201 protein-coding genes and 14 pseudogenes (1 of these 215 only partly in view) are annotated in these 228,062 nt (G+C 72.1%); 102 read left to right on the forward strand and 113 right to left on the reverse strand.

All coding sequences use genetic code 11. The features are described 5' to 3' along the window. A protein-coding gene (locus tag HB370_RS05770; RefSeq protein WP_030784104.1) for a GNAT family N-acetyltransferase crosses the window boundary here: on the reverse strand, positions 1–244 show its 5' end (the start). 524 nt of this gene lie to the left of the window's left edge; only the first 244 of its 768 coding nucleotides appear in the window; the start codon lies at positions 242–244; the stop codon falls past the left edge of the window. 228 nt (positions 245–472) lie between these two features. Between HB370_RS05770 and HB370_RS05775 the strand changes: the two genes are divergently transcribed. The 6 genes from HB370_RS05775 (at position 473) to HB370_RS05800 (ending at position 6,364) form a co-directional block, all read left to right on the forward strand. Then, complete coding sequence (locus tag HB370_RS05775; RefSeq protein WP_030784107.1) at positions 473–1,078, forward strand: sulfite oxidase-like oxidoreductase; 606 nt, start codon at positions 473–475, stop codon at positions 1,076–1,078. Further along, the gene (locus HB370_RS05780; protein WP_030784111.1) at positions 1,071–1,826 is read left to right on the forward strand and encodes a ferredoxin reductase; all 756 of its coding nucleotides are present in this window, start codon (positions 1,071–1,073) and stop codon (positions 1,824–1,826) included. The genes HB370_RS05775 and HB370_RS05780 overlap by 8 nt, the downstream gene beginning before the upstream one ends. Before the next feature lie 576 nt (positions 1,827–2,402). Further along, a complete protein-coding gene (locus tag HB370_RS05785; RefSeq protein ID WP_030784113.1) occupies positions 2,403–2,987 on the forward strand; it encodes a hypothetical protein in 585 nt (194 codons plus the stop codon). Between the two features lie 204 nt (positions 2,988–3,191). Continuing rightward, the gene (locus HB370_RS05790) at positions 3,192–4,160 is read left to right on the forward strand and encodes an acetylxylan esterase (protein ID WP_030784115.1); all 969 of its coding nucleotides are present in this window, start codon (positions 3,192–3,194) and stop codon (positions 4,158–4,160) included. A 123-nt stretch (positions 4,161–4,283) separates the two neighbouring features. Continuing rightward, positions 4,284–5,465, forward strand: a complete 1,182-nt coding sequence (locus tag HB370_RS05795) for an EstA family serine hydrolase (protein ID WP_030784121.1) — start codon at positions 4,284–4,286, stop codon at positions 5,463–5,465. A gap of 155 nt (positions 5,466–5,620) precedes the next feature. Next, positions 5,621–6,364, forward strand: a complete 744-nt coding sequence (locus tag HB370_RS05800; RefSeq protein ID WP_030784124.1) for a GntR family transcriptional regulator — start codon at positions 5,621–5,623, stop codon at positions 6,362–6,364. 34 nt (positions 6,365–6,398) lie between these two features. Here the strand turns inward: HB370_RS05800 and HB370_RS41745 are convergent. Further along, a pseudogene (locus tag HB370_RS41745) lies at positions 6,399–6,603 on the reverse strand (FAD-binding protein); the annotation flags it as partial. A 163-nt stretch (positions 6,604–6,766) separates the two neighbouring features. Here HB370_RS41745 and HB370_RS41750 point away from each other — a divergent pair. After that, positions 6,767–6,871, forward strand: a pseudogene (locus HB370_RS41750) (alpha/beta hydrolase fold domain-containing protein); the annotation flags it as partial. Between the two features lie 192 nt (positions 6,872–7,063). Here HB370_RS41750 and HB370_RS05815 read toward each other — a convergent pair. Both HB370_RS05815 and HB370_RS05820 read right to left on the reverse strand, forming a co-directional pair. Next, a pseudogene (locus HB370_RS05815) lies at positions 7,064–7,318 on the reverse strand (SAM-dependent methyltransferase); the annotation flags it as partial. Positions 7,319–7,420: 102 nt separating this feature from the next. After that, entirely contained in the window at positions 7,421–7,882 is a 462-nt protein-coding gene (locus tag HB370_RS05820) for a hypothetical protein (RefSeq protein ID WP_244405431.1), read from the reverse strand. A gap of 504 nt (positions 7,883–8,386) precedes the next feature. Here HB370_RS05820 and rho point away from each other — a divergent pair. Further along, complete coding sequence (gene rho / locus HB370_RS05825; protein WP_030784131.1) at positions 8,387–9,535, forward strand: transcription termination factor Rho; 1,149 nt, start codon at positions 8,387–8,389, stop codon at positions 9,533–9,535. Between the two features lie 99 nt (positions 9,536–9,634). After that, positions 9,635–10,810, forward strand: coding sequence for a serine hydrolase (locus tag HB370_RS05830; protein WP_078637547.1), 1,176 nt, complete (start codon positions 9,635–9,637; stop codon positions 10,808–10,810). 224 nt (positions 10,811–11,034) lie between these two features. Here the strand turns inward: HB370_RS05830 and HB370_RS41755 are convergent. The 15 genes and pseudogenes from HB370_RS41755 to HB370_RS05900 all read right to left on the reverse strand — a co-directional run. Beyond that, positions 11,035–11,955: pseudogene (locus tag HB370_RS41755) on the reverse strand (glycosyltransferase family 87 protein); the annotation flags it as partial. Next, a complete protein-coding gene (mptB, locus tag HB370_RS05835) occupies positions 11,952–13,355 on the reverse strand; it encodes a polyprenol phosphomannose-dependent alpha 1,6 mannosyltransferase MptB (RefSeq protein ID WP_030784134.1) in 1,404 nt (467 codons plus the stop codon). The pseudogene HB370_RS41755 and the gene mptB, both read right to left, overlap by 4 nt. A gap of 131 nt (positions 13,356–13,486) precedes the next feature. Then, complete coding sequence (locus HB370_RS05840) at positions 13,487–14,425, reverse strand: glutaminase (RefSeq protein WP_030784137.1); 939 nt, start codon at positions 14,423–14,425, stop codon at positions 13,487–13,489. 50 nt (positions 14,426–14,475) lie between these two features. Beyond that, complete coding sequence (gene aspA / locus HB370_RS05845) at positions 14,476–15,885, reverse strand: aspartate ammonia-lyase (RefSeq protein ID WP_030784141.1); 1,410 nt, start codon at positions 15,883–15,885, stop codon at positions 14,476–14,478. Positions 15,886–15,925: 40 nt separating this feature from the next. Next, a complete protein-coding gene (locus HB370_RS05850; protein WP_030784144.1) occupies positions 15,926–16,942 on the reverse strand; it encodes an asparaginase in 1,017 nt (338 codons plus the stop codon). Between the two features lie 41 nt (positions 16,943–16,983). Next, positions 16,984–18,423 (reverse strand): amino acid permease, encoded by a 1,440-nt coding sequence (locus HB370_RS05855; RefSeq protein WP_030784147.1) that lies wholly within the window; start codon positions 18,421–18,423, stop codon positions 16,984–16,986. Further along, complete coding sequence (locus tag HB370_RS05860; RefSeq protein WP_030784150.1) at positions 18,420–19,100, reverse strand: FadR/GntR family transcriptional regulator; 681 nt, start codon at positions 19,098–19,100, stop codon at positions 18,420–18,422. The genes HB370_RS05855 and HB370_RS05860 overlap by 4 nt, the downstream gene beginning before the upstream one ends. Positions 19,101–19,272: 172 nt before the next feature. Continuing rightward, positions 19,273–20,109 (reverse strand): undecaprenyl-diphosphate phosphatase, encoded by an 837-nt coding sequence (locus HB370_RS05865; protein ID WP_030784153.1) that lies wholly within the window; start codon positions 20,107–20,109, stop codon positions 19,273–19,275. 76 nt (positions 20,110–20,185) lie between these two features. After that, entirely contained in the window at positions 20,186–20,560 is a 375-nt protein-coding gene (crcB, locus tag HB370_RS05870; protein WP_030784156.1) for a fluoride efflux transporter CrcB, read from the reverse strand. Then, complete coding sequence (locus HB370_RS05875; protein WP_030784158.1) at positions 20,557–20,937, reverse strand: DUF190 domain-containing protein; 381 nt, start codon at positions 20,935–20,937, stop codon at positions 20,557–20,559. Before HB370_RS05875 ends, crcB (HB370_RS05870) begins: the two co-directional genes overlap by 4 nt. A gap of 86 nt (positions 20,938–21,023) precedes the next feature. Continuing rightward, positions 21,024–21,503 carry a fluoride efflux transporter CrcB gene (gene crcB, locus HB370_RS05880; RefSeq protein ID WP_030784161.1) on the reverse strand — a complete coding sequence of 160 codons (480 nt, stop codon included), beginning with the start codon at positions 21,501–21,503 and terminating at the stop codon, positions 21,024–21,026. A 67-nt stretch (positions 21,504–21,570) separates the two neighbouring features. Next, on the reverse strand, positions 21,571–22,530 hold the full coding sequence (locus tag HB370_RS05885) for an SMP-30/gluconolactonase/LRE family protein (protein ID WP_030784164.1): 960 nt from the start codon (positions 22,528–22,530) through the stop codon (positions 21,571–21,573). Between the two features lie 49 nt (positions 22,531–22,579). Continuing rightward, a complete protein-coding gene (locus tag HB370_RS05890; protein WP_030784168.1) occupies positions 22,580–22,879 on the reverse strand; it encodes a helix-turn-helix domain-containing protein in 300 nt (99 codons plus the stop codon). A 189-nt stretch (positions 22,880–23,068) separates the two neighbouring features. Next, the gene (locus tag HB370_RS05895; RefSeq protein ID WP_030784171.1) at positions 23,069–24,631 is read right to left on the reverse strand and encodes a glycosyl hydrolase 53 family protein; all 1,563 of its coding nucleotides are present in this window, start codon (positions 24,629–24,631) and stop codon (positions 23,069–23,071) included. A 110-nt stretch (positions 24,632–24,741) separates the two neighbouring features. Then, on the reverse strand, positions 24,742–26,763 hold the full coding sequence (locus tag HB370_RS05900; RefSeq protein ID WP_030784174.1) for a beta-galactosidase: 2,022 nt from the start codon (positions 26,761–26,763) through the stop codon (positions 24,742–24,744). A gap of 238 nt (positions 26,764–27,001) precedes the next feature. On the opposite strand from HB370_RS05900, the gene HB370_RS05905 reads away from it, so the two are divergent. The 4 genes from HB370_RS05905 to HB370_RS05920 are packed head-to-tail and all read left to right on the forward strand — an operon-like array spanning position 27,002 to position 31,183. After that, positions 27,002–28,318: an extracellular solute-binding protein gene (locus tag HB370_RS05905; protein WP_030784177.1), complete on the forward strand. Its 1,317-nt coding sequence runs from the start codon at positions 27,002–27,004 to the stop codon at positions 28,316–28,318. Further along, positions 28,315–29,253, forward strand: a complete 939-nt coding sequence (locus HB370_RS05910; RefSeq protein ID WP_030784180.1) for a sugar ABC transporter permease — start codon at positions 28,315–28,317, stop codon at positions 29,251–29,253. The genes HB370_RS05905 and HB370_RS05910 overlap by 4 nt, the downstream gene beginning before the upstream one ends. Then, positions 29,250–30,155, forward strand: a complete 906-nt coding sequence (locus tag HB370_RS05915) for a carbohydrate ABC transporter permease (RefSeq protein ID WP_030784183.1) — start codon at positions 29,250–29,252, stop codon at positions 30,153–30,155. The genes HB370_RS05910 and HB370_RS05915 overlap by 4 nt, the downstream gene beginning before the upstream one ends. After that, on the forward strand, positions 30,152–31,183 hold the full coding sequence (locus tag HB370_RS05920) for a LacI family DNA-binding transcriptional regulator (RefSeq protein ID WP_030784186.1): 1,032 nt from the start codon (positions 30,152–30,154) through the stop codon (positions 31,181–31,183). Before HB370_RS05915 ends, HB370_RS05920 begins: the two co-directional genes overlap by 4 nt. A 117-nt stretch (positions 31,184–31,300) precedes the next feature. Here the strand turns inward: HB370_RS05920 and HB370_RS05925 are convergent, their stop codons facing one another. Next, positions 31,301–31,984, reverse strand: coding sequence for a response regulator transcription factor (locus HB370_RS05925; RefSeq protein WP_030784189.1), 684 nt, complete (start codon positions 31,982–31,984; stop codon positions 31,301–31,303). After that, a complete protein-coding gene (locus HB370_RS05930) occupies positions 31,981–32,853 on the reverse strand; it encodes a histidine kinase (RefSeq protein ID WP_030784192.1) in 873 nt (290 codons plus the stop codon). The genes HB370_RS05925 and HB370_RS05930 overlap by 4 nt, the downstream gene beginning before the upstream one ends. A 139-nt stretch (positions 32,854–32,992) precedes the next feature. On the opposite strand from HB370_RS05930, the gene HB370_RS05935 reads away from it, so the two are divergent. The 4 genes from HB370_RS05935 (at position 32,993) to HB370_RS05950 (ending at position 36,977) form a co-directional block, all read left to right on the forward strand. Further along, positions 32,993–33,700 carry an ABC transporter ATP-binding protein gene (locus HB370_RS05935; RefSeq protein WP_030784194.1) on the forward strand — a complete coding sequence of 236 codons (708 nt, stop codon included), beginning with the start codon at positions 32,993–32,995 and terminating at the stop codon, positions 33,698–33,700. Next, positions 33,697–36,006 (forward strand): FtsX-like permease family protein, encoded by a 2,310-nt coding sequence (locus HB370_RS05940; RefSeq protein WP_030784197.1) that lies wholly within the window; start codon positions 33,697–33,699, stop codon positions 36,004–36,006. Before HB370_RS05935 ends, HB370_RS05940 begins: the two co-directional genes overlap by 4 nt. A 130-nt stretch (positions 36,007–36,136) precedes the next feature. Continuing rightward, positions 36,137–36,505, forward strand: coding sequence for a VOC family protein (locus tag HB370_RS05945; RefSeq protein ID WP_030784200.1), 369 nt, complete (start codon positions 36,137–36,139; stop codon positions 36,503–36,505). 73 nt (positions 36,506–36,578) lie between these two features. Continuing rightward, positions 36,579–36,977 (forward strand): MarR family transcriptional regulator, encoded by a 399-nt coding sequence (locus tag HB370_RS05950; protein ID WP_030784203.1) that lies wholly within the window; start codon positions 36,579–36,581, stop codon positions 36,975–36,977. Positions 36,978–37,083: 106 nt separating this feature from the next. Here HB370_RS05950 and HB370_RS05955 read toward each other — a convergent pair whose 3' ends face one another. The 3 genes and pseudogenes from HB370_RS05955 to HB370_RS05965 form a co-directional block, all read right to left on the reverse strand. After that, positions 37,084–37,482, reverse strand: a complete 399-nt coding sequence (locus tag HB370_RS05955; RefSeq protein WP_030784205.1) for an SseB family protein — start codon at positions 37,480–37,482, stop codon at positions 37,084–37,086. A 207-nt stretch (positions 37,483–37,689) separates the two neighbouring features. After that, positions 37,690–39,143: pseudogene (locus HB370_RS05960) on the reverse strand (cytosine permease). A 113-nt stretch (positions 39,144–39,256) separates the two neighbouring features. Next, positions 39,257–40,135: an AraC family transcriptional regulator gene (locus tag HB370_RS05965; RefSeq protein ID WP_037701826.1), complete on the reverse strand. Its 879-nt coding sequence runs from the start codon at positions 40,133–40,135 to the stop codon at positions 39,257–39,259. A gap of 140 nt (positions 40,136–40,275) precedes the next feature. Between HB370_RS05965 and HB370_RS05970 the strand changes: the two genes are divergently transcribed. Further along, positions 40,276–41,076 (forward strand): alpha/beta hydrolase, encoded by an 801-nt coding sequence (locus HB370_RS05970; RefSeq protein ID WP_030784211.1) that lies wholly within the window; start codon positions 40,276–40,278, stop codon positions 41,074–41,076. A gap of 195 nt (positions 41,077–41,271) precedes the next feature. On the opposite strand, the gene HB370_RS05975 is transcribed toward HB370_RS05970, so the two are convergent. Both HB370_RS05975 and HB370_RS05980 read right to left on the reverse strand, forming a co-directional pair. Beyond that, on the reverse strand, positions 41,272–41,595 hold the full coding sequence (locus HB370_RS05975; RefSeq protein WP_030784214.1) for a DUF2795 domain-containing protein: 324 nt from the start codon (positions 41,593–41,595) through the stop codon (positions 41,272–41,274). A gap of 9 nt (positions 41,596–41,604) precedes the next feature. Continuing rightward, complete coding sequence (locus HB370_RS05980) at positions 41,605–41,748, reverse strand: hypothetical protein (protein ID WP_167345739.1); 144 nt, start codon at positions 41,746–41,748, stop codon at positions 41,605–41,607. 173 nt (positions 41,749–41,921) lie between these two features. Here HB370_RS05980 and HB370_RS05985 point away from each other — a divergent pair, with 173 nt between their 5' ends. Next, entirely contained in the window at positions 41,922–42,116 is a 195-nt protein-coding gene (locus tag HB370_RS05985; RefSeq protein ID WP_030784217.1) for a DUF2795 domain-containing protein, read from the forward strand. A 113-nt stretch (positions 42,117–42,229) separates the two neighbouring features. Here HB370_RS05985 and HB370_RS05990 read toward each other — a convergent pair whose 3' ends face one another. Both HB370_RS05990 and HB370_RS42645 read right to left on the reverse strand, forming a co-directional pair. Next, positions 42,230–43,924, reverse strand: coding sequence for a membrane protein (locus tag HB370_RS05990; RefSeq protein ID WP_030784220.1), 1,695 nt, complete (start codon positions 43,922–43,924; stop codon positions 42,230–42,232). 659 nt (positions 43,925–44,583) lie between these two features. After that, a complete protein-coding gene (locus HB370_RS42645; protein WP_342450967.1) occupies positions 44,584–44,961 on the reverse strand; it encodes a hypothetical protein in 378 nt (125 codons plus the stop codon). A 19-nt stretch (positions 44,962–44,980) separates the two neighbouring features. Between HB370_RS42645 and HB370_RS42650 the strand changes: the two genes are divergently transcribed. Beyond that, entirely contained in the window at positions 44,981–45,328 is a 348-nt protein-coding gene (locus HB370_RS42650) for a CAP domain-containing protein (protein WP_342450968.1), read from the forward strand. Between the two features lie 90 nt (positions 45,329–45,418). Here HB370_RS42650 and HB370_RS06000 read toward each other — a convergent pair. Together HB370_RS06000 and HB370_RS06005 are read right to left on the reverse strand one after the other, a co-directional pair. After that, a pseudogene (locus tag HB370_RS06000) lies at positions 45,419–47,108 on the reverse strand (sigma-70 family RNA polymerase sigma factor). Between the two features lie 182 nt (positions 47,109–47,290). After that, positions 47,291–47,689, reverse strand: a complete 399-nt coding sequence (locus HB370_RS06005; protein WP_030784227.1) for a helix-turn-helix domain-containing protein — start codon at positions 47,687–47,689, stop codon at positions 47,291–47,293. A gap of 108 nt (positions 47,690–47,797) precedes the next feature. On the opposite strand from HB370_RS06005, the gene HB370_RS06010 reads away from it, so the two are divergent. The 3 genes from HB370_RS06010 to HB370_RS06020 all read left to right on the forward strand — a co-directional run bounded on the left by HB370_RS06010 (position 47,798) and on the right by HB370_RS06020 (position 50,773). Continuing rightward, entirely contained in the window at positions 47,798–48,664 is an 867-nt protein-coding gene (locus tag HB370_RS06010) for an alpha/beta hydrolase (RefSeq protein WP_030784229.1), read from the forward strand. A gap of 264 nt (positions 48,665–48,928) precedes the next feature. Beyond that, complete coding sequence (locus HB370_RS06015) at positions 48,929–50,002, forward strand: NAD(+)/NADH kinase (RefSeq protein ID WP_030784232.1); 1,074 nt, start codon at positions 48,929–48,931, stop codon at positions 50,000–50,002. 270 nt (positions 50,003–50,272) lie between these two features. After that, entirely contained in the window at positions 50,273–50,773 is a 501-nt protein-coding gene (locus tag HB370_RS06020) for a peptidylprolyl isomerase (RefSeq protein ID WP_030784238.1), read from the forward strand. 61 nt (positions 50,774–50,834) lie between these two features. On the opposite strand, the gene HB370_RS06025 is transcribed toward HB370_RS06020, so the two are convergent. Further along, positions 50,835–51,614 carry an alpha/beta fold hydrolase gene (locus tag HB370_RS06025; protein WP_030784240.1) on the reverse strand — a complete coding sequence of 260 codons (780 nt, stop codon included), beginning with the start codon at positions 51,612–51,614 and terminating at the stop codon, positions 50,835–50,837. A gap of 161 nt (positions 51,615–51,775) precedes the next feature. Here HB370_RS06025 and HB370_RS06030 point away from each other — a divergent pair, with 161 nt between their 5' ends. Genes HB370_RS06030 through HB370_RS06040 form a run of 3 tightly spaced genes read left to right on the forward strand, consistent with a single transcriptional unit; the run spans position 51,776 to position 54,629 of the window. Then, positions 51,776–52,429: a PAS domain-containing protein gene (locus tag HB370_RS06030; protein WP_030784242.1), complete on the forward strand. Its 654-nt coding sequence runs from the start codon at positions 51,776–51,778 to the stop codon at positions 52,427–52,429. Positions 52,430–52,443: 14 nt separating this feature from the next. Further along, positions 52,444–53,613 carry an alanine racemase gene (locus tag HB370_RS06035; protein ID WP_030784246.1) on the forward strand — a complete coding sequence of 390 codons (1,170 nt, stop codon included), beginning with the start codon at positions 52,444–52,446 and terminating at the stop codon, positions 53,611–53,613. Between the two features lie 47 nt (positions 53,614–53,660). After that, positions 53,661–54,629, forward strand: a complete 969-nt coding sequence (locus tag HB370_RS06040; RefSeq protein WP_030784249.1) for a threo-3-hydroxy-L-aspartate ammonia-lyase — start codon at positions 53,661–53,663, stop codon at positions 54,627–54,629. Positions 54,630–54,649: 20 nt separating this feature from the next. Here HB370_RS06040 and HB370_RS06045 read toward each other — a convergent pair whose 3' ends face one another. The 3 genes from HB370_RS06045 to HB370_RS06055 form a co-directional block, all read right to left on the reverse strand. After that, positions 54,650–55,399, reverse strand: coding sequence for a PIG-L deacetylase family protein (locus tag HB370_RS06045; protein WP_030784252.1), 750 nt, complete (start codon positions 55,397–55,399; stop codon positions 54,650–54,652). Between the two features lie 461 nt (positions 55,400–55,860). Continuing rightward, positions 55,861–56,961: an enoyl-CoA hydratase/isomerase family protein gene (locus HB370_RS06050; protein ID WP_051815734.1), complete on the reverse strand. Its 1,101-nt coding sequence runs from the start codon at positions 56,959–56,961 to the stop codon at positions 55,861–55,863. Between the two features lie 195 nt (positions 56,962–57,156). Next, positions 57,157–57,894 carry a class I SAM-dependent methyltransferase gene (locus HB370_RS06055; RefSeq protein WP_030784255.1) on the reverse strand — a complete coding sequence of 246 codons (738 nt, stop codon included), beginning with the start codon at positions 57,892–57,894 and terminating at the stop codon, positions 57,157–57,159. A gap of 297 nt (positions 57,895–58,191) precedes the next feature. On the opposite strand from HB370_RS06055, the gene HB370_RS06060 reads away from it, so the two are divergent. From HB370_RS06060 to mdlC, 5 genes are all read left to right on the forward strand, one after another. Then, the gene (locus HB370_RS06060) at positions 58,192–58,530 is read left to right on the forward strand and encodes an antibiotic biosynthesis monooxygenase family protein (protein WP_030784258.1); all 339 of its coding nucleotides are present in this window, start codon (positions 58,192–58,194) and stop codon (positions 58,528–58,530) included. Next, positions 58,527–59,414 (forward strand): NAD(P)-dependent oxidoreductase, encoded by an 888-nt coding sequence (locus HB370_RS06065; RefSeq protein WP_030784260.1) that lies wholly within the window; start codon positions 58,527–58,529, stop codon positions 59,412–59,414. Before HB370_RS06060 ends, HB370_RS06065 begins: the two co-directional genes overlap by 4 nt. Beyond that, a complete protein-coding gene (locus tag HB370_RS06070; RefSeq protein ID WP_030784261.1) occupies positions 59,411–60,469 on the forward strand; it encodes an amidohydrolase family protein in 1,059 nt (352 codons plus the stop codon). The genes HB370_RS06065 and HB370_RS06070 overlap by 4 nt, the downstream gene beginning before the upstream one ends. After that, the gene (locus tag HB370_RS06075) at positions 60,466–61,710 is read left to right on the forward strand and encodes a cytochrome P450 (protein ID WP_030784263.1); all 1,245 of its coding nucleotides are present in this window, start codon (positions 60,466–60,468) and stop codon (positions 61,708–61,710) included. Before HB370_RS06070 ends, HB370_RS06075 begins: the two co-directional genes overlap by 4 nt. Positions 61,711–61,886: 176 nt before the next feature. Beyond that, positions 61,887–63,467 carry a benzoylformate decarboxylase gene (gene mdlC, locus HB370_RS06080; protein WP_030784265.1) on the forward strand — a complete coding sequence of 527 codons (1,581 nt, stop codon included), beginning with the start codon at positions 61,887–61,889 and terminating at the stop codon, positions 63,465–63,467. Here mdlC and HB370_RS06085 read toward each other — a convergent pair whose 3' ends face one another. After that, positions 63,468–63,863: an Imm7 family immunity protein gene (locus HB370_RS06085; protein ID WP_030784269.1), complete on the reverse strand. Its 396-nt coding sequence runs from the start codon at positions 63,861–63,863 to the stop codon at positions 63,468–63,470. 169 nt (positions 63,864–64,032) lie between these two features. Continuing rightward, positions 64,033–66,114 (reverse strand): SpoIIE family protein phosphatase, encoded by a 2,082-nt coding sequence (locus HB370_RS06090; protein WP_030784273.1) that lies wholly within the window; start codon positions 66,112–66,114, stop codon positions 64,033–64,035. Positions 66,115–66,909: 795 nt separating this feature from the next. Between HB370_RS06090 and HB370_RS06095 the strand changes: the two genes are divergently transcribed. From HB370_RS06095 to HB370_RS06105, 3 genes are all read left to right on the forward strand, one after another. Beyond that, positions 66,910–67,479, forward strand: a complete 570-nt coding sequence (locus HB370_RS06095; RefSeq protein ID WP_030784276.1) for a TetR family transcriptional regulator — start codon at positions 66,910–66,912, stop codon at positions 67,477–67,479. 384 nt (positions 67,480–67,863) lie between these two features. Beyond that, a complete protein-coding gene (locus HB370_RS06100) occupies positions 67,864–68,703 on the forward strand; it encodes a class I SAM-dependent methyltransferase (protein ID WP_030784279.1) in 840 nt (279 codons plus the stop codon). A gap of 141 nt (positions 68,704–68,844) precedes the next feature. Next, positions 68,845–69,900 carry a class I mannose-6-phosphate isomerase gene (locus HB370_RS06105; RefSeq protein ID WP_030784281.1) on the forward strand — a complete coding sequence of 352 codons (1,056 nt, stop codon included), beginning with the start codon at positions 68,845–68,847 and terminating at the stop codon, positions 69,898–69,900. A gap of 143 nt (positions 69,901–70,043) precedes the next feature. On the opposite strand, the gene HB370_RS06110 is transcribed toward HB370_RS06105, so the two are convergent. Both HB370_RS06110 and HB370_RS06115 read right to left on the reverse strand, forming a co-directional pair. Continuing rightward, positions 70,044–70,475, reverse strand: a complete 432-nt coding sequence (locus HB370_RS06110) for a tetratricopeptide repeat protein (RefSeq protein ID WP_030784283.1) — start codon at positions 70,473–70,475, stop codon at positions 70,044–70,046. Positions 70,476–70,653: 178 nt separating this feature from the next. Beyond that, entirely contained in the window at positions 70,654–72,165 is a 1,512-nt protein-coding gene (locus HB370_RS06115) for a glycoside hydrolase family 43 protein (RefSeq protein WP_030784286.1), read from the reverse strand. A gap of 154 nt (positions 72,166–72,319) precedes the next feature. On the opposite strand from HB370_RS06115, the gene HB370_RS06120 reads away from it, so the two are divergent. The 3 genes from HB370_RS06120 to HB370_RS06130 all read left to right on the forward strand — a co-directional run bounded on the left by HB370_RS06120 (position 72,320) and on the right by HB370_RS06130 (position 74,124). Continuing rightward, positions 72,320–72,874: an NUDIX domain-containing protein gene (locus HB370_RS06120; RefSeq protein ID WP_030784287.1), complete on the forward strand. Its 555-nt coding sequence runs from the start codon at positions 72,320–72,322 to the stop codon at positions 72,872–72,874. Between the two features lie 227 nt (positions 72,875–73,101). Continuing rightward, complete coding sequence (locus tag HB370_RS06125) at positions 73,102–73,638, forward strand: hypothetical protein (RefSeq protein ID WP_030784291.1); 537 nt, start codon at positions 73,102–73,104, stop codon at positions 73,636–73,638. A gap of 201 nt (positions 73,639–73,839) precedes the next feature. Then, on the forward strand, positions 73,840–74,124 hold the full coding sequence (locus HB370_RS06130) for a GlsB/YeaQ/YmgE family stress response membrane protein (RefSeq protein ID WP_030784294.1): 285 nt from the start codon (positions 73,840–73,842) through the stop codon (positions 74,122–74,124). A 46-nt stretch (positions 74,125–74,170) separates the two neighbouring features. Here the strand turns inward: HB370_RS06130 and HB370_RS06135 are convergent, their stop codons facing one another. Genes HB370_RS06135 through HB370_RS06145 form a run of 3 tightly spaced genes read right to left on the reverse strand, consistent with a single transcriptional unit; the run spans position 74,171 to position 77,479 of the window. Beyond that, complete coding sequence (locus HB370_RS06135; protein ID WP_030784297.1) at positions 74,171–75,079, reverse strand: NAD-dependent protein deacetylase; 909 nt, start codon at positions 75,077–75,079, stop codon at positions 74,171–74,173. A 47-nt stretch (positions 75,080–75,126) separates the two neighbouring features. Further along, a complete protein-coding gene (locus HB370_RS06140) occupies positions 75,127–75,996 on the reverse strand; it encodes a class II glutamine amidotransferase (RefSeq protein ID WP_030784299.1) in 870 nt (289 codons plus the stop codon). 58 nt (positions 75,997–76,054) lie between these two features. After that, entirely contained in the window at positions 76,055–77,479 is a 1,425-nt protein-coding gene (locus HB370_RS06145) for a glutamate decarboxylase (RefSeq protein WP_030784302.1), read from the reverse strand. Between the two features lie 231 nt (positions 77,480–77,710). Between HB370_RS06145 and HB370_RS06150 the strand changes: the two genes are divergently transcribed. Continuing rightward, entirely contained in the window at positions 77,711–78,451 is a 741-nt protein-coding gene (locus HB370_RS06150; RefSeq protein WP_030784306.1) for an adenosylcobinamide amidohydrolase, read from the forward strand. A 170-nt stretch (positions 78,452–78,621) separates the two neighbouring features. On the opposite strand, the gene HB370_RS06155 is transcribed toward HB370_RS06150, so the two are convergent. The 4 genes from HB370_RS06155 to HB370_RS06170 all read right to left on the reverse strand — a co-directional run bounded on the left by HB370_RS06155 (position 78,622) and on the right by HB370_RS06170 (position 81,832). Then, complete coding sequence (locus HB370_RS06155) at positions 78,622–79,398, reverse strand: IclR family transcriptional regulator (protein ID WP_030784309.1); 777 nt, start codon at positions 79,396–79,398, stop codon at positions 78,622–78,624. 132 nt (positions 79,399–79,530) lie between these two features. Further along, a complete protein-coding gene (locus tag HB370_RS06160) occupies positions 79,531–80,499 on the reverse strand; it encodes a PDR/VanB family oxidoreductase (protein ID WP_030784311.1) in 969 nt (322 codons plus the stop codon). Positions 80,500–80,540: 41 nt separating this feature from the next. Then, positions 80,541–80,765 carry a hypothetical protein gene (locus HB370_RS06165; protein ID WP_030784313.1) on the reverse strand — a complete coding sequence of 75 codons (225 nt, stop codon included), beginning with the start codon at positions 80,763–80,765 and terminating at the stop codon, positions 80,541–80,543. After that, on the reverse strand, positions 80,762–81,832 hold the full coding sequence (locus HB370_RS06170; protein WP_030784315.1) for an aromatic ring-hydroxylating dioxygenase subunit alpha: 1,071 nt from the start codon (positions 81,830–81,832) through the stop codon (positions 80,762–80,764). The genes HB370_RS06165 and HB370_RS06170 overlap by 4 nt, the downstream gene beginning before the upstream one ends. 401 nt (positions 81,833–82,233) lie before the next feature. Here HB370_RS06170 and HB370_RS06175 point away from each other — a divergent pair, with 401 nt between their 5' ends. Then, positions 82,234–82,443 carry a hypothetical protein gene (locus HB370_RS06175; protein ID WP_030784316.1) on the forward strand — a complete coding sequence of 70 codons (210 nt, stop codon included), beginning with the start codon at positions 82,234–82,236 and terminating at the stop codon, positions 82,441–82,443. Then, positions 82,440–83,171, forward strand: a complete 732-nt coding sequence (locus HB370_RS06180; protein WP_051815736.1) for a restriction endonuclease — start codon at positions 82,440–82,442, stop codon at positions 83,169–83,171. Before HB370_RS06175 ends, HB370_RS06180 begins: the two co-directional genes overlap by 4 nt. Before the next feature lie 81 nt (positions 83,172–83,252). Here the strand turns inward: HB370_RS06180 and HB370_RS06185 are convergent, their stop codons facing one another. Then, on the reverse strand, positions 83,253–83,999 hold the full coding sequence (locus HB370_RS06185) for a hypothetical protein (RefSeq protein ID WP_157855577.1): 747 nt from the start codon (positions 83,997–83,999) through the stop codon (positions 83,253–83,255). 373 nt (positions 84,000–84,372) lie between these two features. Further along, the gene (locus tag HB370_RS06190; protein ID WP_030784322.1) at positions 84,373–85,218 is read right to left on the reverse strand and encodes an NAD(P)H-binding protein; all 846 of its coding nucleotides are present in this window, start codon (positions 85,216–85,218) and stop codon (positions 84,373–84,375) included. A gap of 80 nt (positions 85,219–85,298) precedes the next feature. Between HB370_RS06190 and HB370_RS06195 the strand changes: the two genes are divergently transcribed. Further along, positions 85,299–86,240 (forward strand): AraC family transcriptional regulator, encoded by a 942-nt coding sequence (locus HB370_RS06195; RefSeq protein ID WP_030784324.1) that lies wholly within the window; start codon positions 85,299–85,301, stop codon positions 86,238–86,240. Positions 86,241–86,344: 104 nt separating this feature from the next. Further along, positions 86,345–87,316: a COX15/CtaA family protein gene (locus HB370_RS06200; protein ID WP_244405433.1), complete on the forward strand. Its 972-nt coding sequence runs from the start codon at positions 86,345–86,347 to the stop codon at positions 87,314–87,316. Between the two features lie 54 nt (positions 87,317–87,370). On the opposite strand, the gene HB370_RS06205 is transcribed toward HB370_RS06200, so the two are convergent. Continuing rightward, positions 87,371–87,517 (reverse strand): hypothetical protein, encoded by a 147-nt coding sequence (locus tag HB370_RS06205; protein WP_078637549.1) that lies wholly within the window; start codon positions 87,515–87,517, stop codon positions 87,371–87,373. 247 nt (positions 87,518–87,764) lie between these two features. Between HB370_RS06205 and HB370_RS06210 the strand changes: the two genes are divergently transcribed. Next, a complete protein-coding gene (locus tag HB370_RS06210) occupies positions 87,765–88,709 on the forward strand; it encodes an NADP-dependent oxidoreductase (RefSeq protein WP_030784329.1) in 945 nt (314 codons plus the stop codon). A gap of 19 nt (positions 88,710–88,728) precedes the next feature. On the opposite strand, the gene HB370_RS06215 is transcribed toward HB370_RS06210, so the two are convergent. From HB370_RS06215 to HB370_RS06270, 12 genes and pseudogenes are all read right to left on the reverse strand, one after another. Beyond that, positions 88,729–89,274, reverse strand: coding sequence for a hypothetical protein (locus tag HB370_RS06215; RefSeq protein ID WP_030784332.1), 546 nt, complete (start codon positions 89,272–89,274; stop codon positions 88,729–88,731). A 93-nt stretch (positions 89,275–89,367) separates the two neighbouring features. Continuing rightward, positions 89,368–91,074, reverse strand: coding sequence for a RecQ family ATP-dependent DNA helicase (locus tag HB370_RS06220; protein ID WP_030784334.1), 1,707 nt, complete (start codon positions 91,072–91,074; stop codon positions 89,368–89,370). A gap of 76 nt (positions 91,075–91,150) precedes the next feature. Further along, entirely contained in the window at positions 91,151–93,496 is a 2,346-nt protein-coding gene (locus HB370_RS06225) for a prolyl oligopeptidase family serine peptidase (RefSeq protein ID WP_030784338.1), read from the reverse strand. Next, positions 93,472–95,253 carry an N-acetylglutaminylglutamine amidotransferase gene (locus tag HB370_RS06230; RefSeq protein WP_030784340.1) on the reverse strand — a complete coding sequence of 594 codons (1,782 nt, stop codon included), beginning with the start codon at positions 95,251–95,253 and terminating at the stop codon, positions 93,472–93,474. Before HB370_RS06230 ends, HB370_RS06225 begins: the two co-directional genes overlap by 25 nt. Before the next feature lie 164 nt (positions 95,254–95,417). Continuing rightward, the gene (locus HB370_RS06235) at positions 95,418–96,608 is read right to left on the reverse strand and encodes a glutamate--cysteine ligase (protein ID WP_030784342.1); all 1,191 of its coding nucleotides are present in this window, start codon (positions 96,606–96,608) and stop codon (positions 95,418–95,420) included. A 622-nt stretch (positions 96,609–97,230) separates the two neighbouring features. Further along, complete coding sequence (locus tag HB370_RS06240) at positions 97,231–97,650, reverse strand: NmrA family NAD(P)-binding protein (protein ID WP_244406011.1); 420 nt, start codon at positions 97,648–97,650, stop codon at positions 97,231–97,233. Beyond that, entirely contained in the window at positions 97,545–98,177 is a 633-nt protein-coding gene (locus HB370_RS06245) for an SDR family NAD(P)-dependent oxidoreductase (protein ID WP_051815738.1), read from the reverse strand. Before HB370_RS06245 ends, HB370_RS06240 begins: the two co-directional genes overlap by 106 nt. Positions 98,178–98,312: 135 nt before the next feature. Further along, positions 98,313–99,803: an MFS transporter gene (locus HB370_RS06250; RefSeq protein WP_078637551.1), complete on the reverse strand. Its 1,491-nt coding sequence runs from the start codon at positions 99,801–99,803 to the stop codon at positions 98,313–98,315. An 85-nt stretch (positions 99,804–99,888) separates the two neighbouring features. Next, positions 99,889–100,335 carry an Rrf2 family transcriptional regulator gene (locus HB370_RS06255; RefSeq protein WP_244405435.1) on the reverse strand — a complete coding sequence of 149 codons (447 nt, stop codon included), beginning with the start codon at positions 100,333–100,335 and terminating at the stop codon, positions 99,889–99,891. Between the two features lie 595 nt (positions 100,336–100,930). Further along, positions 100,931–101,452, reverse strand: coding sequence for a hypothetical protein (locus HB370_RS06260; protein ID WP_030784355.1), 522 nt, complete (start codon positions 101,450–101,452; stop codon positions 100,931–100,933). Positions 101,453–101,669: 217 nt separating this feature from the next. Next, positions 101,670–101,999 (reverse strand): annotated as a pseudogene (locus HB370_RS06265) (hypothetical protein); the annotation flags it as partial. A 22-nt stretch (positions 102,000–102,021) separates the two neighbouring features. Continuing rightward, a pseudogene (locus HB370_RS06270) lies at positions 102,022–102,451 on the reverse strand (hypothetical protein). Positions 102,452–103,085: 634 nt separating this feature from the next. Here HB370_RS06270 and HB370_RS41760 point away from each other — a divergent pair. Together HB370_RS41760 and HB370_RS41765 are read left to right on the forward strand one after the other, a co-directional pair. After that, complete coding sequence (locus HB370_RS41760) at positions 103,086–103,466, forward strand: hypothetical protein (RefSeq protein ID WP_244405437.1); 381 nt, start codon at positions 103,086–103,088, stop codon at positions 103,464–103,466. Positions 103,467–103,532: 66 nt separating this feature from the next. Further along, complete coding sequence (locus HB370_RS41765; RefSeq protein ID WP_244405439.1) at positions 103,533–104,186, forward strand: hypothetical protein; 654 nt, start codon at positions 103,533–103,535, stop codon at positions 104,184–104,186. Between the two features lie 178 nt (positions 104,187–104,364). Here the strand turns inward: HB370_RS41765 and HB370_RS06285 are convergent. The 5 genes and pseudogenes from HB370_RS06285 to HB370_RS06305 all read right to left on the reverse strand — a co-directional run. Beyond that, a pseudogene (locus HB370_RS06285) lies at positions 104,365–105,022 on the reverse strand (IS630 family transposase); the annotation flags it as partial. Positions 105,023–106,331: 1,309 nt separating this feature from the next. Further along, positions 106,332–107,324: an AraC family transcriptional regulator gene (locus tag HB370_RS06290; protein WP_030784362.1), complete on the reverse strand. Its 993-nt coding sequence runs from the start codon at positions 107,322–107,324 to the stop codon at positions 106,332–106,334. A 220-nt stretch (positions 107,325–107,544) separates the two neighbouring features. After that, the gene (locus HB370_RS06295; RefSeq protein ID WP_157855579.1) at positions 107,545–108,072 is read right to left on the reverse strand and encodes an anthrone oxygenase family protein; all 528 of its coding nucleotides are present in this window, start codon (positions 108,070–108,072) and stop codon (positions 107,545–107,547) included. Between the two features lie 83 nt (positions 108,073–108,155). Then, a complete protein-coding gene (locus HB370_RS06300; protein WP_030784367.1) occupies positions 108,156–108,791 on the reverse strand; it encodes a hemerythrin domain-containing protein in 636 nt (211 codons plus the stop codon). A 141-nt stretch (positions 108,792–108,932) separates the two neighbouring features. Then, the gene (locus tag HB370_RS06305) at positions 108,933–109,760 is read right to left on the reverse strand and encodes an NmrA family NAD(P)-binding protein (RefSeq protein ID WP_030784370.1); all 828 of its coding nucleotides are present in this window, start codon (positions 109,758–109,760) and stop codon (positions 108,933–108,935) included. 611 nt (positions 109,761–110,371) lie between these two features. Here HB370_RS06305 and HB370_RS06310 point away from each other — a divergent pair. The 5 genes from HB370_RS06310 (at position 110,372) to HB370_RS06330 (ending at position 115,815) form a co-directional block, all read left to right on the forward strand. Beyond that, positions 110,372–112,702, forward strand: coding sequence for a glycoside hydrolase family 9 protein (locus HB370_RS06310; RefSeq protein ID WP_037701830.1), 2,331 nt, complete (start codon positions 110,372–110,374; stop codon positions 112,700–112,702). A gap of 511 nt (positions 112,703–113,213) precedes the next feature. After that, on the forward strand, positions 113,214–113,351 hold the full coding sequence (locus HB370_RS06315) for a hypothetical protein (RefSeq protein ID WP_157855580.1): 138 nt from the start codon (positions 113,214–113,216) through the stop codon (positions 113,349–113,351). Between the two features lie 39 nt (positions 113,352–113,390). After that, complete coding sequence (locus tag HB370_RS06320) at positions 113,391–113,927, forward strand: MFS transporter (protein WP_157855581.1); 537 nt, start codon at positions 113,391–113,393, stop codon at positions 113,925–113,927. Between the two features lie 1,110 nt (positions 113,928–115,037). Next, positions 115,038–115,463 (forward strand): SsgA family sporulation/cell division regulator, encoded by a 426-nt coding sequence (locus HB370_RS06325; protein ID WP_244405441.1) that lies wholly within the window; start codon positions 115,038–115,040, stop codon positions 115,461–115,463. A gap of 76 nt (positions 115,464–115,539) precedes the next feature. After that, complete coding sequence (locus HB370_RS06330) at positions 115,540–115,815, forward strand: WhiB family transcriptional regulator (RefSeq protein WP_030784385.1); 276 nt, start codon at positions 115,540–115,542, stop codon at positions 115,813–115,815. 561 nt (positions 115,816–116,376) lie between these two features. Here HB370_RS06330 and HB370_RS06335 read toward each other — a convergent pair. Beyond that, complete coding sequence (locus HB370_RS06335; protein ID WP_342450969.1) at positions 116,377–117,045, reverse strand: amidohydrolase family protein; 669 nt, start codon at positions 117,043–117,045, stop codon at positions 116,377–116,379. A gap of 216 nt (positions 117,046–117,261) precedes the next feature. On the opposite strand from HB370_RS06335, the gene HB370_RS06340 reads away from it, so the two are divergent. After that, a complete protein-coding gene (locus HB370_RS06340; protein WP_030784391.1) occupies positions 117,262–117,807 on the forward strand; it encodes a GNAT family protein in 546 nt (181 codons plus the stop codon). 657 nt (positions 117,808–118,464) lie between these two features. Beyond that, positions 118,465–119,043 carry a DNA starvation/stationary phase protection protein gene (locus tag HB370_RS06345; protein ID WP_030784394.1) on the forward strand — a complete coding sequence of 193 codons (579 nt, stop codon included), beginning with the start codon at positions 118,465–118,467 and terminating at the stop codon, positions 119,041–119,043. 714 nt (positions 119,044–119,757) lie between these two features. On the opposite strand, the gene HB370_RS06350 is transcribed toward HB370_RS06345, so the two are convergent. Genes HB370_RS06350 through HB370_RS06365 form a run of 4 tightly spaced genes read right to left on the reverse strand, consistent with a single transcriptional unit; the run spans position 119,758 to position 122,443 of the window. After that, complete coding sequence (locus tag HB370_RS06350; RefSeq protein ID WP_030784397.1) at positions 119,758–120,222, reverse strand: DUF5709 domain-containing protein; 465 nt, start codon at positions 120,220–120,222, stop codon at positions 119,758–119,760. Positions 120,223–120,232: 10 nt separating this feature from the next. Further along, positions 120,233–120,898, reverse strand: coding sequence for a DUF4232 domain-containing protein (locus HB370_RS06355; RefSeq protein WP_030784400.1), 666 nt, complete (start codon positions 120,896–120,898; stop codon positions 120,233–120,235). A 10-nt stretch (positions 120,899–120,908) separates the two neighbouring features. Next, positions 120,909–121,409 (reverse strand): MaoC family dehydratase, encoded by a 501-nt coding sequence (locus tag HB370_RS06360; RefSeq protein ID WP_030784402.1) that lies wholly within the window; start codon positions 121,407–121,409, stop codon positions 120,909–120,911. A gap of 59 nt (positions 121,410–121,468) precedes the next feature. Continuing rightward, entirely contained in the window at positions 121,469–122,443 is a 975-nt protein-coding gene (locus tag HB370_RS06365) for a hypothetical protein (protein ID WP_030784405.1), read from the reverse strand. Between the two features lie 451 nt (positions 122,444–122,894). Here HB370_RS06365 and HB370_RS06370 point away from each other — a divergent pair, with 451 nt between their 5' ends. From HB370_RS06370 to HB370_RS06380, 4 genes and pseudogenes are all read left to right on the forward strand, one after another. Continuing rightward, the gene (locus tag HB370_RS06370; RefSeq protein ID WP_167512949.1) at positions 122,895–124,016 is read left to right on the forward strand and encodes an LLM class flavin-dependent oxidoreductase; all 1,122 of its coding nucleotides are present in this window, start codon (positions 122,895–122,897) and stop codon (positions 124,014–124,016) included. Continuing rightward, the gene (locus HB370_RS06375; protein ID WP_030775683.1) at positions 124,013–124,669 is read left to right on the forward strand and encodes an FMN reductase; all 657 of its coding nucleotides are present in this window, start codon (positions 124,013–124,015) and stop codon (positions 124,667–124,669) included. The genes HB370_RS06370 and HB370_RS06375 overlap by 4 nt, the downstream gene beginning before the upstream one ends. A 128-nt stretch (positions 124,670–124,797) precedes the next feature. Then, a pseudogene (locus HB370_RS41770) lies at positions 124,798–125,054 on the forward strand (hypothetical protein); the annotation flags it as partial. A 124-nt stretch (positions 125,055–125,178) separates the two neighbouring features. After that, on the forward strand, positions 125,179–126,123 hold the full coding sequence (locus HB370_RS06380) for a low temperature requirement protein A (RefSeq protein WP_208974377.1): 945 nt from the start codon (positions 125,179–125,181) through the stop codon (positions 126,121–126,123). Positions 126,124–126,372: 249 nt separating this feature from the next. Here HB370_RS06380 and HB370_RS06385 read toward each other — a convergent pair whose 3' ends face one another. From HB370_RS06385 to HB370_RS06400, 4 genes are all read right to left on the reverse strand, one after another. Next, on the reverse strand, positions 126,373–127,221 hold the full coding sequence (locus HB370_RS06385; protein WP_030775680.1) for an alpha/beta hydrolase: 849 nt from the start codon (positions 127,219–127,221) through the stop codon (positions 126,373–126,375). A gap of 87 nt (positions 127,222–127,308) precedes the next feature. Further along, positions 127,309–128,034 (reverse strand): alpha/beta hydrolase, encoded by a 726-nt coding sequence (locus HB370_RS06390; protein ID WP_030775677.1) that lies wholly within the window; start codon positions 128,032–128,034, stop codon positions 127,309–127,311. A gap of 177 nt (positions 128,035–128,211) precedes the next feature. Then, complete coding sequence (locus tag HB370_RS06395; protein ID WP_030775674.1) at positions 128,212–129,087, reverse strand: alpha/beta hydrolase; 876 nt, start codon at positions 129,085–129,087, stop codon at positions 128,212–128,214. 80 nt (positions 129,088–129,167) lie between these two features. Beyond that, positions 129,168–130,910, reverse strand: a complete 1,743-nt coding sequence (locus tag HB370_RS06400) for a pyruvate dehydrogenase (protein WP_030775671.1) — start codon at positions 130,908–130,910, stop codon at positions 129,168–129,170. A 410-nt stretch (positions 130,911–131,320) separates the two neighbouring features. On the opposite strand from HB370_RS06400, the pseudogene HB370_RS41775 reads away from it, so the two are divergent. Continuing rightward, positions 131,321–131,416, forward strand: a pseudogene (locus tag HB370_RS41775) (cytoplasmic protein); the annotation flags it as partial. 232 nt (positions 131,417–131,648) lie between these two features. Next, positions 131,649–132,566, forward strand: a complete 918-nt coding sequence (locus tag HB370_RS06410; protein WP_030775667.1) for a glyoxalase — start codon at positions 131,649–131,651, stop codon at positions 132,564–132,566. A 1,036-nt stretch (positions 132,567–133,602) separates the two neighbouring features. On the opposite strand, the gene HB370_RS06415 is transcribed toward HB370_RS06410, so the two are convergent. Together HB370_RS06415 and HB370_RS06420 are read right to left on the reverse strand one after the other, a co-directional pair. Continuing rightward, positions 133,603–134,499 carry a LuxR C-terminal-related transcriptional regulator gene (locus HB370_RS06415; protein WP_051815216.1) on the reverse strand — a complete coding sequence of 299 codons (897 nt, stop codon included), beginning with the start codon at positions 134,497–134,499 and terminating at the stop codon, positions 133,603–133,605. 277 nt (positions 134,500–134,776) lie between these two features. Continuing rightward, positions 134,777–135,606 (reverse strand): IS5 family transposase gene (locus tag HB370_RS06420; RefSeq protein ID WP_244406012.1). Its coding sequence is split into 2 segments (ribosomal slippage): positions 134,777–135,276 and positions 135,276–135,606, totalling 831 coding nucleotides; the frame shifts between segments, so codons are not numbered across the junction. A gap of 478 nt (positions 135,607–136,084) precedes the next feature. Here HB370_RS06420 and HB370_RS06425 point away from each other — a divergent pair. Further along, complete coding sequence (locus HB370_RS06425; protein WP_030775655.1) at positions 136,085–136,969, forward strand: ribosome-inactivating family protein; 885 nt, start codon at positions 136,085–136,087, stop codon at positions 136,967–136,969. Between the two features lie 269 nt (positions 136,970–137,238). On the opposite strand, the gene HB370_RS42655 is transcribed toward HB370_RS06425, so the two are convergent. Beyond that, positions 137,239–137,424 (reverse strand): DUF6233 domain-containing protein, encoded by a 186-nt coding sequence (locus HB370_RS42655; RefSeq protein WP_348273526.1) that lies wholly within the window; start codon positions 137,422–137,424, stop codon positions 137,239–137,241. On the opposite strand from HB370_RS42655, the gene HB370_RS06430 reads away from it, so the two are divergent. After that, positions 137,341–138,120, forward strand: a complete 780-nt coding sequence (locus HB370_RS06430; protein ID WP_030775652.1) for a hypothetical protein — start codon at positions 137,341–137,343, stop codon at positions 138,118–138,120. The genes HB370_RS42655 and HB370_RS06430 overlap by 84 nt on opposite strands. A gap of 282 nt (positions 138,121–138,402) precedes the next feature. Here the strand turns inward: HB370_RS06430 and HB370_RS06435 are convergent. From HB370_RS06435 to HB370_RS06450, 4 genes and pseudogenes are all read right to left on the reverse strand, one after another. Continuing rightward, a pseudogene (locus HB370_RS06435) lies at positions 138,403–138,687 on the reverse strand (DUF3291 domain-containing protein); the annotation flags it as partial. Positions 138,688–139,281: 594 nt separating this feature from the next. Further along, complete coding sequence (locus tag HB370_RS06440) at positions 139,282–139,596, reverse strand: hypothetical protein (protein ID WP_078637288.1); 315 nt, start codon at positions 139,594–139,596, stop codon at positions 139,282–139,284. A 36-nt stretch (positions 139,597–139,632) separates the two neighbouring features. Further along, complete coding sequence (locus tag HB370_RS06445; RefSeq protein WP_167345719.1) at positions 139,633–140,088, reverse strand: hypothetical protein; 456 nt, start codon at positions 140,086–140,088, stop codon at positions 139,633–139,635. Positions 140,089–140,175: 87 nt separating this feature from the next. Then, a complete protein-coding gene (locus HB370_RS06450; protein ID WP_030775648.1) occupies positions 140,176–141,852 on the reverse strand; it encodes a DUF6119 family protein in 1,677 nt (558 codons plus the stop codon). A 220-nt stretch (positions 141,853–142,072) separates the two neighbouring features. Between HB370_RS06450 and HB370_RS06455 the strand changes: the two genes are divergently transcribed. From HB370_RS06455 to HB370_RS06480, 6 genes are read left to right on the forward strand one after another with little or no spacing between them, the layout of a single operon-like run. After that, entirely contained in the window at positions 142,073–144,220 is a 2,148-nt protein-coding gene (locus HB370_RS06455; protein WP_030775645.1) for a hypothetical protein, read from the forward strand. 30 nt (positions 144,221–144,250) lie between these two features. Further along, the gene (locus tag HB370_RS06460) at positions 144,251–145,846 is read left to right on the forward strand and encodes a class I SAM-dependent DNA methyltransferase (protein WP_030775642.1); all 1,596 of its coding nucleotides are present in this window, start codon (positions 144,251–144,253) and stop codon (positions 145,844–145,846) included. Further along, positions 145,839–147,071, forward strand: a complete 1,233-nt coding sequence (locus tag HB370_RS06465) for a hypothetical protein (protein WP_051815215.1) — start codon at positions 145,839–145,841, stop codon at positions 147,069–147,071. The genes HB370_RS06460 and HB370_RS06465 overlap by 8 nt, the downstream gene beginning before the upstream one ends. Then, entirely contained in the window at positions 147,068–150,181 is a 3,114-nt protein-coding gene (locus HB370_RS06470; RefSeq protein ID WP_030775638.1) for an HsdR family type I site-specific deoxyribonuclease, read from the forward strand. The genes HB370_RS06465 and HB370_RS06470 overlap by 4 nt, the downstream gene beginning before the upstream one ends. Positions 150,182–150,216: 35 nt before the next feature. Further along, positions 150,217–150,555: a helix-turn-helix transcriptional regulator gene (locus HB370_RS06475; RefSeq protein ID WP_078637287.1), complete on the forward strand. Its 339-nt coding sequence runs from the start codon at positions 150,217–150,219 to the stop codon at positions 150,553–150,555. After that, positions 150,552–152,777, forward strand: a complete 2,226-nt coding sequence (locus tag HB370_RS06480) for a hypothetical protein (RefSeq protein ID WP_030775633.1) — start codon at positions 150,552–150,554, stop codon at positions 152,775–152,777. The genes HB370_RS06475 and HB370_RS06480 overlap by 4 nt, the downstream gene beginning before the upstream one ends. 15 nt (positions 152,778–152,792) lie before the next feature. Here HB370_RS06480 and HB370_RS06485 read toward each other — a convergent pair whose 3' ends face one another. Continuing rightward, the gene (locus HB370_RS06485; RefSeq protein ID WP_348273527.1) at positions 152,793–153,332 is read right to left on the reverse strand and encodes an NUDIX domain-containing protein; all 540 of its coding nucleotides are present in this window, start codon (positions 153,330–153,332) and stop codon (positions 152,793–152,795) included. Between the two features lie 309 nt (positions 153,333–153,641). Here HB370_RS06485 and HB370_RS06490 point away from each other — a divergent pair, with 309 nt between their 5' ends. Then, positions 153,642–154,361 carry a DUF4839 domain-containing protein gene (locus HB370_RS06490; RefSeq protein ID WP_030775627.1) on the forward strand — a complete coding sequence of 240 codons (720 nt, stop codon included), beginning with the start codon at positions 153,642–153,644 and terminating at the stop codon, positions 154,359–154,361. Positions 154,362–154,389: 28 nt separating this feature from the next. Here the strand turns inward: HB370_RS06490 and HB370_RS06495 are convergent, their stop codons facing one another. Together HB370_RS06495 and HB370_RS06500 are read right to left on the reverse strand one after the other, a co-directional pair. Continuing rightward, complete coding sequence (locus tag HB370_RS06495) at positions 154,390–154,920, reverse strand: transposase (RefSeq protein WP_037700139.1); 531 nt, start codon at positions 154,918–154,920, stop codon at positions 154,390–154,392. A gap of 41 nt (positions 154,921–154,961) precedes the next feature. After that, positions 154,962–155,456: a winged helix-turn-helix domain-containing protein gene (locus tag HB370_RS06500; protein ID WP_030775621.1), complete on the reverse strand. Its 495-nt coding sequence runs from the start codon at positions 155,454–155,456 to the stop codon at positions 154,962–154,964. Positions 155,457–155,639: 183 nt separating this feature from the next. On the opposite strand from HB370_RS06500, the gene HB370_RS06505 reads away from it, so the two are divergent. Both HB370_RS06505 and HB370_RS06510 read left to right on the forward strand, forming a co-directional pair. Continuing rightward, positions 155,640–156,077, forward strand: a complete 438-nt coding sequence (locus HB370_RS06505) for a hypothetical protein (RefSeq protein ID WP_037700137.1) — start codon at positions 155,640–155,642, stop codon at positions 156,075–156,077. Positions 156,078–156,325: 248 nt separating this feature from the next. Continuing rightward, positions 156,326–156,901 (forward strand): annotated as a pseudogene (locus HB370_RS06510) (site-specific integrase); the annotation flags it as partial. A gap of 243 nt (positions 156,902–157,144) precedes the next feature. Here the strand turns inward: HB370_RS06510 and HB370_RS06515 are convergent. The 3 genes from HB370_RS06515 to HB370_RS06525 all read right to left on the reverse strand — a co-directional run bounded on the left by HB370_RS06515 (position 157,145) and on the right by HB370_RS06525 (position 168,038). Next, positions 157,145–157,534 carry a hypothetical protein gene (locus HB370_RS06515; protein WP_030775614.1) on the reverse strand — a complete coding sequence of 130 codons (390 nt, stop codon included), beginning with the start codon at positions 157,532–157,534 and terminating at the stop codon, positions 157,145–157,147. A 7-nt stretch (positions 157,535–157,541) separates the two neighbouring features. Further along, positions 157,542–164,444, reverse strand: a complete 6,903-nt coding sequence (locus HB370_RS06520; protein WP_244405445.1) for a polymorphic toxin-type HINT domain-containing protein — start codon at positions 164,442–164,444, stop codon at positions 157,542–157,544. 102 nt (positions 164,445–164,546) lie between these two features. Continuing rightward, on the reverse strand, positions 164,547–168,038 hold the full coding sequence (locus HB370_RS06525; protein WP_244405447.1) for a LamG-like jellyroll fold domain-containing protein: 3,492 nt from the start codon (positions 168,036–168,038) through the stop codon (positions 164,547–164,549). A 999-nt stretch (positions 168,039–169,037) separates the two neighbouring features. Here HB370_RS06525 and HB370_RS06530 point away from each other — a divergent pair. Continuing rightward, entirely contained in the window at positions 169,038–170,414 is a 1,377-nt protein-coding gene (locus HB370_RS06530; protein WP_030775605.1) for an MFS transporter, read from the forward strand. A 48-nt stretch (positions 170,415–170,462) separates the two neighbouring features. Here the strand turns inward: HB370_RS06530 and HB370_RS06535 are convergent, their stop codons facing one another. From HB370_RS06535 to lnt, 4 genes are all read right to left on the reverse strand, one after another. Continuing rightward, positions 170,463–172,382 carry a GAF domain-containing protein gene (locus HB370_RS06535; RefSeq protein ID WP_030775602.1) on the reverse strand — a complete coding sequence of 640 codons (1,920 nt, stop codon included), beginning with the start codon at positions 172,380–172,382 and terminating at the stop codon, positions 170,463–170,465. A gap of 76 nt (positions 172,383–172,458) precedes the next feature. After that, positions 172,459–173,385: a 3-hydroxybutyrate dehydrogenase gene (locus HB370_RS06540; RefSeq protein WP_244405449.1), complete on the reverse strand. Its 927-nt coding sequence runs from the start codon at positions 173,383–173,385 to the stop codon at positions 172,459–172,461. Between the two features lie 54 nt (positions 173,386–173,439). Next, complete coding sequence (locus tag HB370_RS06545; protein ID WP_030775596.1) at positions 173,440–173,919, reverse strand: NUDIX domain-containing protein; 480 nt, start codon at positions 173,917–173,919, stop codon at positions 173,440–173,442. Between the two features lie 79 nt (positions 173,920–173,998). Then, complete coding sequence (gene lnt, locus HB370_RS06550) at positions 173,999–175,609, reverse strand: apolipoprotein N-acyltransferase (RefSeq protein ID WP_030775594.1); 1,611 nt, start codon at positions 175,607–175,609, stop codon at positions 173,999–174,001. A 382-nt stretch (positions 175,610–175,991) separates the two neighbouring features. Between lnt and HB370_RS06555 the strand changes: the two genes are divergently transcribed. Further along, positions 175,992–177,026 carry an O-antigen polymerase gene (locus tag HB370_RS06555; RefSeq protein WP_244405451.1) on the forward strand — a complete coding sequence of 345 codons (1,035 nt, stop codon included), beginning with the start codon at positions 175,992–175,994 and terminating at the stop codon, positions 177,024–177,026. On the opposite strand, the gene HB370_RS06560 is transcribed toward HB370_RS06555, so the two are convergent. Next, positions 177,004–177,546 (reverse strand): phage holin family protein, encoded by a 543-nt coding sequence (locus HB370_RS06560; RefSeq protein WP_030775590.1) that lies wholly within the window; start codon positions 177,544–177,546, stop codon positions 177,004–177,006. The genes HB370_RS06555 and HB370_RS06560 overlap by 23 nt on opposite strands. Positions 177,547–177,627: 81 nt before the next feature. Beyond that, on the reverse strand, positions 177,628–178,398 hold the full coding sequence (locus HB370_RS06565; protein ID WP_244406013.1) for an aspartate/glutamate racemase family protein: 771 nt from the start codon (positions 178,396–178,398) through the stop codon (positions 177,628–177,630). Positions 178,399–178,453: 55 nt separating this feature from the next. On the opposite strand from HB370_RS06565, the gene HB370_RS06570 reads away from it, so the two are divergent. Then, complete coding sequence (locus HB370_RS06570; RefSeq protein ID WP_051815213.1) at positions 178,454–179,647, forward strand: glycosyltransferase; 1,194 nt, start codon at positions 178,454–178,456, stop codon at positions 179,645–179,647. 21 nt (positions 179,648–179,668) lie between these two features. Here HB370_RS06570 and HB370_RS06575 read toward each other — a convergent pair whose 3' ends face one another. After that, positions 179,669–180,943 (reverse strand): TerD family protein, encoded by a 1,275-nt coding sequence (locus HB370_RS06575; RefSeq protein WP_030775582.1) that lies wholly within the window; start codon positions 180,941–180,943, stop codon positions 179,669–179,671. A gap of 311 nt (positions 180,944–181,254) precedes the next feature. On the opposite strand from HB370_RS06575, the gene HB370_RS06580 reads away from it, so the two are divergent. The 4 genes from HB370_RS06580 (at position 181,255) to HB370_RS06595 (ending at position 186,039) form a co-directional block, all read left to right on the forward strand. Further along, on the forward strand, positions 181,255–181,698 hold the full coding sequence (locus tag HB370_RS06580; RefSeq protein ID WP_030775579.1) for a DUF6643 family protein: 444 nt from the start codon (positions 181,255–181,257) through the stop codon (positions 181,696–181,698). Between the two features lie 42 nt (positions 181,699–181,740). Then, a complete protein-coding gene (locus HB370_RS06585; RefSeq protein WP_051815224.1) occupies positions 181,741–182,601 on the forward strand; it encodes an MOSC N-terminal beta barrel domain-containing protein in 861 nt (286 codons plus the stop codon). Positions 182,602–182,768: 167 nt separating this feature from the next. Next, positions 182,769–183,374: a hypothetical protein gene (locus HB370_RS06590; protein ID WP_030775573.1), complete on the forward strand. Its 606-nt coding sequence runs from the start codon at positions 182,769–182,771 to the stop codon at positions 183,372–183,374. A 226-nt stretch (positions 183,375–183,600) separates the two neighbouring features. Further along, complete coding sequence (locus tag HB370_RS06595) at positions 183,601–186,039, forward strand: right-handed parallel beta-helix repeat-containing protein (RefSeq protein WP_030775570.1); 2,439 nt, start codon at positions 183,601–183,603, stop codon at positions 186,037–186,039. 27 nt (positions 186,040–186,066) lie between these two features. Here HB370_RS06595 and HB370_RS06600 read toward each other — a convergent pair whose 3' ends face one another. Both HB370_RS06600 and HB370_RS06605 read right to left on the reverse strand, forming a co-directional pair. Beyond that, positions 186,067–186,495: a hypothetical protein gene (locus tag HB370_RS06600; RefSeq protein WP_030775567.1), complete on the reverse strand. Its 429-nt coding sequence runs from the start codon at positions 186,493–186,495 to the stop codon at positions 186,067–186,069. Positions 186,496–186,605: 110 nt separating this feature from the next. Further along, positions 186,606–189,146, reverse strand: a complete 2,541-nt coding sequence (locus HB370_RS06605) for a hypothetical protein (RefSeq protein WP_078637284.1) — start codon at positions 189,144–189,146, stop codon at positions 186,606–186,608. A gap of 260 nt (positions 189,147–189,406) precedes the next feature. Here HB370_RS06605 and HB370_RS06610 point away from each other — a divergent pair, with 260 nt between their 5' ends. Beyond that, positions 189,407–190,237 carry a DeoR/GlpR family DNA-binding transcription regulator gene (locus HB370_RS06610; RefSeq protein WP_030775563.1) on the forward strand — a complete coding sequence of 277 codons (831 nt, stop codon included), beginning with the start codon at positions 189,407–189,409 and terminating at the stop codon, positions 190,235–190,237. A 106-nt stretch (positions 190,238–190,343) separates the two neighbouring features. Beyond that, positions 190,344–190,817, forward strand: coding sequence for an SRPBCC family protein (locus HB370_RS06615; protein ID WP_030775560.1), 474 nt, complete (start codon positions 190,344–190,346; stop codon positions 190,815–190,817). 37 nt (positions 190,818–190,854) lie between these two features. Here HB370_RS06615 and HB370_RS06620 read toward each other — a convergent pair whose 3' ends face one another. Next, positions 190,855–191,979, reverse strand: a complete 1,125-nt coding sequence (locus HB370_RS06620) for a PLP-dependent cysteine synthase family protein (RefSeq protein WP_030775556.1) — start codon at positions 191,977–191,979, stop codon at positions 190,855–190,857. A 326-nt stretch (positions 191,980–192,305) separates the two neighbouring features. Between HB370_RS06620 and HB370_RS06625 the strand changes: the two genes are divergently transcribed. From HB370_RS06625 to HB370_RS06655, 7 genes are all read left to right on the forward strand, one after another. Continuing rightward, the gene (locus HB370_RS06625) at positions 192,306–192,629 is read left to right on the forward strand and encodes a hypothetical protein (RefSeq protein ID WP_030775553.1); all 324 of its coding nucleotides are present in this window, start codon (positions 192,306–192,308) and stop codon (positions 192,627–192,629) included. Positions 192,630–192,887: 258 nt separating this feature from the next. Then, on the forward strand, positions 192,888–193,538 hold the full coding sequence (locus HB370_RS06630) for an ATP-binding protein (protein WP_078637283.1): 651 nt from the start codon (positions 192,888–192,890) through the stop codon (positions 193,536–193,538). A gap of 140 nt (positions 193,539–193,678) precedes the next feature. Continuing rightward, positions 193,679–194,251, forward strand: a complete 573-nt coding sequence (locus HB370_RS06635; protein ID WP_030775547.1) for a TetR/AcrR family transcriptional regulator — start codon at positions 193,679–193,681, stop codon at positions 194,249–194,251. Between the two features lie 53 nt (positions 194,252–194,304). Next, positions 194,305–194,694 (forward strand): cupin domain-containing protein, encoded by a 390-nt coding sequence (locus HB370_RS06640; RefSeq protein WP_030775545.1) that lies wholly within the window; start codon positions 194,305–194,307, stop codon positions 194,692–194,694. A 15-nt stretch (positions 194,695–194,709) separates the two neighbouring features. After that, positions 194,710–195,294: a DUF4865 family protein gene (locus tag HB370_RS06645; RefSeq protein ID WP_030775542.1), complete on the forward strand. Its 585-nt coding sequence runs from the start codon at positions 194,710–194,712 to the stop codon at positions 195,292–195,294. Beyond that, complete coding sequence (locus HB370_RS06650; protein WP_037700120.1) at positions 195,291–196,202, forward strand: phosphotriesterase; 912 nt, start codon at positions 195,291–195,293, stop codon at positions 196,200–196,202. The genes HB370_RS06645 and HB370_RS06650 overlap by 4 nt, the downstream gene beginning before the upstream one ends. 61 nt (positions 196,203–196,263) lie before the next feature. Then, positions 196,264–197,310 (forward strand): S66 peptidase family protein, encoded by a 1,047-nt coding sequence (locus HB370_RS06655; RefSeq protein WP_030775536.1) that lies wholly within the window; start codon positions 196,264–196,266, stop codon positions 197,308–197,310. Positions 197,311–197,377: 67 nt separating this feature from the next. On the opposite strand, the gene HB370_RS06660 is transcribed toward HB370_RS06655, so the two are convergent. Together HB370_RS06660 and HB370_RS06665 are read right to left on the reverse strand one after the other, a co-directional pair. After that, the gene (locus HB370_RS06660; protein ID WP_030775533.1) at positions 197,378–198,628 is read right to left on the reverse strand and encodes an ROK family protein; all 1,251 of its coding nucleotides are present in this window, start codon (positions 198,626–198,628) and stop codon (positions 197,378–197,380) included. Positions 198,629–198,673: 45 nt separating this feature from the next. Further along, positions 198,674–199,324, reverse strand: coding sequence for an alpha-ketoglutarate-dependent dioxygenase AlkB (locus HB370_RS06665; protein ID WP_030775529.1), 651 nt, complete (start codon positions 199,322–199,324; stop codon positions 198,674–198,676). A 67-nt stretch (positions 199,325–199,391) separates the two neighbouring features. Between HB370_RS06665 and HB370_RS06670 the strand changes: the two genes are divergently transcribed. Beyond that, the gene (locus HB370_RS06670) at positions 199,392–200,525 is read left to right on the forward strand and encodes a methyltransferase (protein ID WP_030775525.1); all 1,134 of its coding nucleotides are present in this window, start codon (positions 199,392–199,394) and stop codon (positions 200,523–200,525) included. A gap of 62 nt (positions 200,526–200,587) precedes the next feature. On the opposite strand, the gene HB370_RS06675 is transcribed toward HB370_RS06670, so the two are convergent. Continuing rightward, the gene (locus HB370_RS06675) at positions 200,588–201,451 is read right to left on the reverse strand and encodes a class II fructose-bisphosphate aldolase (RefSeq protein WP_030775522.1); all 864 of its coding nucleotides are present in this window, start codon (positions 201,449–201,451) and stop codon (positions 200,588–200,590) included. 33 nt (positions 201,452–201,484) lie between these two features. Then, on the reverse strand, positions 201,485–202,366 hold the full coding sequence (locus HB370_RS06680; protein ID WP_030775520.1) for an SIS domain-containing protein: 882 nt from the start codon (positions 202,364–202,366) through the stop codon (positions 201,485–201,487). A 135-nt stretch (positions 202,367–202,501) separates the two neighbouring features. On the opposite strand from HB370_RS06680, the gene HB370_RS06685 reads away from it, so the two are divergent. Beyond that, positions 202,502–203,281, forward strand: coding sequence for a DeoR/GlpR family DNA-binding transcription regulator (locus HB370_RS06685; RefSeq protein WP_030604271.1), 780 nt, complete (start codon positions 202,502–202,504; stop codon positions 203,279–203,281). Between the two features lie 311 nt (positions 203,282–203,592). Here HB370_RS06685 and HB370_RS06690 read toward each other — a convergent pair whose 3' ends face one another. Further along, complete coding sequence (locus HB370_RS06690) at positions 203,593–203,988, reverse strand: luciferase family protein (protein WP_030775517.1); 396 nt, start codon at positions 203,986–203,988, stop codon at positions 203,593–203,595. 433 nt (positions 203,989–204,421) lie between these two features. Here HB370_RS06690 and HB370_RS06695 point away from each other — a divergent pair, with 433 nt between their 5' ends. Then, positions 204,422–205,606 (forward strand): MFS transporter, encoded by a 1,185-nt coding sequence (locus HB370_RS06695; protein WP_030775514.1) that lies wholly within the window; start codon positions 204,422–204,424, stop codon positions 205,604–205,606. Here the strand turns inward: HB370_RS06695 and HB370_RS06700 are convergent. Next, positions 205,569–206,033, reverse strand: coding sequence for a hypothetical protein (locus tag HB370_RS06700; RefSeq protein WP_030775511.1), 465 nt, complete (start codon positions 206,031–206,033; stop codon positions 205,569–205,571). The two genes, HB370_RS06695 and HB370_RS06700, sit on opposite strands and share 38 nt — an antisense overlap. A gap of 154 nt (positions 206,034–206,187) precedes the next feature. Between HB370_RS06700 and HB370_RS06705 the strand changes: the two genes are divergently transcribed. The 4 genes and pseudogenes from HB370_RS06705 to HB370_RS41785 all read left to right on the forward strand — a co-directional run bounded on the left by HB370_RS06705 (position 206,188) and on the right by HB370_RS41785 (position 208,442). Continuing rightward, positions 206,188–207,072, forward strand: coding sequence for a TIGR03619 family F420-dependent LLM class oxidoreductase (locus HB370_RS06705; RefSeq protein ID WP_244405453.1), 885 nt, complete (start codon positions 206,188–206,190; stop codon positions 207,070–207,072). A 206-nt stretch (positions 207,073–207,278) separates the two neighbouring features. Beyond that, complete coding sequence (locus tag HB370_RS06710; RefSeq protein ID WP_030775505.1) at positions 207,279–207,686, forward strand: hypothetical protein; 408 nt, start codon at positions 207,279–207,281, stop codon at positions 207,684–207,686. Beyond that, positions 207,664–208,034, forward strand: a pseudogene (locus HB370_RS41780) (maleylpyruvate isomerase N-terminal domain-containing protein); the annotation flags it as partial. The gene HB370_RS06710 and the pseudogene HB370_RS41780, both read left to right, overlap by 23 nt. A gap of 108 nt (positions 208,035–208,142) precedes the next feature. Beyond that, a complete protein-coding gene (locus HB370_RS41785; protein WP_244406014.1) occupies positions 208,143–208,442 on the forward strand; it encodes a hypothetical protein in 300 nt (99 codons plus the stop codon). A 7-nt stretch (positions 208,443–208,449) separates the two neighbouring features. On the opposite strand, the gene HB370_RS06720 is transcribed toward HB370_RS41785, so the two are convergent. After that, positions 208,450–208,848, reverse strand: coding sequence for a MarR family transcriptional regulator (locus tag HB370_RS06720; protein WP_030775503.1), 399 nt, complete (start codon positions 208,846–208,848; stop codon positions 208,450–208,452). 85 nt (positions 208,849–208,933) lie between these two features. Between HB370_RS06720 and HB370_RS06725 the strand changes: the two genes are divergently transcribed. After that, positions 208,934–210,427 carry an MFS transporter gene (locus HB370_RS06725; RefSeq protein WP_030775501.1) on the forward strand — a complete coding sequence of 498 codons (1,494 nt, stop codon included), beginning with the start codon at positions 208,934–208,936 and terminating at the stop codon, positions 210,425–210,427. Between the two features lie 71 nt (positions 210,428–210,498). Then, complete coding sequence (locus HB370_RS06730) at positions 210,499–210,774, forward strand: DUF6332 family protein (protein ID WP_030775499.1); 276 nt, start codon at positions 210,499–210,501, stop codon at positions 210,772–210,774. A gap of 341 nt (positions 210,775–211,115) precedes the next feature. Here HB370_RS06730 and HB370_RS06735 read toward each other — a convergent pair whose 3' ends face one another. Then, positions 211,116–212,369: a geranylgeranyl reductase family protein gene (locus tag HB370_RS06735; protein WP_030775497.1), complete on the reverse strand. Its 1,254-nt coding sequence runs from the start codon at positions 212,367–212,369 to the stop codon at positions 211,116–211,118. Between the two features lie 130 nt (positions 212,370–212,499). Here HB370_RS06735 and HB370_RS06740 point away from each other — a divergent pair, with 130 nt between their 5' ends. Next, positions 212,500–213,855 (forward strand): dipeptidase, encoded by a 1,356-nt coding sequence (locus HB370_RS06740; protein WP_030775494.1) that lies wholly within the window; start codon positions 212,500–212,502, stop codon positions 213,853–213,855. 61 nt (positions 213,856–213,916) lie between these two features. After that, the gene (locus tag HB370_RS06745) at positions 213,917–214,612 is read left to right on the forward strand and encodes an MBL fold metallo-hydrolase (protein WP_030775491.1); all 696 of its coding nucleotides are present in this window, start codon (positions 213,917–213,919) and stop codon (positions 214,610–214,612) included. Positions 214,613–214,625: 13 nt separating this feature from the next. On the opposite strand, the gene HB370_RS06750 is transcribed toward HB370_RS06745, so the two are convergent. Then, positions 214,626–215,669 (reverse strand): NUDIX hydrolase, encoded by a 1,044-nt coding sequence (locus HB370_RS06750; protein ID WP_030775489.1) that lies wholly within the window; start codon positions 215,667–215,669, stop codon positions 214,626–214,628. Positions 215,670–215,823: 154 nt separating this feature from the next. Beyond that, complete coding sequence (locus HB370_RS06755; RefSeq protein WP_030775486.1) at positions 215,824–216,006, reverse strand: hypothetical protein; 183 nt, start codon at positions 216,004–216,006, stop codon at positions 215,824–215,826. Positions 216,007–216,221: 215 nt separating this feature from the next. On the opposite strand from HB370_RS06755, the gene HB370_RS06760 reads away from it, so the two are divergent. The 4 genes from HB370_RS06760 (at position 216,222) to HB370_RS06775 (ending at position 219,579) form a co-directional block, all read left to right on the forward strand. Next, on the forward strand, positions 216,222–218,255 hold the full coding sequence (locus HB370_RS06760; protein ID WP_030775483.1) for an NPCBM/NEW2 domain-containing protein: 2,034 nt from the start codon (positions 216,222–216,224) through the stop codon (positions 218,253–218,255). A gap of 149 nt (positions 218,256–218,404) precedes the next feature. After that, a complete protein-coding gene (locus HB370_RS06765; RefSeq protein WP_030775480.1) occupies positions 218,405–218,863 on the forward strand; it encodes a hypothetical protein in 459 nt (152 codons plus the stop codon). An 86-nt stretch (positions 218,864–218,949) separates the two neighbouring features. After that, a complete protein-coding gene (locus HB370_RS06770) occupies positions 218,950–219,150 on the forward strand; it encodes a hypothetical protein (protein WP_030775477.1) in 201 nt (66 codons plus the stop codon). A 123-nt stretch (positions 219,151–219,273) separates the two neighbouring features. Then, the gene (locus tag HB370_RS06775; protein ID WP_030775476.1) at positions 219,274–219,579 is read left to right on the forward strand and encodes a hypothetical protein; all 306 of its coding nucleotides are present in this window, start codon (positions 219,274–219,276) and stop codon (positions 219,577–219,579) included. A 101-nt stretch (positions 219,580–219,680) separates the two neighbouring features. Here the strand turns inward: HB370_RS06775 and HB370_RS06780 are convergent, their stop codons facing one another. Further along, positions 219,681–220,634 (reverse strand): ROK family protein, encoded by a 954-nt coding sequence (locus HB370_RS06780; protein WP_030775473.1) that lies wholly within the window; start codon positions 220,632–220,634, stop codon positions 219,681–219,683. Positions 220,635–220,849: 215 nt separating this feature from the next. Between HB370_RS06780 and HB370_RS06785 the strand changes: the two genes are divergently transcribed. Beyond that, the gene (locus HB370_RS06785; RefSeq protein WP_030775470.1) at positions 220,850–221,899 is read left to right on the forward strand and encodes a LacI family DNA-binding transcriptional regulator; all 1,050 of its coding nucleotides are present in this window, start codon (positions 220,850–220,852) and stop codon (positions 221,897–221,899) included. 501 nt (positions 221,900–222,400) lie between these two features. Here the strand turns inward: HB370_RS06785 and HB370_RS06790 are convergent. Next, a complete protein-coding gene (locus HB370_RS06790) occupies positions 222,401–223,699 on the reverse strand; it encodes an aldolase/citrate lyase family protein (protein WP_030775467.1) in 1,299 nt (432 codons plus the stop codon). 215 nt (positions 223,700–223,914) lie between these two features. Here HB370_RS06790 and HB370_RS06795 point away from each other — a divergent pair, with 215 nt between their 5' ends. Then, positions 223,915–224,820 (forward strand): endonuclease/exonuclease/phosphatase family protein, encoded by a 906-nt coding sequence (locus tag HB370_RS06795; protein WP_030775464.1) that lies wholly within the window; start codon positions 223,915–223,917, stop codon positions 224,818–224,820. A 59-nt stretch (positions 224,821–224,879) separates the two neighbouring features. Here HB370_RS06795 and HB370_RS06800 read toward each other — a convergent pair whose 3' ends face one another. The 4 genes from HB370_RS06800 to HB370_RS06815 form a co-directional block, all read right to left on the reverse strand. Beyond that, positions 224,880–225,842 (reverse strand): electron transfer flavoprotein subunit alpha/FixB family protein, encoded by a 963-nt coding sequence (locus HB370_RS06800; RefSeq protein WP_030775461.1) that lies wholly within the window; start codon positions 225,840–225,842, stop codon positions 224,880–224,882. 52 nt (positions 225,843–225,894) lie between these two features. Next, positions 225,895–226,680 (reverse strand): electron transfer flavoprotein subunit beta/FixA family protein, encoded by a 786-nt coding sequence (locus HB370_RS06805; protein WP_030775458.1) that lies wholly within the window; start codon positions 226,678–226,680, stop codon positions 225,895–225,897. A 216-nt stretch (positions 226,681–226,896) separates the two neighbouring features. Further along, entirely contained in the window at positions 226,897–227,406 is a 510-nt protein-coding gene (locus HB370_RS06810) for a flavin reductase family protein (protein ID WP_030775455.1), read from the reverse strand. Between the two features lie 208 nt (positions 227,407–227,614). Then, entirely contained in the window at positions 227,615–227,947 is a 333-nt protein-coding gene (locus tag HB370_RS06815) for a thioredoxin family protein (RefSeq protein ID WP_078637282.1), read from the reverse strand. Between the last annotated feature and the right edge of the window lie 115 nt (positions 227,948–228,062).

The following is a 228,062-nucleotide window of genomic DNA, read 5'->3' on the forward strand; positions in this document are numbered from 1 at the left end:
GCAGCGGGACCTCGGCGCCGGGGCCGGCCAGCGCGGCCAGGTCCGCCCAGTCCCGCTCGTCCGGGTCGTCCGGCAGCGCGAGCCACGGCGAGACGTCGACGGGGTAGCGCAGCACCCGGCCGCGCCGCTCGGCGAACCGGGCGTGCGGGCCGGTCAGAGAGGCGAGGGCCGGGTTGTCGAGGACATGCGGGTCGCCGGCGGCGGTCCGGCCGGGGCCGGCGTCCGGGCTGCTCACGACGCTCACGCGGCCCCCTCGATCACGGTGTCGGGCACATACGCCTGGGGCATCCTCGTTTCCTCGCTTCTCTCGGCCGGTCTCTGCGTGTGTCACCGGCCCACCGGGGGCCGGCACCGATCGGCAAGCGACGGCGCGGGGGCGGTATTCCCGGGCCCCGGCAGAGTTCATACAGCCGCAACGATGGGGGCGCCAGCCAGGAACGGAGCACCCGGAACGACAGCGTACGGTTGAACCATGAACGTCACGCGAGGCTTCACGGGCCGCCCGCGCGTCCACAACCCCGGGCTGCCCCCCGGGCAGTACGACGCGCGCGAGGACTGGCCCGTCCTGTCCGCCGAGGTCACCCCGGACCTCTCGCCCGCCGACTGGTCCTTCCGCGTGGACGGCCTGGTCGAACACCCGCACACCTGGGACTGGGACGCCGCGCACGCGTTGCCGGCGTCGGCGTACGAGGGCGACATCCACTGTGTGACCGGCTGGTCGAAGTTCGGCGTGCGGTTCGGCGGCGTCTCGCTGGACGCCTTCCTCGGTGTGGCCCGGCCACATGGGTCCGCCACACATGCCCTCGCCTACTCCCACACCGGCTACACCACCAACCTGCCGCTCGCCGACCTCACCGGCGGGCGGGCCTGGATCGTCTGGGAGTACGACGGCGCGCCGCTGCCGCCCGAGCACGGCGGCCCGGCGCGGCTCGTGGTACCGCACCTGTACTTCTGGAAGAGCGCCAAGTGGATCGCGGGCATCACGCTCCTCGACCACGACGAGCCGGGCTTCTGGGAGCGCAACGGCTACCACGCGCGGGGCAACCCGTGGGAGGAGCAGCGGTACTCCGGTGACTGATGCGACGACTCCCGTGACACGGTTCGCGGTGCCCGGGCGGATCGCCGTGAGCGGCCGGACGGCCTCGCGCTGGCAGACCGCCACGCTGACGGAGATCCGCCGCGAGACACCGCGCGCGACCACGTTCCGCCTGGCGGTGCCGGGGTGGGCGGGGCATCTTCCGGGCCAGCACCTGATGCTGCGGCTGACCGCCCCGGACGGCTACGCGGCGCAGCGCCACTACTCGATCGCGTCGGCGCCGGACGCGTCCGGGCACATCGAACTGACCCTGGACCGGGTGCCGGACGGCGAGGTCTCCGGCTGGTTCCACACCGTGGCCCGGCCCGGGGACACCGTGGAGGTGCGCGGCCCGCTCAGCGGCTTCTTCGCCTGGCCGGGTGACCGGCCCGCGCTGCTGCTCGGGGCCGGGTCCGGGGTCGTACCGCTGATGTCGATGGTCCGGCACCACCGGGCGCGCGGCCTCACCGTCCCGCTGCGGATGCTGGTGTCGGCGCGCAGCCCCGAGGAGCTGATCTACGCGGCCGAGCTGGGCCCGGAGACGACCCCCGTGTTCACCCGCAGCGCTCCGCCCGGGGTGCCGGTGGGACGTATGGCGGCCGCACATGTGGCGCCGCTCCTGGCCGACCGGCCCGAGGGTGGGTGGGAAGCCTATGTGTGCGGCTCCAACGCCTTCGCCGAGCACGCTTCCCGGCTGCTGGTCGCGGCGGGCCAGCCGGTGGAACGCATCCGCATCGAGCGTTTCGGCTGACGACGGTCGCCGGAGCCCGGCAGCGGCGGGCCGGGGGCATACCCCCGGCCGAGCACCGGTGCCGCCCGCCGAGCGGCGCGCCCGCCGAGCACACGGATCGCCGGTGAGCGGCAGGGGCCTCCGCCGAGCAGCGCCTCCGAGCCGAGCAGCGCGCCCGAGGGGAGCGCGCACCTCCCCGAGCCGCGCGCGATCCCCGGCGCCCGGGCCACACGGCGGTACGACGGCCCGCCGGGGCGTGCGGACGCAGTGGCCAGCGCCCGGGCCACACGGCGGTACGACGACCTGCCGGGGTGCGGCCGCAGCACCCGGCGCCCAGGTCGCACCGCAGCACCGGCGTCCGATTCGCCGCGGTACCCGGCGCCCGGGTCGCGCGGCGGCGCTCGGCGCGCGATCGTGGGGCGCGTGGTGTCCGCAGTGCGCCATATGGGCCAGAACTCGCGGTTCGCGGCGTGCGCGAGGTGCTCCGAACGGGGTACGAGACGGGTGTGGACGTTCGTGCGCGTGAGCGGCGCGGGCGGTGGGCCGGGCATCCGGCCCCGTCGGCTCGGCGGCGCCTGCGGTGGCGAGGAGGTGGACATGCGTACCCGGGTGCGTGGCTGGCGCTGGCGGCGCAATCCGCTGCGGCGCCGGGCGGACGTCGTGGAGGCGTGGACGGTGCTGCTGGTCACCGTCCTGCTGTGCGTGGCCGCTCCCCTGGTCGGGGTGTTCGCCGGCCTGCGCGCCCATGACGAGGCCCGGGCACTCGCCGCGGCACAGCGGGCCGAGCGCCACGAGGTGCGCGCCGTCGTGGTGGGCGACCCGGCCGAGCGGCCGTCCGCGCCGCAGGGCGACCGCCGGCAGGCCTACCGCGCCCAGATCCGCTGGACCGAACCGGGCAAGGGCGTCCGGACGGCATGGGCCCAGGTGCCCGCCGGGGCCCGCGCCGGGGAGCCGGTCTCGGTGTGGTTCGACTCCCGGGGCCGCAGCGTGGCGCCGCCGCCGGGCGATGTGGCGGTGTGGCAGCACGCCGTGACCGTCGGCCTGTGCGCGGCGGGCGGCACGGCGACGGCGGTGTACCTCGGCCGGGTGATCCAGCGCCGGATCGCCCTGCGCCACCGGCTCGCCGAGTGGGAGCGGGAATGGGAGCGGACGGGGCCGCGATGGACCCAGCCACGCATGTGACCGGCGGATGATCCGATCTCTGGGAGCCCGCCGTGTCCGTGCGCGCCCACCCGGAACAAGCGCTTACTCAACCCTGGACCTGGGCCCTCGCCTCCCCGGCCGGGCGGTGCGAAAGGGCCTGCACACCCCTGGATCCCTGGCCAAAGATCCGATCACCCACGTACCGTGAGACCGCATGCCCTTCCTTCACAAAGGCGGTTGTCGATGGCCCTGTTCGATCTCCCCCTGGACGAACTCCGCGCGTACCGCAGCGAGTCCACCGAGCCGGAGGATTTCGACGCCTTCTGGGAGAAGACGCTCCAGCAGGCCCGCGAACACGACCTGGACGCGCAGTTCGAGCCGGTGGAGACCGGCCTGACCACGGTCGAGGTCTACGACGTGACGTTCGCCGGGTTCGGCGGCCACCCCGTCAAGGGCTGGCTGCGGCTGCCCGCCGGGGCCACCGGACCGCTGCCGCTGGTGGTGGAGTTCCTCGGCTACGGCGGCGGGCGCGGACTGCCGCACGAGAGCCTGCTGTGGGCGTCGACGGGCCGGGCGCACTTCCTGATGGACACCCGCGGGCAGGGCAGCGCCTGGGGCGGCGGGGGCGACACCGCGGACCCGGTGGGCGCGGCACCGGCCTACCCCGGCTATATGACCCGGGGCATCGACGCGCCCGAGAACTACTACTACCGCCGGGTGATCACCGACGGCGTGCGCGCGGTGGAGGCGGCCCGCTCGCACCCGCTGACCGACGCGACGCGGACCGTGGTGCTCGGCGCCAGCCAGGGCGGCGGCCTGTCGATCGCCGTCGGCGGCCTGGTGCCCGACCTGGTCGCGGTCGCCCCGGACGTGCCGTTCCTGTGCGACTTCCCGCGCGCGGTGACGCTGACGGACCGTCACCCGTACCGGGAGATCGGCCTGTTCCTCAAGACGCATCGCGGGCGCGCCGCGGAGGTGCGGCGCACGCTGTCCTACTTCGACGGGGTGCACTTCGCGGCCCGGGGCCGGGCGCCCGCCTTGTTCTCGGCGGCCCTGGAGGACCAGACGTGCCCGCCGTCGACGGTGTTCGCGGCGTTCAACGCCTGGGGTCACGAGGACAAGGCCATCGAGGTGTACGACTTCAACGACCACGAGGGCGGCGGCCCGTTCCACGAGGCGGCGAAGGTGCGCTGGCTGCGCTCGTACGCCTGAGCGCGGCCGGCGGGCGGGGCGGCCAGGACTCCCTCTTCCCCGCAGACCGGGCAGTCGGTACGTTCGGAGCCACCCGGGCCGCGGCCGGCGCGGACCCGGGTTCCCGGCGACGACGGAGGCCTTATGTCCACGCAGGAGACACCGCCGACGACCCCGCTGATCCACGGGCACTGCGATCCGCGGTTCGCCGCGGTGCGGGATGCGTTCGAGGAGAACTTCCGCGCGCGTGGGGAACTGGGCGCCGCGGTGGCGGTCACCGTCGCCGGGCGGACGGTGGTGGACCTCTGGGGCGGCTGGGCGGACCCGGCGCGGACCCGGCCCTGGGAGCGGGACACCGTGGTCAACGTGTGGTCGACCACCAAGGGGGTCGTGGCCCTGTGCGCCCATCTGCTGGCCGACCGGGGGCTGCTCGACCTGGACGCTCCGGTGGCCGCGTACTGGCCCGAATTCGCCGCCGAGGGCAAGGAGACGGTGTTCGTACGGCATCTTCTGTCGCACCGCGCCGGACTGCCCGGACTGCGCGAACCGCACACCCTCCAGCAGTTGTACGACTGGGAGTCGACCACCGGCCGGCTCGCCGCCGAGGCACCCTGGTGGGAGCCGGGGACCCGGTCCGGGTACCACGCGCTGACGTACGGCTTCCTGGTCGGGGAGGTGATACGGCGGGTCTCGGGGTTGCGGCCGGGGGCCTTCCTGGAGCGGGAGCTGGCCGGGCCGCTGGGAGTCGGTTTCACGGTGGGCCTGCCGGCGCGGGATGCCGGCCGGGCGGCCGAACTGGTGCTCGCGCCGCCCCGGCCGGCCGCCGAACAGGCCGCCGCCTTCGGCGCGTTGACGCCGGTCGCGCGAGCCGCTCTGGCCAATCCGGCCACCGGGCCCGCACAGGCGAACAGCGCCGGCTGGCGGGCGGCGGAGATCCCCGCGGCCAACGGGCACGGCACCGCACGGGCGGTGGCGGCGCTGTACGGCGTCTTCGCCGGGCGCGGCACGTTCAACGGCCGGCGGTTCCTGTCACCGCGGGCCGCGGAGCGGGCGCGGGAGAGCGAGGGGCCCGGCCGCGACCTGGTGCTCGGCGCGGCCTTCGACGGGGAGACCGAGATCGGGCTCGGCCTGTGGCTGAGCGGCCCGCAGGGGCTGTACGGCCCGAACCCGCGCGCTTTCGGCCATGACGGCTTCGGCGGCTCCTGCGGGCTCGCCGACCCGGAGGCCGGGGTGTCGCTGGGCTACGTCATGAACCGCATGGGGCACCGCCTCGCCGATGATCCACGGAAGACGGCGCTGGTGGACGCCCTCTACCGCGCCCTGTGAGCGCGCGTCACGGCGCCCGGTGACCGCCGTGGCCGGGCGGGTGGATTTCGGTCGAAACCATCGGCCGCCCTTCCCTCGTGGTTTAGACCAATGCTAATTGTGGTCGCGCAACGAACCCGGACGACTACGTCTTGTCACCGACAGGAGGGCGCGGCATGGCCCGCACCACCCCGAACGATCCCCCGCCCGTCGACGCCCGGCCCCTGTACGGACGCATAGCGGCGCTGTTACTCGGCGAGCTGCGCGACGGCACGATTCCGCCCGGCGAACGGCTGCCGGGCGAACGGCACTTGGCGGCGCACTTCGGGGTCAGCCGGGAGACCGTCCGCCAGGCGCTGGAGGTGCTGCGCCGCAGCGGTGTGGTCGCCACCGACCGGCGCGGCAGCCACGCCATGCTGCCCGGCCGGCCGGTGGAGTCGCCCGGCTCGCTCGCCTTCCCGGTGGGCGCCCGCCCGGCGGACCCCTGTGCGCTGGACGAGGCCACGGTGACCTGGGAGGTGCCGCCGCCGGAGCACGCGCGGGAACTGGGCCTGGCCCCGCACCGGCCGACGCTGGTGCACCGCTACCGGTCGGTCACACCGGACGGCCGGTCGCTGCGGACGGCGGTGACGTCGTTCTCGGCGGTGGCCCTGGCCGAGGTGGCGGAGCTGGCGCGCTACCGGGACCGGGCCGACGGCGCCACGCCCGCGCAGTTGGGGCGGGCCTACGACTGGATGCGCAAGGCCGGGCTGTGCCTGCACCACCGGGATTCCATCAGCCAGGTCTCGCAGGCCGCCTCGGTCCGGGTGACCCGGCGCGTGCACGACCAGTACGCGCGCCCGCTGGAGATCACGGATCTGGTGGTGCACGCCGAACAGGACGCGCTGGTCTACGAGTTCACCCTGCCCGCCGCGGTGTGACCACCGGGCGCGGCGCGCCGTGCCCCGGCCTGGCTCACCGCCCTGAGGCGACGTCGTTGACGGCGATGTGGGCGAAGGTCATCGCGGGGCCGATGGTGGCACCCACCCGGGCAGGTCTCGCCCATGACGGACGCGGCGGCGTTTCCCGCGGCGTAGAGGCCCCCGATCGCGGTGCCGTCCTCGCGCAGCACCCGGGCGCGGGCGTCCGTCAGCAGGCCGCCCTCGGTCCCGAGGCCGCCGGCGGACGACGGGGACCGCGTAGTAGGGGGGCTTGTCCAGGACGGCCAGGTCGGGGTCGAGACCGGTGAGACCGCCCTGGTCACCGGCGCCGCGCGCGGCCGGGCGCAGGCCGGGCCGGGCCCTTCACTCCCGCTCGTCCCGTTCTTCCACGGCGGCGGATTCGTGCTGTGCGGGCTCGACAGCCACGACGGGCTCTGCCGTCTGCCGGCGGCCGGGACCGGTGCCGTGGTCGTCTCCGTCGACTACCGGCCGGCCCCCGAGCATCCGGCCCCGGCGGCGGTCCGGGACGCCTGCGCGGCGTTCGACTGGGCCGTGCGCCATGCCGCGTCCCCCGGACGGCCGGCCCGACGGTCCGGTACGCGATGGGCGGCTGACGGCGGGGGCGTGCGGGCCGGGAAGGACCGGCTCGAGGACGCGTGCGGCCTTCGGGAGCAAGCCGCCTCCCGTCCTGCCGGCTCTGACGGTGCCGGCGCCGAAGTCGTCCCCGGTGACGCTGTGGTGGCACAGCCGGGTGAGCGGCCGTGTTCCGGCGCCGGTGCCACAGCACAGGTCGAGCCCGTCCGCGAACGGCCCGAGGTACAGCGGCGCGAGCGCCTCGGCCACGGTGTCCAGCACGTGGTCGAACCCCGGCGCGAGCAGGCCGTATCCGCGTTCGACCGACGACAGGGCCTGGCACGGCGAGTTCGCGGACGGTTGGGCCTCGGGACCGAACATGCCGGCAGCCGACGGCGCCACGGCGGACCGCCGTCGCGGGCCCCCGCGCCGCCCTGGACCGAGCACGGCGGAGCCGCCTGCTTCGGCCACGGCCGGTCCGGCTCAGCCGTAGGTCTCGCGGCAGAGGCGGACGATCTCGGGCGCCGCCACGCCGTCCGCCCGGCGGCACAGGTCGCGCATCACGGCGGCGGGCGGGCGGGAGGCCGTACGGGGGCGGGGGGCCTGGTGCCGCACGGGCGGGCGGCGCTTCGCGCGCGGCTGGGGGGCCGGTGCGGCGGGGGTGGTCCGGGGCGCGGCGGGCGCCGGCCCACCGCCGGACGCGGACTCTCGGGTCCGGGCCGCCGGGCCCGGCCGGTCGGGGTGCCTGTCGCCGGTGCGCACGAGCGCCGCCCCGGTGGCCGGCTGGCTCACCGGGGCCCGCAGGGCCGACGGTCTCGTCTCGGCGTCCGGCGGGAGGGCGCGCCGGGAGCCGGCGGCTCCGGGCTGGGGGGCGGGGTTGACGGTGGTGCAGCCGGCGACGCTCACCAGAGCGGCGACCACCAGCGGAAGAAGTCGGCGAGGCACGCGCTCACTGTGCCGCACCGCCCGCGGCGACGGTCCGCTCCACGCCGGATCACCACCCCCACGAGCGACCGGCCGGGGTGACGGACCCGTCACGATGATCGGGTGTCCGCACCGGACTCCGGCAACTCCCTGCCGAACGTTCGCCGTTGCGTGGTGCGGTCGGTGGGCCCGGCGGGTGCTTCCGGCCCTGCGGGAGTGCCACGATCCGGTGGTTTGTTGTCCGAGTCACGGACGCGGCACCCCATCCAGTGGTAGCGTGCTATCAGCACTCGTGCACGCCCACAGTGGGCGCCGGTGCCAGTCTCTCTTTCTCAGCTGATCGCCTCGCCGCTGTCCCGGATCCCCCGGTCCCCGGCGCGTCAGCTTCCCGGTACCGCCTCGTGACGGGCCTTCTCCGCCGTACCCGAGGCACCGTCTCCGCCGCCCGGAGGCAGTCGCAGACGCCTCCCGCTCGCGGCCTCACCCCGCTCTTCCTCCCTGTTCCGTCCGCGAAAGGACACCCGCATGACCACCACACTCGCACCCCCTTCCGAGGCCCCGCAGGCACCGGCCGCCCCGCTCGTCACCGGCGTCCTGGACATCGACGCGCACGGGAAGGGACACCTCAGGGCCGCGAGCCTGCTGCCCACCCCGGCCGACCCGCAGGTCGCACCCGCACTCGTGCGCCGCCACGGACTGCGCAAGGGCGACCTGATCGAGGGCGTCCGGGGCGACCGGCGGACCCTGACCGAGATCGCTCGCGTCAACGGACGCGCCCCCGGGGAACCCCGCGCGCGCCGCCGCTTCCACGAGCTCACCCCGCTCCATCCGCACCGGCGGCTGCGCCTGGAACACCCCGGCGCCGGACTGACCGGGCGCCTCGCCGATCTGCTCGCGCCGGTCGGCAAGGGGCAGCGCGGCCTCATCGTGGCACCGCCCAAGAGCGGCAAGACCGTGCTGCTCCAGCAGCTGGCCGCCGCCGTGGCCGGCAACCACCCCGAGTGCCGGCTGATCGTCCTGCTGCTCGACGAACGGCCCGAGGAGGTCACCGAGATGCGCCGCTCGGTGCGCGGCGAGGTGTACGCCTCCACCTTCGACCGCTCGCCCAAGGACCACATCGCCCTCGCCGAACTGGTCGTGGAACGGGCCAAGCGGCTGGTCGAGGCCGGCGAGGACGTCGTCGTGCTGCTGGACTCGCTGACCCGGCTGTGCCGCGCGTACAACAATGCCTCCGCCGCCGGCGGCCGCACCCTGAGCGGCGGCGTCGACGCGGGCGCGCTGACCGGCCCCAAGCGGTTCTTCGGCGCCGCGCGCCAGGCCGAGGAGGGCGGCTCCCTGACCATCCTCGCCTCGGCGCTGGTGGACACCGGCTCCCGGGCCGACGGGTACTTCTTCGAGGAGCTGAAGAGCACCGGCAACATGGAGCTGCGCCTGGACCGGGAGCTGGCCGCCCGGCGGGTCTTCCCGGCCGTGGACATCGACGCCAGCGGCACCCGCCGCGAGGAACTGCTGCTCACCCCGGCCGAGTTGACCGCCGTACGCGGACTGCGCCGGGCCCTGCGCTCCCGGGAGGGCGGCCCGTCCGCCGTGGAGACCCTGCTCGAACGGCTGCGTGGCACCCCGGACAACGCCGCGTTCCTGCGGCAGATCCGGCCCACCCTCCCGGCGGGCTGACCCCGGCACCGGGCGCCCCGGTGCGGCATCCGGGTTGCCCGGCGCCCCGAACGGCCCCGGCGGGGTGAGGGACCCGCACCGTGTTCGTAGGTTGATCGTATGATCACCGGATTCTCGTATCGCGCGGCAGTGTCGGCCTGCTCCCTCTGTGTGGCGGGCCTGCTGGTGCTCACGCCGGCCGCTGCCGCCGCCGGACCCCCGGCCGGGGAACCCGCCCCGCCCCGCCCCCCGGCGGCGATGCCCGGGCCGTCCCTGCTGTACAGGTCCGGCACCCAGGTCCGGCCGCACCGGGACGCCCCCGAGCTGCCCGACGTCTCGGCGCTCTCCTGGCTCGTCGCCGACGCGGGCAGCGGCGAGGTGCTGGCCGCGCACGACGCACACCGCGAACTGCCCCCCGCCAGCACCCTGAAGACCCTGTTCGCGCTCACCGTCCTGCCCACGCTGCCCGGCGGGCTCCAGCACACCGTGGACTACGACGAACTGGCCGACGTCGGCGAGGGCAGCAGCCTGGTCGGCGTCGAGGAGGGGCACACCTACCGGGTGGCCGACCTGTGGCGGGGGGTGTTCCTCAGCTCCGGGAACGACGCCGTGCACGTCCTCGCCCGGCTCGGCGGCGGCTGGGAGGCCACCGCCGCCCGGATGCAGGACAAGGCCCGCTCGCTCGGCGCGCTGGACACCCATGTCGTCTCCCCGGACGGCTACGACGCCCCCGGCCAGGTGTCCTCCGCCTTCGACCTCGCGGTGTTCGGCCGGGCGGGCCTGCGCGACCCCGACTTCGCCCGGTACTGCGGCACCGCCGAGGCCAGCTTTCCCGGTGACGGCTCGTCGTACCCCATCGAGAACACCAACCGGCTGCTGACGGGCGAGGACGGCGTGGCGCCGTACCCCGGGCTGATCGGGATCAAGAACGGCTACACCAGCAACGCGGGCAACACGCTCGTGGCCGCGGCGCGCCGCGACGGGCACACCCTCGTGGTGAGTGTCCTCAACCCTCAGGCCGACGGCGGGTTGACCGTGTACGAGGAGGCCCGCGCGCTGCTCGACTGGGGCTTCGCGGCGGCCGGTCAGGTGGACCCGGTGGGCTCGCTGGACGGACTGCGCCCGCCCTCCCGCACGGAGCCGTCGGCCGCGCCGGTGGCGGCGGCCGGGGCGCCGGCCTCGGACGACGACTCGGACTGGTCCCCCGCCGCCGTCGTGGCGGGGCTCACCGGGCTCGGCGCGGGAGCCGTGGCGCTGGCGCTGCGGGCCAAGGGCGGCCGGACGGCCCGTAGCTGACCCGCGGGCAGGCCGAGCAGCAGACCCAGCGAGACCCAGACGTAGGCGTTGGCGCCGAGGAACCCGTCGAGGCCCGAGGCGTCACCGGCCCACAGCCAGACCACGCTGGTGCACAGCACCGCGTACAGGGCGCCCGCGATCCGCAGGTGCCCGGCGCGGACCAGGACCGCGAAGGACGGCAACAGCCACACCAGATGGTGCACCCAGGTGATCGGGCTGACCAGGCAGGCCGCGATGCCGGTGAGGGCGAACGCCGCAGGCCAGTCGCCGGCCGCGGCCGCCCGGCGGGCCCGCCACGCCCAGACGCACAGGGTCAGCAGGACCGCCGACGCCCACAGGGGGCGGCCGGTCTCGCCGAGGCGGGCCAGCACCCCTTGCAGCGACTGGTTCGACACATAGTCGAGCCGCCCCACCCGGCCGGTGTCCCACAGCGCCTCGGTCCAGTAGAACCGGGAGGCCGCCGGGTCGGCCCAGGCGGCCAGCGCGGTCGCGGCGGCGGCGACCGCGGTCGCGACGGCCGCCGCCCGGCGCCGTCCGGCGAGCAGCAGCAGCCCGATGAACAGGACCGGCGTCAGCTTCACCGCGGCGGCCAGCCCGGTCCCGGCGCCCGCCCAGCGGCCCCGGCCGGTCGTCAGCAGCAGGCAGTCGGCGAGGACGAGGGCCAGCAGCACCAGGTTCACCTGCCCGAAGCTGAAGGTGTCCCGCAGCGGCTCGAACAGGGCCAGCAGGCACAGGCACAGCGCCCACCGGTACCAGCCGTGGCGCCGCCCGCCGGACCCGGCCAGGATCCGCAGCACCGCCGCGAGCGCGGCCAGGTTCACCAGCAGGGACACGATGATCGCCGTGGTCCGGCCGAGCAGGGCCAGCGGCAGCATGGCCACGGCGGCGAACGGCGGATAGGTGAAGCCGTACACCGTGCCCGGCACCCGGTAGTCGTAGATCCGGCCGCCGTGGTGCGCCCAGGTGTGCACGGTGCCGTAGTACACGCGCAGGTCGAAGAAGCCCCGGAGCAGCGGCACGGTCGCCGTGAACGCGGTGACGGCCGCCACCAGCAGCAGGACCAGCAGCAGCCGGCCCCGGTCGGTGCGCGGTCCCGGACGGTCCGGTCGTGCGCGCGTTCCCCCGGATCGGCTCGGCCCCGTCATGCCGGGCGTCCCGGGACCGGGGCCTGGGCGGCCAGGAGGGCCTGCCACAGGACGACGACGCCGAGGACCCCGCCGGAGACCGCCAGCACCAGCTGCCCCGGGTCGGCGGGCCCGCCGCCGGGCAGCACGGCGAGGCCGAGGACCCCGGCCAGGGCGGCCGACCGGTGCCGTACCGGGGTGCCGGGCGCGGCGGCGGCCACGAGGAACAGGCCCCACAGCGCGTACCAGGGCCGGATCGCCGGGCCGAGGACCGCGACCGCGAGCAGGGACAGGCCGAGCGCGTACACCGGCCGGGCGCGCAGTCTGCGCCCGGTCAGCAGCACGGCGACGGCGGCGGCCGCGAGCCCGAGCAGGTGCCAGGCGGGGACGGCCAGCGGGGCCAGTCCGCTGTCGAGGCGGGTCAGCAGGGCGCCGGTCGCCCGGCCGAGCAGGCTGGTCAGCGCCCAGTTGTGCGGGGAGACCGGCGTGCCCAGGGCACCGATCCAGCCGTAGCCGGTGCCGGCCACGGCCGTCGCGGCGACCGTGGTCGCGGCCGAGGCCGCCGCCGTGGTCAGGACGGCCGGCAGCGGGCGGTCCCCGGAGCGGATCCGCAGGGCGACGACGACCGGCAGACCGAGCGCCGCCGGTACCTTCACCAGGGCGGCCAGGGTGACGAGAACGGCGCCGGCGGCGCCGGCGGCGGGCCGGGGGCCGTGCGCGGCGACCAGACCGAGCCCGAGCAGGCCGAGCATCAGGGCGTCGTTGTGGGCGCCCGCGACCAGGTGGAGCAGCACCAGCGGGTTGAGCGCGCCGAGCCAGAGCGCGGCGGCCGGGTCGGCGCCGCTGTGCCGGGCGAGCCGGGGCAGCGCCCCCGCCATGAGCGCCACGCCGGCCAGCGCGACCAGGCGCATGCCGAGCAGACCGGCGGGGATCTCGCCGTGGGTCAGCCCGGACAGCGCGGAGGCCAGGGCCAGGAAGGCGGGGCCGTAGGGGGCGGCGGTGTGCCGCCACATCGGGGCGACCTCGTCGGCGAGCGGCCCGCCGAGCCGGTCCGGGCCGTGGGCGTAGACGTCCATGTGGGCGTCGGCCATGGCGCCCTGCGCGAGGTAGCTGTAGACATCCCTGCTGAACAGCGGGGGTGCGAGCAGCAGCGGGGCCGCCCAGAGGGCCAGGACGAGCAGCAGGGCGCGCGGGGTGGGCGGACGCGGGCCGCGTACCAGTCGGCCCAGGAACAGCCAGGCCGCCGTCAGCAGGACGATGCCGAAGTACACCCCGACCAGGCCGAGGGCCGCGTGCACCGAGGCGGGCGCCCACAGCTCCCGGACCGGCAGGGCGCCGGCCGTCTCGCCGCCGAGCGCGAGGAAGGCGGTGCCGGCCAGGCCCAGGGCCTGGCAGTGGCGGAGATCGACGGGGAATGCCATGGCCAACACCGGGGCAGCGTGGCAACGCCGGGTGGCCGGTGGGCGACGCCGGTCCTGCCGGGCGGGAGCGGATGTGTGACCGGCAGGGGACGGGCGGGGTCGTCGGCCACGTATGCGTGCACCGAGTGCGTTCAGAAGATCGACAGGCCCGTGAGTGTGGTGAAGCGGTCCAGGGCCGCGACGCCGGCGACCGAGTTGCCGCGTTCGTCCAGGCCCGGGCTCCACACGCACAGCGTGCACCGCCCGGGGACGACGGCGATGATGCCGCCGCCGACCCCGCTCTTGCCGGGCAGGCCCACCCGGTAGGCGAAGTCGCCGGCCGCGTCGTACGTGCCGCAGGTCAGCATGATCGCGTTGACCTGCTTGGCCTGGCTGCGGCTGAGCAGCCGGCTGCCGTCGGCGCGGATGCCGTGCCGGGCGAGGAAACCGGTGGCGAGGGCCAGGTCGGCGCAGGAGGCGGCGATGGAGCACTGCCGGAAGTACTGGTCGAGCAGGACCGGTATGTCGTTGTCGATGTTGCCGTAGGACGCCATGAAGTGGGCGAGGGCGGCGTTGCGGTCGCCGTGCGCGGTCTCGGAGGCGGCCACCTCCGTGTCGAAGTCGAGGGCGGGGTTGCCGCTCTCGGCGCGCAGGAAGTCCAGCAGCTCGCCGGCCGCGTCCCCGGTACGGGTCTGCAGCCGGTCGGTGACGACGAGGGCGCCCGCGTTGATGAACGGGTTGCGCGGGATGCCGTTCTCGTACTCCAGCTGGACCAGCGAGTTGAACGGGTTGCCGGAGGGTTCGCGGCCCACGTGCTCCCAGAGTTCGTCGCCCTCGCGGGCCAGGTCCAGGGCGAGCGTGAAGACCTTGGTGATCGACTGCGCGGAGAACGGCTCCCGCCAGTCCCCCACCCCGTACACCGTCCCGTCCGGCTCGGCGACGGCCATGCCGAAGCTGCGCGGGTCGCGGGCCGCGAGGGCCGGGATGTAGTCGGCGGGACGGCCGCGCCCGGGCGTGTGGCTGATCTCCTCGGCGATGCGCTCCAGGACCGGCAGGAAGGTGGCGGACGACGTCGTTGTCATGATCACCATTGTGCCTCCCGGCCGGTTCCCGGGGCTTGTCGAGGTGGCCTTGTCGCAGGTCAGGCGGCCGGTGCCCCGCTGCCCGCGACGATCTCCGGGCGCAGCAGCTCGGCCAGCCGGCCGGGAGGCAGCAGGCCCTTCTCCAGCACCAGTTCGGCCACGCCGCGGCCGGTGGCGAGGGCCTCCTTGGCGATGTCGGTCGCGGCCGTGTAGCCGATGTGCGGATTGAGCGCGGTGACCAGGCCGATGGAGTTCTCCACGGTCGCGCGCAGCCGCTCGGTGTTCGCGGTGATGCCGGAGACACAGCGCTCGGCCAGCGTGCGGCAGGCGCTCTCCAGGTGCGTGATCGACTTCGACAGGGAGTGCAGGATGATCGGCTCGAAGGCGTTGAGCTGGAGCTGCCCGGCCTCGGCGGCCATGGTGATGGCGACGTCGTTGCCGATCACCTCGAACGCGACCTGGTTGACCACCTCGGGGATGACCGGGTTGACCTTGCCCGGCATGATCGACGACCCGGCCTGCACCGGCGGCAGGTTGATCTCGCCGAGGCCCGCGCGCGGACCGGAGGACAGCAGGCGCAGGTCGTTGCAGCTCTTGGAGAGCTTGACCGCGATCCGCTTCAGCACGCCGGACATCTGGACGAAGGCGCCGCAGTCCTGGGTGGCCTCTACCAGGTTGGCGGCGGTGACCAGCGGAAGGCCGGTGATGGCGGACAGATGGCGGCGGGCGGCCTCGGCGTACCCGGCGGGTGCGTTGAGGCCGGTGCCGATGGCCGTGGCGCCGAGGTTGATCTCGTGGATCAGCTCGACGGCCTCGGCGAGACGGCTGCGGTCCTCCTCGATCATGACGGCGAACGCGGAGAACTCCTGACCCAGCGTCATGGGTACCGCGTCCTGCAACTGTGTACGGCCCATCTTGAGTACGTCACGGAACTCGACGGCCTTGCGGGCGAAGGCGTCCTGGAGTACGGACATCGCCTTGAGCAGTCCACGTACCGCGAAGACCGTCGCTATCTTGACGGCGGTCGGGTAGACGTCATTGGTTGACTGGCTCAGGTTGACATCCTCGTTGGGATGCAGAGGTGTGTACTGCCCCTTGGTGTGGCCGAGCAGTTCCAGCGCGCGGTTGGCCACGACCTCGTTGGCGTTCATGTTGGTGGACGTGCCGGCGCCGCCCTGGACGACGTCCACGACGAACTGGTCGTGCAGCTTCCCGGCGCGGATCTCGCGGCAGGCGGCGACGATCGCGGCGGCCTTCCCGGGCGCCAGCAGACCGAGTTCCTCGTTGGCGAGGGCGGCGGCCTCCTTGACGGCGGCCAGGGCGTCGATCAGGTGCGGGTAGGCGGAGATCGGGGTGCCGGTGATGGGGAAGTTCTCCGTCGCGCGCAGGGTGTGGATGCCCCAGTACGCGTCGGCGGGGACGTCACGGTCGCCGAGCAGGTCGTGCTCGCGGCGGGTGGCGGCGGTCATGAGGGTGCGGGTCTCTTTCTGGGTGCGGTATCCGGCGGTACTACGAGCGGGCGGCGACCGGGGCGGGGTCGAGGGCGCGCACGGGCCGCACGCTGCCCACCGGCTCGCCTCCGCCGAGCAGCGGCTCCCCCGCGAACTCGGTGAGCAGCGCGGGGTCGACGCCGGCGCGGGCGAGTGCCGCCGCGGCGACGGGGATCCGGGCGCGGTTCGCCCCGTCGGCGATCTTCACGGCGACGGCCCTGCCGTCGGGCAGCGCCGCGACCTGGACGCCCTCGAAGCCGTCCTTGGCGAGCAGTCCGGGCACGGCCCGCATGAGCGCGGCGACGTCCCGGCCGGAGCCGGAGGCCATCTCGGCGTGCTCGCGCATGGCGTCGGCGACCCGGGCCTCGGGGGTGCCGGGGGCGGCCGTGGTGATCCGGGCGAGGGCGCGGGCGAGGCCGTGCAGGGAGATGGCGAACAGCGGGGCGCCGCAGCCGTCCACGGTGACGCGGGCGGCCCGCTGGCCGGTCAGGTCCTCGACGGTGGCGGCGATCATCCGCTGGAGCGGGTGCGCCGGGTCCAGGTAGTCGTCCAGGGACCAGCCGTTGAGCTTGGCCGTCCACAGCATGGCGGCGTGCTTGCCGGAGCAGTTCTGGGCGAGCCGCGAGGGCATGCGGCCCTCGCGCACCCAGGCGTCCCGGACGACCGGGTCGAACGGCATGTCGGGCACGTTGCGCAGGTCGTCCTCGGCGAGTCCGGCCAGTTCCAGGATGCGCCGGGTGCCGGCCAGGTGCCGCTCCTCGCCGGAGTGGCTGGCGGCGGCCAGCGACAGCAGTTCGCCGTCGAGCGGCAGCCCGGCCCGCAGCATGGCCACGGCCTGGACTGGCTTGAGGGCCGAGCGCGGGTAGAAGGCCGCCTCGATGTCGCCGAGCTGGAAGCGCACCCGGCCGTCGGCGTCGAGGACGACGACGGATCCGTAGTGGATGCCCTCGACGACCCCGCCGCGAACGAGGTGGGCGACGGGGGCGTGGAGGGGTTCGCGGACGAAGGGGGCGTCGGCGGGGGAACTGCTGTACATCACTGCCTGTATCAAGGGGTCGGGGTCGGCCGGAACGCGGGTCACGCGCCGGCGCCGGTGGAGGTGCGGGCCACGCGGGCGCGGACGGCGTACCAGCCCGCGACCAGCGCCGCGACGATCAGCGGCAGACAGAGCACGGTGGTGCGTCCGGCGCCGCCGTCGGCGTACATGAGGACCACGACGGAGGCGAGGAACGCCAGCGTCACGAGTTCGGTCCAGGGGGAGCCCGGCAGCCGGTAGGCCGGGCGGGTCAGGTCGCCCTGCCGGGTCTTCCGCCAGAAGAGCAGGTGACAGACCATGATCATGGCCCAGGTGGCGAGGATGCCGATCGCCGCGAAGTTGAGGACGATCTCGAACGCCTCGGCGGGGACCACGTAGTTCAGGCCGACGCCGAGGACGCAGATCCCGCTGGTGAGCAGGATGCCGCCGTAGGGGACCTGGCTGCGGCTCATCCGGGAGGTGAAGGCGGGGGCGGAGCCGCTCATCGCCATGGAGCGCAGGATGCGGCCGGTGGAGTAGAGGCCGGAGTTCAGCGACGACAGGGCCGCGGTCAGGACGACCAGGTTCATCACGCCGCCGGCCGCCGGGACGCCGATGTTCGACAGGACCGTGACGAAGGGGCTCTCGCCGGCGGAGTACTTGTTCCACGGCAGGAGCATCGACAGCAGGACGACCGAGCCGACGTAGAACACGCCCACCCGCCACATGATCGAGTTGATCGCCTTCGGCATGATCTTCTCGGGGTTCTCGGTCTCGCCGGCGGCGACGCCGACCAGCTCGACGGAGGCGTAGGCGAAGACGACGCCCTGGATGATCAGCAGCATGGGCAGCAGGCCGTGCGGGAAGATGCCGCCGTTGCCGGTGATCAGGGACGGGCCGGGGTGGTGGCCGTCGACCGGGTGCTGGGTGACCAGCAGGTAGATGCCGATGCACATGAACACGAGGAGCGCGCCGACCTTGACGATCGCGAACCAGAACTCCAGTTCGCCGAAGATCTTGACCGATATCAGATTGACGGTCAACACGACCGCGAGGGCGATCAATGCGATCAACCATTGCGGGATGTCGGAGAACATCCCCCAGTAGTGGGTGTAGGTGGCGACCGCCGTGATGTCGGCGATACCGGTCGTCGCCCAGTTGAGGAAGTACATCCAGCCCGCGGTGTAGGCGCCCTTCTCGCCCAGGAACTCCCGGGCGTACGAGACGAAGGCGCCGGAGGACGGGCGGTAGAGCACGAGTTCGCCGAGGGCGCGGACGACCAGGAAGGCGAAGACGCCGCAGACGGCGTACGCGATGAAGAGGGAGGGCCCGGCGTCGGCGAGCCGGCCGCCCGCGCCGAGGAAGAGGCCGGTGCCGATGGCACCGCCGATGGCGATCATGTTGACGTGCCGGTGCTTCAGGCCCTTGCTGTAGCCGGCGTCCCCGGCGTCGACATGACCGGTCGAGGGGCGCGTCTCGTCTTTGAGGTGCTGTTCGCTCACGCCTCGGTTCCGCCTTCTTCCGTGAGGGGATGCGTCCGCTGCGGGCGGACGATGTCGGTGAGGGTCGTCTCGACGCGGTCCAGGTGGTGGCTCATGGCCTGCACGGCGTCGTGTTCGCTGCCGTCGACCAGCGCCTCGACGATCGCCCGGTGCTCGCGGTTGGACTGCTCGCGGCGCCCGCCCAGCTCGTTGAGGAAGGCCGACTGACGCGCCAGTGCGTCGCGGATCTCCTCGATGACCCGGCGGAAGACCGGGTTCTGGGCGGCCTCGGCCACGGCGAGGTGGAAGAGGGTGTCCATCGCGACCCAGGCGGTGGTGTCCGTCTCCCGCTCCATGCGGTCGAGCAGATGGGCCAGGTGGTCCAGGTTCTCCGGGGTGCGGCGCACGGCCGCGTAACCGGCGACCGGGATCTCGATGTGGCGGCGCACCTCCAGCAGGTCGCTGGCCGCGTAGTCGCCGAAGGTGGGGTCCTCGACGGTGTTCGCGATCACGAAGGTGCCCTTGCCGGTGCGGGAGACCGTCAGGCCCATGGTCTGCAGCGCGCGCAGCGCTTCGCGGAGCACGGGCCGGGACACCTCGAGGGTGCGGCACAGCTCGGCTTCGGAAGGGAGCTTGTCGCCGATGGCGTACCGGCCGCTCTCGATGGCGCCGCGGAGGTGGTCGAGTACCGCTTCCATGGCGCTGACGCGCCGGGGGACGAGACCACCTGTCTGGCTGTCTGACAGGTTCACGGGTGCGATCCTGCGGGCTGCGGGCAGACACTGTCAAGGCGTGCGGTAAGAAAAGATTCACGGGGTGCGGCGCCTGAATGCGGGCATCCGCACCCCGTGGGTGAACAGCGGCGGCGGTTCAGCCGCCGAGCGTGCCGGTGGCGAGCAGGCCGAGCAGGAGCACGCCGACGACGATCCGGTAGATCACGAAGGCGTTGAAGGAGTGCTTGGCGACGAACTTCAGCAGCCAGGCGATCGAGGCGTAGGCGACCACGAACGACACCACCGTGCCGACGGCGAGCGGGGCGGCCCCGACCCCCGCGCCGAGGGCGTCCTTCAGCTCGTACAGGCCGGCGCCGGTCAGGGCCGGGATGCCGAGGAAGAAGGACAGCCGGGTGGCGGCGACGCGGTCCAGGTCCAGGATGAGCGCCGTGGACATGGTGGCGCCGGAGCGCGAGAAGCCCGGGAAGAGCAGGGCGAGGATCTGCGAGCAGCCGACCCACATCGCGTCCTTGAAGGAGGTGTCGTCCTCGCCGCGCTTGTGCCGGCCCATCTGGTCGGCGGCCCACATCACGCCGGAGCCGAGGATCAGCGAGCCGGCGACCACCCACAGGGAGGCGAGCGGGCCGTCGATCAGCGGCTTGGCGGCGAGACCCACCAGCACGATCGGGACGGTGGCGGCGATCACCCACCAGGCGAACTTGTAGTCGTGGTGGTAACGCTCCTCGCGGTCGGCCAGGCCTCGGAACCAGGCGGTGACGATCCGCCGGATGTCCTTGAAGAAGTACACGAGCACGGCGGCGATGGCGCCGACCTGGATGACGGCGGAGAACCCCACGACGGACGAGTCGTCGACGGGGATGTCCATGAGCCCCTCGGCGATCTTGAGGTGTCCGGTGGAGGACACCGGGAGGAACTCGGTCACCCCCTCGACTACTCCGAGGACGACGGCCTGACCGACGGAGATGGCGCTCATGGGATCCAGTTCTGGGGAGGAGTGGGTCGACAGTGCCGTAGACAGTACTCACTGGTCCGGACCGCGCGGCACACGCTCAGGCCCACAGGAGCCCGGCGAGTGAGACCCCGGTGAAAGCCGCGGCGAGCCCCGCCGCCACACTCGCCACGACGTTCCCGGCGGCGTAGAGGCCGGAGCCGGCCTCGGTCAGCCGGAGGGTCTCGTAGGAGAAGGTCGAGTACGTCGTCAGCGCGCCGCACAGCCCGGTACCCAGCAGAAGCCGCAGGTGGGGACCGGCGGCCCCGGCGGAGGCGGCGCCCGTGACCAGGCCGAGGACCAGGCAGCCGACGACGTTCACCACGAAGGTGCCCCACGGGAAGAGCGAGTCGTGCCGGGCCTGTACGGCGCGGTCGGTGAGGTAGCGCAGGGGGGCGCCGACCATGGCGCCCACGACGACCAGCAGCCAGTTCACAACGACTTCTTACCCTCCGGGTCCGTTTCCTCCGGGCCGTCGCAGGCCCCTGTCCACCGGACGACCTCGCACGCGTCCAGGGTCACCAGGCCCCGGCCGGCCAGCTCGCCGAGCCGGGGCAGGAACGCCCGGATCCGCTCCTCGGTGTCCACCACGACCACCGCGACCGGCAGGTCCTCGCTCAGGGACAGCAGCCGGGAGGTGTGGATGCGGGAGGAGGCGCCGTAGCCCTCGATGCCCCGGAAGACGCTGGCGCCGGCGAGTCCGGCGGCGTGCGCGCGGTGCACGATCTCGGAGTAGAGGGGCCGGTGGTGCCAGGTGGCGTTCTCGCCGACGTAGACGGTCAGCCGCAGGGCGCGGGCGGTGCGGGGGGTCATCGCTGCCTCCGTGCTCGTCGCTGCCCGCGGACCCATCGCCGCCTCCGGGCCGCACGCTGTCCGCCGGCTCATCGCCGACTCCCGGCTCATCGCTGGCTTCCGGCTCGACGCTGTCTCCCGGCGAAGACCCGGCGGGCGGCGGCCGAGGCCAGCCACACCGCGGCGAGGGCGGCGCACAGCGTCGCGGCCAGATAGGCGAGTGCCGGGCCGGGGCGGCCGGCGTCGGCGAGCCCGCGGATGTCGACCGCGTAGGTGGAGAAGGTGGTGTAGCCGCCGAGCACGCCGGTGCCGAGGAACGGCCGCAGCAGGCGGTGGGCGGCCCACACGTCGGTGACGAACACCATGAGGACGCCCATGGCGGCGCAGCCGGAGACATTGGTCCAGAAGGTCGCCCAGGGGAAGCCGCCGGGGGGTGTGGGCCAGGCGAGCGTGAGGGCGTAGCGGGCCGTGGCGCCGAGCGCGCCGCCGGCCGCCACCACCGCGACGACGGGGGCCTGCGCACGCCATTCGGACCGCCGGGGTGGTGCGGGGCGGACGCCGTGGGTCCGCGCCTGCGGGGCTGTCATCGGTACGTCTCCTCTTTCGGCCCTGCCCCGTCGGGCGATCAAGGCCGGAACCCAGCGTACCGCCGGGTCAGCGGGCGGCAGGCCGGGCGCAGACCGCCACCCCGGGCTCCCACAGGCTGCCCAGCACCAGGTGGTCACCGGTGACGCAGACGCTGGTGACCATGCGGAAACCGGACCGGCGGCGGGCGAGGTGGTGGACGACGCGCCCCTCGTCGTCCACGGCCACGACGCCGGCGGTCCCGCTCGGGCGGTACGGCAGGTGCACGGCGGCCCGGGCGGCGGCGCGGCGGACGGCCGGCGAAGCGCGGTGCAGCAGGTCCAGCGGGGGGACCCGGGGACTGGCCAGGGCGATCCAGACCGGGCCGCCGGGGCCCTCGCGCCACATGTTGTCCGGCATGCCGGGCAGGTCGGCGAAGGGCTCGGCGTGTCCCGCGCGGGGGCCGGTGAGCCGGTAGCGGACCAGGCGGCGGGCGCCGGTCTCGGCGAGCACCAGGAAGGAGCCGTCGGCCGCGACGGCGAGGCCGTTGGCGAACCGCAGCCCCTCCAGCACGACCTCGGGCTCGCCGCCCTCGGGGGGCAGCCGCAGCAGGCGTCCGGTGCCGGTGTGCTCGACGATGTCGCCGATCCACCGGTCCAGGGGGTGGCGGCGGCTGGAGACGGTGAAGTACAGGGTGCCGTCGGGCAGGGCGACGGCGTTGCTGCAGAAGCGGAGCCGCTCCCCCGCCACCGAGTCCGCGAGGACCCGGACGGTGCCGTCCTCCGTGCCCACCCGCAGCAGGCCGCGTTCGGCGTCGCAGACCACCAGGTCGCCGTCCGGGAGGAGTTCCAGCCCGAGGGGACGGCCGCCGGTGCGGGCCAGCACCTCGGTGCGGGCCGTGCGCGGGTCGCCGAGGTGGTGGACGCGGAGGATGCGCCCGTCGGCCACTCCGGTCAGCACCCGCCCGTGCGGGTCGGGGACGACGTCCTCGGGGCCGCGCGCGCCCAGGGAGACGTAGTGCAGGGGCACGAGTTCCGCGGGTCGGTTCACGGGCGTCACCTCACGCCCGCCGACGACCGCCCAGGACGATGAGAACACGTCACCAGCCCTTCTCGAAGATCCTGGCCACCTCGGCGATGCGGATCTCGTCGCGCCGGTAGTGGGTGCGGCAGCGGATCCGGCGGGTGCGCAGCATGCCGAGGCGGGCGAGGAAGTCCAGGTGGGCACGGACGGTCCGCGGGGGCAGGCCCAGCTTGGCGGCGACGGCCCGCGCGGTGACGCCCGTGGCGGCGAGGTCGCGGCGGCGCCCGGCCGGGAAGTGGGCCGGTGGGTCCTTGAGCCACTCCAGGATGGTGTGCCGTATCCGGCCCGTGGGAGCCCCCGGGGAAGTCACCGTCATCCGTTCGCCTCCGTCCCCGGCCTCCTCGTACGCAGTGTTCCCACTGTGGCCCGGGCGACGCCGCCGCGTCCGGGAGTCGGCGTCCGTTGTCCGGTAAGGAACGGCCCCGTTCCCGGGGAGAGGGGTAACGCCCCAGGCCCGTGGCGGGGGCCCGGTCACGGTACCGCGACCGGGCCCCGTCCCGATGGCTCAGCGGTGGCTGAACCACGTCATGGAGGAGAGCGCCTTGTCGTCGTAGCCGAAGAGGGCCTGGTTCTCCCAGCCGTTGCCGGAGCCTGGGTCCGCCGGGTCCCAGCCGTTGCCGGGGACGGCGGTCCAGGTGGCCTCCCAGTAGAAGACGCCGAGGCCGCGGCCGTTCGGGACGGCCTCCACGATGCTCGCCACGTCGTTCAGCCACTTGGTCTGGCCGGCCGCGGTCGCCGGGTAGCCGGGGACGAGTTCGCCGGTGGTGTCGATCTGGTTGGTGAGCGCGTCGTCGCTGTCGAGACGGAAGGGGTAGGCCGTCTCGGCGACGAACACCGGCTTGCCGTAGCGGGCGGCCGCGTCGTCCAGGGTGGTCTGGAAGTCGGAGAGCGCGCCGTGCCAGTAGCCGTAGTACGACAGGCCGATCACGTCGAACCTGACGCCGTTGGCCACCGCGTTGTCGAACCACCACTCGGTGCCGGCCTTGTCCCCGCCCTTGGCGAGGTGCAGCGCGACGGAGGTGGACGGGTTGACCGCCTTGACGGCGCTGTAGCCGGAGTTGATCAACCCGGCGAGCTGGGTCCAGTTGTCCGTGGATCCCTCGGACCACAGCATGCCGCCATTGATCTCATTGCCCACCTGGACCATGTCGGCGGTGGTGCCTTGAGCCTTCAAGGCGTTCAACACGTCGTACGTGTGGTTGTACACGTCGGTCTTCAGTTGACTGTACGTGTGACCCGACCACGCGGCCGGCTTCTTCTGGGCGCCCGGGTCGGCCCAGGTGTCCGAGTAGTGGAAGTCGACCAGCAGCTTCATGCCCTGTGCCTTGACGCGCTTGGCCATCGCCAGGACGTGCGCCTTGTCGTTGAAGCCGTCGGCGGGGTTCACCCACACCTTCAGGCGCGCGTAGTTCATGCCGTACGACTTGAGGATGGGCAGGGCGTCACCGGTGGTGCCCGAACTCGTCCGGTAGACGCCGCCCTTGGCCTCGCTCTTGGCGAGGGAGGAGATGTCGGCGCCATGGATGGAGGTACCCGTGGTGCCGGATGTGAAGGTCAGATCGTCAACGTTGATCCAGTTGCCCGCGTTCGCGTCGCTGTTGATGCTGATGGTGCACTGGTTGTTGGTCACATTGACCGGCGTGACGATCCGGATCCATCCACTGGACGAGACCGGCAGATCGGTGCGCTGTTCGGAACCCCCGCAGTTCTTGAGCGCTATGTACGCGGCCTTCTGTCCGCCGCTGGACCGCACCCACGCGGTCAGCCTGTAGTTCCCGTTGGCCAGCCCGGACAGGTACTGGTAGGTCTCCACCTTGTAGGCGGAGGCCGAGTAGTGGCTGAGGCGGTAGCTCCCGGCGTGGCCGCCGGCCTCGGTGTAGGAGGCGCCGGCGTCGCCGTACTCGGACCAGCCGGCGGGCACGGCCGCGCCCGTGCCGTCGGACTCGAAGCCGCCGTTGGCCAGCGTGCTCGCGGCCTGGGCGGTCTGGGCGGGCAGGGCGGTGAGGGCGAGCCCGGCCGCGAGCGGCGGCAGCAGGGCGGTGATGGTGCGTCTGGGATGGAACTTCATCGTCCGTCGTCCCTTCGACGTAACTGGGGAGGGGCTCCTCCCGCGGTGGGCCGGAGGAGGCCCCCTCCGCCCGCGGCTCCCACGGCTCACGCGGGCGGAGGGGAGTCGGCTCAGCCGTCGAGTCGCACGACCCGGACGGCTCCCGCCGGGACCGCCAGGCGGCCCGCGGCGCGTTCGCCCGTCAGCAGCTCGGTGCCGGGCGCGTCCAGCGGCACCTTGGTGTCGCCGGCGGTGTGGTTGATGACGAACAGGAAGGTGCCCGACTCGCCGCTGCGGCGCACGACCTCGACGTCGCGGGGCAGTTCGGCGCGCGGGGCGAGACCGGCGTCGTCGGCCGCGCGGGCGAGGAGCGCGTCCAGGCCCTGGGTGTCGAGGCGGGTGGACACGTACCAGGCGGTGCCCTGGCCGAGCCGGTGCCGGGTGACGGCCGGGTGGCCCGCGGTGAGCCCGTCGGCGTACCGCCACACGGTCTCGGCGCCGCGCGGGACGACGAACTCCGTCCACACGTCACCGGTCGGCCCGGGCCCGTCCGGGCCGGTCAGCCGCACCCGCTGGTCCTTCAGCAGGGGCGAGAACTCCTCCACGGTCAGTCCGAGGACATCGCGCAGCACGCCCGGACAGGCGCCCTCGTGGACGGCGTCGTGTTCGTCCACGATCCCGGAGAAGTACGACACCACTAGCGTGCCGCCGTTCTCGACGTAGCCGCGGACGTTGTGCCCGGCGGCCTCGGTCATCAGGTACAGGGCCGGCACCACGACCAGGGGGTAGGCGGACAGGTCGGCTTCCGGGTGGGCGAAGTCGACGGTGAGGTGGCGGTCGTAGAGGGCCTCGTAGAAGGAGTCGGCACGCTCGCGCGCGTCGTGGTCCTCGCTGGGCCGCCAGTCGAGGCCCTGCGCCCACCAGGACTGCCAGTCCCACAGCATGGCCACGTCGGCCTCGGTGCGGGTGCCCCGGATCCCGCTCAACGCGTCCACCGAGGCGCCGAGTTCGACGACCTCGCGCCAGACACGGGTGTCGGTGCCGCCGTGCGGGACCATCGCGGAGTGGAACTTCTCGGCGCCACGCCGGGACTGGCGCCACTGGAAGAACATCGCGCCCTCGGAGCCGCGGGCGACATGGGCGAGGGAGTTGCGGGCCATCTGCCCGGGTGCCTTGGCGGGGTTGCGGGGCTGCCAGTTGACGCCCGAGGTGGAGTGCTCCAGCAGCAGCCAGGGGGCGCCGCCGGCGACCGAGCGGGTGAGGTCGGCGGCCATCGCGAGGTTGACGTGGGTGCGGCGGCCGTCGGTGATCAGGTAGTGGTCGTTGGTGACGAGGTCGACCTCGCGGCCCCAGGCCCAGTAGTCCATGGAGTCGCACTGGCTGAGGGCGGTCATGAAGTTGGTGGTGACCGGGACGCCGGGTGACAGGCGGTGCAGGATGTCGCGCTCGGCGCGGAAGTTCTCCCGGATCAGGGCGTCGGCGAACCGCTTGTAGTCCAGGGCCTGGCCCGGGTTGCCGGCGGTCGGGGTGGTGCGGGGCGGGTTGATCTGTGCGAGGTCCGTGTAGCGCTGGCCCCAGAAGGCCGTTCCCCAGGCCTCGTTGACCGCGTCCACGCCGCCGTAGGTGTCCGCGAGCCAGCGGCGGAAACGGGCCGCGCAGGAGTCGCAGTAGCAGGCGGAGACGGGGACGCCGTACTCGTTGTGGACGTGCCACATCGCGAGCGCGGGATGGTCGCCGTAGCGCTCGGCGAGCCGGGTGGTGATGTTCGCGGCGGCTGCGCGGTAGTCGGCGTTGCTGTGGCAGATCGCGCCGCGCGAGCCGAATTCGTAGCGCACGCCGTCGGCGGTGACCGGCAGGGCCTCGGGGTGGGCCCGGTAGAACCAGACGGGCGGCACCACCGTGGGTGTGCCGAGGTCGACGCGGATGCCGCCCTCGTGCAGCAGGCCGAGGATCCGGTCGAGCCAGCCGAAGTCGTACTCCCCCGGCGCCGGTTCCAGCAGGGCCCAGGAGAAGATGCCGACGCTCACCATCGTGACCCCGGCCTCCCGCATCAGCCGGACGTCCTCCTGCCAGACGGATTCCGGCCACTGCTCGGGGTTGTAGTCCCCGCCGAAGGCGAGCCGCGTAAGACCCCTGGGGGCGGTGACCGGCATGGATCTCTCCCGGAAAATCGATCAGATGGGAACGTGCACACACAGCCGCTGCGGTGCGAGCCCAACATAACCGCACAGCAACAACCATTGACAAGTGTCCGGGATGTTTCTCTACTGTGAACGCTCACAGAAGCATGGCAGGGGCTCCCGGCAGGCGGGCGTCCGCGTCATGTGAGCGTGCACACAACTGCATGACAGGTCCCCGCAGCGGGCGGGGACCCGGGTCAGGGGAGAAACCATGCCGCACACGAAGCGCCGTCGCCTCGTGACAACCGCCGTCGCCGTGTCGCTCGGCGCCACCGCCCTCGCCGCCTGTGGGTCCGGGGACGACAGCGAGGCCGAGTCGGGTCCCGTGTCGCTGACGTACTGGACCTGGACACCCGGCATGGACAAGGTCGTCGACCTGTGGAACAAGGGGCCGGGGAAGAAGGAACAGATCACCGTCACGGTGAAGAAGCAGGCGTCCGGCGACACGCTGGTCACCAAGATCCTCACCTCGCACAAGGCGAAGAAGGCCCCCGACCTGGTGCAGGCCGAGTACCAGGCGCTGCCGACCCTGGTCAGCAACGACGCCCTGGCCGATGTGTCCGAGGACGTCGAGGACGTCAAGGACAAGTTCGCCGAGGGCGTCTGGCAGCAGACCACGCTCGGCACGGAGGCCGTCTACGCGGTGCCGCAGGACATCGGCCCGATGATGTTCTACTACCGCGAGGACCTCTTCAAGCAGTACGGCCTCAAGGTCCCCACCACCTGGGAGCAGTTCGCCGAGACCGCCCGCCAGCTGAAGAAGAAGGCCCCCGACAAGGACCTGACCACCTTCTCCGCCAACGACTCCGGTCTCTTCGCGGGCCTCGCCCAGCAGGCCGGCGCCAAGTGGTGGAGCACCTCCGGCGACAAGTGGAAGGTCGGCATCGACGACGCGGCCACCCGGAAGGTCGCCGAGTTCTGGGGCGGCCTGGTCGAGGAGGGCGTCATCGACAACCAGCCGATGTACACCCCGTCCTGGAACAAGGCGTTGAACACGGGCAAGCAGATCGCCTGGGTGAGCGCCGTGTGGGCGCCCGGCACGCTGACCACGGCGGCACCGGACACCAAGGGCAAGTGGGCCATGGCCCCGCTCCCCCAGTGGTCGGCGGACCAGGACGTCACCGGCAGCTGGGGCGGCTCCTCCACGGCCGTCACCACCGACTCCGCGCACAAGGAGGCCGCCGCCAAGTTCGCGGTCTGGCTGAACACCGACCACGACGCCCTGAACGCGCTGGCGAAGGAGGGCGGCATCTACCCGGCGTCCACCTCCGCCCAGCTCAGCGGCGCCTTCTCCAACCCGCCGGCGTACTTCTCCAACCAGCCGGACTTCTACACCAAGGCCGCCGACATAGCGAAGACCACCGCGCCCGCGTCCTGGGGCCCGAACGTGAACGTCGCCTACACGTCCTTCAAGGACGCCTTCGGCGCCGCCGCCAAGAACAAGTCGGACTTCGCCGCCGCCCTGAGGAAGATGCAGGACGACACGGTCGCCGACATGAAGAAGCAGGGCTTCGGGGTTTCGCAGTGAGCAGCCCGACCAGCCGGAGGGGGTACGGGGTCAAGGCGGCCCCCTACACCTTCCTCCTCCCCGCCACGATCCTGTTCGCCCTCTTCTTCGCGCTGCCCATCGGCTACGCGGTGTGGCTCAGCTTCCGCAAGGTGCACGTCTCCGGGCTCGGCCTGGGCTCGGGCGCCCGGCGGGAGGTCTGGGCCGGCTTCGAGAACTACCGCGCGGCCTTCCAGGACAGCGAGTTGCTGCACGGCGCGCTGCGCGTGCTCGGCTACGGCTGCGTCGTCGTCCCGGTGATGCTCGGCCTCGCCCTGCTGTTCGCACTGATGCTGGACTCCGAGAAGGTGCGGCTCGCCCCGTTCACCCGGCTCGCGATCTTCCTGCCGTACGCCATCCCCGGCGTGGTGGCCGCGCTGCTGTGGGGCTTCCTGTACCTGCCGGACGTCAGCCCCTTCTACTTCGTGCTCGACAAGCTGGGCCTGCCGCAGCCGGACCTGCTGGACGGCGGTCCGCTGTATCTCGCCCTGTCGAACATCGCGGTCTGGGGCGGCACCGGCTTCAACATGATCGTCATCTACACCTCGCTCAGGTCGATCCCGGCGGAGGTGTACGAGGCGGCACGGCTGGACGGCGCCACCCCGCTGCAGATCGCGCTGCGGATCAAGATCCCGATGGTGGCGCCCTCGCTGGTGCTGACCTTCTTCTTCTCGATCATCGCGACGCTCCAGGTGTTCAGCGAGCCGATGACCCTGAAGCCGCTCACCAACTCGGTCAACACGACCTGGAGTCCGCTGATGAAGGTGTACCAGGACGCCTTCGGCCGCAACGACATCTACTCGGCGGCGGCCGAGGCGACGCTGATCGCCGTGGTCACGCTGCTGCTGTCGTTCGGGTTCCTGCGGGCCTCGAACCGCCGCGACAAGCGGGACGTCAGTCAAGGAGGGGCGCGATGAGTGCTCTCGCCGTCCAGAAGGCGGCCCCGGCCGCCGGCACCACTCCGGGTACGGCGCGGCGTCCTCCGCTGCGGCGCCGGATCGCGCTGGTGCCGACGGTCACGCTGCTGCTCGGCGCGGTGTACACCCTGCTGCCGGTCGCCTGGGTGGTGATCGCGTCCACCAAGTCCGGGCACGAGCTGTTCTCCACGTTCACCTTCCTGCCCGGCACCGGCTTCGCCGACAACATCAGGGACCTCGACGCCTACCGGGGCGGGGTCTACTGGACGTGGATGGGCAACTCCGCGCTGTACGCCGGTCTGGGCGCCCTGCTGTCCACCGCCGTGTCGGCGTTCAGCGGCTACGCGCTCGCCACGTACCGCTTCCGGGGCCGCGAGTCGATGTTCAACGTGCTGCTCGCGGGCGTCCTGATGCCACCGGTGATCCTCGCCATCCCGCAGTACCTGCTGCTGGCGAAGGCCGACCTCACGGACTCCTACCTGTCCGTGCTGCTGCCGCAGATCCTCTCCCCGTACGGGGTCTACCTGGCCCGGATCTACGCGTCCGCCGCCGTGCCGGCCGACGTGGTGGAGGCCGGGCGGATGGACGGGGCGAGCGAGTGGCGGATCTTCACCCGGATCGCGCTGCCGATGATGATCCCCGGCATGGTGACGGTGTTCCTGTTCCAGTTCGTCGCGGTCTGGAACAACTTCCTGCTGCCGTACATCATGCTCAGCGACGACGAGAAGTTCCCGCTGACGCTGGGCCTTCACACGCTGCTGGAGCAGGGCGCGAACACGCCCGCGCTGTACACACTGGTGATCACCGGCGCGTTCCTCGCGGTGCTCCCGCTGATCGCGCTGTTCCTGGTCATCCAGCGGTTCTGGAGCCTGGATCTGCTGTCCGGGGCCGTAAAGTCATGACCATGAGCAATACGGGGGGCCGGCGCAGGGCACCGACGATCCACGATGTGGCGCGCGAGGCCGGGGTCTCGCGCGGCACCGTCTCGCGGGTGCTCAACGGCGGGCACTATGTGAGCCCCGCAGCCCAGGAAGCGGTCAACGCCGCCATCCGCAAGACCGGGTACGTCGTGAACCGGCACGCCCGTTCGCTGATAACGGGGCGTTCGGACTCGGTCGGCTTCCTGCTGACCGAGCCGCAGGAGCGATTCTTCGAGGACCCGAACTTCAACGTCCTGCTGCGCGGCTGCACCCAGGCGCTGGCCGCGCACGACATCCCGCTGCTGCTGATGCTGGCGGGCACTCGGGACGAACGGCGCCGGATCACGCGGTACATCACCGCCGGGCACGTCGACGGGGTGCTGCTGGTCTCCAGCCACTCCGGCGACCCGGTCGCCGAGGAGCTGCGCGCGGCGGGGGTGCCGCTGGTCGCCTGTGGCAAGCCGATCGGCCTCGGTTCGAAGGTGAGTTACGTCGCCGCCGACGACCGGGACGGCGCCCGGGACATGGTGCGGCACCTGCTGTCGCTGGGGCGGCGCCGGATCGGTGTGGTCACCGGTCCGCTGGACACCCCGGGCGGTGTGGAGCGGCTGGCCGGGTACCGGGAGGTGCTCGCCGAGGCGGGCCTCCCGGCCGACGAGCGGCTCGTCGTCTCCGGCGACTACAGCCGTGCGAGCGGTGAGGCGGGCGCGGAACGGCTGCTGGAGAGGGCGCCGGACATGGACGCCGTGTTCGTCGCCTCCGATCTGATGGCGCAGGGCGTGCTGGCGGCCCTGCACCGGGCCGGGAAGCGGGTGCCGGAGGACATCGCCGTGGGCGGTTTCGACGACTCCCCGGCGGCGACCGCCGCCACTCCGGCGCTCACCACCATCCGGCAGCCGTGGGACCGGATCAGCAACGAGATGGTGCGGGTGCTGCTCGCCCAGCTGGGCGGTGAGGAGCCGGCGGCGGTGATCCTGCCCACGGAGCTGGTGCGGCGCGAGTCCGCGTGAGCGGTGGGCCGGGGCGCCCGGGGAAGCGCCGGGTCACGTCGTCGGGCGGCCGCTGCCTCGCCGTGGCCGGTCGCGCGTTTCACCGCTCACCTTCGGGGCGCCCGCCCGGGGGCGTTTTCACCTTGTCCCCGGTCTCACCAGGCCCGTCTCGTAGGCGATGACCACCGCCTGGGCGCGGTCGCGCAGGCCGAGTTTGGCGAAGATACGGGCCACGTGGGACTTGACCGTGGCCTCGCTGAGGGTCAGTTCGGTGGCGATTTCCGTGTTGGACAGGCCCCGGCCCATCAGGGTGAGCACCTCCCGCTCGCGCGGGGTGAGCGCGGCCAGATCGGCGGGGACGGCCGTGGCCGTCCGGCCGGCCTCGGCCGCGTACCGCTCCACCAGGCGCCGGGTGATCTGCGGGGCCAGCAGGGCGTCACCGGTGCCGACGAGCCGTACGGCCGCCGCCAGGTGCTCCGGGGTGACGTCCTTGAGCAGGAAGCCGCCGGCCCCGAGGGACAGGGCGGTGTACACGTACCGGTCCAGGTCGAAGGTGGTCAGCATGAGCACCCGGCAGCCGGGTGCCTCGGCCAGGATGCGCCGGGTGGCCTCCAGGCCGTCCATGACCGGCATGCGGATGTCCATGAGGACGACGTCGGGCTTGAGTTCACGGACGGCGGCGACCGCCTCGGCCCCGTCGGCGGCCTCGCCCGCCACCTCGATGCCCCGGGCGGTCAGGATCAGCCGGAAGCCGGTCCGGATCAGCGTCTGGTCGTCGGCGATCAGGACGCGGGGCGCCCGCTCGGGCGCGTCCGGCGTCACGGCCGGTCCAGGGGTATGCGGGCGCGCACCCGGAAGCCGCCGCCGAGTCTGCGCCGGGCGTCCAGCTCACCGCCGTAGACGGCGACCCGTTCCCGCAGGCCGAGCAGACCGCGTCCGGTGCCCTCGCCGTGCGGTCGGGAAGCGGGAGGCGAGCTGTCGCCGACGGTGGCGGACGGCGCGGTGCCGGTGAGCACGCTGGGGCCGGTGCTGAGGATCTCGACGCGCAGGGCGTGGCCGGCGTAGCGCACGGTCACCTGGGCCTTGCCGCCGTCGCCGTGCCGGAGCGCGTTGGTCAGGGCCTCCTGGATGATGCGGTAGGCGGTCACGTCGACGCCCTGCGGCAGCGGGCACGGCTCGCCCGAGACATGGACCTCCACGGGCAGCCCGGCGAACGATATCCGGTCCACCAGCGGGCCGAGCCGGTCCAGGCCGGGCTGCGGGGCGAGCGGCGCCGCCACCGCCCGCGCCCCCGGTCCCGGGTCGCCGTCCGTGCCGTCCGGTGCGGGCGCCAGCAGGCCCAGCAGGTGTCTCAGCTCGGTCATCGCGCCCCGCCCCGCGTCCTCCACGGCGCGCAGCGCGGTCGCCGCCTCGTCCGGCATGGTGCCGAGCACTTCCCGGGCGGCGCTCGCCTGGACGACCATCAGGCTGACGTTGTGGCTGACGATGTCGTGCAACTCCCTCGCGATCCGGTCCCGTTCGGCCGCGATCGCGGCCTCGGCGGCGCTCTCCCGCTCCCGCTCCAGCAACCAGCCCCGCTCACCGACCGCCGCCTGCCAGCGGCGCCGGGTCCGCGCCAGCGCCACGGCCAGCCCCAGGACGGCCGCGCACGCCACCGCGAACGCCGCCGTCAACACCTCGTCCTCCCCCATGGCCCCACTCTGGCAGACACCACTGACATCCGCATCGGCCTGGGGATACAGCGCCCTGCATCCCCGGGACGAGTCCCGCGGCCGAGTGCCATCCGGGGAGGGATGCCCGGGGTGCCGGCCCGCGTCTAGCGTCCTGACCATGGTCACCGAGGTGAGAACGGAAGACGCCGTCGTACGGCTCGACGGCGTGCGCAAGGAGTACGGCGAGACGGTCGCGCTCGACGGGGTGTCGCTGGAGATCCGGGCCGGGGAGGCGGTCGCGGTGATGGGCCCCTCGGGGTGCGGCAAGTCCACGCTGCTCAACATGATCGCCGGACTGGACCGGCCGTCGGCCGGGCGGGTCGTCGTGCACGGCGAGAACGTCGGGGAGTTGAGCGAGAAGGGGCTGGCGCTGTACCGGCGGCGCCGGATCGGGATGATCTTCCAGTTCTTCAACCTCGTCGACGACCTGTCGGCGCTGGACAACGTGGCGCTGGCGGCCCAGTTGACGGGGACACCGGCCCGGCAGGCCCGGCGGCGGGCGCTGGAGCTGTTCGAGGAGCTGGGGATCGCCGGCCGGCGCAACGCGTTTCCGGCGGTGCTCAGCGGCGGGGAGCGGCAGCGGGTCGCGGTGGCGCGGGCGTTGATGAACCGGCCCGCGCTGCTGCTGGCCGACGAGCCGACCGGCGCACTGGACAGCCGGGCCGGGGAGCAGGTGATGGACCTGCTGATCGACCTGAACCAGATCGGCCAGACCCTGGTCATCGTCACCCACGACGAGCGGCTCGCGCAGCGGTGCGCGAGCCGTCTGGTGCTGCTGGCCGACGGCCGGGTGACCGGTGGGCACACCCTGGAGCCGTCCGCGTGAGGGCGGTGTGGCGGGCCGCGCGGGCGGCCGTGCGCCGGCGGCGGCTGCAGACGCTGGTGATCTGGCTGGTCACCCTGGTGTCGACGGGGTCGACGGTGGTGGCGCTGGGGCTGGTGGACGCGGCGTCGGCACCGTTCGACCGCGCCTTCGCGAAGCTGCACGGGCCGCATGTCGTGGCCGCCTTCGACAGCGGCAAGGTGTCGGACGCCCGGCTGACGAGCGCGGCACGGCGGCCCGGGGTGGAGGCGGTGGCGGGGCCGTTCGCGCGGGCGACCGTCGGTGTTCCGCGCGGTGCGGGGGACTTCGGGCTCGGCGGTGAGATCACGGTGGTGGGCCGCCCCGGTCCCGGCGGGCCGGTGGACCGGATGGATGTGTGGGCGGGCCGCTGGCCCACCCGGCCGGGCGAGGTGATCCTGAACCGGCAGCCCGACTGGACCGCCGACGACCTCGGCAAGACGCTCCAGGTGCCGTCGGGCCCGCGGCTCACCGTCGTCGGGTTCGCCTTCGACCTGAGTCACACGGCGGACGCCTGGGTCGCCCCGGAGCAGATCGAAGCGCTGCACCCGGCCGGGCGGCAGATGCTGTTCCGGTTCCGGGACGCCGCGACGGAGCGGGAACTGCGCGCGCAACTGGACAAGGTCACCAGGGAGTTGCCGCCGGGCTCGCTCGCCGGATCGCAGACGTATCTGGCGCTCAAGCACCGGATCGGCGGCAACGCGCGCGCCTACGCGCCGTATCTGATGGCATTCGGGGTGCTCGGCATCCTGGTGGCCGTGCTGATCGTCGCGAACGTGGTCGGCGGGGCCGTGGTCTCCGGGTTCCGGCACATCGGCATCCTGAAGGCACTGGGCTTCACGCCGGGGCAGGTGCTGGGCGTCTATCTGGTGATGATCTCCGTGCCGGCGGTCCTGGGCTGTGTGCTCGGCACCGGGGCCGGCAATCTGCTGGCGGAGCCGTTCCTGGAGTTCGTGTTCTCCGGACCGGCCTCGGGGGTGCTGCACGACAGCGTGGGAATCCCGCTCTGGGTGAACCTGTCGGCGCTGCTCGGCATGCCCCTGGTCTGTGGGCTCGCCGCGCTCGGCCCCTCGGTGCGGGCGCGGCGGCTGCCGGCGGCGCGGGCCATCAGCGCGGGCAGCGCGCCCCGGGCCGGGCGGGCGCTCGGCCTTCAGCGGCGTCTGGCGGGCTCCCGGCTGCCCCGCTCGGTGAGTCTCGGCGCCGGGCTCCCCTTCGCCCGGCCCGCGCGCAGCGCGCTCACGCTGGCCGCCGTGGTCCTCGGGGTGACGACGGTGACCTTCGCGACCGGCCTCGCGGCAACGCTGAACAGCTTCGGGAACGGCGCTGCCCGCACCTACGACGTCACCGTCTACGTAGGGACGTCCCGGAACGGCAAGGAGGTGCGGCCGGTGCACGGCGACCGTGAACTCGAGGCGCTGCTGGGCTCGTTGCCGGGCGCGCGTCATGTCACGGCGCGGTCGGACGACGAAGTGCTCCTCACGGGCAGTACGAACGTGGTGATGTTCGAGGGACGGCGCGGCGGCCGGTCCCTGGACACGATGCTCGTCAAGGGCCGCTGGATGAGCCGGACGGGGGAGGTGGTGGCCGGGTCGCCGTTCCTGCGCCGCAACGGGGTGCGGCTCGGGGACCGGTTGCGGCTGCGCAAGGACGGCCGCGAGGAGCAGGTGACCGTCGTGGGCGAGACGCTGGACACCGACGACCGGCTGGTCATCGGCGACTGGCCGACGGTCACCGCGCTGATGCCGGCGGTGCGGCCGATCGCGTACCACGTGAAGCTGGACGAGGGCGTGGACCAGGAGGCGTACGCCCGTGCGGTCCGGGCCGTCGACCGGGGGCTGTCCGTCCAGTCGAGCGGGGCGAACACCGTCACCGGCACCATTGTCGGCTCCGCGACCGCGCTGACCCTGATGCTGGCCCTGGTCGCCTCCCTCGGTGTCTTCAACACCGCCGTGCTCAACACCCACGACCGGCGCCGTGATCTCGGGATGCTGAAGTCGATCGGGATGACCCCGGGCCAGGTGACGGTGATGACGGTGACGTCGATGGCGGTGCTCGGCGTGCTGGGGTCGCTGCTGGGGGTCCCGCTGGGCATCGCCGCCCACCGGGTGGTGGTGCCGCGCATGGCGGCCGGGCTGGACATCACGCTGCCCGGCTCCATGACGGCGGTCTGGCATCCGCCCCTCCTGGCCCTCCTCGCGCTCGCCGGGGTGGTGATCGCCGTCGTGGGGGCGCTGGTGCCCGCGCGCCGGGCGGCCCGGCTCACCGTCGCCGAGGTGCTGCACAACGAGTGAACGCGGCGACCGGTCAGGATCGGAGAAGCCGCCGCGGGCCCGCCCGTCCTAGCGTGGAGGCACCGACGAGGAACCCGTCGGCGCCCCGGCCCCGTGACGCCGGGCACCGCTGTGCGAAGGAGTGAGCATCATGGCCGCCGGCCTGCAGACGATCATCTACCCGGTGAAGGACCTGGACCGCGCCAAGGCCCTGTTCGGCGCGCTGCTGGGCGTGGAGCCGTACGCGGACGAGCCGTACTACGTGGGCTACAAGGCCGCCGGCCAGGACGTCGGGCTGGACCCCAGCGGGCACGCCAAGGGCATGACCGGGCCGGTGCCGTACTGGCACGTGACGGATCTGCGGGAGCGGCTCGCGGCGCTGCTGGCGGCGGGCGCCGAGCTGCTCCAGGACGCGCAGGACGTCGGCGGCGGCCGGCTGATCGCCTTCGTGAAGGACCCCGACGGCAACCACGTGGGACTGCTCCAGGACCCGTCGGCCCCGTCGAACCCGTCGGCCTGAGCCGGGAGCGACCGCCCGCCCCGGCACTAGTTGCACACTCAACGAGTGGCCGGGGCGGTGCTACCGTGCGGTTATGGCAGTGAAGACGGCCGAGACCCGGCTGGAGGAACGCTGGCGGGACATCCTCGCCGTGCACGCGCGCACGATGTGCGAGATCGACCGCGTCCTGCACCCGTACGGGCTGGGCGCCAGTGACTTCGAGGTGCTGGACCTGCTGGCCACGGAGCCGCCCGAGCAGGGTGAGCAGTGCCGGGTGCAGAACCTGGTCGGCCGGGTCCACCTCAGCCAGAGCGCGCTGTCCCGGCTGATCGGCCGGCTGGAGAAGGACGGCCTGGTGGAACGCACGGTGTGCGCGGAGGACCGGCGCGGGGTATGGGTCGCCCTCACCCCCAAGGGCCGCGCCCTGCACACCGAGGTACTCCCGCTCCAGCGGGAGGTTCTGCGGCGCATGCTGACCGGGCCGCAGCTCTAGAGCGGCGGCCCCGCCGGAGGACCGGTGCGTACCGCCGCGGGCGCCGCCGGGGTGGTGCCCCAGTGGCGCCCGCGGGAGGTGGTCCGTGGGTCGGTGGATTCGCCGCTCAGCGGGCCAGCAGCGTGCGGACTCCCTGTGACGTGAGCGTCAGGGCGTGGGAGGAGCTGCCGTCGATGGCGAGGGACAGGTTCTCGTCGGGCCACTGCGCGGCGAGCGCGCCGAGCGGGATCAGACGGTAGCGCGAGACGAAGGGCAGCAGATCGGTCATCTCGCCCTCCGTGGTGAACACCGGGACGACCGCGTCGCCGCCGGGCTGTTCCAGGACGGGCAGGGCCACCGTCGTGGCATCGGCGCCCTCTCCGTCCAGCGCGTCGTCCGGCACCGGGACGAGTACGTCACTGTGGGCGAGGGTGTCCAGGGCGGCCTGGTCCTCGGCGTTCACGGTCAGCGCGTCCAGCGCCTGCTGGGCCGGCGTCGGCGGGTCGGCGTGTGCGGGTGTCTCCATGGCTGGTCCCCAGGTTCGACGGTCGTACGGGCTGCCGGGACGGCTCGGCGCCCCGGGCGTGCTCCCGCCTCGCGTACCCGGTGGGGTGCGGGGCATGCGTACACGGCACATGTGGGTCCCCGGCACATGGATTGCCCGCACAGAGGTCGCGGGTCGTGGCATGTGTGTGGGTCGGGCGCCGGGCACGGGCCGTTTCCGTCCCGGGGCTCACGGGCGCGGCAGCTCCTCGCGGGCCGGGCCGGGTGCCCGCGCCTCCTGGTGCCGTATCCGGGCCCTGCCCGTCGACAGGGTGCCGAGGAAGGCGACGACCAGGGCGACGAGGACGCCCAGGTTGGCGTACGCCCAGGGGCCGGTGCGGCCGCCGAGGCCGAGCGGCGTCAGCAGGTAGCCCTGCCAGGTCAGCCAGTGCGCGGCGGTGTTGGTGACCAGGCCCCAGCCGACGGCGGTGGCGGCGAGGGTGACGCACAGGGGGAGGAGGGGCACGTCGCCGTAGCGGCCGTGCGGGCGGTACAGGTCGGCTTCGTCGTAGTCGCGGCGGCGCAGCGCCAGGTCGGCGAGCATGACGCCGGCCCAGGCCGCGATGGGCACGCCGAGTGTGGTGAGGAAACCCATGAACTGGCCGAGGAAGTTGTCGGCGAAGAACACGATGTAGACCGAGCCGGCGATCATCAGAACGCCGTCGAGGAGGGCGGCCAGACAGCGGGGTGCCCGCAGACCGGCCGAGAGGAGGGCCAGGCCGGAGGAGTAGATGTCGAGGACGGCGCCGCCGACCAGGCCGAGGACGGCGACCACGGCGAACGGCACCAGGAACCAGGCCGGCAGGAGGGTGGCCAGCGCGCCGATCGGGTCGGCCGCGATCGCCTGGCTCAGCTCCGGGGCGGATCCGGCCAGCAGCAGGCCGAAGACCAGCAGCACCAGCGGGGCCAGACAGGCGCCGAACGTGGTCCAGCCGATGACTCCCCGGCTGGAGGAGTCCCGGGGCAGATAGCGGGAGTAGTCGGCGGCGGCGTTGACCCAGCCGAGGCCGAAGCCGGTCATCATGAACACCAGCGCGCCGATGAACCGCTGGGCGGAACCGGCCGGGAGGGCGTCGACCGTGCTCCAGTGGATCCGGTCGGCGACGAGAACGATGTAGACGATCGTGAGGACGCCCGTGACCAGGGTGATCCAGGTCTGCAGCCGCATGATCAGGTCGAAGCCCATGACTCCGCCGGCACCGGGACGAAGGCCACCGCCATCAGGGCGGCGGCCTTCGTCCCGGTGCCGCCGCCCCAGCCGAGGGCGCCGAGGACGGTGGAGGTGGCCATCGTCGCGAGCGCGGTGAGGACGGTCTCCCAGCCGACGGTGAGCATCCAGGAGACGACGGCCGGCAGCCGGTTGCCGCGCACGCCGTACGCGGCCCTGCTGAGCACCATGGTCGGGGCCGAGCCGCGCTTGCCTGCGACCGCGACGAAGCCGCACAGCAGGAAGGAGACGACGATGCCGAGCGCGCCGGCGGCGAGGGCCTGCGGGAAGGAGATGCCGAAGCCGTACGCGAACGCGCCGTAGCCGAGGCCGAGGACGGAGACGTTGGCCCCGAACCAGGGCCAGAACAGGGTGCGCGGGGTGCCCTTGCGGTCCGCGTCCTCGATCACGTCGAGGCCGTGCGTCTCCACCCGCAGGGGGCGGCCGGCGGACGCCCCGTCCGGGGCGTCGTGCGGATGGGCCGTCACCGAGCCTCCTGCCCTGCCTGCCCTGATGTGTGCGTCACGCTAGGTCGCGGCCCGGAGAGCGGTCAAGGTGCCTGGTGGAGTGCCGCTGCCCAGGCGGTGGGGGCGAGACCGGTCTGGCGCCGGAAGAAGGTGGTGAAGTTGCCGGCGTCGGGGAAGCCGAGGCGGTGTGCGCAGGCGCCGGCCGGCAGCGCGCTGTGGGCCAGAAGTCGCTTCGCTTCGAGCAGGATGCGCTGGTCGAGGAAGGTCTTGGCGCCGTGTCCGGTGGCGGCGCGGGTGGCGCGGGTCAGGGTCCGCACGTCGTAGCCGAGTGCCCGCGCGTAGTCGGCCACGCGGTGCCGGTGCGGGAAGTGTTGCTCGACCTCGTTCCGGTAGGCGTGGAAGATCTCGAACTGCCGGCTGACGGGCGCGCCGGGGGCGGGCGGTGCGGGTGTCCCGGGCAGGACGCGCAGGAGCAGGGCCGCCAGCAGATGGGAGAGCACCGCGGAGGAGGCCAGGCGCGGGCAGCGCACCGCCGCCCGGTGCTCGTGGCCGAGGTGGTCGGCGGCCGGCGCCGCGAGCCGGAGGATCTCGGGCGGCAGGCGCCAGCAGGTGGGTGAGGTGGCCTCGCGGGCTTCGAGGGCGGGGTCGGGCAGGAAGCCGGGCTGGAAGAGGACCAGCGGACCGTCGAGGCGCTCGACGTCGCTCCAGCGGTGCACCGTGCCCGGTCTGATCCACACGACGCTGCCCTCGTGCAGTTCGTGGCGGCGGAAGTCCGCTTCGTGCGCGCCGCTTCCCCCGGTGATCAGGGCGAGGACGTGGAAGTCGGGGCGCTGCAGCCGGGTGCGGCGCCGTTCGGTGTCGGTCTCGCGCAGTGCGGCGAAGCTGAGGACCTCCACGCCGTAGGCGGCACCGACCGGCGGTGCGTAGCGCAGTTGCCGCACGGCAGGCTGTCCGTTTTTCACAAGAGGTCGGTCTCTTTCCACGAAGACGGAGTCTGCCACCGGCCTAGCGTGTTTCCCGTGCCGGAGGCAGGTGGACGGCATGACCGGGCGCGGGTGCCACCGGGGCGCCGACGCCTGCCGCGATATGGAGGAGACGGGAAATGCCGGAAAGTACAAGGGTCGTGGCCGTCGCGGGTGGATCGGTGACGGTGCGGACCGGGGGCGGGGGCGGCGGGCCCGCGCTGGTGTTCGCGCACTACTGGGGCGGTTCCGCCGGCACGTGGGACGAGGTGGTCCGGCGGCTGCCGCCCGGGCGGGCGACGGTCCGGTTCGATCAGCGCGGCTGGGGCACCTCGCGGGAGCTGCCGGGGCCGTACCGCCTGGAGCGGCTCGCCGACGATCTCGCGCGCGTGGCCGAGGAGTGCGTCACGGGCCCGTTCGTCCTCGTGGGCCACTCGATGGGCGGCAAGGTCGCACAGCTGGTCGCGGCCCGGCGTCCGGCGGGGCTGGCCGGCGTGTTCCTGGTCGCGCCGGCTCCCCCACGGCCGCCGGCGGCCGTCACCGAGGAATACCGGGAGGCCCTGTCCCACGCCTACGACTCGCCCGAGTCCGTCGGCCACGCCCTGGACCAGGTCCTGACGGCCGGGCCACTGCCCGGGCCGGTACGGGAGGCGGTCGTCCGGGACAGCCTGGCCGCGTCCGACGAGGCCCGCACGGAGTGGCCGCTGCGGGGCATCGCCCAGGACATCACCGAGGCGGCCCGGCACATCGAGGTCCCGGTGGCCGTGCTGGCGGGCAGGGAGGACAAGGTGGAGCCGCCCGCCGTACTGCGCGCGTGCCTGCTGCCCTACGTTCCGCACGCCACGCTGGCCACCGTTCCGGGCGGGCATCTGCTGCCGCTGGAGGCTCCGGAGGCGGTCGCCGGGGCCTTGGCGGGCTTCCTCGCGGGCCTGCGCGACTGAGAACGGCTGGGAGCTTGCTCCGCTGAGGACGGCCGCAAGCCCGCTCGGCTGAGAACGGCCGCGAGCCTGCCCCACTGAGAACAGCCACAGACCCGCTCGGCTGAGAACGGCCCCGGGTCTGCCCCACTGAGAACGACCGCAGGCCCGCTGCGCCGAGAACGGCCGCACGTCCCGTACAGCCGTCCCCGGGCCGGTTCAGCGGTCGAACTCCTCATGGATGGGTGTCTTCGGCTCTTCCCGCAGATGCTGGGAGAGGCCCGGCTTGCCGCCGCGCCGTGCCTGTCCGGCCCGTTGGCCGGCGTCGAGTCCGAGATCGGAGTCCGGGTCCACCCGGACCGACCTCGCGACCTCGGCACGGCCGGTGTATTCCTCGGCGGGCATGCCACGCAGGGCCTTGACGACCTCCTCCGTGGCTCCGGCCTGCCGGGCGGCCGAGATCAGCTCTTCCTTGCCGGCCGGGTAGGTCACGTCCTTCAGCGCGTCCAGCACCTCCGGGACGCTGGTGTGTGCCGTGCTCATGACGCCTCCCTACGCGTCGTCCTCCTCGTCCGGGGTCTCCTCGGCGGTGTCCTCCCCCTCCGCCTGGGAGGGGGTGGTGCGGGCCGGCTGCTCCGTGTCCGGGGCGTCCGTCTCGCGCTCGCCCTCGGCCTGCGATGGGGTGTTCTCGCTCATCGGGTCCTCTCATCCGCGGTCCCGTACCTGCTTCCGGAACCGTCGGGTACCCGCGCGCGGCTTGGCCCATCACCAACCGGAATCTTTGAATCCGCTTCCGTGGGATGGGTACCTGAGCAGTCCCGGCGCTCCCTTCGCGCCGGTCGATCACCGACTCACTGCCAGGAGGAACCATGGCGGGCATCACCCCACCTGACCTGCAGAAAGCGCTGCACGGCGTGGAGTACCCGGCCGGCACCGACGACCTTCGGAAGGCGGCCGAGAAGAACCACGCGCCGAAGGAGATCACGGAGCGGATCTCCCACCTCGGGAAGAAGAAGTTCGAGAACCCCGCCGAGGTCAGCAAGGCCGTCTTCCGGAACGAGTGACGGCGCACGGCCCGCGGTGCGGGAACAGAGTGCGCGGCGGCCGGCCGCCCAGGCCCGGCCGCCGCGCACGCCGTCAGGGGGTTACGTGATGAGCAGGGCATCCGGTCACTCGGTCACCGCCGGACGGTGGGCATGCCGAGGGCGACCGGCCCCGGGGCGCCGGCTCCGCGTTTGCAGAAGTCGTGGCAGTCCTTCTCCAGGCTGCAGCACAGCGAACAGATGGGGCCCTGGTGGAAGGGGCAGCCGGCCATGTCGGGCCGTTCGAAGTCGGTCGCGCAGACGGAGCAGGTCAGTACGGCGGCCGAGGGCAGCCCGTCCGCGCCGAGCAGCGGCTCGTCCAGGAGGTCGGGGCGGGCCAGGTAGTAGCGGCCCTTGGTGAGCACCGCGAACAGCGGCGAGAACGCCATGGCGAGGAACAACGCGATGAACGGCGAGAACGCCTTGCCGTAGGCGCCGAACGCCTCGAAGTAGGCGGCGATGGAGACTCCGGAGGCGATCAGCATCGAGCCGAAGCCCACCGGGTTGAAATGGTGCAGGTGGGCCCGTTTGAACTCGATGTACGACGGGCTCAGCCCGAGCGGCTTGTTGACGATCAGGTCGGCGACGACCGCGCCGATCCAGGCGATGGCCACGTTGGAGTAGAAGCCGAGCACGGTGTTGAGGAAGCCGAAGACACCGCCCTCCATCAACGCGAGCGCTATGCCGACGTTGAGGAAGATGTAGACGACGCGACCCGGGTGACGGTGTGTCAGGCGGGAGAAGAAGTTCGACCAGGACAGCGAACCGGAGTACGCGTTGGTCGAGTTGATCTTTATCTGGGAGAGGATGACGAAGAAGGTCGCCAGCCCCAGGGCGACCGGCCCCGCGAACGTGCCGAACCCGTGGACGTACTGCCGGATCGGCTCGTCCGCCTTGCCGAGCCCCGCGCCGCCGGCGACACAGAAGGCCAGGAAGGCGCCGCCGATCTGCTTCAGCGCCCCGAGGACCACCCAGCCCGGTCCGGCACCCAGCACCGCGGACCACCAACGCCTGCCGTTACGCGGCGTCTTGTCGGGCATGAACCGCAGGTAGTCGACCTGCTCGCCGATCTGCGCGATGAGCGACAACGCGACGCCCGCACCCGCGCCCACCCCGAGCGCGCTGAGCGTCGAGCCGGTGGGCGAGTCGCCCGCGAAGTGGGTGAACTCCGAGAATTTCCCTGGGTCCTGGATCGCGATGGACACGAACGGGGCGACCATCAGCACCAGCCAGACCGGCTGCGTCCACACCTGCATCTTCGACAGCGCGGTCATGCCGTAGACCACCAGGGGCAGGATGACCAGCGAGCAGACGACGTACCCGATGGCGAGCGGGATGTGCAGGCCGAGTTCCAGCGCCTGCGCCATGATGGAGCCTTCGAGGGCGAAGAAGATGAAGGTGAAGCTCGCGTAGATCACCGAGGTGAGCGTCGAGCCGAGGTATCCGAATCCCGCACCCCGGGTCAGCAGATCCATGTCGATGGAGTACTTCGCCGAGTAGTACGCGATGGGAATACCGGTCAGGAAGATGACCACCGCGGCGGTCAGGATCGCCACCAGGGCACTGGAGAAGCCGTGCGCGACGGCGATCGAGCCGCCGATGGCGAAGTCCGCGAGGTAGGCGATGCCGCCGAGGGCGGTGGTGGCCACGACGTACGGCGTCCAGCGGCGGAAGGACTTGGGCGCGTAGCGCAGCGAGTAGTCCTCCAGCGTGTCGTTCCGCGCCCAGCCGTTGTACGTACGGCTGCCGGGCTGGGCCGGTGGCGCTTGGCTGTCGACGATGTCCGTCACGGCGCTCCCCTCGTCCTGCACTGCGCCCGGACGCGCCGGGCCGGTTGCAGGGAAGGTTCGTGCCGCCGTGTTGCCCCACGGTTTCCCCGTCTTTAAGAACAGCGTCACGGCCGGAGGAAGGACGGCGTCACGGCCGGAGGTGACAACCGTCACAGGGCTGTCGGCGACTAAGGGTGCCGGATAGTAGATGCCGCTCCCACGACATATGGGATTTGTCCGTCTTGCCATGGGCGTGGGACAGGGCCGGCGTGACGCGGGGACAGCCCGCGGGCGACTCGCCGTATTCCTCACCCAGGCCGGGTTCCTGAGGAACCGACAGCACCGTGCAAACGTCGCGGTCGCAATCTTCTGCATCTCCCGGCGTGACTGGCAAGGCCCCGGAGCGGCTACGAGGCGAGGTAGTAGCCGGTCTCTTTGCGTCCCGTGCGAAGCCGTCCCAAGAATGGGCGCTCCGCGATCACCGAGCGAGGTTGACGTATGGGACAGCACCGCAAGACCAAGCACTACCGGCGCATATTCATCACCGCCGTCGCCGTCGGCGCCGTGGGCGTGCCATCCGTCGCCCTGGCCTGCACCGACTGGCCGTACGGCACGGACCCGCGGCCGCGGGCCGACGCGACGAGCACGCCCGTGACAGAGGGACAGCACCTTCACAGGCATCACCACCGCAACGGAGTGGACGCGGCCGCCGGGCAGACCACCGCGCCGCGCACCACGGAGCCGGTCACCACCACGCCGTCCCCGTCCGCTCCGTCGTCCTCCACGCCGTCCCCGTCCACGCCGGACACGTCCACGCCGTCGCCGTCCACGCCGGTCACGTCCCCGGCCAAGGCGCGGACCGCGCACGCGCGTCCGGCCGTACGGCCCAGGACGCGTCCGGTGGCGGCGCGGCCCATCACCCAGTGGCCCCGGCCCACCACCGCGCCCGGCACCCCCGCGGCCACCGCCACCACCCCCGCGACCTCCACCGCCCCCACGGCCCCGACGTCCGCCGCGCCCGCCACCCCGGCGACCGCCGCCCCGGCGTCCGGAGTCACCGCCGAGATCCTGCGGTTGGTGAACGCCGAGCGGAACAAGGTCGGTTGTCAGCCGCTGACCCTCAACCCGGAGCTCACCAAGGCCGCGCAGGACCACAGCGCGGACATGGCCGCCCACCAGAACATGTCGCACACCGGATCGGACGGCTCGGACCCGGGCCTGCGCATCACGCGCGCCGGCTACACCTGGAGCAGCTACGGCGAGAACGTCGCCTACGGCTACACCACGGCGGAGCAGGTCATGGCGGGCTGGATGGCCAGCCCCGGCCACCGGGCCAACATCCTCAACTGCGGGTTCCAGGAGATCGGTGTCGGTCTGGCGCAGCCCGGCAGCTACTGGACCCAGGACTTCGGCACGGCCCGCTGAGCCGGGCCGGCCGGCGGGACCGCCCGCCGGCCGGGCCACTCGGGACGGCGGCCCCGAACGCGCCCGCCCGCACGCGGAGTTGTCCGCCGTTCAGAGTTTCGCGCCGAAGTTCTGGGTCCACCAAGGGCCGCCCGAGCCCTTGGTGGACACCCACGCCGATGTTCTTGAACGAGCAGTTGAGGATGTTGGCGCGGTGGCCGGGGCTGTGCATCCAGGAGTCCATCACCGCCTGCGGGGTCTGCTGGCCCCGGGCGATGTTCTCGCCGTACGTGGACCAGCGGTAGCCCGCGGCGGTGACGCGTTCGCCGGGGCCGGCGCCGTCCGGGTTCGTGTGGTCGAAGAAGCCGCGCGCGGCCATGTCGTCGGAGTGGCCCTGGGCGGCCCGCTCCAGTTGCGGGTCCTCGGTGACCGGGCCGCATCCGGCGGCCGCCCGCTCCTTGTTCACCAGCGCGACCACCTGGGCCACGGTGCCGGCGGGCGCCGGACGCGTCCGCGGGGTCGTCCGGGAGGGGCTGGGCGTGGCGGACGCGGGTGCGGGCGGCTGGGCCTTCGGTGTGCCGGTCGTGCGTGCGGGGCGGGGGCTCTTGGCCGGGCTCGGCTTCTTCGACCGCGAGGGGGACGGCGACGGCGAGGCCGAGGGCCGTGCCGAGGTCCGTACGGGGCTCGGTGCGGACAGGTCCGCCACGAAGGCGTCGGCGGTCGGTGCGGCGGTCGCCTCCCCGGTCTGCGGTCCGGAGCCGGTGCCGAAGTACCACAGGCCGCCGCCCGCCACGCAGGCCGCCACCACGGCCCCGCCGACGGCCCGGCGCCGGATCCGCCGCCGTCGCCGGGCCTCGCCGCGGGCGGTCGTACGACGCCGGGAGGCCCGCACACCGACGGGACCCGCCTGCTCGGGCCGGTTGTGCGCGACGTCCGGCCCCGTGGCCCCAGTGCCCCCCGTGTCCGGCGTGGCGGAGCCGGCGTACGCGGTCGGGTGGACGCCGGCCGCCACGGCGGACCGTGTCGCCGCCGTCAGCGTCGAGGAGACCGCGACGAGCGCGAGCCCGGCCAGCAGCCCCTCCGCCGGGAGCAGACCGCTCCACAGGCCGCCGCAGCGCGCGCACTCGCGGGCGTGCCGGGCTATCCGCTTGCGCCAGAGGGCGGAGGGCACCCCGTCCCAGGAGGCCAGCACGCCACCCAGTTCCGCGCAGGCGGGCCGGGTGCCGAGTGCCCGGACCACCACGCGGGCCGACTCCAGGCGCGCCTTCATCCGCTGCACCCGGACCGCCGTGTGCTGCGGTGACACCCCGAGGGCCGTGGCGACCTCGGCGCGGGTCAGTTCGCCGGCGCACTCCAGCCACCACAGCGAGAGCACCTCGCGGTCCTCCGGCTCCAGCCAGCGGGTGGCGCGCGCGGTCTCCTGGCGCTGGCCGGACAACTGGAGCCGGACGATGGTCAGGTCGACGAAGTCGGCGCCGGGGTCGGCGACGCCGGCGGCCTCCTCCACAGTGCCGGGGGCGAGTTGGCGGTCCCGCCAGTGCGCGCGGACCCGGTTCATCGCGATGGCCACGAGCCAGGAGCGGAAGTTCTCCGGGGTGCGCAGGTCACCCAGCGAGCCGAGGGCCCGGAGCATGGTCTCCTGGACCACGTCGTCCACGTCGACCGAACCGTTCAGGGCCCGCCCCACGATGTTGTACACCAGCGGGAGGTACGCGCCGACCAGGGCGTCCTGGGCCGCCGGGTCTCCCGCTCGGGCGGCGTCGACCAGTGCCGCCGTGTCCACCGTGTGCTGTGTCCTCATCAAAGCTTCCCTGTCCTCGGCGCCGAACGATGCTGTGCGTCACCTGGGAGACCGTCCGGCGCGGTGCCGATAACGGTTCTTCGCAGGAAAGTTCTTCGGAGAATCGTTCGAGGGGAGGCTCACAGGGTGGTGCGGCGGCCGCAAGGAGGGAGATCACACCGGACGGACCGGAGCGTCGTGACTCACTGCTCCTGCCGGTCTTTCAGCGAGTTGGCCCGGTCGACCTCGGCCATGTGCTCCTCGGCCCAGTCCCGTACGGCGGCGAGCACGGTGTCGAGCGACAGGCCGAGCGGGGTGAGCCGGTAGTGCACGGCGGGCGGTACGCAGGGCTCCACCCGGCGTTCGGCCAGGCCGTCGCGGACCAGGCTCCGCAGGGTCGCCGAGAGCATCTTCTGCGAGACACCCGGCATCCGGCGCAGCAGTTCGGCGAAGCGCACCTCTCCCGGTGCGGCCTCGGCCAGCACCTTCACCGCCATCGACGTCCACTTCGTACCGATCCGGTCGAGCAGCCGGCGGGTCGGGCACGCGGGGTCGAACAGGTCACCGCGCACGGCGGGCGCGTCCTTGGCCTGGGAAGTCACCTGAAGCTCACCAACTGACGGGAAAGTGCGGTCTGTTGCGCCCGAGCCTAGTTACCTAGCGTTCCCTTGTCACCATTTGTTACTCAAGCAGCTCCCAGGGGATCGCCCATGACTGTCACCTCCCTGCCCGGTGTGCGGCTGCGCCGGGTCACCGTCGACGGGACCGTACTCAACGTCGCCACGGCCGGCGCGGGTCCGGCCGTGCTGCTGCTGCACGGCTTCCCGCACACCTGGCGGCTGTGGACCGAGGTCATCGGGCCGCTGTCCCGCCGGTACCGGGTGATCGCGCCGGACCTGCGCGGGTTCGGCGACAGCGACCGGCCGGCGGACGGCTACGACGCCGGAACCCTCGCCGCCGACGCCGCGGGCCTGCTGGAGGCGCTCGACGCGGGACCGGCCGCCGTGGTCGGCATCGACCTCGGCACCCCGCCCGCGTTCCTGCTGGCCATGCGGCGGCCCGGCCTGGTACGGCGGCTGGTGCTGATGGAGTCCCTGCTGGGTGACCTGCCGGGCGCCGAGGAGTTCCTCGCGGCCGGACCGCCGTGGTGGTTCGGGTTCCACGCGGCGCCGGGGCTGGCCGAGTCGGTGCTGGCGGGGCACGAGGAGGCGTACATCGACTGGTTCCTCCAGCGCGGCACGCTGGGCCGGGGCGTACGGCCGGACGTCCGCGCCGAGTTCGTCCGCGCCTACACCGGCACCGAGGCGCTCCGCGCGGCGTTCGGCCCCTACCGGGCGCTGCCCGCCGGTGCCCGGCAGATCCGGGAGGCGGCGTCCGGGGCCCGTCTCACCGTGCCCGCGCTCACCCTCGGCGCCCACCCGGTGGGCCGGTCGCTGGAACGGCAACTGCGGCCGTACGCCGACCGGTTGACCGGCCACATCATCCCGGACTGCGGCCACATCATCCCGCTGGACCGCCCGGAGGCGCTGCTGGCCCTGCTGGAGCCGTTCCTCGCGGCGGACGACGACCGGGGGTGAGAGCCGCGGCGGGCACCCGGCGGTGGCTCACCGCACGGCATGCGTCTGCGACGGCGACCCTCGCCACGACTCGCCCCCAGGCCCCCGCACCGCACACCCCGGAGACGGCGGCCCCCCGCACCGCACACCCCGGAGACGGCGGCCCTCCGCCCGTCACGCCCCGGAGGACAGTGCCGCCCGGCGGCGTGGCGCGCGCCGGGTCGGTGCCGTGCCCGGCGAGGATGACGCCGGGCAGGAAACCGGCTGGGAGGCGGGTGTGCGGGTATGACGGTGAACCGTGTCGGCCTGGTCGTGCACGGCGGGCGCGCCGAGGCGGTGGCCGCCGCGCGCGAGGTGCGCGCGTGGTGCGCCGGGCACGGGGTGGGCTGCGCGGACATCGACGTGTGGCGGGCGGGCGCGCGGCACAGTGCCCGTGAGGAGCTGGACAGCGCGGGCGATCCCGACCTCATCGTCACCCTGGGCGGCGACGGCACGTTCCTGCGCGGTGCCCGGCTGGCGGCCGAGAACGACGCCCTGGTGCTCGGTGTCGACCTGGGCCGGGTCGGCTTCCTGACCGAGGTGCCCGCCCCGGCGGTCCGGGCCGCGCTGGACGCCGTACGGGAGGGCCGGATCCATGTGGAGCACCGGATGCTGCTCACCCTGCGCGCGTCCTGCCGGCTGGAGGTGCCCGCGCAGATGGAGGAGCTGCTGGGCTACGGGCGCGGGCCGCTGCTGCCTCCGCCGCCGGTGCGCACCGAGTGCGAGGCGGGCGGGGACTGGGGGGTCGCCCTGGACGTGACGGCGCTGAACGACGTGGTCCTGGAGAAGCTCTCCCGGGACCGGCAGGTGTCGGTCGGGGTCTATCTGGCGGGCCGGCTGCTGGCCTCGTACTCGGCGGACGCGCTGCTGGTGGCCACGCCCACGGGGTCCACGGCGTACAGCTTCGCCGCGGGCGGCCCGGTGGTCTCGCCCCGCGCGGAGGGCCTGGTGTTCACGCCGGTCGCGCCGCACATGGTGTTCAACCGGTCGGTGGTGGCCGCGCCGGACGAGCCCGTCGCGCTGCGGGTGCTCCAGGGGTCGGGGCGGGCCGCGGTCAGCATCGACGGCCAGTTGCGGGGGGTGCTCGGCCCCGGGGACTGGATCGGGGTGTACGCCGCTCCGCGCCGGCTGAAGGCGGTCCGGCTCGGCCCGATGGACTTCTACGGCCGACTGCGGGAACGGATGAACCTCACCGACGCGCCGGCCGCGCTCGCCGACGGGGAGGCCGCCCCGCTGTGGCCGGTGACCACGCCGCCGCCCGGCGATCTCGCCCATCTGGCGCTGCCCCCGGCCCCCGGTGACACGCACCGGCCGTCCTGACGCCCGCCGGAGGCGCGGTGCCGCGACCGGACCCGGCGGGCCGAGACCGTACCGGAGGGAAAGTCCACCGGGCCGGCCGGGGGCCTCGCCTTGACCCGGATGGCCGTTCGGGGCCCGGGGCGCCGCAGCACCGTACGCGTGACCTGTGGTCGTATATTCCATGGTGCGCTCGGGCTGTCGATCGGCAGCACGCCGGTCGCACCGGAGAACGGCCGGCCGGGCCGTACCTGTAGCGTGGGCGAGTCCCACCGGAATGAGGAGATTTTTTCAATGTCGACAGTCGAGCTGAACACCAGCGCCGGCCGGATCGTGCTGGAGCTGAACGACGCCGAGGCGCCCAAGACGGTCGAGAACTTCCTGGCGTATGTGCGCAGCGGCCACTACGACGGCACGATTTTCCACCGGGTCATCAGCGACTTCATGATCCAGGGCGGTGGCTTCACGCCGGACATGCAGCAGAAGTCCACCCTGGCGCCGATCCAGAACGAGGCCGACAACGGGCTGAGGAACGACAACTACACCGTGGCGATGGCGCGGACGAACGACCCGCACTCCGCGACGGCCCAGTTCTTCATCAACGTCAAGGACAACGCGTTCCTGAACCACACCTCCAAGACCCCGAACGGCTGGGGCTACGCCGTGTTCGGCCGGGTCACCGAGGGCCAGGACGTGGTCGACGCCATCAAGGGCGTGAAGACGGGCAGCAGCAGGGGTCACCAGGACGTTCCCGTCCAGCCGGTGGTCATCGAGTCCGCCAAGATCCTGGGCTGACATACTCCCGCCGGGCGGCACCGTCTCGACCGGTGCCGCCCGTCGCATGCGCCCGGCGCGTTCAGAGGGCCGCCCCGGCGCCGGGCGCGTACCGCCGTAGCGCGGCCCCCACCGCGGCCAGGACGGCCTGCTGCTGTGCGACCAGGTAGAAGTGGCCCCCGGGGTGGACGTGGCACTCGAACGGGCCGTCGGTCTCCCGGGCCCAGGCGCGGGCCTCGTCGGGGGTGACCCTGGGGTCGGCGTCGCCCGTCAGGACGACGAGGGGGCAGCCCAGCCGCGGTCCGGGGGTGGGCCGGTAGGTGTCCACGGCGCGGTAGTCGGCCCGCAGCACGGGCAGGATCAGCCGGCGCAGTTCCTCGTCCTGGAAGACGGCCGCGTCGGTGCCGTCGAGCCGGACGACCTCCTCGACGAGCCGCTCGTCGTCGTCCAGGTGGAGGCTCTCGGTCCGCTGGGCGGACGGGCCCGCGCGGCCGGAGAGGAAGACCACCGCGGGGGGCCGGCCGGCGTGCTCCAGCAGCCGGGCCAGTTCGAAGGCGACCAGCGCGCCCATGCTGTGCCCGAACAGTGCCGGCGGCGTCCGGTCCCGCTCGTCCAGCGCGTCGAACACCCCCTGGGCGAGTTCCCGCACGGAGTGTGCCAAGGGTTCCCCAGCACGGTCCTGGCGGCCGGGGTACTGCGCCACCCGTACGTCCACCGCGGGCGACAGCGCCTTGGAGACGGGGAAGTAGAAGCTCGCGGAACCGCCGGCGTGCGGCAGGCACACCAGCCGCGGCGCGCCCGGCCCCGGCTGGTGGAAACGGCGCAGCCACTTCGATGACCCCGCGCTGGACCGGTCTGCCATGCGTCCCCCTCGACGGTACGTGCCGTGTGCGAAAGCTGCCGGTACGGAGGCTAGTTGACGTGCGGCGGCGGTGCGATCCGGATCCCCTGGACAGCGGACACCAGGCAACTTAGACTCTGCGTCCAGAAGTAGACCGCATGTCGAGGCGGGCGGGAAGGGCCATGGACCACCGGGTGGACGCCACGGGCGAGGACGGCGCGGACGAGCACCTCCTGAAGGAGGCGGAGAAGATCGCGGTCGCACTGGGCCGCATGTTCCCCGGCCTGTGCGAGGTCGTGCTGCACGATCTGCGCGACCCGCAACACGCGATCCGCGCCATCGAGAACAACCTGTCGGGCCGTCAGATAGGCGATCCCGCCACGGAGTTGGGCCTGGCCCGGATCGCCGACCCGGACTACCCCGGCGTCGTGCAGAACTACCCGAACCGGTTCCCCGACGGCCGCCCGGCCAAGAGCACGTCCATCGGCATCAAGAACGCGGCGGGCGAGTACGTCGCCGCCCTGTGCCTGAACCTCGACGTGTCCGTGCTCTCCCCCGTCACCCTCGCCCTGTCCAACCTCGTGGCGACGGACTCCGAGCACCGCGAGCGTCCCCTGGAGACCCTGCGCGACCGCACCGCACGGGAGCTGCGCGAGGCGGTGGAGGCCCGCGCCGCCGAACGTGCCGCCACCCCGCGCTCGCTGAGCCGGGAGGAGAAGAAGGCGCTCGTACGGCAGTTGCAGCGCGACGGCTACTTCGACTCGCGCGACGCCGCGCAGACCATCGCGGACCTGCTCGGCGTGTCCCGGGCGACGGTCTACAACTACGCGAAGTGAGGGGTCACCCGCCCATGAGCACCGCCTTCTCCCCCGCCGCCGTCCGGACGCTGGCCGACCCCGACACGCCGTTCGCCGTCGTGGACGCGCACCGGGCCCGGCGCAACATCGCCCGTCTGCGGGCCCGGGCGGACCGTCTCGGGGTCGGGCTGCGCCCGCATGTGAAGACGGCCAAGAGCCTGGACGCCGCCGCCCTCCTGCACGACGGCGCGCCCGGCCCGCTCACCGTCTCCACCCTCGCCGAGGCCGAGGCGTTCGCCGACGCGGGCTACCGCGACCTGACCTACGCCGTCGGCATCGAACCGCGCAAACTCCCGCGCGTGACCGCTTTGTCGCGGCGCGGCGTCACCCTGCGCGTCCTGCTGGACAGCGCCGAGCAGGCGGAGTTCGTCGCCGCGGCGGCCCGGGAGACCGGCCTCGCCCTGCCCGCCCTGATCGAGATCGACTGCGACGGCCACCGCGGCGGCCTCAAGCCCGACGCGCCGGGGCTCACCGGGATCGGGCGCGTCCTGCACGACGCGGGCTGCCTGGACGGCGTGCTGACCCACGCGGGCGAGTCGTACTCCGCCTTCACCGCCGAGGAGCGGCGCGCGGCGGCGCGCGACGAACGCGACGCGGCGGTGACGGCGGCGCGGCGGCTGCGCGCGGCCGGCCTGCCCGTGCGCACCGTCAGCGTGGGCTCCACCCCCACCGCGCACGCCGCCGACGACCTCACCGGGGTCACCGAACTGCGCGCCGGCAACTATGTCTTCTTCGACCTGGTGATGGCCGGTCTCGGCGTCTGCGCGCCGGCCGACATCGCCCTGTCGGTGGTGGTCACCGTCATCGGGCACCGCCCGGAGTACGGGTGGATCGTCACCGACGGCGGCTGGATGGCCCTCTCCCGCGACCGCGGCACCGCCGGCCAGCCGCAGGACCAGGGCTACGGCCTGGTCACCGACCTGTCCGGCACCCTGATCCCGGGCCTGGTCATGACCGCCGCCAGCCAGGAGCACGGCACCCTCACCGCCCGGGACGGCGCGGCCCTGCCCGAACTGCCCATCGGCACCCGGCTGCGCATCCTGCCCAACCACGCCTGCGCCACCGCCGCCCAGCACCACGGCTACCACGTCGTCGACAGCGGCCGCGGCACGTCGGCGTCCCCCGCGATCGAGGCGTACTGGCCGCGCGTCTCCGGCTGGTGACCGCCCCGCTCCCCTTTACCCCGTCCCGTCGCCCGAAGGACCAGTCCATGGCCGCCGCACCGCCCCTCACGCTCGCCGACGTCCGCGAGGCCGCCGCCCGCCTCGAGGGCGTCGCCCACCGCACCCCCGTCCTCACCTCCCGCACCCTCAACTCGCTTGTCGGGGCGGAGGTGTTCATCAAGGCCGAGAACTTCCAGCGGGTCGGCGCCTTCAAGTTCCGCGGCGCCTACAACGCCGTCGCCCAACTCCCGCCGGAGCAGCTGGCGAAGGGCGTCGCGGCCTACTCCTCCGGCAACCACGCCCAGGCCACCGCGCTGGCCGCCCGCGAACTGGGCACCCGCGCGGTCATCCTGATGCCCGAGGACGCTCCCCGCTCCAAGCGGGAGGCGACGGCCGGGTACGGGGCGGAGATCGTCACCTACGACCGCTACACCGAGGACCGCACCGCGCTCGGCCACGCCCTGGCCGAGGACCGCGGCCTGGCCCTGATCCCGCCGTACGACCACCCGCACGTCATGGCCGGCCAGGGCACCGCCGCCCTCGAACTGCTGGAGGAGACCGGCCCGTTGGACGCGCTGGTGGTGCCGGTGGGAGGCGGCGGCCTCATCGCCGGCAGCGCCACCGCCGCCACCGCGCTGCACCCCGACATCCGGATCGTCGGCGTCGAGCCGGAGGCGGGTGACGACACCAGGCGTTCCCTGGCGGCCGGTGCGCGCGTCACCATCCCGGTGCCCCGCACCATCGCCGACGGGCAGGCGCTGGCCACTCCCGGCGAACTCACCTTCCCCGTCAACCAGCGTCTGGTCGACGCCATCGCCCTGGTCACCGACGCCGAGATCGTCACCGCGATGCGGTTGGCCTTCGAGCGTCTGAAGATCGTCCTGGAACCGAGCGGTGCCACGCCGCTGGCCGCGCTGCTGGCCGGGCGCGTCGACCGCCTCCCGCGGCGGATCGGCGTCATCGCCTCCGGCGGCAACATCGACGCCGACCGCTTCACCGCCCTCGTCGGCGGCTGAGGTGCCGTAGGTTCAGGCCGTCACACCAGGTACGCGCCGTCGGTGAGGCCGACGCGGGTGTAGTACTCGGTGCCCAGGAGGCGGTCACGGGTCTCCTGGGGGAGACGGGCGAGGAGCCCGGGCAGCGCCCGGTCCCGGGCCACCTCGCTGCGGTGGGCCTGGATCGCCGCCCACTTCCGCTCCCGCCACGGCCGTACGTCCACGGTGTCGGTGACGTGCGCGTCGGGCACGCTCAGCACGGACTTGCCCACGCCGTCCAGGAGTTCACCCAGCTCGGTCACGGCCGAGTGGGGGTGGGTCGCCAGATACAGGGCACCCGGCCGCCAGGGCTCGCCCGCCTCGGGGTAGAGCTGCCCGAGCCCGGCGGCGGTCACCGCGAGCAGGGTCGTCCGGTGGGTGTGGCGGTGGTCGGGGTGGCCGGTCAGCTGCCCGTAGGCGTCAGGGGTGAGGACGATCCCGGGCCGGACCTCCCGGATGTGGGCGACCAGCCGTCCGACGGCCTCGTCCACCGGGGCGTCGCACCAGCGCGGCCGGCCGGGGGCGGAGGCGGGGACCCGGTGGTCGGCGTAGCCGAGCAGGCGCGGCGGTCCGGGGACGCCGAGGGCCGCCAGGGAGTCGGCGAGTTCACCGGCGCGCGGACTGCCGGGCGCCCAGGTCGCCGTGACGACGGCCGTACGGGCGCCCTCGGCGGCGTACCGGGCGAGGATGCCGCCGGCGAGGAGCGCCTCGTCGTCGGGGTGGGCGAACACGGCGAGCAGACTGGGCGGCACGGCTTCCTCCACGGCGTCCGGGTACCTCTCGGCGACCCCGGCCGGCTCCGCCGCCGGGACCGGTTCCATGGTCACATCCGATCCCGGTGCCAGGTGGGGAAGTGCCCGGCCACACCGGTGCGGCCGTCCTCCGTCCGGCGGCGCCGGCCGCACGAGTCCCGGTACGGCGGCACGCGCGCCTGTTCGTGTTCCGCCGGGTCCGAGCTGCTCGGCGTACTCCTCGGGCGGCGGCACACGGTCACCGGCGGCCGCTGACGACGCGGCCTTTCTTGTCGGTACGGCCGAAGTGCGCCGGCGTCGGCGGGAGTTGGTGACGGCCGCCGCCGCTCGCCCTGACGCGGAGACGACAGCCCGCTCCCCACGGCATCGCCCGTCCGCCGGTTCCCCGCACCGCCGCGGGTGAACCGGGCGGGCCGTGTCCGGACGTCCGCCCGCCGGGTGCGGCCGGGTCGCCGGTGTGTTCAGCGCGGGCCGGCTGTGGCCGGGTCGTCGCCGAGTCCCAGCTCCTTGTCGCCGAGCGGGGCGAAGAAGCGTTCCACGTCGGCGTCGGTGACCTCGGCGAGGGTCGCGGGGGACCAGCGCGGACGGCGGTCCTTGTCGATGATCTGCGCCCGGACGCCCTCGACCAGGTCGGGGCTGCCGAGGGCGGCGCAGGAGACGCGGTACTCCTGGTCGAGGACCCGCTCCAGGGAACCGAGGCGCCGGGCGCGGCGGATCGCGGCCAGGGTGACCTTGAGCGAGGTGGGCGACTTGGCGAGCAGGGTCTCGGCCGCCTCCTTCGCCTCCGGACCGCCGTGGGCGAACAGCCGCGCGACGATCTCCTCGACCGTTCCGGCGGTGTAGCAGGCGTCGATCCAGGCGCGCTGGTCGGACAACGTCCCGTGCGGCGGCCGCTGTTCGTGGCGGGCCAGGGCGTCGGCCACGGGGCGGGCGGCGAGGTCCGCCAGGAAGGCGGGGACGGCCTCGGACGGCAGGTAGTGGTCGGCGAGTCCGCAGAGCAGGGCGTCCCCGGCGCCGATCCGGCTGCCCGTCAGCGCGAGGTGGGTGCCCAGTTCGCCGGGGGCGCGGCCGAGCAGGTGGGTGCCGCCGACGTCGGGGACGAAACCGATGCCGGTCTCGGGCATGGCGATCCGCGAGCGTTCCGTGACGACGCGGACGTCGCCGTGCGCGGAGACACCGACCCCGCCGCCCATGACGATGCCGTCCATGACGGCGACGTACGGCTTGGGGTAGCGGGCGATGCGGGCGTTGAGGTGGTACTCGTCGCGCCAGAACGCGGCGGAGGCGGTGCCGTCGCCGTCGCGGGCGTCGTCGTGTATGGCGCGGATGTCGCCGCCCGCGCACAGGCCGCGCTCCCCCGCGCCGGTGATGACGACGGTCTCCACGGCCGGGTCGCGTTCCCAGGCGGTCAGGGCCTCGTCGATCCGGCGGACCATGACATGGTTCAGGGCGTTGAGCGCCTCGGGACGGTTGAGCGTGAGGTACGCGGCCCGTCCCTCCGTGCGCAGCAGGACGGGCGGTTCGGCGGTGCCGGGCGCGGCGGTCCGCGCGCTGCCGGTCATCCGGACGCCTCCATCAGGCCACCGGCCACGATGACACGCATGATCTCGTCGCTTCCTTCCGGTCGGGTGCACCCACGGTCGCGAACGATCTTCTCAGTGCCCTGCCCGCCGGGGTGGCGGCAGCCCCCTCTCTCCCGCCGACGAGGCATCGCGGGCGTCCCCGGCGGGAGCCCGTGTCCGCGACGGCCCCGGCGTTCAGTCCGCCGTCGGCCGCAGCACGAGGCAGAGGAAGCCGAAGACGTCCCGGTAGACGCGCAGCCACTCGTCGCGGTGGGCCGTGGCCGCCGCGAGCGCCTGGGCGCTGTCCGGGTGGCCGGGGTGGTCCAGCGCCCAGGAGGCGAGCGTCCCCGTCCACGCCCACTCGTAGTCGTCCAGCTCCCGGCGGGTGCTGATGTGCCCGTGCACCGGTGTCCAGCCGTCCGCGGCGACCCGGTCCAGCGTGGTCGGCAGGTCGTCCAGGTCACCGAGCAGCGCGACGGCCTCGGCGGAGGGCTCGCGGTCCCAGTACCCCTCGCCGGCCAGGACCCGTCCGCCGGGCGCGAGGTGCCCGCGGGCCGCCGCCAGGGCCGGGAGCAGGCCGCCGAACGCGTGCGTGGCCCCCACGCACAGCACCAGGTCGAAGGAGTGCGGGGCGGTGAACCGGGCGGCGTCCTGCCGGTGCAGGACCAGGCGGTCCTCGACACCGAGCCGGCGCGCGGCCCGGCGGGCGTCCGCGAGCGCGCGCTCGGAGAGGTCGACGCCCTCGGCACGCAGTCCGGGACGCGCGGTCAGGGCCCGCAGCAGCCATTCCCCGCCGCCGCAGCCGAGGTCGAGCACGCGTCCGCCGCCGTGCGGCAGGGCCCGTTCCAGCAGCCCGCGCACCGCGTCGTCGTCGAGCGGCGCGGCTATCGGATGATCCGCGTGAGCGCGCCTGGAGATCTCCTCACGGTCCACCGGTGGAGCCTGGCACGTCCGGCGGCACCCGCGCACCCGGATTTCCGCCAAGGCCCCGCGGGGGGCGGGCCGAAACCCGTGGCCACTCGAAAGGGGCACGCGCCGCGCCCCGTCCGGACCCGCCCCCGGCAACCCCGCGACCGGGCCCCCGGCCAAGCCCCCACTCACCCGAAACGACTAATGACGCAGCGTGCACCCCTTGTGCCCATTGGGGCCTCCCCCGTTCGGAGTTGCGGCCGTACGGGCGACATGAGTCCGTGGGAGTCGTGTCCCACCGGATCTCACCCAGGAGGAGACATGGGCACCAACCACCAGGGCCGATCGGCCGACAAGCTGGGCGTCGTCTTCGCGGTCCGCGTCATCGAAGGCCGTGAACAAGGCTTCCTGGACCTGTACGAGCAGCTCCGGAAGTCCGTGGCCGGCACCCCCGGCCACATCGTGGAACGGCTCGGCCGGCCCGCCGACGACTCCCGTCAGTGGGTGATCACCAGCGAGTGGCAGTCGGCCGAGCAGTTCTTCGCCTGGCAGCAGAGCGAGGAGCACCGTGAACTCGTCGCGCCGCTGCGCGAGTTCGTCGACCAGCGGCAGTCGCTGCGCTACCGGGTCATCAAGGAGACGCGGGGGGTGCGGTCGTGACGCGCACCGCCCACGGCCCCGTCGCCGTGCTCGGCCTCGGCGCGATGGGCGCCGGGCTGGCCCACCGCCTGCTCGACCAGGGCATACCGGTCCGGGTCTGGAACCGTACCCCGGACCGGACCGCGCCGCTCGCCCGGGCCGGCGCGCACGTCGCCGCCCACCCCGCCGAGGCGGTCGCGGGCACGAGCGCCGCCATCTGCGTCGTGGCCGACAGCCAGGCCCTCGGCACCGTGCTGCGCGGGCCGGACGGCGTACTGGCCCACGGCCCCTACCCGGGCACGCTGCTGTGCGCCAGCACCGTCGCCCCCGAGGAGATCGTCCAGATCGCCGGGGACCTGCCCGCGGCGCTGGACGTGGGCATGCTCGGCAACCGCGACCACGCCCGCGACGGCGAGCTGCGGTTGTTCGTCGGCGGCACGCCGGAGGCGTTCGCCGCCGCCGGCCCGCTGCTGCGGGCGCTGGGCAAGGAGGTCGTCCATCTGGGCGCACTCGGTTCCGGCATGCGGATGAAACTGCTCCTGAACCTGCTGATGGGCATCGAGGTGCAGGCGCTGGCCGAGGCCACCGAACTGGCGGAGGCCTGCGGACTGGACCGGCAGCTGGTCCTGAAGACCGTCGCGGGCAGCGGTTTCGCCTCGCCGGTCATGGCGTTCAAGTCCCGGCGGCTGGCGGCGGGCCGCTTCGACGAGCCGGACTTCCGGCTGCGGCTGATGGCGAAAGACCTCATGCTCGCTACCAAGCAGGCGGCAGCCGCCGGCCTGAGCCTGCCGCTGGCGACCGCCGCGGCGGAGACCCACGTCCGCGCCACCGAGCAAGGACTGGGCGACCAGGACTGTGCCGCGATCACCCGCGCACTGAGACCGAAACCGGGAACCGACACGTGATCATCGACATCCACGGGCACCTGTCCCCACCGGAAGCCGCCGAGCGCTTCCCCATGCCCCCGGCCCTGACCGACGTCGACGGCATGCTCGCCGCCCGCGCCGAGGCCGGCATCGACCTGACCATCATCGGCAGCCCCGTCGGGGCCGGGGCGATGGCGCGGGTGCCGGGCGTGGACAACTACGCGCAGCCGCGTGACCGGCTGCGCGCCTTCCACGCGTGGATGTCGGGCCTGATCCGCCGGTTCCCGGACCAGTTGCGCGGCTATGTGTACGCCAACCCGTTCGGGGACGACGATCACCTGGAAGGGGTGCGGGAGACCCTGGCGGACCCCGCGTTCGTCGGCCTGATCACCACCTCCAGCGTCCACGGGGAGCTGCTCGGCTCGCCGCGCGCGGACCCGTTCTTCGCGCTGGCCGCGGAGGCGGGGGTGCCGGTCCTGGTGCACGCCCCGGCGGAACCGGCCGGCACCGAACGGGTCGAACAGACGCCCTTCGTGGAGCAGATCGGCCGCTTCGGCGACGTCACCCTGGGCATGGCGATGATCGCGTTCGCCGGGTGGCTGGACAAGTACCCCGGTCTGCGGCTGATCGGCGCGACCGGCGGCGGCGCGCTGGCGCTGCTGCCCGAGCGCCTGCAGACCGCGGCGCGCCCCCGGCACTGGGCCGGGGGCGCCCCCGCTGCCGGCCGGCCCGGAAGGCCTGAGGCCCCCGGTGCGGCCGGTGCTCCCGGTGCCCCCGGTTCCGCACACGCGCCCGCCGCTCCCCCGGCGTCCGGGTCCGCACCGGCCCCCGCCCTCACCCCGTCCCCCGACCCCGCCGCCGCCCTGCGGCGCATGTACGTCGACACCAGTCCGTTCAGCGCGGCGCACCTGAGCCTGAACGCCGAGGTGCTGGGGCCGGAACGGATGCTGTTCGGCACCGACTCCCCGCCGATGGCCGCGCCGCTGGAGGACTTCGTCCACATGGTCGAGAAGCTGCCGCTCGACAAGGCGTCCCAGCAGCTCATCCTCGGCGGAAACGCCCAAGCTCTCTTCGACCTCAGGAGCCGTCCGTGACCACCACGCAGGAGGCCGTCGCCGCGGCCGAGCGGTGCACCCCCGAGTTCCGCCGCGACCCCCACGCCGTGTACGCCCGGCTGCGCGCCGAGGCGCCGGTGTGCCCCATGAGACCGCCGCACGGCAACGAGACGTATCTGATCACCCGGTACGAGGACGCGCGGGCCGCGCTGTCGGACCCGCGTCTGAGCAAGGACATGTACGGGGCCATGGACGCCTACCGGAGGATCTTCGGGGACTCGTCCATCGCGCTGGACGACAACATGCTCAACTCGGACGCGCCCAAGCACACCCGGCTGCGCAGGCTGGTGAACTCGGCTTTCACCCCGCGGCGGGTGCAGGCACTGCGGCCGCGCATCGAGCAGATCGTCCGCGAGCTGCTCGACGCGTGCCCGCCCGGGGAGCCCGTAGACCTGCTGCCCGCGTTCGCGTTCCCGCTGCCGATCATCGTGATCTGCGATCTGCTCGGTGTGCCGGCCGAGGACCGGTCGCGGATGCAGCGGTTGTCCACCACGGTGGCGCAGACCGGTTTCGGCGAGGAGTTCAAGCGGGCCCAGCAGCAGGCGGAGGAGGACCTGCACGGCTACTTCACCGAGCTGATCGACGCGAAGCGGAACCGCCCGGGCGACGACCTGCTGAGCGCGCTCATCGCGGTCCGGGACGGCGCGGACGGCTCGCTCACCCAGAACGAACTGGTCTCCACGGCCTTCCTGTTGATGTTCGCGGGCCACAAGACGACCGCGTACCTCATCGGCAACGCCGTGCACCACCTGCTGCACCACCCCGAGCAGTGGAACGCCGTCCGGGAGAACCCGGAGCTGATCCGCGCGGCGGTCGAGGAACTGGTGCGCTACGACGGCTCGGTGGAGACCGCGACGTTCCGCTACGCGACCGAGGACGTGGAGTACGGCGGGACCCTGATCCCCAAGGGCGCCCTGGTCCAGATCGCGCTCAGCTCGGCCAACCGCGACCCCGCCAAGTTCGACTCCCCCGACGAACTCGACATGCGGCGGCCCGGCAACGCGCAGGACGCCCACCTCGGCTTCGGGCACGGCAGCCACTACTGCCTGGGCGCCCCGCTGGCCCGGCTGGAGACCCAGCTGGCCCTGACGCTGCTGTTCGACCGCTTCCCCCGGATGGCCCTGGCCGACCCGGCCGCCGGGCCACGGTGGCTTCAGGTGCCCTTCCCCGCCTTCCGCGGCCTGGCGGAGCTGCCGGTCGTCCTGGACCCCGCCGGGTAGGCGCGCGGGGAACGCGCCGGAAACCAGGGGCGACCGGCGTATGGCGGCCGGGGCGCGCGCTCCCTACTGTGTGCCGCGTCACCATGGGGCGCAGCACCATGTGGCGCGGCACCATGTGCCGGTCACCGTGTGGCGCCTCGCCTCGAAAGGGACCGCCCGTCCGGAAGGGGCCGCCCGTGCCGTCCGTGCGCCGCATCGCCCACGCATTCCTGGAGCGCCAAGGACTCACCACCGTCTTCGGCAACCCGGGCTCCAACGAACTGCCCTTCCTCGCCGGTCTTCCCGACGGGTTCCGCTACGTCCTGGGTCTGCACGAGGGCGCGGTCGTGGGCATGGCCGACGGCTACGCGCAGGCGTCGGGCCGTCCGGCGCTGGTCAGCCTGCACTCGGCCGCGGGGTCCGGCAACGCGCTGGGGGCGCTGACGAACGCGGTGGCCTCCCGCACCCCGCTGGTCGTCCTGGCCGGTCAGCAGGTACGGCCGGCGATCGGGCCGGAGGCCTACCTCACCAACGTCGACGCCCCGGCCCTGATGCGGCCGCTCGTCCGCTGGGCCGCCGAGCCGGCGTGCGCCCGGGATGTGCCGCGCGCGCTCGCCCAAACCGTCTTCGAGGCGCGGTTACGGCGCGGGCCGGCCTTCCTGTCCGTGCCGTACGACGACTGGACGGCCGACGCGGACGAGAACGCACCGGCCGTGCTGGAGCGCCGGGTCGAGCGGGCCGGGGCGCCCGGCGCGGAGCAGGGGCGCCGGTTGGCCGAGACGGTGGCCGCGGCCCGGCGGCCCGCCCTGGTCCTGGGCGGTGACATCGACACGGACGGGCTCTTCCACGACGCGGTACGGCTGGCCGAGCGGCTCGGCGGCCCGGTGTGGGCGGCGCCCTCGGTCTTCCGGCTGCCGTTCCCCAACCGCCATCCGCTGTTCCGCGGTGTGCTGCCCGCCGGCATCGAGCCCGCCTGCCGGGCCCTCAGCGGTCACGATCTCGTCCTGGTCCTCGGCGCCCCGGTGTTCCGGTACCACGAGCACCTGCCCGACCGGTACCTGCCGGAGGGGACCCGGCTGATCCAGGTCACCGAGGACGTGTCCGCCGCCGCGCGGGCACCGGTCGGCGAGGCACTGGTCGCCGACCCCGCCGCGGTGACCGGCCTGCTGCTGACCGCGCTCGGCGCGCCGGGCCCGCCCGTGGGCGACTACCGGCCCGTGCCGGCGCCGGCCGGTACGGAGGGGCCGCGGCTGCATCCGGAGGAGGTCTTCGCGGCCCTGCGGGAGGAACAGCCCGCCGACACGGCGTACGTCGTGGAGTCGACCTCGACCAATTCCTCCTGGTGGCGTCAGATGGACCTGCGCCGGCCCGGCTCGTACTACTTCCCGGCGGCCGGCGGCCTCGGCTTCGGGCTGCCCGGCGCGGTCGGCGTGGCCCTGGCCCGGCCCGGCCGGCCGGTCGTGGGCGTGATCGGGGACGGCTCGGCGAACTACGGCATCACCGCCCTGTGGACGGCCGCCCGGCTCCACGTCCCCCTCACCGTGGTGCTGCTGCGCAACGGGACGTACGGGGCCCTGCGCTGGTTCGGGGAGCTGCTCGGGGTGCCGGACGCGCCGGGACTGGACATCCCCGGCCTGGACTTCACCCGTATCGCCGAGGGCTACGGGGTGCCCGCCCGGCAGATCGGCGGCGTGCCGGAGCTGCGGGCCGCGCTGTCCGAACCGGTCGACGGACCCCGCCTGCTCCAGATCGACACCGCGCTCACCACGCCCGCCTAGCTAGCCGGAGAAGGGGTCCTCGAGTGCCGGGACACACGGGGACAGCAACGGTTCCGTGTGCTCCGTGACCGTGCCCCGGACGAGCCTGAACACGCGGAACTCGTTCTCATGGCTCCGGTCTTCGTCGTCGCGGACGTGGAGCAGCCCGTAGGAGCCGGGAGCGAGCGCCGCCACCTCCTCGAACAGCGCCACCACATCGGGCGGCGAGCGGTGGTTGGAATGGCCTCCGAGGTGGATGAACGGCTCGCCGTTCATCCACCTCAGGTCGAGGAGATAGGGGCTGGCCATGCGGGTGACGAGCAGCCGGAGTTCGTCGACGATCCGCCGCAGCCGGACATCGTCCTCGTCGTCGGTCGCGGACTCCCTGACCGTGACCCAGCCGTGGTACTCGAACACGCCACGATCCTAACGGCCGGAGCGGGGACGCGGGTTCGGGCCGCCGGGCCCTGCGGGACGACTCCGAGCAGGAGTTCGCTCAGTTCCGCCGGCATGGTGATCAGGCAGTCGTCTCCGGTCGGGAGCCGCCACCCGATGGAGGCTTTCCGGCCGGGCGGGCCCGGGATGCTCAGGCAGGTGCGAGGGGTTGCGCGCAGGCGATGAGGAGGGCCACGTCGTCGTGGTCGGCCGGGTGCCGCAGCAGGCGCAGGAGCCGGTCGCAGGTCTCCTCCGTGGACTGGTCCGACGGTGCCAGGAGACGCAGCAGGGCCTCCAGGCGCTCGTCGATGGGATCGTCACGGGTCTCCACCAGCCCGTCGGTGTAGAGCACGAGGCGGTCGCCGGGCTTCAGCTCGACGGTGGTGCTCTCGAAGGGCACGCCGCCCACCCCGAGCGGCGTGCCGGTGGGCAGGTCCAGCAGCCGCGGCTGCTCGCCGGTGCGCACCAGGGCCGGGGGCAGATGACCGGCGGACGCCACGTGCAGCCGGGCCCGGTGGGGGTCGTAGACCGCGTACACGCAGGTGGCGATGTACGGGTCCAGCTCGCGGGTGATCTTGTCGAGGTGGGTGAGGATCCGTGCCGGGTCGAGGTCGAGGTCGGCCAGGGTGGCGGTCGCGGTGCGCAGCCGGCCCATGGTGGTGGCGGCCTGGATGCCGCTGCCCATGACGTCGCCCACCGCGAGCGCCGTGCGGTCGCCGTCGAGCGGGATCACGTCGTACCAGTCGCCGCCGACCTCGTCGCGGGCCTGGGCGGGGCGGTAGCGGACGGCGATCTCCAGGCCGGGGCGCCGGGGCGGGGGCTGCGGCAGGAGGCTGCGCTGGAGGGTCTCGACGGCACTGCGGATGTGCTGGTGCAGCACGGCGTTGTCGATGCTCAGCGCGGCGGAGGAGGCCAGCTCGCAGGCGAGGGTGAGGTCGTCCTCGTCGAAGGGCAGCGGGTTGCGGGCCCGGGCCAGGCCCATGACCCCGATGATCTTCTCGCGGGCGATGAGCGGGACGGTCATGTCGGTGTGGACGCCGGCCCGGGCGAACAGCGCGGCGGCCTCGGAATCGGCGGCGATGCGGGAGTGGTCGCCCCCGCCCAGGTGGGTGATCAGCAGGGGGCGGCGGCTGCGGATGCAGTGCGACGCGGGGTGGTCGGCGTGGTAGGTGGTGAGGCGGCCGGGCGGCACCATGGCCCGGCCGGCGTCGGTGGGGTAGGCGGTCTTCACCGCCACGACGCGGAACAGCGCCGGTCCGTCGCCGAGGGCGGTACGGCCGGTCTGCAGGACCGAGTCGAGGAGGTCCACCGACACCATGTCGGCCAGGCCCGGCACCAGCACGTCGGCCAGTTCCCGCGCGGTGCGCTCCACCTCCAGGGTGGTGCCGATCCGGGCCGAACCATCGGCGATCATCCGCAGCCGCCGCTGGGCCTGGTCGGCCTTGCGCGCCGCCCGGTACCGGTCGGTGACGTCGACCACCACGTTGGCGATGCCGAGGACCCGGCCGCGGTGGTCCTCCAGCCGGTAGACGGACACCGCCCAGGCGTGGTCCTGCTCCCGGTCGGCGGCCGTACGGCCCACCACCTGCTCCTCCACCACGGGGGTGCCGGTCTCCAGGACCCGCCGCATCACGGTCTCGGCGCGCTCGAAGTCCGGGTCGGTGAGGATCTCGCGGAATCCGCGGCCGACGTGATCGGCCTCGGGAACGCCGTGCATGGCCGCGAGGGCGGGGTTGACGGCCAGGTAGCGCAGCTCGGTGTCCATGACGGCCAGCCCGATCGGCGCCTGGCTGACCAGCCGGTCGGACAGGGCCAGTTTGCGTTCCATCTGCCGCAGGGCGACTCGGTCGACGGCCAGCCCGAGGGCGTAGTGATCCCCCAGGCTGTCCGTCAGCCGGACGTTGCGGAACTCGACCATCCGGGTGCTGCCGTCCTTGTGCCGGACGGGGAAGGCCCCCGCCCAGCGCCGGCCGGTCTCCATCACGTCGGCGAACAGGGTGACCGCCGCGTCCTGGTGTTCGGGGTGGAGGAGCAGCGGCGCCGCGTACTGCCCGACCGCCTCGCCGCGGGTGTAACCGAACAGTTCCTCGGCCTGGGGGCTCCACATGTCGATCTTGCCGTCGGCCTCCAGCAGCACCGCGGCGACGCCCAGCAGGTCCAGCAGCCCGCTGGGGTCGGCCGCGGCGCCCGGCAGAGGATCGGCCCGCTCCGGGCGCGGCTTCTCTCGTCTCATCGAAACGCGCTCCTTCCCTTGGCCGCACCACCGGTCACCGCCGGTCACCGGCGGTCACCGCCGGTGCGGCCGGCTCGCCCCGCGGTTCGGACGAGACGGTGTCCTCCCCGCGGATCGCCAGCCCCCTCCACGATGCGCCACAGCGCCGGGGACGGCCACGGCGGCGGATCGGGGGCGGCTGTCGCGGCGGGTCGGGGGCGGCTATGACGGTGGGCTGGGGAGGGCTGCGGAGGCGGGCCGGGGGCGGCAACGGCGGCGGGCCGGAGAGGGCTGCGGGGCGGGTCGGGGGTGACCATGGCGGCGGGCTGAGGAGGGATGCGGAGGCGGACCGGAGGCGGCTATGGCTACGGGCCGGGGAGCGCTGCGGCGAGGGCCAAGGGTGACCATGCGGCGGGCCGGAGAGGGCTGCGGCAGTGGGTTGGAGACGGCCACGACGGCGGGCCCGGGCGGCTATGACGGCGGGGCGGGGAGGGCACGGCAGCGAGCCGGAAACAGCTACGGCAGCAGGCCGGAAACCGCTACGGCGGCAAGCCGGGGGCAGCCACGACGGCAGGCCGGAGACGGCCACGACGGCAGGCCGGAGACGGCCACGACGGCAGGCCGGAGACGGCCACGGCGGCAGGCCGGGACGGCATCTCCGCCGGGGCCGGGCCTCGCTGCCTCCTGCTCCTACGGTCCTGCCGGGAGGCGCCGTCGACGGGCCTGGTCAGGCCGTCCGGGAGCGTCCGGACAGCCGGCGGGCCCAAGTCGGTGTAGGGGTCAACAAACGGATCGTCACTGGTTAGGGTGGCGGTCATGCCTCGGGATTCCAACGCGACCAAAGCCCGGCTGCTCGACGCCGCCTTCGCCGAATTCGCCGCCCACGGCATCGCCGGCGCCCGGGTGGACCGGATCGCCTCGGCCGCCGGGGCCAACAAGCGGCTGATCTACGCCCACTTCGGCAGCAAGAACCAGTTGTTCGACGCGGTGCTGCGCCGGGCGGCGGAGGCGGGCGCCGAGTCCGTGCCGTTCGACGCGGACGACCTGCCCGGGTACGCCGGCGCGGTCTTCGACCACTTGGTGGCCCGGCCCGACCTCCTGCGGCTGCGGCTGTGGCAGTTGCTGGAGCGCCCCGCCGGCCCCGGCTCCGCGACGGAAGGCTTCCGGCGCCGGGCCGCCGAGGTGGCCGACGCGCAGGCACGCGGCGAACTGTCCCGGGCACTGGCGCCCGCCGATCTGCTGACCATGGTCCTGGCCGCGGCCCAGGCCTGGTTCTGGGCGGACGAGGACGGCCGCCCCCGGTCGCCGGAGCGGCTGGCCCGGCACCGCGCGGCCGTGGTGGAGACCGCCCGCCGCCTCACCGAACCGCCACCGCCCGAGCGGTGACGCCACCGGGGCGCCGCGCAACCCCGTCATCGGGGCGCCATGTGGCCCCGCCACGGGGGCGCCACGTGCCCCGGCCGCGAAGCACCGCGCGTCCCCGCCGCGAGCACCACGTGTCCCCGCCGCCAAGCATCACGCGTCCCCGCCCCGCAGCACCGCCGGCCCCCACCACCGAAGCACGTCGGCTCGCGCCGGAAAGCCGCGTGCGTCCCCCCGACGCCGGAAACTCCCGCACTCCTGCCACGGCGACGCCCCGCCCCCCTTACGCCCCTTACGCCGAGAAGCCGCGCACCCTCGAGATACCCGGCCCGTAGAGCACCAGGCACCGGACACCGGCCCGCCGAACCCGGTACCAGGCCACGCCCCGCATCCCCTACCCTGCTCCGCATGCCCGACGAGACCGCCACCGCGCGACGCGACGACCGGCCCGCGGAGTCCCGGCGGGCGCGGCTGAGCCGGACGTTCGACGAGATCGCGGAGCTGTACGACCGGGCCAGGCCCGGGTATCCGCCCCGGCTGTACGACGATCTCGCGGAGCTCGCGGGTGCCGGCCCCGGCAGCCGGGTGCTGGAGGTGGGCTGCGGGACCGGGCAGGCGACGGTGCCGCTGGCCGCGCGGGGGTGCCGGATCACGGCCGTGGACGCGGGCCCGCGCATGGCCGACGTCGCCCGCCGCAGGCTGGCCGGGTTCGCCACGGTGGAGGTGGTGACGGCGGAGTTCGAGCGCTGGCCGCTGCCGCCGGAGCCGTTCGACGCGGTGGTGTCGGCGACGGCGTTCCACTGGATCGACCCGGCGGTGCGGATGGCCAGGGCCGCGGCCGCGCTGCGTCCGGGCGGGGCGCTCGCCGTGGTGCGCACCCAGCATGTGCGGGGCGGCACCGAGGAGTTCTTCGCCGAGGTCCAGCGCTGCTACGAGCGCTTCGACCCGGACACCCGCCCCGGTCAGCTGCCTCCGAAGGCCGCCGACATCGACGGTTCGGACCACGCGGCGGAGGTGGCGCGGAGCGACCGGTTCGGGCCCACCCTGTTCCGCCGGTACGAGCGGGACATCACGTACACCTCGGCGGAGTACCTGGACGTGCTGCGCACCTACTCCGGTCACCGGGCCCTGCCGGACGTCGCCCGGAGCGGGCTGCTCGGCTGTGTCGCGCACCTGATCGACGGCCGGTACGGCGGCCGCGTGACCAAGCGCTACCTCGTCGAGCTGGCCGTGTCGCACCGCCGCTGACGACAGGCCGGCGCCCGCCCGGCCGGCGGGATCCCCGTTCGCCGGCGCTTCGCCCCGGTTTGCCTCCAGGGGCGGCGGGAACCCCCGCAGCGGAGAACGCCCGGAGCAGGGAACGCCCGACCGACGCGGGAGGCGCAGCCCATGGACTGGTACCCGTTGCGCCTGACCACGCCCGTCAAGCAGCACGTCTTCGGCGGGCGCGTGCTGGCCGACCGGTGGGGCCGCGCCGGACTGCCGGACGGCCCGGTCGCCGAGACCTGGGAGGTCAGCGACGTGGACGGCGAGGGCGCGGCGGTGACCGCCGGCCCGCTGGCCGGGCGCGCCCTGCGCGATCTGGTACGGGAGCACCCCGAGGACCTGCTCGGGCGCGGCCCGTACGGCGAACGCTTCCCGGTGCTGACGAAGTTCATCGACGCCACCGGTCCGCTCCCGGTCCATCTGCACGCCGACGACGAGACCGCCCGCCGCGTCGAGGGCGAACCCAACGGCAAGACCGAGGCGTGGCACGTCCTGGAAGCGGCCCCCGGGGCCACCGCCCTGGCCGGCGTCCGGCGCGGGGTCGACCGCGACCGGCTGCACCGGGCGCTGCTGGCACAGGACTTCGACGCCGTCCTGCGCCGCCTGCCGGTACGCGCCGGGCAGACCCTCTACGTCCCCGGCGGCACCCTGCACAGCTTCGGCCCGGGCACACTGGTCTACGAGATCGAGCAGACCTCCGACATCCAGCAGCACGCCATGCGCCACCGGATGGAGGACGGCGCCCCGATCCCCGACCGGGAGTGGCACGCCGCCGTCGAACGGCTCCTGGAGGAGTGGCGGCCCGAGCCGCGCCCCGACTTCCGCTCCGGTCTGAGCGTGCCTGTGGACGACGGTGTGGAGCGGACCGTGCTGTGCGCCGGGCGCTATTTCGCGCTGGAGCGGTGGCGGGCCGGGACCGCGGCGCCGCTGGTGCACACGTTCTCCACGGCGATGGTCCTGAGCAACGCGGGGGCGCCGGTCACCGTGACCACCCCGGGGGGACGGGAGCGGCTGGCCCGGGCGGAGAGCCTGCTGCTGCCCGCCGCGCTGGGCCGGCTGCGGATCGAGGGCCCGGCCGACGTCCTGCTCGGCTATCTGCCCGACCTCGACGCCGACATCCGGGAACCCCTGCTCGCCGCGGGCCACGGCCCGGCCGCGATCACCGCGCTCGGCTCCTGAGGGAACCGTCCGCCCGAAGGGCGGCAGCGCGACACGAGCGGCCCGGAGCCGGTGGGTGGGCGACGCGCCGCCCACCCGCACCGGCGCCCCCGGCACCGCACCTTGGCGCCCCCGGCACCGCACCTCGGTGCCGGCGGCACCCGTCAGTCGTCGGCGGGAAGCTCGCCGGCGAAGGCGGCGGCCATGCGCAGCCAGGGCGTGGCCTCCTCGTGACGGCCCTGCCGCTCCAGGGTGCGGCCCAGCATCAGGTGGGCGTAGTGCTCCACCGGATCCCGGTCGATGATCCGCCGCAGCTGCTCCTCGGCCCGCCGCAGCTGTGCCGAGTGGTAGTAGGCGCGGGCGAGCAGCAGCCGGGGCCCGGTCTGCTCGGGGGCCTCCTCGACCACGGCGGTGAGCAGCCTGGCCGCCCCGGCGTAGTCCTTGGCGTCGAACAGCAGCCGGGCGCGTTCCCAGCGCTCGGCCGTGGTCTCCTCGTGCGGGACGCCGGGGCCGTCGTCGAACAGGTGAAGGGCGCTCGCCCAGCGGTCCGGCGCGACCCCGCCCGTCGCCGGGTAGTCGTGGAAGGTGTCGCTCATCAGTCCTCCCTCGGGTACTGAGCGGCCAGTTGATTGATACATCAACCAACCACTGCCCGAACCGGCACGGGCCGACGGGTATTCCCGGGGCGCGACCGGCCGGCTCGGACCCGGCACCGGCACCGGCACCGGCACCGGCACCGGCACCGGCCCTGGGTACGACCCCGCCCGCCCCGCGTCAGTCCTCGTACGGCTCGTAGTCGAACCAGTCGAAGTGGACGGTTCCGGTGGAGGCGTACAGGCCGATCACGCGGCCGGTGAAGCCGCCGGCGACCTCGGTGGACAGGTACCGGCCGTCGAGCCTGGCGAGTTCGGTGAACGTGCCGTCCGGCTCCCGTACGCCGAGCGCGACGGTGTCGGGTCCCTCCCGCGGGTCGGAGACCTCCCGCGCGGGGGTCGTCTCGACGCCGAGCACCACCGGGCCGCCGGCCGACGGGCGGGAGGCCACCACGGACCGCAGCGGGCCGATCCGGGCGATCACCCGCACCTCGTCCGCCGTGGCCTCGATCTCGTAGTGGTGCCGCTCGTCCAGGCGGACGGCCAGCCCGCCGCTGCCCCCGGCCGGGTCGACCAGGGTCCGCACGCGGCAGGCCGGGTGCTGCTGGCGGCGGCCGGCGAAGGTGACGTCGGTGTCGTCCAGCGAGGCCCCGCGGGCGCGCAGGCTCAGCCAGCCGGCGCGTTCCTTGGTGGTGCAGTCCTCCTCGTGGCGGAAGCGCGGCGAGATCCAGCCCGGGGCGAGGCCGCCGCCTTCGAAGTCGTCCCGGACCGGCACGGCGGCGGGCCGCTGGAGCGGCCACGGCGGCGGGGCCGGGGAGGAGGCCACCTCGCCGACGACCGGCCAGCCGTCGACCCAGGTCACCGGGGCCAGGAACGTCTCCCGGCCCAGGACGTGCCAGCCGGGGGTCCCGCCGTGCGGCCGGACCCCGAGGAACACCATCCACCACGAACCGTCGGGCCCCTGGACCAGGTCGCCGTGGCCGGTGTTCTGGATGGGGTGGTCGGTGCCGCGATGGGTCAGGACGGGGTTGGCCGGGCACGGCTCGAAGGGGCCGTCGGGGGTGCGGCCACGGGCGACCGAGACGGCGTGGCACCGCTCGGTGCCGCCCTCGGCGATGAGCAGGTACCAGTACTCGCCGATGTGGTACAGGTGCGGTGCTTCGGGGGCCTTGGCGCCGGGCGTACCGGACCACACGCGCCGCGGCTCGCCGCGGGTCTCCCCCGTGTGCGGGTCGATGCGGACCTGGCTGACTCCCGCCACGGTGCACCAGCAGGTGCCCTCGTCGTCCCAGGCCAGGTCCGGGTCGATGCCCCGCACCCCGGGCAGCCGGACCGGATCGGACCAGGGGCCGGCCGGGTCGGTGGCGGTGAACAGGAGGTTCCCGTCGCCGCTGACGTTGGTCACGATCAGCCAGAAGCGGCCGTCGTGGTAGCGCAGCGTGGGGGCGTAGAGGCCGCCGGAGGAGGGGGCGCCGGGCGGCAGCCGCAGTTGCTCCGGCCGATCCAGGGCGTTGCCGATCTGGGTCCAGTGCACCAGGTCGCGACTGTGGAAGACGGGGATGCCGGGGTAGTACTCGAAGCTGGAGCAGGCGAGGTAGTAGTCCTCCCCGGCCCGGCAGACGCTCGGATCGGGGTGGAATCCCGGGATCACGGGGTTGCTGAGGCTGATGCCGCTCTCGGGCGCGCTCGGCACATCGAGTCCTTTCCGGGATGACCCGCACCTACGGCCTGGAGCGAAAGTTTCGCTCGAAGGTTCGAATGATTCCCGGGGAGGCTATCGACAGCCGTCGAAGCGGTCAACGGGTGTGCCCCGGCCCGGCTCGCGCCCCGTCACTAGGATTCCGCGCATGGCCACAGCCCATCACGCAGTCCTCGATCTCCTTGCCCGCTACCAGCCGAAGAGCACCGCCGAACGCGCGGACGTGGAGCGGGTGCGCGCCCTCGTCGCGTCGGGCGACCCGTGGCGGCGGGCGGCTCCGCTGCACGTCACCGGGTCCGCGCTGATCGTGCACCAGGACAGCGGGCGGGTTCTGCTGCGCTGGCACCAGCGCCACGGGACCTGGCTGCTGGTCGGCGGGCACGCCGACCCGGAGGAGTCCGACCCGCTCGCCATCGCCCTGCGGGAGGGGCGGGAGGAGACGGGACTGACCGACCTCGCGCCCTGGCCGGACGCCGGGGTGCGGCACCTGGTGATCGTGCCGGTGCCGGCCAACGCCCGGGAGGAGGCGCACGAACACGCCGACATCCGCTTCGTCCTCGCCACCCGCACCCCCGAGGCGGTCCGCCCGGAGAACCCCCAGGCGCCGCTGCGCTGGCTGACGCCGCGGGAGGCGCGCCGGGTGATCACCGAGGAGAACATCCGGGAGACCCTGTCCCGCGTGGAGCCACTGCTCGCGGGCTGACCGGCCGCAGGGCCCCGGACGCAGGCGGTGCTGTCGGTGCCCCGCGAAGACCTGCTGTGAACCACGTCGTCACCCGAACGCCCGTGTCCCACCCGAACGGGTGAGGTCGGCCGGGTCGCTGCCCCTCCATCGGGTCCTCCCCCGGCGTTCCCCGGACGCTGAGTGATCGGCCGTCTACGGTACGCACATACCGCGCTGTGTGCCGCGGCCACATGAGGAGGGACCCTTTGGCATCGGTCTGCGACCCCCAGTACGCCCCCGCCGGCGATGTGAGCGGAGCGCTCATGGTGATCGACTCCCGGCTCAAGTCCATCTACGACGGCGGGACCGCGATCGACCCCGAACAGCAGCAGTTGATCGACCAGTTCACCGCGTCCCTGGGCCCGAGAGGGGCGCACGACCTGCTGGACGGCGCCTGCACGATCATCTACATGTTCATGACGTGGCTGCGGATGGCGTACGAGGATCACGACAAGGACGTCATCGAGTACGTGGTGCCGAGCCTGGTGGCCTCGATGCGCATGATGCCCAAGAGCATCCGCCCGGAGGCCATCCCCACCATGGCCGGCCTGGTCGTCTCGGCGGGCATGGGCCTGAGTCCCAGCCTGTGGCGCAAGCAGTACGGCAAGTGGACCAAGGAGGAGATGAATCCCCTGGAGGCCACCGCGTTCCTGCTCGCCGAGCACATCAACCGCCTCACCGACGACCGCGAGTTCGCCACCCGCCTCATCAGCAACGCACTGTCCAAGGCGGAAGGCGCCTGAGCTGCGCGGAACACCACCGCCCTGGGGCGGAAGGCTCGGCTCTCGCCGACGAGGGCCGCGCGCCTCGACGTATGCCGACGCGGCCCGGCCGTGGTGAGCCTCTCCCCCACCGCGTTCAAAAAGGGACGTTTGTGCGAGCGCAGACGGTACACACGATGAGCTAACAAGCTTTACCCGACGAACGTTGAAACGGAGGCCACCATGGGCATCATCGCGTGGATCATCCTCGGCCTGCTCGCCGGCGCCATCGCCAAGGCCCTCATGCCGGGCAAGGACCCCGGCGGCATCATCGTCACCATGCTCATCGGTGTGGCCGGCGGTCTGCTCGGTGGCTGGCTCGGGAAGGTGGTGTTCGGCGTCGACTCCGTCGACGGGTTCTTCGAGCTCTCCACCTGGATCGCCGCCATCGTCGGCTCCCTGATCCTGCTCGCCCTCTACCGCCTCTTCACCGGCAGCCGGCACTCCCACTCGCACCGTCACGCCTGACCCGTCGACACCGACCGCGGGCCGCTCCGCGACGCGCCACGAGGCGTCACGGCCTCGCGCAGGCCGCCTCCCCGCCGTCGACGGGAAGGCCCAGCCGGCCGGCCACGGTGGTGAGAGACGTTCCCAGAGGGAGCCCGACCCGGGTGACCGCGTGCCGGTCGCCCCGGGTCGGGTCCCTGTTCACGATCAGCACCGGCTTCCCCTCCTGGGCCGCCTGGCGGACGAACCGAAGCCCGGACATCACCGTCAGCGAGGAACCCAGGACCAGCACCGAGGTGGCCTCCCGGACCAGCTCGCGACAGTGCTCGACCCGCCGCGGCGGCACCGCCTCGCCGAAGAACACCACGTCCGGCTTGAGAATGCCGCCGCAGAGCGCGCAGGGCAGCACGCGGAAGTCCCCGACCTGATCGTCGGTGAGATCGGCGTCGCCGTCCGGGTTGATGCCGGCGGCCACCGGCTCGAAGCCCGCGTTGGCCTCTTCCAGCCTCCGGGCGAGCTCCCGGCGCGCGCTGCGGGCGCCGCAGGACAGGCAGACGACCCGGTCCAGACTGCCGTGCAGTTCCACGTCATCCTCGCTGCCGGCGGCCTGGTGCAGGCCGTCGACGTTCTGGGTGATCACCCCCGAGAGCAGGCCGTGCCGCCCGAACGCGGCCACGGCCCGGTGCCCGGCGTTGGGCTCGGCGCGCCCGAAGGTGCGCCAGCCGAGGTGACTGCGCGCCCAGTACCGGCGCCGGGCCCGCGCGCTCGCGGTGAATTCCTGGTAGGTCATCGGGGTGTGCCGGCTCAGGCTGCCGCCCTCGCCCCGGTAGTCGGGGATGCCCGACTCCGTGGAGATGCCCGCGCCGCTGAGCACCAGCACACCGCCGGTGCTCAGCGCCTCCACGACCGGTGCCAGGTCCGTGCTGCCCGGCAGCGGCTCCTCGGGCGTCCAGTTCAGAGTGGGGCGCATACGCATGGAGCCAGCGTACGGAACGGCGGTCCCGGTTCGGCTCGCCGAGCGGGTCACGGCGCCTGCTGGGAAGCCGCGGCGTCGGGACGTAGATCCGCCAGGGTCAGCCGGTGTGCCGGGGGCTCCGTCAGGATCACCTCGCGGGTGGTGTGCGGACCGGTTCCGGCGTGGAGCAGCTCGCCCGGTTCCATCAGGCGCCAGCCGGGGTGGTCGTCCATGCGTTCGCTGGCGATGATCACGGCCGGGTGGCCGGCCAGGGCCGCGGAGCGGACGCGCATACGGCCGTGGCTGCCGCTGTGGTCCAGGTGCCGGGCGCCGTGCTGTCCGCCCGCCGGACGCTCCAGGACGTACAGCTCGTGGGTGTCGGGGTAGCGCAGGGCCCACAGCCGGCCAGGGGTGACGAGGACGAGGTTGAGGGCGTAGACGGGCAGGTGCCGGGCGATCCACCGGGCGGCGTGCCGGATGCCGGCGCCGGGGTCGCCGCCGTTCTCCCTGGTCTCCCGGGTGATCAGGGCGAAGAAGCGCTCGGAGTCCGTGTCGCCGCCGACCAGTGACCGGTCCTCGCCCAGGTGGTCGTCGAGCCGGTCGAGGCCCTCGATGACCCCGTTGTGCGCGAACAGCCGTCCGTCCTGTGCGAAGGGGTGGGTGTTGCGGGTGTCCAGGCTGCCGGTGGAGGCGTAGCGCACATGGGCGACGAAGGTGGCCGACTCCACGCGGCGGGCCTCCTCGGCGAAGGCCCGGTCCTCGTACGCGGCGACCGGCGCCTTGTCCACGCGTGGGGTGCCGTCCGCCGCGAAGCAGCCGAGGCCGGTGCCGTCGGGGTCGTGGTGGCTCTGCCGGCTGAGACTGTCGGGGGCGTCCAGCAGCCAGAACGTCGCGTGGGTGCGGTGTGGCGCGCTGCTGAGGCCGAACAGGCGGCACATGGTCGTTCTCCTCGCTCGCCGGGTGGCCGACGGGGTGACCGGCGGTGGTGGTGCGTGATCAGTGGCGGCCCGGGCGCCGCGGGTTCTTGGTCTCCGCTCCGTGGGCGAAGCCGCCCGCGTCGTCGGCATCACGGTGCGGCTCGTGCTGCTCGCGCAGGCGGGGCAGAGCGCGGCGCAGATCCTCCAGGAGCAGGTCGGCCAGGTCGTGACTGAAGCCGTTGCGGACCACGACGCGCAGGACGGCCAGATCGGTCCGGTGCTCGGGGAAGGTGTAGGCGGGCACCAGCCAGCCGCGTTCGCGCAGTGCGGCGGAGACGTCGAAGACGCTGAAGGTGTCGGTTCCGTCGCGCGTCCGGAAGGCGAAGACGGGGAGTTCACCGCCGTCGGTGATCAGCTCGAACGGGCCCAGCGCGGCGATCTCGGCGGCCAGCCGGGTGGCGACGTCCCGGCAGGTCTGCTGGACCCGCCGGTAGCCATGGAAGCCGAGGCGGAGGAAGTTGTAGTACTGGGCGACGACCTGGGCGCCGGGCCGGGAGAAGTTGAGCGCGAAGGTCGGCATGTCGCCGCCGAGGTAGTTGACATGGAAGACGAGGTCGTCGGGGAGGGCGTCCCTGTCGCGCCACAGCGCCCAGCCGACGCCGGGCATGACCAGGCCGTACTTGTGGCCGGAGGTGTTGATGGAGGCGACCCGGGGCAGCCGGAAGTCCCAGGTGAGGTCCGGGTCGAGAAAGGGCGCGATCATTCCTCCGGACGCGCCGTCGACGTGGACCGGGATGTCGAGTCCGGTACGGCTCTCCAGGTCGTCCAGGGCAGCGGCGATGCCGGAGACGGGTTCGTAGCTGCCGTCGAAGGTGGAGCCGAGCACGGCGACGACACCGATGGTGTTCTCGTCGCACAGTTCGACCGCCTTGTCCGGCGTGAGGTGGTAGCGGTCGCCCTCCATCGGGACGTAGCGCGGTTCGACCTCGAAGTAGTCGGCGAACTTCTCCCAGCAGATCTGCACGTTGATGCCCATGACCAGGTTGGGCCGGCCGGTGGGCCTGCCCGCGGCGCGCCGCTTGTGCTGCCAGCGCCGTTTGAGCGCGAGCCCGCCCAGCATCGCCGCCTCGCTCGAACCGGTGGTCGAGCAGCCCGTCGCACGGCGCGGGTCCTCGGCGTGCCAGAGCCGGGCGAGCATGTGGACGCACCGGTTCTCGAGTTCCGCGGTCTGCGGGTACTCGTCCTTGTCGATCATGTTCTTCTCGGCGCACTGGGCCATCAGGTGCCGGGCCTGGGGCTCGGCCCAGGTGGACACGAACGTCGCCAGGTTCTGCCGGGCGTTGCCGTCGAGCATCAGCTCGTCGTGGACCACCTGGTAGGCGGTGTCCGGTTCCATCCCGTGGTCCGGCATCGCGTACCGGGGCACTCGGACGGGTTCCCGGCTGAAGATCGGATTGATCTCCAGGTCCCGGCTCTCCCCGCGGTTGTCACGCTGCACCGTCATACGCGCTCGGTCCTCTCTGCCCCGGCCGGCGAGGCACTGTCCGGGGTTCCCCGCCCCCGCACCGACGAACCGGGGCAAAACGGAAGGCTGCCCGGAGGCCGGTCTCGTCAGGGCAGCACGACAGGGCCCTCGTCCGCGTCGGCGGCGTCACGCCGGATGGCGGTGCGGCGCCGGGCCGGACGGGGCGGCGTACGATCAACCGGTCCCCGACGCGCAAGGAGCACTCGTCCGATGTCCGCCGTCATTCCGCCGCCCCGCCCCGCCACCGGGTTGCTGCGGGTACGGCAGCACACCCGCGCCGAGGACGACGAGCGGCTGCACAGCCTGCTGTGGCGGGCAGGCACCGGCTGGCGGATGATCAGCAGCGCCGTGCTCGGCGGAGGGATCGGGGAACGTTCCTGGGTGCTCAACGCGCAGGTGTCCCACGGCTACCGGCGCACCGACCCGGACCGCCATCTCGCCGAGCTGGCCCGCGCCGCGGGCGCCGACGGGCCGGGGGTCGGGCTGATGACCGCCGCCGATGTCCGGGCGTACGGGCACGCGTCCGACGGCGGCGTGGAGGCGGTCGCCACCGCCGGGCTGGGGGTACGCGGCTGGGCCGCCTCCCCGGCGGAGGGCACGGCCGTGGCGGCAGGGCCCGGCACGATCAACATCCTCGTCGCGCTACCGGTGGCGCTGACCGACGCGGCGCTGGTCAACGCCGTGGCGACCGCCACCGAGGCCAAGGTGCAGGCGCTGCTGGGGGCGGGCCACGACTGCTCCGGCACCCCCACGGATGCCGTGTGCGTGGCCGCCCGGTCCCCTCGCGCGGGCGCGGGCGCCGAGGTCCATGCGTTCGCCGGCCCCCGCTCCCTGTGGGGCGCGCGCCTGGCCCGCGCCGTCCACCGGGCCGTGGACACCGCCGCCCGGGCCGACCACGCTGGGACGGGACGTCACGGCGAAACTCATCGCTGTGTGACGGCGGACGGGTGAGAGGCGGGTCGGCCGGGGGTGCCGGCGCGTCCGGCAGGTGACAGCCGCCCGGGCCGGGCTCGGGCAGGGGCCGGGCGGTGCCCTCCAGGAGAGGGTCGCCGCCCCACCGGCAGTCGACCCGACCCTTTCCGTCAGGCGACCTGGTGTACGTGAAGCGACCGCCGTCTCCGTCAGGCGACCGAAGGCTTGAGCCGTGCCCCGAGGGAGCGTGAGATGCCGCGTGCCGCGACCTGTACCAGCGGGACGAGGGCGTGCGGGTTCACGGCGTCGGCGTGGGCGACGACCGAGACGGCCGCGACGGCGGTGTTGTCCGGTCCGCACACGGGGGCGGCGACCGACACGGCGTCCATCGTCACCTGCCGGTCACTGATGGCGATTCCGGTACGGCGCACTTCGGCGAGAGCGCGGCGCACCTCGTCCGGGGCGCACAGGGTCTTCTCCGTGTGCCGCGCGAACGGCTGGGCGAGCACCCGCTCCTGGACTTCCCGGGGAGCGTGGGCGAGCAGGACGAGGCCGACGCCGGTCGGCGCGAGGTCGAACCGCCCGCCGACGCGGGTGAGGACCCGGACCGCGTCACGGCCGGCGAGGCGCTCCACGTACACGACGGACAACTCCTCGCGGACGGCGAGCTGCACGTTCTCGCGGGTGATGTGCGCGAGGTCGGAGAGGTACGGCAGGGCGGCCTCGCGCAGGCCCAGGCCCCGCGGGGCGAGCGAGGCGATTTCCCACAGCCGCAGCCCGATGCGGTAGCCGCCGTCCGCCTCGCGTTCGAGCGCGCCCCAGCCGGTCAGTTCCTTCACCAGCCGGTGGGTGGTGGTGAGGGGCAGGCCGGTGTGGCGGGAGATCTCGGCGAGCCGCAGGACGGACCGGTCGGGAGCGAAGGCTTCCAGCACCCGCAGGGCCCTGGCCGTCACCGAACCGCTGTCGGTCGGGGCTCGGCTCCGCATGCGGACCTCCTTGTCCAGGTGCGCACCGCTCCCAGCGGACTCAGGCACGTCACCGAAAAGCTAGGCAGAGTCTTGACGGCCGTCAATACTCCGGCGGGCATTCGGGGTGGCAGGTCAGGACAACGCCGGCCGTCAGAGATCCAGGACGAGCCTCGGGCACGCCGCCCGGGAGACGCAGATCATCATCGTGTCGTGCGCCTCCTGTTCGGCGGGGGTGAGGAGGGAGTCACGGTGGTCGACCGTACCTTCGAGCACGGTCGTCTCGCAGGTGCCGCACGTACCCTCACGGCAGGAGGACAGGACCTGCACTCCGGCCTCCTCGACCGCCTGTAGCACGGACTTGTCCGGCGGGACGCTCACCGTGATGCCGGTCTGCGCCAGCTCGACCTCGAACGCCCCGCCCCGCAGGGGTGCTTCAGGCTCCCTCGGTGTGAACCGCTCGACGTGGAGGGCGCCGGCCGGCCAGTCGGCGCACCGCTCCTCGACGGCCTCGAGCAGCGGTGCGGGTCCGCAGCAGTAGACGAGCGTGCCCGGGCGCGGTGTCCCCAGGAGCGCCTCGAGGTCGAGGAGCCCGTACGCGTCCTCGGGCCAAATGCGCACCCGCTCCCCGTACCGCGCGACAAGCGCCTCACGGAAGGCCATCGAGGCGAGCGTCCGCCCGCCGTAGGCCAACTGCCAGGCACTGCCCTGTCGTTCGGCCTGCTCCAGCATCGGGAGGATCGGGGTGATGCCGATGCCGCCGGCGATGAAGAGGTACTTCTCGGCGCCCTCCAGGGGGAAGTGGTTGCGCGGGCCGCGCACCCGGACCTGATCGCCCTCGGACAGCTTGTCGTGCACGTGGAGGGAACCGCCGCGGCCCTCCTCCTCCCGCAGGACGGCGACACGCCATACGCGGGTGTCCTCCGGCGAGGAGCACAGCGAGTACTGCCGTACGAGATCCGGGGCGAGTACGAGGTCGATGTGCGCGCCGGGCGTCCAGGCGGGCAGCGGAGCGTCGTCGGCCCGCCGCAGGTCGAGCGAGACCACACCGTCGGCCTCGTCCGTGCGGCGGGTCACGACGAGGTCGAGTCCGGCCTCGGGTGCGGTGGTGTTCACGGGCATCAGGGGTCCTTGAGTACGCATGTACGGGTGTTCGCGCGGGGTCAGGCGCCCACGAGGTGGCCGGGAGCGGGTGCGGGGGCCGGGGCGGGCCCTGGTCCCGGGTGCCCGGCGGGGTGGGCGAGCAGCCACTCCCACAGTTCCACCGGGTCCTCGGACTCCCGGGACTCGCCGCACCAGCACCAGCCGCCCAGCCGGTCCGTGCCGGGGATCCACACGACCCGGTGAACCGTGTCCCCGTCGAGCATGGCCGTGGGCCGCGGGCTCATCGGACGGCCGCCGCGGACCCGGTCGCTCCGGCCTCGACGAGCCGCTCGAGGATGCGGCGGGCGGCCAGGCCACCGGTGTCGATGTTGATGCTGAGCTCCTGCGTCCCGGCCGGCTCGGAGGCGACGACCTGCTCCAGCCTGTTCAGGGCGACGACGTCCTGGAGGACGACGGTTCGGTTGTTCTCGTAGAGGAAGTCGGTGACCGCCTGGTCGTCCAGGGCGAAGTCCCGGGCCACGGCCCAGAAGTCGTGGGTGCTGGTCTCGGTTTCGGGCGTGATGGCGTAGACGACCTCGACGTGGAAGGCGCCCGGGTCGCTGCCGTCCGCAACCGGGTCGGGTGTGCCGACGGGGGCGATGCGCGAGTGCAGCAGGTACAGGCAGGGGGCGTGGTACTCGCTGTCCTGCCAGCGCGTGATGCGGCCGTTGATGCCGGTGGACCTGGCGTAGAACGGCGGGCATTCGGCGTCGGGCATGTGGCGGCTGACGTAGACGACGCCCGCCTTCTCGTCGACCTCGGTGGTGATGGGGGTCTCGGCGACCTCGGGGGTGCCGATGTAGCCGCCGTGCAGGTACGTCTCGTGGGACAGGTCGAGCAGGTTGTCGACGAGGAGGCCGTAACGGGCCGCCAGTGGTTCCATGCCGCGGATGGTGGTGTAGTGGGGCGAGTCCAGCCAGGGGGCGCGGGGGATGAGAGTCTCGTCGGCCTTGTCCTTGTCGCCGATCCACACCCATACGAAGGAGTCCTGCTCCTTGACGGGGTACGAGGCGAGCCGGGCGGTTCGCGGCACACGCTTCTGGCCCGGCACCCGCACGCACACGCCGTCGGGTCCGTAGGTGAAGCCGTGATAGCCGCAGACGACCGTGTCACCGTCCAGCCGGCTCGGCTTCTCCGAGAGCGGGAAACGGCGGTGTACGCAGCGGTCGGCCATGGCGGTGACCTCGCCTGCTTCCGTACGCCAGAAAAGGATCGGCTCGCCGCAGACGGTCCGGGTGAACAACTCCCTCCCGATCTCGCTGCCGTAGGCGGCCACGTACCACTGGTCGCGCGCGAATGACGTCGTCGTCATCGTCATGTCCTTTGCGGGATTCACGGGTTGCGGACGCCATCACCCCGAAAGGCCGGAGCGGGCTCCGCGGGCTTTCCAGAGTGCTGCGGGCGCGGGCCCGTGAACAGGGCGCCTTCCGCTGACCGGAAGGCCGGGGCCGGATCCGTTCAGCGGGACGGGCGGGCACTGCCGCCGACCTCGGCGGACGCGGTCGCGTACGCGGTGGGAGCCCTCGTCACGTACTGAACGGCGACGCATCCCCGGCTGATCCATTGCACGGTATTCGGCCAGGTCCGATGGCTTTGTGCCATTCGTCGGCAACCGGCCGACAACGTCATCGGGGCGCCGCTACACAAGAACGCCGGAACGGCGTTCCGCCGCCCTGGTGCAGTGGTGGCTGATCGGTGGGGAGGTCTGGACGGTTGCTGACCATCAACGTGGCGGTGCTGCTCGCGGTCATCGTGTTCTTCCGGTTGCGGCGGCGCACGCAGTCCCGCAGCAGGAACGACGAGAAGATGACCGTCGCCATCGTCCTGGCGCTGGGCGTCCTGATCGCGCCGACCCCGGCGGGACAGGGCATCCTCAGCGTCCTCGAGGAGCTCGCGAGCGGCGTCACGCAGGCCGGCCGGTGAGGCCCCGCACACGCAAAGTCCGGGCGACGACGGTCAGGCGCCCGCCGGCCCGGCGGCGTTCCCGCAGGCCGGGCCGGGGGCGGCGGCGCGCCGAGGACCGGCTGATCGGCCTGCTCGTGACCGCCGTCCTCGCCGTGGCCCTGGTGGTGACCGTCGTCAACTGGCTGCTCGTCCACTGGTGGATCCTGATCGTCGCCGGTGGGCTCGCGGTGTCGGCCGGCAGTGGCTGGCTGTACCACAGGCGGCAGAGGGCGCGGTGGGAAGCGGTCCGCGCACAAGGCCTGCGCTACGGGCTCGCCCAGCTGGACGCCCTGCACCACACCCGGTTCGAGTACGCCGTACGCGACTTGATGCGCCGCGACGGCTGCCAGGACGCGGTCCGCGTCGGGGGCGGCGGTGACCTGGGCGCCGACGTCAAGGCCACCGACCCCTACGGCAGGCGCTGGGTGATCCAGTGCAAGCACCGGCGCAACGGCCTCGCCGGCTCCGCCGTGGGCACACCGGACCTCCAGGTGCTCAACGGCACGGCCCGCCAGGTCCACGGCGCCGACGTCGCGGTCATCATCACCAACGGACGTGTCACCGCACCCGCGTACGACTTCGCGAAGCAGCAGCGCCTCCACGTGGTGGACCGCCATACCCTCGGAGTCTGGGCAGCCGGCTCACGCCCGCTGTGGGAGCTGCTGCGCGCCGTCCCGCCACCCCGCAAGCCGACCGCCTTCTCCTGAAGAACGGCCTGTCCGTTCTCACATGGCGAAGGGGTACCGCACAGCGCGGGCGGCCCGGGCGGCCGACTCCTGATCCGGGGGCTACTTCACCGCGATGCGAGCGGTCGGGGCCTGGCCCGCAAGCACGGAGCGGATGCGCTGCTCCAGTACGCGCGCCCAGTCCTCCGCGGACGGGCTGTCACCGGAGCGGGGCGTGTGGACGAAGACCTCCACCGGGCCGACCCGCATGTGGACGTTCGCGAAGCGGTCCGTGTCGTAGCTCAGGCTGTCGTCGCCGATACCGGACTCCCCGGGGGAGAAACACGACCAGAAGTCCCGCGCCCGGGTCATGTTCTCCGTCACGAGTTCGACGCGGTCCGGTCCGGTGAGTTCGGCACCCAGGTTGTCCGAGTCCATCAGGACCGTGAGGGAGAAGTGGGCGCCGTCGCCCTTGTCCTCGTTGCCGACGCTGGAGATCACCCCGTGGTCGGAGCCGTTGAGGTCAGCGGCCTGCAGCCCTGTGGCCCCGCACGCGGTCGCGTCCTCGCCCTCCATGACGGCGTCGGCGGCGTCCCGCCAACCGACCGAATTCTCGCCGGACTTGACCCACCCGGCGGGCAGCTCCTCCTTCTTCGGCAGCGCCGCGCTGAGCCCGTCGCTCGTGGGGACGCCGTCGTCGAGCAGAGGGTCGGCCGGAGCGGGCGAGGAGTGCGCCGGGGCGGGCGATGCGTTCGCGGCCTCCTCGGAGCGCTTCACAGGCGCCGCCTTCTGGTCGCCCCCGCTGTCGGAACAGGAGGCGGTTCCCGCGATCACCGAAGCGGCGACGCCCAGCCCCACCACCGTACGCACGACTCCGGCCCACCTCATCGCTCCGCAACCCCCGTACCCCGACGCGGCCCTGTACCGAAGTGCCGCATCGTAGCCCGCCGTTCCCTCAAGTCATAGGGGACACACGTCAGTTGAGCGAGACGGCGACTGCAGGCCCACCACGCGTCCGGGTGCGCACAGCAGATCGTCGAGGTCACCGGTGACGACGTCGACGGCATCGTTCTGGACGGGTACGAGCCAGTGCGCGAAGTGATGGGCCTGTCCGACACATGGTGGCGCGGAGCCGACTCGCTGGTGGCGGTCTGCACAGGGAGGCCGAGGCTCTCTCCTTTCCGCGGGGCCGCACCGCGTTCATCTACTCCGGCTTGGATGAGTGGGGCCGGCGGCCGTCAGGTCAGTCCCGCCACGCCCCCGCGGCGGTGGCGTCGGCTACGAACTGGGCGAAGGAGCGCGGATCGCGGCCCAGCGCGGCCCGCACGCCGTCGGACAGGTGGCTGTCCATGTCGCGCCGGATCGGCCCGACGGCGTCGGCGAAGTCCTCCGCTTCGGCCTTGGGCCGGCCCTCGGCGACCAGTTCGGCGACTAAGTCCTCCGGCGAGAGGGGCACGTAGCGCACCGTACGGCCGGTGGCCTCGGAGATGAGGCCCACCGCCTCGCCGATGGTCACCGCGCTGGGCCCGGACAGCTCGTAGGTCTTGCCCGCATGCGTGTCCTCGGTGAGCGCGGCGACCGCGACCGCGGCGATGTCCTCGGCGTCCACAAAGCTCGCCGCGCCGTCGCCGGCGGGCAGCCGGAGCTCGCCCGCCATGATCGCGTCCCGGAAGAAGCCCTCGCTGAAGTTCTGCGCGAACCACGCCGGCCGCACGATCGTCCACTCCAGGCCGCAGGTGCGCACCGCGTCCTCGCCGTCGATGTGCGTCCTGCCCGCGCCGCTGTCCTCGCCGGCGTAGCCGGGCACACCGACTCCGCGGCCGGACAGCAGGACGACCCGTTCGACCCCCAGCTCCTTGGCGCGCGCGACGAACGGCCGGGTCAGCAGCTCGCCGTCGTACGGCACGATGAAGACCTTCCTCACGCCGTCGAGAGCTGCGTCCCAGGTGGTCCGGTCCGTCCAGTCGAAACGGGGTTCGCTGGAACGCGACCCCACGCGGACCGGCACACGTTTCGCGCGGAGTCGGGCCACGGCGCGTCCGCCGACCTTCCCCGTGCCGCCGGTCATCAGAATCGGATGCTCAGTCATATGGCCACCCAATCCCGGTCCACCGAGGCGGACCATGGTCGAGACGCCCATGTGCATGTCCGAGCGTCTACATTGGGCGGGTGGACACGCTGGCGGATCTGCTGGACGGGGTACGGGCGCGCGGAGCCGTGTTCACCCGGACCCTCATGAGCCCGCGGTGGTCCCTGCGTTTCGCGAGCGGCGCCCGGCTGACCCTGGTCGTGGCGCTCGGCGGCAAGGTCTGGATCACTCCCTCCGGCGGCGAGCCGATCGAGGTCGGCCCCGGTGACATCGCCGTCCTGCGCGGTCCCGACCCGTACACCGTCAGCGAGGACCCCGCGTCACCGCCCCGGCAGGTCATCACCAGCGCCGACTACTGTGCGCGGACCGCCCGCGCCGTCGCGGGTGGCGGGCCGGTCCCCGCCCCACGGACCTGCGGTGCCGACGAGACGGGCCCGGCCCTTCTGATCAGCGGCGCCTACGAGGGCCGGTCCGGCATCGGCGACCGCCTCCTGGACGCCCTCCCGGACGTCCTCGTCGTACCGGAACGGGACAGCGACCGCGCGCTGCTCACTCTGGTGACGCAGGAGCTGCGACGGGACGAGCCCGGCCAGCAGGCCGTTCTGGACCGCCTGCTGGACCTGCTGCTCGTCTCGACCCTGCGTGCCTGGTTCGACCGTCCCCGGAACCACGCCCCCGCCTGGTACCGCGCCACGGACGACTCCGTCGTCGCGAGCGCGCTGCGGCTGATGCACGACCACCCCGCCCACCCGTGGACCGTGGCGTCCCTCGCCTCCCAGGTGGGCTCCTCCCGGTCCGGGCTGGCCCGCCGCTTCACCCGCCGTGTCGGTGAACCTCCCATGACGTATCTGGCCACGTGGCGTGTCGCCCTCGCCGCCGATCTGCTGCGGGACACCGGTGCCACGGTCGACTCCGTCGCGCGCAGGGTCGGGTACTCCAACGCCTTCGCGCTCAGCGTCGCCTTCAAGCGCCACCGGGGCATCACGCCCGCGCAACACCGGGCCGCCGCTCTGCGCACCTGAGCGAGGGCGGGTCGCGCGGAGGCGCCCACGGTGACGAACCATCCCCTCAGAGGCCCGGCTAGGGTGTCGAGGGCTATATGGCACATCGTCAGCAAGGAGTCACCGTGCGGTCACCGCTGTCCTGGTCAGCCCGTCGCCGCACCTGGGGGCCGCGCAGTCTGCGCACGGCCGCGGTGGCGTCGGTGGTGGCCGCTGTGTTGATCATCGTCACCGGTGGTGTCGTACGGGTCACGGGGTCAGGGCTCGGCTGCCCGGAGTGGCCCTCGTGCACCGGCCGGAGCCTGGCGCCCACGGCCGAGATGGGTGTGCACGGGGCGATCGAATTCGGCAACAGGCTGCTGACCGGTGCCCTGTGCGCGGTGGTCGGCTGGCTCATCATCGCCGCACGGCTGCAGCGTGATCCCTCGCGCTCGGTGCTGCGCGGGGCGTGGGCCCAGTTCTGGGTCGTCGTCCTCAACGCCGTCGTCGGTGGTGTCACGGTGTGGCTGCGGCTCAGCCCGTACATCGTCGCCGCCCACTTCCTCGCCGCCGCGCTGTTGCTGGCCACGGCGACGGCCACCTGGGTACGCGTGCAACAGCTGGATCACGAGGTGTCCGCGCCGGTGGTTCTGCCGCGGCGTGCCGTCACCTTGAGCCGGCTCCTGCTGACCGGGACAGCCGTACTGCTCGTCGTGGGGACCGCGGTCACCGGTTCCGGACCCCACGCGGGCGACTCCTCCGACGTGCACCGGATGCCGTTCGACTGGGCGGGCGTCACCGTCGTGCACGGTGTGATCGCCGCGGGGTGCCTCGTCGTGGGCGGCCTGCTGTTCGCCGTGCTGCCCGGTGGTTCCCCGGCCCGCGGGCGTACCGGCGTGTTCCTGGCCGTCTTCGTGGCGCAGGGGGCCGTCGGGGTGTTCCAGTCGCTGACCTCCTTGCCCTCGGTGGCGGTCGTCCTGCATCTGTGCGGCTCCGCCCTGGTGTGGGCCGGAGCGGTCCGTGTCACCCTGGCGGTGCGTCAGCACGGCGCGGCGGTGCCGGTCGCCGACCGGCCCTCCCCGCGGCCCGCCCGGCCCACGGCGGCCGCCGACACGTAAAGGGTGAGCGGCCCTGGGTCCGTGCCGCCCGGAATCGCCGTAGCGCCCGGCGCGTCACTTCCGCCGGTCCGGGAGTCCGAGGATCTCCACCACGGCGCCGGGCCAGGTGAACCCCGCGCCGACGCCGCGCAGCAGAACCAGGCCGCCGGACCGCACCTCGCGTCGCTCGATCAGCCACGCCAGGCCCGCCGAACCGGTCACCGGCCACGAACGGGGCCCGGACGCGAGTCACGGGCTCGTCCGTGCCCCCCGGGCTCGGCGGTGGCGCCGGTCTGTGCCACCGCGCCGTCCGCGGCCGGTGACGACGGCTGCCCGGCGGCGTCGGTCGTCCCCATGTGACCGGGAACTCGCGTCGGCACCCTGTGCACATGGCTGAAATGCGGCGATGGCCTTCAGGCGTATTGAGCGGCGCCCGGAATACCGGGCCCGTGGGGCCGGTTGCGCGGGCATGAAGGCGATCGGTATTCACGAGTTCGGCGGCCCGGACGTCCTGCGGGTGCTGGATCTTCCTGAACCCCAGGCGGGTCCTGGCGAGGTCCGTATCCGCGTGCACGCGGCCGCGGTCAGTCCCACCGATGTCCTGCTGCGTACCGGCGGGCACGCGGTCCGCATGCCCGGCCGGCGGCCTCCGTTCGTACCGGGTATGGACGCCGCCGGGGTGATCGACCAACTCGGGCCCGGGGCCGACGGCCGTCTCGCCCTGGGCCAGCGGGTCGTGGCGCTGGTGCTGTTCACCGGCCCGCACGGCGGTGCCTACGCGGAGCAGGTCGTCGTACCCGCCGCATCGGTGGTGCCGGCTCCGGAAGGGGCCGGCTTTCCGGAGGCCTCCACTCTGTTGATGAACGCCATGACCGCGCGCCTCGCTCTGGACGTGCTGTCCGTGCCGCGGCATGGGACGGTCGCCGTGAGCGGTGCCGCCGGCGCCGTGGGCGGGTACGCGGTCGAGTTGGCCAAGGCCGACGGGCTGACCGTGATCGCCGACGCGGCCGAGCGCGATGGGGAACTGGTCCGTGGCTTCGGGGCCGACCACGTCGTCGAGCGCGGGCCCGGGATCGCCGGGCGGATCCGTGCGCTCGTGCCCGAGGGAGTGGCCGGGGCGGTGGACGGATCGGTGCAGACCACCGAGCTCGTGCCCGCGATCGGGGACGGTGGTGCCCTGGCCGAACTCCGGGGCTGGTCAGGACCGGCCGAGCGGGGCATCCGGGTGCACCCGGTGATGGTGCCCGATCGCATCGACGACACCGCCGGCTTGGACACCCTGTGCCGCCAGGCCGAGAAAGGTGTGCTGACGATGCGCGTCGCGGAGGTGCTGCCCGCCGCGGAAGCGGCCCGGGCGCACCGCTTGCTGGAGGCCGGCGGTCTGCGGGGGCGAGTGGTGCTGGACTTTTCCTGACACCTCTCTTCCCGAAGGTTCAGCCGACTGGGGCGGCCAGTGCTCGCTCGGCCTGGCGGACGCGCCATTCCTCGATCGTTTCCTGTTGCCGCCGGGCTCGCTCGAGCAGGGTGGCGAGCCGGGCGAGGTCCAGGCGCTCGTCGGCGGCGCCGAGCCGGCCCAGGGTCTGCCAGCAGGCCGTCTTCCCCTCGATGCCCAGCCGCAGGGCTTCCAGGTCCAGGAGGGTGCCGAGAGGTGAGGGACGCACCAGGTGGCCGTTGGGCTTCAGCCGTCCCAGTTTCTCGGCCGCCCAGGCCGCGCTCACCTTGTAACGGCGAACGGGGACGCCGAGGTCCCGCATGATGTCCAGCAGCGCGGTCCGGTCCTCGGCGATCTCGGCCGCCACGGGTTCGATCGCGCGACCGAGCGCGGAGCCGCGGGCGGTACGCGCCAGGCGAGCGGCACGGTCGGTACCGGCGGTGGCGCCGGCGAGGTGGTCGTTGAGGTAGATGCCGAGCAGTCTCAGCTCGGCACCTCGTCCGGTGGGCCGGCGCCGGTCGGCGCCGGAGTACGCGAGGGCGTTCATCTGCGGCCTCCTTCGGTTGCGGTAAGGCATTCCCACACGAGCGACGAGTCGGATCACCGTGGGGCCGACCGGGCGCCCGTACGCGCCGCCGGCTCACGGCTCGGCCTCGTTCTCGTCCGGGCCGCTCACCACGGTGAGCAGATCGTCCCGCGCGGCCAGGGCGTCCAGGGAGAGGGTGCGGTAGCCGACCTCGTCGAAGAGCACGGTGATGCGGTCGCCGTCCTCGCTCAGCACGGTGCCGCCGCCCCACTCTCCGTGCCGTACCACGGCTCCCGGCGGATAGGCGCCGGCGTCCGGATGCCGCTCGGCGCTCGTCGCGTCGCTGTCACCGCTGCCCGGCTCGTCGCACCTGTCGCAGTTGCCGCAGGGGGCCTCGTACTCCTCCCCGAAGTAACCGAGGAGGAAGCGCCGTCGGCAGCCGGTGGTCTCGGCGTACGCCCGCGCCATGTCCACGCGTGAGCGGTCCATGCGTTTGTGGGCCTCGGCGGTGTCCACGGCCCGGCGCACCGCGCGTGACGGTGTCGTGCCCCGGACCGGCCGGATGGCACCCGAGGCGTCCGTGACCAGGGCACCGGCCTCCTCCAGCAGGTTCACGGCCCGGGTGACCCTGGCGCGCGACATGTCGGTGTCCCGTCTCAGCCCGGCGACGTCCGGTGGAGCGTCGCGGTGGGCGTGGACCGCCCGTACGACCGCGTCCACGGCCTCCGGGCGGGGCGTGCGGCTGCTGAAGTACGCCTGCATGCCCGTGTCCTCGGTGCGGTAGTGCAGTACGGCGAGGGCGGGCCGTCCGTCGCGGCCGCAGCGCCCGATCTCCTGGTAGTAGGCGTCCAGGGAGCCCGGCAGCGAGGCGTGCAGCACGAACCGTACGTTCTCCTTGTCGATGCCCATCCCGAAGGCCGAGGTGGCCACCACGACATCCAGGCCGTCGGAGAGGAACGCCTCGTGGATCCGGCGGCGCTCGGCGGCGCGCAGGCCCGCGTGATAGGCGCCGGCCGCGAACCCGAGGGAGGCCAGCTCCGCGGCGTACGACTCGCTGTCCTTGCGCGTCGCCGCGTAGACGATGCCGGGCTTGGGAGCGGCCGCGGCGTCCTCGATGACGCGGGAGCGCCGTTCGTCGTCGTCCAGGTGGCGGTGCGCCTCGAGCCTGATGCCGGGACGGTCGAATCCGGTGACGAGCTGCCGCGGCCGGTCCATGCCGAGCCGTTCGACGATGTCCTGCCGTACCGGAGGCGCGGCGGTCGCGGTGAGCGCGAGCACGGGCGGGCGGCCCAGCCCGCGTACGGCCTGGGCCAGGCGCAGGTAGTCGGGCCGGAAGTCGTGGCCCCACGAGGACACGCACTGGGCTTCGTCGACCACGAAGAGGGCCGGGTGCGCCTCGGCGAGCCGCTGTACGACCTCGTCCTTGGCGAGTTGCTCCGGGGACAGGTACACGTACCGCGCCGAACCCTCGCGCACCGCCGTCCAGGCGTCCTCGGTCCCGGCCGCGCCGAGGTCGGAGTTGACGGCGACGGCGCCCGGGCCGCGGTCGCCGCCGGGCAGTCCCGCGATCTGGTCCCTTTGCAGGGCCAGCAGCGGCGACACGACGACGACCGGCCCGGACAGCAGCAGGGCGGGGACCTGGTACACGGCGGACTTGCCCGATCCGGTCGGCATGACGACCAGACAGTCCCGTCCCTCCAGCACCCACTCCATGGCGGTGAGCTGTCCGGGACGCAGCTCCTTCCAGCCGAACACCTCGGCGGCCGTCTCACGCAGCCGCCCGGCCCACCGGCCGCGGGCCGGTGGTCCTTCCCCGGTCATGGCGCACTCCTCGCTCGGTGGCAGGGCTGTTCCGGGTACCCCGGGCCGGTCCGGTGACGCGGGTGTGTCCGCACGGTCACGTGCTCAGCTGCCGCTGCAGCCAGTCCGCGGCGGCCCGGCGGAAGAGACGGCGGTTGTCGGCGCGGAGGAACTCGTGCCCCTCGTCGGGCAGGGTGAGCAGTTCGGCGGTCACACCGCGTTCCCGGGCCGCCCGTACGAACTGCTCCGACTCCCCCGGCGGCACATTGGTGTCGTGCTCCCCGTGCACCGCGAGCACCGGTGCCCGCAGTGCGTCGATACGGCTCATCGGCGACAGCGCCCGCAGCAGTTCGCGGTCGCGTTCGGGATGGCCGTACTTGTGGGCCGCCGACTGGGCGATCCAGGGTTCGGTGCCCGCGAAGAACGTCGCGAGGTCCGACATGCCGCACACCGCGATCCCGGTGCGGAAGAGGTCCGGGTGCCAGACCAGGGAGGCGAAGGTCAGATAGCCGCCGTAGGAGCGGCCCATCACCGCCAGCCGGGCGGGGTCGGCCAGGCCGGCCAGCACGGCGTGGGCGGCGCAGTCCGCCACGTCGTCGATCGCGGCGAACCGCCCCCTGCCCAGGTCCGCGTCGACGAACGACCGGCCGTATCCGGACGACCCGCGGACGTCGGGTGCGAACACGTCGACTCCTCGCCCGAGGATCTCGTGATACAGCGGGTCCAGCACGGGGCGTTCCTGGTCCTCGGGACCGCCGTGCAGATGGATGACGCAGGGCGCCGGTTCGCCGGGGGCGCGGCCCGGCGCGCGGTAGTACCAGCCGTGCAGCGGCAGCCCGTCCCGGGCGGTGGGGCTGAGGGGGACGGGCCGCACGGGCGGGCGGCCCGGGGGAACGGCGTCCTCGTCGCGTGACGACCACGGGGTGCGCACCGGGGTCGCCCCGTCGGGCAGCCACCAGATACCGGGGCGGCGCCGGGACCCGGACAGGGCCAGCAGCGGCCGGGGACCGGCGGCGGTGACGCGGGTGACCACTTCGTGCGGCAGGGACACGGGCCGGGGCGGGACCGTGCCCGCCCCTGGCCGGCCGGCCGCGTCCCCGTCCCGCCCGGGCTCGGCCCGGAAGGACGCCCCCGCGTCCGGTACCGGCCCGCCGGCCGCGCTCGTGTCCAGGTCCGCCGGCCCGCCGATCGCGCTCGTGTCCAGGACCTCCAGCTCGCTCACGCCCCTCACGTTCCAGGCGAGCACGGCGGAGTCGCCGTCGCGGGCGCACCGCAGCAGCTCCAGGTCGCTGCTGTCCCGGGAGGCGGCGACCGACCAGCCGCGCGGGCGTCCTTGCGGGTCGAGCCCGGCGGCGAGCAGGACCGCGAACTCGCGGTGGGCGTCGCTGCGCAGCCAGAGGGTGTCCGCGCGCGGTGAGAAGCCGCCGATCCACGGGTCCCCGTCCGCCACCGGCATCACACAGGTCGGCTCCAGGTCGGCGGTGCGCAGGACGACGGCCTCGCGCCGGCCGCGGGGTCCCCGGCGCAGCAGCGCGAGCGCTCCGTCGCGGCTGAGGTCGCACACGCGGAGCGTCGCCGCGTCCTTCTCGACGGCGAGCAGGACGGGGGCGGCGACACCGTCGGGGTCGATGAGGTACGCCGACAGTCCGTCGCCGAACCCGGCTGCCGGGGCGGTCGTGCCGCCCGGTGCGCCGACCGCCGCCGTCCGCACCGTGAGCACGGGTGAGGACAGTCCGGGTCCGGGGGCCGTGTGGGGTACCGGACCGAGGAGCTTCGTGTGGCCCGCCCCCTCCGGCCAGTGGGCCGGCAGGCGGCCGTCGGCCGCTCCGGGGCCGGGCGCGCCGGCCTGTGCCGTGGCGTCCGGGCCGGGTTCGGCGGTGGGCACCGCGACGGTGACCGCGATCGCCGACCCGTCGTACGCCCAGCAGCCCAGGTGGGCGGAGCTGCCCGGTTCGGCCCCGGCGAGGATGTGCCGGCCGCCGCCGTCGGGGCGGACACACAGCACCCGTGTGTGCTCACCGCCGCCGGGGGCCGTGGTGTAGGCGATCCAGCGGCCGTCGGGCGACCAGGACACCTCGGTCACCGGATCCGGTCCGTCGTCGAGCAGGTGCACGGCCTCGCCGTCGACGGGTCCCGTCCACAGCTGTGGTACGCCGCCGCGGTCGCAGATGAAGGCGACGCGTGTGCCGGACGGGTCGGCCGAGGGGTACCAGCAGCCGTGCGCGATGAGCCGTGTCGTCGCCTCGCGCGGCCCGGAGGCGTCCGGCAGCGGGACGCGGGCGGGTGCGGCGAAGGCGGCGGTACGGCCCCCCGGGGCCGGCGGGGGCGGCGGGACGCTCCGCTTCGGGAGGGCGGCGGAGGTCCGCCCGGCACCGGCGGGACCGGCGTCGGGCGAGCGTGCCACGAAGGGCTCCCCGGTCAGATTCCGTGCGTCTGCAGCCATATCTCCAGCAAAGCCACTTGCCACAGTGCGTTCGCTCCGCGCTTGGTGCGGTGCCGGTCGGGGTCCGCCAGCAGCCCGGCGACGTAGGAGTCCCGGAAGACGCCGCGGCGCTTCGCCTCGGGGGCGCCCAGCGCCTCGCGCACCCGCTCCAGGACGGGCCCGGCCATGTGGGTGATCGCCGGGACCGGGAAGTAGCCCTTGGGACGGTCGACCACCTCGCGGGGCAGCAGTTTGCGGCCGGCCTCCTTGAGGACGCCCTTGCCGCCGTCGGCCAGCTTCAGCTCCGGCGGGCAGGCGGCCGCCAGCTCGACCAGTTCGTGGTCCAGGAAGGGCACGCGGGCCTCCAGACCCCAGTCCATCGTCATGTTGTCGACCCGCTTGACCGGGTCGTCGACCAGCATGACGTGGGTGTCGAGGCGCAGGGCGGCGTCGAGCGCCGTCTCGGCCCCCGGCGCCGCCATGTGCTCCCGGACGAACCGGCCGGAGACGTCGTCGGGCGGCAGCATGTCCGGTTGCAGCATGGTGGCGAGGTCGGCGTGCGACCGGTCGAAGTACGTCTCGGCGTACCGCTGCGGCTCCTCTTCGCGGGCCGCGGACGCCAGGCGCGGGTACCAGTGGTAGCCGGCGAAGACCTCGTCGGCGCCCTGCCCGCTCTGGACCACCTTGACGTTCTTCGACACCTGCTCGGACAGCAGGTGGAAGGCGACCACGTCATGGCTCATCATGGGCTCGCTCATCGCCGCGACCGCCGCGTCCAGGGCCGTCGACACGCGCTGCGAGGGCACCACGAACCGCTGGTGATCGGTGGTGAACTCCCTGGCCACCAGATCGGAGTAGCGGAACTCGTCCCCTTCGTCGCCGCCCTCCGCCTCGAAGCCCACGCTGAACGTCGCCAGGTCCCGCTGCCCCTCGTCGGCCAGCAGGGCCACGATCAGGCTGGAGTCCAGTCCCCCGGACAGCAGCACGCCGACCGGGACGTCGGCGACCATCCGGCGCCGTACGGCGGTGCGCAGCGCTTCCAGCACCGCGTCCCGCCACTCGGCGGCGCCCATGCCGGCGTGCTCGGGGCGGCGGGTGTACGACGGCTGCCAGTAGCGGTGTTCCCGGTAGGTGCCGTCCGGCTCGACGACCCGCACGGTGGCCGGGGGGAGCTTGCGCACCCCCGCCAGCACGGTCCGGGGCGCGGCCACGGTCGCGTGCCAGCTGAGGTACTGGTGTACGGCGGCCGGGTCGAGGGAGGTGTCCACACCGCCGGCCGCGAGCAGGGCGGGCAGCGAGGAGGCGAAGCGCAGCCGCCCCGGGGTCTGTGCCAGGTACAGGGGTTTGATGCCGAGCCGGTCGCGGCCGAGGACCAGACGGCCGGTCCGGTGCTCGACGAGGGCGAAGGCGAACATCCCGTAGAGACGGTCGACGCAGGCGGTGCCCCACTGCCGGTAGGCCGCGAGGAGGACCTCGGTGTCGGAGGTGGACTTGAACCGGTGGCCGAGGGCCGTCAGTTCCGCGCGCAGCTCCTGGTAGTTGTAGATGCACCCGTTGAAGACGCCGGTGATCTCCTGCCCGGTGTCGGTCAGGGGCTGCGCCCCGCGCTCGGACAGGTCGATGATCTTCAGACGGCGGTGTCCCAGTGCGACGGCGTCCCGTGACCACACCCCCTCCCCGTCGGGTCCGCGGGCGGCGAGCCGGTCGTTCATCCGCTCGACGGCCGCCAGGTCGGGGCGGGTGCCGTCGAAGCGCATCTCTCCGCTCAGGCCGCACATCAGCGACGACCTCCCTGCCGCCCCTGGGGGTCGCACGGGGTGCGCGGTGGTGTGGTGCGCGACGGTATGTGGCCGGGACTGATCGACACGGTGGTACGTCTCCTTCACGACATCGGTGGATACGGGATGGGGCGAGTGCGCGCGTACGGGGGTGCCGCGCGTGTTCAGCGGCCGGCGATTCCGGCCCGGCCGGCCCCGGAGGGGCGGGCGAGGGGCCGCCCGGGGGTGGCGAGGTTCCGGGCGGGAGCGGCGGGCCGGCGGCGCGGATGGTCGTCGCCCCGGGTCTCCGCGATCGCCAGATCGGTGCAGGCGAGCAGGTCCTCCTCCTCGGCGGTGCGGCGCATGCGGTGGGCGGCACTGCCGGCGGCCAGGGCCCGCTCCGCGAGGTCCCGGACCGTGGGCCAGTCCCCGGCGGCCTCGAGTGCCGGGCGCACCCGTCCCAGCAGGCGCCGCACGACCTGCGCCGCGGGTGCCTCGTGCCGGGTCTCGGGGTCGATCAGGGCACCTTCCAGGCCCGACCGCGCGGCCCGCCAGGCGGCGGCGCGCAACCACTCGTGCCGTCCGCCGCAGACGGGCGCGTCCACCCCCTCCAGCCGCCCGAGGGCCTCGGTCACCAGGGCGCGGTAGAGCCCGGCGACCAGGACGACCGTTTCCGGCCGGGGGCAGGCGTCGCAGATGCGCAGTTCGAGGGTCTGCTGGTGGGCGGACGGCCGGATGTCGTGGTAGATCATTCCCGCGTCGCTGATGACGCCCGAGTCGATCAGGGACCGCACGGCCGCGTCGTACTCGGCGGCGTCGGCGAAGCATCCCGGCGGGCCCGCGGTGGGCCACCGCTGCCACACCATGGTCCGCCAGCTGGCGTAGCCGGTGTCGGCGCCCAGCCAGAAGGGGGAGCTGGCCGACAGGGCCAGCAGGACGTGCAGCCACGGGGACACCTCGCACATGAGGCGCACGGCCAGGTCGCGGTCGGGTACGTCGACGTGGACGTGGGTTCCGCAGATCAGCTGCTCGTCGGCGACCATGCGGTATTCGTCGACCATGTGGCGGTAGCGGCGCCCGGCGGTCGGGCGGGTGTCCTGCGTGCGGGCGAGCGGCACGGTACCGGCGGCCACCACGGCCAGCCCGTGGGTGCTCGCCGCGGCGTCGAGCCTGCGTCTGGCACTGATCACGTCGTCGTACAGGCCGGCGAGGGACGCGTGCACAGCGCTGTTCGTCTCGATGGCCGCCTGCTGCAGTTCGGTGGTGAAGGTGTCTGGGGGGAGCATTTCCAGCATGGCGTCGGCTCGGGGCGCGAGCAGGCCCGTCTCCACCTCGACGATGTGGAATTCCTCTTCCACTCCGATGCGAACGGTCACGGCACTCCTCAGGTGACGGGCAAACGCTGACTGCTTCAGCCCGGAATCGACCCGCCCCGCCGGTCCACCGGTACGGGGCTGTGCACCTCCGACTTCCCACCAGGCTCATTGCTAAGCAGGGCCGCTCCTCGGAGAGTGAGGTGTCACAGATGAGCGACAAGCACGAGCACGCCGGAACGCAGGGCGCGAGTACGGTGACCGGGGCGCGGGCGTGGATGTCGGGATACCGGCGGCCACGATCATGTGCCGGGTGGCCGGCAGGAGGACGCAGGAGGATCACGGCCTGCGCATGGCCGGGTGCCGTAGCCGAGGCGTTCGATCGCGGCGGCGCCATCGCTCGCCTCGGGCGCGGGAAGGCCGTCGAAGTCGCCAGCCCCCGTCCCGGTGGTCCGAGGCCGCGGATGCGGGCGCTCAGGCGCCCTGCCCGCGGTGCGCGTGGCGTCCAGGAAAGCGGTGATCCGGGACGCGCCGGTGCGCTCCAGCCAGGTACCGAAGTCCATCGTGGCGGGGTGGATCTTCCGGGTGGCGGGGATGTCGGCGCGGTAGCCGAGCGTGTTGAGCCACTCGTTGGCGTAGGCAAGTCTTCGCTCGGGGCGCGGATCGCGTCGATCGGTACCTGAACTCAGGGCAGCGGCATGCCGAGCACCTTCCCGATGGCCACGGCGGTCCGAACCGGCGCGAGTTCGTCTCCGGCCGGGGAAACCTTGCGGCCGACCCACTCTGCCGGCCGGGAGAACGCCGGCGCGGCGACGGCGCCGACATCGTCGACGGCCATGATCTGCTGAGGGACTTCCGGCGCGAGTCCGGTGGACGGAGTTCCGTCCCGCAGCACATATCCGCCGGTGAAGTTTTCCATGAAGGACACCGGCCTGAGGATCACCGCGGGCAGGCCGAGCGCGGCGATGTGCCACTCGAACGGCCACTTGCTGACCAGGTTCACCGGAACCTTCTCTTCGGGATGCCGGTCCGCTTCGGCGGCCGACGTGAAGACGAAGTGCCCGATGCCTGCGGCGAGCGCGGCCTCGTGACGTTCACACCCCAGCGCACCGCGTCCTCGGCGGTGAAGTCCGGCGCGGTGCCGGGCGAGCCGACGGTGGGCCGGCCGCTGAACAGGCCCCACGCGCCCTCGGCGGTCAGGGAGTCGACGTCCTCCCTCTGTGCCCGCACCACCTGCGCTCCGGCACGCGACAGTGCTGTGGCCTGAGCCCCGTGCGGGTCGCGCGTCAGTGCGCGTACCCGCCAGCCGTCCCGGAGCAGGTGCTCGATCCCTTCGGAGGTCACCATCCGGCGACTGCGGAAGTACCGCGCGCACAGCACGAGTACGTCCACCGCCGCGAACCGCTGCTCGATCTCCGCGATGACGCGCCGGTTCTCGCTGACGAGACTGAGGTCGGCCTCGATGAAGACGGCACGGTCGGCCGCCCCCGCCTTCTGTGCCGTGTCGAGGAACTTCTTCCCCTTCACCGGGTCCGGAGCGACGACGACCACCCGGTCGCCCCGGCCGAGACAGGTGTTCGCGAGTGCCTGCCCGATACCGGAAGTGCCTCCCGTGACAACAATGGTCTTCACCGTGATCCTCCCAGGAACACTCATTCGTGAGATTTCGCGCGGCGGAAAAGGCGGAGCATGTCCCGGGGCCTCGGCCGGCCGCGCCGCCTGCTCGGTCTCGCCGCGTACAAGGCTTCGTACGGGACGGTCGTGTTCCTACTGGACGTCGTTCGCCTCTCGCGCCGGCGCGACCACCGGGGCTGCCTCGGCCTTCGGCCCGGTGTCGGCCCCGGCCCCGGTGCCGGCCGTGGAACGCATCCGTGACGCGACGACGAGCGTGAGGACGACGACCACGGCCATGGCCAGGAAGACGTCGGAGTACGCCGAGCCGCTGTGACCTGAATAGAGGGGATTGATGGCGTCATTGCCGCTCTGCTGCCTGGCGGACACGAGCACGCCGAACACCGCGGGACCGGTGCCGGCCCCGAGGAACTGGGCCCCTTGGAGGATCCCGAGGCCGGTACCGACCTGCTCCGGGGGCAGTTCGCTCGCCGCGGCGCCGATGATGGTGGTCATCACGAACATGAAGCCGATGCTGAGCCCGAGGATCCCGACACCGGCGAAGACCACCGAAGAGCCGCCGGTGAAGGACGAGAGGAACAACGAGAACAGCCCGATGAGGCCCAGCCCGGAGAGCACCAGGACCCGCGTGTCGACGCGGCCGGCGAGGCGTCCGATCCACGGTGAGAGAAGCGCGGTCACGACTCCGGCCGGGATCATGACCAAGGCGCCCTTGCCCGGGGTGAGCTCGTTGACCTCCACCAGCAGCAGCGGGACGAACACCAGACCGCCGAGGTTGACGACCATGGCCAGGAACGCGACGAGGATGCCGGTCCGGTAGACGCGGTTGGTGAACAGCGACGGCGGAACGAACGGGTGGTCGATACGGGCGGTGCGCACCCCGAAGAGCACGAGCGCCGCGATCGCGACCACGAGGCTGCCCCAGGACAGGGGGTCGGCGAAGCCGGAGACCTGCGCCCGGGTCATGCCGAACAGGACGAGACCGGCTCCGAGGCCCAGGAGGACGCCGCCGGGGAGGTCGAGCCGGCCCGAGCCCTGCGGAGTCTCGTCCGGGAGTACGCGCAGCGCCGGGACCAGCAGCACCAGCGAGACCACGAGCATGATCCAGAACAGCGCGGGCCAGCCGAGCGCTTCTCCGATGCCGCCGCCCAACGCCGGCCCGGCGGCGGTACCGACGCCCGCACCGGCGGAGACGACACCGATCCCGACACCACGCCGCTTCGGCGGCAGCAGCGTCGTGACGGCGATGACCGAGAGCACGGGGATCGCGGCCGCGCCGATACCCGTCACGATCCGCCCGGTCACGAGCACGGCCAGATTCGGGGAGATCGCGCAGATCAGGCTCCCGACGGCGTAGGAGAGGAGCGCGAAGGCGAAGAGACGACGCAGGCTCACGCGGTCCGAAACGCGACCGTACAGGGGGATGCCGACCGAGAACATCAGCAGGAAGCCGGTGACGACCCAGGCGAGTTCCGCCTCGGAGGCCCCGAACTCGGACCCGATCGTGGGAAGCATCAGATTGACCATGTCGCTGGCCGTGACCGTGGCGAGGATCGCCGGCATCAGCACGGCCAATAAGCCCAGCCCTGAGCCAGCCCGCTCGATCGGTGTCGACGTGGAAGTCATACGAGACCCTTCGGGTGACTTACTGCCACCATGATAGTTACAGTTTGGGTAAAAGAACGGCGGAGGACACCGCCTCCGCCATCCGTCAGCTGGTGACGCGTTGCGCGACCTCGCGCTCAGTGGCCAGCACTTGCCGGACGAGGTGGGCGATCGTCGTCCGCCCGAGCCGTTCCTTCATGGCCTGCTCCGCGTCCTGGAACTCCACCTCGAGCAACTTCTGCATGTGCCTCCCCACCTCGCATTCGGCGCTCGGCGGATGCGGGTGCCGCGAGAGGATCGGCCCTGTCTCCACCGCGGCGTACGCGTCGTAGAGCGTGATCTCTCGGGCGGGCCGGGCCAGCGACCAGCCGCCGTTGCGCCCCTCGGCGGACCAGACCAGACCGGCATCACGCAGACTGCCGAGGATCCGCCGCACCAGGACCGGATTACTGGCCAGGCTCTCCGCGATCTCCGCGGAGGTCAGCGAGCGCTCCCAGCGCCCCAGCATGGTGAGCGCGTGAATCGCGACCGCACTCCTGCTGCTGACGCTCACCTTGACTCCTTCGCGACGGCCACCTCGCCACCAAACCGCAACAAGGCTAGTAGCAGTTTTACGCACGCGTCAATCCGCGATGCCGGTCACGGAGATCCCTCGAATCTCGACAATCGCACGCCAAACGAACACGGTGGCATCGCCGCAGTTCGGCGCCCTTAACTGGCCGACTTGACGACGAATTCACCGGGGAGGCTCCGCCGCCGGTGAACGTCCTACCCATGCCGGGAGACCGCGGCACCACCCGCGCCTGAGTGCACGCCGTCGCAACGCATACTGGCGGACGATCCGTGCCTCGTTCCGCCGGGTGGTGCCGCAACTCCACCCGACCCGTCACCACACCTCAGCACCCATGCGAGCAGACACACCTTGCCGGTACGCAGTTCTCGACCCGGCCCTCGCTGAGGAGGCCTGCTCCGCACCGTCCGGTACAGGGAGCCGGGCCGTTCGGAATCGTGGGCGAGCGCGAGATCGGCGCTCCTCGGAGACGAAATACGCACACCGCACACCCGTGACGGCACCGCATACAGCAGGCGGCCCCTCTTCCGGGCAAGGAGGGCCGCCTGAGCATGGCCGCACCCGCGTACGCAGGCGGCTACGCGGGATCCAGCACGGGCTTCGCGGGGAGCCCACCGTTCTTCTCGCAGCGCAGTTCCTTGGCCATGGCCAGCGAGAAGGAGTGGGCCACGGTCGCGTAGGCGTCCTTCAGGGCCTCCACGTCGTCTTCGGGGGGTTTGGGCATGCCCCAGCGCTCCACGCCGATGACGATGTGGGCAGGTCCAAGCGGATCGGCCAACTTGTCACTCGTGCAGGCGAACTGGATGTACGCCATATCTGCCGCTGCCAGGGTCTCTTCGCTCATCTTCAGCACGGTGAACTTCGGAGCGGGGGTGCCCGTAGGGGCGCCGTCAACTCGCCTCCAGGTGATCCTGAGCTGGAAATCCGGCGTGCCGATGGGCATGAAAACACGGCAGGCGTCCCCGCGATGTACGCGGGGGTCCCAAAACGCCTCGACAAAGTTCGCCGCGGCCTGGGCGACCGTGTAGTCCTTCGCCGACGCCTCGAAGCGCGACGATCCGGTGATCACCTTCAGCGCCTTGGCCGCGTCGACGGACATAGCGTCACCACCGCAGAGTTCCGTCCCCGCAACGACCTTGTAGTCTTTCGGAACGCCGTCCTTGTCCTCGTCCTCCCCGCAACCCCGAGAAACAACGAGCCGATCACGGCCGCGGCAAGGAGTCCCCCACGTACCGACCCATGTCTGATCACTTTTCGCCCCTCACGTCTCCTCGGCCGTTCACCGGCCTGAGCCGGTCTGCGGGGCGTTGCCCCTGCTGGATGCCGGCCGCGGGCTCTTCGTGATCCCGGATGTCGACCAGGTCGTCCCTGGCCTTCTTGATGGCCGCGTAACCCTCTTCCAGGATCTGCCGCACACCCTTGGCCTCGGCCGCGGCATCCGCGATCTCCTTGGCCGTCTTACCGATGAACGCCTTGGTGACCCCTGCGTTGACGCCCTCCCAGGCCGCTCTGTCCGCCTTCGCCTTCATCCCGTCGACGGCGTCCGTGGCGAGCTTGTCCAGCTTCTCCGCCATCTCCGACCAGTCGTCGGCGGCGGCCTTCAGCTTCGCCACCGGGGCGTCGATGACGTCCTCGTACTTCAGCATGCTGCGCGCGCTCCCCCGAGCCCTATTTCATGTATTCCGTGAGCACGGAGATCCTCTTCAGATCTCCCTCGACCTTCGCCTCGTCCTTGGCGTGCCGGGCCTTGCTGTAGTCGAGGTGATTCGAGATCTGCGCGCAGGCGTCCAGCAGCGTCTTCAGCTGGGTCTGCCAGCGGTCGTGCACCTTCAGCACGGCGGAACCACTCACGAAGTTCCCGTTGGTCAGCGCCGTCGCCGCGTCGAACGTGGAGGAATGGTCGATGTCGCCCTCCTTCCCCAGTCGGCCCAGCAGGTCGTACGCCTCATTGCCGATAGCGCCGAGGTTGATCCCGATTGACCACCAGATCGGTGCCACCGCCACCTCGGCCGCCGTCGGCCGGAACGCTGTTGATCCGCATGGCAGTCCGCTCGGCCGCCGCCGCGCGCAGCTCGGCCCACTCTTGCTCGAACGTCACGGTTCCCCCCAGTCCATCCGGCCAGGCCACACCACCACACTCGCGCACCCACCGACCTGATCACCTGTCACAGGCATCATCACCCACCCGCAACCGGCGGGTAGGTGACTTGCCGAAGCCTGGACGAGAACGATCGAATATCGGCAGGATCACGCCCCTGGCAGACGGGATCACGGGCGCAGCCGCCGTCACCTTCCTGCCCTCGCAGCGTCTGCCGTCCGTTGCCGACAAGAGTCCCGACGGCGACCGGGCCAAGACAACGTGCCTCATCCTGCCCCGGCGCACACGCGGCACCATCGAGGCCGACCGACGAGAACCTCCATCCGTGAGGCACTGCTCACCTCAGCGGCCCTTTCGGGGCGGTCTCCAGAATCGCCACCTACTCCACATGGTGTGTCATCGGAAAGACGTCACGTCATGCAAAACAGAGAAAGGCCGACGAATGCCGGCGTTGGAGGCACTCTCAACGGTTTCTGAGGGAGGCTCGCACCAGCGACCTGGCACGGCGTCGCGATCAGGACCGTCCTTGGTCCTGCAAGCCACCCTCCGTTTGCACCGCTAGATTGCAGACTCGTGCCCTGGTGAGTGCGAGAGATAACGCACACGCCAGTACGGGCGACGCCATTGTCTTAGCATGCGGAAGCTCACGGCATTCACATCAACCGTCGCCGTAGCGGCGCTCTTTCTCAGTGGTGCCGCCTTCCCCGCGCACGCGGGCCCCTACTGGAACAAGCACATCGGGTGTGAGGCGACCGACCCGGACGGCCGCCGGATCCCCACCCGTCTGGGCAACGGCGAGCTGGGCTGGAACCATTTCTCCGGCAAGCACAACATCAAGAAATGGGCGCTCGTCAGCATTCCCCTCCGGGACAAGGATGGCAAGGTGGACGGGCACAACCTCCAGTGCTGGGGATGGGCCTCGGACCGGGCTCACGGTCGGGTCAAAATCATCGTCAGGCCCGCTACGCTCGCAGGACGGACGACAGGAGCTACGACTCCGGAGAAAGGCAAGTGATCGGCGTGATCACCGCATACTGCAAGGGCATGCGGAAGTGCCCGAACTGGGTGAATGAGTAACCCGGTGGACGAAGTCGAGCGTGAGATCGCAGACCTCCAGGTCGAGGTGGCCGCCCTCCTGTCGGACCATGTCTACGCCCCGCTCTTGGAGGACCAGCACGTACGCGGAGTCCTGCCCGCCCCGTCGCGGGCGCCGGCCGTCCGGGCGGTCCTGGGTGACCGGGCCGAGAGCAGGCCGGCGCGGCTGACCGCGTACGAGATCCCTCTCAGGGACGGCGAGGATCTGCGCACGCCGCACGACGTCGTCGCATTGCTCAGGGCCGCGCACACCGGCACCCACATCTACCCGCGCAGCGGGGTCACCTCGGTCATGGGCATGGACCTCTACCTGGTCGACCCGGCCGATGTGACGGAGGCCCCGTTCACCACGGACGACTGGGCCGCCACACTCCTGCGCTGCCTGGCCCGTCCGACCGATCCGGCCGAGGACCGGCACGGAACGCGACTGCGCGGCTTCCTGTTCCGCGAGGAGGGTCTGCTGCGCCTGTACATGGACAGCGACGAGGTCCCCGGAGTGATAGCCGCCGACGTACGCCCGGGTGGTGCGCTGACCGCTGTGCTGGCGGCTCTGCCGTCAGTGCTCGATGAGGATTACCGGATCTCGAAGGACGCGATCGATCCCCACTGTCGGTACGTGGTGGACCTCACCGACTGGTGACTGCACCGCACTTGGCCTGGATGTCGCGGACGTAGTCCTCGATGACGGAGGCCCGCACGTTGCGGTTGTGGGTCCGGCGAAGGAGCCGGGAGGTCATCACCGGCTGGAGGATGATGACGCGGGCGCTGGGCGCGCCGTTGTTCGCCAGTGCTCTGACCGCTTAGGTTCGCCGAGCCGTTCAAGCCGCCGCGGCGAGGGGGCGACCGCCCCAGCGGATGCCTCTTTCGCTGCGGGTACGGGCGCGTTCCTTGCGTTCGGCAGCCAGGACGTCGCGGTGGCGGGCGCGAGGCCCACTTCGGATCGCTGAGGCAGTTCACCATCACCAACTCCGACCATCCCAACCACACCGGGCAGACCGGCGCGGATCGAATTCAGCGCGGCCAGCGTGTGTCCGGCGCCCTTCCTGCGCCGGTTGGCGCCCCACAGACGGTCGTCGCCGACGAGTAGCAGCCATGGAAATAGCGCACTCCGTGGGTGCGGTGATACGTGGCGGGCAGCCAGCCGGGGTGCTTCTGGGTGGCCCAGCCCGAGCCCGCGGTGGGCCGGAAGCCGAGCGGGCCGAACTCGTCGAAGGCGAACACCCGGTCGGGGAAGCGGTCCAGGACCTCCTCGATCCGGTCCAGCTTCGCCTCGCGGTCCGGGTCTGGAGACTCCTTCCAGGTCTTGGGGCGCTGGAAGGTCACGCCTCGACGGGCGAGCAGGCCGCGTAACGCCTCACGACCGATGCGGATCACCCGGCCGTGGACTTTCCGCAGGTAGGCGACGAGTTTGCGCAGCGACCAGCGGGTGAAGGGCTGGCCGAGCTTGGTGGGGCGGGTGGTGGCCGTCTGGACGACACCGAGTTGGTACGAACGCGTCGTTCTCCATCCGGATCGATTGTCAGTGCCCTGTGCCAAAGTCTCCCCATGATGGTGGACGCACCAGGCACCCGGAGAAACAGGGTGCATGAACTGCGGGGCGCGTTGGGCGCGTTGCTTGCGGAGCTGCATGGCCGCGCGCGGTGGCAGGGTGGACGAGGATGACTTCAGAGCGGCCACGGCTTCCCTGGGGCTGGACGCGGACGGCCTGAAAAGGCTGGAAGCGGCTCTGGCCCAGCAGGGGCTCGTCGTGGAACACGCTGCCGCGCCCTCCCGCGCCGCGACACGGATCGGCAGGGTACTGGGGTTGGCTCGTAAGTACGTCTCGGCGGGAGCCGTCCCCGTCCCAGCATTCACCGGATGCGTCTCGCCGGCCGGAACCAGTAGACGGCGCGCCCGGGGCCGCGGCTGCGTGTGGACCACAGCATGCCGATCCACAGGACCTAGAACAGGGGCCAGGTGGTCCAGTAGAAGGAAAGCTCGTTGAATGCCGTCCACGTCATACACGGCAGCGTGCCAGACGGCACTGACAGCCGCCCGAGGACGACTGGGGCCGACGCACGTCGTCTCCCAGTGGCTGGCCAGCGCCTCGACGTGGAACAGACCACGCCCGGAATCCGTCTCGAGGGAGCCGGCGGAAGGGTGCCGAGTATGGGCGAGCGGCGGTCGATGCGTGCGTTCGTCAGCTCGATACGGAGTGCCGCCGGGTTGTCCCGGTAGAGGGACAGACGGGAGTCCTGCTCCTTCACCCGGCCGTGTCCTACCGCGTTTGCGGCGAGTTCGGCTACGAGGAGCGTCGCCGTGTGGTTGACATCAGTGTCGTACGGCCATCCCCAGACGTGGGGTTGCTCGACGGCGAGGCGGGCACCTCTGCCGGTGGCCGAGAGGTGGATGCTAAGTGGTCGAGGTCGCGTTCACAACCGGTGGTCTGTCCGACGGCCGAAATCCGTCCGGTCCGCACGTCGCCGCCCCTGGCGCGGCGACGGCCGGAGGCCGGCGGCGTGCCCGCCCCGGCGGCGGCGCGGCCCGCTGTACGGGCCGCTGGCGCGTCGAAGGGGCCTGCTGCTCACCGCCGTGGTGGTCCCGGCCGGGGCTCCGGTGGGGGTGGAGGCGCGGGTCCGCGTGGCCGTGGAGGGTGAGGACGGGGCCGCCGTCACCGCCGGGACTCCCGCGAGGGATCCGGGCGCGGTCCGGTGACCACCCCGACGAGCCGCCGCCGGGCCGAGCCCCGGTCCGTACCCCGCTTCCCCTCAGCTCACCGGACCGGAGTCCCACGGCCGGACCCGCCTCATGTTCTGAGGACCACTGTCCGCCCGTCCGAGCCGGCGGTCAGCGTCTCCTCGGACCGCTTGCCCCGGCGGAACTCCTGCGGGCTGACGCCCCGTTCCCGCTTGAACGCGGCGCTCAGCGCGAACGGACCCGAATAACCCACCTGCTGGGCGATGTTGGCGACGGACAGGTCCGGGTCGCGCAGCAGTTCGGAGGCGAGCGTGAGCCGCCATCCGGTCAGGTAGGACATCGGCGGCTCGCCGACGAGTTCGGTGAAGTGCCGGGCCAGCACCGCCCGGGAGACCCCGACGGAGGCCGCGAGCGAGGCGACCGTCCACGACTCGCTGGGCCGTTCGTGCAGCAGCCGCAGCGCCCGTCCCACCACCGGGTCGCTCTGCGCCCGGAACCAGAGCGGCGCGCCCGTGCCCGGCTCCATGAGCCAGGAGCGCAGGACGTTGATGAGCAGCAGGTCGAGCAACCGGTCGAGGACGACCTCCTGGCCGATGTCCTCCTTGTCCACCTCGGTGGCCAGCATGCCGATCAGCGGGGTTCGCGCGGCCGAGGCGGGCTGGACGAGCAGCGTGGGCAGGCCGGCGAGCAGTCTGCGCCCTACCTCGTTGGGCGCCTGGTAGGTGCCGCTGAGCATCACGGTCGACCCGGTGCGGTGCGGTTCGCCCCAGGTACGCACGCCCAGGGACATCGCCTCGGTGACGTCTTCGCCGTCGATGGTGTTGCAGCGCTGCTCGGGGTCGACGGTGATGCACGGGGGCGTCGAGGGGTCGTCGACGAGCGTGTACGGCTCGGGGCCGCGCAGGACCGCCACGTCCCCCGCCTCGATCCGCACCGGGTCGGCCCCCTCGCGGAGCACCCATGCCGAGCCGTGCAAGATGGTGACCAACGACAGGGGCGCGCGGTCCTCGATGCGCAGTCCCCACGGGGGGCTGAACACCGATTTCAGCAGAAAGGCGCCCCGTGCCTTGGGGCTTTCCAGCAGACCGCTGAGCGCATCCACAACCTTCACCTCGCACCGTCTCACCCTCGTTTCTCGCGGGGCGCCCTCGTCCCCGGCCGTGCCCCCCCCCCGCCCCGTGAAGCCGCGCCATCGGGCGGTGCGGCTCCCGGAAGGAGGCGCGACCCTGGGATCCAGACTCCCGTGGGGAGTTCCGGACCCGCCGTGGTTCCCGTGTCCAGTCTGTCAACGGTCCCGGCGCCACGTCCGGTTGTCGCGACGGTCACTGGGTCCGCAGGGCCATCCACCGCCGCGCCGTGTCGCCCAGCAGCGTGAGAGCGCCCAGGCAGGCTGCCGTGCGGACCGCGTTGGCCCGGCGCCAAGGGCTCTCGTATGCCTTCCTGGCCGTGGCCAGGGCGGCGGCCGACGTGCCCGAGGCGGTGCGCAGCCGGCGGTTCAGGGGCAGGTTGACGCAGATCGTCACCACGACGCTGAGGCCGTACAGCACCGCGGCGGCCCGGGCCCGCCGGGCGGCGTCGCTCCGGTGCGCGCGGGCGAGTCTGCGAGCGGCCGCGCCGGTCGCCATGAACACACCGAGGAAGAGTGCCCCGAAGGCGGCATCGTCGTCCAGGGCGTCATTGACCCGGCGCATCGCGGCGACGAATCTCTCGTCCTCGCGGCGCGCGAGGACGGGCATCACGCCGACGTCGAACGCGAGGTAGAGACCGGCCATCAGGCCGGTGCCCAGGGTGGCCGCGACGAGCACGGGGTCCTTGGAGGTGACATCGGGGAAGGTGTCGGCAGTCATCATGTTCCTCTGGCCGGTTCCGTGCGGCGGGTATGCGGCGCCGCCGGGGCGGTCGTCGACCGCGAGCCGGCCCGGCGGACGGCCGTTCACCGGGGTTCCAGGATTCCGGCGAGCGAACGGCGGTAGGCGCCTTCCAGCTGGGTGCGTCCGACCAGGCGCACCGGTCCGGGCATCAGCCCGTCCGGCTGCGGGAGTCCGTCCAGCAGCCATGGCGGCAGGACCCGCTTGACGCGGAAGGGCGCCGCCGCGAGGACGCGGCGCTCCAAGGCGGCGAACACGTCGGCCGGTACGCGGGCGAAGGCCGGGAAGGTCAGCTCCTCCTCCTCGTGCAGGTGTTGGCGGAGGACGGTGTCGAAAGTGTCGACGGGGCCGCCGATCAGCTCGGCGCGTCCGCCCTCCAGCGCCTTGGTCACACGGAACATCGAGTCGTCGAGCGCCACGTGGCCCTGCACCATGCGGTGGGAACCGGCGGCGATCTCCGGCATGTGCCTGATCAGGCCCGGCCAGAGGATCTCGTCCTCCGTGCGGTGATGCCAGTCCACGATGGCCCTGAGCTGCCGCCACCACTCCGCGGCCCGGGGAAGACCGGCGGATGTCAGAAGCGGCGCCGCGGCCACCAGTCGCCGGGAATCGCGCCGCAGCGCGAGGTGCGTCTGCGCGAATCCGCGAAGGTGGCGGGGCAGCGCGTTCACACCCGCGCCTCCCCACAGCAGCCCGTCCATCGCGTCCCTCTCTTCTCTGGCCCCCGGTGCTCCGCCGCCGGGGCGCCTGGCTTGGTCGGTCTGTGGCGCTACACGGCCGGTGCGGTGTCCGTCGGCCAGGTAGCTCGGGTCCGGCGGACACCGCGGTGGGACACCGTTCCGTCAGGCGTCCCAGACGCCCGTGGCCGCGGCCTCCTTGGCGTAGTCCGCGAAGTCCTTGGGCCCGCGCCCGAGCGCTTCCCTGACGCCAGGCACAAGGCTGGCGTTGCGGCCGTCGACGATGAGGGTGAAAAGGTCCGCGAACTCCTCCGCCTCACCCAGCTCGCGCAGCGCCGCGCGGTAGTCGTCGGCGCTGACCGGGATGTAGGTGATGGTCCGGCCGGTGGCCGCCGACAGCTCGCGGGCCACGTCGTGGAAGCTCAGCAGTCGCGGGCCGGACAGCTCGTAGGTCTTGCCGATGTGCCGGTCGTCGGTGAGGGAGGCGACCACCACGTCGGCGATGTCGTCGGCGTCGACGAACGGCTCGACGGCGTCGCCGGTGGGGAGCGCCAGTTCGCCCGAGCGGACCGGGTCGAGGAAGAAGCTCTCGCTGAAGTTCTGGTGGAACCAGTTGGCGCGTACGACGGTCCAGTCGCAACCGGACGCCTTGAGGCCGTCCTCGCCGGCGACGGCGCCCTCCTCGCCCCGGCCGGAGAGCAGCACCAGGCGGCGGACGCCCCGCTCCACGGCGAACGCGGCGAACCGTTCGACGGCTTCCTTCGCGCCGGGGAAGGCGAGGTCCGGATAGTAGGTCACGTAGGCGGCCAAGACCCCGTCGAGCGCGGCCTCCCAGGTGCTCTCGTCCTCCCAGACGAAGGGGATCTCGCTGCTGCGCGAGCCGCTCCGGGCCGGGCGGCCGAGTCCCTGTAAACGCTCGACGACCCGCCGTCCGGTCTTACCGGTGGCGCCGATGACGAGGATGGGCGCGGTGTTCTGTCCTTGAGTGCTCATCACTTCATTGAATTCGCCGCGCGGCAGACGGTACATGGCTCACCGGCTCGCATTCATACGCGATCGTCTCGATTCGCGAGCGCGAGACGTAGGTCCGCACGGCCCGGCCCGGGGCACTCTTCGAGCCCTGTAACTGTCACAGTTCCGGATTGGCGTCTTTCCGCTGTCGCGTTCCCGTTTGCGTCGGGGCAGCTGAACCGGACACGCGACGGGGGACGAGTCGGTCGTGGAGTCCCCCCGCGTCGGCCGCCGGGCCACGCCCCCTGCCTTCGGAAGGCCCGGGCGCCGGTCGGCGGCCAGTCGAGCCGTCCTCCGACGGGCCCCGGCCCACGGCCCGGCCGAACGCTGCGTCCGGGCGAAGTACGCGCGGGTTATTGACACTTGACGTACGCGCTGGCTTCATGAACCAGTGGTTGGGAGCGCTCCCATTTCTTTCCGTCTCCACACCGCGAACCACCGCGCCGCAGCACGAACTCCCCCTGCCCACCGCACGGAAGGAACGTCCGTTGCGCCCGCTCGCCTTCCTCACCTCCCGAAGACGCTCCGCGCCCTCCGCAGCGGCTCCCACAACCTGCCCGGCAGTACCGGCCGGTGTCCGACGCTCCCGACCGGTGGGTGCGTGGGGAGCCGCGGTCGCCGTCATCGCCGGCCTGCTGCTGCCGTCGGCCGCCTCCAGCCCCTCCTCCGCCGCGCCGGCCGCCTTCAACTACGGTGAGGCGCTCCAGAAGTCGCTCTGGTTCTACGACGCGCAGCGGTCGGGGAAGCTCCCGGACGGCAACCGCGTCTCCTGGCGCGGCGACTCCGCCCTCGGCGACGGCAAGGACGTCGGTCTCGACCTGACCGGCGGGTGGTACGACGCCGGGGACCACGTCAAGTTCGGCCTGCCCATGGCCTTTTCCGCCACACTGCTCGCCTGGGGCGGCATCGAGCAGAAGTCCGCCTACGCCTCCTCCGGCCAGCTCCGGTACCTCCAGGACAACCTGCGCTTCGTCAACGACTACTTCATCAAGGCGCACCCGTCCGCGAACGTGCTGTACGGCCAGGTCGGCAACGGCGCCGACGACCACAAGTGGTGGGGTCCGGCCGAAGTCATGCCGATGGCACGGCCCGCGTACAAGATCGACGCTTCGTGCCCGGGCTCCGACCTGGCGGGCCAGACCGCCGCGGCCATGGCGTCGTCCTCCATGGTGTTCGCCGACAGCGACCCGGCGTACGCGAGCAAACTGCTCACCCACGCCAAGCAGTTGTACGCGTTCGCCGACGCCTACCGCGGCAAGTACAGCGACTGCATCACCGACGCGCAGGCGTACTACAACTCCTGGAGCGGCTACAACGACGAACTGGTCTGGGGTGCCGTCTGGCTGTACAAGGCGACCGGCGACGCCACGTATCTGGCGAAGGCCGAAACGGCCTACGACAAGCTGTCCACCGAGCCCCAGACGACCACCCGCTCCTACCGCTGGACGCTCTCCTGGGACGACACCTCCTACGGCTCGTACGTGCTCCTCGCCCAGCTCACCGGCAAGCAGCGGTACGTCGACGACGCCAACCGCTGGCTGGACTGGTGGACGGTCGGTGTCAACGGGACCAAGGTGCGCTACTCGCCCGGCGGGCAGGCGGTCCTCGACAGCTGGGGATCGCTGCGGTATGCCGCCAACACCGCGTTCGCCGCGCTGTCGTACTCCGACTGGCTGACCGGTGACCCGGTGCGCAAGGCCCGCTACCACGACTTCGCGGTCCGGCAGATCAACTACGCGCTCGGCGACAACCCGCGCAAGTCCAGTTACGTCGTCGGCTTCGGCGCGAACCCGCCGGCGAAGCCGCACCACCGGACCGGTCACGGCTCGTGGACCGACCAGCTCACCAACCCGGTGGACAACCGGCACGTCCTGTACGGCGCGCTGGTCGGCGGGCCGAGCGCGGCGGACGACTCGTACACCGACGACCGGTCCAACTACGTGAACAACGAGGTGGCCACCGACTACAACGCGGCCTTCACGGGTGCTCTGGCCCGCTTGTACGCCGAGTACGGCGGCAGCCCGCTCGCCGGCTTCCCCCAGGCCGAGAAGCCGGACGGGCCCGAGATCTCGGTCCAGGCGTCCGTCAACGCCTCGGGTCCCGGCTTCACCGAGATCAAGGCGTACCTGGTCAACAAGTCAGCGTGGCCCGCACGCGCGCTGACGCACGCTTCCCTGCGCTACTACTTCACCCTCGACGGCGGGGTCACGCCCGACCGGATCAGCACCACCACCAACTACAACCAGTGCGGCAAGGTGACCGGTCCGACGCACTTCGACGGTGACGTCTACTACGTCACCGTGGACTGCTCCAACGCGGTGATCGCTCCGGCGGGCCAGTCGGCCTACCGGAAGGAGGTGCAGTTCCGCATCACCTCGGCCGGGGCGTGGAACCCTGCGGACGACTGGTCCTACCAGGCGATCCCGACGACGCCGGGCAGTACGCCGGTGGACGCGCCGCACATCGTGCTGGCGGAGGGTGCGGACACGCAGTGGGGGGTGGAGCCCGACGGCACCACGCCGACGCCGACACCTACGCCTACGCCTACGCCCACACCTACGTCTACTCCCACACCCACTCCTACTCCCACCCCCACACCCACGTCTCCCTCGGCCCAGTGCGCCGTGACCTACACCGTCACCAGCACTTGGAACGGTGGCTTCACCGCCGAAATCGGTGTGCGGAACACCGGCACGGCGGCGGTCAACGGCTGGCGGCTCGGGTTCTCGTTCAAGGGCACCGAAAAGGTGACGAGTGCCTGGAACGCCACCGTGTCGCAGGCCGGTGCCGACGTCACCGCAGCGAACGCGGCGCACAACGCAACGATCCCGCCGGGCTCCGGCGTGAGCTTCGGATTCCAGGGCACGGGCACCCCGGCCGGGACACCCGCGGCCTTCACACTGAACGCGAAGGACTGCGGCTGACGGGTGGACCGTTGACGTCGGGCGGTCATGGCGGCAGAAGGGCGAACAGGGGTGGTTGCCATGACCGCTCGAAGTCGTGTCCACCGTAGTCGTCGTTCATCTCGGCCGGCCGGGGCCTTGACCGGCGGCGGAATGCCGGATCCGGCCATACGCCGTTGCGGTGTCCGACGGCGTCCCGGACGGCCGGGAAGCGGTGGTGCGGGGGCGGCCGCCCGTGATCAGGTGGGAACAGGCCAGGAACGGGTGGAAAGTGAGGGAACGTCAGGCAGGCGGATGCGGATCCGGCCGGGCGTGCGGACACGGTGAAGGCACCGTCGCTGTGGCACAACCGGGACTTCGTGCTGCTGTGGTCGGGTCAGGTGCTGTCCACGCTCGGCACCCGGATGTCCTCCGTCGCCGTCCCGCTGATCGTGCCGGCCATCACGGGTTCACCCAGCCGCGCGGGGGTCGCCGGTTTTGTCTCCACCCTCCCCTACGACCGCTCGGGGGCCTGCTGTACGGCGTCGCGCACGTGTTGCCCTTCCTCGCCGACGCCCTCTCCTACGTCGCCTCCTTCCTGACGGTCTCCGCCATCCGCGCCGATCTGCGCGCCCGGCGCACCGAGCCGGCCGGGTCGCTGTGGCGGGAGGTGGCGGACGGGGTGCGCTGACTGGTGGGCCAGCCGTTCATCCGGGTCACTGTGGTGTGCGTGGCGCTCACCAACGTGATGTTCCAGGCACTGACACTGGTGCTGATCGTGCTCGCCCGGCATCTGGGGGCCTCGTCGGGGCTCACCGGTGCCGTGCTCGGCTTCTTCGGCTGCGGCGGCCTGGCAGGGGCGTTCGCCGCGCCGTGGATCCAGCGCCGGCTCGCGCCGCGGACCGTGGCGATCGGGTCCATCTGGCTCTGGGTGCTGCTGCTGGTGCCGATCGCCGCAATGCCGCCCCCGCTGATGCTCGGCCCGCTGGTGGCGGCGATGGCGTTCATCGGCCCGGTGTGGAACGTGGTGGTCGTCGGCTACCAGTACAAGGTCATCCCGGACCACATGCTGGGCCGGGTCAACAGCATCGTCCTGCTGGTCAGCTGGGGTGCCATCCCCTTCGGCTCACTGATCGCGGGCGGCCTGCTGGACCACACCGGTCCGCGCGGCGCCGTCCGGGCCCTGTCCGGCCTGACCCTCTTGGTCGCCCTGATCGCCTCGCTGAGCCCGGGACTGCGGCGGGCGGCGGTCCTCGCCGAGGGATAGCGGAACTCGGAGTCGCCAGGCACGTGGCCGCCGCGCCTGTGCCGCACTTCGGCTTGCCGATGCTCATGCGATGGTGACGGGCATGGCGTACGCCGGGTTCCGGGCGGTCTCGTCCGTCGTCGCCGACCGGCGCGGCAAGGCGATGTCCGTGGTCGTGTCCGGACTGGACCCGGCCGTGATGCTCGGCGTTCCCGCCGGCACGCTGCTCGCGCAGCACGCCGACCGGCAGGCCGTCTTCCGGGCGGTGGCCGGCGCGGCCGCGCTGTCCCCGCGACCGCGGTGCTGCTCGCCTTGCACGGCGAGCAGGAGACGACGGCTCCGCACCCGGCACTGCGGCAGGAACTGCGTTCGCCGGCCGTGCCGCGGCTGCGGGCCGCCTACGCCACCACCACCCCGACCACATCCGCCACCATCGCCCCGCTTCTCCTACTCTTCGAGGGGCTCGTCCTGGTGCTCTCCCTGTACGGGGCGGCGCCCTGGCCGGCCTCACGGCGGATGGCCCGGAAGGCGCTCCTCGTGTGCGCGACGGCGTCGCTGATCCGCGGAGGGACAGGCGCTTCAAGTGCTCCGCGGTGTTGCGGGCCGATAACCAACAGGTCGGCTCCCATTCCTCGGCGGCCGAGGAGACGGTGGCGGCGATCTGAGTCGTCAGCGCACCGGCGACGGTGCTCTCCGCTTCCACACCTGCCTCGCGCAGGCGGGTGAGCATCTCACCGAGGATGTCCTCGACATCGTCCTCATTCTCAGGGTGACCACAGCGGCGAGGGGCGAGATGGAAGGGACGCCATGTGCGACGCCGATCTCGGCCCCGGCCAGCCGGGCAGGTCGCCGACCAGGTCGATGACGGAGCGGCGGCAGGACTGTTGTCGACTGCCACGAGAATGCGCTGGAACAAAGTCTGTCCCTTTCGGGATGTTCTTCGGTCCGGGACGCACGACCGTGAGTCGGCAGGTACGTCGACAGGGATACCGCATACCAGTGCCCGGGGGTCGGGACATCCGATAGCAGTGCTCTCCGGGGCAACGCTCCGTGCATTCTTCGGCAAACCTCCGAGCCGCCTCCCCATAGCATTCGAGGGGACACACCGATTCCGCACCATTCGGGGCATCAATGGAACAGCACCTCGGCACCGCTACGTGCCACATGACGGCACGCGTCAGCACCCGGGCGGGGTTGATTTCGCCCCTGCCGGCGGAATTTCTCTACCAGGCCGGTGACCCTTATGCCGTCCAGCTCTCTCTAGGCCCGTCGACAGGATCCGCAAGGGTCTGGACCTTCGCCCGCGACCTCCTTGCAGAGGGCGTCGAACGCCCCGCTGGAGCGGGTGATGTGAGGGTCGCTCCGAGATGCCGCCACCATCCGTACTCCCTGCGCATCGTTCTGACCAACAGGGACGGCACCGCATTGATCGAACTGCCGGCAGAAAAGGTTGCCGGATTTCTTCGGCAGGCGTTCTCTCTGGTTCCTCCCGGAACCGAGAGCAGACATCTCAATATCGACGGCACTATAACCGCCCTCATGGGCAGGAGCCGCTGACTCGACCTGGGCAGCACCTTGGCTCGCCGCGACGCCCGGGAAGGCCGAAGTGCCGGGCCACGAGAGGAGAACCCGAATGAAGACCATGACGAAACCCCTTCTGAGTGACTGGACGTGGCAGGCCGACGCCGCGTGCCGTGGCATGGACAGCTCGGTCTTCTTCTCGCCCACCGGCGAACGTCGCCGGGCACGCCGGCAACGCGAGGAGGCGGCACGCGCGATCTGCCGCGGCTGCCCCGTGATCGGCCCCTGCGCTCGCTTCGCCCAGGCGTCCCAGCAGCACTACGGCGTCTGGGGCGGCCACACCGAGGCCGAGCGTCGTTCCGCCGCCCGCCTGACTCACCGCGAGTAGCGGCCGACGCAGCCATCAGGCCGCCCCGTCCTTCCTCACCGCAACGCGGTCCCCGGCGACGTGCGACTGCCACCGCATCGATCTGTCGCCGTGACGACCGCCGCCTACGGCCATCGTGTGCGACGAGTAAGCGATCAGGTGGTCCGGAGTCCGCGGCTGCCGGACGGGCAACGGACTCCACGCCCGTGTACTGCACCACTCTCGCCTATCTCCCCGTGGGCGGTGAGCCTCCGACCCGGTCTCGCGACGAGGAGTTGCCCTTCTGGAGGCACGATCGGCGGCTTCGCCCGTGCCGCTCACCTCAGCCGGTCGTTCCGCGCCGCCTGCGGCGTGTCACCCAGTGCGTGGCACGCTGCGCAGCAGTCTGCGCTTGCCCGGTCCGCTGACGGATCCGCGTTCTGCGCCCGACGCCGCCCGTACGCAGCCGAAAGCCCGCGCCTGCCGCGGGGCCACCGTGGCAGGCGCGGGCTGCGAGCCGGGCGACGCGGCGGGTCAGCCGGCGGCGTGTGCGCCGATGACGGTCTGGGCGTAGACGACGCCGAGGCCGTGGGTGCCGCCGTGTCAGGGGGAGAAGCAGATTCGAGGACCGGGCTGTCGTTCTCCGGACCCGGGCCGTGGCGGGCCCGCCACGGCGGGTGCTGTTCGGACTCGGCGACGGCCTCGCCCAGCAGTTCGGCCTGGCGGGCGCCCCTGAACCCGGCTTCCGGCGCGGCCTGGTTCCACCGAAGTGCGCCACCGGGCTCCGCTCCGGGGTGACCGGGGGCATGGCCTCATCGATGCCTTCGTACTCCGGCACACCGTAGACGATGCGGCCGCCGACGACCGTCGGGAGGGCTTCGATGTTCGGGATCTCCTGGTCGGGCACCGCGAAGAAGTCCTCCGACAGCACGGTGAGGTCGCCGAGGAACCCGGGGCGCGGGACGTCCTTGCGGTCCTGCTCACCGGTGGGCGCGGCACCGGCGTGGTCAACATCTCCAGCGCCGTCTCCCTGTCCACGCGGTTGTGCGGCGGGCGGATGGTCGGGTCGCCGGCCGTTCGGCCGGTGACCAGCCAGTGCGGCGCGACCCACGGGGTGTAGGCCGAGACACGGGTGGCGTTGGTGCCGGCCTCGACCTTCAGTCCGCGGCGGCCCAGTACGGGACGGATCGGCGGGGCGCCCGCAGCGGCACCGATGCCATAGCGGCGCACGAACACCTCGTCCTGCAAGGGCAGCCGGTTCTGCACCGACATGGCACCCCTGGGTTCGTACAACTTCAGGAAGAGCAGATGTGGACCGGTCTGGGAGGCACTTGGTGATCTTTCGTCGTCTGGATGTCGATGGGAGATGACGGCATGAACGGCGGTGGAAGCTGGTTCATGCCCCTGAGACGACCCGGTCCTGGCCAGTTGTCGACTGTGGGGGGAAACCGACGTGACGGGCGACGTCGGTTGGGGAAGACTCGCGTCATGCGCGATCGTCTGGAAACCTCCTCCGGCCTGATACTGCGGAGTTGGAAGACCGAGGACGCCCAGGCGGTGATGACCGCGTTCACGGATCCCCTCATACGTGGCCAGTACATCGAGCCGGTTGATTCCGTCCGGGCCGCCGAGCGGTGGATCACGGCTCACGCCGAGCACTGGGCCGCGGACTACGCCTATTCCTTCGCCGTCGTCGATGGCGGCGGCCTCGTTCTCGGCCAGGTGTGTGTTGGCCCGGTGGATCGGCGTCATGCCACTGGATGGGTGTCCTATTGGACAACGGCCACGGCCCGGGGCCAGGGTGTAGCTTCCCGCGCCTGCCGTGCTGGGGCCCGCTGGGCTTTCGACGATGCGGAACTCTTCCGGCTGGAGCTCGGGCACCGGGTGAACAATCCCGCCTCATGCGGAGTTGCTCGCGCTGCTGGTTTCGCGGTGGAAGGGCGGCAACGACAGAAGCTCGAATACGACGGTGTCCGCGTCGACGTGGAACTCCATGCCCGCCTGGCAACGGATCCAGAGCCCGCTTCGTTGTGAGGCAAGCTCTCCCCTGTGGCACCTGATGGGTGAGGCGGCGTGGGACGGGCCCGCCGCCGGTGAGGGCCGACGGGCCGTCGGGTGAGCACCTGTATCAGCTGACCTTGGCGGGTTCTTCGGCGAAGGGACTGGACGCGGACCGATCGCCGTTGCCGGTGACTCCGTCACCGCCGTGCGCTACCAGGACGTCATCCACGGCTTCGTGATCTCAACGCCCTCCGCGAGACCCACGCCGCCGAGGCGGCGATCAGCATGGAGGCCGGCACGCTCCTGCCCTGCGCACCCGCTGACCGACGGATGGTGACGGTGAGGCAGCCGAGGTCGCGAGCGATCCGAGGCAAGGCGTGTCCGCCGTCCTCTTCGGCGTGTCCCCCACCGTCACCGAACTCGTGGCAGCGGAGGAGCACCGACGTCCCTCGGGCGCACAGCCACGCGGTCCCATCAAGGTGGGGCCGCGTGGCCTCCGCATGCGGCCCCTCGCCTCCGGCGGTGGCCGGTGACTTCGCCCCGGCCGCGCGGCCCCGAACCGGTCGCCTGCTCGGCGCCGGGCGCGTGTGCGCGCACGGGCACCGGCACATGCGCTGCGAGGCAAGGAGGCGTCGAGGGCGCCGCCTAGTGTCTGCCCGGTACACCGCACCTCGATCCCAGGAGCACGACATGTCCGCCAACTCCGCCCACCGAAGCGGCAGCCAGCCGTGGCTGCACCAGAAAGGCGAGGTCATCCAGGACTTCGGGACCGTCAAGCAGTTCCCGATCGGTCTGTCCTACGAGGCCCGCATGTACTCCTGCCAGCGCCTGAACAGGATCCTCGCGGACACGCAGATCCTCTACGGCCTCTACAAGAAGCACCACTGGCTGATGCGCGGCGCGACCTTCTACCAGCTGCATCTGGTGCTGGACAAGCATGCGGGTGAGCAGCTCGAACTGGTCGACACCCTCGCCGAACGCGTGCAGACACTCGGCGGCGTCGCGGTCGGCGACCCCCGGCACGTCGCTGAGATCACCTCGATTCCGCGGCCCCCGGACGGCGTGGAGGAAGTGCCGGCGATGCTGTCTCGGCTGCTGGAGGCCCACGAGACCATCCTCGTGGAGGCTCACGACGCAGCCGCCCGCACCGCCGAGCTGGGCGACGACGGTACGAACGACCTCCTCGTCTCACAGGTGATCAGGTCCGGTGAACTGCAGTCGTGGTTCCTCGCCGAGCACCTGGTGGACACCCCCCTCGTCCGTTCCTGACGGCGGCGCTGACTCGGGCCGGGAAAGCCTTCGTCCCCGCCGCCCGTGCCGCCCTCACGGCCGCCGAACCGGCCCGGGACGCCGTCGAGACCGTCAAGGGGCGACTGCACAACTGTCTCGCGGTGGGAACCATGCAGGGACGTATGGGCGGGACTGCACCATGACCCGGACCCGGCCACGTCACGGGCGAAACACCTGGACGTGGTGGTCCGGTTGCGGCAGGCGACTGTCGGCGTCATCCGCCAGGCAGCGCGCGACGGCACCGTGGATCAGGCGGTTTGTGGCACTCAACCGGCAGCAGCGACGCGGGTCGACCACACGCTGTCGCGTGAGGACACAGCCTTGGTGGCGTCCCCTCGTCGCACTTTGCCGAGGCGACGCCCGAGGGTCAGGTCGGTCTCGCCGACGTCACCCCTTGGTGGCCCAGGTCGATCGCGGACCGGTTCGCCGGCCTCGAGCAGCACACATTCCGAACGGCACACGCCGCACTGGAGATCATGGTGGTACGCCCTTCCGGCGAGGCGCCCCAGCGATCGCCCGCACTGCTGCACCACATCACCTGACCGCTGCCCCGACGGCTTCCGGCCGCTGCCCTGACGTCTTCTGACGGTGCGTAGCGTCGGCCGAGTACGGCTCGGCGGATCATTCCGGCCCGCGCACACGCGTCCGGCCCGGCTGCGCGTGGCAGCCGGGCCGGACCGGTTTCGGCGCCGGTCAGCAGGAACCGGACTCGGAGATCACATGCATGGCGGCCTCCTCCGCGGACGCCCCCGCCCCGTCCAGTCCCACGTCGGAGGCGAACAGGTCGGTTTCCGGGTCATCCGGATCACTGCGGTCGGCGGCGACGAGCCGGCCGGCGCGCAGATCACCGACCTCATCGTCAATGAGTTCCCCGTCCGTGTCCCAGGTGTCACCGAGACCGTCCCCCTCTCGGGGGCCGATGTCCGGTACTTCCTCGGCCAGGCGCTCGTCCAGCGACTCACCCCGCAGTCGCTCGGCCGCGGTCACCCCGGTACGGTCCGCGCCCCACGGCCTGTCCGCCGGTGAGCAGCCCTCGTCCAGGACCTCCCTCCCCGCCCGGTCGTCCAGTGTGTCGGAGGCGTCCAGCAGCCCTGTGCCGTCCTGCGTCTCCACCCCGTCCGGCTGGTAGACACCGTCGCCGGTCATCTCGTCCGTCATACCGGTCCTCTCAGTCCCCGTCACCCGGACGGAACGGGCTCACGACGGGGACCGACGCCTTGCCCGTGTTGGACACCGCACCGCCGGTCCAGCGCACCGGGAGCGAGGCCGTCTCGTCGGGCGGGGTGACGCGCAGTCCGGCCGGGACCACCGTGGTGACCCCGGTGAGCGCGGGATTGGTGTAGGTCAGTCCCGACCAGGCACTGGCACCGGGTGCGAGCGTCACCGTCCGCGGTTCCTCGCCGGTGGCTCGTTCCGGGGTGGGAGTGACGGTCGCGCCCGCTGCGTCGACGAACGCCACCCCGGGGAAGCCGTGCACCGTGCAGGTGCGACGGGAGCTGTTGGTCACGACCAGCGCGAAGGAGGACTGCCCCGCGCCCGGCCGGTTGGTACCGACGGACACGCCGAGGTCGGACGTATGGCAGCGCCCGGGTACGCCGGGGGCGGAGGCATCGGGGGACACCGAGCCCGCCGTACCGGGTGAGGCCGTCGCAGTCGGCGGTTCGACCGGCCCGGCGGTACCACCGGCTGCCCGGCCTTCGGCCGACTCCCCCGTCGAGGGTGTCGTGACCGGGGACGGGTCGCCGCCGACGGAGTCGTCGGTGTCCTGGCCGGAGCACCCGGCCAGGACGGCACACCAAGCCAGTGCGGCCGGCAGCAGCAAGCGGCGTCTCATGACGGCCCCTTCACCGACGCCGCAGCAGGTACTTGTGCTGCCCGGACAGCACCAATTCACCGCGCTGGTTGTGGATGGTGGCCGACGTCGTGACGACGCCGTCATCACCCTGCGCGTCCAGAGCGGTGACGGTCAGGGCCGGGTACAGGGTGTCACCGGAGTGCACTTCGCCGAGGAAGGTGCAGGACAGTTCCAGAAAACGGATGAAGACCTCACCGATGACGTGGGGGAACAATGTGGCTCCCGGCGCGGTGAAGGCGAGTACCTGCAGGCCGTGCACCACGGGCGCGGTGTGGCCGTGCCGTCGGGCCCACTCGACGTCGTAGTGCACGGGGTGGTTGTCCGCGGACACGGTCTGGAAGGCGGCGGCGTGAGCGTCGGTCAGCGTGCGGCTGGGCGCGCGGAACACCTCACCGACGCTCAGGTCGTCGAAGGTCCGGGCCGGTACGACCAAGAACGCCTCGGGATCGAAGCCGGTCGACGTCGGAGCCGCTGAGGAGGGCTGGGTCAAGGGATCGTCCTCTCGTACGAGGGGTGGACCTGCCGCTGCGCGGGGCGGCAGGGTGGCGGCTAGTTGCCCGGAACGATGCGGGCCGTCAGGAGGTTGGGGTCCTCGTTGGTGAAGTAGGCGCCGCTGGCGATATATGCGGTGCGGCCCCGCACGGCGAGCGAGGTGGGGTTCTGCAGGCCGTCGGTAGCGGTCAGGACGACCCGGTGACTGCCGTCGGGCTCGACGCGTGCCACCTCGTTGTCGGCGTTGATCGCCGCGAGGAGGGTGTCGCCCTGCCCGATGAAGGCGAAGTCGTCGATGTCGACCAAGCCGGTAGCGCGGATCTGCACCGGGCCGGCGGTGCCGCGGGGGGTGAGCGGTATGCGCAGTACGGTGCCCTGGTCGAGGTTCGAGACCCATACGGCGCCGTCGTGCACCTTGACGCCGTTGGCCCCCAGGAACCCGGTGGCGTCAAGCTCAGGCGCATCGGCCCAGCGCGTCGCCCTGCCTCCGGAGAGCGGTATCCGCCACACCGCGCCGAGAACCGAGTCGGCGGCGTAGAGCGCGCCCGCCCGCTCGTCCAGGGCCAGCCCGTTGGGCAGGCCGTCGGCCGGGAGCGCGGCGATGCGCCGGGGGGCGCTTCCGGGGCGCAGACGCCACAGGCCGGTGAGGTCGGCGCTGCCGGTCGCATACAGGAAGTACAGGGTGCCGTCGTGGGCGCGGACGATGCCGCCGAGGAACGGCGAGGACAGGGCAGGGGTGACCGTGCCGGCCGGGGGCTCGGGCAGGGTGGCCAGGACGTGGACGGTGCCGTCGGGGGTGATGCGCGCGACCTGACGACTGTAGGCGAAGGTGACCACCGCCGCGCCGCCGGGCTCGAGGGTGATGTTCTCCGGACGCTGCCCCTCGGCCATGTCCAGGTGCGCCAGGAAGCGGACGGCGTTGTGCGAGGAGTCGGGGGCCGGGGCCGCGGGACCTGCCGCGGTCACCGTGAGGGCTGCGGTCAGAGCCGAGGCCAGAAGGCCGGCGGCGATTCTCGGGAGGGTTCTGGGCATGTGCGTGCTTGTCTCTTCCTCAAGGATGTCTGTCGGTGGTCGATCGGGAAGCGGGGCACCACGTCGGCGACGACGTGAAGGACGACGGCAGGTGGCCGACGGGATCGCCGTGCCGGTCCGACGACACCGTCGGGATCGGAGGGCGGGGGTCCGGGCCGTGGCCAAGGCGCGAGGGGGAACTCGGAGTGCGCTCCGGTGCGCCGGATGTGCCGGTTGTACGTCGAGCGGTGGGCCGTGGAACGCCGACAGCCTAAGGGGCCGCCGACGCACCACGGTTGTCTCCGCGCGCCCGGGTTCTTTGCTCTGAGCGCCGCACCCAGGTGATCCGCTGCCCGACCGGCCGGACATGCCTTGACAGGCAAGGCTCCGTGCGTTCCCCGGCAAGCCCACCGGGGCGACGGCGCTTACGCTGCGGACTTCCACCTGTCGACCTCGACCCAGGGAATCGCACATGTCGCAAGGGAAGCCGACGGCCGTCGGCACTCAGTTCGGGATCTTCAGCGTCGGGGACGTGACCACCGACCCGACCACCGGACGGACCCCGACCGAGGGCGAGCGGATCAAGGCGATGGTCGCCATCGCGCAGAAGGCGGAGGAGGTCGGGCTGGACGTCTTCGCCACCGGTGAGCACCACAACCCGCCGTTCGTGCCGTCCTCCCCGACCACGATGCTCGGCTACATAGCCGCCCGCACCGAGCGGCTGATCCTGTCCACCTCCACCACCCTGATCACCACCAACGACCCGGTGAAGATCGCCGAGGACTTCGCGATGCTCCAGCACCTGGCCGACGGCCGGGTGGACCTGATGATGGGCCGGGGCAACACCGGCCCGGTCTACCCGTGGTTCGGCCAGGACATCCGGCAGGGCATCAACCTCGCCGTCGAGAACTACGCCCTGCTGCGCCGGCTGTGGCGCGAGGACGTCGTCGACTGGGAGGGCAGGTTCCGCACCGCGCTGCAGGGCTTCACGTCCACGCCCCGCCCGCTGGACGGCGTCCCGCCGTTCGTCTGGCACGGCTCCATCCGCTCCCCGGAGATCGCCGAGCAGGCCGCGTACTACGGCGACGGCTTCTTCCACAACAACATCTTCTGGCCCGCCGACCACACCAAGCGGATGATCGAGCTGTACCGCACGCGCTACGCCCACCACGGGCACGGCACCCCCGAGCAGGCGATCGTCGGCCTGGGCGGCCAGGTGTTCATGCGGAAGAACTCCCAGGACGCGGTACGGGAGTTCCGCCCGTACTTCGACAACGCCCCGGTCTACGGCCACGGGCCCTCCCTGGAGGACTTCACCGAGCAGACCCCGCTCACCGTCGGCTCTCCGCAGCAGGTGATCGACAAGACGCTCTCCTTCCGCGAGTACGCCGGCGACTACCAGCGCCAGCTGTTCCTGATGGACCACGCGGGACTGCCGCTGAAGACCGTCCTGGAACAGCTCGACCTGCTCGGCGAGGAGGTCGTCCCCGTACTGCGCGAGGAGTTCGCCAAGAACCGTCCGGCGGACGTGCCGGACGCCCCCACCCACCAGTCCCTGACCGCCACCGCGCGGACGAAGGAGGCCGTCGCATGAAGCTCGTCGTCATCTCGGCGGGGCTGAGCGTCCCGTCCTCCACCCGGCTGCTCGCCGACCGCCTCACCGCGATCGCCGCTTCCGCCGCCACCGCGCCCGAACCGCAGCGGGCCGACGTCCACGTGATCGAGTTGCACGACCTCGCCGTGGAGATCGCGCACACCTTCACCAATGGCTTCGCCGGACCGAAGCTGAACGAGGCATTCGACGCGGTGGACGGGGCGGACGGCCTCATCGCTGTCACGCCTGTCTTCTCCGCCTCGTTCAGCGGGCTGTTCAAGTCCTTCTTCGACACCCTCAGCGTCCACGACCCGGACGCCCTCGCCGGGAAGCCGGTGCTGATCGCCGCAACGGGCGGCACCGCCCGCCACTCCCTCGTCCTCGACCACGCTCTGCGCCCCCTCTTCTCCTACCTGAAGGCCGTCGTCGTTCCCACCGGCGTCTACGCCGCCTCCGAGGACTGGGGCGCCGAGGGCCTGGACGCACGCATCGCGCAGGCTGCCGGGGAGCTGGCCTCGCACATGTCCGGACTGCCCACGCACCCCCGGCCCCAGCGTGACTCCTTCCTCTCGGTCACCCCCTTCGAGGAGCGCCTCGCCGCGTTGCGTCCCGTGCCGGAGCCGCCCGAAACACACAGCGCCCCGGGAACCTGAGGTGAGGAGCTCCTTCCGGGGCAGGACTGCGCCGCCCGTGGTGTGCTTCCCTACGGCCCTCAGCAGCCTTTCCCGGTGTATTGGACCTTCCTGAACCAGGTGGTCCGGACAGTGCGCGCCGGGTCTTCTCACCCGCCGCGGCCTGGCGGACGAAACCGTCCCGGGTTCCAGTGGCCGGTGCCGACAAGGCCATCAACCGCTTCGGCGCCAAGCATGCCGGTGCGACGGCGATGGAGGTCGACGCACCTCGCACGCCGTGGCCGTCTCTCAACCCGGCGAAGTCGCCGAGCCGATCCGCGCCGCCGTGGGACGACCTGCCAGACGCTGCGCGGAACGGGCGTCGCCTGCCGCGCCGAGGTGTCCGTCCGTCGGCTTCGGCACGTGAACCACGCCTGTCCCGCCTTCCACCGGAGGCCGGGGCAGCACTCGGAGGCCAGTGCTGAATCCCATGTGTTCTTCCCGGAAAGCCTCGGGCCCTTCGACGTCCCGGCGGCGCACCATGGCGGGCCGTGACCCGCGAGAGGCCCACCGGACGGCGACCCCACTGGAACTCTTCGTCGACCTGTGCTTCGTCGTGGCCGTCGCCCAGGCCTCGCAAAGCCTGCACGAGGCTCCTGGCCGCCGGTGTCGCCCGCGCCTTCGACCACGGTGACCTGCTGGTCATCACACTCGGATACGCGGTGCTACGCACCGCACTGGCCGCGTTGTGGCTCCGCGCCGGGCCGGCCGACCCCGCCCGGCGCAGGACGACACTGAGGTTCGCGGCGGGAGTGACAGTTTGTCAGATCGGGTGGCTGTCTCTGCTCCTGCTGCCCGGCGCGGCCCGGCTGCCGGGCGTCGTGGTGTTGATCCTCGCCGAGGTGCTGGTACCGGTGTGGGCGCAGTCCGCCGGGATGACCCCCTGGCATCCTCGTCACATCGCCGAGCGCTACGAGCTGTTCACCCTCATCGTGCTCGGTGAGACGGTCGCCGCAGCCACCGTCGCCGTCCGGGGAGCGTTCGGCCGGAGCCACGGCACGGGCGGCGCGCTGTACGCGCTGGCCGGCGGCGGCCTGCAGATGGCCTTCGCCATGTGGTGGCTGTACTTCGACAAGCCGGCCCACACGCTTCTCGCCACCACCCACCGCGCCCACCGCAGACGGTTTGCCTGGGCTTACGGCCACTACCTCGTCCTCACGTCTGCCGCGGCCGAAGGAGCGGGCCTGGCAACCTACGCCGACCACCTCACCGGGCGTACCGGCATGTCGTCCGTGGCCGCCGGCATGAGTGTCACCGTCCCGGCAACCGTCTTCCTCGTCACCGTGTGGGCCGTGCACCACCGGCCGCATCAGACGCGCGGGAGGGAGTGGGTGCCCTTCGCCCTCGCCGCGGCCGGCATCCCGCCGGCCGCCTGGTCACCGGCCCCCCCCCGCTGGTCACGGGTCTGCTGCTGGCCGCCCTGGTCGCGGTGGTGACCCTGCGGCAGCGCCAGGGTGACGGGCCGGCCGGACCGCGGTGCGCTACCGGTCAACCCCCGGCGCACTGACCGGAAAAGGGCTCCTGCGGCCCCGGCCCAGCATTCGTGTCGTAACGCCGCACGAGGCACGGCGGGTACTCGTGGCAGGTGGGGGGCAAGGCCCTGCGGCCGGTCGGTCACGGCCGCAGGGGGCACGTCCTTGGGCGCAACGCCGTCGTCGCGCGCGGGAACGAGTGAGCGGCCCGGGTCAGCGCACGGAGCGCACAGCGCTCAGGATCAGATCGGTGACGGGCCCGGGGTCGCTCACGGACACCGCGTGCGGGGCCCGGACGGCGACGGTGCGGGCTCGGGCGCGCGCGGCCATCCACCGCTCGGCGGCCGGCGGGATGTTGCGGTCCTCGGTCGCCACGAGGTACCAGCTGGGGATCGTCTTCCACGCGGCGGCGGTGGCGGGCTCCTGGAGCGCGGCGAGGGTGACCGGCCGCTGTCCCGCGGCCATGACCTGGGCGGTCCGGAGGGGGACACCGGCCGCGAACTGGCGTCGGAACAGGTCCTTCCTGATGACCAGTTCCTCGCCCTGTCCGCCGCCGGGCAGCGGGTAGTGCTGGGTGACGGTGGCCTGTCCCAGGGTGCTTCCGGGGAATCTGTCGGTGAGCTGGAGCGCGCTCTCCCCCACCTCGGGCACGAAGGCGGCGACGTAGACCAGGGCCTTGACGTGCGGTGTGTCGGACGCGGCCTGGCTGATGACCGCTCCGCCGTAGGAGTGCCCCGCCAGCACGACCGGTCCGGTGACACTGTCCAGGACACTGCGGATGTAGGCGGCGTCGCTCGCCAGTCCGCGCAGGGGCAGGGCCGGCGCCAGCACGCGGTGGCCGTGCCGCTGGAGGCGCTGGACCACGCCGCTCCAGCTGGAGGCGTCGGCGAACGCGCCGTGGATCAGCACCACGGTGGGGGTGTCCGGGTGCCCGTGCGGTCTGCCCGGGCGGCGGTGTGACGTCTCCATCGGTGAGGCGTGCGTGACGCCCGAGGTGCCCAGGGCGGCGGCGCCGGCCAGCAGGGACGTGGTCACGGTGCGGCGTGAGATCGGTGAGTTCATCGGTCACTCTCTGCGAAGGTGGGTGGAGGAAGGAGGCCGTGCCCGGACGGTCTGGCGGGCGTGCGGGCGCGGCCGGCAGCCGGGGTCTCAGGCGGAGGTGGCCCGGACGGCTTCCTCGATCAGCTCGACCACGCGCTGGGGGTGGGAGAGCATCACCAGGTGGGAGGAGTCGACCTCGACCGTGGTCATGCCGGCCCGCTGGTAGCCGTAGCGCTCCACGTCCGGGTTGATGGTGTGGTCGGAGGAGGCCACCAGACCCCAGGAGGGCTTGGTCTTCCAGGCGGCGGCCGGCGCGGCGTCGGCGAACGCCTGGGCGGCCAGGGGTCGCTGGGAGACGGCCAGGACCTCGGCGAGGCGGGGGTCGACGTCGGCGGCGAAGATCGCCGGGAATTCGTCGGGCCGGACCGACACGTCGGTCCCGGTCTCGGCCGAGCCCTCGATGGGGAAGGGCGTGTAGACGAGGGCGGCGGCGAGGTCGGAGTCCGGGAAGCGGCCCTGGAGTTCGCCGAGGCTCTCGCCCTTCTCCAAGGCGTAACCGGCGAGGTAGACCAGCGCCTGGACGTTGTCCTCCGTGCCGGCGACCGTGATGACCGCGCCTCCGTAGGAGTGGCCCACCAGGACGACGGGGCCGGGGATCTGCCGGACGATCGAGGCGATGTACGCGGCGTCGCCGATCAGGCTGCGGTTGGGGACGGCGGGGGCGACCACGTCCAGACCACGGGCGAGGAGCCGGGGGATCACCTGGGCGTAGCTGGAGGCATCGGCGAAGGCGCCGTGGACGAGGACGACGGTCGGCTTGGCGGAACGGGACATGGGAGTGCTCTCTTCCGGAGGTGATGGTCGGTATGCGGGACGGCCTGAGCGAAACGGCGCGGGCCGGATGAGCGGGATGCCGCTGGTTCGTAAGGGACCTTAGAGCCGGCGGGTCGAAGGTATTTGTCCGTCCGTGCCCCGCTTGTGGACTTTCCGTGCCCGTGACGGGGATACGGGTCAGCCGCTCCAGTCGGCGAGGAAGTCCAGGAGTTCGCGGTTGACGACGTCCGGTCGTTCCTCCTGACACAGGTGCCCGCACTGGGCGATGGGCACGCCGCGGACGTCGCGGGCCATTCCCTTCCACACGTCGAGGACGTCGTAGGCCCGTCCGACGGCACTGAAGTCCTCGCCCCACAGGGTCAGCACGGGGCAGTCGATGAGCCGGTCGGCGTCCTCCTCGTCCTGGGCGACGTCCTGGGGTGCCGCGCGGTAGTCCATGCAGGACCCTCGTAGGGCGCCGGGCTGCTGGTAGGCGCGGACGTAGACCGCGATCTCCTCGGGGGTGAGCATGTCGGGGTTGTACGACCAGCTGCGGTAGAAGTGGGTGAGCCAGGTCTCCTCACGGCCGGCGATCAGCGCCTCGGGCAGGTCGGGCACACCGAGGAAGGTGAAGAACCAGTAGCCCTGCCGGGCGAGCCGCACGTCGTAGGTCTCGGCGATGATCCGGGTGGGGATGTTGTCCATGGCCACGAACCGGTCGATGCGCTCCGGGTGGTCCTTGGCGAACCGGGTGCCGACCCGGGCTCCGCGGTCGTGGCCGACCAGGGCGATCCGCTCGTGTCCGAGGTGGTCCGCCAGCGCGACGATGTCGTTGGCCATGGTCCGCTTGTCGTAGCCGGAGGCGGGTTTGTCGGTGCCGCCGTAGCCGCGCAGGTCCGGTGCGATGACGGTGAACCGCTCCGCCAGCACGGGTATCTGCTTGCGCCAGCCGTACCAGGTCTCGGGGAAACCGTGCAGCAGGTAGACCGGCGGGCCGTGGCCCGCGCTCACCCAGTGCTGCTTGATGCCGTTGAGTACGGCGGTGTGGTGCGTGACGCCTGTCGCGTCTGACATGCCGGTGGCCCTTCGGGTCGACGGGGGTACGGAGCGGGGGTTGCCGCGCGTGAAGGGGAGGGTGCCTGGTGGTCGTCCTCTCACGGACGCGGCACGTTGCGGAGGTTCGCCCGGGCCAGGTCGATCATGCGTCCGACGCCGCCCGTGAGCACGGTGCGGCTCGCGGACAACGCGAAGCCGGTGACCTGCTCGGTGGTGATCTTCGGCGGGATCGCGAGGGCGTTGGGGTCGGTGACCACGTCGACCAGGGCCGGCCCGTCGTGGGCGAATGCCTCGCGCAGGGCCTCGCGTACCTGCGTGGCCTTCTCGACCCGGATGCCGCGTGCGCCGGCGGCGGTGGCGATGGCCGCGAAGTCGGTGTGCGGGTACTCGGTGCCGTGCGGCGGCAGTCCGTCGACCATCATCTCCAGATCCACCATGCCCAGCGAGGAGTTGTTGAAGACGACGACCTTCACGGGCAGGCCGTGGTGGACGAGCGTCAGGAAGTCCCCCATCAGCATGGAGAAGCCGCCGTCGCCCGAGAGCGACACGACCTGGCGCGAGCGGTCGAGGAACTGCGCGCCGATGGCCTGCGGCAGCGCGTTGGCCATGGAACCGTGCACGAACGACCCGAGGACGCGGCGCCGGCCGTTCGGCGTCAGGTAGCGGGCCGCCCACACGCAGCACATGCCGGTGTCCACGGTGAACACCGCGTCGTCGGCGGCCTCCTCGTCGAGCACGGACGCCACGTACTCGGGGTGGATCGGGGTGTGCCGGCCGGCATCGTGGGTGTAGGCGCCGACAGCGCCTTCCAGCGCGTGGACGTGCCGGTGCAGCATCCGGTCGAGAAATCGGCGGGACGACTTCTCCCGCACCGCGGGGGTCAGGCACCGCAGCGTCTCGCGGACGTCTCCCCACACGGCGAAGTCCAGCTGGGTGCGCCGTCCCAGCCGTTCGGGCTGCACATCGACCTGTACGGTCCGCACGTCGCGGGGCAGGAAGTCCGTGTACGGGAAGTCCGTTCCGAGGAGCAGCAGCAGATCGCACTCGTGCATCGCCTCGTAGGCGGCGCCGTAGCCCAGCAGACCGGACATCCCGACGTCGTACGGGTTGTCGTACTGGATGTGTTCCTTGCCGCGCAGCGCGTGGCCCACGGGAGCCTTGACCTTCTCGGCGAACGCCATGACCTCCGCGTGGGCGCCTTCGACACCCCGGCCGCAGAACACCGTCACCTTCTCCGCCGCGTCCACCAGTTCGGTCAGCCGGGCCAGTTCCTCGTCCGCGGGCCGGACCGTCGGACGGTCCAGCGGCGTGGCGAGTTCCGCGCCGCCGGCCGGGGCGGCCTGTGCGGCGACGTCCCCGGGCAGTGCCACCACGGACACGCCGCGCCGGCCGACCGCGTGCTGGATCGCGGTCTGCACCACCCGTGGCATCTGCCGGGGTGAGGAGATCAGCTCCGAGTAGTGGCTGCACTCCTCGAACAGCCGGTCGGGGTGGGTCTCCTGGAAGTATCCGGTGCCTATCTCGCCGCTCGGGATCTGCGCGGCCAGGGCGAGGACCGGTGCCATCGAGCGGTGCGCGTCGAACAGGCCGTTGATCAGATGCAGGTTGCCCGGCCCGCACGACCCCGCGCACGCGGCGAGCCTGCCCGTCAACTGGGCTTCGGCACCGGCGGCGAAGGCCGCGACCTCCTCGTGCCGCACCTGAACCCATTCCAGGGAGTCGTGCCTCCGGACCGCGTCGACGACGGGGTTCAGGCTGTCACCGACCACCCCGTACACGCGTCGCACGCCGGCGCGCGCGAGGAGGTCCACATACTGCTCGGCGACGGTTTGTCTGGCCATGGTGCTCCTTGGATGGTCACTCACGGGGTCGCGGCCAGGCTAGGAAGACGCCGGGCGGACCGGTTGTTCCTCCGTGCACCACTCGGTGCTCCTGAGCGCACCACTGATGTCCAGGCCCCGTGACGACCGCGCGCGAGGCGTCACGGCCCGCGCGTCTCCTCACCCGGTGAACCGCCCGGGGCGCGAACCTGCAGGTGCCGTTCGGCCGACGGCGCACCCGCTGCCGCGACGAAACAGGAAGGAAGACGGTGGACGGCACCGCCCACGGCATCCCGAGAGCACCATGAACGGCCACCGGAGCAGGCCCGACGACCGGCACCTCCGCCCCGGAAGCGTGGGCGACCGGACCGCCGCCGCCCGAACCGCGCTCCCCGCGCGCGGGAACTGCCGTGCCCCGTCTTCCACCGGGCCACCAGTCCGCGCTCCTCCGCAAGGACTCGGAAGCCCACACGGACGTGTTCCCCGACGACCTGCCCTACGTATGGCCGACCTCGGACCGCGAGGCCGACGGACCGACCGGCATCCCGCAGGGCCCGTGGGCTCCGCCGTCACTCTGGTGGTGGTGTCCCCGCCGAAGGGGGCATGACGCCCCCACGGGCGGTACCCGCCGTTCCGCCAGGAGCCACCGTGAGGGCCGGTCCGTTCGCTGACAGGCAACACCCGGTGCGCTGACGGCAACCTCGCCCGCCTTCTCGTTCCTTACGCTCGGCTGACCTGCTTCCACGGGAAAGGACGGCGATGAAGCGCAGAACGATGGCCTGGGTGCTGCCCACGTTACTGGTGGCGTTGAGCGTCGTGGGCTCCGGGGCACCGACCTCGGCCCACAGCGAGCGGGCCGCCACCGCGGTCCCCACCACGGCGGTCGGCCCCCAGTACGACACCACGCACGTCTACGTCACCCCGGGCGACGTGGACACCTTCGTCGCGAGCTGGGAGGCGACCTTCGGCGGCACGCACACCGCGAAGGTCGTCACGACCGTCACCCCCACGCCCAGCAGCACCGAGTCCCAGCTCGTCCATTCGCCCGTCGGCACCCTGTCCGTCTTCGACTTCAAGACGCCCGTCCCTTATCCGTTCGGCACCGAGCGGACGGGCTGGCTCGTGAGCGACCTCGACCGGGGCGTCCGGCAGGCCCGCCAGAGCGGGGCACGCGTCGTCGTGGCACCCTTCGACGATCCCATCGGACGGGACGCGGTCGTCCAGTTCCCCGGGGGCGTCAGCGCCCAGCTCTACTGGCACACCAAGGCCCCGTCGTACGAGCCGTTGAAGACCGTGCCGGACAACCGCGTCTACCTGACGCCCGACTCGGTGGGCGAGTTCCTCGGCGCCTACCTCCGGTTCACCGGTGGCCGGATCGTCTCCGACCAGCGGGCGGCGGACGCCGGTGACATCGGTCTGCCCGGCCGGACATACCGGCGCATCGCGATCCGCTCCCCGTTCGGCAACACCGTCGTCAGTGTCACCGACGGCCACCTTCCCTACCCGTTCGGCCGCGAGACCACAGGCTACGCGGTGCACGACCTCACGGACACGCTGCGCAAGGCGGAGGCGGCGGGCGCGAAGGTGCTGTGGGGGCCGTACACCGCCGAGGGCCGCTCCACCGCGACGGTGCGATTCCCCGGCGGTTACATCGCCGAACTGCACACGGCCCACTGACGTCCACCCGACCTCACCCGCACGGCCGGCCGACACGGGCACGTTCCCGCGAACACGGCCGGACCGGACGGACGAGCACTGGCTGGAGCAGGGCGGGAGCCGGAGTTTTCACGGACACGGCCGGCGCGAGCTCACGGCCGGGGCGTGTCCGGCAGTAGCCGTCGCAGGGCACGCCAGGTCCGGAACAGCTGCCGGGCGGTGAGGCCGGCGACGGGGTTCAGCGGTCGTCGGCGAGGGCGACGATCAGGTCGCAGCGGCTGGCGACGCCTTGGACGGCGGGACTGTAGGCGCGACGCAGGCCCTTTTCGAAACCTCGGAACTGAGCCCCGCGCGCGTGCAGTCCCGGACGCCCAAGGCACGGCGGGCCTGGCGGGCGTACCAGGACTCGGCCGTGGGACGGATCCCCAAGGCGGCTGCGGTACCACGCTTGCCGCGTCCCTCGGCCAGCAGCTCTATGTAGCGGACGGTGATCGACGCGCTGCTTCCGGCGGTACCGGGCGGGGAAGTGGAGTGGGTTATGGCCATGGTTTGTACCATTCGGGTTGCAAGGAGTTCGGAGAGGAAGGACCCCGCAAGCGCGAGGAACATGAAGGCGATCAGGACGATGAGACCGGCCTCATGCACCAGGCCGTCCCCTCACGGTGACGGGCCGCCCGGTCGGCTCCGGCCGTGATCCCCGCGCCTGTTCCTCGCCGACCTGCCCGACAGCTCGAAGCAGGGCCCGAATGAGGCGGGCGATGTTCTTGGCCCGGTGAACGATCGCGTCGTCCGGGCCGGCCGGGAGCGGCAGCGGGAGGCGTCGGCCGGCTTCGCCGAGCGTGTGCCGCGCGCCGGCCCAGGCGGGTGAACCCTCGAAGACGCTCTGGCCCTGGGTCTCCAGGTCGCGAGCGAGCCACCTGGCCGTAAGCGGTGAGATGCGTCAGCAGGGTCAAGGCGATGTCGGCCAGCGGCAGGTCGGGACCGGCCGGCGGCCAGCCGAGCACCGTCTCGACCACTTCCAGGATCTGCAACTTGTCGGGGACGTCCGGGGGCAGCGTCATGCCCTCACCTGCCCCGCGGGCACCGATTCGGCGGCGGTGGCCGGCGGCTGGGGACGGCCGAGGATGCCGCACTGCCAACCGCGGACTACCGCGTGTAGCCGGTTCTTGGCGTCCAGCGCGCGCAGGATGTCCCTGACATTTTTCCGTACCGTCCTTTCCGTCAGGTCGAGTGCGACGGCGATCTCACAATTCGTGTATCCCTCCGCCAGCAGTTCCAGGATCCTCACCAGGCGCTCGCGCAGGTGGACGGGTTCAAGGGGTGGCAGGTGGACGACCCGGCTGCGGATCGCGGCGTTGACGACCGGGGCGTACTTGGAGCCGTCGATGCCGAGCTGCTGGCAGATCAGGGAGATGTCGCGGTTCATCGTCGACTGGGCGATGTTCAGCGTGGCCGCCGCGCGGTACTGGGGGGTGCCCTGGACCAGCAGCCTGATGGCGGCCAGGGTGCGGGCGGGCCAGGTCAGCATGCGCGGATCCGTGCCCCCGGCACGACCGGCAGCAGCGTCATCGGCCGCCACACGGGCACCCACGCCCGCGAAGACTTCGATCACCGTGCACTTACGCAGCTCCCGGACGGCCTCGCGAGCCAAGATGAATCGGGCGTCCGGGCTGTCGTACAGGACCAAGGCGCCCAGGTCGGTCGGCACCGGCTTCCAGGATGTTGCTGGATCCGCTGACGACTCCAGCTCGCCGGGGCGCCTGTAGAGGGTGCCGCGTACGCCGATCTCCTCGGCCCGTCGCGCCCGCAGTTTCACGTAGCCCCTACGCAGCCATGGACACAGGGAGATCACCGTGTCGGCGCACGGCTCGCACATGGGCGGGATGGCGGTGCGCACGCCCTCCCAGCCGCTGTCCGGCATCTCGTCGGCGAGCAGCGGCAGAACCCACAGCATCCCATCGCCTGTACGGCTGGCCGGCCGCAGCCCGCGCACCGCAGGGACTGCATCGCACGGCGCTGCCGCTCGGGGTGCAGGACGGCGTGCTGGGGGGTGCCGTCAGGTGTGCCGACGCGGGTTTCCCAAAGGATGTCGTCCACGCGGCAGGCATCGGGCGGCGTAGGAGATGCCGTCTGGGGTGGCGACGAGGGCGGCGGACGGCTTGGACTCACCAGTCCACTGGGTCACAAAGGCAGCCGCCGGGCTGGAACTTGCTAGGGTCTGTCGTCAAATGTCACGCCCACATCAGCAGCGTGGCGAGGGTGACGGCTGCTTGGTAGGACTCGGCGGTCTTGTCGTAGCGGGTGGCGATGCCGCGCCACTGCTTGAGGCGGTTGAAGCACCGTTCGATGACGTTGCGCTGCTTGTAGACCTGCTTGTCGAAGGCCGGCGGGCGTCCGCCCCGACTGCCGCGTCGGAGCCGGTTGCGAATCTGGTCGGACCGTTCCGGGATGGTGTGCCGGATGTTCCGTCGTCGCAGCCAGCCGCGTATGGCCCTGGAACTGTAGCCCTTGTCGCCGATGACGTGGTCGGGTCGGCCCCGGGGCCGCCCGGGCCCGGGACGGGGCACCCGGATCGCCTTCATCACGGCGGTGAACTGGGTGCAGTCGTTGGTGTTGCCGCCGGTGACGGTGAAGGCGAGCGGGCGTCCGGCGCCGTCGCAGGCCAGGTGGATCTTGCTGGTCAGGCCGCCTCTGGACCGGCCGAGTCCCGGGGTGCGGAGCCCCCTTTTCGCGCTCCGGCCGCGTGCTGGTGGGCCCGGACGATCGTGGAGTCGACCGACACCAGCCAATCGATGTCCCCGGCCGCGTCGGCCCTGGCCTGGGCGGCCCGGAGCATCCGCTCGAAGGTGCCGTCCTTGGCCCACCGGCGGAAGCGGGTGTGCAGCGTGGCCCAGGAGCCGTACCGCTCGGGCACGTCCCGCCAAGCCGTTCCGGTCCGGAACTTCCACACGATCCCGTTGAGGACCGTCCGGTCGTCCAACCGCCTGCTGCCCCGCTCGGACCGGGGCAGCAGCGGCCGGACGAACTCCCACTCCGCATCAGACAGTTCATGACGACATATCACCCGGCCATGATCTCCGACCGAAGATCATTTGACGACAGACCCTAGATCGGCCGCCGCCTGATCCTCCTTCGTCCGTTGGCCAGTCCTTCTGGGATCTTTCTTGTCTGCCCCCGGCGAACTGTGACTACTACCGTCCCATCCGAAACGGAGGTCCTCGGCCAAGACACCACCGAGCCGGACGCTGGCCTCGAACACCCGAGCAGACGGCCCCGGCCGGAGAGGAGATCCGCCGGGGCGGAACAACTGCACATCGCCCTTCCCTCCGCGCCGCTCACCAGCGGGGCGCGCCGTACAGGAGCACCAGGGTCGAGCGTCGAGCAGGTCAAAGCCGAGTCCCGGACGGGCCCTTACCGCCGGCGAGTGAGTGTGCGCTGTGGCTCTCAAGGACGTGCGCTGATGGTCAAGTCAGCCCGGAGGTGTACAGCGAGGATCCATCACGTCGTATTCATCCCCCTGCAGGAGTCACAGCGTGCATATGCAAGGCACACTCGGCCGACGGGTCGCGGGTCTGATGCTGGCGTTCGCCATGGCCATCGGTTTGATACAGGTCGCATCGTCATCGGCACACGCCGATCCGAGCGGCCCGATCAGCAAGTTCGACTGGGACATCGGCGAGCTCTACTTCACCGGTGATACGGCCCACCAGAGCTATTGGGGCGCGATCAACTCCCTCCATCAGATCAGTGGCCACGCCATCCCCAACCACCCCGAAGTGACGGGCCGGGTCAGCGAGACGACCCTCCTGCCGACGCGTCTCATCGAGGCTCGTCTGTTGAATGCCGGAGGAGACTACATCGGGTCGCTGTACTGGTGGGCGGACAACCTGTACTTCGCCGGTTTCTACCAGGACAGCACACACACGCACTACGTCTTCCCCGATGTCTGGCCGAACGAGTTCAGGCAGGTCACCGGTGCCACCCGGGTCGAGACGCTGCCCTGGAGCGGCAACTACACCGGTCTGCCGGGCGGGGACACCACGAGCCGTCAGACGCGGGCCATCAACACGTACAACCTCACAGGCGCGCTGGAGAGCATCGGGGACGCGCAGTCCCGGCTCAGCCGTGACAGAGACGCGTTTGGGAGGAACCTGACCACCATCATCCAGGCGACCTCCGAAGCGGCCAGGTTCGGCCGCATCTTCGACGTCATCAGGGGCAACCTCCGCGACGGGACGAGCAACGCCCTCGGGCAGGCGAACGTCACCCTCCAGCAGGGCTGGGACGGCGTCTCCAGCTGGATCTACCGATGGCTGGGCGGCACGCACTCCACACTCGTGTTCAACGGCGTCGCCTACGCGACGCTGGACGCCTGGCTCAACTACGTCGGATACATGGAACTGAACTCCAAGGCCCCTCGGTGACCAAGCCGTTGGGATGACCCACTCCCGGCCAGGCGGCGGTCGTGTTCGATCCGCTCGTGGTCGGCGATGAGGTCACGGTGGCCCTCGGACGCTGGTGCCGGGGGCCACCCGGCGTTGGAGCATCGGCCCCCGGCAGATGCCACCTCGATGGCCACGCGCGTGCTGCGCCCACTGACCCGTGGCCGTACAGCCCCGGTGAACCACCGCGCCTGGAACCTTGCATTTGTGCATATCCGGCCATAGAACGCCTGTCACCCATGGGAGACCTTTCAGGCCAGATCGATACCGAGGTCGGTGTCCGGGCGGCAGAAGCTGCAGGGGGTGACGGTGGGGTCGGTGAGCGCGGCGCGGGCTTCGTCCGCCCTGATCCTGTGTGGCGTGCCCTCGATGCGACCTGGTACCGGACCTACCGGGCCCGGTTCGCCCCCAACCCGGCCGCCTGGTCCGTCACCGATTCCGCGCCGGCCCGCAGGGCCGGGTGGATCGCCCCGCATCCAGACGGCCTCACCCGCAGCACCGGCGACCAGGGAGAGGGCCCGACTCTGAGCGGCAGCCCGGCGAACCCGATGAGGTGGTGGGCACGAGCGTCGTTCGGTCTTCCGGCCGCGGCGGACCCGGACTCGATCCGGGTGCGGATCACCGTGCTGAACGCCGACCAGAGGGCCAACCGGTTCCGCCTGAACGACGGAGCGTGGACGCCCCTGCCTCCCACGGCGACCCACAACGGCACGCCGTACACCTTCGGCCCGGCCCCCCTCCCCGGAGCCCGGCCCGGGACGAACACCCTGTACTTCGAGGCGCAGGAGACCGTCGTCAACAACCCCTTCAACGGGGCCGGCGTCATGGCGCACTTCATCATCAGCTACGACGTCCCCGGCCTGGGCACGCGCTCGTGGACGCGGATGGTGTGCTGCGACGGCTCGGTGTACTACCTCGACGAGAACGGGGACCGGCAGGACACGCTGCCGCTGTCCTCGTCTCTGGTCGCCTGCGGCAGCGGCCCGGACCCGCTCGTCCTGTGCGACGACAGCGGGATGTTCCTGCGGCACATCTCCTACGTCGGCGGCCAGGTCGTCACCACCGACACCGACCTCGAAGGAAGCCCGTACACTCCGAGCGGTCCCGTCCGCTCCTGCACCCCCGGTCAGTGAGCCCGGCCGCCGGCTCGGTTCCGCGGCGTCGTGGGAAGACCGCCGCACGTTATACCCGCCGGCAGTGGAGTGACGTGCGGCCGGAGCCGTCCGGGAAGACGTCGGCCCGGTAGGTCTGGCCGAGGCTGTCGGCCAGACCTACCGGCTGCCGGTTCACGGCCCTCCCGAATTCCTCTGGGACTCCCGGCTTCATCAACCGGCACGAGCATGAAACGGCTGAAAGACCATTCGCGCAGGTCAGCGGCCAACTCACTGCCATGGCCCCGTCCCGCCCCCGGCGGGTCACCCGCCCGTCCGCTGCTCGGTCCCCGCGCGGAACGACTGCGACGTCACAGCCGCAGTTCCGTCCGGGGCGAACGAGTGGCGGACGGTGGAGGCGTGCGGCGCGGAGCCGTGCTCGTGGAGGTGCTCCAGCCTGGCGACCCCACCCCGCCAGGTGGATATCTCTCCGTCGGGGACCCGCCAGGACGCGTGATTCGGGTGCGCCGTCCCCTCGAACCAGTCGTACCGCCTGTTCAGCGCCTCGCGGTGGAGGCCGGTGTAGACGGCGTCGAAGGCGGGGCGCAGGGGCGCGGCTGCCCCGCTGCACCGACCCCCTCGGCCGCGACTTCCGCGCCTTGCTGGCGCCGGCTGCGGACGGGCTGCTGGACGACGTGCGGAGCGGCGGATCCCGCTCGGGCGTAATCCGGCGGAGGGGCTGATGACGCACCTCATGATCGAAGAAGCGCGTGCCGTCCACTGTCGAGCGGTCGCGAACACCACGTTCCGGGCCGAGTGCGGCCTCTCCGACGATGACCTGACGGACCCCGAGCAGTTCGACTGGACCGGGTTGCACCGGCTGCTGTTCACGGAAGACGATCTTCTGAGCCTGTATGGCGGCGTCGCGCTGAGCTCCGCCGGCGAGCCGTCCCCGTCCCTCACCACCTCTGCAAAGGGGTGGTCCTCCCACTACGCCTTCCTCCCTGTCCCGCCGGACGTCCAGCCCGCCGAGATCCAAGAGGGCGCCGAGGCACCCACCCTGCTGAGTGCGGTAGAGGGCGATCCGTGGGTGGCGCTGAACGAACGCGAACAGGACCGTCCACGCGGGCCCCGGGCCGGTCTTCTCTCACCGGTGGGGGCCATGCTGTGGGCAGGCGTCGCAGAGGAGCTGTCCTCGTGCGCCTACCACCAGGCGCTTGAGTGGACGGACGCCCGTACGTCCCGCTGGTGCCGGACGACGAGGACCCCGAGGACATCGTCTTCATGCGGCTGCCGCGCTGCGCCGAGCGGCAGAATCAGGCGTTCAGGCTTCAGGTGGCCCGCGCGTTCGCCGACCTGGCCGCCGACGTCCGCGCCGGAGCGTTGCCGGTGCCCCGTGCCCACGGCGAGGACCTGGCGCTGCTGATCATCAGCCACCGGGCCGAGTCGGCACAGGCCATGGCCGAGGATCCCTTCGACGATGATGCCGACGAGGACCGGTATGGCATCCCGCTGCATGCTTTCGCGCGCTTGGCCCCGTCCGAGTTCGACTACTCACTGATGGACGACACGCTCACCGCCGCCGCTGAAGCGTACCTGTTGTGGGGCGAGACCACGGGTTTCGAGCACCCCGAGCAGGAGGTCAACCAGAGGGTGAGCCGGGAGGACCTGCGGCAGGAAACCTGGTTCGACACCTTCGCCAACGTCCACCCGCGGCCGGCCGGGCGCGGCTTCCCCAAGAAGTTCCTCGACCGGCTGCCCGCCGACGCCCAGGAGGCCCTCCGCTTCCACCTCTTCGGTGGTTTCGGTGGTGAAGACGTCCGCATCTGCGGCAGGGTCGGTGCCGACACTCTGCTCTGGGCGCGCCCGGGCGGGTTCGCCATGCGAGTGGGAGGGTTTGATGGGTGTGGGCGAGCGGGAGTCGTGGACGACGGAGGAGTTCGGTGCCTCGCACGAGGGCTCGGTTGGTGGGCTGCTGGCCGACAGCAGCGTGCCGGGCCCTGTCTTCATCGACATGACCTCTGCGGGCGGCGGGCGGGAAGTGTCGCAGTGGAGCGTCTACGACGGGGGGCGACGGTTTCGAACCGTGACGCTCAACTATGCAGCCCGGGGAGTCCGCGAAGGGGCTGCCCGGATGCCGACGACCTCCACTTCCACTCCCCACGACCGCAGTGTCTTCGCCGTCTCGACAAGCGTCACCTGGGAGAAGGGAAACAGCGTCTCCGGGGTCAACTCCTCCGTACCATCCTTCAAGAGAATACCGAACACGAGACGCCGGGGGACGAAGTCGAGGGGCATGATGCGCCTCCCCCTGCTCTGCTCGAAAACCTTGCGGGCGAACTGCGCGCGCACCTCGGCCGACTCCTTGAGCATCTGAACAGCCACCAGCCCCTGACTGAAAAGGTGGCTGAGCGGACCAGACCGGTGGGCGCGCTTCACCAGGACCAGCGTGTTGTCAGGTGTGAGGACATCGCAGATCTCCACCTCATTGCCAGCTTTGAGCGGGTTGCCAACGTTCTTGCGGTCGAGGCAGACGTAGCCGTCCCCCATCCGGGCGATCGACTCGTTGTACAGGTCCTCCTTCTCGCCCGGTTCCCAGGCAGGCAGCTCCACCGACGGCGGACGGTTGATCAACCGTGTCACGGTGTCCTTGATCGCGGCGAGGTACCGCGCCCCGGTCTCGTACCACTCGCAGTCCATCAGGAGGAAGCGTCGTTCCCCGAGGGAGATACCGGCCTCGATCCACCGCAGCAGGGGTGTGGCGACGAGCCGGTCCTCGTGAGCGGCCCGGTGGTGACGGTAGAGGGTGACGGTGCTGCGCCGAAGCGCGGCCAGGCGCCCGCCTGCCGGGCGTGTGCGCAGCCGGTCCAGCACATGGTCGAGCTCGAAGGCGTCCCCCATGGTGACACCGCAGCCGTCGATCCTCAGCTGGACGGCGCCAGCAGCCTGGTAATACGTCCAGTGGTCCCCGGGGACCCCCAGGGTGATCCGTCCGTCGGCGGGATCGCCCAACGCAGCCTCGAGCTCCTGCTCAAGGAGGGCCAGCGTTGCCGTGTCCTTGACCGGCGTGATGTGCTCGACGAATTCCAGCGCGGGATCGGGGGAGTCGTCACGGCACACCCGCGCGATCTCCCGGATGTCCGCGACCAGGTCGGCCGGCTCGATCCCGAGCGGAAGCCGGAGTCCGGCACCCCCTTCCACGCTGACGGTGACGCCTCTGCCGCTCTGGGCACGCGTAAGACCGTTGGACTGGAGGACGCCACGCAGGCTGGTGACGAACTGCTGGTGCTCGCGCACGCCGAAGCGCGTGACGGACGTCCCGCCGGGCACGAGGGCGATGTCGGTCCTGGCCTCGCCCATGGTGTGCGCGATGAGGCCCCTCACCTGCAGCGGGTCGACCTGGCGTGCGGCGTAGCGGAGCCCGAAACGCCGGTCCTTCAGGCGGTCCGGGATCAGGCGGTACCCCTGGTCGTACCCGATGGCGTACACCTCCCCGTCGACGGCGAGCATGAGCAGTGCGGCCGTCCTCCGGACACGCTCGGAAACGTCGCATCCGGTGGTGCGGGCGATCTCGTCGCACCAGGCCGCCTTCTCCTTTTCGATTCCAGCGCTGAGGAACAGCCAGGGCACCGGGAGCCTTTCGTGGTGGGCATCGTGGAACTCGGCGTCGAGCGACGCAAGCTGCTCGTGGTCGAGGGCCGCGCGCATGCCGTCCCGGTTCGGGACGACGTCGACGAGACGGTAGAGGGTGCGAAGGGACGTGCTGGGAGCCATGTGTGTCTCCAGTCGGTCGCGTACGTCACCGGTCTCAGGACCGCGGACGTGCCGGTCGGGTGACGGACATCGACATTGACAGGCGAAGTCCACGTCCAGAATCTGACTGCCTGATAGCACCTGCTATCAGGCTTTCCTGCATTGGCACTTCCAGGTCGGCCGTAGAGTGCGAACGGCGCCGGTGCCGCAGCACCGTAGTCGGGCGAAGAGGGGGACCGAAATGCCCAGCACGCACGAAACCCATGCTCTCGGCCCGTCCGGGGAGACGACATGGCGCATCTCGTCAACGGAGATCGCGGCTCTCGCCCGGGTGGAGCGAGCCGTGCCTGCCAACTGGCGCCGCCGCCACGGCGACTTCCCGGAACCCATCGCCCGGGACGGCGGCCGTACCTTCTTCGACGGCCGAGAGATCGTCGATTGGCTTCTGACGACGGGCCACGGCAATGCCGACGAGAACGACCTGGGCACGGAGCTGGCACTGCACAGCCTCTCAGCCTGGACCTCGCGCATTCCCGGTCGGCAGCTGCTGGACGTACTGACTGCGCTCATGTGCCTGCGCCACCACGAGGGCGTACCACTGCTTTCGGGGGAAGACACCTCTTGGGAGTCGATCGTGGAGCGGGCTGGAATGCTGGACGAGGACGACACCTGTCTGATCAGCGAGTTGACCAACGCCGGCCCTTGGGGACCGCCGCTGTCCCGGCTCGCCGACGAACTGGTGGCGGCCGCCGCGAACACAGGCCGACGCCACGGTGGCATGCTGGCGGTTCGTCACGGGCCTGCAGCGGATGCCTTCGAATGGCTGCTCGGCGTGCGCCACAGGCTGGGGTTCCACGATTTGACCGCAGACACCCTTACCCCCGGGATGACCGAGTGCATCGCGCGGCTCACGGGGATCGATGGCACGACCGACCCGGTTATCGCCAACCCGGGTGCCCGCGGCGGAGACCTCCTCGTCGCCCTGCACTCCGCGGCCGGGCCCGATATCGTGCCAAGATTCGTTGCCTCCGACACGAACCGCTCACTGGTACGTCTCGTACGACGTCGGATGCTGGTCCGCGGCGTCCTGGGACAGGCCCTTGACGTGCAGGAAGGCGAGAGTGTCCCCGACGCGGTCGACGGACCGAACGTCGTCGCCTCCGTCCTCCCCTACCTGCCCCGCGAGGAACGGCTGCCAGAGAAAACGCTGGAGCGGATCGAGGCCCTGACCGATCTCCTTGCCGAGAGGTGCACAGCCGTCGTACTCGGTCCCGCCGACGCCTTGACGGAGCCGTTGCGTCCCCACGACTGGGCCGACCGCTTCCGCAGGGATTTTCTGACCAACGGCCTATTGAAGGCCGTGATCGCTCTGCCTGGTGGGATCATGCCGTACCGGCCGGGGTACCGCACCGCGCTCTGGGTGCTGGCTCGTACACCGGAGCAGGAGAAGCGGGGCCGAGTCCTCCTCGCCGACTTGTCGGGCCAAGAGATGACCGAGCGGACTCTCACCGGGATCACCGAGGACATCCGACGGTGGCGAGCCGGTGGCTGGGGCAAGGACGGTCTCCCCGCGCTCGACCACGGCGTGATCGTGTCCGTCGAGAGGCTCAACAGCCGTGCCGGTGCCGCGCTCACGGCCCGGACGCGCGCTACTACGGGCGCTCGGGACAGGGTCCTTCGCATGGCCGATCTGGAACTTCGGCTGAAGGAGCTCGGCGAGCGGGCCCATCGCGAGTCCGGTGCGGGTGGCCAACTGACGGCCCATGCCTCACTCCGCCCGGAGAGCAGCACCCCACCGTCCACCACCATCGCGCGGCTGCGCAAGGAGCGTCGCGTGCGTATGCTCCCGGGGCACAGGATCGCCACCGAGTACCTGCTGGACCGCGGTGACCACAACGTCCTGACCCCCGCCGAGGTCCTTGGCAGGAAACCGGTCGGCACCCACCGCATCGACCGTGCCCTGCTGATGACGGCATACCGGCACGTCGCCTTTACCGAACCCGGTGATCTTGTGATCACGGCTCAGCCAGAGTTCGGCGCGTACATCGACGCGGGCGGCTTCTCCGTCGTCGCCTATCCCGCCCGCGTGCTGAGGGTCCGGTCGGAGGCCGCGCGCCCTGTGCGGCCCCGGGTTCTGGCCGCGTTCCTGTCCATGGCAGCCGCGGAGTACCGGCGCACCCGGGGCTCCGTACACTCCGCGCTTACGCTCGAAGAGCTGGAATTTCCCGATGTCGGTCCGGTGGAAGCCGATCGTCTCGATGCCCTGCTCGAGGACATCGAACGGCGGTCATCGGTACTGCGGCAGCAGATCGGGGCTCTCGACGAGCTGGGGAGCCTCGCCACCGCCGGGATGGCCGACGGCACCCTTACCCTGCATGCCGACCAGTGATCCGCCGCTCAAGGAAGAGGAACCGCTGCCATGCCGTCGCGGATGAACCGAGCCGACGTCCGAACCGAGCTGTCCGGCGTACCGGGCTCCGGTGAGATCCAGCACGTCTTGTGGACAGCCGCGGACAAGCTGCGTGGCTCGATGGACATTGCCCGGTACAAGGAGTTCCTCCTCGGCCTGGTCTTTCTGAAGTACCTATCCGACGCCTTCGACGAGCGTCGCGCCAAGCTCGACGAGGAGCTCGCCGAGGAAGGCATGAACGCGGCACAACGGGCCGTCTTCCTGGAGGACAAGGACGAGTACATCGGCTACGGCGCCTGCTGGGTGCCGGAGTCCGCCCGCTGGAACGCCATCGCTGCCCGCACGGGGAGCGAGGACATCGGCCGGTACCTCGATGACGCGATCGACGCCGTCATGCGAGAAAACCCACCGCTCGCCGGTGTCCTGCCGAAAATTTACGGTCAGGAAGACATCGGCTGGCGTCGTCTCGCCGAGCTGGTCGCCCTCATGGACGACGCGCGGTTCACGGGCCCCGGAGGCAGGCCGGCACGGGACGTCCTGAGCGCGGTGTACGCGGACTTCCTCGACAGGTTCTCCCGGGCGGAAGGGAAACGAGGCGGTGACTTCCACCCCCCGGGGAGCGTGGCCCGGCTGCTGGTGGAGATGTTGGAGCCGTACGCGGGCCGGATCTACGACCCGGTCTGCGGCACGGCCGGGCTGCTCGTCCGGGCAGGAAATTTCTCTGCCGGACGCGAGACCACGGCACACACATACGGCTTGGCGGTGCACGGCCAAGAGCGGGATGAACGCACGTGGCGGCTGGCGAGGATGAACCTCGCGCTGCACGGTGTCGAAGGCGACCTGGCGTGGGGGGATTCCCTCGGCGAGGACCGGTACCCCGGTCTGGAAGCCGACTTCGTCCTGTCCATTCCCCCCTTCAACCTCAAGGAATGGCCACGAAACCCGGAGGACCCGCGTTGGCGGTTCGGTGTGCCGCCGCAAGCCAACGCGAACTTCGCATGGTTGCAGCACATCATCGCCAAGCTCGGAGACAAGGGCACCGCCGGCGTCGTTCTGGCCGGTGCCTCGGTCACTCGCGGCCGGGGCCGCGAAGACGAGATCCGCCGGGCGTTGGTCGAGGAAGATCTGGTGGCCTGCATGGTCGCACTACCGCCGCTCCTTTTCCGCGGCACCGGCGTTCCCGTATATCTGTGGCTCCTGGACAAGGACAAGTCCTCCCGGGGAACCAAGAACCTGGAAGACCGGCGTGGCCGCATACTGTTCATCGACGCCGGGGCCATGGGCGAGACAGCGGGCCGAGGAGAGCGCACCCTCTCCGACGGGGACCTCGCGAAGATCGTCAGCACGTATCGCGCATGGCGGGGCACGGCCTCGGCCGGGGGCAAGCGGTACAAGAACGTTGCCGGATTCTGTTTCTCTGCGGATGTGGCGGACGTCCGGCGCGAAGGCCATGTGCTGTCGCCGAATCGGTACATCGCCGAGGTCGGTGTCGAGTCGGCTGCCGAACGCATCGGGCGCCTGACGAAGGAGCTCGATGGGCTCTTCGGCTTGGCAGACGACCTGACGGAGGCGGTGCGGGCGCAGTTGCGGAGGGTCGATGGCTGACTGGAAGTTCGTCGAGTACCAGTCGCTGGCCGCGCCCGAAGACCGTTCGGCCTTCGCCATGGGCCCGTTCGGATCACGGATCACGAAGGAAGATTACGTTCGGGACGGAGTACCCGTCATCCGCGGGACGAATCTGGCACGGGGAATTCTCGACGGTGAATTCGTCTACATCACGGAGGAGAAGGCGGACGAGGTGCTGTCGGCGAACGTCTTCCCGGGAGACGTCGTGTTCACCCACCGGGGTGCCATCGGCCAGGTGTCCGTGGTACCTCGCAGGCTGGGATACAGCCGGTACGTCATCGATTCGTCCCAGCTGCGGTCCCGGCTGGATCCGGCGAGAGCACTGCCCGAGTTCTACCACTACTGGTTCCGGTCGGAGGCGGGACGGCGTTCGCTTCTGACCCACACGTCGGCTGTGGGCGGGTCGGGCATGGCCGCTCCCCTGACGTCGATCCGCACCCTTCCGGTCCCGCACCCTTCGATGGCCGAGCAGGAGGGGGTGGTCGCCGTTCTCGGCGCGTTGGACGACAAGATCGCCGCAAACAGCCGCATCCTGGCCGCCACCCGCGAGCTGGCACTGGCACATTACGACCGGGCCGTCGAGTCGGCAGACGCTGTCCGGGTCGCCGTGGGGTCCGTCACGAGTGCGCTGCACCGGGGCGTCACACACCGGTACACGGACGCCCCTGATGGGGTGTTCTTGCTTGACCAGGAGTGCGTCCGAGAAGGCCGGGTGATCACCGAGTCCGCGCGCCGGGCGCTCAGGGAGGAGGTGGACGCCGCCAGAATACTGCAGCGCCACGACGTGCTGGTCACCTCGTACGGCGCCGGCACACTCGGCCGTGTCGCCCGCTGGACCGCGGACGCGAATGCGGTGCCGGGCGCCCGTCTGCTGACGGTCCGCTTCGCGCCTGAACTGACCGACCCGCTTTGTGCGGGGTTCGCGATGCTGCGTGCACAGCCCCGCATCGAGGCCATGGCCGAGGGGACGCCCCGGCAGACCGGACTTCGGGAGACCCACCTGGCAGCCCTGGAGCTCCTCCTGCCCGCCTACGCCCACCGAGCCGCGCTACGGGCTACGCTCGAGGCGCTGGAGAACCGGGCCGACCACGGACAGGCTGAGTCGGCCACCCTGGCCGAGCTCCGCGACAGCCTTCTTCCCCAGCTGATGACGGGCCGCCTGCGCGTAAGAGACGCCGAAGCAGTCGTGGAGGACGCTACGTGACCAGCCTGCCCATCGAGGCCGAGTTGGCGCAGCTCACGGTGACCGAGCTGACGCGGCTCGGCTGGGAGGCGTGTCCCGGAAACCGGCTCGCGCCCGGGTCCGGCCACCGCCGTGACTGGGACGGTCTGATCCTCCACAACCAGCTCCGCGAGGCGATCACCCGCCTCAACCCTGGCCTGCCTCCGGAGGCGGTGAGCCAAGCCGTGTCCGTCGCGGCCGGTCCTGTATCCCATGACGCGTACACCGAAAACAGGCAGACGCACGCGTATATGACCCATGGGATTCGATCCGTCGTCTACACGGACGAGTTCGGCGCACGGCACAACCCCCCGATCCGACTGATCGATCTGAGGAACGCGGACGCCAACAGGTACATCGTGTCGACCGACACCGCACTCGCCGGCGGGGACGGGCAGCGTCGCCGCTTGGATCTCGTCCTCTACGTCAACGGGCTGCCGGTGGCCGTGATCGAGACGAAGCGGGCCCAGAACGGGGACGGGGCGCTACGAGGGGCGCACCGCACGATTCAGCGGTGTGCGGAGGACTTCCCCGCCGCTTTCCGCTACAACGCCGTCACTCTGCTCTCATCTGGGACAGAAGTCGTATACGGGACGCCCTTCACTCCGTACGAGCAATATGCTGCCTGGAACGTAGACGAGTCGGGCCGGCCGGTACGGCCGGACCAAGCCGGTGAGGGAGACGCGACAGCGGAACAGCTGGCCCTGCGCGGCCTGTTCGACCGGGCCCGACTGCTGCGCCTCGTCGATGGGTTCATCGACTTCACGTCCACCGGGAAGCGCATCGCCAGGCCGCACCAGTATTACGCAGCAACCAAGGCCGCACGAAGCGTGGTCGACGCCTACCGCACCGACGGGCGGGCAGGTGTCGTGGCGCACGCCGCCGGAAGCGGCAAGTCCTGGACCATGGTGTTGACTTCCGGCGCCATCGCTCGCGACCCGGCACTGAATTGGCCTACGCTCGTCGTTGTCACGGACAATACCGAGCGCGACCACCAACTGTTCGCGACTTTCCAGGAGCACGGGCCTCCGCTGGAGCCCCTGTACCACGCGGTCTCCCGTGAGGAATTGCGTGGGCTGCTGTCCGACATGCGTGCCGGCGGCACCGTCTTCACCACCTTGCAGAAATTCGGCCTCACCTCACGTGAGCACACGTCAGGGTCCGGACACCCCACGCTGTCCGAACGGCGGAACATCGTCGTCATCGTCGACGAAGCCCACCGATCGCACCGTTCCCTGCACGCCCGCCATCTCCGCGGGGCCCTGCCGAATGCAACCCTGCTCGCCTTCACCTCCGTACCGCTCTCGTCAGCCGACCGGATGATCCGCCAGGTGTTCGGACGCTCCATCGACACCTATGACCTCGAGCGGGCCACCTGCGATGGGGTAACGGTCCCCGTCCACTACGAGGACCGGACCCTCGAACTCGCCGGGGAATCCTGGCCGGATCTTCCAGAGTTCGACGAGGAGTCCGGACTGACTGCAGGATCCGGACGCCGTCGCACCGAGCGGACCGTCGCCGATCTGAACACCACACACGGCAGCCCGGCTCGGGTCCACGCCCTAGCCTCCGACCTGGTGGAGCACTGGGAGCAACGTCGCGCGCACATGACGCCGTTCATCGGCACACCCGGCAAGGCCATGGTCGTCTGTGCCACACGCGAGATGTGCGTGCGGATGTTCGAGGCCATCCGGGAACTACGGCCCGGGTGGGCCCATCAGGCGGTTGACCACGGCACGATGAAGATTGTCTTCTCGGGCTTGGGCATGGATCCGGATCGGCTGCGTTCCCATGCTTTGACTCCAGCGGAGCGCTCGACGGTAGTCAGACGGGCCCAGGATCCTGACGACGAGCTCGAACTGCTCATCGTGCACAGCATGCTGCTCACCGGCTTCGACGCGCCGCCGGTCCACACCATGTATCTGGACCGCTCCCTCAAGGGCAACCTGCTGATGCAGGCCATGGTTCGGGTCAACCGTCGCTTCCGCGGCAAGCCGGACGGTCTCCTCGTCGGCTACGTGCCTCTTGCCGACAACCTCCGGCAGATGCTTGCCGAACGCTCCGACACCGGCCAGGCCGTCCGATACACGGCCGCGGACATCGACAGGGCACTGGATGAGCTGCGCAAGGAGTACGACGCCTTGTGCGGCATCCTCGCGGACATCGACTGGCGCGCGCTGCTCGCAAGACCAGGTCCCCGGTCACACCTGGAAGCCGTACTAAAGACCTTGAATCATCTGCGCGACCCCCGCACTCCCGGAAACGACACTGCCGACCCGGCCCGCAATCTCGGGCGGCGCTATCGCGAGCACGCCTATCGCCTGGAGCGCTTCCATGCACTGACCTTCGCCAGCACCAAGATCGCGGAACGGTTTCCAGATGCTCCGGACTGGCGATCCGACCTGAAGTTCATGACGCAGGTCCGTACCTGGATGGCCAGATTCGACGCCGCAGACAGCGAGGCAATCGGCCCGGATGAATCCCAAGATATGGCGCACATGGTGCACCAGCTGGCGCAGACCACCGGACCGGAGGCGCCCGCCACAGGACTCCAGGCGTCCGAAACCCCGCACTTGGCCACCGAGGCCATGCGGCGGCTGGCCGAGCGGTCCGTACACGAAGTCACCCAGCACAATGTCGTACGGCGCGGCGTCCTGTCGGCACGGTTGCGGGACCTGACGAGCGAATACGAACGGCAGCGGCTCACCAGCGGGGAGATCATCGCCGAGCTGACCGAGATGGTGCACGAGATAGCCTCGGACACCCACCGCGGTGAGCGGTTCGACCCGCCGCTGAGCCAGGATGAACTCGCCTTCTACGACGCGATCTCCGGCCACGGCAAGGCCCGCAACCTCATCGGTGACGCAGCGCTTGCCGACATCGCCCGCGCGCTGGTGACGGCTGTGCGTCGGCAACTGACACCGGAGTGGGTCTCCCACGAACCGGTCCGCGCCAGACTGCGCAGCACCATCAAACGGCTACTCGCCCGGCACGGGTACCCACCCGCCGAGGTCTTGGACGCGGTCGAGCTCATCACCAAGCAGCTGGAGTATTTCGCCCGAGAGTGGACGCGAGAGGAATTCAAGGACTGACGGCTTTGACAAGCAACAGTCCACACTACGCGGCGATGACAACCTTGACACCGGACGGCGAACACGGTGGACCTCGTGCCGCAGGCAAGTGTGGTTCGAAAACCGGGTGCAGCGCATGCAGGCCGATATCCTCTTCCTCGAGCCAGGTCTACCGGCTCGTCGTCGAGCGACCGGAGCGACTGAGCCTGAAGATTCTCATGGCCTTGCTCGACATCCTTGACTGCACCATGGACGACCTCATCGAGCCCATCGCGGTGGTCGGGGCCGTGAAGAAGCCGAAGAAGGCTGCCGTCGGCGGCACGGCCGCCGACACGGAAGGACTCGGCGGGCTGCGGCCAAAGCGGGCTCGGATCAAGGGTGTTGACCGGCCGTGACCGCTACCGGCTCTGCCGACCGCTCCGTCGCGGACCCGATCGGCCTGATCACGGACCTGGTCGCGGATGCCGAGAGCGAACTCGGCTCCGAGACCATCCGGACCGTGGTCACCGCGGTCGCGGGTGGCCGCGCGAAGTCACGAAACCTGGCCAAGTTCCTGGCGACGCGACCCGCTGCCCTGACCGATGGCCGGTCCCCGGCGCCACGGGCCGTCGGCGATCTCCTCATCGCCCTTCGCAAGGCCGGCGCCTCGGCGATCTCGCCACCGGTCTGCGCGGGCTGCGGGAAGGGGCTGCGAAGCCTCCAGCGGCAGGGCCAGGACTGGTACTGCTGGGTCTGCATCAAGGAGACCAGCGAGTGCGCCGCCTGCGGCAACATCCGGCGCGTCACCTTCCGGGACCGCAAGGGCCTGCCACGCTGTTCGATGTGTCCCGACCACGATGACCGTGACCCGGCCACGGTCATCCACACGGTGATCAACACGATCGCCCCGGGCGCCGACCGCGACGTGGTCGCCGAGGCTCTGCGCCGGTCGGCACCCCACCGTCCCCACTATCGCCAGCGAGTGGTCTGGGCTCTGGAGGAGAACCCTCGTCTGCTGACCGGCGAGGCCCACCTCTCCCCGCACCGCGCCATCTTGAAGTTCATCGACCTTCTGCACGAGGCTGGTGTCGCCGGGATCGTCCGGCCGTCCTGCCCTCGGTGCCACCGGGTGGTTCGTATCGACAAGCCGCTCGACGGGCAGCGGGTCTGCCGCAACTGCATCGCCAAGTCCCGCGTCGAAGAATGCGTACGCTGCGGAGCCCGCCGCGAGCCGGCCACCCGCGACGAGCAAGGGCGACCGCTGTGTCCGAACTGCCTGGTCACCGACCCTGCTAACGCCGAGGTCTGCATCGGATGCAAGGAACGGCGGCGAGTGCACACCCGCACCGCCGAGGGCCCGCTCTGCCCCAATTGCTGCCCCCTGTCGGTCCTGGTCTGCTCCATCTGCGGCCTCACCGCTCCCGGCAACCACTCGAAGCTCACCGGCCTGCCCCGCTGTCGCGGCTGCTTCCAGCGCCAAGCCCACTGCACCACCTGCGGACGCGTCCGTGGCATCCATTCCGGCACCGCGGACGCTCCGGTCTGCGGCCCCTGCACCAAGCCGGACGCCGAGCTCTGGCACCCCTGCCCCACCTGCGGACAGGCCGAGCGGCTGCGTTCACCGGGGCCATGTCGTCGTTGCACTCTCAAGCAGCGGCTCCACGAGCTTCTCGCCGACGACTCGGGCTCCATACCCCCGAAGCTGCAGGCCCTCAACGACGCCCTGGCCGTGGTCCGCCTGGAACGGCACGTGAACGATCTCGTCACCTCCCACACCACCGCCGAGGGACGGAAAATCCTGCACCGGTACGCGACCTGGCACCTTCTGCGACGGCTCCGCCGACGCAGCCGCGGCAACGACATCACGCACACCCAGCTCACCGTCGTCCGCCAGCATCTGCGGGCAGCCGTCCATCTCCTCAACTGGCTCGAGGCCCAGGGCTTGACCCTTGCGACCTGCCGTCAGGCCGACCTTGAACGCTGGATGACCAGCGACGACGTCCGCCACCGCAGGGAGGCGGGCCACTTCGTGCGCTGGGCTCTCGCCCAGAAGATCGCCCGCGATCTCAGCTTCCCGGCCGTCCGATGGAACGGCCCATCTCAGGCGATGGACGACGAGGCCCGCTGGGCCACCGCCCGCCGTCTGCTGCACGACGACACCCTCAAGTCCGAAAACCGCCTCGCCGGCCTGCTATTGCTCCCCTATGCCCAGTGGCCCGCGGCGATCTCCCGGCTCACCGTCGACCACATCGAGGAGACCGACGGAGCAGTCCGCCTCCGCCTCGGCGCCGTCCCCGTCGACTTGCCCGGTCCTGTCGCTGAGCTCGCCCTTCAGCAGGTTGCGGTTCGCCGGAGCCATGCCGTCCTCGCCCGGACAGACTCCCCCTGGCTCTTCCCCGGCGGCCAGCCTGGCCGCCCGATCAGCGTCTGGGCCATGGGCGAACGACTCCGCAAACTCGGCATCCGGCTCGCCGAGACCCGGTCGACCGCCCTGTTCCAGCTCGCCACCGAGCTGCCCGCCGCGGTCCTCGCCCGCACCCTCGGCATCGACATCACCGTCGCCGTCAAATGGCAGCGAGCCGCCGCCGGGGACTGGGGCGCCTACGCGGCCGAGGTCAGCCGCCGGAACAACTCCTGAGATCCGTCCCCCTGATCAGCTCCCGCCGACGAACCCGCTCTGGACGAAACCAAGGTCGACGGGCGTCGCCGGTGCACCGACTTTCCGCACGTCGGCGAGCAGTTCGGGCAGCTGCGGCGGCCACAACGGCTCACGACCACCAGACAGATCAGCTGGCGACCACCATCGCCACCGCAGGATCTTGTCTGCGGCATGCGAAGCAACAAGGTCGCCGACTGGATCCCGGCGGGGACCATGCGCGAGGAAGATGTGCTCGTGCTGGCGAACCGGCACTCCGGCCCTGGTGAAGTCGTGTTCCCACAGGCACAGCAGGGTGTCGTCGATCTCGATGTCAGCCCATCCGGTCTCCTCCCACAACTCGCGCTCAGCGGCCTGCAGCGGCGATTCGCCCGGATCCAGCCCGCCGCCAGGCATCGCCCAGTGAACGCCAACTTCCTCGTTGTCATACCGGAACATGAAGACCGACCCCGCCGGGTCCAGGACCGCGACTCTGGCTGCTCGTCTGGGTATCCGCATCGGGCCAGCCTGCCAGTGCCGAACACCTCTGTCGATCATGCCTGCGGCTGGGCATTCGGAGAGTTCCAATACCCGAGCACACCATTACCCTGCAGCCGGACGCTCACAAGGCAATCCTGGGAGCCTGGGAGCGAATGGAAGCCCCGCTCACTGTAGCTGCATGAACGTTCCTCCACCCCTGTCCGTGCAGGACGGGGGTGGAGGCGTTTGAAAGCAGGCCACGCCCGCCTCACGGCGTGCTGCAAATGCCGTGGTGAGCGGAAAGTTCCCGATGCCGGGCTACGCGCGTAGTCATCTATGCTCGCCCCCAGTTGGAATGATCAGTTCGCTTCAGGGGCGGGGAGCCGCATGGCCGATGAGATCAAGTATGAGTACAAGGTCGTGCAGACGGTTCGGGGCACCGACGGTTTGGTCATCTCGAAGATGCAGAAGGACGGCTGGGAGCTCGTGGAACAGCTCCCAGGCAGACTTCGCACCACCCTCAACTTTCGTCGGCCGAAGAGGCCACTACCGTGGCGTCTGATCGGGGCGGGGGCTGCCGTCCTCGTGGTTTTGGCCGCCATCATCGTCACTGGCGTTGCGGTCGGCGACGGACGCGAGGAGAAGGGCGCGTCAGCCAGTTCGACGGCCATCGGTGAGAAGCCTTCCGCTACGCCCCTCGCAGATGGGCCGACTGCCGCTGGGGTGATCACGGCGCAAAACAATCGCGAGTTCGCAGCGTTGTTGAAGGCGGACCCGTGCAGTGAAGCGAACGTGGACTTCGCAAGCAAACACGAGGGGCAGACGATCGCCTTCGACGGGGCAATCAGGCACATGGCGTCCTATGGGGATGATCAGACCCGCTACGACTTCCTTCTCGGCCCAGGCGACAAGGGACCGCAGACGACGGACGGCCCAAACTTCAAGTACGAGGACGTCAACATCGGCGACCTGCACCTGACTGGTCAACAGGTCCCTGCTTCCGTTGCAGTTGGCGACACGTTCCGCTTCGTCGCGAAGGTGATCGAGTTCAACACGGTCCAGTGCGTCTTCCGCCTCGCCCCGGTCTCGACGGAGGCCCGTTACTGAGGTTGAACTCGTGATGTCGTGGGGTTGCTCAGGCGGGTCTGATGGTCAGGCCGGTCTCGGCGAGGCAGCCGTCTATGAGGTCGCTGCGGTACTGGATGTGCCGTAGGCCGCGTCGGATGCGCTGGACGAGGTGTTCGGGGGTGGAGAAGGCGACGTTGGAGAGCCAGCCGCGTCGCAGAAGGGACCAGATCCCTTCGACGGGGTTGAGGTCGGGTGCGTAGGACGGCAAGTAGTAGATGGTCAGCCAGTCCCGGGTTGCCGCCCACGCGCGCAGGTCGGCGGCCTTGTGCACGTTGAGGTTGTCCCAGACGAGCACGATCGGGCCGCCGAGCTGCAGGTGGGCGGCGGTCAGCAGGTCCCGGTAGTCGCGCCAGGAGAAGCTCTTGCGCCCGTCGCGTCGGCCGTCGTCCCGGCGCGGCCGGTAGATCAGCCGAGACCGGTGGCCGGGTTTGCAGCAGGTCAGCGCCGCGATGGATATCCGTCTGCGGGACCGGCCGCGGACCCTCACCACCGGGGTCCGCCCGCGCTGCGACCAGGTCTTCACCTGCGGCGGCGTCATGGAGAATCCGGCTTCGTCCTCGAAGACGAGCCAGGCTCCACTCACCGCCGCGAGTCTTCCGCGCAGGGCCACACCTCCTTGACCCACCCGGCAACCACTTCGTCGTCCCGCTCCACCGCCCGCCGGGCCGGCACCTGGCACAACCAGCCATTACGCACCAGGAGCTTGCGCACACCCTGGATCGTGTAGGTCAGATGGAAACGCCGGCCGATCACCGTCTTGACCCGCGCCAGCGTCCACCGCTGGTCCTCCCAGCCGTGCGCGGCCGGCCCCTTCGCCAGCTCCGCCTCCAACTGAGCGAACTGCTTCTCGCTCAGCCTCGGAAGCAACGCAGGTCCCTGCGACCGCAGGGCACGCGGACCGCCTTCGTCCCACGCCTGCCGCCACCTCTGCACCGAGCGGACACTGACCCGCAGGTCCTTGGCGATCACCGAGCTCGCCTCGCCCTGGGCGAACCTCTCGGCAGCCTTCAGCCGTAACTCCTCGCGGAACTGCTGCCGTTCGGTGGTCAGCCCGCCTCCTTGTGGATACCGCATGCCCCGGTGATACCGCAGCAGACGGCCAGCCGTCAGCCCCTACGACTTCACGAGTTCAACCTCAGTAGTCGCAAAGTTCGGCGCGTACAAGCATACGAAACAGCGCCCGTCTCCCGAATCGGCTCGGGAGACGGGCGCTGTTTTCGTTGCCTGTCTCCGTATCAAGCAACGAGGAACCGCACTGTGAGCGGCGCCCCCTTCCACACCGACCTGCCACGCAACCCGAAGGAATCCATAACGTTCATGCTGGTCATCGCCGTGATCTCGGTGAACACCATCCCGGTGGTGATCGGCGGCCTGACCTCCGGCTTCACCCTGGCGATGTGGACCGGTCTACTGCAGGTGATGCCGGCCCTGCTGGTCGCGGTCGTGGCCGTCGTCCTGCTGACGATGAAGCCCGCCCAACCGCTCACCTCACGACTCGTGCGCCCGGGCGACAGCTTCCGCGCCCACATGGTCTTGCACGCCCTGTGCAGCGTGCTGTTGATCTCCCTCCTGATGACGGTGGTCGGCACGTGGACCGGTGCGCGGCAGATCTCCACCGAGCCCCTGGAGCAGTTCGCACACCTGTGGCCGCGGAACTGCACCATCGCGTTCCTCATCGAGGCGCTGCTCGCCTAGCCGGCCGCCCGGCAGGTCATGCGCCTTCATCACCGGCGCGTCGACGCCCGCGCCACGCTCATAGCGGCTTGACAGCCGCAGCCGGCACCCCGCATGAGAGGTTGTGTCGGCCGAAGAGGCCCACACCGACGTGGCTCTTCCGGGAACGAAGGCGAGCGATGACGGCCGCGGCACTCCGGCCCGAGCCGGCAAGCCCGCCCTCGCGGCAGTCACCGCAGCAGGAGGTCACGATCCGCCGGTAGTCCGGGCGCACCGGGCTCCGGAAAGGCGAACTCCTCGTGCTGCACTGGGAAGACCTCGACCTCGACGGCGGCACCGCCAGCATCCACCGCTCCCTCCAGCGCACCCCTACCGGCGGCCTGACCATCCTGCACACCAAGACCCGCGCCTCCGAACGCCGCATCGCCCTCCCCACCGAATGCGTCAACTTACTCAAGAGTCACCAGGAACGACAGCAGGAAGAACATGGAGCAGCCGGAACGGGCTGGACGGACGACGGGCTCGTCTTCACCACTCCCACCGGTAGACCTCTCGATCCCACCAAACTCACCCCCGGCTTCCGCCGACTCCTCTACCGTGCCGGACTCCGGACGATCCGCTTCCACAACCTCCGGCACTCCACCGCCACCCTCCTCCTCGAACAGGGCATCGACCTCGTCGTCATCAAGGAACTTCTCGGCCACGCCCACATTGGCGTCACCGCCGGCGTCTATGCCCACGTCCGCCTCCGCCTCCAGCGCCAGGCCATCAACACCCTCGGCGACGCCCTCAGCGCCACCGGCGACGACCCCGACGACCCTCCCACCGCGGCTGCCGTCCGCTAACGCTGCCGTCAGCGTTGCCGTCAACCAACCCAGAAGGGTCTGCCGGAAATATTTCCGGCAGACCCTTCTTAATTCAGAGTTCTGCGATTACTGATCTCGTCGATGCGCGAATTATCCCGATTCTGCACACCCCAGCAGCGCACGAATTCCATCTCTGGACGACAGCCTCCCCAAGCGTTTACCAAGAAGCCGCCACCCCAATCGCCGCTACCCTCAAATCTGCCCGCAGATCAGGAGAGTCCACTACTTCTTCGAGACCATTGAAATTCCACCCATCGCAAGGGAGAACATTCGGGCCAGAGCGTTCCGGACATCCGGGTCTCGATCAAGCCGCTCCAACGATTCGTACCTCGCCGGATCAAGATCGATGGTGACAACTCCACCCGCATCTCCGTCATCCACGGTCGAGAACAGGAGAAGGCATCGGTAGGCCCGCACAACCCCCCCTCTCTCTTCACGCATCAGCGACTGGAGGATGACGCTTCTTTCCTTGACCTGGCTGCGGAGTGCATCCACCGAGGTCCACCGAGTCGCCCAGCCTCGTTCCTCCGCCTCCAGTTGGATTTCGAGCAGCACATCGAAGCTGATCTGACACACACGGAAGTCGGAGTCAGTCGCACGAATCACAGACATCGAAGCATCAGTCCTCACCCAAAACGTCGATACGGATTGGCGTGTCTGGGTCGATACGCCCGTCCTGGATTCTCCTTTGGAGCTCATCCCAGCGATGATGCCCTCCAAGAATGGTCCCCCCGCGCGAGACGGCTATCCCATCCCCTTCCGCAGCCTTATTGATCGAGTCCAGAAGCTCCTGGTCGCTCAATTCCTCGTGATACCACTGCGATGCAGGATCCCGAGTCGACTGGCCCGGCTTGTATTTCTGGGCGACATCACCAGCCGTCTCTTGACGTGTCGCCCATCCGCACCCTCCAGAATTGTGAACCAGGACCGGCGTGGCCCCCGCCAGCACATAGTACGTGTGGAGGTCGTCTACGGTGAGGTTGTAGGTGCGGGCATGCTTCGTGAACGGCTTGTTCCCCGTGACGATGACCGTTTCGCCGTCATCGGTCAGCAGTGTCATACCTGCTGCCAGTTCGCCTGCAGGGATCCAGCGCTTCTCGGAAGGTGCCCAGAAGGGGTGCTCGTGTGTCGCCGTGAGCTCGTCGATGCCGTCTTCGGTTGCGATGGACAGCGTGTTGAAGTGCTTGTCGGCTTCGGTTCGAATGAGGCTGGTTACCTCACGTGACCCTTGCTCACCGGTTTCCGGGTCTGTTGCCAGTACCTTGTCACCGAGCGCGATGTCCTCAATGTTCTTGGTGGTGCCGTCTGCCATGAGGACGTCGGTGCCGGCGAGGAAACATTTGCAACCCGATCCTCCCTTCTTGGAGCCCTTCCCGGCGCTCGCAGCACCCTTCAAGACATCCTTGGAGAACTTCTTTATGGCGCCGACCACGCTGAACGCGGAAACGAGGTCCACGAGACTGTCGCCTGCGTCGTACGCCTTGTTGTCCTTCTTCAGGCCGTTCTCTTCGACCAGCTTCGCCAGGTCGTCTTGGTTGGGGGTGCAGCCTCGGTCGGTCCACTGGCACCAGGGGACGACGGCCATGTAGGCGACATCTGCGGTGCCGAAGACACCCTCGGCGACACTCACCGCTCCCCCGAGGAAAAAATCCTTGAAAGAGCCCTGGGCGCGCGGGTCCACGGGTTCGTTACTCATGCACTCTGGCCTCATGGCGGGATAGCCACTGCCGCAGGCGCTTCCTCCCCCGAGTCCGCCGCCACCGTTGCTGGAGTTGCCGCTGAGGTAGTCGCTGCCGCCGTAGTTGCCGCTGCCCATGGTGGTCATGCCGCCACCAGCACCGCTACCACCGCTACTGCCGCTGGCTCGGTTGATATAGGCAGTCACAATCTTGATGACCGCCTTGACCAACTTGATCAGGGAGAACCAGAACTTGCCGTCCGGGTCGGCGAAGGTGACGGGGTTGTTGTTGCTGTAGGCGTAGCCGTTGATCTGCTGCGGATCCGTCAGGTCGCCGACGGGATCGACGCTGATGAAGCGGCCGGTGGCCGTGTCGTAGTCGCGGGCACCGAGGTGCGTGAACCCGGTGGGGTCTTCGGTACCGCCGACAAAACCCTTCTCGCCTTGCCAAGCGGCGGGCTTGGTGCCGCGTTGTTCCCCGAACGGCTGGCTGTGGCGCCGTGTGAGGGCCTGACCGGCGGCGTTGACCTGGAGGCTGGCTGTGCCGTTCTGGTCGGTACACATCCAGGTCAGTGCACTGGGAGTGCGCATGGCGACGGTCTTGCCGGCGTGGCTGTAGTAGCGGGTGGCTTCGACCTTGCCGCTGGCCTTGTCAAGGCGGAGTTCGGTTTCGCCGAGGTAGAGAGTGGTGCCGGTGGTATCGCGCCGGATGAGGCGGTTGCCGTCGGCGTCGTTGAGGAAGGAGGTGGTGGCGTTGTTCGCCTCCGTCACCTTGCTGAGGCTTCCTTCGACGTCCCACTCAAGGCTCTGCGTCGTGCCGTTGAGGTTGCGGGTCGCTGTGTTGCCACTCTCGTCGTAGGTATAGGTGTCGGCTGTCTTCGTCCCGCCGGCCAGCTCGGTGACCGTGCCGGCAAGGGCGTGCGGGCGGGGCTGGTCGGTCGTCTTGTAGGTATAGGTGGTGGTGGCCGGTCCGCCGTCGGCCAGGTGGTCGATGGCGGTCTTGCGGTTGCCGGCCGTGTCGTAGGTGAAGCTCTGCCAGTACGGAGCGCGGCCACCCACACTGCTGGTGCTCGGGGTGGTGGCGCAGTCGGTGGTGACGGTCCAGGCGGCCTTCAGGCGACGGTGCCCGTCATAGCTGAAGCACTGCTTGTCGCCCGGGATGGTGGAACGGTCATCTATCTCGAGAGGGTTGCCCGCTTTGTCGTAGCGGTAGTAGATGTCGGCGTCGGTCCCGGTGTGCGTCTCGGACTTCACCGTCTGGCGTGCCAGGCGCTTGGTGCCGTCCTCGTACGAGTAGTTGACCTCGGTCCAGTCAGCGCTGGAGGACACCCCGAGAGTGGTACGGATCTGCTCGCCTGCCGGCAGGTAGTCCGTGTTCTGCACCAGGCCGGTCAGGCCCTGCAGTGTGTCGGGCAGCCGGGTCGAGGTGTAACCGTAGGTCAGGGTTTCGGCGGCGAGTCCTCCCATGGCGGGGATGGTGCGCTTTTGAAGCGTGCCGTCGAGGTTGTAGACGTTGGTGATGGTGTACGTGCCAGTGCCGGCGAGAGCGCCTTCCTTGGTGCTGACCGTGTACTGCTCCTTGAGGGGCCGGTACACCTTGTCGTAAGAGGCGTTGGTCGTGGCGTAGACATCCCCCGTCTTGCCGCCAACGTAGCGGACGGACGAGGTGGGCCGCCCCTTGGCGATGGTGTCGTAGGTCCAGCGAGCCAGGTACTTCCCGTCGGCCGGCGTGGGCACGCCATTGACGACAGGGACGGCTCCGTCAACCCGCGCGGTCTGACGTCCGATCAGGTCATAGGTATAGCCGAGCGTCTTTCCTCGAGCATCGGTGGCCTCGATGACCTGGTCGAGGTCGTTGTACTTGATGGAGCTCGAGCCGGAGTCGGGGTCTTTCGCGGAGGTCTGGCGACCGAGCAGGTCGTAGCCGTAGCTCCACGTGTTGCCGTCGTCGTCCTTGACGGTCTTGAGCCGGTCGGCGTGGTCGTAGGTGTAGTTGAGCGTGGTGAAGGTGGCGGTGGCGGTGTTGCCGTCGTACTCGCGCTTCTCCACCAGGCGGCCGCGGGCATCGACCTCCTCGCGTACGGCCGATGCTCCCACGGGAGGCTCGACCGTGGTGGCGTTGCCATCGTAGGTGTGGGTGGTGCGAGAGAACTCCTGCCCCTTGACGAGGATCTTCTCCACCGTGGGACGGCCTGCGCCGTCATAGGTGGTCACGGTGCCGGCGGGAGCTGCGGTCGTGGGATTGGCCAGCACGCCCGTCGGCGCGGTGGTGTCGATGAAGTCCGCGGAGGTCTCCGCCTCGAGACCACGGGTGTCGTACTTGGTTTCGGTGATCACACGGCCGGTGCCGGTGGCCGCCGGGGTCTGAGTCTGTCGTGGCCGCAGTAGCGCGTCGTAGATGGCGTACTGGGTGAGGTAGGTGCTGCCGTCGTTGTTGAGGGATTTGGTGGCTACCCACGATGCCGCCGTGGCCTGCACCTTGTACTCGAACTTCTGGCTGGCCGCGTGGCCGGCCGAACGGTCACGGTCTGCGAGCCACACGTCGGTGAGGCGGCCCATCGCGTCGTAGGCCATCTCCGTGCGGTTGCCGTTGGGGTCGATGCTGGCGGTGTTGACCCCCCAATCCGGTGCGATCTCGGTAGTGACCGTGTGGCCGAGTGCGTTGCTCTCCACTGTCTTGGTCAGCGGGCCGGCGCCTGCCGGGGTGAATTCGGCGTGCTTGGTCTTGGTACCGGTGGTGTCCCAGGTGTCGGTGGCCCGGCCCAGGGCATCGAAGGCCGCGGTGCCGACGGTCTGGTAGCGCGGGGTGCCATCGGCTGCGTAGCCGGTGGCCCGCTCGACTCGGGTGAGGTCCCCCTTGGTGGGTGCGGTGCCGTAGGCCTGCCCGTCGTAGGAGTGCCTGACATCGGAGATGACATCGGTGGTGTCCGGGTCGTTGGTCCGGTTCGGCGTTACCGCACACCCCGTGGAGACCTTCTCCACACGCTTGGGGTAGCTGAGCATCCAGGTGGCTGTGTTGGTGGCGTACTCGGTGCGGGTGCAGTCCTTGGTGCCTGCCGCGTCGGTCTCCACGGTCAGCGGCTGGCCGGTGGCCTCGTCGTACGTGGTGGTCGTGGTGGAGGTGAGCTCGCTGCCGCTGTTCAGACGGGTGCGCTTGACCTCACTTCCGGTGCGGACGATGTAGCCGTTGACGGTGCCGTAGGAGTGGGTGTCGGTGGAGGTCTTCTTCGACCACGGGGTGGTGACCGTCGCGGTCACTTCGGCACCGGACGCGCCGTTGTAGGTGATCTGCTCGCGGACCTGGCCGGCGTACTGCTCGGAGTCGGTCTTGGCCACACCCTTGGAGTCGGTGATGGACTCGCTGCGGGTGGTTCCGTCCGCCTGCTTGTCACCGTCCATGCCGCGGTAGTACAGCGCGGTGGTCTTCGACCGGGTGCCCGTGGCTTCACCGATGGTGGTGGTCACCTTGTTGTAGCCGCGCCAGATGCCCCAGGTGCGGTACTTGGCCTGCGTGATGGGTGACTGGTCGTCGTAGGCCCAGGCACCTCCGCCGCTGTAGGTGTAGTCAGTCTGCTTCAGCGGTGCGCCACCGGTCGGGTCGGATTCGGTGACCTGGGTGACGACGTACTTGTGGAAGAAGTCGGTACGCGGCTGCGGATCGGTGCCCGGCGTCGGGTTGGACGGCGGGATCCACTTGACCGGATAGCAGCGCTTGGTGTTCTTGTCGAGCGCGGTCGGGATGTTGGTGTCGGCTATGCACTCCGGGTCGGAGTAGTTGGCCGTGAGGACCGAACCCGTCTCCGAAATGATCGAGCGTACTCGCCACTTGATGTAGGGCGGGACGTCGTCGCCGGTCTTGTCGACGCGGTTGTGCAGCTGGATGCCGGTGAACTTCACCGCGGGCATGGTGATGGGGGTGCCGGACTTGCCTGTGTGCTGGATGGACTTCAGCCACAGGCCGGGAGCGGAGCCGTCGCCGGGGTCGGGGAAGGAGTGCTCCAGGTGCCAGTTGTTGACGTCGCGGTAGTCGGTGTCCGCGCCGGTGCCGGTTCCCTTGTAGACCTGGGTGGTGACGTCGGTGAGCCGCTTGCGGGTGAAGAAGGACGGGGCGGGCTGGTCGGTGCAGGGCTTGCCGGAAGCACAGATCTGGTCGAACGGCACGTCCGGCCAGGCGGCCTTGTTCGTGTCGGTCAGGTTGGCGCAGGTCTCGCCGCCCGAGACGGGGATGCAGCGCTCGGCGACGGTGAACTTCACGCGGGCAGCGGCGGGTTGGGTGGTCGAGAAGATGGTGTCGGTGCGCTGACCGTAGTCGATGCGCTCCAGGTAGCCGCCGCGTGTGTAGGCGCTTCCGTTGTCGGTGGTGCCGTTCTTGGCGTAGTAGTTGGTCTCTTTGTCGTACCAGTAGCTGGTGACATTGCCGTGCGGGTCCACGACGTAGTCGAGGTTCCAGCGCCAGGCCTGGGTCTTGGCCCGGTCGGCGAAGGTGCTGCCGTCAGAGTAGCCGGGCTCGCCGGAGTCGTCGCCGAAGACCGGTACGGTCCACACCGATTCGGTCTCGGGGTTGCCGCTCGTCCAGCCGGGAAGCCGGTTCTTGCCGAATACGTACTGCGTGCCGTTCGTGGCGGTGACGGTCCAGTACTCGCCGTTGTCGTCGCCGTTGACAGCGCCGGTTCCCAGCGTGACCTTCTCGCCGTCGTCGCTCTTCAGGTGCCAGCCCTTGGCGTCCTTGATCAGCGGGCTGGACTTGCCGTTGAGGACGACGGAAGCGTTGTCCTCCTTCCAGCACTGGTCGTACTTCTCGTCCTGTCCGTCGTCCTCGCAAGAGCCGTAGGACCGCTCGATGTAGGAGCCGGGCAGGTCGAAGCCCTCGCCGACCCAGGAAGGCTGAGCGGAGGTGGTGGAGGTGCGGCCATCGACGCTCTGCGCCGAATAGCCGATGGACAGCGACGGTGCGCTGCCTGCCGGTGCGGGCACCGTTCCCAGCGGGTAGTTCCAGGTGAAGTCACCGTTCGAGCCACCGCCGGCCCAGGTAGCGGACGCAGAGAGCGGGGTCGCCTCGTAGGAGCCCTGGTCGGATCCCGCACCAGCGGACAGGGCCAGCACCGTCATGGTGCCGGCGGCGTTCTTGGCCCGCGTGGTGGTGACCTGGGCGGTCAGAGTGTCCTGCTGGGCGTTGTTGTCGGTGGCCAGCACCTTGGTGGTGCGGCAGGCCGCCTTGCCCGGGGTCGTCAGGGCACACGCGGGCAGTTGGACGGCGCGCAGACGGCCGGACCAGTTGCCGCCGTAGGCACCGGCGAATCGGCTGTAGTCGACCGTGAGCGATAGCGAGGCGGGGTCGGTTTTCCCATCGGTGCGCTGCACCGTCAGCAACACGCCGTCCAGGCCCAGTTGCTGAGCTCTTTCGCGGTCAAGGACGGTCACCTTGGCCTGCTCAGCAGCCGGGGCGGCACTCTTCCTACCGGCAGCGGACTTCGGCTTCGCAGGGGCGCCGAGGGCGACCGGCAGCTTGCCCGCCTTCCCAGGCTCGCTCTTGGCAGTGGGTACGTCCAGCGTTACCGACCCGGACGTGGGCCATTTCGGAGCGTCGGTCGCCCGATCGCGAGTCTTCTGCGCGGCCTTGATCGTCGGATCGTCGATCCTTTTGAACTTGGCCTTGAACGGCGCCGACTTGCCGTACTCCGGCGCTGCCAGCTCGCTGTGCGGCCGGCTGGTGTCCTTAGGCGGAGTCGCGCCGAGCAATGTGGCCATCACAGCGCCGGCGACCGGCAGGCTGACCATGGTCAGCCTGCGCCGCCCGGCGCGCTGCCAAGACCACGCGTGCAGTTGGAATCTGCGGCGTTTCACGGGTGGATTTCCTCATGTCGATAGGCGGTGCGCCGGATGCCTAAGTGCAATGAGCCGGCGCACCGCAGTCGGTGTGATGCGAGAAGGTTCTGGCGGGCTGGATCAGCCGATGTCGACCGGCGGCTCGTCGACGATGGCGAGTTGCGCGATCTCCGCTTCGGAAAGCACTCCGGCATACACGCGCATGTCGTCGAGCTGGCCGGGCAGGGCATCTCCCCAGGCCCCCGTGTCGTGACGACGGGCGCCGCCGAGCGTGACCGGTCCGGTGGGCTGGAACGTGTCGCTGACGAGGACGCCGTCTTCAGCACCTTCTCGGCCACCGGTTACGTAGAGCTTGGCAGACTGGTCGGCCGAGTCGAACACGCCGGCCACGTGGATCCAGCCGCTGGGCGGGTTCACCTCGTCCGAGGCAACCGAGTAGCTCGGCCCGCCGATATCGTCGGTGCCGGCCAGGCCGAAATTCCAGTCGCCTACCGTCTGGCCCGCCTCTTGGCGATACCACAGACGGAACGCGTTGCGGTTCGCTCCCGGGTGGGAGAAGACGGTCGGCGAGTGGGCGACCGTGGTGTCCTCGAGTTCGGACTGCTCGAGCTTCACCCATCCGACCACGGTGAAACTGCCGGAGTCGTCCAGCTTGACCGGGGCGGAGGCTTTGCCCAGGGCGTCGGCGTCGAGGTTCAGCACGTTGCCATGGGCGTAATCATCCGTAGTGGTGAACGATGCGCCGGGCTGCAGGGTCAAGAGGTTACCCCGTCCGCTGCTGTCGGCACCACTGGTGCCGCTGGCCTCGTCCAAGTTCCAGTGGGCCATCAGTTCGGCCTGCGGCTCGCCTGTTTCAGGGTTTTGCAGGTTTATCAAGCCCCACAGCTCGTCCGGGTAGACGACGCGGTTGTAGACAGTGACCTGGTCCACTTCGCCGTCGAGCTGCGTACCGGTGCCCCAGCGGCCGACCTCGAAAGGACCCGGTGCGGCCCACGGCGTGGAGAAGGCGACTTCCGCGTTCAGCTTGCCGTTGACGTACAGTCTGATCTTTTGGGCCTGCCGGTCGTAGACGCCGAGGAGATGGGTCCAGGCACCCAGGACAGGTGGCTTGGCCGCGATGGCTCGGACGATGGTTGCACCGTTTGAGTCCGAGACGTCCTTGTCGTACCGGTTGAAAATCCACCGGTCGTATGAGGTCGAGTAATACAGCTGGAAGCCTCCGACGTTGGTACCGCGCTGCTGCAACACCGTCGACTGCGTCTTGGAGTTCAGCTTCACCCAGCTGGACACGGCGAAGCTTCCCGTTGTGTCCACGACGGGGCCGCTGGTGGCGGCGTAGCCGTTGCCCGCCGTGCTCCTGAAGCCCTGCCCGAGGCGGGCCTTGGGCACCCAGGACCCGCCGGACACGGTGAGCGGGTGACTGGCGCCCTGGGCGTTGGCAACGGTGGTGCCGGTACCTTCGTCGAACTTCCACACGCCGACCGGAGCCGATGGCTTGGCCACGTTGAAGAGGTAGTCCCGGGTCTCTCCGGGATTGCCGGCGGCGTCATACGTCTGCACGCGCAGCGTGTTCGTCAGACGCTTGTCCGGCGTGGCCGAAACCGTGTGGCTGGTAGTGTTGGCGGTGTAGGTCTTGTCGTCGATCTTGATGCCGTTCAGCCAGGTCACGTAGCGGCGTACGTCGCTGGAGCCGGCGGAGATGATGAACTTGCCGGTCATGCCGACGCTGCCGGTCTCCGGGGAGCCCGCGCAGGTGATGCCGGCGCACTCGGGGTACTGGTTCTTGTCCGAAGTGATGGTCGGCTTCGGCGGGCCGACGGAGTCGACCTTGAAGTAGCACGACGAGGACCACGGCCCGTACAGGTAACCGGTGGTGCCGCCGTAGGTGTACTTGAACTCCGTACGCGCCCGGAAGCGGTAGATCGTGCTCTGCGTGAGCCCTGCGGTGACCGCTGTGCCGGCAGTACCACTGGCAGTCCAGGTGGAGGGCTTCAGTGTGGTCGGCGTGGTGCTGCTCCCCGCGTACAGCTCGAAGTTCGGGCGCAGGCTCGCCTGCGAACCGTCCGACGAGGTCGGTGTGGCCGTCAGCCGCGGCGTGGTGTCACGGATCACCGCCGGACTGGTCGACGCCGAACAGGACACGTTCGGGTCCGACATCTTCACCGACGACGGCGCGGCCGTCGGCGGCGAAACATAGGTGATCGACAAGACCGGCTTGCGACCCGTCGTGGAGTCCGGGTCCTTGGGCGACATGAACTGCTTCCACGCGTTCGGGTCGCTCTCACTCGCCCGCAGGCCCAGCGTTGTCGTGATCGACTTGGCCTTCGCCGTATAAGCGACCGCAGCAGTGGCGTCGAACTCAACCGTGCCGTCGGGGCAGTTGGAGGAGAACCCCTTGGCAGCGGAAACCGTGTCGACTTTCGAGGACCACGATAGATTCGACGACCACTTCGTCGACGAAGAGATCGTTCCGGTCCGCCACAACTCAACATCAGTCTTCGTGCAGTTAGCCGACCAGATCTCGTACGCGGAGAAGTCGGCGTGCAGAATCTTCTTGCCCGCCACCGACCGAGTGTCGAACTGGAACACGGAGCGGACCTTCTTGTTGTCCACATACGCGTCATAACCCACGCCCATGGCGTGGCTGGTGTTCCAGAACGTCGAGCCGCTCTCGTTGGACCACAGCGCCGTCCAACCCGTCAGCTTCCCCGCCACCGTAGGCGGATCGATCACCACCGGGTACGACGTCTTCGGGTCCGCCAGGAACTCCTGGTCGGGCACCACCGTCAACTCGTCCTGCCCGACCGCCATCTCGGCGACAGACGTACGGGCCTGGGCCGGCGGGGTCACCGGGTCCACCGGGGCCGACGCGGCCACCGCCATTCGGCTGGCGGCCTGCGCCGGGCCGGCATCCCACATCAGCGGCGCGCTGTTGATAAACGCCGGATGCCCGCCCTCGTCAACGTAGGAGACCACACCGTCTTGGTCCCGGACCGTCAGACCGTCCGCCTTGACCGGATAGCTGATCGACTTCAGCTGAGCCGCGGCCTCCGGGGTATGGACCACCAGGCTCTGGGTGAATCCGTCGGGCAGGACCTGGACGACCAAGTCGACGTCCGGCCGCACTGACTTGTAGACGGCGCGCGAGCCTTCCAGGACCGGCTCCGGCAGCGCCCAGGGCGAGAAGACTTCGTAGGCGTGACCGCCGCGTTCGAAGCGCACCAACGGCGCCTTGCCACCGCCACCGGACAACGTCATGTCCAGAGCCGCTACCGGCACCAACGCCCCATCCGCAGCCTTCACCAGCGTGGTGTCGACAGACTTCCACGTGTCACCCTTTCGGACCCGCTCCACCGACGGAGATGTCTCAGCGGTGAACGTGCCGTCCGGGTTCGCGAAAACCTGACCGGTCTCCGTGGTCAGCACTCCGACCTCGACGCGCTCCCCGGTCTGGGCCGCCCTCGCCGACGCCTTCTGCTCGGGCGTGACCGTGGGCAAGGCGTCATCCTCCCAGAAGGCCTTACCTTTGGCAGCCTCGTCCGCCGGGGTTCCTGAGACCTCCTCGGCCTGCCCCACCTCGGCAGCCGCTACGGACCCCACCGGCGTCAGCACACCCCCCAGCATCGCTGCCGCAGCAGCGGCCCCCACCACACCGGACACAGGACGCCAACGACGCCCCAACCCCCCACGTTTCATCCCCAGAACCCTCGCTACCCGCAGAAAATGTGAATACAAGTAGCGGACTTTAAGGATCCGTTAAGGATTCTGTCCATGCTCATAATTCAGACAAGGGTGCACTTCAGGTGATCAACAGGGCATGGTTCGAAAGATCAATGAACCACCCCGACTGCCCAGGTGACCAGGAATGTCCGTCTTGCGCCTCACGCAGCCCCGAAAGCACAGCGCGCGATCTGTCACCCAGCTCCCCGGACGCGTTGGCGCCCTCCAACCTCGGACAGGGCGAGGCCGGCACTCGCCCTGTGCCGAGTCCGCGAGGCGTACGCTCCTTTCCCCGCCCGGACCGAGCGAAATCCGGCCTCCGTGGACCAGGTTCCCGGCCGGGGAGCCTGTCTCGACAAGGTTCCGCAAACACGCCTTGAAACCCGGCGAGACGCGGCGGGACCTCGGCCACGCCGCCTTTCGTGCTGTACAGCAGCCGCGCCCGCCTATCCGACCGAAGCCCGGTCCGGCGCCCGCACCATCGCGAACGGTGCGCCGCCCGTCTCCAGGGTCAGCCATACCCTCTCCCACCCAGCGGAGGCCGTGCAACGGTCCGAAAGATCCCGGTTCAACGCAGCGTAGTCAGCACCAAGTCAGCACGGGAGGGTTGAAGACGGGTGCCGACATGGGCTTTCAGTCAGCACCGAACCAGCACGGGAGTCAGCACCGCACCATCAAATCACCCCAAATCGCGCGTCCCGGACAGCGCCGGTCTCGGCCACTCCCGAACCCCCGGACCACCCCTCCCCCGCCCCGGCATGGTGGCCGCACGCATACCCGCCCCCCGAACTATGGTGCCCCACCACATGTGCCCCTGACCTGCGGCTTCCTACCGTGTGCCGACACGTATCCGTCGTACCCGTCCCCACCGCACACGAGGAAGTGGCGCACATGGCATCCGGAAACACCGCTCCCCCGCCCCCCGCGAGCCTCCCGAGGATCGTCGCCGCCAGCCTCATCGGGACGACCATCGAGTGGTACGACTTCTTCCTCTACGGCTCCGCCGCCGCGCTGGTGTTCAACAAGCTGTTCTTCCCGGACTCCGACCCGCTCGTCGGGACGCTGTTGTCGTTCCTGACGTACGCCGTCGGGTTCGCCGCCCGCCCGCTGGGGGCGCTGGTGTTCGGGCACTACGGTGACCGGCTGGGGCGGAAGAAACTGCTGGTGCTGAGCCTGGTGCTGATGGGCGGGGCCACGTTCGCCATCGGGCTGCTGCCCACGCACGCTACCGTCGGCTCCGCCGCGCCCCTGCTGCTCACCGCGCTGCGGCTGGTGCAGGGCTTCGCGCTCGGCGGCGAGTGGGGCGGCGCCGTGCTGCTGGTGTCGGAGCACGGTGACGCGCGGCGGCGCGGCTTCTGGGCCTCGTGGCCGCAGACCGGCGCCCCCGCCGGGCAGTTGCTCGCGACCGGTGTGCTGTCGCTGCTCACCGCCGTACTGTCCGACTACGCCTTCGGCACCTGGGGCTGGCGGATCCCGTTCCTGCTCTCCGGGGTGCTCGTGCTCGTGGGTCTGTGGATCCGGCTGTCCGTCGACGAATCACCCGTCTTCAAGGAGGCGTTGGAGCGGTCCCAGGCGCGGCGGGCCCAGGCGGACGAGCAGCCGCCGCTGGTCTCCGTGCTGCGCCACCACTGGCGGGACGTGCTGGTGGCGATGGGCGCCCGGATGGCGGAGAACATCAGCTACTACGTCATCACCGCGTTCATCCTCGTCTACGCCACCACCTCGGCCGGCGTCTCCAAGCAGACCGCGCTCAACGCCGTACTCATCGGCTCCGCCGTGCACTTCGCCGTCATCCCGGCCTGGGGCGCGCTGTCCGACCGGGTCGGACGGCGGCCGGTGTACCTGCTGGGCGCGGCCGGGGTCGGGCTGTGGATGTTCCCGTTCTTCGCGCTCGTGGACACCGGGTCGTTCGGGTACCTGATCCTGGCCGTGACCGTCGGGCTGGTGCTGCACGGCGCCATGTACGCCCCGCAGGCCGCGTTCTTCGCCGAGATGTTCGCGACCCGAATGCGGTACTCGGGTGCCTCGATCGGTGCCCAGTTCGCCTCCGTGGCGGCCGGTGCGCCCGCCCCGCTCATCGCCACCGCGCTGCTCTCCGACTACGACAGCTCCACCCCGATCGCGCTGTACGTGATCGCCGCCGCCGTGCTGACCCTGGTGGCCGTGGCGTTCGCGCGCGAGACCCGGCACCGGGATCTCGGCCGGATCGCGGAGGAGGACGGCGAGCCCTCGGGCACCGGCCCGGCCGCCGAGGCGCGGACGCGCTGACCGGCGAGGGGCCCACGCCCGCACCGGCCGGCCTTCGCGAGGGGCCGGTCAGTGCCGTGTCTGTGTCGCCAACCGGTGCAGTCTGAGGGCCAGTTGGATCTCCAGGGCGCGGGCGGGGGTCTGCCAGTCCGGGCCCAGCAGGCGGCCCACGCGCTCCAGGCGCTGGGCCACCGTGTTCACATGGACGTGCAGCGCGTCCTTGGTACACGCCGGGCTCATCCCGCCCTCGAAGTAGGCGTCGAGGGTGCGCACCAGTTCCGTGCCGCGCCGCTCGTCGTACGACACCACCGGGCCGATGGTCCGCTCGACGAAGCCGGCGATGTCCCGGTCGCCCGCGAGGAGCAGGCCGAGGAAGCCGAAGTCCTCGGCCGCCGCGCCGTCCCCGGCCCGGCCCAGCAGGCGCAGCGCGTCCAGGCAGCGGCGGCCCTCGGCATAGGCGGCGGCCACGGTCTCGGGGTGCCGGGCGAGGCCGGTGACGGGTGCGGAGGCGCCGACCGTGACCGGCTGGTGGACGGCGGTGCCCAGGTGGCGGGCGGTGCGGCGGGCCACGTCGGTGGCGGTGTCGCCGTCGCCGAGCGGCAGCAGCAAGACGGTGCCGCCGTCGCGGGCCGCGGCCAGCCCCCGCCGGGTGGCGGCGAGGTGGGAGGCGGCGGACCACAGCCGGCGGCGGGCCGCGGCCTCCTCGTCTGCGTCGGCCGCGGGGCCGTCGAGGCGGGCGGCGAGGACGACATGGGTGGCGTCCAGGTCCGCCTGGAGGCGGCCGGCGCGCTCGCGCAGCAGCCGCGGGTCCCGGTCGCGCGCGTCGAGCAGGTCGTCCAGCAGTTCGCCGCGCACCCGCTGTTCGGCCTCGGCGGCGGAGCGGCGGGCGAGCAGCAGCAGGGAGGTGACCATCGCCGCCCGTTCCAGGGTGCGCTGGTCGACCGGGTCCAGGCCGGGGTGGCCGCGCAGGACCAGGGCGCCGAGGAGTTCGCCGCCCGCGGCCACGGCGGCGATCCAGTCCTTGCCGTGCCGTACGGCGTGTCCCTCGGCGCGGGACGCCTCCAGCGCCTCGGCCGGTGCCGCGTCGGCCTCGGTGAACGTCACGGTGCCGTCGAGGACCTGGGAGACGGCGGCGGCCACGTCGTGCACCCCGCCGCCGCGCAGGACGAGTTCGGCGAGCCGGTCGTGGACCTCCGACGCCCGCTCGATGACGGCACTGCGGTCCCGGATGATCTCGTTGGCGCGCTCCAGGTCGGCCAGGGCGGAGCGGGTCTCGGTGAGCAGGTTGGCGGTGTCGATGGCCGCCGCGGCGAGCGCGGCGAAGGAGCCGAGCAGGGCGATCTGCTCGCGTTCGAAGACCCTTGCCCGCCGGTCCGCCGCGAACAGGACGCCGATCACGTGCGGGCCGAGCATCAGGGGTACGCCCAGGATGGCGACCAGGCCCTCGTCGCGGACGCCGGCGTCGATGGCGTGGGTGTGCTGGAAGCGGCCGTCCTCGAAGTAGTCGTCGGTGACGTACGGCCGCGCGGTCTGGGCGACGAGTCCGCCGAGCCCCTCCCCCATGCCGAGGCGCAGTTGCTGGAAGCGGGCGGAGACGGAGCCCTCGGTGACCCGCATGTAGGTGTCGCCGCGGGCCGGGTCGTTGAGGCTGAGGTAGGCGACGTCCGTGCCGAGCAGGGAGCGGGCGCGCTGCACGATCGCCTGGAGGACGGCGTCCACGTCGCGCAGTCCGGCGAGGTCGTGGGCGGTCTCGAAGAGCGCGGAGAGCTCCGCCTCGCGCCGCCGCCGGCCCTCCAGTTCGGCGCGCACGCGCAGGGCGAGCAGCCGGGCCTCTTCCAGCGCGGCGATCCGGCAGGCCGGCTCGGCGGCGGCGCGGGCGCGCAGGACGGGCTGCTCGAAGGCCTCAACGGAGGCGTCGCGGGCGAGCAGGTCGAGGTACGGCGCCTCGGCGCTGCCGGTGGGTGCCGGCTGGAGGTGATCGCGGGACATGGTCACAGGATTCCGTATCGGCCACCGGTCCGGCAGGCCTGTGGACAACCCCGGGAGCCGGTGGTGCAGGCGCTGGTCAGTGGGCCGTCCACCCGCCGTCCAGGACGAGTGAGGTGCCGGTGACGAAGGACGCCTGCGGGCTGCACAGATAGGCCACGGCCTCGGCGACCTCCTCGGGCTCGATGAGCCGCCGCAGGGCGCTGTCCTTCAGCAGCACCTCGGACACCACCCGGTCCTCGGGGATGCCGTGCGCCCGTGCCTGGTCGGCGATCTGCTTCTCGACCAGTGGGGTGCGCACATAGGCGGGGTTCACACAGTTCGAGGTCACACCATGGGCGGCGCCCTCCAGCGCGGCCGTCTTGGACAGTCCTTCGAGACCGTGTTTGGCGGCCACATAGGCGGCCTTGTAGGCAGAGGCGCGCAGACCATGGACGGAGGACACATTGACGATCCGGCCCCAGCCTTGCGCGTACATGTGCGGGAGGGCGCCGCGGATGAGGCGGAAGGGTGCCTCCAGCATCACGGTCAGCACCGTGTGGAACACCTCGGGCGGGAACTCCTCGATGGGCCGTACCAGTTGCAGCCCGGCGTTGTTGACCAGCACGTCGGCGCCGGCGGCGGCGCGTTCGGCGGCGTCCAGGTCGGTGAGGTCCACGACGTGCGGTACGACGGTGCCCGCGAGGTCGCCGGCCCGTTCCGCCTCCCGGGCCAGCCCGTCCAGGCCGGCCGCGTCCCGGTCGACGGCGCGCACCTCGGCCCCGGCGGCGGCCAGCCGCAGCGCGCAGGCGCGGCCGATGCCACTGGCGGCCCCGGTGACGAGCGCGGTCCGGCCGCCGAGGTCGAGGGCGAGAGCCCCCGGCCGGGGACCGGGGCCGGGCACAGGGGCGGAACCGGACGACACGGCGGAACCGGACGGCGCGGTGCGACCGGACGGCGCGGTGCGACCGGACGGCGCGGCGGAACCGGACAGGTCGGCGGCGGGCAGGGGGGTGGGCGAGGTCATATGCCGACCCTAAGGGGGACCCCACCCTCACCACATATGGTCACCACCCATACTTCAGCCTGCGGTCATAGGGTCGAACCATGTGGGTGCATCAGACATGGCCTGCTTGATCCGGAAGAGGCCGAACTCGTCCAGCGGGGGCAGGGCGTCCACCGCGAACCAGCCGACCTCCAGCGACTCGTCGTCGTTGACCCGGGCCTCGCCGCCCACCGCCCGGCAGCGCATGGTGATGTCCATGTACTGGCAGACGTCGCCGTTGGGGTAGGTGACCGGCGGCAGCGCCTGGACCAGGACCAGCCGCTCGGCCACGCAGTGCACCGCCGTCTCCTCGAAGACCTCCCGCACCGCACAGGCCGCGGGCTGCTCGCCCGGCTCCGGGATGCCGCCGATCACCGCCCACTTGCGCGTGTCCGTCCGCCGGCCGAGCAGCACCCTGCCGTCGTCGTCGAAGACGATCGCGGTGATCCCGGGCAGCCAGATCAGCTGCTGCCCGGCGGAGGCCCTGAGCGTGCGGAGGAATTCGGGAGTAGCCATGCCCCGACCCTAACGGGCGGAGCCCGGCGCCCCACCGGTTCCCGGAGTCGTACGACGGTCGTACCGGCGGAGCGCGGGGCTACGCGGCGCCGCCTCGCCGGGAGCGCAGGCCGGAGCCGATCGCCCAGCCGATCCCGCCCGCGGCGACCAGCACCAGTGCCAGCTCCGGGAGGACGCCCAGCTCGGTGGCGGGCGTCGTGGACGTGCGCAGCGGCACCTTCTGCACCAGGTAGGCGGGCACGAACATGCCGGTCCTCTGGGTGATCCGGCCGTCGGGCAGGATGACCGCGCTGACCCCGCTGGTCACCGGCACGGTCACGGTGCGGCTGTGCTCGACGGCGCGGATCCGGGACATGGCGAGCTGCTGGTAGGTCATCTCGCTGCGGTCGAAGGTGGCGTTGTTGCTCGGCACGGAGATCATCTCCGCGCCGTGCGTCACCGTGTCCCGCACGGCCCAGTCGAACGCGGCCTCGTAGCAGGTGGCCAGGCCCACCTTGGTCCCGGCGATGTCGAACACGCCCGGCTCGGTGCCCCGGCTGAAGTCCTGGCGGGCCATCTCGGTCCAGCTCTTGTTGATCGCCCCGACGAGCGAGCGCAACGGCAGGAACTCGCCGAAGGGCTGGATCTGCCGCTTGTCGTAGGTCTGCGTCGGTCCCTTGGCCGGGTCCCAGAGGATCTGCTCGTTGAGCAGCTTGCCGTCCCGCTCCACCACGCCGCCGACGGAGACGGGCACGCCGATGTCCTTGGCCGCCTGCTCGATGACGGCGGCGGCGTCGGGATACTCGAAGGGGTCGATGTCGGAGGAGTTCTCCGGCCACAGGACGAAGTCGGGCTCGGCCGCCTTGCCCGAGCGGACGTCGGCGGCGAGCTTGTGCGTCTCGCGCGCGTGGTAGTCGAGCACGGCCCGCCGCTGGGCGTTGAACTCCAGCCCGGCGCGCGGCACGTTGCCCTGGATCACCGCCACGGTGGCGGTACCGTCCTCCGCCTTGTCGCTCACCAGCGCGCGGGCCGCGACCGCGCCCGCCACCGGTACGGCCACGCTCAGCAGCGCGGCGGTCGCGGCGGCCCGCCGTACGGTCCGGGTCCGGCGCCGCTCGAGAAGCAGCCGCCCGGCCTCGTACAGGCCGAACCCGCACAGGACGACCGCGAAGCCGAGCACGGGGGTGCCGCCCACCGCGGCGAGCGGCAGGAAGACGCCGTCCGCCTGGCCGAAGGCGATCTTGCCCCACGGAAAGCCGCCGAAGGGCACGCGCGCGCGGGCCGCCTCGCCCGCCGTCCACAGGGCGGCGGCCCACACCGGCCAGGCGGGCAGCCTGGAGACGGCGGCGATGCCGGCACCGGCCAGGGCGACGAAGACCGCCTCGGCGGCGACCAGGGCCAGCCAGGGCAGGGGACCGACCTCCACGCTGGTCCACACCAGCAGCGGCAGCAGGAAGCCCAGCCCGAAGAGGTAGCCGAGGCCGAGCGCGGCCTTCCAGCTCCGGCCGCGCAGCACCCAGGCGAACCCGGCGAACGCGGGCAGGGCCAGCCACCACAGGGTCCGCGGCGGGAAGCTGACGTAGAGCAGCACTCCGCAGAGCACGGCGGCGGCGGCCGGGACCAGGCGCAGCAATCGGCCACGGCGCGCGGCGGACGCCGGGCGCGGCTCCAGCTGGTCCGGCTGGTCGACGGAGGTTGCGGTGACGGTCACCCGGGTGAGTGTACGGCGGTCACCGCGACCGCAGACAGCGCGGTCCGGCGCCGGTTCGGAGGAGATCGTCGCTGGTGGCGGGCCGTTCGCGGGGAGACGCGACCGGGCGCCCGGTCCGGTTTCCGCGCGTCGGCGCGGCCGGGCGCACGCCCGCCGGGCCGTGCCGGGGCGGGCGCCGGACCAGTGGAATCATGCCGATCCTGCGCGTACCGCCCCCAAAACGGTCCACAGCCGTTACGGTGTGCCCAGCCTCGGCGGCCCGGCCGGAAACCGGCCCGCGGCCGGGGCCTGCCAAGGTCGGGGGACCGGGTACGAGGGGCGACGGGTGGGGTCGACGGGGACGCAGTCCGCGGCCGGTATGTGCGGCGCGGATGCCTGTGGCATGCGAAGAAACGTTTCCGACGGGACGGGCATGATCCTGTTGGGGGCCTGTGCGGCGTGGTCGCTGATCACCGCGGCGGCCCGGGGCGGGCGGCCGGAGGGCCTGCTGCTCGCGGTGCTCGCCCTGGCCGCCGGATATGCGGCGGGCCGGGTCTCCGGCGCGCTGCTGCCGGTGGCCGCGCCCTGCGTCGGAGCGGCGGCGGGGCTGGGGCTGGCGGTGGCGCTGCCCGGGTTCTCCCCCGGTCCCTGGTACGCCGGCCCGCTCGGGCCCGCCGGCGGCACGGCCGCGCTGCTGGCGCTGGCCACCGGGGCCGCGTGCTGTGCCGCCTGGGCGACGCGCGTACCGGCGCTCCGGACCGGGCTGGCGGCGCTGGCCTGCGCCACCGTGCCGGCCGGGCTGGCGCTGGGGTCGGCGGCCGGGTGCGTGGCCGGCGGGGCCGTCCTGCTGTGTGCGCTGGCCGCGGGCTCGGCGCACGGCCGGGGCAGGTGGCTGGCGGGGCTGGCCGTGGCGGCGGGCGTGGTGACGGCGGCGCTCTGGGCGGTCGCGGCGGGCGCGCTGCCCGACGGGCTCGCCGGGGCGCTGGGCGGCTGGTTCCCCGCCCACCGGGTGCCCCAGTGGCAGGACGCCCTGCGGCTGGCGGACCACCACCCGGGGCTGGGCGTCGGTCCCGGCCGGTTCGGTGAGCTGGGCGACGTCGGCGGGACGCTGCCGGCCGACGGCAGACCGCACTCGGCGCCGTTGCAGCAGGCGGCCGAACAGGGTCTGGTCGGGGTGTCGCTGCTGGCCGCCGTGTTCTGCTGGATCCTGTACGCGCTGTGGCGCAGCGCGCGTCCCACGCCGGTCGCCCTGACCGCGGGCGCGGCCCTGACGGTGCTGGCCGCGCTCGCCTCGGTGAGCAACGCGCTGAGCTTCACCCCGGTGACGGCGGGCGCCGGCCTCCTGGCGGGCTGGGCCACGGCCCGGCCGTGGTCGGCGGCCTGGTCATCCCGGGACGCCGGGCAGGGGACGGGCTCTAACCGGCCGTTCCCGGCCTGATCGTGCGCAGGCGGTCGCGGATGAGCCGGACCGCGGACTCCGCGTTGTCCACGGTGATCGTGAACGTGTGGCCGTCCCACAGGCGCAGCACGATGCCCTCGCCGCGGCGGACGACGACGGCGGTCCCCTTCTCGGGGAGCCAGCGGTAGCCCCAGCCGCCCCAGTGCCGGGGGGTGACATGGGCGGTGAAGTCGGCGCCGGCCACGTGGGAGAGCGGGATGCGGCGGCGCGGCAGCCCCATGTGTCCGCAGCGCACTTCGAGGCACTCGCGGTCGAGTTTGAGGTCGACGTGTACGAAGGCGAGCGTGCCGAAGAGCACGAGCAGGCCGGCCGCGATGCAGCCGACGACGGACATCACCAGCGCGGCGATGCCGGACGTCCAGGCCGAGTCCACTGCCAGCGCGATGCCGAGCGCCAGGCAGGCGGCTCCGACGAGTGCGAACAGCCACTGCACCCGGTTGGTGGCGCGTCCCTTCCAGACCGGGGGAAGCGTTCCGTCGGCGTCGGGGTGGTCCCTCATGTGTACGAGGTTACCCGGATTTCGCCGTCCGGAGAGGGCGTAGCGCGCGGCGGGCGGCCAGCCGGTGTCCGTACGCGCCGGTCAGCGGACCGGGCTGACGGCGCGCAAGAAGCGGCCTTCGTCGTAGGACAGCGCGGTGTCCGGGAGGGTCGCCTCGCGGCCGCTCAGCAGCACGGTGAGGGTGGTGTCACCGACGGCCTCCGGGGCCGGTTCCACGCCGATCCGGCGCAGCGCCTGGGCGGCCACCGCCCCGGCGGTGCCGTGCAGGACGAGCGGCGGACGGCCGGGGCGCTGGACGGCCGCGCGGATCCGCTCCGCGACCAGCTCGTAGTTGGTGCAGCCCAGGACGAGCGTGGTGACGTCGTCCGGGGTGCGGGCGGCGGCCGAGGCGATCGCGGCGTCGATCGCCTCGTCGTCGGCGTGGTGCACGGCGTCCGCGAGGCCGGGGCACGCCACCTCGGTGACGGCCACGCCGTCGGCGAACCGCTCGATCAGGCCGCGCTGGTAGGCGCTGCCCGTGGTGGCCGGGGTCGCCCAGATCGCGACGGGCCCGCCGCCCGCGGCGGCCGGCTTGATCGCGGGTACGGTCCCGATGATCGGCAGCCGCGGCTCGAAGCGCGCCCGCATCGCCGGCAGGGAGTGCACGGAGGCGGTGTTGCACGCGACGATCAGGACATCGGGCTCGTGCGCGGCGGCGGCCTCGGCCACGGCGATGGCCCGCTCGGTGATGTCTTCGGGAGTGCGCGGTCCCCAGGGCATGCCGTCCGGGTCCCAGGACAGCACCAGATCCGCGTCGGGCCGCAGCCGGCGTACCGCGGCGGCGGCGGGGAGCAGGCCGATTCCGGAGTCCATGAGCGCGATCTTCACCCGGCCACGATAGACGATGCCCTCTCCCGGGCCCCGCCGGGTGGGGCAGACTGCCGCCGTGGACGCGTACTTGTGGATCACCGTCGTATCACTGGCCGCCTGGGTCTGGCTGCTGCTCGGCCAGGGCTTCTTCTGGCGCACGGACGTCCGGCTGCCGCCGCGCCGGGAACCGGAGGCGTGGCCGTCGGTCTGCGTGGTCGTCCCGGCCCGGGACGAGGCCGCCGTGCTGCCGGACAGCCTGCCGTCGCTGCTGGCGCAGGACTATCCCGGGCGGGCCGAGGTCTTCCTGGTGGACGACGGCAGCACGGACGGCACCGGGGGGCTGGCCGGCGAGCTGTCCCGGCGGCTCGGCGGGCTGCCGCTGACGGTGGGCTCGCCCGGTGAACCGCCGGCGGGCTGGACGGGCAAGCTGTGGGCGGTGCGGTACGGCATCGGGCTGGCACGCGCGCGTGACCCCGAGTATCTGCTGCTGACGGACGCGGACATCGCGCACGCGCCGGACAGCCTGCGCGAGCTGGTAGCGGCGGCCGAGGCGGGCGGCTTCGACGTCGTGTCGCAGATGGCCCGGCTGCGGGTGGCGAGCCCCTGGGAGCGGCTGGTGGTGCCGGCCTTCGTGTACTTCTTCGCGCAGCTGTATCCGTTCCGGTGGATCGGCCGGAGGGGCTCGCGTACGGCCGCGGCGGCGGGCGGCTGTGTGCTGCTGCGCGCGGGGACGGCGCAGAAGGCGCGCATCCCGGACGCCATCCGGCACGCCGTGATCGACGACGTGGCGCTGGCGCGCGCGGTGAAGGGCGCGGGCGGCCGTGTCTGGCTGGGGCTGGCCGACCGGGTGGACAGCGTGCGGCCCTATCCGGAGCTGGGCGACCTGTGGCGGATGGTCTCCCGCAGCGCGTACGCCCAGCTGCGGCACAACCCCCTGCTGCTCCTCGGTACGGTCGCCGGGCTGGCGCTGGTGTACCTGGTGCCGCCGGCCGCCGTGGCCGTGGGCGCGGCCGGCGGCGACGCGGCGACGGCGCTGGCCGGGGCGGTGGCGTGGGCGGTGATGGCGGGCACGTATCTGCCGATGCTGCGCTACTACGGGCAGCCGCCGTGGCTCGCGCCGCTGCTGCCGTTCACCGCGTTCCTGTACCTGCTGATGACGGTCGACTCCGCCGTGCAGCACTACCGCGGGCGCGGGGCCGCCTGGAAGGGCCGTACCTACTCCCGCCCGGACGCCGTGCCCGACGAGGGCTGAGCCCGGCCGGGTGTCGCGGGGTCACTTGCGGCCGGGTGTCCAGTTCATGCCCCAGCCGTAGGCGTGGTCCACGGTGCGCTGCGGGCTCGTTCCGCGCTCCGGCACCAGGTACCGCGCCTCGCGCTGGACGAGCAGGTCGCCGCCGGTGTTGGTGATCAGGGCGAGCGCGCACACCGGGGAGGCGACGGTGCACTCGTCGAGCGAGAACTCGATGGGGGCGCCGTGCTGTGGCTGGAGGGTGACGGTGGCGTTCAGGTCGGCGAAGGAGCGGGCGCCTTCGTAGATGGTGACGAAGACGAGGATGCGCCGGAAGTCGCGGGTGTGGTCGAGGTTGATGGTGAGGTTCTCGCCGCGGGTCACGGCTCCGGTGCGGTCGTCGCCGTCGAGATGGATGTACGGCGGCTGGTGCAGCGAGCCGAAGGCGTTGCCGAGGGCCTGGACGACTCCCTTGCGGCCGTCGGCGAGTTCGTACAGCGCGCACAGGTCGAGGTCGATGCCGCCCTGGCCGCTCAGCCGGCTGAGCCAGCCCGTGGGCTGCTTGAGCAGGTGCCAGTTGAGGTTCACCCGCATCGCGCCGGAGGTGCCGCCCTGTTTGGCGAGCGAGACGGACGGGGCCGCCTTGGTGAGCGTGACCTTGGAGAGCCGGACCGGCTGGGCCGCGGGCGGTGCCGAGGGGGCCGCGGCGGGACGGGGCTGCGGAGCCGGCGCCGCCGCGGGAGGCGCGGCAGGGGGCGGCGGGGCGACCGGTGCCGGGGCCGCGGGTGGTGCCGCGTGCTGGGGTTCGTCCACGCTGATGCCGAAGTCCGTCGCCAGTCCTTCGAGTCCGCTGTCGTAGCCCTGGCCGACGGCCCGGAACTTCCAGCCGCCCTGGCGGCGGTAGAACTCGCCGAGCACGAAGGCCGTCTCCACGGTCGCGCCGGGGCTGTCGAAGCGGGCGACCACCTGTCCGGAGGCGGCGTCGGTCACCTCGATGGAGAGGTCCGGGACCTGCCCGAACGTGCCGCCGTCGGCGGAGGCGGCGAGGACGATCCGCTCGATGTCGCCCTCCACGCGCGCGAGGTCGGCCAGCAGGGTGTCGGTGACCCGTCCGCCGGCCGTCCGCTTGCCCTCGTGACGTACGGCGCCGGAGGCGTGGGCGGGCTGGTTGTAGAAGACGAAGTCGGCGTCGGAGCGGACCTTTCCGGAGGCGAGCAGCAGGGCCGAGGCGTCGGCGTCGGGCACCCCGTGGCCGGAGCGCCAGCCCACCTCGACGCGTAGCGCCGTCGTGGGCACCTGCGTGTTGGATCCTTTCGGCATTGACATGTTCGCCCCCATCGCGTGTTCGGTCCGGCGGGTTCCGCCCGTCGGACCGGATCTTCTCGGCCGGTGCGTTCCCTGCCCCACAACCTATTCCGCGCCCCGGCGCACGCCCAGGAACGGCACAGGAAGATCGCCGGTCAACCGCCGGTAACACCGCAGGAACTCAGCCTTTACACGATCCAAACGTCGACTGGCGTCCCTTTTTGCCATGTTCGCTCGGATTGGGGATGTCAGACTCCCGACGACACGGAAAACAACCCTCTTATCGGTCTCCCCAACCAGCACATCGTGGGCTTAACTTATGTGCCATGACCTCCCCCCGCTCCACTTATGGTGGCGGCTACTACTCCGCCTCCTTCAAGGAGACCCCGATCTACGACTCGCTCGTCGCCGAGCGTGGCACTCCGCAGATCGCCCCGATCAGGGTCCCCGCCGCCTACGACACGGGCAGCGGCCTGCCCGCCCTGCCGTCGGCCCTGCCCGCCCTCCCGGCGGCCCCGTCCGCGCAGCAGCCCCCGGCCTACGGCTATCCGCAGGCACCGCAGCCCGCGCCGCTCCAGCAGGCGCCCACGGCGTACATCCCGCAGCAGGCGAGCGCCCCGCGCGGCTATCCCGGCCCGCAGGCCCCGCAGCAGCAGCGGCCGGCGGCGGGAGGCAACGGGTACGAGGCGATGCGCCCCGCCGCGCCGCGCCCCGCGCCGGCTCCCTACCAGGATCCGTACAACAACCAGCAGCAGTACCGCGGTTACTGACGGCACCCCCGGCTGTCGGTGCCGCCTGGCACGATGGACGGCATGGGAAACGCCGTAGTGCAGTCGATCCACGTCCATCCGGTCAAGGCGCTCCGGGGCGTATCGCCCCGGACGGCCGTGGTGGAGCCCTGGGGCCTGGCCGGTGACCGGCGCTGGACATTGATCGATGACGGGGGAACGGTCGTCACACAGCGCGAGTCGCCGCGCCTGGCGCTGGCCGCCGCCGAGCCTCTGGCCGGCGGCGGCATTCGTCTGTCCGCACCCGGCCGGCAGCCGCTGACGGTCGAGGTGCCCGAGCCTTCCGGGACCGTCCTGGTGGACGTGTTCCGCACGAAGGTCGAAGCGGTCCCGGCCGCCGCGGCGGCGCACGATTGGTTCAGCGCCTATCTGGGGACCGGGGTCCGTCTGGTCCACATGGACGATCCGGCCCTCCGCCGCCCGGTCGACCCGGAGTACGCCCGGCCCGGCGAGACGGTGAGCTTCGCCGACGGCTTCCCCCTGCTGGTCACCACGACGGCCTCGCTGGAGGCGCTGAACTCCCTGACAGCCGACGGGCCGCACGCCCACGAGGGCCCGCTGCCCATGAACCGGTTCCGGCCCAACCTCGTCGTCGCCGGCACCGAGCCCTGGGCGGAGGACGACTGGATCCGGATCTCCGTCGGCGACGTGGTGTTCCGGGCCGCCAAGCCGAGCGCGCGGTGCGTGGTGACCACCACCGACCAGGACACCGCCGCACGCGGCCGGGAGCCGCTGTACACGCTGGCACGCCACCGCAGGAGGGACGGGAAGGTGCTGTTCGGGCTGAACCTCGTGCCCGTCACGCCCGGCACCGTCGGCGTCGGCGACCCGGTGCGGGTGCTGGAGCGCGCCTCGGACGAGGCCCGGGCGGCGGAGGGACGATGATCCGCCGGCCCGGGAACCGGGGCCGTGCGCCGGCCGTTGAGGGGGCGTGAGAAATTCGTGAGAGACCGCGTACATCGGAGGTCACGGCGCTGGTGATGCCGCCCGCTCCCGGTCCGGGTCCGGACGGGCACCGCCGCCGGGGGTGGTGACGGACCGGAAGGGGGGACATGCGGGCACTCAGTGGGCTGTGGCGCTGGCGGCACAATCCGCTGCGCCGCGCGACCGATCTGGCCGAGGCGTGGCTGGCCCTCGTCGCGCTGCTGCTGATCGCCGTGGCCGCGCCCGTGACGGGCTGGCTGGCCGGAAGGGCCGCCCAGGACTCGCTCCAGCGGTCCGCGCGGCAGCAGCAGCACGCGCGCCATCTCGTGACGGCCACCGTGGTGAGGGAGTTGGGCGGCACGCTGCCGGAGGCCGACCCGGAGTCGGCCTCCGCGCGCGAGAGCCACAGCCGGGTCCTGGCGTACTGGCGGGCGCCGGACGGCTCCCGGCGGCACGGCCCGGTCCTCGCGGACCTGAAGTCCCCGCAGCCGGGGGACCACTTCCGGCTGTGGACCGACCCGCGGGGCCGGGTGACGACCCGCCCGCTGGACTCCGCCACGGCGACGACGCACGCCGCGCTCGCGGGGCTCGGCGCGGCCCTGCTGACCGCGGCCCTGGTGGAGACCGGCCGGCAGGTGACCGTATGGCGCCTGGTGCGGCGGCGGTACGCGCGCTGGGACCAGGCGTGGGAGCGGGCCGGCCCGGACTGGGGCAAGGCGGACACCAGCAGCTGACGGGCTCGAGGCTCCGGTCAACCCGGCGTATCGGCACGCGCTACGGTGGACCGGCCGGAGCGCTGCCGGCGACGCCCCTGGACGCGTGACCCCCGGGGCGGGGGGCCCGGGAGCGCGCACGCGCTCACGCCCGCGGGCGGGCACGACCGCGGTCCGTCAGCGGCGGCGGCAGCGCCCCGACGGGCGGCGGGCCATCAGGACGACAAGGTGGGGGCACAGCAACGCCATGACACAGGGCACGGTCCAGGTGACGCACACCGGTACATCGCGGTGGCGGCGCCGCACGGGTGAGTACGCGTCGCTGGCCGCCGCCCTGGAGGCCGCCGCCGACGGCGACGTCCTCACCATCGCCCCCGGCACCTACCGGGAGAACCTCGTCGTCCACCGGGCGGTGACGCTGCGCGGGTCCGAGGGCTCGGCCGGTTCGGTGCGGATCGCGCCCCTGGACGGGGTGCCGCTCACCGTGCGGGCCTCGGCGGTGGTGCGGGACGTGCATGTGGAGGGCCAGGACGCGGCGGTGCCCGCGCTGCTGGTCGAGGAGGGCACCCCCGAGCTGGCGGACGTGCGGATCGTCACCCGGTCCGCCGTCGGCATCGAGGTGCGCGGCGGCGCCCGCCCGACCGTGCGCCGGTGCACCGTCGACAACCCGGCCGGCGTCGGCATCGCCGTACTCGACGCCGGCGGCGGGGTGTTCGAGGACTGCGAGGTCGTCGCGGCCGGACAGGCGGGCGTGGCCGTCCGCGGCGGGGCCCGGCCGCGGCTGGAACGCTGCCGGGTGCACCACGCCTCCGGCACCGGCCTCACCGTGACCGGGGAGAACACCGCCCTGGAGGCGGTGGGCTGCGAGATGTACGAGGTGCGCGGCGCGGGCGTGCAGGTCACCCAGCGGGCCACCGCGCATCTGACCGACTGCGAGGTGCACCGCACCACCGCCGACGGCATCACCCTGGACACCGACGCGGTGCTCACCCTCGCCGACTGCCGGCTGCACGACATCCCGGAGAACGCGGTCGACCTGCGCTCCCGCTCGGTGCTCACCCTGACCCGGACGACGGTGCACCGGTTCGGGCGCAACGGCCTGTCGGTGTGGGACCCGGGCACCCGCGTGGACGCCAACCAGTGCGAGATCTCCGACAGCACCGGTGACTATCCGGCGGTGTGGGTGAGCGACGGCGCCACCGCGGTGCTCGACTCCTGCCGGGTGCACGACGTGCCGGACGCGCTGTTCGTCCTGGACCGCGGCTCCCGCGCGGACGTCGTCGACAGCGATCTGTCCCAGGTGCGCAACACGGCCGTGTCGGTGAGCGACGGGGCGACCGCGCAGCTGGACGACTGCCGGATCCGGGAGGCGGCCACCGGCGCCTGGTTCCGCGACCACGGCAGTGGCGGCACGCTGAACAACTGCACCGTGGAGGACACCCAGACCGGGGTGATCGTCACCAAGGGCGCCGACCCGGTCATCGAGCGCTGCACGGTCGGCTCGCCCGCCGAGGCGGGTTTCTACGTCTCCGCGGGCGGCCGGGGCAGCTTCCTGAACTGCCGGGTCACCGGCAGCGGGGGCTACGGCTTCCATGTGATCGACGGCAGCCGTACGACACTGCGCAAGTGCCGTACGGAACGCTGCGCGCGCGGCGGTTACGAGTTCGCCGACGGCGGGCCGGACGCGGCCCCGGGGACGGGGCCGGTCGTGGAGGACTGCACCAGCGACGAGAGCGCCGCCGCCAGGACGCCCGCGGTGCGGGAGCCGCTCGTGCAGACGGTGACCCAGACCCCGAACCTGCTGGGCGCCCTTCCGGGGCAGCGGGCGGCGGAGCAGGAGCCGCCCGGTCCCGCCGTGGAGCCGGCCGGGCCGCGGCGGTCGTCGCAGGACGTGCTCGGCGAACTCGACGCGCTGGTGGGCCTGGAGAGCGTCAAGCGCGAGGTGCGGGCGCTGACCGACATGATCGAGGTGGGCCGGCGCCGGCAGCGGGCGGGACTGAAGGCGGCCTCGGTCAAGCGGCACCTGGTCTTCACCGGCTCCCCCGGCACCGGCAAGACGACGGTCGCCCGGCTGTACGGCGAGATCCTCGCCTCGCTCGGCGTGCTGGAGAAGGGCCACCTGGTGGAGGTGTCCCGGGTCGACCTGGTCGGCGAGCACATCGGGTCCACGGCGATCCGCACCCAGGAGGCATTCGAACGGGCGCGTGGCGGTGTGCTGTTCATCGACGAGGCGTACGCGCTGTCCCCGGAGGACGCCGGGCGGGACTTCGGCAAGGAGGCCATCGACACCCTGGTGAAGCTGATGGAGGACCACCGGGAGGAGGTGGTGGTGATCGTCGCCGGGTACACCGCGGAGATGGAGCGCTTCCTCTCCGTCAACCCGGGTGTGGCCTCCCGCTTCTCCCGGACCATCACCTTCGGCGACTACGGCCCCGGGGAACTGCTGCGGATCGTGCGGCAGCAGGCGGACGAGCACGAGTACCGGCTGGCGCCGGGCGCGTCCGAGGCGCTGCTGACGTACTTCGCGGCGATCCCGAAGGGCCCCGCGTTCGGCAACGGCCGTACCGCCCGGCAGACGTTCGAGGCGATGGTGGAGCGGCACGCGAGCCGGGTGGCCCAGCTCCCCGACCCGACCACCGACGACCTGACCCTGCTGTACGCGGAGGATCTGCCCGAACTGCCGTGAGCGGCCGTACCGTTCGCCCCCGGCGGGCTACAGGTTGTCTCCCCAGCCGGACTGGATCATGGTCTGGAAGGCCCACCTCCCGTCCCGCTTGAGCAGGATGTCGGCGTACCTCAGGCGCTGGGAGTGGCCGTCGGCGGTCATGGTCGAGTCCGTGAAGACGACGGCCATCGAGGAGGACAGGAACACCGGGGTCCGGGTGGACTCGAAGGTGATGTCCTGGTCTCCGTCGCCCATCACGTGGGTCATGGTGGCGAGGAACCGGTCCCGGTCCCACTGCGCCGAGCGGCCGTCGCCCGCGGAGTCGTCGCTGACGAGGTTGAGCGGGAACACCGCCATGTCCGCCATGCGCCGCACGTCGCGCCGGCCGCTCGCCGCGTCGTACTCCGCGAACCAGGCGTCCAGACTCGCGCGGTCCTCGGCGGTCGGGGTGTATCCGGTGTCGGGCAGGAAGGTCATGCGGGCTCCTTCGACGGTGACGGAACGCCGACTAATCAAGTTTGACTAGCCGAGTCGCAGGGAGAGTACACCGCTCCGCGCCGGTGATCAAACTTGATTAGCGGGACGGGTCAGGAAGGGTCCGAGCGGACCGGGTCCGGACGTTGGGCAGGGAGGCCGGGCAGCAGACGGGTCAGGAGGCGCGCTCGTTCGCGGGAGAAGGCGGGGTCCGACGGGTAGTCGGAGTGGCCGAGGATCGGGGCCGGGAGCGGGTGGTCGAGGGTGCGGCCGTAGGCGAGGGGGTCCGGCAGCGGCTCGTGATCGACTTCCGGGGCGGTGCCGGCGGGGATGCGGACCGGGCCGCCGATGGGGTCGGTACGGCGGTAGAGGTTGCGCCAGCAGGCGATGTCGCGGTGCAGCGCGGCGAGGGCCGGCGGGCCGAAGTGGGCCGGGAACCAGCGGCCGTACAGGCGCTCCAGCGGGGAGCCGTAGGTGAGCAGGGCGACCCGGGTGCGCACCGACGGCGGGAGCTGCCAGGCCGCCGCGGCGGCGAGGACGCTGCCCTGGGAGTGCCCGGACAGCACCAGCCGGCCGCCGGTGCGCCGGGTCCAGGTGACCATGCGCCAGGTCAGGTCCGGCACGGCGCGCTCGGCGTAGCAGGGCGGGGCGAAGGGGTGGGCGGCACGCGGCCAGAACGTGCCGACGTCCCACAGGATGCCGATGGTGCGCCGGGCCGAGGCGTCCTTGTAGGCGCGCCTGCCCCAGGTCACGAAGAGTACGAAGCCGAGGCCGACCAGCCAGGAGCCCAGCGCCTGGGAGGTCTCGGCCACGGCCCGGACGAGGTGCGGGGTGCGGTCGGCCGCCCCGTCGGGGGTCTTCCCGGTGGCCGCGGCACCGGCCAGCGCCACCGCGCCCAGCAGCAGGGTGGTGGCGGTGAGGACGGCGACGACTAAAGGGACGCTGTCGGTCAGGGTGGCCATGGCCCGGGCGTGCGCGATGGCGCGGGTGCGGGGCGGGTCCTCGGGTTCGCCGGGGTACTCGCGGCGCACGCGGGCGCGTTCGGCACGGGCGAGCCGGGCGGTGCGCACGGCGAGGGCGGCGGCCAGGAGCAGCAGCACCGCGATGAGCGGCGGGATGACGGAGGCCTGCCAGGTCAGCAGGGCGGGCGGACCGGCGAGCAGGGCCCGGGTGCCGTCCAGCCAGTCGGCGACGCGCTGGGCGACTCCGCCGGAGATCACTCCGCCCAGCGCGCAGGCGAGCAGCGCGACGGCGGGCCCGCCGAGGCCCCGCATCCCGGTACGCGGGTCGGGCCGGCGCCGGTACAGGATCCGGGCCACGACCGCGAGCACGACGATGACCAGGCCCTGGGCCAGCATGAGGAGGCCGAAGGCCCCGGCGCCCGGCAGCCGCCCGGCGGACTGCCAGCCGGGCCGGGACCATCCGGCGTACAGCAGGGCGAGCAGAAGCAGGGCGAGTGCGCCGAGCTTCAGGCGGCGGACCAGGTGCCGGTCCAGACGCCGGTCGAGACGGCGCTCGCTGCGGCCCCGGCGGCAGACCACCCAGACCACCGCGACCGCCCCGGCGGCCAGGGCCGCGAGCAGGGCCCAGCCGAGGACGTCCAAGGCCGCCGCGCCGCCGGGCCGGCGGTCGAAGCGGGCGGCCGGGACGGTGACGGCCGCGGCCACCGTGAGCAGACCGGCAGCGGTGTGCGCCGCGCGCAGCCGGGCGACCAGCCGGCGCCCGTACCAGAAGCCGGGCCGGGCCAGCGCGCTGCCCCGCGGGTCCGGCCGGGCATCTGTGTCCGGCTCGGTGACGTCGGCGTCGGCGTCCCGCTCGGCAGCGGCGGCGTCGGCGTCCGGGTCGGGATCCGGGGACAACGGCCGATGGGACTCGTAGGCTCTCCAGGTGCGGTGCGAGAGGTACCACAGCAGGCCGGTCAGCGCGGTCGGCACCGCGGCGGCCAGGGCCAGTCTGCGGCCGGGCGCGCTCCACCATCCGCCGGCCCCGGCGGGCGCCCCGGGGGCCGCCGGGGCCAGGAAGCCCAGCCAGGAGTGGCGGCGTACGCACGCGGGGGCGCTCGCGCACTGCCAGGCCACCAGGTCCAGGGCGACCTCGCAGACGGCGGCGACCAGCAGCACCGTGAGGGTGAGGGCGGTCAGCCGTACCAGGAGGCCGTAGAGCCGCACGGTGCGCGGCCGGCTGGGTGCGGCGGGGCGCATCCAGTGGGCGAGGTTGACGACCATGAACGGCAGCAGCAACAGCCACAGGGCGCGGCTGCCGTCGCCGGAGGTGAGGTTGCACCAGACGTACGCCTCCCGGACCGGCCCGCCGCGCGGGTCCCGCCCGGCCGGGGCGGAACCGGCCTCCTCGGCCTCCCCGGTGTCCTCGACGTCCTCGGCGCGCCGGAAGACGGCGGCCGTGTCGTCGCCGGAGACCCGGACCGTGCGCGGATCGCCGAGCATCTTCTCGGGTGTGGTGCCGCCGACGCCGTGCACCAGCAGCTCCAGGTCGGTCCCCGGCTCCGCCGGCCGTCGCGCCGGCCACCCGGCCGCGCGGTCCCCGTAGTCCCCCAAGGGCGGTCCCCCTGGGGGCCGGTCGTCGTACCGGTCCGGTGCCGGGTCCTCGTACCGCTCTGCCGCCTGCTCCGCGGACCGGTCCTGCGCGCGTTCCATCGTTTCGCACATCCCCCGTGACGCCCTGACGTCTGTGTCGTGCGCGCTCCAGGATGGCCGGTCCGGCCGCCGTGTACACCTCTCGTCACGGAATCTCCCCGAACCGGGTCACGCCGGACGCCTTCGGAGGTGGTGGCGCGAGGGGAGCCGCCCCGTGAAAAGATGGGACGCCCGCGCACTGCCCGAACGGACGGAAGTCCAGGTCGCAGCCGGTGCGCCGGGCGTGTCGGACGGTTGGCGGCGAAAGGACCGGAGCGTACGTGAGCGAGAATCAGAACCTCCTCGCGGAGCAGCGCCGCGCCCTGATCCTGGACGAGGTCCGGCGTCGCGGCGGGGTGCGGGTCAACGAGCTGACCCGCAAGCTCGGCGTCTCGGACATGACCGTGCGCCGCGACCTGGACGCGCTCGCCCGCCAGGGCATGCTGGAGAAGGTGCACGGCGGCGCGGTGCCGGTGGTCGAGGCCAGCACGCACGAGCCGGGGTTCGAGGCGAAGTCGGGGCTGGAGCCGACCGCCAAGGAGGACATCGCGCGCGCCGCGGCCCGGCTGGTCGGCCCGGGGGCGGCGATCGCCCTGTCCGGGGGTACGACGACCTACGCGCTGGCCCGGCAGCTGCTGGAGGTGCCCGACCTGACCGTGGTGACGAACTCGGTGCGGGTCGCGGACGTCTTCCACGTCGCACAGCGCACCTCGGGGCAGCGACAGGGGTCGGCCACGGTGGTGCTGACCGGCGGGGTGCGCACCCCGTCGGACTCGCTGGTGGGACCGGTGGCCGACCAGGCGATCGCCGCCCTCCACTTCGATCTGCTGTTCCTCGGTGTGCACGGCATATCGCTGGAGGCGGGTCTGTCCACGCCGAATCTCGCGGAGGCCGAGACCAACCGGCGTCTGGTGCACTCCGCGCGCCGGGTCGTGGTGGTCGCCGACCACACCAAGTGGGGCACGGTGGGCCTGAGTTCCTTCGCCACGCTGGACCAGGTGGACACGCTGGTGACCGACGCGGGCCTGCCCGCCGAGGCGCGCGCGGAGATCTCCGAGCACCTGCGGGTGATCGTGGCGGGCGAACCGGGGGAAGAGGCGGCGGAGGCCTGACGGGAGGTTCTGCCTGACGGTCCCCATCCGGAGGGCCTTCGGCTAGGGTGTGCTGCCCTGGCCGGTCGACCGCCCCCACGGGGGCGGCACGAGGGGGGTTCGCGCCATGGCTCGTCGTCTGCGCCCGGTGGGCATCGACTTCGTCGGGACCGCACCCGTACGGCTGGTCTTCGAACGGGAGATGTCCGCCGCCCCGGAACAGGTCTTCCACGCGCTCGCCGCCGATGTCTCCGGCTGGCCGCGGTGGTTCTCGGCGGTGACGTTCGCGCGGGCCGCCGCCGACGGCACCGGGCGGGAGATCCGGCTCAGGGGCGGGACACGGTTCGAGGAGACGGTGCTCGTGGCGCGGGAACCGGAGGTGTACGCCTACCGCGTCGATGTCACCAACGCGCCGGGCGCCCGGGCCCTGGCCGAGGAGTGGCGGCTGACTCCCCACGGCACCGGCACCCGTCTGCGGTGGACCTTCGCCGCCGACGGACCCGCTCCTTTCCGGTTCCTCATCGGGCTGGCCCGGCCGGGCCTGGGGCGGGCCTTCCGGGACGCGGTGAGGTCCCTGGACCGGCGGCTGGCGACGCGCTGACCCGCACCGGTCGGGCGGCCGGACGGCCAAGGTGCCGTCAGTCCGGCCACACCCCCGTCGCCAGGAACGAGCCGAGCGCCGCCGCGTACGGCGCGATGTCCAGGCCCTGGGCCGCGAGCCACGCGTCCGAGTAGTACTTGTCGAGGTACCGGTCCCCCGGGTCGCACAGCAGGGTGACGACACTGCCGGTACGGCCCTCGGCCACCATCTCGGCGACGATCTTCAGCGCGCTCCACAGGCCGGTGCCCGTGGAACCGCCCGCCTTGCGGCCGATGGCGCCCTCCAGCGCCCGTACGGCGGCGACGCTCGCCGCGTCCGGGACCTTCATCATCCGGTCGATCGCGCCGGGCACGAAGCTGGGCTCCACGCGGGGCCGGCCGATGCCCTCGATCCGGGAGCCGCAGTCGCAGGTGACGTCCGGGTCGCCGGTGGTCCAGCCCTCGAAGAAACAGGAGTTGTCCGGGTCGGCGACACAGATCCGGGTGTCGTACTGCATGTAGTGGACGTAGCGGGCGAGGGTCGCGGAGGTGCCGCCGGTGCCCGCCGTGGCCACGATCCAGGCCGGCTCCGGGAACCGCTCCAGGCGCAGCTGGCGGAAGATGGATTCGGCGATGTTGTTGTTGCCGCGCCAGTCCGTGGCCCGCTCGGCGTAGGTGAACTGGTCCATGTAGTGGCCGCCGGTCTCCGCCGCCAAGCGGGCGGACTCCTCGTACATCTTCCGGGAGTCGTCCACGAAGTGGCACCGCCCGCCGTGGAACTCGATGAGCCGGCACTTCTCGGCACTGGTCGTGCGCGGCATGACGGCGATGAAGGGCACGCCGATCAGCTTCGCGAAGTAAGCCTCCGAGACCGCCGTGGAGCCGCTGGACGCCTCGATCACGGGGCGGCCGGGGCGGATCCAGCCGTTGCACAGGCCGTAGAGGAACAGCGAGCGGGCCAGCCGGTGCTTGAGGCTGCCGGTGGGGTGGGTGGACTCGTCCTTCAGATAGAGGTCGATCCCCCACCGCTCGGGCAGCGGGAAGCGCAGCAGGTGCGTGTCCGCCGAGCGGTTGGCGTCGGCCTGGACCTTGCGGACGGCTTCCTTGAGCCAGTCGCGGTAGGCGGGGTCGCTGCGGTCGACGTCGAGGGTGGCGCCGGTGGTGGTCTGGGGCGGGATGCTCACGGCGGGGCTCCTTGCACTCGTCGCCGACGGCGCCTCGCGCGGGTCGGCAGATCGAGCATAGGCGCCTTCCACACGCCTTCCCACCTGCATAAACGCATCTTTGGGCGGCTCCAAGGCGGGCTGGGGCACAGGCGTGCGACCCGGCCGGGGCGCATGAGGGCGCGTGCTCCGGGTGACTCGTTCACGCGCCCCCGCGCGCACTGGTGCTCCTCGCCCGGCCGGGGCAGACTGCACGCGACGGGACGGTCCGTCCCGCACGGGGGCGCACGAGAAACCGACGAACCAGGGAACCACGCACCCAGGGAAAGAGCGCGAGGGGGGCCGACATGGCTGAGCCGGAATTCAGGGCCACAGGCGTGCGGATCGGCAAGGGCCTGCGTTCGCTCACCCGGGCCGGACAGGTCCGGATCAGCGACGGCAGGCTCCAGTTGCTCACCAGCTACGGCAGCGAGATAGACAGCGCGCCGGTGCAGGCGGTGCGCGCCTCCAAGCCGTGGTTCGCCCCGGACGACCGGGCGCTGGCCGATCTGAACGGCACGCGGTATCTGCTGACGCTGGGCGAGCGCGACCCGGCGCCGGGACGGCCGGGGCCGCCCGCCGCCCGGAGGTTCATCGAGGCGGTCCGCCGGGCCGCGGGGCGCGGCGGCTGAGCGGCGCCGGACGCGGCGGCCGGGCGAGCCGGACCGTGCGCCCGTGCCCTTGCCCGGCGCGCGGTCGCGGCGAGTTGCGGGAGTGCGTGCGCTGCGTCACTCTGGTCTCACGTCACTCTGGGTTTACCGGCGATAACGCTGCGAACCAGCCCGCCGGCCACGACAGCAGGCGGACGTTTGGACGCAAGCACCCTGCTGGATCCGTTGTTCTCCGTGTTCTTCCGGTTCCTCCGGACCTCACATCGGGGAGTCGCAGCCGTGACCAGTCATCCAAGCAGGCACTGCACGGTGGAGCTCCAAGCCCTGCCGTCGCGGATCGGCCAGGTCCGCAGAATCGTATCTGCGCAGTTGCGCTACTGGCATCTCGACCCATTGATCGACCGGGCCGCGCTCGGTGTGACGGAGCTGCTGAGCAACGTCCACCGGCACGCCAGGCCCGACAAGTCGTGCACCGTGGAGCTGGAGTTGCTGCCGGACCGGCTCACGGTCTCGGTACACGACCACGATCCGCGCCTTCCGGTACCGGCCGACGCCACGGACCCGGCGGACGCCACCCCGCTGGCCACCTGCGGGCGGGGGCTGGCGATGGTGGCCGCGGTGAGCGAGAGCTGGGGTGCGCGGCCGGACGGGGAGAACGGCAAGGTCGTGTGGTTCACGCTGCCGGCCTCGGCGGCGGCCCACGGCCATCCGGCACGGCCACCCCAGGACACACCCCGGCGGGCACCCGCCACGGCGGCGGTCGCGGCCGGGGTCTCGGCTCCCCCGGGGGCCGGGGCGACGACGGGAGGCGGTCCGGCCGTCCCGATGAAAGTGGCGGCCATGACCACCACGGCCACCACGGCCACCACGGCCCCCGCGGTCGCCGCGGCGGCGAGCGCGATGGCCGACGGCGGTGCGGCACCAGGCTGAGCGGCCGGCCACGGCGGACGACGACACGGCGGGAGCGCCCTGGACACCTCGGGCCCGGGGCGCTCCCGCCGTGCTCGCCGTGCGGCTCACCTCCGGGGACCGACTGGCCGACTGTAACTACTAGTATGTAAAGTGATCGCATGAGCACCTCGGAACGACTGATCGAGTCCACCCGTGAGCTGCTGTGGGAGCGCGGGTACGTGGGCACCAGCCCCAAGGCGATCCTGGAGCGCTCGGGAGCGGGCCAGGGCAGCATGTACCACCACTTCAAGGGCAAGCCGGATCTCGCCCTGGCCGCGATCCGGCGTACCGCCGCCGAACTGCGGGCCACCGCCGAGGCCGTGCTCGGCGGGCCGGGCACGCCGTACGAACGGATCGAGGCGTATCTGCTGCGCGAGCGCGATGTGCTGCGGGGCTGCCCGGTCGGCCGGCTGACCATGGACCCGGACGTGATCGCGAGCGACGAACTGCGCGCGCCGGTGGACGAGACGATCGCCGCGATCCGGGACCGGATCGCCGAGATCGTCGAAGAGGGCAAGCGGCAGGGGCAGTTCGCGCCGGAGCTGGACGGCGCGGAGATCGGCGCGGCCGTGCTCGCGACCGTGCAGGGCGGCTATGTGCTCGCCCGCGCCTCCGGCTCCCCCGCCGCCTTCGACGCCGGCGTCCGCGGTCTGCTCGCGCTGCTCGCCCCCCGGACGGACGGAACCGGCTGAAGCTCCCGAATCCCACGTCCTTCCCGAACTCCCCGACAGGAGACCCGAGTCACGTGCACATCACCAGACGCCGGCCGGACACCCGGCAGGGTCCGGCGGACAACTTCACCGGCGCGGTCTGGGTGGACGAGACAGCCGCCCCCGCCGCCCCGTCCCGGCTGCGCATGTTCCACGTCCACTTCGCACCGGGAGCGCACACGGCCTGGCACACGCGTCCGCACGGGCAGGTGCTGCACGTCCTGGAGGGCGAGGGCCTGGCGGGGCGCGCGGACGGCGAGGTGGAGGAGATCCGCGCGGGCGACACGGTGTGGATCGAGCCGGGCGAACGGCACTGGCACGGCGCCGGGCCCCGCACCTTCATGACCCACCTCGCGGTCGTGGAGGCCGCCGCCGACGGCACGACGGCCGAGTGGCACGCGCACGTGTCCGACTGCCCCGCCTGAGAAGGGAAGCACGAAGTGCACGCGATGCAGTACGAGTTCACCCTGCCCGCCGACTACGACATGGGGCTCGTCCGCTCCCGGGTCGCCCGCGTCGGGCATGTGCTGGACGACTGGGACGGCCTGGGCATCAAGACGTACGTGATGCGCGAGCGGGGGGTGAACGGCTCGCCGGTGAACCAGTACGGGCCGTTCTACCTGTGGAACACCATGGAGGGCATGAACAGGTTCCTGTGGGACGGGGCCTTCCAGGGGCCGGTCGACGACTTCGGCCGGCCGGCGGTCCGGCAGTGGACCGGCCTGGCCTTCGAGGAGGGCACCGCGACCGCCTCCGCGCCGGCGTACGCCGTGCGTCGACGCCAACCGGTGCCGGAGGGCGTGGAGTTGGCGTCGTTCATGGCGGAGGCGGTGGCCGAGACGGCGAGGCTGGCGGCGGCGGACGGCGCGGTGCTCGCGGCGGCGGCCGTGGACACGCGTGCCTGGGAGGTCGTGCACTTCTCCCTCTGGGAGCACGACGGCCCCAAGGCGGACGGGGATCTCTTCGAGGTGCTGCACCTGTCCGCGCCCGGCCGGGACCGCCTCCCGCGCGGACGGCAGTGGTGAGGCGCGTCCGTACGGTCCTCGGCGACATCCGCCCCGAGGAGCTGGGCGTGTGCGACGCGCACGACCATCTCTTCCTGCGCAGCCCGCGGTTGCCGGGGCAGGAGCTGGACGACGTGCCGGCCGCGCGGGCCGAGCTGGCGGCCTTCCGCGCGGCGGGCGGCGCGGCCGTCGCGCAGTGGACGCCGTACGGCATGGGGCGGCGGGCGGCGGACCTGCCGGCGCTGTCCCGGGCGACCGGGGTGCGGATCGTCTGCGCCACCGGGCTGCACCAGGCGGCGCACTACGCCCCGGAGGTGCTCGAGGAGCTGAGCGGGGACCGGCTCGCCGAACTGTTCGTGGCCGAGCTGACCGAGGGCATCGGGACGACCGGGGTGCGGGCCGGTCTGATCAAGGTGGCGGGCGGTTTCCACGGGCTCGACGCGCACGCCCGCCGGACCATGACGGCGGCGGCCGAGGCGCACCACGCCACCGGCGCGCCCATCGCCGTGCACCTGGAGCTGGGCACCGGCGGGCCGGACGTACTGGACCTGTTGTGCGGCGAGCTGGGAGTGCCCGGGGAGCGGGTGATCCTGGGGCATCTGAACCGCTTCCCCGACCCGGTGGTGCACCGGGAGGCCGCCGCGGCGGGCTGCTGGCTGGCCTTCGACGGGCCGTCCCGCGCCCACCACGCCACCGACTGGCGGATGCCGGAGGCGGTACGGGCCCTGGCCGAGGCGGGGTTCGGGGACCGGTTGCTGCTCGGCGGGGACACGGTGACCGCCGGGGCGCGCTCGGTCGACGGCGGGCCCGGGATGCCGTATCTGCTGCGCCGGGTGCGGCGACGGCTGGCGGCGGCGGTGGGCGCCGAGCTGGTGGAGCGGATGCTCGGGGAGCATCCGGGGCGGGCGTTCGGGGCCGACTGGAAGTGAGCGCGCCCCGGCGGGGAAATGCGGGTGATCAGGACCGGTCCGGGCCCCTAACCTGGCCGGCATGATCACACCCGTGTATCCGCCCAAGCCCGTGCCCGGCGACCGGATAGCTGTCCTCTCACCCGGCGCCGGCCTGGCGGGGATCCTGCCGCTTCCGTACGAACTGGGGCTGAGACGGCTGCGGGAGGACTTCGGCCTGGTACCGGTGGAGTACCCCACCACCCGCACCATGGGCGCCGGCCCCCGGGAGCGCGCCGCCGACATCCACGCCGCGTTCGCCGATCCGACGGTCAAGGCGGTGATGGCCACCATCGGCGGGGACGACCAGATCACCGTGTTGCCCCACCTGGACCGCGAGCTGATCCGCGCCCACTCCAAGCCGTTCTTCGGCTTCAGCGACAACACCAATCTGCTGCTGTTCCTGCGCAACCTGGGCATCGTCGGCTACCACGGCGCCTGTGTGATGACCGAGCTGGGCCGCCCGTACGCGCTGCACCCGGTGACGGCCGACTCGGTGCGCGCCGCCCTGTTCACCTCGGGCCCGTACGAACTGCGTCCGGCCGAGCGCTACCGCGACACCGACCGCGACTGGGCCGATCCGGCCACGTTCGACGCCGAGCCCGCCTCCCAGCCGGCCGGCGGCTGGATCTGGCACCGGCCCGAGCGGCTGGTGGAGGGGCGCGCCTGGGGCGGCAACCTGGAGATCCTGTCGTGGCTGCTGATGGCCGACCGCGAGATCGAACGCGATCCGGCGGCCTACGACGGCGGCGTGCTGTTCCTGGAGACCTCGGAGGAGCTGCCGAGCGCCGCCGAGGTCTTCCGGATCCTGCGCAACATGGGGGAACGCGGTCTGCTGGAGCGCTTCCCCGCGCTGCTGATGGCCCGCGCCAAGGCGTGGTCCTTCGAGCGGCCGAACGACGCGGACGCCAAGCGGCGCTACGCCACCGAGCAGCGTGAGGCGGTGCTCCGCGCCCTGGAGGTATATGCCCCGCACACCATGGCGGTCTTCGATGTGGACTTCGGACACACCGATCCACAACTGGTGATTCCCTACGGCGGACAGGTCCGTGTGGACGGCCCGGCGCGCCGGATCACGGTGACGTACTGACGGTGTGACGTGTTGACTGTGTGACGTACTGGCCGTGTGACGTACTGACGGTCCGGCGCGCCCGGGATCAGCCCGTGGCTCCGGCCAGTGCCGTCAGCGGGTCGTCCAGGACCGGCTGCCAGGCCAGTTCCGCGGCGCCGACCAGGCTGCTGTGGTCCAGGGTGCACGGCAGGATGGGGACGCCGCCGCTCTGGCCCCACAGGCTGCGGTCCGCGACAACCGCGCGCAGCCGTCCCGGGTCGGCCGCCAGCAGGGTGCGGTGCAGGCCGCCGAGGACGATACGGTCCGGGTTCAGGATGTTGACCAGGCCGGCCAGGCCGAGGCCGAGGCGGTCGATGAGGGCTTCGGCCGCCCTGCGCACGGCCGGGTCGTCGTACCGGGTGCGCAGCAGGTCGTCGGCCTGCCGCAGCAGCGACAGCTCGGGGCCGGGCTCGAGGCCGGCCTCCACCAGCAGGGCCAGCGGGTCGGCCTCCACGTCCAGGCAGCCGCGGCCGCCGCAGTGGCAGGGGCGGCCCTCCGGGTTGACCGTGAGATGGCCGACCTCCAGCGCGAGGCCCGAACTGCCGGTGTGCAGCCGGCCGTCCAGCACGAGCGCGCCGCCGACCCCGCGGTGCCCGGTGGCCACGCACAACAGGTCCCGCGCGCCCCGCCCGGCACCGTGCCGGTGTTCGGCGAGCGCGACCAGGTTCACGTCGTTGCCCGTGAAGGCGGGCCCGTCGATACCGGCGGCGCGCACGCACTCCGCGAAGATCCGCCGGACGGGCGCGCCGACGGGCCAGGCCAGGTGCAGCGGGTTGAGGGCCAGGCCGTCGGGCTCGGCGACGGCGGACGGCACGGCGAGTCCGGCGCCGACACAGCGCCGGCCGGTCGTGCGCAGCAGCTCCGCGCCCGCCTCCACGACGCTGGCGAGCACCTTGGCCGGGTCGGCGTCGACGGTCTCGCAGCCGGGCGCGGTCGCCACGATCCGCCCGCCGAGTCCGACCAGCGCGGCCCGGAAGCCGTCGGCGTGGATCTGCGCGGCGAGGGCCACCGGCCCGTCCTCGGCGACCTCGAGCCGGTGCGAGGGGCGCCCCTGGGAGCCGGCCGCGGAGCCGGGCCGGGCGTCCACCCGGATCAGACCGAGCGCCTCCAGTTCGGCGGCCACCGCTCCGGCCGTCGCCCGGGTGACGCCGAGTTCGGCGGTGAGCACGGCCCGGGTCGGTGCCCGTCCGGTGTGCACCAGCTCCAGCGCGGGTCCGAGAGCGCCTCGCCCCCGGTCCAGCCGCGCCCTCGAGGTGGTCCTCTCCCCCGCTGTCCGGGGATCCGCCTTGCCGTTCATGAGGGCGAGTCTCCCATGATCCGCGTCCGGGGCGACCGCCGCGGGCTAGCGGCCGCTCACCCGCAGGGTGATGTTCAGGCGGCCGGAAAGGCCCAGCCAGCCGGGGGCCGTGCCCGGGCGGACGCCCGGCACGCCGTGGTAGGCGAGCCGGGAGGGGCCGCCGAAGACGAACAGGTCGCCGCCGCGCAGCTCCACGTCGGTGTACGGCTTGCCGCGCGTGGCGGTGTTGCCGAAGCGGAACACGCAGGTGTCGCCGACGCTGAGGGAGACCACCGGGGCGTCCGCCCGCTCGTCGGCGTCGCGGTGCATGCCCATGCGGGCGTCGGCGTCGTAGAAGTTGATCAGCGCGATGTCGTACGGCGCGGCCGGTACGGCGTCCGGGCCGAGCGCGTCGGTCACCGCGCGGCGGCCCAGCTCGCCGAGCCAGTCCGGGAACGGCTTGACGGGGGCGCCGTCGCCGTCGACGGCGGTGCGGGCGTAGGCGTACGGGTACCAATGCCAGCCCAGGCAGACCTGGCGGGCGGTCATCGTGCCGCCGCCCGGGGTGCGGACCGTGCGCAGCCCGGCGGGGGGCCGGGCCCAGTCCCGGCAGGCGGCGAGCAGGGCGCGCTGCCGTGCGGGGTCCAGCCAGTCCGGGACGTGCACGGCGCCCGGCGCGACCTGTGTGCGCTCCCTCGGGAAGAGCTCGTCCTCCATGCCCCCATCCTGCCCCACGGGCCCTGAGCTGCGGCTCGGCTAGCCTGGACGCACGATGAGCGACCGTATGACGACACCGTGGGGCGAGGTCGAGCTGACCCGCTTCCCCGAGGATCCGCGCGACCGGCTGCGTGCCTGGGACGCCTCCGACGCGTACCTGCTGCGCCATCTCGCCGAGGAGGAGGTGCCGCTCACCGGCACGGTCGTGGTGGTCGGGGACCGCTGGGGCGCGCTGGTCACCGCGCTGGCCGGGCACCGGCCGACGCAGATCACCGATTCCTTCCTCGGTCAGGAGGCGACCCGGGCGAATCTGGCGCGGGCCGGTGTGGAGCCGGGCGCCGTGAGGCTGCTCACCACGCAGGACCCGCCTCCGGAGCGGGTGGACGTGCTGCTGGTGCGGGTGCCCAAGAGCCTGGCGCTGCTGGAGGACCAGTTGCTGCGGCTGGCGCCGGCCGTGCACGCGGACACGGTGGTGATCGGCACCGGCATGGTGAAGGAGATCCACACCTCGACGCTCCGGCTGTTCGAGCGGATCCTCGGGCCGACCCGGACCTCGCTGGCCCGGCAGAAGGCCCGGCTGATCTTCTGCACCCCCGATCCGGCGCTGGAGCGGCCCGCGAACCCGTGGCCGTACAGCTACGCCCTGCCGGACGGTCTCGGCGCGGTGTCGGGGCGCCCGGTGGTCAACCACGCGGGCGTCTTCTGCGCCGACCGGCTGGACATCGGCACCCGCTTCTTCCTGCGGCACCTGCCCGGTCCCGGCGCGGGGCGCGTGGTGGACCTCGGCTGCGGCAACGGCGTGGTGGGGACGGCGGTGGCGCTGGCCGATCCGACGGCCGAGGTGCTGTTCGTGGACGAGTCCTTCCAGGCGGTGGCCTCGGCGGAGGCGACGTACAAGGCGAACGGGGTGCCGGGGCACGCCGAGTTCCGGGTCGGGGACGGGCTGGCCGGGGTCGCCTCGGGCAGTGTGGACCTGGTGCTGAACAACCCGCCGTTCCACTCCCATCAGGCGACCACGGACACCACGGCCTGGCGGATGTTCACCGGGGCGAAGCGCGCGCTGCGGCCGGGCGGTGAGCTGTGGGTGATCGGCAATCGGCACCTCGGCTACCACTTGAAGCTGAAGCGGTTGTTCGGCAACAGCGAGACGGTGGCGTCGGACCCGAAGTTCGTGGTGCTGCGGGCGGTCAAGAGGGGCTAGCGGTCCGATGGGGGACCGCGCCGCCGGTCCTGGCCGGTGGCGCGGTCCCCGGCCGGTGCCGGTCAGCCGCCGTCGGCCCGGGACAGTACCCCGATGATCCGGCCGACTTCGCGGGCCATCGCCTCCCGGCCCACGCCGAGGTAGGCGCGGGAGTCGACGGCCTCGGGGCGGGCGGCGAGGAATTCCCTGATCGCGCCGGTCATGGCCACGTTGAGCGCGGTGCCGACGTTGACCTTGGCGATGCCCTCGCCGACGGCCGCGACCAGTTGCTCGTCCGGCACACCGCTGGAGCCGTGCAGGACGAGCGGCACGCTCGACACGGCGGACAGCCGGGTGAGCAGGGCGTGGTCGAGGACGGCGGTGCGGCTGGTCATGGCGTGCGCGCTGCCGATGGCGACGGCCAGGGCGTCGACGCCGGTGCCGGCGACGAAGTCCCGCGCCCGGTCCGGGTCGGTGCGCGCGCCGGGCGCGTGGGCGTCCAGCGGGGGCCGGCCGTCCTTGCCGCCGATCTCCCCCAACTCGGCCTCGATCCACAGCCCTTGGGCGTGCGCCCAGTCGGCGGCGGCCCGGGTCGCGGCGAGGTTGTCGGCGTAGGACAGGCGGGCCGCGTCGTACATGACCGAGCCGAATCCGGCGTCGGGCGCTTGCCGGAGCAGGTCGTCGCTCCGCACATGGTCCAGGTGCAACCCGACGGGTACGGCGGCCCGTTCGGCGGCGGTGACGGCGGCGCGGGCCAGCGGCAGCAGCCGTCCGTAGCGGAACTTCACGGCGTTCTCGCTGACTTGGAGGACGACGGGTGAACCGGCCGTTTCGGCGCCGGCGACGACGGCCTCGATGTGTTCCAGGGTGATGACGTTGAACGCGGCGACGGCGGCGCGGGCCGCTGCGGCCCGGGTGATCAGCTCGCCGGTGGGCACGAGGGGCACGGGGTAGGTGTCCTTCCTGGGCGGGCCGGCGGGTCAGGGGGTGAGGATGACCGAGCGGGTGAGGTGGCGCGGCCGGTCGGGGTCGAGTCCCCGGGCGGCGGCGACCGCGACCGCGAGCCGCTGGACGCGGACGAGTTCGGCGAGCGGGTCCAGCTCGCCCTCGATCCACATGCCGCCGGTGGCGCGGACCTGCCCGGCGAGCCCGTCGGGTGCCGTGCCGAACATCCAGGTGGCGGTGCCCTCGCAGGTCACGCTGATCGGGCCGTGCCGGTACTCCATCGCCGGATATGCCTCGGTCCAGGACAGCGACGCCTCACGCATCTTCAGCCCGGCCTCGCTCGCGAGTCCGACCGTCCAGCCGCGCCCGAGGAAGGTGAACTGGCGGCACTCCACGAGCCCTTCGGGCAGGGGGGCGGCGAGGGCGGTGCGCGCGTCGGCCACGACGGCGTCGGTGTGCAGGCCGAGGTGGGCGCGCAGCAGGGTGAGCGCGGTGGTGGCGAACCGGGTCTGGACGACGGAGCGTTCGTCGGCGAAGTCCAGCACCACGAGGTCGTCCGCGGCGTCCATGACCGGGGTCCGCGGGTCGGCGGTGATCGCGGTGGTACGGGTCCGTCCGGCCAACTCCCCCAGTAGTTCGAGTACTTCGGTGGTGGTGCCGGACCGGGTGAGGGCGACGACCCGGTCGTAGGACCGCCCGTGCGGGAACTCCGAGGCGGCGAACGCGTCGGTCTCGCCCTGCCCCGCGCCCTCCCGTAGCGCGGCCACCGCCTGGGCCATGAAGTAGGAGGTCCCGCAGCCGACGACGGCGACCCGCTCCCCCGCCCGCGGCAACGCCTGACGGTGCCCCGCCGCCTGTTCGGCGGCCCGTGTCCAGCACTCCGGCTGGCTGTTCAGCTCGTTCTCGACATGGGTCATGGCCCATACCCTCCCCTTGCTGATTGTTCTTGCAAGGTATAGCGATCTTTCGAGCACAATCAAGCATTCGGCGGGGAAGCCGGGTGCGCTAGGGTCGCCGGGAGATCGTCCGGAGGAAGAAGACGGAGGCCGCGGATGTCCCGGGACGCCCGCTGGAAGGCGCTGCTGGAACTGCTCGTCGAGCGCGGCCGGCTGGAGGTCGAGGAGGCGGCGGCCGAGCTGGCGGTGTCGGCGGCGACGATCCGCCGGGACTTCGACCAGCTCGCCGAACAGCAGATGCTGGTGCGCACCCGGGGCGGCGCGGTGGTGCACGGGGTGTCGTACGAACTCCCGTTGCGCTACAAGACGGCCCGGCGCGCCTCGGAGAAGCAGCGCATCGCCAAGGCGGTGGCCGAACTCGTCGCGCCGGGCGAGGCGGTGGGGCTGACCGGCGGTACGACCACCACGGAGGTGGCCCGCGCGCTGGCCGTGCGCGGCGATCTCGCCACCGGCTCGCCGGCGCTGACCGTCGTCACCAACGCGCTCAACATCGCCAACGAGCTCGCCGTGCGCCCCCAGTTCAAGATCGTGGTGACGGGCGGGGTGGCGCGCGCGCAGTCGTACGAGCTGATCGGCCCGCTCGCGGACGGGGTGCTGGGCCAGATCACCCTGGACGTGGCCGTGCTCGGTGTCGTCGGTTTCGACGTCGCGCACGGGGCGGCGGCGCACGACGAGGCGGAGGCCGCCATCAACCGCCTGCTGTGCGAGCGCGCCGAGCGGGTGGTGGTCGCCGCCGACTCCAGCAAACTGGGCCGCCGCGCGTTCGCCCGGATCTGCGGGGCCGAGCTGGTGGACACGCTGGTGACGGACACGGCGGTGGGGCAGGAGACGGTACGGCGGTTCGAGGAGGCGGGCGTGCGGGTGCTGGCGGTGTGAGGCGCGAGGTACCGGGTACCGCCCGGCACACCCCGAACGCCCCGGCCGGGGCGTACCGCTGACGCCTTCCGGCCGCGCGGGGCAACGGCTGGGGCGGGTTCGGCCCGTACGCCCATCGACCGGGGCACTGCTCGCCTCGGACGCCGCAACGACTGGAGCGCCGTTCACCTCGATGCGGCAACCACCGCAGGGCCATTCACCTCGGCCACCGCGTGAACCGGGGTGCCATTTACCTCGGCCACCGCTTCGACCGAGGTGCCGTGGGCCTCGGATGCCGTATCCGCTGCCGCGCCGTACGTCCGCCCGCCCCCTCACATGCCGCGCAGGTCGGCCTTCACGAACCCCGCGCCCCGCTGGTCGTTGCAGAGGGCCGGCGGCCGGTCGGCCGGGTCCGGCCATGTCTGCGGGGCCTGGAGCGCCACGCTCACCAGCGTCAGCAGCAGGTCGACATCGCTCGCGGCGTCCAGGCGCAGCGTCACCCACGGCGAGCCGCGCACGATCCTGATCGCTCCCGAGTGCTTGAGGTCCTTGGTGAACCGCCGGACGGCCCGGTCGGTGAGCAGCAGGTCGACATCCCGCTCGGAGTGGAAGTGGACGATCTCACCCTGGGCGGAACTCACCGCCTGCCCCAGGCCGCAGCTCGGCACGGTCTGTCTCAGATCCGGCCAGGTCGCCAGTTGCGCGAGCGCGCGCGAGGCCAACGTCATGGGCCCATCATGGCGCGCTCACCCGTCCGCAACCAGCTCGTGAGCGAGCATTAACCGACCCGTATCCGCCGCGTGTTCAGCGACTCGCACACCTGTGCAATCGCCGAACAGGTCCGGATTCGCCTGGTGTTGCCTCGCCCCGCGCCGCCCGGCAGGGGGAACCCGCAGGTGGGCCCGTACGGCAGGACGGCCGGCCCGGTCCTGCGGCCCGGGCACGCGTGCGATCCATGTCCGTGGAGCGTGCGGGACGGCTCGGGACCAGGACCCCCGAAAGGGCGAAACATCGGACGCCGGTTCGTCACCACCACAACGGGAGGGCCCCGGACGGCGGCCGGCCGCACGGGACCGGCCCGAGACCGTCTTGCCCGCTCCCCGGGCCACCCGTACGCTGGATTTTGTGCCGATAATAAACAAAACCCGTGTGCACAGTGTCGTGCCGGGCCGGAGCCTCACGGCACTGCGCGCCGCGATCACCGCCTTCTTCGCCCTGGACGGTTTCATCTTCGCGGGGTGGGTCGTCCGCATCCCCGACATCAAGCACCAGACGCACGCCTCCGCCGGCGCCCTCGGGCTCGCCCTGCTCGGCGTGTCGGCCGGGGCCGTGCTCACCATGACGCTGACCGGGCGGCTGTGCCGTCGCTACGGCAGCCATCCGGTGACCGTGGTCTGCATGGTGGTGCTCGCGCTGAGCGTGGCGCTGCCCCCGCTCACCCACTCGGCGCCGGCGCTGGGGGCCGTACTGCTGCTGTTCGGCGCGGGCTACGGCGGGGTCAACGTGGCCTTCAACAGCGCCGCCGTCGATCTGGTCGCCGCGTCGCGCAAGCCGATCATGCCGAGTTTCCACGCGGCCTTCAGCCTGGGCGGGATGGTCGGCGCGGGCCTCGGCGGACTGGTCGCCGAGGTCCTCTCCCCCACCCGTCATCTCCTGGGCCTCACCGTGGTCGGACTGCTCGTCACGGCCGTCGCCGGACGCACCCTGCTGCGCTGCGAGCCGCCGGAGCCGCCCGAGCGCACACCGGAGCAGGCGGCGCGGGCGGACGGAAAGAACCGGCGCGGGATCGTGGTCGTCTTCGGGCTCGTCGCGATGTGCACGGCGTACGGGGAGGGGGCGATGGCCGACTGGGGCGCGCTCCACCTCCAGCAGGACCTCGAGGCCTCCGCCGGCAGCGCGGCGGCCGGCTACGCGTGTTTCGCGCTCGCCATGACCATCGGCCGGCTGACCGGGACGACGCTGCTGGCCCGGTTCGGGCGGGCCCGGACCGTGGTCGCCGGAGGTACCGTCGCGGCGGCCGGCATGCTGCTCGGTGCCCTCGCGCCCTCGCTGTGGGCCGCGTTGGCCGGTTTCGCGGTGACCGGGCTCGGGCTCGCCAACCTCTTCCCGGTCGCCGTGGACCAGGCGGGTGCGCTGGCCGGCGCGTCCGGTGTCGCCCTGGCCTCCACCCTCGGTTACGGCGGCATGCTCCTCGGGCCGCCGGCGATCGGGTTCATGGCCGACTGGTTCTCCCTGTCCACCGCGCTCACCAGCGTGGCCGCGCTGGCCGCGGTCGCCACCGTCCTCGGCCTGGCGACACGGCACGCCTTCACAGACACCGCTTCGCCCGGCCGACGAAACCGGTGACGAGGTCCCGGGTACGCACCCGCAACTCATCCGATTCCGCCCTGCTGTTCGCCTTGGACAGCTTTGTGATCTCCGCGAGCACGTCTTCCGCGGCCTGGCCGAGCCCCTCGTCGTCCGTCAGCATCTGCGCCCGGAACAGGGCCTCTTGGGCCTGGGAGCGCAGGTCGTAGGCGTGGATGCGGACGGTGTCGGGGTCCTCGGGCGGTGGCTGTTCGCGCTCGCAGAACCACAAGTGGACCAGGCACCGGCGGTAGTTGACCAACGCGCCCGCGTAGGCCGAGTATGCCTCCAGCCGCTCCTGCCGGAGGCTCTCGCGCCGGGTGAACTGGTGGTTTCTGTCCGTGGTGCGCCGCTGGAACGCGAGGGTGAGTGCCGACCCGAGCAGGGTGCCGAGGACGGCTATGGCGCTGGCGATGATGGTTTCCACGCCTCAAGCCGATCACGCGCACCGCGAGCCGGCCACGCGCACCGGGTGACCGGCCCGGCCGGGATGAACAACGGTGGTACGGGAGTTGGGGAGGGGGACAGGGCGATCGGTGATCGTCGTGTCCCCGACCGCACCGCTACCGGAAGGCGTTCCCATGACCCCGCTGCGCCTCGGCGTCTCCCTGCAACCGCGCTGGCCGCTCCACGACGGAGCCGATGCGCTCCGCGCCGCACGCCACGCCGAGGAACTGGGCTTCGACCATGTCGCGGTCGGCAACCGGCTCCTGGACAGCGGTTTCGGCCTCGACACGGACCCGTTCGTGCTGCTGTCGGCCGTGGCGGGGGCGACGACCCGTCTGCGGCTGCTGACGTCCGTGCTCGTCGCGCCGTACTACCCCGCGCTGGTGCTCGCCAACCAGGCCGCCACGCTCGACGTGATCTCCGGTGGCCGACTGATCCTCGGCGTCGGCACCGGCTGGAACCCCGACGAGTTCGCGGCCGTCGGCGTGCCCGCCGGGGAACGCGGTGCGCGCACCGACGATCACCTCGGCGCCGTCAAGGCCCTGTGGAGCCGGCGCCCCGCGGACTTCGACGGGCCGTTCACCCGGCTGCGCGCCGCGCACCTGGGCGTGCCTCCGGTCACCCCCGGCGGCCCGCCCGTGTGGGTCGGCGGCCACAGCGACGCCGCGCTGCGCCGGGTGGTGCGGTTCGGCGACGGCTGGTACGGCTCCGGTGTGGACGCCGCGGAGGTCACCGACGTCCGGCGCCGCCTGCGGGACCTCGCCGGCGCGGAACACGCCGACCGCCTGACGCTCGCCTCGGCCGGGTTCCTCACTCCGCCCGGTTTCCCCGCGGCGGTCGCCCCGCCGGGACGCCCGCTCGGCGGCGCCGCGCCCACCGCGGCGAGCGTCGCCGACGACCTCGCCCGGCTCACCGAGGCGGGGCTCGCCGAGTGCACCCTGTGGCTGCCGCTCGCGGCCGAGCACGTCGACCGGGCCCTGGAGTGGATAGCGACCGAGGTGACCCCACGCCTCGCCTGATCACCACCCCGGCGAGCCTGCCGGTTCACGTCGGCGCCGCGTCCGGACGACGGCCGGCACCGGCGGTGACCGCACCTGTCGGCGGTCGCCGCCGGTCCGTGCGTACGCGTCGCCGGCCGGCCGGGCATCGGCCGCCCCGTCCCACGTTCGGGTGTTTCGGCCCCGTCGTCCGGATGAGCCGGCGCGGCCATGAGCATCGTCGCCTCATGACCAAGCGAAAGACATCCAATCTGAAACTGGCCGCGGTGCTGGGAGCGACCCTGCTCGCGAGCGCCTTCGCGAGTCCCTCGGCGAGCGCGACCGCGAGCGCCGCCTCCTCTCCGCCCGCCACCTCCGCCCTGCCCGCCGCCTCCGCCGCGCCCTCGGCCGTCGCGGTCCGCGCCTGTGAGACCGGCGGGCCGCACACCGACTTCAAGGGCACGAACATCAACATGCGCAGCACCCCGGGCGGCAACCACGTCGGCACCGCGAACCAGGGTGACTGCGCGTACTGGTACCAGACCGACTCCGGCCCCCGCGTCCAGTGCCCGAACGGCACCAGCACGACCGCCTGGCAACTCGTGCAGAACAAACGCACGGGGGTGGTCGGCTATGTCTCCGCCTGCTATCTCTGACGACCGGCCGACCCGGTTGCGGGTCGCCGACTTCCTCGAAGTCCTGGACCACGAGGGCCGGTTGCTGGCGGCGGCCGCCGCTGCCGCGGGGCCAGGCGCGGACGTGCCCCCGTGCCCGGGGTGGCGCGTGCGCGATCTGGTACGGCACCTCGGCGCCGTACACCGCTGGGCCGCCGCCCTCGTCGCCGACCGGCCACCACGCCCCCGCCGCTCGGCGATCCGCCGGAGCGGGCCGACGACGAGCTGGTGAGCTGGTACCGGGACAGTCACCGCCTGGTGCTGGACACCCTGGCCGCCGCCCCCGCCGATCTGGAGTGCTGGACCTTCCACGCCGCGCCCAACCCGTCGCCGCCTGCGTTCCGGGCCCGCCGGCAGGCGCACGAGACGGCCGTGCACCGCTATGACGCCGAGAGCGCGCGTGGCGGGGAACCGTCCCCGGTCGGCCGGGAGTTCGCGGTGGACGGCATCGACGAACCGCTGCGCGGCTTCCACGCCCGCGAACGGAGCCGGCTGCGCAGCGAGCAGCCGCGCGTGCTGCGGGTGCGCGCGGTGGACGCGGGGCCGGACGCCGTGTGGACCGTACGGCTCACGGCCGGGCCGGCCATGACCGTGCGCGCGGCAGAGGGCGAGGCGGAGGCCGAACTGTCGGGCCCGGCGGAGCAGTTGTACCTGGCGCTGTGGAACCGGACGGCCATCCCGCGGGTGACCGGCGACCCGGCGCTCGCGGCCCTGTGGCGGGAGCGGTCCGGGATCTGAGGCCCGGTCAGTCGGCCTGGACCAGCATCCGGGACAGCACCTCGCGCTGCACGGGCCGTACCTCACCGTGCAGTGCGCTTCCCTTCTCCGTGAGGGAGACCCGCACCGCGCGCCGGTCCTCCGAGCACATGCCCCGCTCCACGAGGCCGTCCTTCTCCAGCCGGGCGATCAGCCGGGACAGCGCGCTCTGACTGAGGTGGACCCGCTCGGCGATCTCCTGCACCCGGTAGGAGCAGCCGCCGTCCAGGGCCGCGCCCTCGGCCAGCACGTCGAGCACCTCGAAGTCGCTCGCGCACAGCCCGTGCCCGTGGAGCGCCCGGTCCAGTTCGCACTGGGTACGGGCGTGCAGCGACAGGATCTCCCGCCACTGCTCGATGAGCCCTCGCTCGGCATTCTTCGCCGCCATGCCCGCAAGGTAGCAGAAATCCACGTTCGTTGCACTGTAATTAAATGAGCTTGCATCTGATGCGTGTGCATGTAATCTCGTCGCCATGACTTCTCCGCTCACCACCTCCGCGGCCCCGTCCCCGGCCGCGCGCTGGACTCCCCGGCTGTGGGGCACCCTCCTGGTGCTGTGCGCCGCGATGTTCCTGGACGCGCTCGACGTGTCGATGGTCGGCGTCGCACTGCCGTCCATAGGCTCGGAACTCGGCCTGTCCACGTCGACCCTGCAGTGGGTCGTCAGCGGCTACATCCTGGGCTACGGCGGTCTGCTCCTCCTCGGCGGCCGGACCGCCGACCTCCTCGGCCGGCGTCAGGTGTTCCTGGTGGCGCTCGCCGTCTTCGCCCTGGCCTCGCTGCTCGGCGGGCTCGTGGACTCCGGCCCGCTGCTGATCGCGAGCCGCTTCGTCAAGGGCCTCAGCGCGGCCTTCACGGCACCGGCCGGCCTGTCGATCATCACCACCACGTTCCAGGAGGGCCCGCTGCGCAACCGGGCCCTGTCGATCTACACCACCTGCGCCGCCACCGGATACTCCCTGGGCCTCGTCTTCTCCGGCCTGCTCACGGAGGCCAGCTGGCGGTTCACCATGCTGCTCCCGGCGCCGGTCGCGCTGATCGCGCTGCTCGTGGGCATGAAGCTGCTGCCGCGCGGCGAGCGGGAACGCGGCCACGGCGGCTACGACGTCCCGGGCGCCGTCCTCGGCACCGCCTCGATGCTGCTGCTGGTCTTCACCGTCGTCCAGGCACCCGAGGCCGGATGGGCGTCGGCCCGCACGATCCTGTCCTTCGTCGCCGTGGCCGTCATGCTGTTCGTGTTCGTCCTCGTCGAGCGGCGCAGCCCCAGCCCGCTGATCCGGCTCGGGGTGCTGCGCTCCGGCTCCCAGGTCCGGGCCCAGCTGGGCGCGCTGACCTTCGTCGGCAGCTACACGGGCTTCCAGTTCCTGGTCACGCTCTACATGCAGCAGGTGCTGGGCTGGTCCGCCCTGCACACGGCGCTGGCGTTCCTGCCGGCGGGTGCGCTGGTGGCGCTCTCGGCGACCAAGGTCGGCACCGTCATCGACCGGTTCGGCACGGGACGGCTGATCGTGCTGGGCTTCGTCCTGATGACGGCCGGGTACGCGCTGTTCCTGCGCATCGACCTCAACCCGGTCTACGCGTCCGTGATCCTGCCGACCATGCTGCTGGTCGGCGCGGGCTTCGCCCTGTCCTACCCGTCCCTCAACGTCCAGGCCACCAACGGGGTGGACGAGCACGAGCAGGGCATGGTCTCGGGCCTGCTGAACACCTCGGTGCAGGTGGGCGGCGCGATCTTCCTGGCCGTGGTGACGGCGGTGGTCACCGCGCACGCCCCCGAGAACGCCACCCCGCAGGCCGTCCTGGACAGCTACCGGCCCGGACTCGTCGTGGTCACCATCGTCGCCGTCGTGGGGCTGCTGCTGTCGCTCAGCGGACTGCGCCGGCCCCGGCCGACGGCCCGCTCGGTCGTGGTCGCCAGGTCCACCGTGAAGGAGGCGGACGCCGACCGGGTACCGGTCCGCGACTAGGGGGACCGCCTCCAACGTGCGCCCGGCGGGCATTCGTTGCCCGCCGGGCGCACCTCTGCGAGGCTGACGGCATGGACGCACACGGGGGCCGCCGCAGCCAGGCGGAGCGGGACGCGGTGACGGTCGAGATCGGGTACGCGCTGGTCAGCGCCGCGTTCGCGGCGGCGGTGCTGTTCGGAGCCGTGGCCGGGCCCGCACTGCTCTTCGACCTGCCCCATCTGCTGTCCACGGTGCTGCTCCGGCTGGGCCTGGTGGTCGCGCCGCTCGTGTTCACGGCCCGGGTGGTCAGCGTCCTGCTGCGTTTCCGGTGGCCGGCTCAACCCGACCGCCCCGGCCCGGACTCGTAGGCCGGCACGACGAGTCGGGCCCGGCCCCGGGCGCCCTGACCATCGTCCGGCTGACCTGACGCGGCTGCCCACGATGGCCGAGGGGGCCGTCGCCCGGCGCGGGTGCGTCTGGGCGGTGAGCGGGCCGACCACCAGCGGGCGGGCGATCTCCTCGTCGGACAGGCCCAAGCCGACCAGCGTCGTCACCTCACGCTCCCGCTCGGTGAGCCGGACGGGGCCGGCTGCGGGCAGGCGCGGGCACCGCAGCCGAACCGCGCGCACGCCCGGACGGCCCATCCGCCCGGGCCCCATGCCCGACCAGCAGCCGGAATCCGCGTTCGGCGCGCCAGGCCCCGCGCCCGTCAGGAACCGGCCGGCTCCTCCGTGGCGGGCTCCGCCGGAGGTGCCGGCCGGCGGTCGAGCGCGGTCAGGGCGCGCTGGGCGATCGGGCGGGAGCGGACGATCTCGGCCAGGGAGGTGGCGCCCGTGGTGATGTCCCGGAACGCCCGCCAGGCCGGACGGAAGCCGGTGAGCGCCGCGTGGAACAGGCCCGGACGCCGCTCGAACACGGACAGCAGCCGCTTGCCGACGCTCATCTCGACGCCGAGCCCCGCCTTGATCGCGAACGCGTAGTTCAGGGCCTGGCGCCGGGTGTCCACCGCGTCGTGCGCCTCGGCGATGCGCACCGCCCACTCCCCCGCCAGCCGGCCGGAGCGCAGTGCGAAGGAGATGCCCTCGCGGGTCCAGGGCTCGACCAGGCCCGCCGCGTCGCCGCAGACCAGTACCCGGCCCCGGGACAGCGGCGAGTCGTCGGCGCGGCAGCGGGTCAGGTGCCCGGAGGAGAGGGACGGCTCGAACCCGGCGAGACCCAGCCGGGCGATGAAGTCCTCCAGGTACCGCTTGGTGGCGGCTCCCTCACCGCGCGCGGAGATCACGCCGACGGTCAGGGTGTCGCCCTTCGGGAACACCCAGCCGTAACTGCCCGGCAGCGGCCCCCAGTCGATGAGGACGCGGCCCTTCCAGTCCTCGGCGACGGTCTCCGGCACCGGGATCTCCGCCTCCAGGCCGAGGTCGACCTGGTCGAGCTTCACGCCGACGTGGGCTCCTATCCGGCTGGCGCTGCCGTCGGCGCCGACGACCGCGCGGGCCAGCACCGTCTCCCCGCCCTGGAGGACGACGGCGACCGTGCGCCGGTCCGGCACCGCCGAGCCGTGCTGCTCGACCCGCTGGACCGTGACGCCCGTACGCAGCTCGGCGCCCGCCTTCTGGGCGTGCTCCACCAGTTGCTGGTCGAACTCGGGCCGGTTGATCAGGCCGAAGAGCATCTGCTTGGAGCGGCGGGTGCGGGTGAAGCGGCCGTTGTGGGAGAACGTGACGGCGTGCACCCGGTCCCGGAAGGGCAGTTCGAAGCCGGGCGGCAGCGCGTCGCGCGAGGGGCCGATGATGCCGCCGCCGCACGTCTTGTAGCGCGGCAGCTCGGCTTTCTCCAGCAACAGCACACGCCGTCCCGCGACCGCCGCCGCGTAGGCGGCCGAGGCGCCCGCCGGGCCCGCGCCCACCACGACGACGTCCCACACCCGTCGCACGTCGTCCGCTGAAGAGTTCTCGCCGCTCACGATGGTCTACCGCTCCGCTCAAGCCGCTGCCAAGTGTCTGTCGCATCCTACGGCGGCCGTCCGGCCGATCCGCTGTGGGAGGATCGTTGTACTCACCCCGTACCACGTCGCACCCACGAGGAGCGTGCCCATGCCGTCGAATCCGCTCGCCGAGACCGTCGCCTCGTTGCTGCCCCGGGCGAAGGCGGAGCTGGCCGAACTGGTCGCCTTCAGGTCGGTGGCGGACTTCTCACAGTTCCCGAGGAGCGAGAGCGAGGCCGCCGCGGGCTGGGTCGCCGACGCGCTGCGGGCCGAGGGATTCACGGACGTGGCCCTGCTGGACACCCCCGACGGCACGCAGTCGGTGTACGGCTATCTGCCGGGCCCGGAGGGCGCCAAGACGGTCCTGCTGTACGCGCACTACGACGTGCAGCCCCCGCTGGACGAGGCCGGCTGGACCACCCCGCCGTTCGAGCTGACCGAGCGTGACGGCCGCTGGTACGGCCGCGGGACCGCCGACTGCAAGGGCGGCTTCATCCTGCACCTGCTCGCCCTGCGCGCCCTGAAGGCGAACGGCGGCGTCCCGGTGCATGTGAAGGTCATCGTGGAGGGCTCGGAGGAGCAGGGCACGGGCGGCCTGGAGCGGTACGCCGAGCAGCACCCCGAGCTGCTGGCGGCGGACACGATCGTCATCGGTGACGCGGGCAACTTCCGGGTCGGTCTGCCGACCGTGACCACCACCCTGCGCGGGATGACCCTGGTCCGGGTGCGGGTCGACACCCTGGCCGGCAATCTGCACTCGGGCCAGTTCGGGGGTGCCGCCCCGGACGCGCTGGCCGCACTGATCCGGGTACTGGACTCGCTGCGCGGCGAGGACGGCTCCACCACCGTCGACGGCCTGGACGCCACGGCGCGGTGGGACGGCCTGGAGTACACCGAGGAGCAGTTCCGCGCGGACGCCAAGGTGCTGGACGGCGTCGGACTGATCGGTGAGGGCTCGGTCGCCGACCGCATCTGGGCCCGCCCGGCGGTCACCGTGCTCGGCATCGACTGCCCGCCGGTGGTCGGCGCCACCCCGTCGGTGCAGTCCAGTGCCGGTGCCCTGGTCAGCCTGCGGGTGCCGCCGGGCACGGACGCGGCGGAGGCCGGCAAGCTGCTCCAGGCGCACATAGAGGCGCACACCCCGTGGGGCGCCCGGGTCACCGTCGAGCAGATCGGCCAGGGCCAGCCGTTCAGCGCCGACACCTCCAGCCCCGCCTACGAGGCGATGGCCGAGGCGATGGCGGTGGCCTACCCCGGCGAGACCATGCAGTACGCGGGCCAGGGCGGCTCCATCCCGCTGTGCAACACCCTCGCCGCGCTGTACCCGCGGGCGGAGATCCTGCTCATCGGGCTGAGCGAGCCGGAGGCACAGATCCACGCGGTCGACGAGAGCGTGTCGCCCGAGGAGTTGGAGCGGCTGTCCGTGGCCGAGGCGCTGTTCCTGCGCAATTACGCGGCGGGCTGATCTCTTCTGCCCACCGCAGAGGGCCCTCGCCCGCGGGCGGGGGCCTCTTTACGGTCGGCGCATGGACGTCATCGAACTGCTGCCCCGGCTGCACCTGTTCCGCTTTCCCGTCGGCCAGGCCTATCTCTGGCGCGACGACGATGAGTTGACCCTGATCGACGCGGGCCCGATCGGTGCCGGCCGGCCGATCGCCGACGCGGTCACCGCGCTGGGGCACGCTCCCCGGGACGTACGACGCGTCGTGCTCACCCACTTCCACGAGGATCATGTCGGCGGAGCGGGCGAGTTCGCGGCGCTGAGCGGGGCGGAGGTGCTGGCGCACCACTTGGACGCCCCGTTCGTCCGCGGGGAACGGCCGGGCCCGCCGCCACGGACGGAGGAGTGGGAGCGGCCCCTGCACGCGGCGGCCCTCGCGCAGTTGCCCCCGGGCCCGCCGGTGCCGCCGGCCTCGCTCACCGAGTTGTCCGACGGCGATGTGCTGGGCTTCGGCGGTGGCGCCCGGGTGGTGCACGTCCCCGGGCACACGGACGGCAGCATCGCGGTGTTCCTGCCCGCGCACGGCGTGCTGTTCACCGGGGACACGGTGGCGGCGGCACCGGACGACGGGACCCCGATCCCCGGGGTGTTCAACCTGGACCGGGTGCGGCTCCTCGCCTCGATACGCCGGATGGCGGACCTGGGAGCGGAGGTCGCGTGCTTCGGGCACGGCGCCCCGGTGCTGTCCGGCGCCGCCGCCGTGCTCCGCTCGCTCGGTTAGCCGCACCGCGGGATCAGCCGACCGGCACGCCCGCCTCCAGGTAGAGCGCGCTGCCCCGTTCCCGGGCGCGCAGCGCCCAGCGCAGCCGCTCGTAGCGGACCGGGGGCAGCATCGCGGCGGCCTCCTGCTCGGTGGCGAACCGCCAGGCGCGCAGCTCGGGTCCGGGCAGCAGCACCCGGGACGCCTCGCCGGGTCCCAGCCGGCCCCCGTCGAAGAGCAGCCGCAGCCCGCCGTAGCCGGGCGGGGTGGGGCGTTCCCAGTCCACGACCAGCAGCCGGGGCACCTCGCGCAGGTGTATCCCGGTCTCCTCGGCGACCTCGCGCATCCCGGCGCGGGCCGGCGCCTCGCCGCGTTCCACCACGCCGCCGGGGAACTCCCAGCCGGGCTTGTAGGTGGGGTCGACGAGCAGCACCCGGTCGTGCTCGTCGAAGAGCAGCACCCCGGCGGCGAGCGTCTCGGCGGTCGGCTCGGGGGTCTGCACGATGTCGCAGGCGGGTACGGCGCCGTTGCCGACGGCCTCGGCGATGCGGACGGCGGTCTCGTACGGGGTGAGGGCGCTGGTGTCGAGCGGGTGGGCGTCGGCGGTGAGCCAGGAGGCGAGGGCGGCACGGTAGGGCTCGATGTGGTCGGAGGACCACTGCCGGACGCGTATCTCGCCGTCGGGTGTCTCGGGCGGGATCTCCCGGCCGGCTATCCGCTCCCGCAGGATCGTTTCGGTGGGGGCGAGGAGCAGATGGTGCACCGGGATCCGGCGGGCGGCGAGCCCGCCGAAGATCTCGTCGCGGTACTCCTGGCGGAGCAGGGTCATCGGCACCACGAGGGTGCCGCCCAGCTCGGCGAGCATCGCGGCGGCCGTGTCGACCACGAGCCGGCGCCAGATCGGCAGGTCCTGGAAGTCGCCCGCCTCGGCGAGACGCTTGGGCGGCAGCAGGTGTGTCAGTGCCCCGCCGATGATCTCGGGGTCGAAGAGCGCGCTGTTCGGGATCAGTTCGATCAGTTCACGTGCGGTCGTGGTCTTCCCCGCACCGAACGCGCCGTTGATCCAGACGACGGTCACGGACTCCCCCTCTTCTGTTGGCCCCCTGAGGATTGCCCGCTCCACCCTGCCATGGAAACCCGCCGCCGTTGAGGGCGCCTGCCCGCGCGTATACAGGCAAGTGCCGGTGTCCCCTGTCACGGAGACACCGGCACGGACGCCCCGGGGCCGCGGGTCAGTCGCGGTCGAGGACGGAGTCGCCGAGGTCCAGGCTGTCGTGGGCGACGAGGTCACCGACCTCGTCCACCGTGTCCGACACGTCGAGCGGGCGGTCGACCGCCGCGTGGGAGGGGCTGACGGCGGCCACGACGAATCCGGCGGCGAGAGTGGCGATGGCGAGCATGCTGCGCTTCTTCATGCGCTGATCAACTGCGGGGAGCGGCCGGGGGTCACGCGGATCGCGGAAGCTTTCCCCCTCTCGGGCCGCCGCTCCCCCGATCGAACACATCCGAACAACGGCACGCCCGGCCTGAACGCCCCTTCCGACACAGTCCGACACGCCCTACCGTGAGCGCGCATTCATGACGCGCACATGGCGTCATCCGCGTTTCGCGAGTGGGAGGAACGTCGACGATGCGTCACCCTCACAGCCGCACCACCCGTTCCAGAGTCGCCGGAGCGCTCGGCGCCGGACTGCTGTGCGCGACGGGCCTGGCCGCCCCCGCCCTGGCGGCCCCCGCGACGGCCCCGGCGGCGCGGACCGCGTCCGCGTCCCTGGACGACGGCCTCGCCCTCACCCCGCCGATGGGCTTCAACAACTGGAACTCCACCTACTGCCGGGCGGAGTTCAACGAGAGCATGGTCAAGGGCATCGCGGACATCTTCGTGGAGAAGGGCCTGAAGAAGGCCGGCTACCAGTACGTCAACCTGGACGACTGCTGGGCCCTGCCCCAGCGCGGCGCCGACGGCCGGCTGGTGCCCGACCCGGTGCGCTTCCCGAACGGCATCAAGGCGGTCGCGGACTACGTCCACGCCAAGGGGCTCAAGCTCGGCATCTACACCAGCGCCGGCACCAGGACCTGCGACAGCGTGGGCCTTCCGGGCGCCCTGGGCCACGAGTACGAGGACGCGCGGCAGTTCGCCGACTGGGGCGTGGACTACCTGAAGTACGACAACTGCAACAACCAGGGCCTGGACGCCCGACAGCGCTACCGGACCATGCGCGACGCGCTCAAGGCGACCGGCCGGCCCATCGTCTACAGCATCTGCGAATGGGGCGAGAACAAGCCCTGGGAGTGGGCCGGGGACATCGGCCACCTGTGGCGGACCACCGGCGACATCAAGGACAACTGGCCCTCGGTGGTGTCGATCCTGAAGCAGAACCTCCCCCTCGCCCGGTACGCGGGTCCCGGCCGCTGGAACGATCCCGACATGCTGGAGGTCGGCAACGGCGGCATGACGGACACCGAGTACCGCTCGCACTTCTCCCTCTGGTCGGTCATGGCCGCGCCGCTGCTCATCGGCACCGACCTGCGCAAGGCGTCCCAGGCGACCTACGACATCCTGGGCAACACCGAGGTCATCGCCGTCGACCAGGACCCGCTCGGCAAGCAGGGCACGGTCGTCTCCTCCGCGGGCGGACGCTGGGTCGTCGCCAAGCAGATGGCGGACGGCAGCCGCGCGGTGGCCCTCTTCAACGAGTCCGGCACCGCCCAGCGGATCGCCACCAGCGCGGCCGCGGTCGGCCTGCCCCGCGCCGACGGCTACGCCGTGCGCGACCTGTGGCAGCACCGCACGTACAACACCGCCGGCACCCTCGCCGCCACCGTCCCCGCCCATGGCACGGTCCTGCTGCGCGTCGCGGCCGACCGGCACTGGGCCGCGTATCCGCCCGCCGTCGAACTCGGCCTGGACGGCGGCCTGTTGCTGACGGCGGGCACCCCGGTCACCCTCACCAGCACCGTCACCGACCTCGGGCGCACGCCCGCGCGCCGCGTGTCCGTGGCGCTGACCGGCCCGGCCGGCTGGGGCATACGGGCCACCTCGGCGACCTCGGCCGCCGCCCTCCGCACCGGCCGGACGTTGCGCACCGGCTGGCGGCTGACCGTCCCGGCCGGCACCCCGACGGGCTCCTACGGCCTCACCCTGCGGGCGAGTTACCGGTCGCCGTCCGGCACGCCGGTCACCAGCACGGTACCGCTGACCGCGTCCGTGGTCGTACCACCGCCGGCCGGGACGTCGTACCTCAGTGATCTGCCGTGGATGTCGGCCGCCAACGGCTTCGGGCCGGTGGAGCGCGACACCAGCAACGGCGAGAAGGCCGCGGGCGACGGCCGTCCGCTCACCATCGGCGGCACGGTGTACGTCAAGGGGCTCGGCGTGCACGCGCGCGGCGACATCGCCTTCTACACCGGCGGGGCCTGCGAGAAGGTCACCGCGTCGGTCGGCGTGGACGACGAGAAGGGCGCCAAGGGCAGCGTCGCCTTCGAGATCCTGGCGGACGACACGCGGGCCGCCGCCTCCGGCGTCCTCACCAACGCGATGCCCGCCCGGTCGCTCACCGCCGACATCACCGGTGCCCAGGTGATCCGGCTCGTCGTCACCGACGGCGGCGACGGCACCGACTCCGACCACGCGGACTGGGCGGACGCCCGCCTGAGCTGCTGATGGGGACCCGGTTCGGCGGTGTCGCCCACATCACTCCCGGCAACGTTTAACGTTCAACCTCTTGGGAGCACTGTCACTCCTGTCCCGCCCAATCGGGACGATACCGGCACGAACATCCCCTGTGCCGGTGTCTGTACAGGAGGAAGATCATGAATCTCACCCTTGGACGGCGCACCACCGCTGCGGCCGTCACCCTCATCGCCGCCGTCGGCACGCTGCTGACCGCAGGCGGCACGGCATCCGCCGCCGAGCATCCGGCAGCCGGCCACAAGGTCGTGGCCACGTCGGAGCAGGGCGCCCGCTCGCACGGCGACGACCGGAACACCCGCCTCGAGACCAGGGGCGGCCAGGTCGCCCACCGGGCCGGACACGACCGGGACAGCACCGGCGAGCAGCACCGTCACCACCGAGCCGGCCGCGAGGAGTTCCGCGGCGAGCACCGCTCGGACGGACACCGCGACCGGGCGCGGGACGGCCGTGACCGGTACCGCCACGACCGCGGTCGCGCGTACCGCTACGACGGCGTCCGCCTCTACCGGTGGGACCACGGCCGGTGGATCCTGACGACCGGTGACCCGTACGGCTTCGACGGGGATCTCCTGCGCTGATCCGACGGACCGCGACGGCGCCGGAGCCGGACGACCGCCCACCGTCCGGCTCCGGCGCCCGGTCCCCGGGACGCATCGAGCCGACCATGACCGACTACGGCGCCGACGGACGGGAACTGCTCCACGTCGCCCTGTCCGCACCGGGCGGATCCGCGCATCCGACCACCGCACTGGCCCCCGTCAGGGAATGGCCCTGCCGCACCTATCGACTGGTGCCCGCGGATCGGGAGAGTGAGGCGCTGGACCTGGAGCACCGTCTCACCCGTTTCCTCGAAGACAGCTCCTGAGCCGCCCCGCCCCCGCCGAGAGCTTGACCCACCCCCGCGACTTCTTCTTCAGGTTTCAACTATATTGGCGGCGCACAGGGTGGGGACTCGCCGCGAGACCCAGCGCCAAGGGAGTAGAAGATCATGCACGGTTTCAAGCGGCGCGCGGCCACGGTCGGCGCCTCACTCGCCCTCGTGAGCGCCGTTGCCCTGGCCGCCGGCGGGACCGCCTCCGCGGCGCCCTCCGCCCTCGACGCGCACGCCGACGCGGTGGCCACCGCCGGCCCGGCTCACGCCCGGCACCACCACCGGCCGGGCAACCGGCCGGACCCGTGGATCGCGGGCCAGCTGGAACAGGCCCGCCGGATCGCGGGACATCCGGCACCGGCCGATCCCTGGATCGCGGATCAGCTCGCCCTGTTCGAGTGCTCTCGCGCCCTTCTCGGCTGACTCCAGACGGCGGGGGCCATGGCGGCCCACGGGGCCGGGACACCGCCGCCGACGGCAGCCGTACCCGGCCCGCGTGTCACCGGCGTCCCGGGACCACCCTCCTAGCGGCTCGCCGCGGTCACGTCCGGGGTGCGGGTCAGGGCCGCCGCCGCCGCGCCGACCAGGCCGGCGTCGGTGCCCGTCCGGGCGGGGACGACGGTCAGCCGCCGGACGAAGGACAGGGTCGCGTAGTCGGTGAGGGCCTTGCGCAGCGGGGTGAACAGGATGTCGCCCGCTTTGCCGACCCCGCCGCCGATCACCGCGATGTCGATCTCGACCAGGGTCGCGGTGGCCGCGATCCCGGCGGCCAGCGCCTGCGCCGCCCGCTCGAAGGAGGCGACGGCGACCGGGTCGCCCGCGCGGGCCGCGGCGGCCACCGCGGCGGCCGAGGTGTCGCCGTCGGGGCCGGGGACCCAGCCCTGCTCCAGCGCCCGGCGGGCGATGTTGGGGCCGCTGGCGATGCGTTCCACACAGCCGCGCGCACCGCACGGGCAGGGGTCGCCGTCGAGGTCGACGCTGATGTGGCCGATGTGCCCGGCGTTGCCGGTGGGTCCCGGGTGCAGCCGCCCGCCGAGGACCAGGCCGCCGCCGACGCCGGTGGAGACCACCATGCACAGCGCGTTGTCGTGGCCCCGCGCGGCACCCTGCCAGTGCTCGGCCGCCGTGATCGCGACCCCGTCGCCGATCAGCTCGACCGGCAGGCCCCCGGTGGCCGCACGCACCCGGTCGACCAGCGGGAACTCCCGCCAGCCCGGCACGTTCACCGGACTCACGGTGCCCGCCGAGGCGTCCACCGGGCCGGCGCTGCCGATGCCGACCGCGCCGGCGCGGTCCCACAGGGGCGACCCGGACAGCTCGCCGAGCACCTCCGCCACGGCCCGCATGACCGTTTCGCCGTCCTGCCGGGCGGGAGTGGGACGCTGGGCGCGGACCAGAAGGCGTCCGCCGCCGTCCACCAGCGCGCCGGCGATCTTGGTGCCGCCGATGTCCAGGGCCGCCACGAGGTCGGTGTGCATGAGAGTCAGATCTCCCCGTTGAAAGCTTGAGAACCAAAGAGAGCAGGCCGGTCAAGCGGTGGGGGCGCAGGCCGGAGAGCGGTGGACAGTCTCTCTCGCATCTGACAACGTTGTCCAGGCTCTATGCTCGACGCCACATCCTCATACAAGCCCACGGATGCCGCACCCCCGTGGACCAGAGAAACGACAGCCGGACGACAGACAGGACAGCGCACGTGCCCGAGACCACCCGCCGCGCAGACCGCCTCACCGGGAACCGCTACGGCAACCGCCCGACGATGAAGGACGTGGCGGCCCGCGCCGGGGTCGGGCTGAAGACGGTCTCCCGCGTGGTCAACGGCGAGCCCGGGGTCACCCCGGACACCGAGCGCCGGGTGCAGGAGGCGATCGACGCGCTCGGGTTCCGCCGCAACGACAGCGCGCGGGTGCTGCGCAAGGGGCGGACCGCGAGCATCGGGCTGATCCTGGAGGACCTCGCGGACCCCTTCTACGGCCCGCTCAGCCGCGCCGTCGAGGAGGTGGCCCGCGCCCACGGCGCGCTGCTGATCAACGGCTCCAGCGCCGAGGACCCCGAGCGCGAGCAGGAGCTGGCGCTGGCGCTGTGCGCGCGCCGGGTGGACGGGCTGGTGGTGATCCCGGCCGGGGACGACCACCGGTATCTGGAGCCGGAGATCCGGGCAGGTGTGGCGACCGTGTTCGTGGACCGCCCGGCCGGCCGGATCGACGCCGACGTGGTCCTGTCCGACAACTACGGTGGCGCCCGCGACGGCGTCGCCCACCTCATCGCGCACGGCCACCGGCGGATCGGCTTCATCGGCGACATGCCCCGGATCCACACGGCCGCGGAGCGGCTGCGCGGCTACCGGGCGGCCATGGAGGACGCCGGGATATCCGTGGCGGAGCGCTGGATGTCCCTCGGCGCGACCGACCCGGAGCGGGTGCGCCGGGCGGCGGAGGAGATGCTGGCCGGTCCGGACCCCGTGACCGCGGTCTTCGCCGGCAACAACCGGGTGACGGTCACCGTCGTCCGGGTGCTGGCCGAGCGGGCCCGCCGGGCCGCGCTCGTCGGCTTCGACGACTTCGAGCTGGCCGATCTGCTCCAGCCGGGCGTCACGGTCGTCGCCCAGGACTCGTCGGCCCTCGGCCGCACGGCCGCCGAACGCCTCTTCCGCCAGCTGGACGGCACCCTGGTCGCCCCGGAGCGCATAGAACTCCCGACCCGCCTCATCACCCGCGGCTCGGGCGAACTGCCGCCGACGGACTGAAGGGGGCGGGCGGGGACGGGACGCCAAGGCGGGGCCGGCGGTGTTACCACGCCGTGGCCATGCGGCCGAGCCGGGGCCGCCGACCCCGGGCCCGCCGGCCGGGGGCCGCACCGGGCCCGCGCCGGCCCACCCCACGACCGTACGACGCGGGGCCGGGGCGGAGCAGTCGCGGCGCGGCCGGGCCACGGGAGCGCCGGCCGGCCGGAGCCGGGGACGTACGACACCGGCCGGAGCGACCGCGGACCCACTGGACCTCCTGGACCCACCGGATCCGCCGCCCGTGTCCGCCACCGCCCTTGCCGACGGCGGACACGGGACCCCTCCGGCATGGCGGGGCCGCGGGCCGCGGGCCGGCGCGACAGTCCCCTGGCGAACCCGGGGGCGGAGCGAGCCGGCGGTGACCGGCCCTCGTGCCGGACGGCGGCTCGTACCGCTCGTGCCACCGGCCCCCTCGGCCCCGGCCTCGAAGCCGCCGGACACCGACGGGCCGCGGCTTTGGGGTTACTTCGCGGACGCCGTCAGGTCGCCGCGGCGGGGGGACGCGAAGGATTCCAGGTCGGCGCGGGTGAGGCCGGTGAGGCGGGCCACCTCGGCGATGTCCAGGGCGCCGCAGTCCAGGCCGCGCAGCAGATAGCCGCTGAGCGCCTTGGCGGTGGCGGGCTCGTCCATGACGTCGCCGCCGGCCCGGTTGGCGTAGCGGGAGAGGCGGGCCGCGGCCTGCTCGAAGCCCTCGCGGTAGAAGGCGAAGACGGCGGCGTAGCGGGTGGGGATGTGCCCGGGGTGCATGTCCCAGCCCTGGTAGTAGGCGCGGGCCAGCGCCCGCCGGGTCAGGCCGTAGTGGAGGCGCCAGGCGCCGTGGACCTTCGCCGTCGGGCCGACGGGCAGGACGTTGGTGGAGCCGTCCGAGACCCGGACGCCGGTGCCGGCCGCGGCCACCTGCATGACCGCCTTGGCGTGGTCGGCGGCCGGGTGGTCGCTGGCCTGGTAGGCGGCGGAGACGCCGAGGCAGGCGCTGTAGTCGAAGGTGCCGTAGTGCAGCCCGGTGGCGCGGCCCTCGGCGGCCTGGATCATGCGGGCGACCGCGGCGGTGCCGTCGGTGGCCAGGATGGACTGGCTGGTCTCGATCTGGATCTCGAAGCCCAGGCGCCCGGCGTCCAGGCCGTGCGCCTTCTCGAAGGCTTCCAGCAGCCGGACGAAGGCGCCGACCTGCTCGGGGTAGGTCACCTTGGGCAGGGTGAGGACCAGGCCCTCGGGCAGGCCGCCGGCCTCCATCAGACCGGTGAGGAAGACGTCGAGGGTGCGGATGCCCCGGTCCCGTACGGCGGCCTCCATGCACTTCATGCGGATGCCCATGTAGGGCGCGGCGGTGCCGTCCCGGTACGCCTCGGCGATCAGGCGGGCGGCGCGGGCGGCCGTCGCGTCCTCCTCCGCGTCGGGGCGGGGGCCGTACCCGTCCTCGAAGTCGACGCGCAGGTCCTCGATGGGCTCGCGCTCCAGCTTGGCCCGCACGCGGGAGTAGACCGGCTCGGCCAGCTCGTCCGACAGGCCGAGGACGGCCGCGAAGGAGGCGGCGTCCGGAGCGTGTTCGTCGAGCGCCGCGAGCGCCTGGTCGCCCCAGGAGCGGATGGTGTCGGCGGCGAAGGCGTCGCCGGGGACGTACACGGTGTGGACGGGCTGACGGGTGCCCGGGTCCCCGGGGTAGCGGCGCTCCAGCTCCGCGTCGACCGGTGCGAGGGAAGCGCTGATCTCCTCGCTGACGGCGCCCGCGAGGCTCGTCGCCACCTTCTCCTGCTGACCCATCCCACACCCTCCAGTTTTCCGCTTTATGGAATCAACAATCCGTATAGCGAAGTTATCTGGCAACCTTCCCACTGGTCAACACCACATCGTGTGCACTCCACTCCACGCTCTCGACACGGTCACCTCTCTCTGGCACCGTGCCGGAGCCGCACCCCTTCGACCGCGCCGGCCCGTCGGCGACGAGCCGCCCGGAAGCCGCAGCAGGAGGAGCACCCGTGCCGAGCCACAGCCGAGTCACACGCCGCAGGGGCCTGAAGGCCGCGCTGGCCGCCGCGATTCCCCTGCCGCTGTCCAGTACAGCACTCTCCGCCGGCCCCGCCGGGGCGGGCACGAACCACGACGTCCCGCTGCGCGTGATGTCGTTCAACCTCCGCTACGCGAGCACCGCCGAGCCGCACAGCTGGGCCGTCCGCCGCCCCGTGACGCGCGCCCTGCTGCACCGCGAGCGCCCGCATGTGATCGGCACCCAGGAGGGCCTCTACCAGCAGGTGCGCGACATCGAGGCCGACCTCGGGACGGCGTACGACTGGATCGGCACCGGGCGCGCCGGCGGCAGCCGCGACGAGTTCATGGCCGTCTTCTACGACACGCGCCGGCTCGCCCCCGAGGAGTACGACCACTTCTGGCTCTCCGACACGCCGGACGTGATCGGATCCAACACCTGGGGCGGCGGTTCCGTCCGCATGGTGACCCGGGTCCGGTTCCGGGATCTGCGCTCCGGCGACCGGCAGTTCCACCTGCTGAACACCCACCTCGACAACCACAGCCAGTACGCACGCGCGCGTGCCGCGGCCCTGATCGCCCAGCGCATCGCCGGACTGGGCAGCTCGCTCCCGCTCGTCGTCACCGGCGACTTCAACGTGGCCGCCCACAACAACCCGGTCTACGACACGATGCTGGGCGCGGGTCTGGCCGACACCTGGGACACGGCGGCCGAGCGGAGCGAGCTGTACGGCACCTTCCACGGCTACCGGCCGCCGACGCCGGGCGGCGACCGCATCGACTGGATCCTCGCCACCCCCGGTGTCACGGCGCACGAGGCCCGGATCAACACCTTCTCGGCGCACGGGCAGTACCCGAGCGACCATCTGCCGGTGCAGGCTTCACTGACGCTGGGATGAGGCGAGGCCCCCGTGACCGTCGATGCGGTCACGGGGGCCTCGGCCGGCGGATGCGGGGATCAGCCCTTGCGGGCCTTGATCTCCTCGGTCAGCTGCGGCACGACGTCGAACAGGTCGCCGACCACGCCGTAGTCGGCCAGCTCGAAGATCGGGGCCTCCTCGTCCTTGTTGACGGCCACGATCGTCTTCGAGGTCTGCATGCCGGCGCGGTGCTGGATCGCGCCGGAGATGCCGTTGGCGATGTACAGCTGCGGCGACACGCTCTTGCCGGTCTGGCCGACCTGGTTGGTGTGCGGGTACCAGCCGGCGTCGACGGCGGCGCGCGAGGCACCGACGGCCGCGCCCAGCTGGTCGGCGAGGGCCTCGATGATCGCGAAGTTCTCCGCGCCGTTCACACCGCGGCCACCGGAGACCACGATGGCGGCCTCGGTCAGCTCCGGGCGGCCCGTGGACTCACGCGGCGTACGGCCGGTGATCTTCGTGCCGGTCGCCTTGTCGGAGAAGGTCACCGACAGGGCCTCGACCGCGCCGGCGGCCGGGGCGGCCTCGACGGCGGCGCTGTTCGGCTTGACCGTGATGACCGGGGTGCCCTTGACGACACGGGACTTGGTGGTGAAGGACGCGGCGAACACCGACTGGGTGGCCACCGGGCCCTCGTCGCCGGCCTCCAGGTCGACGGCGTCGGTGATGATGCCCGAGCCGATGCGCAGCGCCAGGCGGGCGGCGATCTCCTTGCCCTCGGCGGAGGACGGGACCAGCACGGCGGCCGGGGAGACGGCCTCGTAGGCGGCCTGCAGGGCGTCCACCTTCGGCACGACCAGGTACTCGGCGTACTCGGCGGCGTCGTGGGTGAGCACCTTGACCGCGCCGTGCTCGGCGAGCGTGGCGGCGGTGTCGGCGGCGCCGTTGCCCAGCGCGACGGCGACGGGCTCGCCCAGGCGGCGGGCCAGGGTCAGCAGCTCCAGAGTGGGCTTGCGGACGGCACCGTCCACGTGGTCGACGTAGACGAGGACTTCAGCCATGGGATTGCTCTCCTGCGTAACGAAGTTGAGGGGCGGTCAGCGGGTCGGGCCCTTAGATGAACTTCTGGGCCGCGAGGAACTCAGCGAGCTGCTTGCCGCCCTCGCCCTCGTCCTTGACGATGGTGCCGGCCGTGCGGGCCGGACGCTCGGTCGCGGACTCGACCTTGGTGAAGGCGCCGTCCAGGCCGACCTCCTCGGCCTCGATGTCGAGGTCGGACAGGTCCCAGGACTCCACCGGCTTCTTCTTGGCCGCCATGATGCCCTTGAAGGAGGGGTAGCGGGCCTCGCCGGACTGGTCGGTCACGGAGACGACCGCCGGGAGCTGCGCCTGAAGCTGCTCGGAGGCGGCGTCGCCGTCGCGGCGGCCCTTGACCGTGCCGTCCTCGACGGAGACCTCGGACAGCAGGGTGACCTGCGGGACGCCCAGGCGCTCGGCGACCAGCGCCGGGACGATGCCCATGGTGCCGTCGGTGGAGGCCATGCCGGAGATGACCAGGTCGTAACCGGCCTTCTCGATGGCCTTGGCCAGCACCAGGGAGGTGCCGATGGCGTCGGTGCCGTGCAGGTCGTCGTCCTCGACGTGAATGGCCTTGTCCGCACCCATCGACAGGGCCTTGCGGAGCGCGTCCTTGGCGTCCTCGGGGCCCACCGTCAGAACGGTGACCTCGGCGTCGTCCGCGTCCTCCGCGATCTGCAGGGCCTGCTCGACCGCGTACTCGTCCAGCTCGGAGAGCAGACCGTCCACGTCGTCGCGGTCGACGGTCAGGTCATCGGCGAAGTGCCGGTCGCCAGTGGCGTCGGGCACGTACTTCACAGTGACAACGATCCTCAAGCTCACGCCGGCTCTCCTACTGCATCGTCATTTCGGGCTGCCTCTTGCAGGCAGCATAGGCGCCTCAAGCGGCCGATCCCGGTCGGGGCGTCCGCGCGCTCCGAACGAGATATTACTCGTCAGTACACCCAGTTCCTGCCCGCTAAGCAAGCGCTTTGAACTGTGACCTTCGCAACGCAGCGTAACCGGAACTCGACGGGCGCGCAGCGGAGCCCGGAGTGATCAATCCCGCAGACCGTTGAAGCGGCCCTGGTGATAGAGGAGCGGGCGGCCGTCGCCCGTGGGGTCGCCGAGCACGACCTCGGCGAGCACGATCCGGTGGTCGCCGGCCGGGACCCGCCCGACGATCCGGCACACCAGCCAGACCAGCACGTCGTCCAGCACCGGCACCCCCTGCGGCCCCTCCCGCCAGGCGGTGGGCGCGCCGAAGCGGTCGGCGCCGCTGCGCGCGAAGGTGGCGGCCAGGTCGCTCTGGTGCTCCCCGAGTATGTGCACGCCGACGTGGTCCGTCTCGGCGATCGCGGGCCAGCTGGAGGCACCCGTGCCGATGCCGAAGGAGACGAGCGGGGGTTCGGCGGAGACGGAGGTGAGGGAGGTGGCGGTGAAGCCGACCGGGCCCGAGGCGCCGCGCGCGGTGATCACCGCCACACCGGCGGCGTGCCGGCGGAAGGCGGAGCGCAGCAGTTCCGGGGAGGCGGTGCGGGGGGTGCCGAGTTCGGGAGTGGCCGTCATGGAGTTGTCCTTCTGCCGGGGGTCACGAGCGGGTCCGCGGGTGCTCAACGGCCCGGACACCCCGCGCTCGCGGTGCGGGCCAGGTCGATGTGGACCCGTCCGTAGAGAAGGAGTTCTGTCGGCATGCGGTCAGGTTGGCGACCGGCGAGGCGTACCGTCAAGCGGCTTCCGCGATCCGGAAGTCGGCGCACCGGGCGCCGGGGCCCGCTCATACCGCTTCTCCCAGGGCCGCTATGACGTCGGCCTTGCGGGGCTGTCCGGCGGCGCGCCGCACCACCCGTCCGCCGGCGTCCAGGACCAGGACGGTGGGCGTCTTGACGATCTCCAGCTCCCGTACGAGGTCCAGGTGGGCCTCCGCGTCGATCTCGACGTGGCTCACGCCCGGGACCAGCCCGGCGACCTCGCCGAGGACCCGGCGGGTGGCCCGGCAGGGCGCGCAGAAGGCGCTGGAGAACTGCACCAGCGTGGCCCGCTCCCCCAGCTCCGCGCCGAGTTCGGCCGCACCGATGCGCCTGCCGTCGTCGCGCCCGCCCACCCGCACTCTCCCGTTCCGCCGCCGGCGCGGCTCGTCGCGGCGGGCACGTCAGGGGGCGCACCGCCGGTCCGGTCGTCATCAGCACAACCGGTCCGGGGGCCGCGATGATTCCCGGCGGCAC

Origin of the sequence: Streptomyces sp. DSM 40868, from assembly GCF_011820545.1 — a bacterium.
Taxonomy (GTDB): domain Bacteria; phylum Actinomycetota; class Actinomycetes; order Streptomycetales; family Streptomycetaceae; genus Streptomyces; species Streptomyces eurythermus.

Bases quoted from the DNA above. Each gene is read 5' to 3' on its own strand.
- HB370_RS05775 (WP_030784107.1), top strand. From the start codon at position 473: ATGAACGTCACGCGAGGCTTCACGGGCCGCCCGCGCGTCCACAACCCC.
- HB370_RS05785 (WP_030784113.1), top strand. From the start codon at position 2,403: ATGCGTACCCGGGTGCGTGGCTGGCGCTGGCGGCGCAATCCGCTGCGG.
- HB370_RS05790 (WP_030784115.1), top strand. From the start codon at position 3,192: ATGGCCCTGTTCGATCTCCCCCTGGACGAACTCCGCGCGTACCGCAGC.
- HB370_RS05795 (WP_030784121.1), top strand. From the start codon at position 4,284: ATGTCCACGCAGGAGACACCGCCGACGACCCCGCTGATCCACGGGCAC.
- HB370_RS05800 (WP_030784124.1), top strand. From the start codon at position 5,621: ATGGCCCGCACCACCCCGAACGATCCCCCGCCCGTCGACGCCCGGCCC.
- rho (WP_030784131.1), top strand. From the start codon at position 8,387: ATGACCACCACACTCGCACCCCCTTCCGAGGCCCCGCAGGCACCGGCC.
- HB370_RS05830 (WP_078637547.1), top strand. From the start codon at position 9,635: ATGATCACCGGATTCTCGTATCGCGCGGCAGTGTCGGCCTGCTCCCTC.
- mptB (WP_030784134.1), bottom strand. From the start codon at position 13,355: ATGGCATTCCCCGTCGATCTCCGCCACTGCCAGGCCCTGGGCCTGGCC.
- HB370_RS05840 (WP_030784137.1), bottom strand. From the start codon at position 14,425: ATGGTGATCATGACAACGACGTCGTCCGCCACCTTCCTGCCGGTCCTG.
- aspA (WP_030784141.1), bottom strand. From the start codon at position 15,885: ATGACCGCCGCCACCCGCCGCGAGCACGACCTGCTCGGCGACCGTGAC.
- HB370_RS05850 (WP_030784144.1), bottom strand. From the start codon at position 16,942: ATGTACAGCAGTTCCCCCGCCGACGCCCCCTTCGTCCGCGAACCCCTC.
- HB370_RS05860 (WP_030784150.1), bottom strand. From the start codon at position 19,100: ATGGAAGCGGTACTCGACCACCTCCGCGGCGCCATCGAGAGCGGCCGG.
- HB370_RS05865 (WP_030784153.1), bottom strand. From the start codon at position 20,109: ATGAGCGCCATCTCCGTCGGTCAGGCCGTCGTCCTCGGAGTAGTCGAG.
- HB370_RS05875 (WP_030784158.1), bottom strand. From the start codon at position 20,937: ATGACCCCCCGCACCGCCCGCGCCCTGCGGCTGACCGTCTACGTCGGC.
- crcB (WP_030784161.1), bottom strand. From the start codon at position 21,503: ATGACAGCCCCGCAGGCGCGGACCCACGGCGTCCGCCCCGCACCACCC.
- HB370_RS05890 (WP_030784168.1), bottom strand. From the start codon at position 22,879: ATGACGGTGACTTCCCCGGGGGCTCCCACGGGCCGGATACGGCACACC.
- HB370_RS05895 (WP_030784171.1), bottom strand. From the start codon at position 24,631: ATGAAGTTCCATCCCAGACGCACCATCACCGCCCTGCTGCCGCCGCTC.
- HB370_RS05900 (WP_030784174.1), bottom strand. From the start codon at position 26,763: ATGCCGGTCACCGCCCCCAGGGGTCTTACGCGGCTCGCCTTCGGCGGG.
- HB370_RS05905 (WP_030784177.1), top strand. From the start codon at position 27,002: ATGCCGCACACGAAGCGCCGTCGCCTCGTGACAACCGCCGTCGCCGTG.
- HB370_RS05915 (WP_030784183.1), top strand. From the start codon at position 29,250: ATGAGTGCTCTCGCCGTCCAGAAGGCGGCCCCGGCCGCCGGCACCACT.
- HB370_RS05920 (WP_030784186.1), top strand. From the start codon at position 30,152: ATGACCATGAGCAATACGGGGGGCCGGCGCAGGGCACCGACGATCCAC.
- HB370_RS05930 (WP_030784192.1), bottom strand. From the start codon at position 32,853: ATGGGGGAGGACGAGGTGTTGACGGCGGCGTTCGCGGTGGCGTGCGCG.
- HB370_RS05935 (WP_030784194.1), top strand. From the start codon at position 32,993: ATGGTCACCGAGGTGAGAACGGAAGACGCCGTCGTACGGCTCGACGGC.
- HB370_RS05945 (WP_030784200.1), top strand. From the start codon at position 36,137: ATGGCCGCCGGCCTGCAGACGATCATCTACCCGGTGAAGGACCTGGAC.
- HB370_RS05950 (WP_030784203.1), top strand. From the start codon at position 36,579: ATGGCAGTGAAGACGGCCGAGACCCGGCTGGAGGAACGCTGGCGGGAC.
- HB370_RS05955 (WP_030784205.1), bottom strand. From the start codon at position 37,482: ATGGAGACACCCGCACACGCCGACCCGCCGACGCCGGCCCAGCAGGCG.
- HB370_RS05970 (WP_030784211.1), top strand. From the start codon at position 40,276: ATGCCGGAAAGTACAAGGGTCGTGGCCGTCGCGGGTGGATCGGTGACG.
- HB370_RS05975 (WP_030784214.1), bottom strand. From the start codon at position 41,595: ATGAGCACGGCACACACCAGCGTCCCGGAGGTGCTGGACGCGCTGAAG.
- HB370_RS05980 (WP_167345739.1), bottom strand. From the start codon at position 41,748: ATGAGCGAGAACACCCCATCGCAGGCCGAGGGCGAGCGCGAGACGGAC.
- HB370_RS05985 (WP_030784217.1), top strand. From the start codon at position 41,922: ATGGCGGGCATCACCCCACCTGACCTGCAGAAAGCGCTGCACGGCGTG.
- HB370_RS06010 (WP_030784229.1), top strand. From the start codon at position 47,798: ATGACTGTCACCTCCCTGCCCGGTGTGCGGCTGCGCCGGGTCACCGTC.
- HB370_RS06015 (WP_030784232.1), top strand. From the start codon at position 48,929: ATGACGGTGAACCGTGTCGGCCTGGTCGTGCACGGCGGGCGCGCCGAG.
- HB370_RS06020 (WP_030784238.1), top strand. From the start codon at position 50,273: ATGTCGACAGTCGAGCTGAACACCAGCGCCGGCCGGATCGTGCTGGAG.
- HB370_RS06025 (WP_030784240.1), bottom strand. From the start codon at position 51,614: ATGGCAGACCGGTCCAGCGCGGGGTCATCGAAGTGGCTGCGCCGTTTC.
- HB370_RS06030 (WP_030784242.1), top strand. From the start codon at position 51,776: ATGGACCACCGGGTGGACGCCACGGGCGAGGACGGCGCGGACGAGCAC.
- HB370_RS06035 (WP_030784246.1), top strand. From the start codon at position 52,444: ATGAGCACCGCCTTCTCCCCCGCCGCCGTCCGGACGCTGGCCGACCCC.
- HB370_RS06040 (WP_030784249.1), top strand. From the start codon at position 53,661: ATGGCCGCCGCACCGCCCCTCACGCTCGCCGACGTCCGCGAGGCCGCC.
- HB370_RS06050 (WP_051815734.1), bottom strand. From the start codon at position 56,961: ATGACCGGCAGCGCGCGGACCGCCGCGCCCGGCACCGCCGAACCGCCC.
- HB370_RS06060 (WP_030784258.1), top strand. From the start codon at position 58,192: ATGGGCACCAACCACCAGGGCCGATCGGCCGACAAGCTGGGCGTCGTC.
- HB370_RS06090 (WP_030784273.1), bottom strand. From the start codon at position 66,114: ATGAGACGAGAGAAGCCGCGCCCGGAGCGGGCCGATCCTCTGCCGGGC.
- HB370_RS06095 (WP_030784276.1), top strand. From the start codon at position 66,910: ATGCCTCGGGATTCCAACGCGACCAAAGCCCGGCTGCTCGACGCCGCC.
- HB370_RS06100 (WP_030784279.1), top strand. From the start codon at position 67,864: ATGCCCGACGAGACCGCCACCGCGCGACGCGACGACCGGCCCGCGGAG.
- HB370_RS06105 (WP_030784281.1), top strand. From the start codon at position 68,845: ATGGACTGGTACCCGTTGCGCCTGACCACGCCCGTCAAGCAGCACGTC.
- HB370_RS06110 (WP_030784283.1), bottom strand. From the start codon at position 70,475: ATGAGCGACACCTTCCACGACTACCCGGCGACGGGCGGGGTCGCGCCG.
- HB370_RS06120 (WP_030784287.1), top strand. From the start codon at position 72,320: ATGGCCACAGCCCATCACGCAGTCCTCGATCTCCTTGCCCGCTACCAG.
- HB370_RS06130 (WP_030784294.1), top strand. From the start codon at position 73,840: ATGGGCATCATCGCGTGGATCATCCTCGGCCTGCTCGCCGGCGCCATC.
- HB370_RS06135 (WP_030784297.1), bottom strand. From the start codon at position 75,079: ATGCGTATGCGCCCCACTCTGAACTGGACGCCCGAGGAGCCGCTGCCG.
- HB370_RS06140 (WP_030784299.1), bottom strand. From the start codon at position 75,996: ATGTGCCGCCTGTTCGGCCTCAGCAGCGCGCCACACCGCACCCACGCG.
- HB370_RS06145 (WP_030784302.1), bottom strand. From the start codon at position 77,479: ATGACGGTGCAGCGTGACAACCGCGGGGAGAGCCGGGACCTGGAGATC.
- HB370_RS06150 (WP_030784306.1), top strand. From the start codon at position 77,711: ATGTCCGCCGTCATTCCGCCGCCCCGCCCCGCCACCGGGTTGCTGCGG.
- HB370_RS06155 (WP_030784309.1), bottom strand. From the start codon at position 79,398: ATGCGGAGCCGAGCCCCGACCGACAGCGGTTCGGTGACGGCCAGGGCC.
- HB370_RS06160 (WP_030784311.1), bottom strand. From the start codon at position 80,499: ATGCCCGTGAACACCACCGCACCCGAGGCCGGACTCGACCTCGTCGTG.
- HB370_RS06165 (WP_030784313.1), bottom strand. From the start codon at position 80,765: ATGAGCCCGCGGCCCACGGCCATGCTCGACGGGGACACGGTTCACCGG.
- HB370_RS06170 (WP_030784315.1), bottom strand. From the start codon at position 81,832: ATGACGACGACGTCATTCGCGCGCGACCAGTGGTACGTGGCCGCCTAC.
- HB370_RS06190 (WP_030784322.1), bottom strand. From the start codon at position 85,218: ATGACTGAGCATCCGATTCTGATGACCGGCGGCACGGGGAAGGTCGGC.
- HB370_RS06210 (WP_030784329.1), top strand. From the start codon at position 87,765: ATGAAGGCGATCGGTATTCACGAGTTCGGCGGCCCGGACGTCCTGCGG.
- HB370_RS06215 (WP_030784332.1), bottom strand. From the start codon at position 89,274: ATGAACGCCCTCGCGTACTCCGGCGCCGACCGGCGCCGGCCCACCGGA.
- HB370_RS06220 (WP_030784334.1), bottom strand. From the start codon at position 91,074: ATGACCGGGGAAGGACCACCGGCCCGCGGCCGGTGGGCCGGGCGGCTG.
- HB370_RS06225 (WP_030784338.1), bottom strand. From the start codon at position 93,496: ATGGCTGCAGACGCACGGAATCTGACCGGGGAGCCCTTCGTGGCACGC.
- HB370_RS06230 (WP_030784340.1), bottom strand. From the start codon at position 95,253: ATGTGCGGCCTGAGCGGAGAGATGCGCTTCGACGGCACCCGCCCCGAC.
- HB370_RS06250 (WP_078637551.1), bottom strand. From the start codon at position 99,803: ATGACTTCCACGTCGACACCGATCGAGCGGGCTGGCTCAGGGCTGGGC.
- HB370_RS06260 (WP_030784355.1), bottom strand. From the start codon at position 101,452: ATGTCCGTCGACGCGGCCAAGGCGCTGAAGGTGATCACCGGATCGTCG.
- HB370_RS41760 (WP_244405437.1), top strand. From the start codon at position 103,086: ATGCGGAAGCTCACGGCATTCACATCAACCGTCGCCGTAGCGGCGCTC.
- HB370_RS06295 (WP_157855579.1), bottom strand. From the start codon at position 108,072: ATGATGACTGCCGACACCTTCCCCGATGTCACCTCCAAGGACCCCGTG.
- HB370_RS06300 (WP_030784367.1), bottom strand. From the start codon at position 108,791: ATGGACGGGCTGCTGTGGGGAGGCGCGGGTGTGAACGCGCTGCCCCGC.
- HB370_RS06305 (WP_030784370.1), bottom strand. From the start codon at position 109,760: ATGAGCACTCAAGGACAGAACACCGCGCCCATCCTCGTCATCGGCGCC.
- HB370_RS06325 (WP_244405441.1), top strand. From the start codon at position 115,038: ATGGAACAGCACCTCGGCACCGCTACGTGCCACATGACGGCACGCGTC.
- HB370_RS06330 (WP_030784385.1), top strand. From the start codon at position 115,540: ATGAAGACCATGACGAAACCCCTTCTGAGTGACTGGACGTGGCAGGCC.
- HB370_RS06335 (WP_342450969.1), bottom strand. From the start codon at position 117,045: ATGTCGGTGCAGAACCGGCTGCCCTTGCAGGACGAGGTGTTCGTGCGC.
- HB370_RS06340 (WP_030784391.1), top strand. From the start codon at position 117,262: ATGCGCGATCGTCTGGAAACCTCCTCCGGCCTGATACTGCGGAGTTGG.
- HB370_RS06345 (WP_030784394.1), top strand. From the start codon at position 118,465: ATGTCCGCCAACTCCGCCCACCGAAGCGGCAGCCAGCCGTGGCTGCAC.
- HB370_RS06350 (WP_030784397.1), bottom strand. From the start codon at position 120,222: ATGACGGACGAGATGACCGGCGACGGTGTCTACCAGCCGGACGGGGTG.
- HB370_RS06355 (WP_030784400.1), bottom strand. From the start codon at position 120,898: ATGAGACGCCGCTTGCTGCTGCCGGCCGCACTGGCTTGGTGTGCCGTC.
- HB370_RS06365 (WP_030784405.1), bottom strand. From the start codon at position 122,443: ATGCCCAGAACCCTCCCGAGAATCGCCGCCGGCCTTCTGGCCTCGGCT.
- HB370_RS06370 (WP_167512949.1), top strand. From the start codon at position 122,895: ATGTCGCAAGGGAAGCCGACGGCCGTCGGCACTCAGTTCGGGATCTTC.
- HB370_RS06375 (WP_030775683.1), top strand. From the start codon at position 124,013: ATGAAGCTCGTCGTCATCTCGGCGGGGCTGAGCGTCCCGTCCTCCACC.
- HB370_RS06385 (WP_030775680.1), bottom strand. From the start codon at position 127,221: ATGAACTCACCGATCTCACGCCGCACCGTGACCACGTCCCTGCTGGCC.
- HB370_RS06390 (WP_030775677.1), bottom strand. From the start codon at position 128,034: ATGTCCCGTTCCGCCAAGCCGACCGTCGTCCTCGTCCACGGCGCCTTC.
- HB370_RS06395 (WP_030775674.1), bottom strand. From the start codon at position 129,087: ATGTCAGACGCGACAGGCGTCACGCACCACACCGCCGTACTCAACGGC.
- HB370_RS06400 (WP_030775671.1), bottom strand. From the start codon at position 130,910: ATGGCCAGACAAACCGTCGCCGAGCAGTATGTGGACCTCCTCGCGCGC.
- HB370_RS06410 (WP_030775667.1), top strand. From the start codon at position 131,649: ATGAAGCGCAGAACGATGGCCTGGGTGCTGCCCACGTTACTGGTGGCG.
- HB370_RS06415 (WP_051815216.1), bottom strand. From the start codon at position 134,499: ATGCTGTGGGTTCTGCCGCTGCTCGCCGACGAGATGCCGGACAGCGGC.
- HB370_RS06425 (WP_030775655.1), top strand. From the start codon at position 136,085: ATGCAAGGCACACTCGGCCGACGGGTCGCGGGTCTGATGCTGGCGTTC.
- HB370_RS06440 (WP_078637288.1), bottom strand. From the start codon at position 139,596: ATGCAGCGGGATGCCATACCGGTCCTCGTCGGCATCATCGTCGAAGGG.
- HB370_RS06445 (WP_167345719.1), bottom strand. From the start codon at position 140,088: ATGAAGACAGGGCCCGGCACGCTGCTGTCGGCCAGCAGCCCACCAACC.
- HB370_RS06450 (WP_030775648.1), bottom strand. From the start codon at position 141,852: ATGGCTCCCAGCACGTCCCTTCGCACCCTCTACCGTCTCGTCGACGTC.
- HB370_RS06455 (WP_030775645.1), top strand. From the start codon at position 142,073: ATGCCCAGCACGCACGAAACCCATGCTCTCGGCCCGTCCGGGGAGACG.
- HB370_RS06460 (WP_030775642.1), top strand. From the start codon at position 144,251: ATGCCGTCGCGGATGAACCGAGCCGACGTCCGAACCGAGCTGTCCGGC.
- HB370_RS06465 (WP_051815215.1), top strand. From the start codon at position 145,839: ATGGCTGACTGGAAGTTCGTCGAGTACCAGTCGCTGGCCGCGCCCGAA.
- HB370_RS06475 (WP_078637287.1), top strand. From the start codon at position 150,217: ATGACAACCTTGACACCGGACGGCGAACACGGTGGACCTCGTGCCGCA.
- HB370_RS06485 (WP_348273527.1), bottom strand. From the start codon at position 153,332: ATGATCGACAGAGGTGTTCGGCACTGGCAGGCTGGCCCGATGCGGATA.
- HB370_RS06490 (WP_030775627.1), top strand. From the start codon at position 153,642: ATGGCCGATGAGATCAAGTATGAGTACAAGGTCGTGCAGACGGTTCGG.
- HB370_RS06495 (WP_037700139.1), bottom strand. From the start codon at position 154,920: ATGACGCCGCCGCAGGTGAAGACCTGGTCGCAGCGCGGGCGGACCCCG.
- HB370_RS06500 (WP_030775621.1), bottom strand. From the start codon at position 155,456: ATGCGGTATCCACAAGGAGGCGGGCTGACCACCGAACGGCAGCAGTTC.
- HB370_RS06515 (WP_030775614.1), bottom strand. From the start codon at position 157,534: ATGTCTGTGATTCGTGCGACTGACTCCGACTTCCGTGTGTGTCAGATC.
- HB370_RS06530 (WP_030775605.1), top strand. From the start codon at position 169,038: ATGGCATCCGGAAACACCGCTCCCCCGCCCCCCGCGAGCCTCCCGAGG.
- HB370_RS06535 (WP_030775602.1), bottom strand. From the start codon at position 172,382: ATGTCCCGCGATCACCTCCAGCCGGCACCCACCGGCAGCGCCGAGGCG.
- HB370_RS06540 (WP_244405449.1), bottom strand. From the start codon at position 173,385: ATGACCTCGCCCACCCCCCTGCCCGCCGCCGACCTGTCCGGTTCCGCC.
- HB370_RS06545 (WP_030775596.1), bottom strand. From the start codon at position 173,919: ATGGCTACTCCCGAATTCCTCCGCACGCTCAGGGCCTCCGCCGGGCAG.
- HB370_RS06555 (WP_244405451.1), top strand. From the start codon at position 175,992: ATGCGAAGAAACGTTTCCGACGGGACGGGCATGATCCTGTTGGGGGCC.
- HB370_RS06560 (WP_030775590.1), bottom strand. From the start codon at position 177,546: ATGAGGGACCACCCCGACGCCGACGGAACGCTTCCCCCGGTCTGGAAG.
- HB370_RS06565 (WP_244406013.1), bottom strand. From the start codon at position 178,398: ATGGACTCCGGAATCGGCCTGCTCCCCGCCGCCGCCGCGGTACGCCGG.
- HB370_RS06575 (WP_030775582.1), bottom strand. From the start codon at position 180,943: ATGCCGAAAGGATCCAACACGCAGGTGCCCACGACGGCGCTACGCGTC.
- HB370_RS06580 (WP_030775579.1), top strand. From the start codon at position 181,255: ATGACCTCCCCCCGCTCCACTTATGGTGGCGGCTACTACTCCGCCTCC.
- HB370_RS06585 (WP_051815224.1), top strand. From the start codon at position 181,741: ATGGGAAACGCCGTAGTGCAGTCGATCCACGTCCATCCGGTCAAGGCG.
- HB370_RS06590 (WP_030775573.1), top strand. From the start codon at position 182,769: ATGCGGGCACTCAGTGGGCTGTGGCGCTGGCGGCACAATCCGCTGCGC.
- HB370_RS06595 (WP_030775570.1), top strand. From the start codon at position 183,601: ATGACACAGGGCACGGTCCAGGTGACGCACACCGGTACATCGCGGTGG.
- HB370_RS06600 (WP_030775567.1), bottom strand. From the start codon at position 186,495: ATGACCTTCCTGCCCGACACCGGATACACCCCGACCGCCGAGGACCGC.
- HB370_RS06605 (WP_078637284.1), bottom strand. From the start codon at position 189,146: ATGGAACGCGCGCAGGACCGGTCCGCGGAGCAGGCGGCAGAGCGGTAC.
- HB370_RS06615 (WP_030775560.1), top strand. From the start codon at position 190,344: ATGGCTCGTCGTCTGCGCCCGGTGGGCATCGACTTCGTCGGGACCGCA.
- HB370_RS06625 (WP_030775553.1), top strand. From the start codon at position 192,306: ATGGCTGAGCCGGAATTCAGGGCCACAGGCGTGCGGATCGGCAAGGGC.
- HB370_RS06635 (WP_030775547.1), top strand. From the start codon at position 193,679: ATGAGCACCTCGGAACGACTGATCGAGTCCACCCGTGAGCTGCTGTGG.
- HB370_RS06655 (WP_030775536.1), top strand. From the start codon at position 196,264: ATGATCACACCCGTGTATCCGCCCAAGCCCGTGCCCGGCGACCGGATA.
- HB370_RS06660 (WP_030775533.1), bottom strand. From the start codon at position 198,628: ATGAACGGCAAGGCGGATCCCCGGACAGCGGGGGAGAGGACCACCTCG.
- HB370_RS06665 (WP_030775529.1), bottom strand. From the start codon at position 199,324: ATGGAGGACGAGCTCTTCCCGAGGGAGCGCACACAGGTCGCGCCGGGC.
- HB370_RS06670 (WP_030775525.1), top strand. From the start codon at position 199,392: ATGACGACACCGTGGGGCGAGGTCGAGCTGACCCGCTTCCCCGAGGAT.
- HB370_RS06680 (WP_030775520.1), bottom strand. From the start codon at position 202,366: ATGACCCATGTCGAGAACGAGCTGAACAGCCAGCCGGAGTGCTGGACA.
- HB370_RS06685 (WP_030604271.1), top strand. From the start codon at position 202,502: ATGTCCCGGGACGCCCGCTGGAAGGCGCTGCTGGAACTGCTCGTCGAG.
- HB370_RS06690 (WP_030775517.1), bottom strand. From the start codon at position 203,988: ATGACGTTGGCCTCGCGCGCGCTCGCGCAACTGGCGACCTGGCCGGAT.
- HB370_RS06705 (WP_244405453.1), top strand. From the start codon at position 206,188: ATGACCCCGCTGCGCCTCGGCGTCTCCCTGCAACCGCGCTGGCCGCTC.
- HB370_RS06710 (WP_030775505.1), top strand. From the start codon at position 207,279: ATGACCAAGCGAAAGACATCCAATCTGAAACTGGCCGCGGTGCTGGGA.
- HB370_RS06720 (WP_030775503.1), bottom strand. From the start codon at position 208,848: ATGGCGGCGAAGAATGCCGAGCGAGGGCTCATCGAGCAGTGGCGGGAG.
- HB370_RS06725 (WP_030775501.1), top strand. From the start codon at position 208,934: ATGACTTCTCCGCTCACCACCTCCGCGGCCCCGTCCCCGGCCGCGCGC.
- HB370_RS06730 (WP_030775499.1), top strand. From the start codon at position 210,499: ATGGACGCACACGGGGGCCGCCGCAGCCAGGCGGAGCGGGACGCGGTG.
- HB370_RS06740 (WP_030775494.1), top strand. From the start codon at position 212,500: ATGCCGTCGAATCCGCTCGCCGAGACCGTCGCCTCGTTGCTGCCCCGG.
- HB370_RS06745 (WP_030775491.1), top strand. From the start codon at position 213,917: ATGGACGTCATCGAACTGCTGCCCCGGCTGCACCTGTTCCGCTTTCCC.
- HB370_RS06755 (WP_030775486.1), bottom strand. From the start codon at position 216,006: ATGAAGAAGCGCAGCATGCTCGCCATCGCCACTCTCGCCGCCGGATTC.
- HB370_RS06760 (WP_030775483.1), top strand. From the start codon at position 216,222: ATGCGTCACCCTCACAGCCGCACCACCCGTTCCAGAGTCGCCGGAGCG.
- HB370_RS06765 (WP_030775480.1), top strand. From the start codon at position 218,405: ATGAATCTCACCCTTGGACGGCGCACCACCGCTGCGGCCGTCACCCTC.
- HB370_RS06770 (WP_030775477.1), top strand. From the start codon at position 218,950: ATGACCGACTACGGCGCCGACGGACGGGAACTGCTCCACGTCGCCCTG.
- HB370_RS06775 (WP_030775476.1), top strand. From the start codon at position 219,274: ATGCACGGTTTCAAGCGGCGCGCGGCCACGGTCGGCGCCTCACTCGCC.
- HB370_RS06780 (WP_030775473.1), bottom strand. From the start codon at position 220,634: ATGCACACCGACCTCGTGGCGGCCCTGGACATCGGCGGCACCAAGATC.
- HB370_RS06790 (WP_030775467.1), bottom strand. From the start codon at position 223,699: ATGGGTCAGCAGGAGAAGGTGGCGACGAGCCTCGCGGGCGCCGTCAGC.
- HB370_RS06800 (WP_030775461.1), bottom strand. From the start codon at position 225,842: ATGGCTGAAGTCCTCGTCTACGTCGACCACGTGGACGGTGCCGTCCGC.
- HB370_RS06810 (WP_030775455.1), bottom strand. From the start codon at position 227,406: ATGACGGCCACTCCCGAACTCGGCACCCCCCGCACCGCCTCCCCGGAA.